At 70.3% G+C, this 230,686-nt stretch carries 191 protein-coding genes (2 of these 191 cut by a window edge); 87 read left to right on the top strand and 104 right to left on the bottom strand.

The genetic code is table 11. The features are described from left to right. The 3 genes in view from K8640_RS06395 to K8640_RS06385 are tightly spaced (at most 7 nt apart) and all read left to right on the top strand, a layout consistent with a single transcriptional unit that may run on beyond the window. Window positions 1–266, top strand: the end of a protein-coding gene (locus K8640_RS06395) for a peptidylprolyl isomerase (RefSeq protein WP_223746249.1). The gene continues 472 nt to the left of window position 1, outside the view; only the last 266 of its 738 coding nucleotides appear in the window; its start codon lies beyond the left edge, outside the window; its stop codon occupies window positions 264–266. Further along, window positions 266–1,012 (top strand): alpha/beta hydrolase, encoded by a 747-nt coding sequence (locus tag K8640_RS06390; RefSeq protein ID WP_223746248.1) that lies wholly within the window; start codon window positions 266–268, stop codon window positions 1,010–1,012. Before K8640_RS06395 ends, K8640_RS06390 begins: the two co-directional genes overlap by 1 nt. 7 nt (window positions 1,013–1,019) lie before the next feature. Beyond that, window positions 1,020–1,433, top strand: a complete 414-nt coding sequence (locus K8640_RS06385; protein WP_223746247.1) for a secondary thiamine-phosphate synthase enzyme YjbQ — start codon at window positions 1,020–1,022, stop codon at window positions 1,431–1,433. 12 nt (window positions 1,434–1,445) lie between these two features. Here the strand turns inward: K8640_RS06385 and K8640_RS06380 are convergent, their stop codons facing one another. The 5 genes from K8640_RS06380 to K8640_RS06360 form a co-directional block, all read right to left on the bottom strand. After that, on the bottom strand, window positions 1,446–3,128 hold the full coding sequence (locus K8640_RS06380; RefSeq protein ID WP_223746246.1) for a L,D-transpeptidase family protein: 1,683 nt from the start codon (window positions 3,126–3,128) through the stop codon (window positions 1,446–1,448). A 675-nt stretch (window positions 3,129–3,803) separates the two neighbouring features. After that, window positions 3,804–5,060 (bottom strand): C39 family peptidase, encoded by a 1,257-nt coding sequence (locus K8640_RS06375; protein WP_223746245.1) that lies wholly within the window; start codon window positions 5,058–5,060, stop codon window positions 3,804–3,806. A gap of 375 nt (window positions 5,061–5,435) precedes the next feature. Beyond that, window positions 5,436–6,779, bottom strand: coding sequence for a sigma-54 dependent transcriptional regulator (locus K8640_RS06370; protein ID WP_046711316.1), 1,344 nt, complete (start codon window positions 6,777–6,779; stop codon window positions 5,436–5,438). Then, on the bottom strand, window positions 6,776–8,209 hold the full coding sequence (locus tag K8640_RS06365; RefSeq protein ID WP_223746476.1) for an ATP-binding protein: 1,434 nt from the start codon (window positions 8,207–8,209) through the stop codon (window positions 6,776–6,778). The genes K8640_RS06370 and K8640_RS06365 overlap by 4 nt, the downstream gene beginning before the upstream one ends. Window positions 8,210–8,257: 48 nt before the next feature. Then, window positions 8,258–8,713, bottom strand: a complete 456-nt coding sequence (locus K8640_RS06360) for a hypothetical protein (protein WP_141331959.1) — start codon at window positions 8,711–8,713, stop codon at window positions 8,258–8,260. A gap of 302 nt (window positions 8,714–9,015) precedes the next feature. On the opposite strand from K8640_RS06360, the gene K8640_RS06355 reads away from it, so the two are divergent. The 6 genes from K8640_RS06355 (at window position 9,016) to K8640_RS06330 (ending at window position 18,668) form a co-directional block, all read left to right on the top strand. Further along, window positions 9,016–9,264 (top strand): hypothetical protein, encoded by a 249-nt coding sequence (locus K8640_RS06355; RefSeq protein ID WP_141331960.1) that lies wholly within the window; start codon window positions 9,016–9,018, stop codon window positions 9,262–9,264. Between the two features lie 305 nt (window positions 9,265–9,569). Continuing rightward, window positions 9,570–10,160 (top strand): GAF domain-containing protein, encoded by a 591-nt coding sequence (locus K8640_RS06350; protein WP_223746244.1) that lies wholly within the window; start codon window positions 9,570–9,572, stop codon window positions 10,158–10,160. A gap of 114 nt (window positions 10,161–10,274) precedes the next feature. Further along, window positions 10,275–12,128, top strand: a complete 1,854-nt coding sequence (locus tag K8640_RS06345; protein WP_223746243.1) for a serine/threonine-protein kinase — start codon at window positions 10,275–10,277, stop codon at window positions 12,126–12,128. A gap of 76 nt (window positions 12,129–12,204) precedes the next feature. After that, on the top strand, window positions 12,205–15,981 hold the full coding sequence (locus K8640_RS06340) for a tetratricopeptide repeat protein (RefSeq protein ID WP_223746242.1): 3,777 nt from the start codon (window positions 12,205–12,207) through the stop codon (window positions 15,979–15,981). Between the two features lie 146 nt (window positions 15,982–16,127). After that, entirely contained in the window at window positions 16,128–17,189 is a 1,062-nt protein-coding gene (locus K8640_RS06335) for a hypothetical protein (RefSeq protein ID WP_223746241.1), read from the top strand. A 138-nt stretch (window positions 17,190–17,327) separates the two neighbouring features. Further along, window positions 17,328–18,668, top strand: a complete 1,341-nt coding sequence (locus K8640_RS06330; protein ID WP_223746240.1) for a sorbosone dehydrogenase family protein — start codon at window positions 17,328–17,330, stop codon at window positions 18,666–18,668. 563 nt (window positions 18,669–19,231) lie between these two features. Here the strand turns inward: K8640_RS06330 and K8640_RS06325 are convergent. Continuing rightward, entirely contained in the window at window positions 19,232–20,605 is a 1,374-nt protein-coding gene (locus K8640_RS06325; RefSeq protein ID WP_223746239.1) for a S9 family peptidase, read from the bottom strand. A gap of 81 nt (window positions 20,606–20,686) precedes the next feature. Continuing rightward, a complete protein-coding gene (locus K8640_RS06320) occupies window positions 20,687–21,805 on the bottom strand; it encodes an isoaspartyl peptidase/L-asparaginase family protein (RefSeq protein ID WP_223746238.1) in 1,119 nt (372 codons plus the stop codon). Between the two features lie 240 nt (window positions 21,806–22,045). On the opposite strand from K8640_RS06320, the gene K8640_RS06315 reads away from it, so the two are divergent. Beyond that, a complete protein-coding gene (locus tag K8640_RS06315) occupies window positions 22,046–22,753 on the top strand; it encodes a type 1 glutamine amidotransferase domain-containing protein (protein ID WP_141327712.1) in 708 nt (235 codons plus the stop codon). A gap of 62 nt (window positions 22,754–22,815) precedes the next feature. Here the strand turns inward: K8640_RS06315 and K8640_RS06310 are convergent, their stop codons facing one another. The 8 genes from K8640_RS06310 to K8640_RS06275 all read right to left on the bottom strand — a co-directional run bounded on the left by K8640_RS06310 (window position 22,816) and on the right by K8640_RS06275 (window position 29,658). Beyond that, complete coding sequence (locus K8640_RS06310) at window positions 22,816–23,205, bottom strand: hypothetical protein (protein WP_223746237.1); 390 nt, start codon at window positions 23,203–23,205, stop codon at window positions 22,816–22,818. A gap of 160 nt (window positions 23,206–23,365) precedes the next feature. After that, window positions 23,366–23,908: a putative Fe-S cluster assembly protein SufT gene (gene sufT / locus K8640_RS06305; protein ID WP_223746236.1), complete on the bottom strand. Its 543-nt coding sequence runs from the start codon at window positions 23,906–23,908 to the stop codon at window positions 23,366–23,368. Between the two features lie 18 nt (window positions 23,909–23,926). Beyond that, window positions 23,927–24,388, bottom strand: coding sequence for a Fe-S cluster assembly sulfur transfer protein SufU (gene sufU / locus K8640_RS06300; RefSeq protein ID WP_141327708.1), 462 nt, complete (start codon window positions 24,386–24,388; stop codon window positions 23,927–23,929). Continuing rightward, window positions 24,385–25,608: a cysteine desulfurase gene (locus K8640_RS06295; RefSeq protein ID WP_223746235.1), complete on the bottom strand. Its 1,224-nt coding sequence runs from the start codon at window positions 25,606–25,608 to the stop codon at window positions 24,385–24,387. The genes sufU and K8640_RS06295 overlap by 4 nt, the downstream gene beginning before the upstream one ends. Further along, the gene (sufD, locus tag K8640_RS06290; protein WP_223746234.1) at window positions 25,605–26,924 is read right to left on the bottom strand and encodes a Fe-S cluster assembly protein SufD; all 1,320 of its coding nucleotides are present in this window, start codon (window positions 26,922–26,924) and stop codon (window positions 25,605–25,607) included. Before sufD ends, K8640_RS06295 begins: the two co-directional genes overlap by 4 nt. Next, the gene (sufC, locus tag K8640_RS06285) at window positions 26,921–27,709 is read right to left on the bottom strand and encodes a Fe-S cluster assembly ATPase SufC (RefSeq protein ID WP_141327703.1); all 789 of its coding nucleotides are present in this window, start codon (window positions 27,707–27,709) and stop codon (window positions 26,921–26,923) included. Before sufC ends, sufD begins: the two co-directional genes overlap by 4 nt. 3 nt (window positions 27,710–27,712) lie before the next feature. Next, a complete protein-coding gene (sufB, locus tag K8640_RS06280; RefSeq protein ID WP_223746233.1) occupies window positions 27,713–29,149 on the bottom strand; it encodes a Fe-S cluster assembly protein SufB in 1,437 nt (478 codons plus the stop codon). Further along, complete coding sequence (locus tag K8640_RS06275) at window positions 29,146–29,658, bottom strand: SUF system Fe-S cluster assembly regulator (RefSeq protein ID WP_223746232.1); 513 nt, start codon at window positions 29,656–29,658, stop codon at window positions 29,146–29,148. Before K8640_RS06275 ends, sufB begins: the two co-directional genes overlap by 4 nt. A gap of 184 nt (window positions 29,659–29,842) precedes the next feature. On the opposite strand from K8640_RS06275, the gene K8640_RS06270 reads away from it, so the two are divergent. Next, entirely contained in the window at window positions 29,843–31,084 is a 1,242-nt protein-coding gene (locus tag K8640_RS06270; RefSeq protein WP_223746231.1) for an ABC transporter substrate-binding protein, read from the top strand. Between the two features lie 24 nt (window positions 31,085–31,108). On the opposite strand, the gene K8640_RS06265 is transcribed toward K8640_RS06270, so the two are convergent. The 17 genes from K8640_RS06265 to K8640_RS06185 form a co-directional block, all read right to left on the bottom strand. Further along, entirely contained in the window at window positions 31,109–31,285 is a 177-nt protein-coding gene (locus K8640_RS06265; RefSeq protein ID WP_194869318.1) for a hypothetical protein, read from the bottom strand. After that, the gene (locus K8640_RS06260; protein ID WP_223746230.1) at window positions 31,285–32,283 is read right to left on the bottom strand and encodes a hypothetical protein; all 999 of its coding nucleotides are present in this window, start codon (window positions 32,281–32,283) and stop codon (window positions 31,285–31,287) included. Before K8640_RS06260 ends, K8640_RS06265 begins: the two co-directional genes overlap by 1 nt. Window positions 32,284–32,348: 65 nt before the next feature. After that, the gene (locus K8640_RS06255; protein WP_223746229.1) at window positions 32,349–33,896 is read right to left on the bottom strand and encodes a TadE/TadG family type IV pilus assembly protein; all 1,548 of its coding nucleotides are present in this window, start codon (window positions 33,894–33,896) and stop codon (window positions 32,349–32,351) included. Next, window positions 33,872–34,675 carry a TadE/TadG family type IV pilus assembly protein gene (locus K8640_RS06250; RefSeq protein WP_223746228.1) on the bottom strand — a complete coding sequence of 268 codons (804 nt, stop codon included), beginning with the start codon at window positions 34,673–34,675 and terminating at the stop codon, window positions 33,872–33,874. The genes K8640_RS06255 and K8640_RS06250 overlap by 25 nt, the downstream gene beginning before the upstream one ends. A 213-nt stretch (window positions 34,676–34,888) precedes the next feature. Then, window positions 34,889–35,065, bottom strand: coding sequence for a hypothetical protein (locus K8640_RS06245; RefSeq protein ID WP_223746227.1), 177 nt, complete (start codon window positions 35,063–35,065; stop codon window positions 34,889–34,891). Continuing rightward, entirely contained in the window at window positions 35,065–36,123 is a 1,059-nt protein-coding gene (locus tag K8640_RS06240) for a hypothetical protein (protein WP_223746226.1), read from the bottom strand. The genes K8640_RS06245 and K8640_RS06240 overlap by 1 nt, the downstream gene beginning before the upstream one ends. Next, complete coding sequence (locus tag K8640_RS06235; protein ID WP_223746225.1) at window positions 36,120–37,676, bottom strand: hypothetical protein; 1,557 nt, start codon at window positions 37,674–37,676, stop codon at window positions 36,120–36,122. Before K8640_RS06235 ends, K8640_RS06240 begins: the two co-directional genes overlap by 4 nt. Continuing rightward, entirely contained in the window at window positions 37,652–38,455 is an 804-nt protein-coding gene (locus tag K8640_RS06230) for a TadE/TadG family type IV pilus assembly protein (protein WP_223746224.1), read from the bottom strand. The genes K8640_RS06235 and K8640_RS06230 overlap by 25 nt, the downstream gene beginning before the upstream one ends. A 404-nt stretch (window positions 38,456–38,859) precedes the next feature. Continuing rightward, complete coding sequence (locus tag K8640_RS06225) at window positions 38,860–39,042, bottom strand: hypothetical protein (RefSeq protein ID WP_141327720.1); 183 nt, start codon at window positions 39,040–39,042, stop codon at window positions 38,860–38,862. A gap of 11 nt (window positions 39,043–39,053) precedes the next feature. Continuing rightward, on the bottom strand, window positions 39,054–39,905 hold the full coding sequence (locus tag K8640_RS06220; protein ID WP_223746222.1) for a hypothetical protein: 852 nt from the start codon (window positions 39,903–39,905) through the stop codon (window positions 39,054–39,056). Further along, window positions 39,905–41,035 (bottom strand): hypothetical protein, encoded by a 1,131-nt coding sequence (locus tag K8640_RS06215; RefSeq protein ID WP_223746221.1) that lies wholly within the window; start codon window positions 41,033–41,035, stop codon window positions 39,905–39,907. The genes K8640_RS06220 and K8640_RS06215 overlap by 1 nt, the downstream gene beginning before the upstream one ends. Next, window positions 41,032–42,600: a hypothetical protein gene (locus K8640_RS06210; RefSeq protein WP_141327687.1), complete on the bottom strand. Its 1,569-nt coding sequence runs from the start codon at window positions 42,598–42,600 to the stop codon at window positions 41,032–41,034. Before K8640_RS06210 ends, K8640_RS06215 begins: the two co-directional genes overlap by 4 nt. Beyond that, a complete protein-coding gene (locus K8640_RS06205; protein WP_223746220.1) occupies window positions 42,576–43,364 on the bottom strand; it encodes a TadE/TadG family type IV pilus assembly protein in 789 nt (262 codons plus the stop codon). Before K8640_RS06205 ends, K8640_RS06210 begins: the two co-directional genes overlap by 25 nt. A 282-nt stretch (window positions 43,365–43,646) precedes the next feature. Beyond that, window positions 43,647–45,185, bottom strand: a complete 1,539-nt coding sequence (locus K8640_RS06200; RefSeq protein WP_223746219.1) for a DUF4388 domain-containing protein — start codon at window positions 45,183–45,185, stop codon at window positions 43,647–43,649. Window positions 45,186–45,352: 167 nt separating this feature from the next. After that, window positions 45,353–46,198 carry a tetratricopeptide repeat protein gene (locus K8640_RS06195; protein WP_223746218.1) on the bottom strand — a complete coding sequence of 282 codons (846 nt, stop codon included), beginning with the start codon at window positions 46,196–46,198 and terminating at the stop codon, window positions 45,353–45,355. Window positions 46,199–46,233: 35 nt separating this feature from the next. Further along, window positions 46,234–47,439, bottom strand: a complete 1,206-nt coding sequence (gene hemW / locus K8640_RS06190; RefSeq protein WP_223746217.1) for a radical SAM family heme chaperone HemW — start codon at window positions 47,437–47,439, stop codon at window positions 46,234–46,236. Window positions 47,440–47,452: 13 nt separating this feature from the next. Then, window positions 47,453–49,939, bottom strand: coding sequence for a plectin 1 isoform 8 (locus K8640_RS06185; RefSeq protein ID WP_370640316.1), 2,487 nt, complete (start codon window positions 49,937–49,939; stop codon window positions 47,453–47,455). Window positions 49,940–50,134: 195 nt separating this feature from the next. Between K8640_RS06185 and K8640_RS06180 the strand changes: the two genes are divergently transcribed. Next, complete coding sequence (locus K8640_RS06180; protein WP_223746215.1) at window positions 50,135–52,735, top strand: pitrilysin family protein; 2,601 nt, start codon at window positions 50,135–50,137, stop codon at window positions 52,733–52,735. Between the two features lie 51 nt (window positions 52,736–52,786). Here the strand turns inward: K8640_RS06180 and K8640_RS06175 are convergent, their stop codons facing one another. After that, complete coding sequence (locus K8640_RS06175; RefSeq protein WP_223746214.1) at window positions 52,787–53,518, bottom strand: class I SAM-dependent methyltransferase; 732 nt, start codon at window positions 53,516–53,518, stop codon at window positions 52,787–52,789. A 102-nt stretch (window positions 53,519–53,620) separates the two neighbouring features. On the opposite strand from K8640_RS06175, the gene K8640_RS06170 reads away from it, so the two are divergent. Then, complete coding sequence (locus tag K8640_RS06170; RefSeq protein WP_223746213.1) at window positions 53,621–54,076, top strand: hypothetical protein; 456 nt, start codon at window positions 53,621–53,623, stop codon at window positions 54,074–54,076. A gap of 6 nt (window positions 54,077–54,082) precedes the next feature. Here K8640_RS06170 and K8640_RS06165 read toward each other — a convergent pair whose 3' ends face one another. Continuing rightward, window positions 54,083–55,051 carry a hypothetical protein gene (locus K8640_RS06165; RefSeq protein WP_223746212.1) on the bottom strand — a complete coding sequence of 323 codons (969 nt, stop codon included), beginning with the start codon at window positions 55,049–55,051 and terminating at the stop codon, window positions 54,083–54,085. Beyond that, entirely contained in the window at window positions 55,048–55,410 is a 363-nt protein-coding gene (locus tag K8640_RS06160; protein WP_223746211.1) for a hypothetical protein, read from the bottom strand. The genes K8640_RS06165 and K8640_RS06160 overlap by 4 nt, the downstream gene beginning before the upstream one ends. A gap of 40 nt (window positions 55,411–55,450) precedes the next feature. Here K8640_RS06160 and K8640_RS06155 point away from each other — a divergent pair, with 40 nt between their 5' ends. Next, the gene (locus K8640_RS06155; RefSeq protein WP_223746210.1) at window positions 55,451–56,317 is read left to right on the top strand and encodes a 50S ribosomal protein L11 methyltransferase; all 867 of its coding nucleotides are present in this window, start codon (window positions 55,451–55,453) and stop codon (window positions 56,315–56,317) included. 213 nt (window positions 56,318–56,530) lie between these two features. Here the strand turns inward: K8640_RS06155 and K8640_RS06150 are convergent, their stop codons facing one another. After that, window positions 56,531–57,664, bottom strand: a complete 1,134-nt coding sequence (locus K8640_RS06150; protein ID WP_223746209.1) for a metal-dependent hydrolase — start codon at window positions 57,662–57,664, stop codon at window positions 56,531–56,533. 122 nt (window positions 57,665–57,786) lie between these two features. Between K8640_RS06150 and K8640_RS06145 the strand changes: the two genes are divergently transcribed. The 4 genes from K8640_RS06145 (at window position 57,787) to K8640_RS06130 (ending at window position 60,551) form a co-directional block, all read left to right on the top strand. Beyond that, window positions 57,787–58,293 (top strand): DUF1993 family protein, encoded by a 507-nt coding sequence (locus K8640_RS06145; RefSeq protein WP_223746208.1) that lies wholly within the window; start codon window positions 57,787–57,789, stop codon window positions 58,291–58,293. Between the two features lie 117 nt (window positions 58,294–58,410). Next, window positions 58,411–59,400: an AraC family transcriptional regulator gene (locus K8640_RS06140; RefSeq protein ID WP_223746207.1), complete on the top strand. Its 990-nt coding sequence runs from the start codon at window positions 58,411–58,413 to the stop codon at window positions 59,398–59,400. Window positions 59,401–59,528: 128 nt separating this feature from the next. Then, window positions 59,529–60,017, top strand: coding sequence for a DUF962 domain-containing protein (locus K8640_RS06135; protein WP_223746206.1), 489 nt, complete (start codon window positions 59,529–59,531; stop codon window positions 60,015–60,017). Window positions 60,018–60,035: 18 nt separating this feature from the next. Then, a complete protein-coding gene (locus K8640_RS06130; protein WP_223746205.1) occupies window positions 60,036–60,551 on the top strand; it encodes an Mpo1-like protein in 516 nt (171 codons plus the stop codon). A 27-nt stretch (window positions 60,552–60,578) separates the two neighbouring features. On the opposite strand, the gene K8640_RS06125 is transcribed toward K8640_RS06130, so the two are convergent. Then, window positions 60,579–62,051, bottom strand: coding sequence for an adenylate/guanylate cyclase domain-containing protein (locus tag K8640_RS06125; RefSeq protein WP_223746204.1), 1,473 nt, complete (start codon window positions 62,049–62,051; stop codon window positions 60,579–60,581). 107 nt (window positions 62,052–62,158) lie between these two features. Between K8640_RS06125 and K8640_RS06120 the strand changes: the two genes are divergently transcribed. From K8640_RS06120 to K8640_RS06095, 6 genes are all read left to right on the top strand, one after another. Continuing rightward, window positions 62,159–62,893, top strand: a complete 735-nt coding sequence (locus tag K8640_RS06120) for a 16S rRNA (uracil(1498)-N(3))-methyltransferase (protein WP_223746203.1) — start codon at window positions 62,159–62,161, stop codon at window positions 62,891–62,893. 110 nt (window positions 62,894–63,003) lie between these two features. Next, window positions 63,004–63,270 carry a GlsB/YeaQ/YmgE family stress response membrane protein gene (locus tag K8640_RS06115; RefSeq protein ID WP_223746202.1) on the top strand — a complete coding sequence of 89 codons (267 nt, stop codon included), beginning with the start codon at window positions 63,004–63,006 and terminating at the stop codon, window positions 63,268–63,270. Between the two features lie 135 nt (window positions 63,271–63,405). Beyond that, window positions 63,406–64,701 (top strand): RDD family protein, encoded by a 1,296-nt coding sequence (locus tag K8640_RS06110; protein WP_223746201.1) that lies wholly within the window; start codon window positions 63,406–63,408, stop codon window positions 64,699–64,701. Between the two features lie 51 nt (window positions 64,702–64,752). Beyond that, entirely contained in the window at window positions 64,753–67,998 is a 3,246-nt protein-coding gene (locus K8640_RS06105; protein ID WP_223746200.1) for a HEAT repeat domain-containing protein, read from the top strand. A gap of 93 nt (window positions 67,999–68,091) precedes the next feature. Then, window positions 68,092–69,633 carry an ATP-binding protein gene (locus K8640_RS06100; RefSeq protein WP_223746199.1) on the top strand — a complete coding sequence of 514 codons (1,542 nt, stop codon included), beginning with the start codon at window positions 68,092–68,094 and terminating at the stop codon, window positions 69,631–69,633. Then, window positions 69,630–71,021 (top strand): sigma-54 dependent transcriptional regulator, encoded by a 1,392-nt coding sequence (locus tag K8640_RS06095; RefSeq protein WP_223746198.1) that lies wholly within the window; start codon window positions 69,630–69,632, stop codon window positions 71,019–71,021. Before K8640_RS06100 ends, K8640_RS06095 begins: the two co-directional genes overlap by 4 nt. Here K8640_RS06095 and K8640_RS06090 read toward each other — a convergent pair whose 3' ends face one another. The 4 genes from K8640_RS06090 to K8640_RS06075 all read right to left on the bottom strand — a co-directional run bounded on the left by K8640_RS06090 (window position 71,022) and on the right by K8640_RS06075 (window position 77,634). After that, window positions 71,022–72,398 (bottom strand): wax ester/triacylglycerol synthase family O-acyltransferase, encoded by a 1,377-nt coding sequence (locus tag K8640_RS06090; protein WP_223746475.1) that lies wholly within the window; start codon window positions 72,396–72,398, stop codon window positions 71,022–71,024. A gap of 96 nt (window positions 72,399–72,494) precedes the next feature. Then, the gene (locus K8640_RS06085) at window positions 72,495–73,283 is read right to left on the bottom strand and encodes a hypothetical protein (RefSeq protein WP_223746197.1); all 789 of its coding nucleotides are present in this window, start codon (window positions 73,281–73,283) and stop codon (window positions 72,495–72,497) included. Window positions 73,284–73,371: 88 nt separating this feature from the next. After that, a complete protein-coding gene (locus tag K8640_RS06080) occupies window positions 73,372–74,370 on the bottom strand; it encodes a class I SAM-dependent methyltransferase (protein WP_223746196.1) in 999 nt (332 codons plus the stop codon). Between the two features lie 180 nt (window positions 74,371–74,550). Continuing rightward, window positions 74,551–77,634: an aminotransferase class I/II-fold pyridoxal phosphate-dependent enzyme gene (locus tag K8640_RS06075; protein ID WP_223746195.1), complete on the bottom strand. Its 3,084-nt coding sequence runs from the start codon at window positions 77,632–77,634 to the stop codon at window positions 74,551–74,553. A gap of 209 nt (window positions 77,635–77,843) precedes the next feature. Here K8640_RS06075 and K8640_RS06070 point away from each other — a divergent pair, with 209 nt between their 5' ends. The 7 genes from K8640_RS06070 to K8640_RS06040 all read left to right on the top strand — a co-directional run bounded on the left by K8640_RS06070 (window position 77,844) and on the right by K8640_RS06040 (window position 85,111). Next, window positions 77,844–78,260, top strand: a complete 417-nt coding sequence (locus tag K8640_RS06070; protein WP_223746194.1) for a hypothetical protein — start codon at window positions 77,844–77,846, stop codon at window positions 78,258–78,260. A 306-nt stretch (window positions 78,261–78,566) separates the two neighbouring features. Further along, complete coding sequence (locus K8640_RS06065; RefSeq protein ID WP_223746193.1) at window positions 78,567–79,955, top strand: hypothetical protein; 1,389 nt, start codon at window positions 78,567–78,569, stop codon at window positions 79,953–79,955. Window positions 79,956–80,157: 202 nt separating this feature from the next. After that, on the top strand, window positions 80,158–81,429 hold the full coding sequence (locus K8640_RS06060; RefSeq protein ID WP_223746192.1) for an arginine deiminase: 1,272 nt from the start codon (window positions 80,158–80,160) through the stop codon (window positions 81,427–81,429). 54 nt (window positions 81,430–81,483) lie between these two features. After that, entirely contained in the window at window positions 81,484–82,155 is a 672-nt protein-coding gene (locus K8640_RS06055) for a MarC family protein (protein ID WP_223746191.1), read from the top strand. A 117-nt stretch (window positions 82,156–82,272) separates the two neighbouring features. Then, the gene (locus K8640_RS06050) at window positions 82,273–83,517 is read left to right on the top strand and encodes an OprO/OprP family phosphate-selective porin (RefSeq protein ID WP_223746190.1); all 1,245 of its coding nucleotides are present in this window, start codon (window positions 82,273–82,275) and stop codon (window positions 83,515–83,517) included. Between the two features lie 88 nt (window positions 83,518–83,605). Further along, entirely contained in the window at window positions 83,606–84,295 is a 690-nt protein-coding gene (locus tag K8640_RS06045; protein ID WP_223746189.1) for a trimeric intracellular cation channel family protein, read from the top strand. A gap of 81 nt (window positions 84,296–84,376) precedes the next feature. Further along, on the top strand, window positions 84,377–85,111 hold the full coding sequence (locus K8640_RS06040; protein ID WP_223746188.1) for a laminin G domain-containing protein: 735 nt from the start codon (window positions 84,377–84,379) through the stop codon (window positions 85,109–85,111). Between the two features lie 82 nt (window positions 85,112–85,193). Here K8640_RS06040 and K8640_RS06035 read toward each other — a convergent pair whose 3' ends face one another. Continuing rightward, entirely contained in the window at window positions 85,194–86,351 is a 1,158-nt protein-coding gene (locus K8640_RS06035; protein ID WP_223746187.1) for a site-2 protease family protein, read from the bottom strand. Window positions 86,352–86,594: 243 nt separating this feature from the next. On the opposite strand from K8640_RS06035, the gene K8640_RS06030 reads away from it, so the two are divergent. The 5 genes from K8640_RS06030 (at window position 86,595) to K8640_RS06010 (ending at window position 91,901) form a co-directional block, all read left to right on the top strand. Further along, window positions 86,595–87,308 carry a Coq4 family protein gene (locus K8640_RS06030; RefSeq protein ID WP_223746186.1) on the top strand — a complete coding sequence of 238 codons (714 nt, stop codon included), beginning with the start codon at window positions 86,595–86,597 and terminating at the stop codon, window positions 87,306–87,308. A 50-nt stretch (window positions 87,309–87,358) separates the two neighbouring features. Beyond that, complete coding sequence (locus K8640_RS06025) at window positions 87,359–88,921, top strand: acyl-CoA carboxylase subunit beta (protein WP_046711264.1); 1,563 nt, start codon at window positions 87,359–87,361, stop codon at window positions 88,919–88,921. Window positions 88,922–89,043: 122 nt separating this feature from the next. Then, window positions 89,044–89,655, top strand: coding sequence for a hypothetical protein (locus K8640_RS06020; protein WP_046711263.1), 612 nt, complete (start codon window positions 89,044–89,046; stop codon window positions 89,653–89,655). A 188-nt stretch (window positions 89,656–89,843) separates the two neighbouring features. Further along, a complete protein-coding gene (gene accC / locus K8640_RS06015) occupies window positions 89,844–91,364 on the top strand; it encodes an acetyl-CoA carboxylase biotin carboxylase subunit (protein WP_223746185.1) in 1,521 nt (506 codons plus the stop codon). Between the two features lie 27 nt (window positions 91,365–91,391). After that, window positions 91,392–91,901: a biotin/lipoyl-containing protein gene (locus K8640_RS06010; protein WP_141331022.1), complete on the top strand. Its 510-nt coding sequence runs from the start codon at window positions 91,392–91,394 to the stop codon at window positions 91,899–91,901. 51 nt (window positions 91,902–91,952) lie between these two features. On the opposite strand, the gene K8640_RS06005 is transcribed toward K8640_RS06010, so the two are convergent. Continuing rightward, window positions 91,953–92,777 carry a hypothetical protein gene (locus K8640_RS06005; protein WP_223746184.1) on the bottom strand — a complete coding sequence of 275 codons (825 nt, stop codon included), beginning with the start codon at window positions 92,775–92,777 and terminating at the stop codon, window positions 91,953–91,955. 70 nt (window positions 92,778–92,847) lie between these two features. Further along, complete coding sequence (locus tag K8640_RS43060; protein ID WP_223746183.1) at window positions 92,848–95,082, bottom strand: zinc-dependent metalloprotease; 2,235 nt, start codon at window positions 95,080–95,082, stop codon at window positions 92,848–92,850. 232 nt (window positions 95,083–95,314) lie between these two features. Between K8640_RS43060 and K8640_RS05995 the strand changes: the two genes are divergently transcribed. The 4 genes from K8640_RS05995 (at window position 95,315) to K8640_RS05980 (ending at window position 97,563) form a co-directional block, all read left to right on the top strand. Then, window positions 95,315–95,599 carry a hypothetical protein gene (locus tag K8640_RS05995; RefSeq protein WP_223746182.1) on the top strand — a complete coding sequence of 95 codons (285 nt, stop codon included), beginning with the start codon at window positions 95,315–95,317 and terminating at the stop codon, window positions 95,597–95,599. A gap of 88 nt (window positions 95,600–95,687) precedes the next feature. Then, on the top strand, window positions 95,688–96,494 hold the full coding sequence (locus K8640_RS05990; RefSeq protein ID WP_223746181.1) for a hypothetical protein: 807 nt from the start codon (window positions 95,688–95,690) through the stop codon (window positions 96,492–96,494). A 63-nt stretch (window positions 96,495–96,557) separates the two neighbouring features. After that, window positions 96,558–97,190 carry a hypothetical protein gene (locus K8640_RS05985; protein WP_223746180.1) on the top strand — a complete coding sequence of 211 codons (633 nt, stop codon included), beginning with the start codon at window positions 96,558–96,560 and terminating at the stop codon, window positions 97,188–97,190. 103 nt (window positions 97,191–97,293) lie between these two features. Next, the gene (locus K8640_RS05980) at window positions 97,294–97,563 is read left to right on the top strand and encodes a hypothetical protein (RefSeq protein WP_223746179.1); all 270 of its coding nucleotides are present in this window, start codon (window positions 97,294–97,296) and stop codon (window positions 97,561–97,563) included. Between the two features lie 3 nt (window positions 97,564–97,566). On the opposite strand, the gene K8640_RS05975 is transcribed toward K8640_RS05980, so the two are convergent. After that, on the bottom strand, window positions 97,567–98,058 hold the full coding sequence (locus tag K8640_RS05975) for a hypothetical protein (RefSeq protein ID WP_223746178.1): 492 nt from the start codon (window positions 98,056–98,058) through the stop codon (window positions 97,567–97,569). A 196-nt stretch (window positions 98,059–98,254) separates the two neighbouring features. On the opposite strand from K8640_RS05975, the gene K8640_RS05970 reads away from it, so the two are divergent. Further along, entirely contained in the window at window positions 98,255–98,770 is a 516-nt protein-coding gene (locus K8640_RS05970) for a YfbM family protein (RefSeq protein ID WP_141331012.1), read from the top strand. A gap of 7 nt (window positions 98,771–98,777) precedes the next feature. Here K8640_RS05970 and K8640_RS05965 read toward each other — a convergent pair whose 3' ends face one another. Beyond that, window positions 98,778–99,494 (bottom strand): TSUP family transporter, encoded by a 717-nt coding sequence (locus tag K8640_RS05965; protein WP_255652742.1) that lies wholly within the window; start codon window positions 99,492–99,494, stop codon window positions 98,778–98,780. Between the two features lie 191 nt (window positions 99,495–99,685). On the opposite strand from K8640_RS05965, the gene K8640_RS05960 reads away from it, so the two are divergent. The 3 genes from K8640_RS05960 (at window position 99,686) to yhbY (ending at window position 103,653) form a co-directional block, all read left to right on the top strand. Further along, on the top strand, window positions 99,686–100,498 hold the full coding sequence (locus K8640_RS05960) for a hypothetical protein (protein ID WP_223746177.1): 813 nt from the start codon (window positions 99,686–99,688) through the stop codon (window positions 100,496–100,498). Window positions 100,499–101,570: 1,072 nt separating this feature from the next. Next, window positions 101,571–103,301: a DnaJ domain-containing protein gene (locus tag K8640_RS05955; RefSeq protein WP_223746176.1), complete on the top strand. Its 1,731-nt coding sequence runs from the start codon at window positions 101,571–101,573 to the stop codon at window positions 103,299–103,301. A gap of 61 nt (window positions 103,302–103,362) precedes the next feature. Further along, complete coding sequence (gene yhbY / locus K8640_RS05950; protein ID WP_141328741.1) at window positions 103,363–103,653, top strand: ribosome assembly RNA-binding protein YhbY; 291 nt, start codon at window positions 103,363–103,365, stop codon at window positions 103,651–103,653. A 30-nt stretch (window positions 103,654–103,683) separates the two neighbouring features. Here yhbY and K8640_RS05945 read toward each other — a convergent pair whose 3' ends face one another. From K8640_RS05945 to K8640_RS05935, 3 genes are all read right to left on the bottom strand, one after another. Next, window positions 103,684–104,472: a crotonase/enoyl-CoA hydratase family protein gene (locus K8640_RS05945; protein ID WP_223746175.1), complete on the bottom strand. Its 789-nt coding sequence runs from the start codon at window positions 104,470–104,472 to the stop codon at window positions 103,684–103,686. A 90-nt stretch (window positions 104,473–104,562) separates the two neighbouring features. Continuing rightward, window positions 104,563–105,240: a hypothetical protein gene (locus tag K8640_RS05940; RefSeq protein ID WP_223746174.1), complete on the bottom strand. Its 678-nt coding sequence runs from the start codon at window positions 105,238–105,240 to the stop codon at window positions 104,563–104,565. Window positions 105,241–105,364: 124 nt separating this feature from the next. Next, window positions 105,365–106,675 carry a neutral/alkaline non-lysosomal ceramidase N-terminal domain-containing protein gene (locus tag K8640_RS05935; RefSeq protein ID WP_223746173.1) on the bottom strand — a complete coding sequence of 437 codons (1,311 nt, stop codon included), beginning with the start codon at window positions 106,673–106,675 and terminating at the stop codon, window positions 105,365–105,367. A gap of 144 nt (window positions 106,676–106,819) precedes the next feature. Between K8640_RS05935 and purF the strand changes: the two genes are divergently transcribed. Then, window positions 106,820–108,208: an amidophosphoribosyltransferase gene (purF, locus tag K8640_RS05930; protein WP_223746172.1), complete on the top strand. Its 1,389-nt coding sequence runs from the start codon at window positions 106,820–106,822 to the stop codon at window positions 108,206–108,208. Between the two features lie 66 nt (window positions 108,209–108,274). On the opposite strand, the gene K8640_RS05925 is transcribed toward purF, so the two are convergent. Together K8640_RS05925 and wecB are read right to left on the bottom strand one after the other, a co-directional pair. After that, window positions 108,275–109,354: an RluA family pseudouridine synthase gene (locus K8640_RS05925; protein ID WP_223746171.1), complete on the bottom strand. Its 1,080-nt coding sequence runs from the start codon at window positions 109,352–109,354 to the stop codon at window positions 108,275–108,277. A gap of 413 nt (window positions 109,355–109,767) precedes the next feature. Beyond that, window positions 109,768–110,898, bottom strand: coding sequence for a non-hydrolyzing UDP-N-acetylglucosamine 2-epimerase (gene wecB, locus K8640_RS05920; protein ID WP_141328718.1), 1,131 nt, complete (start codon window positions 110,896–110,898; stop codon window positions 109,768–109,770). Window positions 110,899–111,003: 105 nt separating this feature from the next. Here wecB and kdsB point away from each other — a divergent pair, with 105 nt between their 5' ends. Next, window positions 111,004–111,747, top strand: a complete 744-nt coding sequence (gene kdsB, locus K8640_RS05915) for a 3-deoxy-manno-octulosonate cytidylyltransferase (RefSeq protein WP_141328716.1) — start codon at window positions 111,004–111,006, stop codon at window positions 111,745–111,747. On the opposite strand, the gene K8640_RS05910 is transcribed toward kdsB, so the two are convergent. Beyond that, window positions 111,748–112,596 (bottom strand): aldo/keto reductase, encoded by an 849-nt coding sequence (locus K8640_RS05910; RefSeq protein ID WP_223746170.1) that lies wholly within the window; start codon window positions 112,594–112,596, stop codon window positions 111,748–111,750. It abuts the gene before it with no gap. 94 nt (window positions 112,597–112,690) lie between these two features. Here K8640_RS05910 and K8640_RS05905 point away from each other — a divergent pair, with 94 nt between their 5' ends. From K8640_RS05905 to K8640_RS05880, 6 genes are all read left to right on the top strand, one after another. Beyond that, the gene (locus tag K8640_RS05905; RefSeq protein WP_223746169.1) at window positions 112,691–114,457 is read left to right on the top strand and encodes an ABC transporter transmembrane domain-containing protein; all 1,767 of its coding nucleotides are present in this window, start codon (window positions 112,691–112,693) and stop codon (window positions 114,455–114,457) included. Window positions 114,458–114,773: 316 nt separating this feature from the next. Beyond that, on the top strand, window positions 114,774–115,007 hold the full coding sequence (locus tag K8640_RS05900; protein ID WP_141328710.1) for a hypothetical protein: 234 nt from the start codon (window positions 114,774–114,776) through the stop codon (window positions 115,005–115,007). Window positions 115,008–115,091: 84 nt separating this feature from the next. Continuing rightward, the gene (locus K8640_RS05895) at window positions 115,092–116,726 is read left to right on the top strand and encodes a CTP synthase (protein ID WP_223746168.1); all 1,635 of its coding nucleotides are present in this window, start codon (window positions 115,092–115,094) and stop codon (window positions 116,724–116,726) included. Next, window positions 116,723–117,562 carry a 3-deoxy-8-phosphooctulonate synthase gene (gene kdsA / locus K8640_RS05890; protein WP_223746167.1) on the top strand — a complete coding sequence of 280 codons (840 nt, stop codon included), beginning with the start codon at window positions 116,723–116,725 and terminating at the stop codon, window positions 117,560–117,562. The genes K8640_RS05895 and kdsA overlap by 4 nt, the downstream gene beginning before the upstream one ends. A gap of 29 nt (window positions 117,563–117,591) precedes the next feature. Then, the gene (locus tag K8640_RS05885; protein ID WP_046717472.1) at window positions 117,592–118,173 is read left to right on the top strand and encodes an HAD family hydrolase; all 582 of its coding nucleotides are present in this window, start codon (window positions 117,592–117,594) and stop codon (window positions 118,171–118,173) included. Window positions 118,174–118,208: 35 nt separating this feature from the next. After that, on the top strand, window positions 118,209–118,829 hold the full coding sequence (locus K8640_RS05880) for a response regulator (RefSeq protein WP_046711239.1): 621 nt from the start codon (window positions 118,209–118,211) through the stop codon (window positions 118,827–118,829). Window positions 118,830–118,963: 134 nt separating this feature from the next. Here the strand turns inward: K8640_RS05880 and K8640_RS05875 are convergent, their stop codons facing one another. Both K8640_RS05875 and K8640_RS05870 read right to left on the bottom strand, forming a co-directional pair. After that, entirely contained in the window at window positions 118,964–119,413 is a 450-nt protein-coding gene (locus K8640_RS05875; protein ID WP_223746166.1) for an Hsp20/alpha crystallin family protein, read from the bottom strand. Window positions 119,414–119,670: 257 nt separating this feature from the next. Continuing rightward, window positions 119,671–119,865 carry a CPXCG motif-containing cysteine-rich protein gene (locus tag K8640_RS05870; RefSeq protein ID WP_141328702.1) on the bottom strand — a complete coding sequence of 65 codons (195 nt, stop codon included), beginning with the start codon at window positions 119,863–119,865 and terminating at the stop codon, window positions 119,671–119,673. 81 nt (window positions 119,866–119,946) lie between these two features. On the opposite strand from K8640_RS05870, the gene K8640_RS05865 reads away from it, so the two are divergent. Beyond that, complete coding sequence (locus K8640_RS05865; RefSeq protein ID WP_223746165.1) at window positions 119,947–120,810, top strand: general secretion pathway protein GspE; 864 nt, start codon at window positions 119,947–119,949, stop codon at window positions 120,808–120,810. Between the two features lie 3 nt (window positions 120,811–120,813). On the opposite strand, the gene serB is transcribed toward K8640_RS05865, so the two are convergent. From serB to K8640_RS05850, 3 genes are all read right to left on the bottom strand, one after another. Next, window positions 120,814–122,004 carry a phosphoserine phosphatase SerB gene (gene serB / locus K8640_RS05860; RefSeq protein ID WP_223746164.1) on the bottom strand — a complete coding sequence of 397 codons (1,191 nt, stop codon included), beginning with the start codon at window positions 122,002–122,004 and terminating at the stop codon, window positions 120,814–120,816. Window positions 122,005–122,171: 167 nt separating this feature from the next. After that, complete coding sequence (locus tag K8640_RS05855; RefSeq protein ID WP_223746163.1) at window positions 122,172–123,755, bottom strand: serine/threonine-protein kinase; 1,584 nt, start codon at window positions 123,753–123,755, stop codon at window positions 122,172–122,174. Window positions 123,756–123,822: 67 nt separating this feature from the next. Next, window positions 123,823–124,572, bottom strand: a complete 750-nt coding sequence (locus K8640_RS05850) for a TIGR02266 family protein (protein ID WP_046711233.1) — start codon at window positions 124,570–124,572, stop codon at window positions 123,823–123,825. 105 nt (window positions 124,573–124,677) lie between these two features. Between K8640_RS05850 and nuoE the strand changes: the two genes are divergently transcribed. From nuoE to K8640_RS05815, 7 genes are all read left to right on the top strand, one after another. Continuing rightward, a complete protein-coding gene (gene nuoE, locus K8640_RS05845; RefSeq protein WP_141324621.1) occupies window positions 124,678–125,166 on the top strand; it encodes an NAD(P)H-dependent oxidoreductase subunit E in 489 nt (162 codons plus the stop codon). A gap of 35 nt (window positions 125,167–125,201) precedes the next feature. Then, the gene (nuoF, locus tag K8640_RS05840) at window positions 125,202–126,542 is read left to right on the top strand and encodes an NADH-quinone oxidoreductase subunit NuoF (RefSeq protein WP_223746162.1); all 1,341 of its coding nucleotides are present in this window, start codon (window positions 125,202–125,204) and stop codon (window positions 126,540–126,542) included. Then, window positions 126,539–127,048 (top strand): NADH-quinone oxidoreductase subunit J, encoded by a 510-nt coding sequence (locus K8640_RS05835; RefSeq protein WP_223746161.1) that lies wholly within the window; start codon window positions 126,539–126,541, stop codon window positions 127,046–127,048. The genes nuoF and K8640_RS05835 overlap by 4 nt, the downstream gene beginning before the upstream one ends. A 75-nt stretch (window positions 127,049–127,123) precedes the next feature. Further along, a complete protein-coding gene (gene nuoK, locus K8640_RS05830) occupies window positions 127,124–127,426 on the top strand; it encodes an NADH-quinone oxidoreductase subunit NuoK (RefSeq protein WP_046711231.1) in 303 nt (100 codons plus the stop codon). Window positions 127,427–127,448: 22 nt separating this feature from the next. Then, window positions 127,449–129,683, top strand: coding sequence for an NADH-quinone oxidoreductase subunit L (gene nuoL / locus K8640_RS05825; protein WP_223746160.1), 2,235 nt, complete (start codon window positions 127,449–127,451; stop codon window positions 129,681–129,683). After that, a complete protein-coding gene (locus K8640_RS05820) occupies window positions 129,680–131,410 on the top strand; it encodes a NuoM family protein (protein ID WP_223746159.1) in 1,731 nt (576 codons plus the stop codon). The genes nuoL and K8640_RS05820 overlap by 4 nt, the downstream gene beginning before the upstream one ends. 24 nt (window positions 131,411–131,434) lie before the next feature. Next, window positions 131,435–132,994, top strand: a complete 1,560-nt coding sequence (locus tag K8640_RS05815; protein WP_223746474.1) for an NADH-quinone oxidoreductase subunit N — start codon at window positions 131,435–131,437, stop codon at window positions 132,992–132,994. A gap of 82 nt (window positions 132,995–133,076) precedes the next feature. On the opposite strand, the gene K8640_RS05810 is transcribed toward K8640_RS05815, so the two are convergent. The 7 genes from K8640_RS05810 to K8640_RS05780 form a co-directional block, all read right to left on the bottom strand. Continuing rightward, window positions 133,077–133,901, bottom strand: a complete 825-nt coding sequence (locus tag K8640_RS05810; protein ID WP_223746158.1) for a GNAT family N-acetyltransferase — start codon at window positions 133,899–133,901, stop codon at window positions 133,077–133,079. A 420-nt stretch (window positions 133,902–134,321) separates the two neighbouring features. Next, window positions 134,322–135,767: a sigma-54 dependent transcriptional regulator gene (locus K8640_RS05805; protein ID WP_223746157.1), complete on the bottom strand. Its 1,446-nt coding sequence runs from the start codon at window positions 135,765–135,767 to the stop codon at window positions 134,322–134,324. Then, entirely contained in the window at window positions 135,764–138,280 is a 2,517-nt protein-coding gene (locus K8640_RS05800) for an ATP-binding protein (RefSeq protein ID WP_223746156.1), read from the bottom strand. The genes K8640_RS05805 and K8640_RS05800 overlap by 4 nt, the downstream gene beginning before the upstream one ends. After that, window positions 138,277–140,193: a selenocysteine-specific translation elongation factor gene (gene selB / locus K8640_RS05795; RefSeq protein ID WP_223746155.1), complete on the bottom strand. Its 1,917-nt coding sequence runs from the start codon at window positions 140,191–140,193 to the stop codon at window positions 138,277–138,279. The genes K8640_RS05800 and selB overlap by 4 nt, the downstream gene beginning before the upstream one ends. A 19-nt stretch (window positions 140,194–140,212) precedes the next feature. After that, window positions 140,213–141,034 (bottom strand): phosphoribosyltransferase, encoded by an 822-nt coding sequence (locus K8640_RS05790; RefSeq protein ID WP_223746154.1) that lies wholly within the window; start codon window positions 141,032–141,034, stop codon window positions 140,213–140,215. 48 nt (window positions 141,035–141,082) lie between these two features. Then, entirely contained in the window at window positions 141,083–142,114 is a 1,032-nt protein-coding gene (locus K8640_RS05785; RefSeq protein ID WP_223746153.1) for a Glu/Leu/Phe/Val dehydrogenase dimerization domain-containing protein, read from the bottom strand. Between the two features lie 34 nt (window positions 142,115–142,148). Beyond that, complete coding sequence (locus tag K8640_RS05780) at window positions 142,149–143,039, bottom strand: Hsp33 family molecular chaperone HslO (RefSeq protein ID WP_223746152.1); 891 nt, start codon at window positions 143,037–143,039, stop codon at window positions 142,149–142,151. A 265-nt stretch (window positions 143,040–143,304) separates the two neighbouring features. Between K8640_RS05780 and K8640_RS05775 the strand changes: the two genes are divergently transcribed. Then, window positions 143,305–143,982 (top strand): succinate dehydrogenase, encoded by a 678-nt coding sequence (locus tag K8640_RS05775; protein WP_223746151.1) that lies wholly within the window; start codon window positions 143,305–143,307, stop codon window positions 143,980–143,982. A gap of 151 nt (window positions 143,983–144,133) precedes the next feature. Here K8640_RS05775 and K8640_RS05770 read toward each other — a convergent pair whose 3' ends face one another. Both K8640_RS05770 and dacB read right to left on the bottom strand, forming a co-directional pair. Beyond that, window positions 144,134–144,631: a single-stranded DNA-binding protein gene (locus K8640_RS05770; RefSeq protein ID WP_223746150.1), complete on the bottom strand. Its 498-nt coding sequence runs from the start codon at window positions 144,629–144,631 to the stop codon at window positions 144,134–144,136. 546 nt (window positions 144,632–145,177) lie between these two features. After that, entirely contained in the window at window positions 145,178–147,448 is a 2,271-nt protein-coding gene (gene dacB, locus K8640_RS05765) for a D-alanyl-D-alanine carboxypeptidase/D-alanyl-D-alanine-endopeptidase (protein WP_223746149.1), read from the bottom strand. Window positions 147,449–147,663: 215 nt separating this feature from the next. Between dacB and dtd the strand changes: the two genes are divergently transcribed. Continuing rightward, entirely contained in the window at window positions 147,664–148,134 is a 471-nt protein-coding gene (gene dtd, locus K8640_RS05760) for a D-aminoacyl-tRNA deacylase (RefSeq protein WP_223746148.1), read from the top strand. On the opposite strand, the gene K8640_RS05755 is transcribed toward dtd, so the two are convergent. Beyond that, window positions 148,131–148,976, bottom strand: a complete 846-nt coding sequence (locus K8640_RS05755; protein WP_141324636.1) for a hypothetical protein — start codon at window positions 148,974–148,976, stop codon at window positions 148,131–148,133. The two genes, dtd and K8640_RS05755, sit on opposite strands and share 4 nt — an antisense overlap. 21 nt (window positions 148,977–148,997) lie before the next feature. Further along, entirely contained in the window at window positions 148,998–149,459 is a 462-nt protein-coding gene (locus tag K8640_RS05750; RefSeq protein ID WP_046711218.1) for a PTS sugar transporter subunit IIA, read from the bottom strand. A 234-nt stretch (window positions 149,460–149,693) separates the two neighbouring features. Between K8640_RS05750 and K8640_RS05745 the strand changes: the two genes are divergently transcribed. Continuing rightward, window positions 149,694–150,311 carry a hypothetical protein gene (locus K8640_RS05745; protein ID WP_223746147.1) on the top strand — a complete coding sequence of 206 codons (618 nt, stop codon included), beginning with the start codon at window positions 149,694–149,696 and terminating at the stop codon, window positions 150,309–150,311. Window positions 150,312–150,616: 305 nt separating this feature from the next. Here K8640_RS05745 and hpf read toward each other — a convergent pair whose 3' ends face one another. The 9 genes from hpf to K8640_RS05700 all read right to left on the bottom strand — a co-directional run bounded on the left by hpf (window position 150,617) and on the right by K8640_RS05700 (window position 158,754). Then, window positions 150,617–151,291: a ribosome hibernation-promoting factor, HPF/YfiA family gene (gene hpf, locus K8640_RS05740; RefSeq protein WP_223746146.1), complete on the bottom strand. Its 675-nt coding sequence runs from the start codon at window positions 151,289–151,291 to the stop codon at window positions 150,617–150,619. Window positions 151,292–151,527: 236 nt separating this feature from the next. After that, window positions 151,528–152,412: an SDR family oxidoreductase gene (locus K8640_RS05735; protein ID WP_223746145.1), complete on the bottom strand. Its 885-nt coding sequence runs from the start codon at window positions 152,410–152,412 to the stop codon at window positions 151,528–151,530. A 118-nt stretch (window positions 152,413–152,530) separates the two neighbouring features. After that, a complete protein-coding gene (locus tag K8640_RS05730; protein WP_223746144.1) occupies window positions 152,531–153,310 on the bottom strand; it encodes a hypothetical protein in 780 nt (259 codons plus the stop codon). Window positions 153,311–153,406: 96 nt separating this feature from the next. Then, a complete protein-coding gene (locus K8640_RS05725) occupies window positions 153,407–154,057 on the bottom strand; it encodes a GNAT family N-acetyltransferase (RefSeq protein ID WP_223746143.1) in 651 nt (216 codons plus the stop codon). Between the two features lie 57 nt (window positions 154,058–154,114). Beyond that, entirely contained in the window at window positions 154,115–155,632 is a 1,518-nt protein-coding gene (gene rpoN / locus K8640_RS05720) for an RNA polymerase factor sigma-54 (protein WP_223746142.1), read from the bottom strand. Window positions 155,633–155,881: 249 nt separating this feature from the next. Beyond that, the gene (gene lptB, locus K8640_RS05715) at window positions 155,882–156,625 is read right to left on the bottom strand and encodes an LPS export ABC transporter ATP-binding protein (protein ID WP_046711212.1); all 744 of its coding nucleotides are present in this window, start codon (window positions 156,623–156,625) and stop codon (window positions 155,882–155,884) included. Beyond that, on the bottom strand, window positions 156,622–157,212 hold the full coding sequence (locus tag K8640_RS05710) for an LptA/OstA family protein (RefSeq protein ID WP_223746141.1): 591 nt from the start codon (window positions 157,210–157,212) through the stop codon (window positions 156,622–156,624). The genes lptB and K8640_RS05710 overlap by 4 nt, the downstream gene beginning before the upstream one ends. Further along, window positions 157,205–157,765 (bottom strand): hypothetical protein, encoded by a 561-nt coding sequence (locus K8640_RS05705; protein ID WP_223746140.1) that lies wholly within the window; start codon window positions 157,763–157,765, stop codon window positions 157,205–157,207. Before K8640_RS05705 ends, K8640_RS05710 begins: the two co-directional genes overlap by 8 nt. Before the next feature lie 14 nt (window positions 157,766–157,779). Continuing rightward, the gene (locus tag K8640_RS05700; protein WP_223746139.1) at window positions 157,780–158,754 is read right to left on the bottom strand and encodes a lysophospholipid acyltransferase family protein; all 975 of its coding nucleotides are present in this window, start codon (window positions 158,752–158,754) and stop codon (window positions 157,780–157,782) included. A gap of 5 nt (window positions 158,755–158,759) precedes the next feature. On the opposite strand from K8640_RS05700, the gene astB reads away from it, so the two are divergent. Then, complete coding sequence (gene astB, locus K8640_RS05695; protein WP_223746138.1) at window positions 158,760–160,082, top strand: N-succinylarginine dihydrolase; 1,323 nt, start codon at window positions 158,760–158,762, stop codon at window positions 160,080–160,082. Between the two features lie 128 nt (window positions 160,083–160,210). Further along, a complete protein-coding gene (locus K8640_RS05690; protein ID WP_141324648.1) occupies window positions 160,211–160,750 on the top strand; it encodes an aminoacyl-tRNA deacylase in 540 nt (179 codons plus the stop codon). Window positions 160,751–160,756: 6 nt separating this feature from the next. Here K8640_RS05690 and K8640_RS05685 read toward each other — a convergent pair whose 3' ends face one another. Beyond that, the gene (locus K8640_RS05685) at window positions 160,757–163,357 is read right to left on the bottom strand and encodes an O-antigen ligase family protein (RefSeq protein WP_223746137.1); all 2,601 of its coding nucleotides are present in this window, start codon (window positions 163,355–163,357) and stop codon (window positions 160,757–160,759) included. 185 nt (window positions 163,358–163,542) lie between these two features. On the opposite strand from K8640_RS05685, the gene K8640_RS05680 reads away from it, so the two are divergent. Continuing rightward, a complete protein-coding gene (locus K8640_RS05680) occupies window positions 163,543–163,833 on the top strand; it encodes a hypothetical protein (RefSeq protein WP_141324650.1) in 291 nt (96 codons plus the stop codon). 13 nt (window positions 163,834–163,846) lie between these two features. Here the strand turns inward: K8640_RS05680 and K8640_RS05675 are convergent, their stop codons facing one another. From K8640_RS05675 to K8640_RS05655, 5 genes are all read right to left on the bottom strand, one after another. Beyond that, window positions 163,847–165,037, bottom strand: a complete 1,191-nt coding sequence (locus tag K8640_RS05675; protein ID WP_223746136.1) for an acyltransferase — start codon at window positions 165,035–165,037, stop codon at window positions 163,847–163,849. After that, window positions 165,034–166,335 (bottom strand): UDP-glucose/GDP-mannose dehydrogenase family protein, encoded by a 1,302-nt coding sequence (locus tag K8640_RS05670; protein WP_223746135.1) that lies wholly within the window; start codon window positions 166,333–166,335, stop codon window positions 165,034–165,036. Before K8640_RS05670 ends, K8640_RS05675 begins: the two co-directional genes overlap by 4 nt. Before the next feature lie 101 nt (window positions 166,336–166,436). After that, a complete protein-coding gene (locus K8640_RS05665; protein ID WP_223746134.1) occupies window positions 166,437–167,408 on the bottom strand; it encodes a nucleotidyltransferase family protein in 972 nt (323 codons plus the stop codon). 118 nt (window positions 167,409–167,526) lie between these two features. After that, on the bottom strand, window positions 167,527–168,564 hold the full coding sequence (locus K8640_RS05660; protein ID WP_223746133.1) for a nucleotidyltransferase family protein: 1,038 nt from the start codon (window positions 168,562–168,564) through the stop codon (window positions 167,527–167,529). Continuing rightward, the gene (locus K8640_RS05655) at window positions 168,561–170,045 is read right to left on the bottom strand and encodes an MraY family glycosyltransferase (protein WP_223746132.1); all 1,485 of its coding nucleotides are present in this window, start codon (window positions 170,043–170,045) and stop codon (window positions 168,561–168,563) included. Before K8640_RS05655 ends, K8640_RS05660 begins: the two co-directional genes overlap by 4 nt. 317 nt (window positions 170,046–170,362) lie before the next feature. Here K8640_RS05655 and K8640_RS05650 point away from each other — a divergent pair, with 317 nt between their 5' ends. From K8640_RS05650 to K8640_RS05640, 3 genes are read left to right on the top strand one after another with little or no spacing between them, the layout of a single operon-like run. Beyond that, entirely contained in the window at window positions 170,363–171,460 is a 1,098-nt protein-coding gene (locus K8640_RS05650) for an acyltransferase (RefSeq protein ID WP_223746131.1), read from the top strand. Next, entirely contained in the window at window positions 171,457–172,419 is a 963-nt protein-coding gene (locus K8640_RS05645; RefSeq protein WP_223746130.1) for a glycosyltransferase, read from the top strand. Before K8640_RS05650 ends, K8640_RS05645 begins: the two co-directional genes overlap by 4 nt. Before the next feature lie 13 nt (window positions 172,420–172,432). Continuing rightward, complete coding sequence (locus tag K8640_RS05640) at window positions 172,433–173,545, top strand: acyltransferase (protein WP_223746129.1); 1,113 nt, start codon at window positions 172,433–172,435, stop codon at window positions 173,543–173,545. A 252-nt stretch (window positions 173,546–173,797) separates the two neighbouring features. On the opposite strand, the gene K8640_RS05635 is transcribed toward K8640_RS05640, so the two are convergent. Continuing rightward, complete coding sequence (locus K8640_RS05635) at window positions 173,798–179,740, bottom strand: RHS repeat-associated core domain-containing protein (protein ID WP_223746128.1); 5,943 nt, start codon at window positions 179,738–179,740, stop codon at window positions 173,798–173,800. Between the two features lie 826 nt (window positions 179,741–180,566). Here K8640_RS05635 and K8640_RS05630 point away from each other — a divergent pair. Beyond that, window positions 180,567–181,529, top strand: coding sequence for a glycosyltransferase (locus tag K8640_RS05630; RefSeq protein ID WP_223746127.1), 963 nt, complete (start codon window positions 180,567–180,569; stop codon window positions 181,527–181,529). A 28-nt stretch (window positions 181,530–181,557) separates the two neighbouring features. Here the strand turns inward: K8640_RS05630 and K8640_RS05625 are convergent, their stop codons facing one another. From K8640_RS05625 to K8640_RS05610, 4 genes are all read right to left on the bottom strand, one after another. Beyond that, window positions 181,558–182,586 carry an ROK family protein gene (locus K8640_RS05625; protein WP_223746126.1) on the bottom strand — a complete coding sequence of 343 codons (1,029 nt, stop codon included), beginning with the start codon at window positions 182,584–182,586 and terminating at the stop codon, window positions 181,558–181,560. 132 nt (window positions 182,587–182,718) lie between these two features. Further along, entirely contained in the window at window positions 182,719–183,636 is a 918-nt protein-coding gene (locus tag K8640_RS05620) for a glycosyltransferase family A protein (RefSeq protein ID WP_223746125.1), read from the bottom strand. A gap of 4 nt (window positions 183,637–183,640) precedes the next feature. After that, window positions 183,641–184,591: a glycosyltransferase family 2 protein gene (locus K8640_RS05615; protein ID WP_223746124.1), complete on the bottom strand. Its 951-nt coding sequence runs from the start codon at window positions 184,589–184,591 to the stop codon at window positions 183,641–183,643. 17 nt (window positions 184,592–184,608) lie between these two features. Continuing rightward, a complete protein-coding gene (locus K8640_RS05610; protein ID WP_223746123.1) occupies window positions 184,609–186,126 on the bottom strand; it encodes an oligosaccharide flippase family protein in 1,518 nt (505 codons plus the stop codon). 235 nt (window positions 186,127–186,361) lie between these two features. Between K8640_RS05610 and K8640_RS05605 the strand changes: the two genes are divergently transcribed. Genes K8640_RS05605 through K8640_RS05595 form a run of 3 tightly spaced genes read left to right on the top strand, consistent with a single transcriptional unit; the run spans window position 186,362 to window position 189,312 of the window. Continuing rightward, window positions 186,362–187,030 (top strand): bifunctional 2-polyprenyl-6-hydroxyphenol methylase/3-demethylubiquinol 3-O-methyltransferase UbiG, encoded by a 669-nt coding sequence (locus K8640_RS05605; protein WP_223746122.1) that lies wholly within the window; start codon window positions 186,362–186,364, stop codon window positions 187,028–187,030. 3 nt (window positions 187,031–187,033) lie between these two features. Next, window positions 187,034–188,176, top strand: coding sequence for a glycosyltransferase (locus K8640_RS05600; protein ID WP_223746121.1), 1,143 nt, complete (start codon window positions 187,034–187,036; stop codon window positions 188,174–188,176). Window positions 188,177–188,202: 26 nt separating this feature from the next. Continuing rightward, complete coding sequence (locus tag K8640_RS05595) at window positions 188,203–189,312, top strand: glycosyltransferase family 1 protein (protein ID WP_223746473.1); 1,110 nt, start codon at window positions 188,203–188,205, stop codon at window positions 189,310–189,312. 14 nt (window positions 189,313–189,326) lie between these two features. On the opposite strand, the gene K8640_RS05590 is transcribed toward K8640_RS05595, so the two are convergent. Beyond that, window positions 189,327–190,877, bottom strand: coding sequence for a serine/threonine-protein kinase (locus K8640_RS05590; RefSeq protein ID WP_223746120.1), 1,551 nt, complete (start codon window positions 190,875–190,877; stop codon window positions 189,327–189,329). A 287-nt stretch (window positions 190,878–191,164) separates the two neighbouring features. On the opposite strand from K8640_RS05590, the gene K8640_RS05585 reads away from it, so the two are divergent. Together K8640_RS05585 and K8640_RS05580 are read left to right on the top strand one after the other, a co-directional pair. Continuing rightward, window positions 191,165–192,409: a glycosyltransferase family 4 protein gene (locus K8640_RS05585; RefSeq protein ID WP_223746119.1), complete on the top strand. Its 1,245-nt coding sequence runs from the start codon at window positions 191,165–191,167 to the stop codon at window positions 192,407–192,409. A gap of 46 nt (window positions 192,410–192,455) precedes the next feature. Further along, on the top strand, window positions 192,456–193,604 hold the full coding sequence (locus tag K8640_RS05580; RefSeq protein ID WP_223746118.1) for a glycosyltransferase family 4 protein: 1,149 nt from the start codon (window positions 192,456–192,458) through the stop codon (window positions 193,602–193,604). A 5-nt stretch (window positions 193,605–193,609) separates the two neighbouring features. Here the strand turns inward: K8640_RS05580 and K8640_RS05575 are convergent, their stop codons facing one another. Genes K8640_RS05575 through K8640_RS05555 form a run of 5 tightly spaced genes read right to left on the bottom strand, consistent with a single transcriptional unit; the run spans window position 193,610 to window position 200,781 of the window. Next, entirely contained in the window at window positions 193,610–194,752 is a 1,143-nt protein-coding gene (locus K8640_RS05575; protein WP_223746117.1) for a glycosyltransferase family 4 protein, read from the bottom strand. Beyond that, window positions 194,721–196,202: an O-antigen ligase gene (locus tag K8640_RS05570; protein ID WP_223746116.1), complete on the bottom strand. Its 1,482-nt coding sequence runs from the start codon at window positions 196,200–196,202 to the stop codon at window positions 194,721–194,723. Before K8640_RS05570 ends, K8640_RS05575 begins: the two co-directional genes overlap by 32 nt. Then, window positions 196,199–197,323, bottom strand: coding sequence for a glycosyltransferase (locus K8640_RS05565; RefSeq protein ID WP_223746115.1), 1,125 nt, complete (start codon window positions 197,321–197,323; stop codon window positions 196,199–196,201). Before K8640_RS05565 ends, K8640_RS05570 begins: the two co-directional genes overlap by 4 nt. A gap of 9 nt (window positions 197,324–197,332) precedes the next feature. Beyond that, window positions 197,333–198,592 carry a glycosyltransferase gene (locus tag K8640_RS05560; RefSeq protein WP_223746114.1) on the bottom strand — a complete coding sequence of 420 codons (1,260 nt, stop codon included), beginning with the start codon at window positions 198,590–198,592 and terminating at the stop codon, window positions 197,333–197,335. Next, window positions 198,589–200,781, bottom strand: coding sequence for a polysaccharide biosynthesis tyrosine autokinase (locus tag K8640_RS05555; RefSeq protein ID WP_141323384.1), 2,193 nt, complete (start codon window positions 200,779–200,781; stop codon window positions 198,589–198,591). Before K8640_RS05555 ends, K8640_RS05560 begins: the two co-directional genes overlap by 4 nt. 217 nt (window positions 200,782–200,998) lie before the next feature. On the opposite strand from K8640_RS05555, the gene K8640_RS05550 reads away from it, so the two are divergent. The 9 genes from K8640_RS05550 to K8640_RS05510 all read left to right on the top strand — a co-directional run bounded on the left by K8640_RS05550 (window position 200,999) and on the right by K8640_RS05510 (window position 212,660). After that, window positions 200,999–202,348, top strand: a complete 1,350-nt coding sequence (locus K8640_RS05550) for a bifunctional glycosyltransferase/class I SAM-dependent methyltransferase (RefSeq protein ID WP_223746113.1) — start codon at window positions 200,999–201,001, stop codon at window positions 202,346–202,348. A 121-nt stretch (window positions 202,349–202,469) separates the two neighbouring features. Further along, complete coding sequence (locus K8640_RS05545; protein WP_223746472.1) at window positions 202,470–204,116, top strand: hypothetical protein; 1,647 nt, start codon at window positions 202,470–202,472, stop codon at window positions 204,114–204,116. Window positions 204,117–204,354: 238 nt separating this feature from the next. Next, window positions 204,355–205,089: a hypothetical protein gene (locus K8640_RS05540; protein ID WP_223746112.1), complete on the top strand. Its 735-nt coding sequence runs from the start codon at window positions 204,355–204,357 to the stop codon at window positions 205,087–205,089. Between the two features lie 42 nt (window positions 205,090–205,131). Beyond that, window positions 205,132–209,544, top strand: a complete 4,413-nt coding sequence (locus tag K8640_RS05535) for a pilus assembly protein PilY (protein WP_223746111.1) — start codon at window positions 205,132–205,134, stop codon at window positions 209,542–209,544. Further along, on the top strand, window positions 209,541–210,056 hold the full coding sequence (locus K8640_RS05530) for a hypothetical protein (protein WP_223746110.1): 516 nt from the start codon (window positions 209,541–209,543) through the stop codon (window positions 210,054–210,056). Before K8640_RS05535 ends, K8640_RS05530 begins: the two co-directional genes overlap by 4 nt. Continuing rightward, complete coding sequence (locus tag K8640_RS05525) at window positions 210,053–211,264, top strand: PilW family protein (RefSeq protein ID WP_223746109.1); 1,212 nt, start codon at window positions 210,053–210,055, stop codon at window positions 211,262–211,264. Before K8640_RS05530 ends, K8640_RS05525 begins: the two co-directional genes overlap by 4 nt. Before the next feature lie 7 nt (window positions 211,265–211,271). Further along, window positions 211,272–211,907 carry a prepilin-type N-terminal cleavage/methylation domain-containing protein gene (locus tag K8640_RS05520; RefSeq protein ID WP_223746108.1) on the top strand — a complete coding sequence of 212 codons (636 nt, stop codon included), beginning with the start codon at window positions 211,272–211,274 and terminating at the stop codon, window positions 211,905–211,907. 48 nt (window positions 211,908–211,955) lie between these two features. After that, window positions 211,956–212,279, top strand: a complete 324-nt coding sequence (locus tag K8640_RS05515) for a c-type cytochrome (RefSeq protein ID WP_046711179.1) — start codon at window positions 211,956–211,958, stop codon at window positions 212,277–212,279. A gap of 69 nt (window positions 212,280–212,348) precedes the next feature. Next, entirely contained in the window at window positions 212,349–212,660 is a 312-nt protein-coding gene (locus K8640_RS05510; RefSeq protein ID WP_223746107.1) for a hypothetical protein, read from the top strand. Window positions 212,661–212,691: 31 nt separating this feature from the next. Here the strand turns inward: K8640_RS05510 and K8640_RS05505 are convergent, their stop codons facing one another. Continuing rightward, complete coding sequence (locus K8640_RS05505) at window positions 212,692–214,164, bottom strand: PAS domain-containing sensor histidine kinase (RefSeq protein ID WP_223746106.1); 1,473 nt, start codon at window positions 214,162–214,164, stop codon at window positions 212,692–212,694. Window positions 214,165–214,399: 235 nt separating this feature from the next. On the opposite strand from K8640_RS05505, the gene mfd reads away from it, so the two are divergent. Next, window positions 214,400–217,993 (top strand): transcription-repair coupling factor, encoded by a 3,594-nt coding sequence (mfd, locus tag K8640_RS05500; protein ID WP_223746105.1) that lies wholly within the window; start codon window positions 214,400–214,402, stop codon window positions 217,991–217,993. A gap of 58 nt (window positions 217,994–218,051) precedes the next feature. Here the strand turns inward: mfd and K8640_RS05495 are convergent, their stop codons facing one another. From K8640_RS05495 to K8640_RS05460, 8 genes are all read right to left on the bottom strand, one after another. Then, a complete protein-coding gene (locus K8640_RS05495) occupies window positions 218,052–218,960 on the bottom strand; it encodes a DUF2167 domain-containing protein (protein WP_223746104.1) in 909 nt (302 codons plus the stop codon). A 181-nt stretch (window positions 218,961–219,141) separates the two neighbouring features. Then, window positions 219,142–219,729, bottom strand: a complete 588-nt coding sequence (locus tag K8640_RS05490; RefSeq protein WP_223746103.1) for a flavodoxin family protein — start codon at window positions 219,727–219,729, stop codon at window positions 219,142–219,144. Between the two features lie 72 nt (window positions 219,730–219,801). Next, on the bottom strand, window positions 219,802–220,935 hold the full coding sequence (gene argE / locus K8640_RS05485; protein WP_223746102.1) for an acetylornithine deacetylase: 1,134 nt from the start codon (window positions 220,933–220,935) through the stop codon (window positions 219,802–219,804). A gap of 57 nt (window positions 220,936–220,992) precedes the next feature. Next, a complete protein-coding gene (hutF, locus tag K8640_RS05480; protein WP_223746101.1) occupies window positions 220,993–222,375 on the bottom strand; it encodes a formimidoylglutamate deiminase in 1,383 nt (460 codons plus the stop codon). A gap of 66 nt (window positions 222,376–222,441) precedes the next feature. Then, window positions 222,442–223,950: a hypothetical protein gene (locus K8640_RS05475; RefSeq protein ID WP_223746100.1), complete on the bottom strand. Its 1,509-nt coding sequence runs from the start codon at window positions 223,948–223,950 to the stop codon at window positions 222,442–222,444. Between the two features lie 66 nt (window positions 223,951–224,016). Next, a complete protein-coding gene (locus tag K8640_RS05470) occupies window positions 224,017–225,486 on the bottom strand; it encodes a hypothetical protein (protein ID WP_223746471.1) in 1,470 nt (489 codons plus the stop codon). Between the two features lie 98 nt (window positions 225,487–225,584). Further along, the gene (locus tag K8640_RS05465; RefSeq protein ID WP_141323361.1) at window positions 225,585–226,070 is read right to left on the bottom strand and encodes a ferritin-like domain-containing protein; all 486 of its coding nucleotides are present in this window, start codon (window positions 226,068–226,070) and stop codon (window positions 225,585–225,587) included. Window positions 226,071–226,192: 122 nt separating this feature from the next. Next, window positions 226,193–226,510 (bottom strand): PQ-loop domain-containing transporter, encoded by a 318-nt coding sequence (locus K8640_RS05460; protein ID WP_141323359.1) that lies wholly within the window; start codon window positions 226,508–226,510, stop codon window positions 226,193–226,195. 202 nt (window positions 226,511–226,712) lie between these two features. Here K8640_RS05460 and ligD point away from each other — a divergent pair, with 202 nt between their 5' ends. Both ligD and K8640_RS05450 read left to right on the top strand, forming a co-directional pair. Further along, the gene (gene ligD / locus K8640_RS05455) at window positions 226,713–229,376 is read left to right on the top strand and encodes a DNA ligase D (protein ID WP_223746099.1); all 2,664 of its coding nucleotides are present in this window, start codon (window positions 226,713–226,715) and stop codon (window positions 229,374–229,376) included. 78 nt (window positions 229,377–229,454) lie between these two features. Then, window positions 229,455–230,399, top strand: a complete 945-nt coding sequence (locus K8640_RS05450; RefSeq protein WP_223746098.1) for a DMT family transporter — start codon at window positions 229,455–229,457, stop codon at window positions 230,397–230,399. Window positions 230,400–230,409: 10 nt separating this feature from the next. On the opposite strand, the gene K8640_RS05445 is transcribed toward K8640_RS05450, so the two are convergent. Then, window positions 230,410–230,686: the 3' portion of a hypothetical protein gene (locus tag K8640_RS05445; RefSeq protein ID WP_046711169.1), read on the bottom strand. Its footprint extends 137 nt past the window's final position; the window shows 277 of its 414 coding nt (coding positions 138–414); its start codon lies off the right edge, out of view; it ends in the stop codon at window positions 230,410–230,412.

Below are 230,686 nucleotides of genomic sequence, written 5' to 3'. Positions count from 1 at the left end.
AGAGCGGCCGCACGTTCAACAAGACGGGCCTGCTCGCCATGGCCAACGCGGGCCCGGGCACCAACGGCAGTCAGTTCTTCATCACCACGGCGGTGACGGACTTCCTCAACAACCGCCACACCATCTTCGGCGAGGTGACGAAGGGCTACGACGTGGTGGAGAAGATTTCCAAGGTGAAGACGGGCCCCGGTGACCGGCCGGTGGAGCCGGTGGTCATCCAGAAGATCACCCTGGCGGACGCGCCGGCCACGGCCGGGGCGAAGTGATGAGCCCGCCCAAGCTGCGCCGCGTGGCGACACGCCTGGGCGAGCTGGACTGCCAGGTGGTGGACGGGCTGTCCGAGGGCGCCACGCCGGAGCTGGTGGTGGTGCTCTGCCACGGCTTCGGCGCGCCGGCCACGGACCTGGTGATGCTGGCGCCGGAGCTTGTCGGGCTGGAGGCCTCGCTGGCCGGGCGCGTGCGCTTCGTGTTCCCTGGGGCGCCGCTGTCGCTGGCGCAGTGGGGCATGGCGTCCGGACGTGCCTGGTTCCATCTGCCCGAGTCCATCATGCGCGGGCAGCAGCGGGACTGGGACACGTATGGGAAGAGCGTCCCGGAGGGCCTGCCCGCCGCGCGCCGCGCCGTCACGTCCGTGGTGGACGCGATGTCGACGGCGACGAAGCTGCCCTACAACCGCATCGTCCTGGGCGGCTTCAGCCAGGGTGGCATGGTGACGACGGACGTGGCGCTGCGGCTGGAGGAGTGCCCCGCGGGGTTGTGCATCCTGTCGGGCACGCTGCTGGCGGAGGCGGAGTGGACGCAGAAGGCCAAGGCCCGTCAGGGGCTGCCGGTGTTCCAGGCCCACGGTCGCCATGACGACGTGCTGCCCTTCGCGGCGGCCGAGCGCCTGCGCGACACGTTGGTGAAGGCGGGCCTGTCCGTGGACTTCTTCCCCTTCGACGGGCCGCACACGATTGACGAGGGCGAGCTGACGCGCCTGGCCGCGTTCCTGAAGGCCCGACTGGGAGGCTGACGAGGGCATGTACCACGCGAAGCAGCTCACGGTGTCCACGCGGGGACGGGGCTTCACGGACATCACCGCGGACGTGCGCACAGTGGTGGAGCACAGCGGCCTGGAGCAGGGGCTGTGCACCGTGTTCCTCCATCACACCAGCGCGTCCCTGGTGTTGAGCGAGAACGCGGACCCGGATGTGCGCCGGGATTTGGAGGCCTTCTTCGCGCGGCTGGTGAAGGACGGGGACCCGCTGTTCGTCCACGACGCGGAGGGGCCCGATGACATGCCGGCGCACGTGCGCACGGTGCTCACGCAGAACTCGCTGAGCATCCCCGTGAAGAACGGCGCGCCGGACCTGGGGACGTGGCAGGGCGTCTACGTCTGGGAGCACCGCACGTCGCCCCACCGCCGACGCGTCACCGTGTCGGTGGTGGGCTGAAGCGACTGTGATTCAGCGCAGGCCGCGCGTGCTGGCGACGACGCGCGCCTTGCGCTCCTTCTGGGGCTTCGGGGGCAGGCTCGCCTGTCCCCGGATGCGCACCCACGAGCCGGGAGACTCCGGCGTGGCGTGCACCATGGACCAGCCGGTGGGGACCTCGGGCGCGGCCCAGGTGTAGAGGAGCCGGGCGTCGCGCGGCGAGAGGTTGACGCAGCCGTGGCTCGTGGGCTCGCCGAAGCGGTCGTGCCAGTAGGCGGTGTGCAGGGCGTAGTCGCGCTCGAAGAACATGGTCCACGGCACGGTGGCCACGCGGTAGGTGTCATTGCCCGCGGTGCCGGAGCCGGTCATGTCGGCCTCGGCGAACTTTATCCAGACGCGGTAGAGGCCCTCGGGCGTGTCCGTGCCGGGCTTCCCGGAGGAGACGAGCGTGGCGTACACGGGGCGCTCGCCCTCGTAGGCCACGAGCACCTGCGCCTCCAGGTCCACGTCCAGCCAGCGCTCGCCGGGCTCGACGCCGGGGGGCGCGTGGGTGAACCAGGCCACGTGCAAATCGTCCCGTGACACCCAGTGGTCCTCGGAGATGAGCACCCAGCGGCCATCGGGGGACAGCTCGCGCACGGCGACGAGCGTCCTCGGAGGGAGCACCGTCTCGGGCGCGGCCTTCTCGTCGGGGGCGACGCGGACGACGACGGGCGCGGTGGGCTTGAGGCGTGACTGGGCCCAGGCGAAGGGCGAGGAGAGCTCGGACATCTGCTCCGCGTCCACGCCGACGAAGGCCGAGGGCCGGTACTCGCGCAGCACCCGGGCTTCCAGGTACTGGCCATCCGTGGTGCGCCAGAAGGTGCGGCGTCCCACGCGCACCTGTCCGCGCAGCTGCACCGTCACCGAGCCCTTGAGGAGCACGCCCTTCCTGCGCGCGCGGGCCAGGGCGAGGCTGGGGTAGGCGCGCACGCGCTTGCCGACGACGCGTGCGTAGGTGCCGGGGGTGAGCTCGCCCTCGCGGAGGCGGGGGAGGTCGCGCACGCGGGGCTCGCGGAAGTTCTGCTCCAGGTAGCGCTCGCAGACCCAGCCGCGCGGCTGGATTTCGACCCAGGCCTCGCACTCGGAGCTGCGCATGGCCGTCTCGCTCTTCCACAGGACGCGCATGTCCTGGGCCACGGTGCCCAGGGGTGGGGAGCTCTGACGCGGCTCGGAGCGCACGGCGATGGAGCGGAGGACGCGCAGCGAGCCGGCGTCGGGCTGGTAGGGAATGGCGACGGGCTCGGAGCCCGCGTCGGGGCTGGTGGAGGCGGTGGGTTCGGAGTCCTCGCCGTCGAGCCCGAGGGAGGGGTCGTCGAGCACGAGGCTGGTGTCCTCGAGGGGCTCACCGTCGGGACCGAGCACGAGCTCTTCGCTCGGGTTCTTCCGGTCGGGGATGACGACGAGCTGCTCGGCGGGTGGCGGCGCGTCCGTGTCTTCTTCGAGGGGGAGTTCCTGACGCTCGGGCTTCGGGGTGGCGCTGAGCTCGGGGTCGATGGAGAGCGAGGGCTCGTGGCCGGCGGAGGGGGCGTCGGAGTGCGGGGGCTGCGTGGCGACGACGGGACGCGAGGGACCGCCATCCGTGTCGAGCACCGGCGCCGTGCGGTTCCAGGCCGCGAGCAGCTCGCCTGGTGTCGCGGCGGTGACGGGTGTGCCTCCGTCGACCGGGGGAACCACCGAGGAGGGTTGCGCGGAAGGGACTGTCGTATCGGCCCGAGCCGTGTCGCCGAGTGCGGAGGGATTCGCCGCCCCCAGCCCGGATGGGGCACCGTTCACACTGACTGGCGAAGACGCTGTTTCGCTCGGTGTGGCCGTACTGTTCGCGAGGCCCTGGGCAGAGGAAGGATTCGCGAGAGGCGCAGCTCCAGGCTGCGTCGGTCCGCCGCCTTCGAGTCCGCTCGAGGGTCCCATCTCGGTGGCCGTCGGCGCTGCTCCGCCGCTGTTCGCGCCACCTGGAACAGCTCCGAGCCCGTTCGCGGCGGAAGGCGTCCCCGCTTCATCACGCGCGGCGTTCGCTGCTATCGGGCCAGGAGGTGTGACGGTGCCCGCCGGACCGGGCTCCTCCGTCTTGGACGAAGGCGTGCAGGCGATTCCAGGAAGGAGAAGGGCGAGCTGAAGCCAACGTCGCATGTGGACGACACGGTACGAGGGCTCGCCCGCTTGCTCAACGTCGTCCGAGGTGGGGCCCCCTGCGCACGACTCCGCTCGGGTGCGTAATCCGTGCCGCCACGACGGTGGATGTCACATGTAACGGAATGGAGCCTCCCGCGCCCCCACCCGCACGAGTGGAAACCCGTATGCACCGTGAGACCCGAGACATTGTCTCACGGTGAAACAGCCCCCACGCCCAGGTCAGCGCAGCACCCCAATCAGCTCGACAGGAAGCGCGGTTCCCGAGGGCCACAGTACATACGTCGCGCCCCGCGAGTGCTGCCACGCGCGCCACAGCTCCTCGCGCTTGTACGTCACCGACACCGTCTCGTCCGTCTTGAAGGCGGGGTCGTTGCACACGACGTCCCCCTCGGGCGTGAAGCCCTTGAGCACGATGAGGTGGCCATCGGAGCTGCGCACGGGTGAGCCGGTGAGCTCTCCCTCTTCGTAGGCGATGCTGATGCTGACCGGGATGCCCGCGGCGATGAGCCGCTCCACCTGCGCGAAGCCATCCAGCCGCAGCACCGCGCCATGCAGCGCGCCGTCCCCCATCGCCGAGGCATAGGCCGTGTTGAAGACCCAGTTCCCCGTGCCCTTGTAGACCCAGTCATACGTCCGGTCCGCCGACGAAGGCACCGTGGTCACCAGCTCCGGCCGTCCCAGCCTGCGCCCCCAATACGCGAGCAGCATCGTGGTGGACGTCGGCGAGCACCACACCGGCCCACCGTCCGGGTACAGCATCTGCGAGTGGCCGGGCACCTCCAGCACCGTCCCCCAGACGCTCCGGTCCCCACCGCCATCCCACGCGCCCCCCTGCTTGTCGCTCACCGCCGCCGACAACGCGCGCACACGCGGCGTGGCCTCCGGGTTGGACGAGAACAGCCACACCGTCATCCGCAGCGCGTCCGCGCGACGCTTGAGGTTGAGCGTGTCCGTGAACACCTGACCGTCCGCGTCGCCCTGTCCCTCCACGCTGTGCCGGGCCACGGGCTCCTTGTCGAAGGCCCACACCCCAAGGTGGTAGTCCTTCGTCCAGACGCCCTCGATGCGCGCGGCCAGCGTCACCTTCACCCACGTGCCCGGCGGCGTCAGCGCATCGAAGGACGGGATGACGCTGTTGAAGCCCCCTGGCACGAGCTGCACCTCGGAGACGGCGCTCCCCAGCCGATAGGTCGCCTCGTGGTAGCGCGTGCTCCCATCCTCCAACCGGCCCGCGGGCACGGGCACGTTGGCGGTCCGCGCCGAGGCCTCCAGCACGAGCGCACCGTCCGCCGTCACCGCCGTGCCCTCGCGGGTGAAGCGCTCGAAGTCGCGCTCGCTCGCGCTGCGCCGCCACAGTCGCGCCGGAGCCCCCGGTTCCTCCACGGGCAGCTCCTCGCGCCCCTTCTGCTGCGAGACACAGGCGGTCTGCGTGGAGGTGATGAGGAGGGCCAACGTCGACAGGGAGCGCGCGTTCACGGTCCGGAGTCTGCGAGGGCTCCACGGCTCCAGACAAGGCGCATCGCAGCGACACGCTCCATCACCGGACAGCTCGCATGCACCCGGAGCGGCCCTTGGCAGGCGCAGCGGAACACCCGATGACGAACGAGCGCTCGGAGCGCCTCACACCCCGGCGCGCGCTCGGGCGCCGCGCCTTCGCGACGGCATGAGAGCGCCCCGCGCCCCCCACCCCGGCACTACCGCATGACGGCGCCGACCTACGCGCCACCGCATACGGCCCCGCGCACCGCACCTCAACGCTCTCGCGAGCGCCTCGACAGGCGCGATGCACACGGTCCTTCACGCACAACGGTCTCGACGAGAAAGCGGCCGAGCCGCGCCAACCCGAAGCGCCTATGCCTCCGGCGTCTCCGTGCCCGCGCCATCCAGCAGCTTGTAGAGCGTCTTGCGGTCCACATCGAGCAGGCGCGCCGCCTCGCTCTTGTTGCCCCCCACCGACTGGAGCACGTGCGCCGCGTACCGCCGCGACAGCTCCGCGAGGCTCGGCATGTCCCCCGCGAGTCCCGTCAGCCGCTTGGGCGCATCTCCAATCGGCTCCGGGAAGTCCTGCGGCCCCAGCACGCCCGTCACGTTGAGCGCCAGCGCCCGCGCCACCACGTTCTCCAGCTGCCGCACGTTGCCCGGCCAGTCATACGCCGTCAGCCGCCCCATCGCCTCCGACGTCACCACCGGGCTCACCCCACCCCGCGCATGCCGTGACGCGAAGTGCTGCACCAGCGCCGGGATGTCCTCTCGCCGCTCGCGAAGGGGCGGCAGGTGCAGGTGCACCACGTCCAGCCGGTACAGCAGGTCCTCGCGGAACACGCCCTCCGCCACCCGCTCCTTCAAGTCCTTGTTCGTCGCCGCCACCACGCGCGCGTCCACCTTCACCGGCACGCTCTCGCCCACCCGGCGGATCTCGCCCTCCTGCAGCACGCGCAGGAGCTGCGACTGCACCTTCATCCCCACGTCGCCAATCTCATCCAGGAAGAGCGTCCCGCCGTTCGCCTCCTCGAAGACACCCCGACGCGCGCCCGAGGCGCCCGTGAAGCTGCCCTTCGCATGGCCGAACAGCTCGCTCTCCATCAGCGACTCGGTGATGGCGCCGCAGTCCACCGGGATGAACGGCCCCGTCGAGCGCGGAGAGCGCTTGTGCAGCGCCCGCGCCACCATCTCCTTGCCCGTCCCCGTCTCGCCCGTAATCAGTACCGGCACGTTGCTCGCGGCCGCGCGGGCCACCTGCTTGTAGACCTCCAGCAGCGCGGGGCTGCGTCCCACCAGCGCCGTGCGGTCCACCTGCTGGCGCAAGGAGCGGTTCTCCTCCACCAAGCGCTTCTGCTCGAGCGCCCGGCGCGCGATGCGCAAAATCGCATCCACGTCGAAGGGCTTGGCCAGGTAGTCGAACGCGCCCAGCTGGATGCTGTCCAGCGCGCCCTCGATGTTGCCGAACGCCGTCACCACGATGACCGGCGTGTCCGGCAGGTGCGCCTTCACCTCCTGCAGCACCTTCAGCCCATCCCCCGGCTCGGGCATGGCCATGTCCGTGAGCACCAGGTCGAACGCGCCCTCCGCCAGCTTCTCCTGCGCGGCCTTGGGGTGCGCCGCCTGCGCCACCGAGCCGAGCGGCCCCAGCAACCGCTGGAGCAAATCCCTCGCCTGAGGGTCATCGTCCACGACGAGGATGCGCGCTGAGCTCACGAAGCCACCTTGCGGATTGCGGAAGCCGTGGACGACTCCGCGGACTGGACGGCGCTTCCCACCGTCTGCCGCGCGACCTTCGGGAAGCGCACCACCACGCGCGTCCCCTTCCCCTCCTCCGAGCGCACCGCCAGCGTCCCCCCGTGCGCCTCCACCACCCGCTTCGTGGTGACCAACCCCAACCCATGCCCCGGCAGCGAGCGCGCCTCCGGCGCGCGGAAGAACGGCTGGAACAACGACGTCAACACCGCGGGCCCCATCCCGATGCCGTTGTCCGACACCTCGAGCACCGCGTCCGCCCCGTCCGTCGCCACGCGCACCGTCACCTTCGCGTCGGGCCGCCCCGCCGAGTACTTCACCGCGTTCGTCAGCAGGTTGCGCGCGGTGACCTGCAACAGCTGCCCCGGGCAGTCCACCGCCACGCCCGCCTCCAGCGCCCGGTCCAACGCCACGTTCTGCAGCGCCGCCACCTGCGACACCTCCAGCAGCACCGTCGTCACCGCCGTGTCCAGCTCGCCCACCGTACGCTCGCCCCGCGTGCCCGCGCGGCAGAAGCGCAAGAGCGCCTCAATCAGCTCCCCCATGCGCACCGCGCTGGACTCGCACTGCGCCAGCATCTCCAGCGCGCCCGCGTCCTTCACCGCGCCCGTGCGACGGATGAGCGTCAGGTAGCCCTTGAGCGGCGCCAGCGGGCTGATGAGGTCGTGCGCCACGCGGCGCGTGAAGGCATCCAGCTCCTGGTTGTGCCGCCCCAGCTCCTCCAGCTGCCCCTGAATCGTCGCGTCCTGACGCTGGAGCAGCCGCGTGATGTGCCACCCCACCAGCACCGACAGCAGCATGGCCAGGAGCGTGGTGCCCGCGCCCAGCGCCGTGTTGCGCACGCGCAGGTCGGCCAGCCGCCCCACCAGCCGGCGCGCCTCGTTCGCGTTCTCCTCCGACAGCGACTCGCCCAAGGCGTCCAGCTGCGCGGCCACCGGCCGGATGCGCTCGGCCAGGTGACGACGCGCCCGGTCCGCCTCGCGCCGCTGCGAGAACACCGCCGCCGCGCGCACCTGGTCCGCCAGCCCCTGGCACGCGGCGTTGAAGCGCTCCCACATCGCCTTGTCGCCCGAGGGCAGGTTGCGCGTGTACGCCTCCGAGGCGAAGCGGATGTCGGTGAGGATCTCTTCCATCACCGCGTCGGCCGCGCCGCGCTCCCGGTCGTCCGTGGCGCGGATGTGCGCCTCAATCGCGGACTCCAGCGACAGCGCGTCCACGCGGATGCGCCCGATGAGGCCGGCGCGCTCCAGCGCCTGCTTCACCAGCGCGTCCACCTGCGCGCCCGTGCGCACCTCCGTCCACAACATGAAGGCGGTGACGGCCGACAGCAGGGCCACCACGAAGAAGAAGCCGGCGCGATAGCCGCGGATGGACTTGCGGGTGCTCACCAGGGTCGTCCTGTACCACGGAGCACGGGCCGAGGACCCGCGTCCTGACCTTCAGGGCGCCGCCGTCCCGTCGCCTGCCGCCGGAGCATCCGGCTGCCGCGCCGACGGCAACCGCCGCCGCGCCCGCTCCAGCGCCGACTCATAGAAGACGTCCGACAGCTGCTCGTGCATCTCCCGCAGCTCGTTGAGCTCCCGCTCCCGCGCGAGCAGCTGCGTGTTGTGCTCCTCCAGCGCGTGCCGGTCCGCCTCCGTGCGCGCCAGCTCCTCCATCAGCGCCGCGCGGCCCTGCTCCGCCTCCGCGCGCTCCTGCTTGAGCCGCTCGATGGCCGACTCCAGCGCCGCCAGCTTCACCGCCACCGACTCCATGCGTTCGCGCTCCGCCTCGTACTGGCGCTGCCAGTGCAGCGTCTCCAGCACCTGCGCCTCCAGGCGCTCAGGCGGGATTCGCGCGCACCCTGTCGCCAGCCATGCCACCGCCGTCGCCATCGCGAACCACAGGGACCGCATACACCGTCTCTCCCGCGCCGCGGTCGCGAGAGATTCGCGACGAGGTGCGACGGGCTCGTGTCCTGTTGCAGCAAAGGACGCGTGCGCAGCTTGCTCAAGTGGCCCGGTGTCGTCAAAGCGACAAGCGCCCGTCTGGGGAGCAAGCCCCCAATGTTGGAGCCTCAACTGAGGATTTCCTCCCCAGCACGCGCACGAAAGCCCACGCGCTTCCCTCGGAAGGCCGCGCTGGCACGCCCGCTGCTCAAGCGCCTGTCCGCTGATACGGCGCAATCCTGCGTCGTCCTGCCTCAACGGAGCATTCCATGAAGACCGTGTTCGCCGCCGCCCTGCTCGCCGCCGCCACCGCGTTTGCCAACACCCCCGCTCCGGCCGCCGCGGAGGCCAAGCCCGCCGCCGCCGAGGCGCAGCCCGCTCCCGCCGCCGAGATGAAGGCCGAGGAGGCCAAGCCCGAGACGGCCGAGGCCAAGCCCGCCGCCGAGACCAAGCCCGCCAAGGGCAAGAAGGCCAAGAAGGCCGCCCCCAAGGCCGAGACGGCCGCCGAGACCAAGTAGTCTCGATTTCCTCACTTCGAGGAATCCCCGCGAGGGCGCCCTTTCCAAGGGGGGCGCCCTCGTGGCATTTCGGGGTCTGTCATCACCCGGACACTTCACGGCCAGGTCGCCTCCCTCGGAAAATCACCTGTGTCATCTACACCCCGCCTGGGTCATTGTCTCCGTGGTGAACTCTTGATTTTCAGCAAAGCTGGGATTTGACAGAAACACAGTAATCGCGCTTAATACGACTTCAGAGGATGACAGTCGGTTCCGGATTCCTGCGGAACCCCATTGCAAATCCGTCTTTTCCTGGAGTCACCCCCATGGTGGAAGCCTTCTCGAAGGTGTCGGAAGCCTCGAAGCTGTTGCTGGAGAAGGGCCTCTGCCCCGCCACCGCGGTGGAGTCGCTGGGGCTGGTGGGGCACGCGATGGGCGTGGACCGGGCCTACATCTTCGAGAACCGGGTGTCGCAGACGTACGGCCGGTTCGTGACGGACCTGCGCTACGCCTGGGCGGAGCCGCCCACCGCGTCGCCCCTGGCCAACCCCGTGCTGCGCGCGTTCTCGTTCCGGGACTTCGCGCCGGGCTGGGTGGACATGCTGGAGGCGGGGATGGTGGTCGCGTGCCCCACCCGTGACGCGCCGCCGATGATGCGCGATCTGCTCGAGCGGCAGGGGACGCACTCCATCCTGCTGTGCCCCATCAACCCCTCGCGTCAGCAGTGGTGGGGCGTGGCGGTGTTCGAGGACTGCCGGCAGCCCCGGGCCTGGAAGCCCGAGGACGTGTCGCTGCTCAAGTCGCTGTCGCGGGCGGTGGCGGCGTCGGTGCGCCACGGGCAGATGCGCTCCTCGCTGGACCAGGTGCGCAACAGCCTGAGGGCGGCGGTGGGCCGCACGCCGGCGTCCGGGCACTAGCCCCTCGCCTCCCCGGTCGCCAGGCGACGGAGGGCGCGGGCGACCCTCCCCCCTTGAGCCCTGGCCCCGTGCGTCGAGGGTTTCTGCTACCCTGGCGGCCCCCTGTCTACCGCCATGTCCTCCATCGACCCGACGGCGATCAGCCGGCCTCGCTCCCCCGACCTCATCAGCGGCTACCGCCTCGAAAAGCTCGTGGGCACCGGAGGCATGGGCGAGGTCCACAAGGCCACCCAGCTGTCGCTCGGGCGCACGGTGGCGGTGAAGCTGCTCAACCAGGAGCTGGCGAAGGACCCGTCCTTCATCGCGCGCTTCCAGAAGGAGGCCGCGGCGCTCGCCGCGCTGAGCCACCCCCACGTCGTCTCCATCGTCGACAAGGGGAAGACGGACGCCACCTACTACCTGGTGATGGAGTTCGTGGACGGCCCGTCGTTGCGCGAGCTGATCCGCCAGTCCCAGTTCGACATGATGGGCGCGCTCAGGCGCATGCTCGAAATCTGCCGGGCCATCGAGTACGCGCACGGCCGCGGCGTCATCCACCGCGACCTGAAGCCGGAGAACATCCTGCTGGACCAGCAGGCCGGCGGCATCGCCAAGGTGTCGGACTTCGGGCTCGCCTCGTTCCTGGATGACGCCAGCCCCTCGTCGCGCTACGCGCTGACGTCCACGCACGTGTCCATGGGCACGCTGTCGTACATGGCGCCCGAGCAGCGCGTGGACGCGAAGAACGCGGACGCGCGCGCGGACATCTTCTCGCTGGGCGTCATCCTCTACGAGTGGCTGACCGGCGAGGTGCCGCTGGGCACGTTCGACCCGCCCTCGCAGCGCAAGCCCGGGCTGGACGCGCGCCTGGACGGCATCGTCACCAAGTGCCTCAAGCCGGACCCGGAGGACCGCTACCCGTCGGTGGCGGCGCTCATCGCGGACCTGGAGCTGCTCGTCCCCGGCAGCCTGCCGTCGATGCTGCCGGTGAAGCAGACGCGGGTGCAGCGCTTCAAGGCGGGCGTGCGCAAGGTGGTGCGCACCACCATGCAGGCCGCCGCGGTGGTGATGGTGCTGGCGGCCAGCCTGGTCCTGGGCACGGCCTTCTATCTGAGCGGTGAGCGCCGCGCGGCGTCCGCGCCGGGCGCCACCCTCATGGCCTACCTGGGCGAGCCGCGCATCCAGCCGGTGCCCGGGCGCGAGGAGTCCAACCCCGAGCGGCGCAGGCTCACCCTGGGCGAGGGCCTGGCGGAGCAGAGCCTGGTGGTGGCCGGACGCCCCGTCACGCTCGAGGACAAGACGCTCGTCTTCCCCTGGCAGGACGACGAGCAGAGCGTGGGCCGGGTGCGCGTGGACGTCACGCGCCGGGACGGCGACAGCCTCAGCCTCACGGCGCAGTTGCTCACGGAGGCGCCGCCGCTCACCTTCGAGCGCCGCCTACGCGACATGTTCAGCCTCTACCAGCCGTCCCCGCCGCCCACCGCGTCCATGCTGCTTCTGGGCAGCACGGGCCGCTACGTGGCGCTGGTGCACAACGGCGTGGGCGAGCCCTTGCGGCTGGAGTGGGCGCTCGGCGAGCGCCGGGGCGCGATGCTCGGCATCGAGTCCCCCAAGGCGGGCCCGGTGAACGTGGAGCTGGCGGTGGACGCGGAGGGGCGGCTGGAGGCGTTCCTGGGCACGGGCAAGGACCGCCGGGCGCTCTTCGAGCCGCTGGTGCTGGGAGCGGGCTGGGTGGAGCAGTTCGGCGACGCGCCCTTCCCCGGCTTCGGCTGCATCGAGGGCACCTGCCGCGTGTCCGGCATCACCTACGTGCTCAAGCAGTCGCCGCCCGGAGGGACGACGGCGCCGGTGCCGCCGACGCCCACCCCGTCCCCGCCGAAGGTGGCCGCGGCGGTGCCGGCCAAGGCGGTGGTGCCCAAGAAGGCGCCTCCTCCGCCCCCCAAGAAGCAGCCCGTCAAGCCCGCGCCCAAGAACGGCAAGCGCCGCTAGACGGGCACGAAGGCGACAGAGTTCCGCAGGGGAATATGGCCAGTGACGGGGGATTGCATTATCCCTCGGCACTCCTATGCGCACCTTCCGCCGCGGCCTGACCGCGTTCGCACTCGTCGCCGGCCTCACGGGCTGCTCCCACTCCCCCACCCCCAGCGTCGCGCCGCGCGTGCTGGAGAGCGCCGCGGAGAAGGCGCGCTCCGGCACGGACGAGGCGCGCACGCTCGCCTTCGCCGGCTTCCACGCGTACCTGATGGAAGGCGACGCGGCGGCGGCGCAGCAGCGCTTCGACGCGGCCGTGGCGAAGGACCCGGCGGACCCCTACGCCCTCATCGGCCAGCACCTGCTCGCGCGCCGCGCGGGGCGGCCGGACCGGGCGCTCGTGGCCGCGCTGGAGGTGGTGACGCGCGCGCCCACGCACCCGCTGGCGCTCATCGGCGCGCGCTACGCGCTGGACACCGTGGGCACCGCGCCGCCCCTGGATGAGGCCATCCTCGCGGCGGCGCAGAAGGCGCTCGCGGCGGGCGCGTCGGGCGAGACGGCGTACCTGCTGCGCGGCACGCGGCTGTCGGTCGCGGTGACGCGCGGGGACCTCAAGGCGCGCGACGCGGTGCTCAAGGAGCTGGGCGGCGTGTCCGAGGCGACGCTCGTGGGGCCCTTCTCCGCCTTCCATGTCCTGTCGTGGGACGAGGCGTGGCCCACCGGCCAGGGCGGCTCGCTCACAGGCCCGTTCACCGGCGCCTTCGGGGCGCTCCCCACGCGCAAGCTGCTGGCGCCGGACGGCCGGCTGGATTTGGGCGGCGAGCCGGGCGAGGGCGACGTGTACCTCATGGCCTTCGACGCGGAGGTGCCGCAAGGGGCGACCTACGTGGCGCGCTCGGTGAGCGCCGCGTCGCACCAGGTGGTGGTGGACGGCACGCTGGTGCTGGAGCGCGCCGCGTGGACGCAGGCCACCTCCACCGTCACCAGCCGCGCCGTGAAGCTGTCGGCGGGCAAGCACCGCATCATCGTCCGTCAGCTCAAGGGCGGCACCTCCGGCGTGCTGTCGTTCTCGCTGCTGCGAGAGGACGGCCAGCCCGCCAACGTGCGCTTCACCGCGGCCACCGGACCGGCGCCCGCGACGTGGGGCAGCGCCCCCTCGCTGGCCGACGCGAAGGGCGTTTACCCCACCGCGAAGTCCATCAAGGACGCGCTCTCGGGCGAGGCGGGGGAGCTGCTCTCCACGTTCCTCGCGGCGCGTGACGGCCTGGCGCGCGACGCGGACGGCGCCCGGCGGCTGATGGCGGACGTGGACGCGACGACGCCCGCGCTGCTGGCCCTGCGCGCGGAGGTGGCCGCGGCGGACCGGACGGTGCCCTCCAAGGTGGCGCGCGGCCGGGCCACGCGGGATTTGGAAGCGCTCTTGTCCAAGGACCCGACCCACGTGGCCGCGCTGCTCTTGCGCGCGGACCTGTTCATGGACGACGGGCAGGCGGCGAGCGCGCTGGAGACCCTGAAGACGGCGAGCGAGGCGGTGCAGCCTCCGGGCTTCCCGCTGTTCCTGATGCGCGCGCGCGCGGCGCTCACGCTGGACGTGGACGCGCTGGCGGAGGAGTCGCTGGCCGCGGCGCTGCAGCTCCAGCCGCAGCTGTGTGAGGCGCTGGGGCTCCAGTACAACCTGGCGCGGCGGCGCGACGCGGTGGAGCGCTCCAACACGCTGGTGGAGGCGCAGAAGGACTGCCCCGGCGTCGCGGCGCGGCGGGCGGACCACGCGCGCACGCGCGGGGACCTGGAGGCCGCCGCGCGCGAGTACGCGCAGCTGCTCGCCCGGGACCCGACGAGCGTGAGCGCGGGCACGTCGCTGGCGACCCTCTACGTGGGCCTGCGTCGCCATGACGACGCCATCGCCGTGCTGGAGAAGCTGGCGGTGACGTGGCCGCGCAACACGGAGCTGCTCAAGCGCATGGCGGACGTGCGCGAGTACTCGGGCAAGGGCGCGGAGGCGCTCGCGCTGCGCGAGAAGGCGCTGGCGCTGGAGGGGGACGATTTGTCGCTGCGCCGCGCGGTGGAGCGCGCGAAGACGGGCAAGGAGCTGCTGCAGGAGTTCGCCATCGACGGGCAGGAGGCGCTGCGCGCCTACGACGCGGAGCCCGTGACCGGCGGCGCGGCGGTGTTCGTCCTGGATGCCGCGGCGGTGCGCGTGTACCCGGACGGCAGCATCGTCAACCGCATCCACACCATCCAGAAGGCGCTGGAGCAGTCGGGCGTGCAGGAGATCGCGGAGGTCAACGTGCCCCGCGGCGCGCAGGTGCTGGCGCTGCGCACGCTCAAGGCGGACGGGCGCGTGCTCGAGCCGGAGAACATCGAGGGCAAGGACACGGTGAGCCTGCCCGGCGTGCAGGTGGGGGACAGCGTGCAGGTGGAGTACCTGCTGGCGGAGAGCCCGCGCGGCCCCGCGCAGCCGGGCTTCACCGCGTCCGCGTTCTACTTCCAGATCGCCAACCAGCCCAACGCGTGGACCACGTACACGGTGGCCGCGCCCAAGGGCACGGGCATGAAGGTGGACGCGCACGCGATGAAGGCGCCCCAGCCCACGGTGAGGGGCGACGAGGAGGTCTTCCACTACGAGGCGCGCCGCGTGCCGCCGTTCATCCCCGAGCCGGACGCGCCCCCCTCCGGCAACGAGTACCTGCCCTTCGTCATGGTGGGCGCGGGCGCCACGGGCAACGACAGCCTGGCGCGCATCTACGGCGACGCGTTCCAGGAGCGCTGGGCGCGCACCGCGGAGGTCGTCCGCTTCACGCGCGAGGCCACCCAGGGCAAGGAGGGCCTGGAGGCGGTGAAGGCGCTGCACGCGGCGGTGATGCAGCGCTTCTCCGGGCGGGACAACGGGCTGGGCCAGTCCGCGGCGTCCACGGTGGCGCAGGACCGGGGCAGCCGGCTGACGGTGCTCAAGGCGGGCCTGGAGGAGCTGGGCATCCCCTCGCGCGTGGCGGCGGTGCGCACCTTCAACGTGGACCCGGCCGAGTACCTGTTCCCCAACGACAGCCTGCTGCCCTACGCGGCGTTGCGCGTGGAGGTGCCGGGGAGCGCGCCGGTGTGGGTGGACACGTCGGTGCGCTACGGGCCCTTCGGTGAGCTGCCGGAGTTCGCCATGGGCGAGCTGACGGCGTACCTCTTGCCGGAGCCGGGCAGGAAGCTGGAGGTGGTGAAGACGCCCGCGACGAAGCAGTCCACGGGCAAGCAGGTGCGCCTGACGCTCTCGCTCGATGCCGACGGGAAGATGACCGGCAAGGGCGAGGAGACGTACACGGGCTTCGAGGCGGCGCAGTTGGCGGAGGCCTTCAACCAGCTGTCGGCGGAGAGCCGCAACCAGGCGCTCCAGGGCGCGGTGGCGCGCTACTTCGGCGGCGCGGCGCTCTCCAGCGTCACGCTGGACCACCGGGACCAGGTGGGCGCGCCCTTCGTGCTGCGCTACGAGTTCACCGTGCCGCGCTTCGGACGGCTGGAGGGTGGCAACCGCATGGCGCTGGGCCCCCTCACCTTCCCCGCGCAGCTGGGCCGCCGCTACGTGCAGCTGAGCAGCCGCCGCACGCCGCTCTACATCGACAACACCGAGGCCAGCAGCACGCAGGTGACGCTGTCCTTGCCCCCGGGCTGGAAGCTGCCCGACCCGCAGCCCCCCATCGACGTGAAGAACCCCTTCGGACACTTCACCCGCACCGAGAAGCAGGAGGGCGCCACGCTCACCATCACCGAGTCGCTGCGGCTGCCTCGCGCGCGCGTCGCGCCCCGCCAGTACGAGCAGTTCGCCGGCTTCACCGGAGACGTGGACCTCATCCAGACGCGGGAGATGTTCCTGGTGAAGCAGTAGCCCGCCCGCCTGTCCGCCCGCTCTGCCGGCGAGACGGGTCGACCCGTGAGGGGCTCCCGGGTTGAATACGGAGCCCCTCCCCGCGTCCGAAGGGCGTGAGGTGCCCCTTGCACGGGGCGCTGGATTCTCAACCTGGAGAAGACGTCATGAGTCCTCGAAGCTGGCTCTGGATGGTGGCCCTGCTGTCGGCCCCGGTGGTTCAGGCGCAGACGACGCCAGTGCCCGCCGCGGACCCCTCGTACGACGGCCGCGAGTACGGCGAAGGCGAGTTCGACGAAGACTCCGACGAGGAGATTGCCCCCATGGCGCCCCAGCCTCCTCCGGCGCTGCCCACGGAGCAGCCCTCGCGCAGGCCCTATGCCGGCGCCGTGTGGGCCTCCGGGCACTGGTACTGGGACGGCGACGAGTGGCGCTTCAACCCGGGCACGTGGCTGGCCCCCATGGAGGGCTACCAGTTCGTGAACGGCTACTGGGAGGAGGACCGGGGGGCCTGGTACTGGGTCTCCGGCGGCTGGGCGCGGCGGGGCACCACCGAGGTGGAGATTCCCATCGCCGTGTCCTCCGAGGCCCTCACCGTGCAGCAGGCGCCTCCCGCGCCGCGCCAGGAAATCCGTCCGGCCGCGCCCTCCGCCGACCTCACCTGGGAGCCCGGCTACTGGTACTGGTCCGGCAACAACTGGGACTGGGTGGATGGCACGTGGGCCGCTCCGCCGCGCGCGGGCCTGGTCTTCGTGTCGCCCCGCTGGGTGCAGCGCGGCCTGACCTGGCACTTCGTCAGCGGAGGCTGGGCGCCGCGCGGCTCGCTGCACGTCACCGTGCCCGTCTTCCGCCACGCCCGCGTGTCCGTGCGCTGGGGCCACCCCAACTACTTCGCGCACACGTGGTACCGCGCGCCGGCCGTCCGCTACTACTACCACCGCCCGTGGCGCGCCTCCGGCCACTACTACCGGCATGACCGCGTCTGGCGCTCGCCGACCTACTACCACCGCGCCTCGCCGGGCCCCGGCTACCACCGCCGCGACGACTCGTGGCGCGGCCGCGATGACCGCTGGAAGAGCCACCACCGCGGGCCGGAGCGCCACGAGCGCTGGCGCGCCCCCAGCCACCGCTCCTCGCCCCGCGGCCATGAGGCCACGCCCGTCCGCGGCGGCGACCGCCACCGCGGCGGACGCGGCGGCGGCTGGGGAGACGGCGACCGCCGACGCTAGAGCCCTGGCTCGGGGCCCGCCTCCCCCCGGGGGCCCCCCCAGCGTTCACCCCTCGACAGGGGCGTCGTTCAGACTCGCGAAAATCAAGACTAAACAGCAAAACCCAGGTGCCTCATCCCCCTCCTTCAGGAGTGCACCATGACACCTGGGTCCTGTCGTTTCGCGGTGTTGCTGTCCTTGTTCCTCGTGGCCCCGGCCTGCGCGCCGGAGCCCGCGGCGGAAGAGACTCCGGCCCCGGAGGGCCTGGAGACCTCCCGCGCGGCCATCACCCTGCCCCCGTCGTACACGGACGCGCAGGTGACGGCCATCGCCCGGCCCACGGCGCTGGCCTTCACGCCGGATGGGCGGCTGCTCATCACCACGCAGACGGGGCAGCTGCGGGTGTTCAGCGGGGGCGTGCTGCTGCCGACGCCGGCGTTGGACCTCTCCGCGGTGCTGTGCACCAACTCGGAGCGCGGCCTCTTGGGCGTGGCGGTGGACCCGGACTTCGCGACCACCGGGCACATCTTCCTCTATTACACGTTCAACAAGTTCAACACGTGCACGACGAACATCGCCAACGTGGCGGTGAACCGCGTGTCGCGCTTCACGCTGCCGAGCACGAACGTGGTGAGCCCGTCGAGCCAGGTGGTGCTGCTCGACAACATCCCGTCCCCGGGCGGCAATCACAACGGCGGTGATTTGCACTTCGGCCCGGATGGGCTGCTCTACGTCAGCGTGGGAGACGGCGGCTGTCAGCTCGGGGACCCGAGCCGCTGCGGGGGAGCGAACACCACGGCGCGCAGGCTGGACGTGCTGCTCGGGAAGATGCTGCGCATCAACAAGGACGGCACCGCGCCCACGGACAACCCCTGGTACGCGGTGTCGGGCAGCCGGCGCTGCGGCAATCCCGCGGGGGTGCCGACGGGCACGGGGCCGTGCCAGGAGAACTACGCCACGGGCCTGCGCAACCCGTTCCGCTTCGCCTTCCAGCCGGGCACCAGCACGTTCTTCATCAACGACGTGGGCCAGAGCCTGTGGGAGGAGATTGACGAGGGCATCAAGGGCGCGGACTACGGCTGGAACACGCGCGAGGGGCACTGCGCGAACAACTCCACCACCAACTGCGGCGCGCCTCCGGCGGGGATGACGAACCCCCTCTTCGACTACAAGCGCGGCACCAACCCCACGGGCTCGCCGTTCCAGAACTGCAACTCCATCACGGGAGGGGCCTTCGCGCCGCCTGGAGCGTGGGCGAACGCGGACGACAACGCGTACTTCTTCAGTGATTACATCTGCGGGAAGGTGTTCAAGCTGGTGCGCGGCGCGGGCGGCGCGGTGACGGTGGACGCGTTCGCCACGGGCCTGGGCTCCGGCTCCGCGGTGACGCTGCGCTTCGGCCCGTCGGGCACGCGCCAGGCGCTCTACTACACGACGTACGCCGGAGGCGGAGAGGTGCGCCGCATCGAGTTCACCGGCACGCGCACCGTGACGCCGTAGCGGGAGCTCGACAGGCGGGGCCCCGGACGTGACGCGCTGACGCCCGTCCGGGGTGTCCGCTGTCCTCGCCCGCTCCAGCGGATCAGCGGATGTCAGTAGTAACAGAGGAAGTCGGGCCCGCAGGAGCCCGGACGCCCATTGCAGACACAGTGCCTGTCCTCCGAACACTCCTGCATCTCGCACACCGGGTCACCACCACCGCCACCACCTCCGCCTCCCACATCGAACTCACAGACATTGCTCGCATTGCAGAAGACGCTCCGGGCAATGGGGCACAGGGACCAGCAGTCGCTCTCCGAGAGGCAGTCCCCCTCGGAACAGAACAAGGCCCGCGGGGAGGAAGACGCTTCACAGACCACCGCGTCGTCCGACTCCGCGCGAGCCGCGCCGAGCCAGAGCAGCATCACCGCGAACAGCATCCGGACAGGGGAACGCCACGACGAGGACACGCACCTCATGCAAAAGGCTCCTTTCGGCGCAAGCGGACCCGCCCACCCGTGGGTCCACCCCTGGAGCCTACAGCAGTATCCCCGTTGCAATCCGGCGACGAAGCCCCCGAGGCGTCAGGGAGGCAGCCCCGTGGAGAGCACCTCGCGAATCTCCCCCGCCGCATACTGCGTTCCCCAGAGCGCGTTCACCAGCACGGCGACCCCCTCCGAGCCCGAGTAGACGCTGCCCGAGGTCATCTCGACCAGGGTGACGCGAGGGTCCGCAAGCTCAAGCAGGCGCGGGGCCACCTGGGACACGCCCCGCCCGTTCAGTTGGAGCACGCGCTGCGCCTGGAGCCACCCCACCAACGCGTCCTGCACGAAGGGGACGTAGAGCGACTGCTCCTCGGGCCCCAGGTTCGTCAGCAGATACCCCAGGGACACCGTGGTGAGGGCATGGGCGTACTGGACCACCAGTTGCCCGTGGTCCAACGCGCGCGTGTTCCAGTCCGGGACCTCCAGGTGCTGGATGTACAGCGGAGACATCGTCGGGCCCACGAGCGGCGCGAGCGTCTGCGTCTGCTCCACGGGGACGAGCGTGTCCCAGTCCTCGTGCAGGACGAGGAAGGGCGTCGTCAGCCTCGGCGCGAGGTGCTCGCGCGTCCACGCGCTGTAGTCCGCGCCCGGCGCCCCCGGAGCCCCTCCCGTGGCGGCGACGATGCGGCGCCGATAGGGCTCGAAGAACGTGGCGTACTGGGAGCGCACCCACGGGTCCGACACGCGCGAGGGAATCACCGTCTCCAGGTATTCGAACTGCCGCGCGAAGTCGGACAGCGGGAAGAACGCCACGCCCGCCCTGGGACGCACCGCCCCCGGCGCATCCGCCGCCGCGTAGAGCGCCTCGAAGCCGCCCCAGGAACCTCCCTGGATGCCGATGCGTGAGCGGTCCACCTCGGGCGCCTGCTCGAGGAAGCGCAGCCCCGCGTGCATGTCATCCCGGTCGTTCTGGATGCTGCCACCCGCGTAGAAGCGGCCGAAGACGTTGAGCACGCCGAAGCCGTTGTACAGGTAGAAGAACGACTCGCCCGCGATGAGCTCCGGCGTGCTGATGGTGTAGGCGATGTTGGACGAGCCCGCGTGGTGGCCCGGCTCGCTGTCATCCGGATGGAAGCCGTTGCCTCGCGCAGCCCACTTCGCGTCCACCGCCTCGCCCGTCCACGTGATTCCGTCATAGGGACGGGTCAGCATCATCACGGGCCAGGCGCCCGGACTCCTCGGCGGGAACCACTGCGCGTAGGACGCCGCCTTGCCTTCCTCCTGGAGCCGCAGCAGTTGGTACGCCCACTGCTGCCCACCAGCCGCCGCCTGCCCCGAGCCCAGGACGGTCACCGTCAGGGGCTTGGAGTCGTTCTCCTGCTCCTCGGGAGGAAGCGGCGCCTCGGGCTTCGGGTCGGACGAGGAGCAGCCCAACAGGGCCAGGACGAGAATCACCCATCGTGTCGTGCGCATGAGCCCCAAGACACCGCAGTCCGGATTTTCTGGAAGCGGCGAGCGCGGATTCTTCGTCACCGCCCCGACAGTGCGCCCGCGCTACCTCGACGCCTCAGGCTCCTTGAAGATGGCCACGTGGGGCTGACCGTCCTCGCCCACGTAGCCGCGATACATGCCCGAGGAGTTGAACGGCATCGCCACATTCCCATCGCGGTCCATCGCGATGACGCCGCCCTCGCCTCCCGCCTTCACCAGCACGTCGTTGACAACGAGGTTGGCGGCCTCGGGCAGGGGCAGCTCCTGGTACTCGACGCGCGCGCAGATGTCGCGCGCCACGGTGTAGCGGATGAAGAACTCTCCGTGCCCCGTGGCGGAGACCGCGCAGCGCGGGTCCGCGTAGGTGCCCGCGCCGATGATGGGCGAATCCCCCACGCGGCCGTAGCGCTTGTTCGTCATGCCTCCGGTGGACGTGCCCGCCGCGAGGTTGCCGGCCTGGTCCAGCGCCACCGCGCCCACGGTGCCGAACTTGTGGTCCCCCGTCACCGGGTCATACCCGGGTCGCAGCGTCGAGGGCGTCGTGCCCGGAGCCGGCGTCGCGCGCTCCTTCTCCAGCGCGCGCTGGAGGCCCTGCCAGCGCTCCTCCGTGTAGAAGTACTTCGGGTCCACCAGCTCCACGCCCTGCGCCTTGGCGAAGGCCTCCGCGCCCTCTCCCATCATCATCACGTGCGGCGACTGCTCCATCACCCGGCGCGCCAGGTCGATGGGGTTCTTCACGTGACGCAGCCCCGCGACAGCCCCGGCCGAGCGCGTCCTGCCGTCCATGATGGCCGCGTCCAGTTCGTTGACGCCGTCGTGGTTGAAGACCGCGCCCTTGCCCGCGTTGAAGTGCGGAGAGTCCTCCAGGACACGGATGGCCGCGCTCACCGCGTCCAGGCTCGTGCCCCCCTGGGCCAGCACGCCATGTCCCGCCGCGAGGGCCTGCTGGAGCGCCGCGCGGACCTCGGCCTCGCGCTCGGGCGAGAGGTTCTCGCGCGAGATGACGCCCGCGCCGCCGTGGATGACCAGCCCCCATCGGGGCTTGCGAGCAGCCGAGCCCTCCTGGGTGAGTCGGGCGTCATCGACCCGCGCGCCCTGGGTGCTCGTGCAGCCCACGGGCAGGAGGAACAGCGCGGTCCCCGCGACGAGGCTTCGGGGAAGAGACGGCAGGGAAGCGAACATTCCGTGACCTCCAGCGGGACCCGCGAGACGACGCGTATGAGGTGACGACACGCGTGTTCGCAGGCGATGTGCCCGCGTCGGTAGCACGGCGCTCCGAAGGGCACAACGACGGCCCCCTGCCTGCCCTCCAGGCGATGAGCAGGCCACAGACGAAGGGCCTTCCCGTCCGCTCCGTCCCCCGTGCCGGATGGCGCTGGCGTGCACAGTCTCGGGGTCGTCCACGGAACCGGGGAGCGCGTGATGAAGAAGCTGAAGGGCTTGCGGGTGGCGGTGCTGGCGACGAGCGGCTTCGAGCAGGTGGAGCTGACGCGTCCGGTCAAGAAGCTGCAGCGCCAGGGCGCGGAGGTGACCATCGTGTCGCTCTTGCCCGGCCATATCCGGGGCATGAACCACATGCTGCCGGGCAAGAAGGTCCGCGTGGACGCCACGCTGCGCGACGTGAAGGCCGCGGACTTCGACGCGGTGCTGCTGCCCGGCGGGCTCATCAACCCGGACACGCTGCGCCAGAGCGCGCTGGCCAAGGACTTCGTCCACGACGCGGACTCGCTCAACCTGCCCATGGCCATCATCTGTCATGCGCCGTGGCTGCTCATCTCGGCGGGCCTCACCGAGGGCCGCACGCTCACGTCGTGGCCCGGCATCCAGGACGACGTGAAGAACTCCGGCGCCCTGTGGCGCGACGACGAGCTGGTGCGCGACGACAACTGGGTCTCCAGCCGGGGGCCGCAGGACCTGCCCGCCTTCGAGCGCGCCATGGTGGAGCTCTTCGCGGAGAAGATGCCCGAGGTGCGCGAGCGCCTGCGTCAGGCCCAGGACGAGCACCCCGTGGCCGCGCGCTACCACCCGACGACGGAGGAGTCCGGACGGCGCTGGCCCCGGCTGCTCGCGGGCAGCCTGGCCACCGCGGCCATCAGCTTCGGCGTGCGCCGGCTGGCGGCTTCACGCTGAAGCGCGCGAGGGCCGTGGTGCGTTCCACGGCCCTCCTCGGGCCCGACGAGGTCGAGCGCCGCTCAGAGGCAGCGGGGATTTCCACCCACCTGCCGGCAGGTGCACTCCCCCACTTCCCCGTCATCGCAGCAGGAGAAGGTGGACAGGTCGAGGCAGATCTTGGTCCGCGCGAAGGAGCAGGTCGGCATCCCAGGCCGGCAGCCCGTGGGCGGGCACGCGTACGTCGTGCCATCACAGACCACGCTCACGTAGTTCGTCGAAGTGCAGGTGACGGGCGTCGTCGGACACGTGACGGTGGTGCCATCCGAGCAGGAGGCGTAACAGCCCACCAGCGCCTCCGAAGCGGAGGTCAGGGCATCGCCCTCGTCGACCGTCGTCTCGGCGGGCACTCCGCCACACCCCACCACAAGACTGACGGCGCAAGCCCACAGCCACAGCTTCAGAGACTTCATGGCAGACCTCCTGGTGTCGAGAAGGTGTGCGAGCGAAGGACGACCGAGCCGGCGGCATCCTCCGCAATCCGGACATCAAGAGCAACTCGGGGGCAGAAGTATCGCTCCGCGGTCTCGACACGCGCGGGCACGAGGCCCGCGGTGGGCTCGAATCAGGGAGTCACATCCACCCGAGCTGCAACCGGGCCACGTCCGTCATCCGGCTCTGGTCCCAGGGCGGGTCCCACACCAGCTCCACGTGGGCCTCCTTCACGCCGGGCACGCCGCTGACCTTGGTGCGCACGTCATCCACCAGCACCGGCCCCATGCCGCAGCCGGGCGCCGTCAGCGTCATCTGGATGTCCACGCGCTGCCCACCCTCGGGCATCGGCTCCGCCTTGCACGCGTACACCAGGCCCAGCTCCACGATGTTCACCGGAATCTCCGGGTCATACACCGTGCGCAGCTGCTCCCAGACCTGCTCCTCGTGGAACTCGCTGGGGTCGCCCGCGGCCTTCTCCTTGGGCGCGTACTCCTCGCCCAGCGCCGCGCCGTCCTTCTCGTCGATGCGGAAGAGCTGCCCGTAGGGGTCCTGCACCGTGATGTTGCCGCCGAGCGTCTGCATCACCCGCAGCTCCGCGCCCTCCGGCAGCACCACCCTGTCACCGCTGGGGATGATGGTCGCGGGGACCTCCCGCTCCAGCATCGCCGTCACGCCTCGCATGGTCCGCTCCCTCCTTCCCTACTCCGTGGAGACCGCTTCACTGTGTCCCGCCAGCGCCGCGCGCATCGTGTGCCACGCCAGGCTCGCGCACTTCACCCGCGCGGGGAACTCGCTCACGCCAGACAGCACCGCGAGCTTGCCCAGCGCGTCCAGGTCCACCGACTCCGGCCCTTCCGTCACCAGCTTGTGCACCAGCGCGAAGAGCGCCTCCGCCTCCTCGCGCGACTTGTCCTTCACCGCCCCCGTCATCAGCGACGCGGACGCGCGTGAAATCGCGCAGCCCTGCCCCTGGAAGCCGATGTCGCGGATGACGTCTCCCTCCATCTTCATCGTCACGGAGAGCTGGTCTCCGCACAGCGGGTTGTGCCCCGCCGCCTCGTGGTTGGCGCCCTCCACCACGCGGTAGTTGCGCGGCCGCTTGGAGTGCTCCAGCACCACCTCTTGATAGAGGTCCTTCAGGTCATCCGAGCCCGAGCTCATCCGAACACCTCCCTCACCTTGTGCAGCCCGCGCACGAGCGCGTCCACGTCCTCGCGCGTGTTGTAGAGCGCCAGCGACGCCCGCGCCGTCGCCGGCAGCTTGAAGTGCTGCATCACTGGCTGCGCGCAGTGGTGGCCCGTGCGGATGCAGATGCCCTCGCGGTCCAGGATGGTGCCCACGTCGTGCGGGTGGATGTCCTCCAGCGTGAAGGACAACACGCCCGCCTTCTCGCGCGCGGTGCCGATGAGCCGCAGCCCCGGCACCGACTCCAGCGCGGCCGTCGCGTAGGCCATCATCTCCCGGTCGTGCTCGGCGATGGCGGACAGCCCCACGCCCTGCAGATACCGGATGGCGGCGGCCAGCCCCACCGCGCCCTCCAGGTTCGGCGTCCCCGCCTCGAAGCGGTGCGGCACGCGGTTGTACGTCACCTTCTCCATCGTCACGGAGAGGATCATGTCCCCGCCGCCCTGGTACGGAGGCATCGGCTCCAGTCGCTCCAGCCGCCCGTACAGCACGCCGATGCCCGTGGGGCCGAACGTCTTGTGCCCGCTGAAGGCGTAGAAGTCACAGCCCAGGTCCTGCACGTCGACGGGGAAGTGCGTCACCGACTGCGCCCCGTCCACCAGCACGGGGATGCCCTTCGCGTGCGCCCGGCGCGTCAGCTCCTTCACCGGGTTCACCGTGCCCAGCGCGTTGGACACGTGGGTCACCGCGAGGATGCGCGTCTTCTCCGTGAGCAGCGCGTCCACCGCGTCCATCACCAGCTCGCCCCGGTCATCCACCGGAATCACCTTGAGCGTGGCGCCAGTCTGCTCGCACAGCATCCGCCAGGGGACGATGTTGGCGTGGTGCTCCATCTGCGTGATGAGCACCTCGTCCCCGGCGCCGATGTGCTTGCGGCCGTAGGTCTGCGCGACGAGGTTGATGGCCTCGGTGGTGCCACGCACGAAGATGATTTCGCGCGCGTCCCGGGCGTTGAGGAACCCGCGCACCGTCTCGCGCGCGCCCTCGTACGCCTCCGTGGCGCGCTCGGAGAGGATGTGGACGCCCCGGTGCACGTTGGCGTTGTCGTGCTGGTAGAAGCGGACGATGGCGTCGATGACCGCCTGCGGCTTCTGCGCCGTGGCCGCGCTGTCCAGGTAGACGAGGGGACGGCCCCGCACCTCCTGCCGCAGCAGGGGGAAGTCCGCGCGCACCTGCTGCACGTCGAACGTGCTCATGCCGTCACCTCCGTCCGGGCCGCGCCCGGCAACCGCTGGGCCAGCAGTGACTCCACGCTCGCGCGCACCGGCCCCTCCGGCACCGCCTCCACCAGCTCACGGGCGAAGGCATACGTGAGCAGCCGCTCCGCCTCCGCCTGGGGGATGCCTCGCGAGCGCAGGTAGAACAGCGCCTGCGCGTCCAGCCGCCCCACCGCCGCGCCGTGCGCGCACTTCACGTCGTCCGCGAGAATCTCCAACTGCGGCCGCGTGTCCGCCTGCGCGTGCTCGGACAACAGGAGGTTGCGGTTCTGCTGCCGCGCGTCCGTGCGCTGCGCGTCCTGCCGCACCTTCACCAGACCGTGGAACGTGCCGCGCGCCCGGTCATCCAGCACGCCCTTGTACAGCTCGCGGCTGGTGCAGTCCGCCACCGCGTGGTCCAGCGCGGTGCGCACGTCCTGGTGCTGCGTCCCGCGCCCCACGTACAGGCCATTGAGGGTCGCGTCGCCACCCTTGCCCGCGAAGGAGACGTGCACCTCGTTGCGCGCCAGCACGCCGCCGAAGGCGAACGTGTGCGAGACGAAGCGGCTGTCGCGCCCCTGCTTCACGTGCAACCCGCCCACGTGCAGCGCCGCGTCCCCCTCCGACTGGAGGCGGTAGTGCTTCAGGCTGGCGTTGTCCCCCAGCGTCACCTCGGTCACCGCGTTGGTGAACGTGGCCACGGGGTCTCCGCTCGCGCTGGCGTACGTCTCCACCAGCGTGCCCTCGCTGCCCTCCTCCGCGAGCACCAGCACGCGCGGGCTCGCCAGCACGGCGGCGTCGCCGCGCGTCAGGAAGACCAGCTGCACGGGCACCTCGCTCAGCGCGCCCTTCGACAGGTGCACCAGCGCCCCATCCTCCAGCAGCGCCGCGTTGAGCGCCGTGAAGGCCTGCTCCGACGCTCGCGCCCTTTGCCCCAGGTGGGCCTCGAGCAGCGCCGCGTCCTCCGTCAGCGCCACGCCGAGCGGCTTCACCGTCAGCCCGCGCGGCAGCCCCGTCACGCTCGACAGCTCCGGAGCGAAGCGTCCGTCGACGAAGACCAGCCGGGGTCCACCGACGAGCGCGAGCCTGTCCACCACCGGCGCCAGCACCGCGCTGTCACGCAGCGCCGCCACGGGCGTGAAGCCTCCCTCCGCGATGGGCGAGACGTTGGTGTACTTCCACGCCTCGTCCTTCGTCGTCGGCAGGCCCAGCCGCTCGAAGTGCGCGAGCCCCTCCTGACGCAGGGCACGCAGGAAGGCGGGCGCGCTCGCGGACTCCTTCTGGAAGCGCGAGGCGACGTCCAGGTAGCGCGTCATCGCCGGACCTCCCCGCCCTTCGGCGCCCCCTTGCCACCCTCCAGGCCCAGCCAGCCGTAGCCCTTCTCCTCCAGCTCCAGCGCCAGCTCGCGCCCGCCCGAGCGGACGATGCGGCCCGCCGCCATGACGTGCACCTTGTCCGGGACGATGTAGTCGAGCAGCCGCTGGTAGTGGGTGATGAGCACCATGCCGCGGTCCTTGGAGCGCAGGCCGTTCACGCCCCCCGCCACCGTGCGCAGCGCGTCGATGTCCAGGCCCGAGTCCGTCTCGTCGAGCACGGCGAGGCGCGGCTCCAGCACCGCCATCTGGAAGATTTCGTTGCGCTTCTTCTCGCCGCCGGAGAAGCCCTCGTTCACCGAGCGGTTCATGAAGGCCTGGTCCAACTGCACCAGCTTCGACTTCTCCTTGGCGAGCTGGAGGAAGTCCATCGCATCCAGCTCCTCCAGCCCCTTCACCCGGCGCTGCGCGTTGAGCGCCGTGCGCAGGAAGTGCAGGTTGCCCACGCCCGGAATCTCCACCGGGTACTGGAAGGCCAGGAACACACCCTCCGCCGCGCGAGCCTCGGGCGACAGCTCCAACAGCGACTTGCCGTCGAGCAGCACCTCGCCCTGTGTCACCTCGTAGGCGTCACGCCCCGCGAGCACGCTCGCCAGGGTGCTCTTCCCCGAGCCGTTGGGCCCCATGATGGCGTGCACCTCACCGGCGCCCACCTCCAGGTCGATGCCCTTGAGGATGTCCTTGTCGCCCACGCGGGCGTGCAGATTCCGAACCGACAGCAGCGCCATGACCTACCCCACGCTCCCTTCCAGACTCACTCCGAGCAGCTTCTGCGCTTCCACCGCGAACTCCATGGGGAGCTCCTTGAAGACCTGCCGGCAGAAGCCATTCACAATCATCGACACCGCGTCCTCCTGGGAGATGCCGCGCTGCCTGCAATAGAAGAGCTGGTCCTCGCCAATCTTCGACGTGGAGGCCTCGTGCTCCACCTGCGCCGACGCGTTCTTCACCTCGATGTACGGCACCGTGTGGGCGCCGCACTTGTCACCCAGGAGCAGCGAGTCGCACTGCGTATAGTTGCGCGCGTCCTGGGCGCTCTTGAGCACCTTCACCAGCCCCCGGTACGTGTTCTGCCCCCGGCCCGCGCTGATGCCCTTGGACACGATGGTGGAGCGGGTGTTCTTCCCGATGTGCACCATCTTCGTGCCCGTGTCCGCCTGCTGCAGGTTGTTGGTGAGCGCCACCGAGTAGAACTCGCCCACCGAGTCATCCCCCTTGAGGATGACGCTCGGGTACTTCCACGTAATCGCCGAGCCCGTCTCCACCTGCGTCCACGAAATCTTCGCCTTCTCGTGCGCGATGCCACGCTTGGTGACGAAGTTGTAGATGCCGCCCTTGCCCTCGACGTCGCCCGGGTACCAGTTCTGCACCGTGGAGTACTTGATGGTGGCCCCCTTGAGCGCCACCAGCTCCACCACCGCCGCGTGCAGCTGGTTGGTGTCGCGCTGGGGCGCCGTGCAGCCCTCCAGGTAGCTCACGTAGGAGCCCTCGTCCGCGACGATGAGCGTGCGCTCGAACTGGCCCGTCTCCGCCGCGTTGATGCGGAAGTACGTGGACAGCTCCATGGGGCACCTCACCCCCTTGGGCACGTAGACGAACGAGCCGTCGCTGAACACCGCCGAGTTGAGCGCCGCGAAGAAGTTGTCCGAGTGCGGCACCACCGTGCCCAGGTACTTCTTGAGCAGCTCCGGGTGCTCGCGCACCGCCTCCGAGAACGAGCAGAAGATGACGCCCGCCTTGGCGAGCTTGTCCTTGAACGTCGTCGCCACGGACACCGAGTCGAACACCGCGTCCACCGCGACGTTCTGCAGGCGCTTCTGCTCCTCGAGCGGGATGCCGAGCTTCTCGTAGGTGCGCAGAATCTCCGGGTCCACCTCGTCCAGGCTGTCCTTCTTCGGCTTGAAGCGCGGCGCCGAGTAGTAGCTGATGGCCTGGTAGTCGATGGGGCGGTACGTCACCGCCTGCCACGTGGGCTCGCGCAGCGTGAGCCAGTGGCGGAAGGACTTCAGGCGCCACTCGAGCAGGAAGGCCGGCTCGCCCTTCTTCTCGGACAGCGCGCGGATGACGTCCTCGCTCAGGCCGGGCGGGAAGGTGTCCGCCTCCACGGCGGAGACGAAGCCCGCCGCGTACGGGCGGCGCGTCAGCTCCTGGAGGGTGTCGGTGGTCATGAGCGTGCTCCTGTCACGGATGAAGTCGTCGGGGGGGCGTTGGGGCTCGTGGGCCGAGAGGGCACGCCCAGGCCCACCAGCCGCTCGGGCATGCGCGGCGCCGGGGCGATGAGGTCCGCCAGCGTCAGGCGCGCCAGCGACTCCTGGATGGCCTGATTGATGAGGCGCCAGTGGCCGCGCACCTGGCACACCGCCTCCAGCTCACAGGGCGCGCCGCCGGTGGGGTGCACGCCACACTCGGTGAGCGACACCGGGCCCTCCAGCGAGGCCACCAGCTCCGCCAGCGACAAGGACGCCGGCGGCCGCGCCAGGCCATAGCCTCCGTTGGCGCCGCGGTGGGACACCACGAGGCCCGCTTGAAGCAGGCCCTTGAGCACCTTGCTGGCCGAGGGCAATGGCACACGGGTGCGTGCCGCCAGCTCGCGAGTGGTGCGGGTGCCACCCTCCGCGCGAGCCAGCTCGGTCATCAGCACGATGCCGTAGTCGGTCATCTTGCTCATCCGAAGCATGCGGGACGCTCTCTCCTCTCTGGGTCCATTCCCACGCGGGCCCTCCAGCCCGCCGGGGCGTCATATGTAATCTGGACCGTTTCAGTCCACATTGCATTTTGACGGAAGGCGGGCGGCCCTGCGGTTGGAGGGCTTCTGGGACAGGGCTAGGGTGAGGCCCTTGTCACCTGGAGGGAATCCGCCGATGCGTCATCTGCTGCTCCTGGCCACCCTGGCACTGAGTCTGGCGGGCTGTGAGAAGAAGTCCGCGCCCACCCCCACCGACGCCCCGCCGAGCGGCCAGGCCACGGCTCCCCAAGGCTCCCAGGAGGGCACTCCAGCGCAGGCGCCCACCCAGCCGGGCGCTCAGGCGCAGGCGGGCGGGGACTCGGGCCCCATCGTGGTGGGTGAGGTGGGCAGCCTCACGGGCAGTGAGGCCACGTTCGGCGTGTCGGCGCGCAACGGCATCGAGCTGGCGCTGGACGAGGCCAACGCGGCCGGCGGCGTGAAGGGCCGCAAGGTGGTGGTGCGCGTGTACGACAGCCAGGGGCGCCCGGAGGAAGGGGCGCAGGCGGCGACGCGGCTCATCACGCAGGACAAGGTGGTGGCGATTCTTGGCGAGGCGGCCTCGTCGGTGTCCATGGCGATGGCGGAGAAGGCGCAGGCGGGCAAGGTGCCCATGATTACGCCCACGTCGACGAGCGCCGAGGTGACGAAGAAGGGTGACTACATCTTCCGCGTCTGCTTCATCGACGAGTTCCAGGGCCTGGTGATGGCGAAGTTCGCGCGCGAGAACCTGAAGCTGTCGCGGGTGGCGGTGCTCACGGACAACAAGAGCGCGTTCTCCATGGGGCTCGCCAACGTCTTCACCGCGAAGTTCCAGGAGTTCGGCGGACAGGTGGTGGGGACGGAGAGCTACTCGAAGGGCGACACGGACTTCCGCGCGCAGTTGACGGCCATCAAGCAGTTGAAGCCGGAGGCGGTGTTCGTGCCGGGCTACTACACGGACGTGGGCATCATCGCGCGGCAGGCGCGGGAGGTGGGGCTGAAGGTGCCGCTCCTGGGCGGCGACGGGTGGGACTCCGACAAGCTGTTCGAGCTGGGCGGGTCCGCGCTGGAGGGCAGCTACTTCTCCAACCACTACTCGCCGGGCAACCCGGACCCGGTGCTCCAGTCGTTCCTGGCGCGCTACAAGGCCCGCTACGGCAGCGTGCCGGACAGCGTGGCGGCGCTGGCGTACGACGCGGGCCGGGTGCTGGTGGAGGCGATGAAGCGCGCCCCGGACCTGAGCGGCCCGTCCTTGCGCGACGCCATCGCGGTGACGAAGGACTTCCCGGGCGTCGCGGGGCGAATCACGCTGGACGCCAACCGCGACGCGGTGAAGGAGGCCGTCGTACTGAAGGTCGCCGGCGGCAAGGCGGAGTTCGTCACCACCGTGACGCCGTAGCGGTGTGTGCCCGGTCCCCCTCCCTCACGGGATGGGGGACTGGATGACGTAGTAGATGGAGTTGAAGTAGCGGTGCAGCGCGTTGAGGAGCTGGACCAGGAAGGGCCAGCCCACCGTGGTGATGCCGAGCAAGGCGGCGGAGACGACGGCGTACTCCACCATGGATTGGCCTCGGCGATTGCGTCGCGTGAGCGAGGCCATCAGCACTTCCCCGGCTGCTGGCAGCCCATGTAGTACTCGCCGCGCGCTTGCGCCGTGGCCTGGTTGTTGTTGGCTTCCCAGTCGCGCCACTCGTTGTTGAAGTAGGTGCCGGCACCATCGCCCTGGTCGATGCGCTGGGTGGGCGCGTTGCTTCCAGTCTGGGCCTTGATGGAAATGCTCACGTTGCGCGGGTCATCTCCGGCATCGTTGTCCAGTTGCAGGGAGGTATCGAGCAACTTCCGTTGGATGGCCTGCCGGACCAACTGCTCCGCGGCGGGAGACATCTGAGTGAAGCCCGAGTTCTCCTGGCTCGAATAGATGTGAGCCACGCGCACGTAGACGTTGGTCGGCTCGGTGTCCTTCACGCCAGGCTCCGTGTTCTGCGGCGTCGTCAGCGCCCACGTGTCGGTGACCAGGGCGATGCGCTCCCAAGGGAGGTAGTAGGTATCCTTGCTTCGATCGCCCTTGGCCTCCGCGTTGTCGTGGACGTCGCCATCCTTGTGCTCCTTCGCGAGGTCGACCTGGGAGAACTCCTGGAGGAAGGTGGTCGGGAGCAGGTAGTTCTGGACGCCGCTGCGCGACGAGCATCGGATGAGCCCACCTCGATTGAACTGGCGCATGTACGAGGCATGCAGCGTCACCCCGTAGCTTCCGACAGCGTTCTGGTCGACCGTGCACTCCACCTGCTGCGCCTCGGGATGCATCCAGCAGGCATGTGCTACCAATTCCTGATGGTGATGCATGGTCCGCAGCCGACACTCGGGAGGGTCGGTCTGATAGCTGTCGATTCCCGACTCATGGTCGCAATACATCTGCCGCGCGAGTCCCTGTGTCTGGCCGAAACCCGCGAAGGCCTCTCCCCCCGTCGGCTCCGCCGCGTAATCCGACACGGCGTAGTCCCAGATGGTGGACAGCGCGGTCTCCTGGGCGTCCAACGTGTGGCGCAGGAGGTCATCCAGGAAGATGGCGTACATGAAGACGGGGATGATGACGAGCATGCACAGCGCCGTCTCCACCGCGGCTGAGCCCCGAGCGCACCTCGTCCCTCGTCGCGTCCGAGTCCTCACAGCGACACCCCCGGTGCATCCGCGATGGTCGACGCATCGGAGTTGCCCGAATCCTCGAGAACCCGCTTCGCCTCGGGCGCCGTGAAGGGGTGCAACTTGGCGCGCCAGTAGGGGGAGAAGAGGTTGGGCGCCTCCGTCCAGCCTCCCTGCTTGAAGCGGTGGTAGTACACGAGCGACTTGGACATGGCGGTGCCATCGGCCGCCGACAACGTCAGGCTCCCCCTGCCCTGCCCGCCGTGCTGGAACCTGACGGAGCGCGAGCTGTTGAGCTCCCAGGGCGCCGTCTGAGGGTCCCCTACGTTCAGCCTCATCGAGTAGTAGCTGTAGACCCGGGGCTGCCCCCAGTCGCGCGCCGAGCTCGGGTTCGCGCGGTACTTCATGAAGCAGTTGCCCGAGCCGGCGCACGACGTGAGCGCCTTCGCGTTCGTCCCCTCGAAGCGGTGTTGCCCCACATGCTGCCGACCGCCGTTCTCGTGACCTCCACCATTGGCGTCACTCCAGACGACGGTGTCGTAGTCCGAGGACACCACGTTGTGCTTCCACTGGTGTTGGACAGAGCCCTTCTCGGCGCCGGCGATGGTGGTGCCCTGGTTTCCACTCCTTGAGCCCTCGCTGAAGACCCTGGACTTGTTCTGCACCGCCTTGGCGGAGCCGTCATGCTGGAGCACCGTGTAATTGCCCTCGCCCGGGATGTCCTTGAGCTTCTTGAGGAAGTCCGGGTGAAGATGCTTGGGTGGCTTGCCATTGCGGTTGGCAGGCCAGCCCGAGCGGCTCGCATTCCCGATCTCCGTGACCACGCGGGCACGCGCCTCGGGCGACGTGTTGGCGACACTTCCCTGGCACTCCATGCCATCCACGGCGCAGTTGAACTCGTTGGCGTTCAGGCTCCCGACCGCCGATGCCAGCTCACTGACATTGGGGGCGGTATCCCCCTTGAGTCTGGACAAGCCATGGCTCGAGCCATCCTTGACGGCCTGGAGGGTCTTCTCATGCACTTCCCGCTGGGACGTATGGATGTTGTCGACCATGAGGTCCATGCCTTGCATCGCCGTACGGAAGCTCGGTTCGAGGCCGCGGACGTTGCTGTCGACCATCAGCGCATCCTTTTCGAACCGATTGGCGATCTTCTCGGCATCAGCGGCATGCTTGCAGTGGTCACACGAGAAGCGGCAGGCGACGCACAAGGCCATCTCGATACGGAAGATCTTGTCGAAGTTGTCCTTGCCCGCCCGCAGCATCTCGCCCGTGACACTCGCGGCGGCCATATAGCCGTGCAGGCTGTTCATCGCCACGTAGGAGCCGGCGATGGCCCGGTTGCTGACCGCGTAGTAGTTGAGCGCCCGGGCCTCCAGCACCGCCATGGAGAACGACATGGAGTCACTATGTTGCTGCAGGCTCATCTTCTGCCGCAGCGCATGACTCAAGTTGAAGCTGAGCGTCACCATCAACGCCAGCACCAGGAAGGACAAGGAGCCCAGCACGATGGCCTGCCCGCGCTGGCGGCGCAGCCCTGGCCGGCTCAGTAGGAGAACGGGAAGAGGCATGCGTTCCTCGAGGGGATGTCCGACGTATTGAGATACAGATTCGATTGCATCCGCATGGTGTACGTGGCACGGATGGGAGCGATGTAGACCCCCTTCGATGCCGCACCTTCGTAGGGCCCCTCTCCCGTGGAGACGCTCCCGAACCTGCGCTGAGCCACCTTGGACCGTTCATCGTCCTTCACCTGCCCCAACCGCAGCGACATGTGCAGGTCCCGCCCCCGTGCCGCGTAGTAGATGACCCGGTCCGCGAACGGAATGATGAGCCTGTAGTTGAACGTCACCTGCACGCGAAGCTTGGTGCGTTGGCTCTGTCGCCAATTGTCGGAGGTGGCATTGTCGGGGTCGTCGAAGTCCAGCTCGCCACTCCCACCGCCCAGGTCCTCGCGGGTGGGCCCGCAGATGGTGACCTCGGCGTACTTCAGGCCAACCTTGTCCATCCGGTTGCCCGCCATCTCGTTCCACTTGTCCGTGAACTCCTGGCCACTGCCCACCGGACGCACATACTCGATGCCGTCGGGTCCCTCAGCGCGCTTGGCCAGCATCGGCAGGAGCACGGCGACCGCGGCCTTCTCCATCTCCGCGACGCTGGCATTGTGGATGGAGCCAGCCCGCACCGCCTTGTAGGCCGCGTACTTCGTGAGCAGCCGCGCCTGGTGCATCAGCCCGAGCTGCAGGATGCCCAGGATGAGGAACACGAAGAGCGGCAGGACAACCGCGGTCTCCACCGCGGACTGCCCGGACTGCGCCCTCGCGGGATGTGAGCGGAAGGGGCATCGCATCCATCAATCACTACCACGCACACGGAAACAGCCACAAAGCCAGGGGCTCAAATCTCCCATTCCTGGCCTGCAATGTCCTGCGCCGCACACCCATGACAACCACACATTGGGACGAACCCACTCCAGCAGCCCGCCTGCCCGCCCGCAGCTCGAAGACTGTCTTTCGGGAAACCCGTAAGGATTCACCGTCCACCCTCCAGACAGGCAGCGCCCCTACGGAATGGGCGACTGGATGACGTAGTAGATGGAGTTGAAGTAGCGGTGCAGCGCGTTGAGCAGTTGCACGAGGAACGGCCAGCCCATCACGGTGAAGCCCATCAGCGCCGCGGTGACGACGGCGTACTCCACCATGGCCTGGCCGCGAGGCTTGCGTCGGTTCAGCACGGCCATCAGCACTTCCCCGGCTGCTTGCAGCCCATGTAGTAGTTGCCCCGCTGCCGCGCGGTGGCCTGGTTGTTGTTCACCTCCCAGTCGCGCCACTCGTTGTTGAAGTAGGTGGCGGGGGTCAGTCCCTGGATGACGATTTGCGACGGGGCGCCGCCGTTCTGCGGCTGGATGGAGAGGCTGACGTCACGCGGGTCGTCGCCGGGGGTGTGGTTGAGCGCCAGGCTGGAGGCGAGCAGGTTGCGGTCGATGGCCTGTTTGACGAGCTCCTCGGAGGCGGACGCCATCTGCGGGTAGCCCGAGTTCTCCTGGTTCGAGTAGAGCTGCTGCACGCGCGCGTAGAGGTCACCCTCCTCCTTCTGTCCCTCCCCGGGCGAGAAGCTCTGGCCCTTGGTGAGGGCCCACGTGTCCGTCACCAGCGCGATGTACTCCCACGGGAGCAGGTAGGTGTCCTTCTCGCTCCCTCCCTGGGAGTTGCTGTGGACCTGCCCCTTGTTCTGCTTCTGCTCCTTCGCGAGGTCCACCTGCGAGAACTCCTGGAGGAACGTCGTGGGGAGCAGGTAGTTCTGGACGCTGCTGCGCGCCGAGCAGCGGATGAGCCCTCCCTTGTTGAACTGCCGCATGTAGGCGGCGTGCAACGTGACGCCGTAGCTCCCGACAGCGTTCTGGTCCACCGAGCAGTACACCTGCTTGGCCTCCGGATACAGCCAGCACGCATGGGCCACCACATCCTGGTGGTGGCGCACGTCGTTGTCGCACTCGGGCCCCTTGCCGGGGCCGTAGCTGTCCAGCCCCGATTCGTGGTCACAGAACATCTGCCGGGCCAGGCCCTGCGTCTGACCGAAGTTCGCGAAGGCCTCACCGCCCTCCGGCCTGGCCGCGTAGTCCGACACCGCGTAATCCCAGACGGTGGACACCACGGTCTCCTGGGCGTCCAGGACGTGCTTCAACAGGTCGTCCAGGAAGATGGCGTACATGAACACGGGGATGATGACGAGCATGCACAGCGCCGTCTCCACCGCGGCCGAGCCTCGCGCGAGGCGGCTCCCAGTCCTGGCGCTCACAGCGACACCTCCGGCGCCTCGACGATGGCGACCGCGTCCGAGTTGCCCGCCTCCTCCAGCACCTTCTTCGCCTCATCGGGCTTGAACGGATGCAGCTTCACGCGCCAGTAGGGCGCGAAGAGGTTGGGGGGCTCCGACCAGCCGCCCTGCTTGAAGCGGTGGTAGTAGACCAGGGACTTCGACAGGCTCATGCCATCGGCCGCGGACAGCGTCAGGCTGCCGGTGCCCTGCTCGCCATGCGTGAACTTCACGCTGCGGGAGTTGTTGAGCTCCCAGGGGGCCTCGCGCGGGTTCCCCACGTTCAGCTTCATCGTGTAATAGCTGTAGACGCGCGGCTGGCCCCAGTCGCGTTCCGAGTCGGGGTTGGCGCGGTACTTCATGAAGCAGTTGCCCGAGCCGGCGCACGACGTGAGCGCCTTCGCGTTCGTCCCCTCGAAGCGATGCTGCCCCGAGTGCGCCATCAGCACCGTGTGGCCTCCGCCCCTGTCGTCGCTCCAGATGTTGGCCAGGTAGGGCGCGGTCGCCGGGATGGCGTCCTCCCACGACAACTGGGCAAGGGCCCCCGTCTCGTTGGCCGCCACGGTGGTCCCCTGGTTGCCCCCCATCTGTCCCGGCAGGTAGACGCCCAGCATGTTCTGCACCGTCTTCGACGAGCCGAAGTGACCGACGAACTGGTGCGTCCCCTTGTTGTTGGGGATGGTCTTGAACTCCTCGAGGAACTTCTCGTGCAGGTGGTTGGGCGGCAGGCCCTTGCGGTTGGCGGGCCAGGCCGAGCGACTCGCGTTGCCAATCTCCGTCACCACGCGCGCGCGCGCCTCGGGCGAGGTGTTCGCCACGCTGCCCTGGCACTCCATCCCGTCCACGGCGCAGTTGAACTCGTTGGCGTTGAGCGCCCCCACCCCCGACGCCAGGTCGCTGACCTCCGGCACCGTCTGCGTCTTCAGCAGGGAGAGGCCATGGCTCGAGCCGTCCTTCACCGCCTGCAGCGTCTTCTCATGCACCTCCCGCTGCGAGGTGTGGATGTTGTCCACCATGAGGTCCAGGCCCTCCATGGCGTTCTTGAACTTGCCCTCCAGGCCCCGGACGTCCCGGTCGTACATCAAGGACTGCTTGGCGAACTTCGCGGCGATCTGCCCCGCCTCGACGGCGTGCTGGCAGCAGGGGCACTTCCCCTGACAGGCGGCGCACTTGGCGGCCTCGGAGGCGGCGATGGCCGTGAAGTTCACCCCGCCCGCGCGCAGCATCTCGCCGGTGACGCTCGCGGCCGCCATGTACGCGTGCAGGCTGTTCATCGCCACGTAGGAGCCGGCGATGGCCCGGTTGCTGACCGCGTAGTAGTTGAGCGCGCGCGCCTCCAGCACGCCCATGGAGAACGCCATCGCGTCGCCGTGCTGCTGCAGGGACATCTTGCGGCGCAGCGCGTGGCTCAGGTTGAAGCTCAGCGTCACCATCAACGCGAGGACGAGGAACGACAGCGAGCCCAGGACGATGGCCTGCCCGCGAGGAGAGCGGCGACGCGGCCGGCGACTCAGTATGCGAACGGGAAGAGGCATGCGTTCCTCGAGGGCAGGTCGTCGGTGTTGGTGTAGAGGTTCGACTGCATCCGCATGGTGTAGGTGGCGCGGATGGGGGCGATGTAGATGCGCTTGGACGCGGCGGCGTCGTAGGGGCCCTCGCCGGTGGAGGCGCTCCCGAACTTCCGGACGGCCACCTTGCTCTTCTCCGTGCCCTTCACCTCGCCCATGCGAATCACCATGGGCATGTCGCGGGCGCGCGCGGCGTTGAAGATGACCCAGTCCGCGAACGGGACGACCAGCCGGAAGTTGAACGTGACCTGGATGCGCAGCTTGGTGCGGTGGCTCTGCTTCCAGTCAGCGGAGGTGGCGTTGTCCGGGTCGTCGAAGTCCACCTCGCCGCCGCTCCCGCCCGCGTCCGCCTTCGTCGGCCCGCAGATGGTGACCTCGGCGTACTTCAGCTCCGTGTCCGCCATCTTGTTGTCCTTGAGCTCCTTCCACTTGTCCGCGAACTGCTGCCCGCTGCCCACCGGCCGCACGTACTCGATGCCCCCCTGGCCGGACGCGCGCTGGGCGAGCATGGGCAGCAGCACGGCGACGGCCGCCTTCTCCATCTCCCGCACGTTCGCGTTGTGGATGGAGCCAGCCCGCACCGCCTTGTAGGCCGCGTACTTCGTGAGCAGCCGCGCCTGGTGCATCAGCCCGAGCTGCAGGATGCCCAGGATGAGGAACACGAAGAGCGGCAGGACAATCGCGGTCTCCACCGCGGACTGCCCGGACTGCGCCCTCGCGGGATGTAAGCGGAAGGAGCATCGCATCCATCAATCACTACCACGCACGCAGAAAGAACCACAAAAGCCGAGGATTCGATTCTTCCGCCCCTGACTGGGAATGTCCTGCGCCTCACACCAATGACAGTCATGAATGGACAAAGCCATCCCGGCCTCCCCGCCTGCCTGCCCGCAGCCCCATCAAACAAATACAGGCATCCGCCTCGGGGGAATCCACGACACAACGACGCCTCCGCGACACTTCATCGCCCTGGAGGGCAGTGAGGTGGCTGTCTTTCGGAAAACACGTAAGGGCTTCCCGTCCGCCCTCCAGGCAGGCAGCGCCCACGCGAGCGAACGCGAATCAACCTGACGGGAATGAAACAGCCCGGTCGAATCCAGCGCGCGAGGAGCGCGCGACTCGTCCCGGGCCACGGGTACCGCCAGCGCCTCTACGGAATCGGCGACTGGATGACGTAATAGATGGAGTTGAAGTACCGGTGCAGCGCGTTGAGCAGCTGCACGAGGAACGGCCAGCCCATCACGGTGAAGCCCATCAGCGCCGCGGTGACGACGGCGTACTCCACCATCGACTGGCCCCGGGCACGCCCCTGCTTCCTCAGCGACTTCTCCACCACGGCCTCCTTCATGGCACAGCCCCGCGCTGCAGCAGCGACAACTGGAGCTCCACGCCCGGCTCGGGCAGCTTCAGGCGCAGCGTGGCGCGACCCATCGTCGTCCCCCGCGTCACCTCGAACCCGATGCCCCCGGCGTCCATCGGCTCCACCGCGCCCACCTCCCAGCCCTTCTCCTTCAACAGCGCCCGGTACGTCTCCCCCACCACCTGGGGGGAGTCTCCCGGAAGCCTGCCCGACACCACGTGGTGCGCCGCGCCCTCCATGTCGAAGGACAGCGTCACCGGCTCGCTCAGCTCCGGCGGCAGCGGCATCCATGACGGCACCTTCGAGGCCCGCTTGAGCAGCGGCGCCACCTGCCCCGCCGACACGAAGCCCAGGGTCTCCCCGCCCTGCGCCAGCACGGACACCAGCCGCATCTCCTCCGTGGCCGGGCTCCAGTACCCCACCCAGCCGCCGTTCACCCCGTGCCGCTCGCCGAGCACCGGCAGCCCGTTGTCGAGCAGCACCTTGCGGTAGTGCTCCAGCACCTGCTCGGGCGTGTCCTGTGTGGTGAACCAGGCCACCGCGATGGGCACGTCCGGCCCCAGGTAGTCCACCGCGAGCAGCTCCGCGCGGCTCGCGCGCGGGTACGCCGGGAAGTGCACCAGCGCCCGCTTCAGCGCCGCCTCCTCCGCGGGCGAGCGGCCCGGCGCCTTCGCCGGAGGCGCGTCATCCAACGAGGGCGGAGGAGACCACTCCTCGGACACGTCCCGCCGCCCGTAGACGGCTCCCTCCCAGGCGAAGCCGATCAACGCGCCCACCACGGCCACGGAGAACAGCAGCGCGGGCACGCGAATGACCAGGCTCGACGACTTGGGCATCAGCAGCGCTCCGCCTGGGCGCAGCCCAGGTAGTTGTTCCCTCGCGCGTTGTGCGTCTTCTCGTTGTTGTTGCGGTCCCAGTCCCGCCACTCGCTGTTGAAGTACGTGGCGCTGCCGCCATTCTGGTTCATCGTCTGTGTCGGGCCGCCGCTGGACGGGAACGGGACGATGGAGAGGCTCGCCTCGCGCGGGTCATCCCCCGGCGGCATGTCATCCAGGCGGATGTCGCTGCTGAGCACCTCCTGCGTGGCCTCGTTGACGAACGCCTCCGCGGCCGAGGACATCTGCTCGTAGGCCGGGTTGTCCCCGCTCTTGTAGATCTGCGACACGCGCGCGTAGAGGTTCTCCTGGTCGCTGTCCTCGGTGCCCGGCTCGTAGCGGGCCTCCTTGGTCAGCGCCCAGGTGTCCGTCACGATGGCGATGCGCTCCCAGGGCAGCAGGTAGACATCGCCCGCGAGGCCCCGCGGGTCGTCCTGCAAATCACCGCCCTGCGCGTTGCTGTGGATGCCGTCGCTCTTCTTCTTCGTCTGGCGCGCCAGGTTCACCTGGCTGAAGTCCTGGAGGAAGGTGCGCGGCAACAGGTAGTTCTGCACGCCCAGGCGCGCCGAGCAGCGGATGACGCCGCCCTTGCCGAAGTCATCCATGTACGCCTGGTGCAGCGTCACGTTGTACGCGCCCGCGGGCCCACCACCGCCGCCGCCGTTCGGGTCCGCCTGGTTCAGCGTGCACTGCACCTGCTGCGCGCCCGGGTTGAGCCAGCACGCGTGCGCGGTGACTTCGGCGTGGTGGCCCTCGTCGTTCTCGCACTCGGGGCCCTTGCCGGGGCCGAAGCTGTCCAGGCCCGACTCGTGGTCGCAGTACTGGAGGCGCGCGTAGTACTGGGCGCCGTTGAAGCCATAGAAGGGCTCTTCCGCGCCGCCCTCGGGCGGAGGGTTCTTGGGCTTGGTCGGATAGTCCTGGACGGCGTAGTCCCAGATGGTCGACAGCGCCGTCTCTTGCGAGTCCAGCGTGTGCCTCAGCAGGTCATCGACGAAGAGCGCGTACATGAACACGGGGATGATGACGAGCATGCACAGCGCCGTCTCCACCGCGGCCGCGCCGCGCCTCGCGCGTTGTCCATAAGTCTTCACAGGGCCACCCCGTCCACCTGGGACATCTGCGCCGCGTCCGAGTTGCCCGCCGCGTCCAGCACCTGCTGCGCATCCCCCTTGGTGAAGGGGTGCAGCTTGGCGCGCCAGTAGGGCGCGAAGAGGTTGGGCGCCTCCTTCCAGCCCTCCTCGCCGAAGCGGTGGTAGTAGACCAGGGACTTGGACATGGCCATGCCCTCGGTGGCCGCCACGGTGAGGCTGCCCTGGCCCTGCTGTCCGTGGGTGAGGCGCACCTGCGCGGACGAATTGAGCTCCCACGGCGCCTGGCGCGTGTTGCCCACGCGGAAGGGCATGGACACGTAGCTGTAGACGCGCGGCTGGCCCCAGTCCCGGTCCGGGTCCGGGTTGGCGCGGAACTTCATGAAGCAGTTGCCGGAGCCCGCGCAGCCGGTGAGCGCGCGCGTGTTGACGCCCTCGAAGCGGTGCTGGCCGGAGTGCGCGCCGTTGTTCACGTGGCCACCGCCGCCGTCGTCGCTCCAGACCTCCGACTTGAAGTTGCTGGTGCCCACGCCGTGCTCCCAGCGGTGGAAGATGTTGCCCTCGTCCGACGCGGCCACCATGGTGCCGTCGTTGCCGCCGGACTGGCCGCCCTGGGTGAGCTGCCCCTTGCTCTTCACCGTCTTGGCGGTGCCCTTGGTGCCCGAGATGAGCTTCGTCGCCTCGTTGTCCGGAATCTCGTCCAGCTCATCGAAGAACTGCGAGTTGAGGTACTTGGGCAGGTTGGCGGACGCGCCTGCGCCGGGGCTGTCGCGGTTGGCGGGCCAGCCCGAGCGCGTGGCGTTGGCGATCTCCGTCATCACCCGCGCGCGGGCCTCGGGCGAGGTGTTGCTCTCGCTGCCCTGGCACTCCATGCCGTCCACGGCGCAGTTGAACTCGTTGGCGTTGATGGAGCCCACCGCGGAGACCAAATCCGTGGCGAGCGGCGCGGTGTAGTCGCGCAGCTGCCCCAGGCCGTGGCTCCTGCCGTCCTTCACCGCCTGGAGCGTCTTGTCGTGGACCTCGCGCTGGGCGGTGTGGATGTTGTCCACCATCAGGTCCAGGGCCTCCATGGCTTGACGGAAGTTGGACTCGAAGGCCTCCACCTTGTCGTCGTAGTCCTTGCCCGCGTCGCGGAAGTCGCCGGAAATCTTGAACGCCTCCGCCATGTGCTCGCAGTGGTCGCACATGAACTCGCAGGCGACGCACAGGCCGAACTCAATCATGGCGATCTGCATGAAGTTGTTCGACGACGCGCGCATCATCTGGCCGGTGAGGCTGGCGGCGGACATGTACGCGTGCAGGCTGTTCATCGCCACGTAGGAGCTGGCGATGGCCCGGTTGCTGACGGCGTAGTAGTTGAGCGCGCGCGCCTCCAGCACGGCCATGGAGAACGACAGCGTGTCGCTGTGCTGCTGCAGGGACATCTTGCGGCGCAGCGCGTGGCTCAGGTTGAAGCTCAGCGTCACCATCAGCGCCAGGACGAGGAACGACAACGAGCCCAGGACGATGGCCTGCCCGCGCTGGCGGCGGCGGGCGGGCCGGCTCAGTAGGAGAACGGGAAGAGGCATGCGTTGCTCGCGGGCAGGGCGTTGGCGCCCAGGTACAGGTTGGACTGCATCCGCATGGTGTACGTGGTGCGGATGGGCATGATGTAGATGCCCTGGGAGGCGGCGCTCTCGTAGGGGCCCTCGCCCGTGGCGGCGCCGCCGAAGCGACGGGTGGACGTCTTGGATTGCTCCTCCGCCTTCATCTTCCCCATGCGCATCAGCATGGGCACCTCGCGGCCGCGCGCGGCCTTGTAGATGACCCAGTCCGCGAACGGCACCACCAGTCGGTAGTTGAGCGTCAGCTGGATGCGCAGCTTGGTGCGGTGGTTCTCCCGCCAGCCGTCCGGGTGGATGTTGTCCGGGTCGTCGAAGTCGAACTCACCGCCGCCGGACACCTCCTCCTGCGTGGGGCCGCAGATGGTGACCTCGGCGTACTTGAGGTTCGCCCCGGGCATCTGGTTGTTCTTCAGCTCCTCGAACTTGGTCTCGAACTCCTGGGCGCTGCCGACGGGCTTGACGACCTCGATGCCCGCCTCGCCCGAGGTCCGGGTGCTGAGGATGGGCAGGAGCACCGCGAGCGCGGCGGCCTCCATGGTCTCCACCTTGGCGTTGTGCAGCGAGCCGGCGCGCACGGCCTTGTACGCGGCGTACTTCGCGAGCAGCCGCGCCTGGTGCATCAGCCCCAGCTGCAACGTGCCCAGGATGAGGAACACGAACAGCGGCAGGACGATGGCGGACTCCACCGCGGCCTGGCCTGATTGGGCCCTTGTGGGGACGGAACGCATCCAGCCTCGCTTCAGGAGCGGCACCCCACCGGGGGCTGCCGCCGGACGACAACAGGGTTGCACGGACCTTTAGATCTCGCGAATGAAGGGCCCGTTGTTGCGAGCCCCGTCCCCCCCTCTGGGAGCATCCCTCTCCTTGGGAGAAAATGCCGTGCGCGAAAGAGCTGTTCGGCCAGATGACCGATGGGTCCCCGGAAAACTCTCAGCGCCTGGAAAAGCGGGTGACGTGAAGAGACATCCATGCACCGCTCGGACGGCTGCTTTCGGGGGGGATTGACCGGGCTAGCGGCGGCGGGCCATCTCCTGGATGAGTTCCACGTAGCGGCGGTTCTTGGGGTTGAGCTTGAAGGCCTTGCGCAGGGCCTCGTCGGCCAGGGCCCACTGGCCCTCGCCCTGGGCCACCTCGCCCAGCAAGGCCCAGCCATCCTCCAGGCCGGGCTCCTGGCGGACCACCTCCTGGAGCTCCTGGAGGGCCAGCCGGCCGTGGGACTCGGGCTTCATCAGATACCGGGCCCAGGCGCGCCAGGCGTGGTGCAGGGGCTTGGGCTCGATGTCGCAGGCGTACTCGAAGTACTCGAACGCGCCGGCGTACTGCTTGTCGTTGAGGCGGCGGCGGGCCTCGTCGAACTGCGTCCTGGCGTCGAGCAAATCCGTGCGGATGCGGAACTGCTCGGCGGTGGAGGGGCGCCCGGTGGCGGTGCGCTCCTTCTCGCGGTGGGCGGCGCGGCGCTTCCGCCACAGGAGGTTCTGCTCCGCGTCGGACAGGGTGCCATAGGCGCGGGCGTAGGCGGCGAGCAGGGACTCGGCCTTCTCCTTGAGCTCGGGCGTCTGGAAGCGCAGGGGTGAGAAGCGCTCGGCCCAGGCGAGGAAGGCCCGGCGCAGCGGCAGGGGCTGCACGTCCTCGGGCACCTCCAGCAGCGCGAAGGGGTCCTTGGCGCGGTGCGCGAGGAAGGCCGACACCAGCGCGTCGCGCGTGGGCACGTCCTCGTCGCTGAAGGGCAGGCCCCGGGCGGCGACGGGCTCGGGCGCCACGGGCTCGGGAGGCGGGGCGGCCACGGGCACCGCGCGCGAGGACAGCTCCACGGCCCGGGCGTCCACGTCCTCTACGAAGCCCGCGACGCCCAGCAGGCACAGCGCGTACAGGCGGCGCAGGACGGTCTCCATGTCGAAGCCCGTGCGCTCCATCAGCTCGTTGAAGGTGGGGCGCTGGCGCAGCTGCTGGAGCAGCCGGGCGTCCTTGGACGACAGCTTGGGGCCCGACTCCACGGCGGGCATCTGCCCGAAGCGGCGCTCGTCGGTGAAGGTGAAGTGGGTGGCCACCGCGTCGAAGGGCATCACGCCCTCCACGCCCGTGAGGATGAGCTGCGCGGTGTTCATCCGCACGCTCGCGTCGGGCGTCTCCACGTCCGCGATGAGGCGGTACTTCGCATCCACCCACCGGAAGCAGTCGAGCAGCTTGTGCGCCAGGTTCGCCTGCAGCTGCTTGTACAAGTCGAACGGGCTGATGAGCCCCTTCTGCACCAGCAGCCCGCCCATCTGCATGCCCGAGGAGACGCTCTCCGCCAGCGACTTCTGGTAGTCGGCCTCGGACAGCTTGCCCTTCTCCACCAGGTACTTCCCCAACGTCTCGTGGAGCAGGTTGGACTGGCACGCCACGGGCGAGCCTTCCTCGAAGAGGATGCGCTTCTCGCGCTGGCGCACCTTCAGCTCCAGCGTGCACGTGCGCTCCTCGGCCATCAGCGCCTGGAGCAGCAGCGGGAAGGGCGTGTCCGCGAGCAATCCCTCGCGCTGCCGGAGCACCTGCGACGGGGAGGGAAACATGGAGCGGGGGCCTCGGCTGTGGACGCGGGGAGGGACGACGTCTTGAAGCCTACGCCCGTCCCGCCACTCCAGACATCCCCCGGCCCCAGGGCCCTTCACCAGGAGGTCCGAACAGCGAGCGGACCGGCCTCCACTCGCGGTCCGGGGGTCTGGGGCTACCCGGCGCGCTACTCGATTGGGGGCCCGGCCTCTTCCCAGCCGGCGGCCGAGGGGGCCTCGCCCGGGGGGTAGCCCTCGCCGTAGCCGCCGCCATAGCGGTGGGTGCGCTGGGTGAACAGGCCCATCTGGCGGGCCATCGTCGCGCCCGTGCCCAGCACCAGCGCGAGCAGCACCGCGTAGGTCAGCGGACGGCTGGGTCGGGACAGCCACGCCCACCGGCGCTCGCGGCGACGCTGGAAGCCCGGGGCGACGACGTACTCGTTCCACGCCGCGTCCCGAGCGCGCTTCGCGTCCGCGCTGCGCCCGTCCTTCGCCAGGGCCCGGGCGAGCAGGTAGCGGCCCTCCACCGAGCCCAGCCGCGTCGCGCAGAAGCGCTCCAGCGCCTCGATGGCGCCCTTCACCTCGCCGCGCTTCAATCGGAAGCGGCCGCGCTCCAGGTCGATGGCGCCCTGGCGGTAGCCGGCGTCCAGCTTCGCCGCCTCGTCCAGGAGCAGCTCGCCGCGCTGCGCGTCGCCCGCGCCCAGGTATGCGACGCCGAGCAGGAACAGGGTGTCCACGTCCTCGTCGCCCGCCTCCAGGTTGGGCTTGAGGATGTCCACGGCCTCCTCATAGCGCTTCTGCTCCACGCGGATGTCCGCCAGCTCGTGGCGCGCGCGGCGCTCGTGGGGGTTGGTGAGGATGGTCCCCGCCAGGTACCCGGCGCGCTGGAAGCGCTTCATCATGCGCACGGGGCTGGGCAACAGCCGCCACGTGAAGCGGTCCGCCACGAAGATGAAGACGATGACCAGGCCCAGCGACAACAGCGGGCTGCCCGTCAGCAGCGTCAGGAACATCCACAACAGCCACTTGCTCATACGCTCCTCGAAATCCCTCGCGCGCGCCGGCTCGACTACAAGAGCCGCGCGCAGACGGCGCTGTGCACGTCCGCGCCCTTCTCCGTCAAGGCCAGTCGCCCGTTCGTGAGCGTCGCGAAGCCGTGCTCCACCAGCCGCGCCACCTCCGCCCGTCGGGGCTCCACCGGCTGGCCATATCGCTCACACACCGCCTCCCAGTCCACGCCCGACACCAGCCGCAGCCCCATCGCCAGCCGCTCCGCGAACAGCTCCTCGGCGCCCAGCGCCTCGCGGCTGTCCTCGGGCAGGCGCCCCGCCTCCACCTGGGCCAGGTACCTCTCCGGGCTGCGCAGGTTGGCGTAGCGCGAGGGCTCGGGGGACAGCAGCATCCCCGTGGCGCCCACGCCCAGCGCCAGGTACTCGCCGCCCGTCCAGTACAGCGCGTTGTGCCGGGAGCTGAAGCCCGCTCTGGCGTGGTTGGAGACCTCGTAGCGGGTGAGGCCCGCGGCGCCGTACACCTGGCGCACCGTGGCGGCCATCGTCACCACGTCGTCGTCCGAGGGCAGCTCCAGCTCGCCGCGCTTGAGCTGCTTGGACAAGGGCGTGTCCACCGCCAGCACCTCGCGCTCCACCGTCAGCGCGTACGTGGACAGGTGCTCGGGCTGGAGCGCCACCGCGCGGCGCGCGTCCTGCTCCACCTGGGCCACCGTCTGGCCGTGCACGCCGTAGATGAAGTCCATGGACACCACCGGGAAGCGCGCGCGCCGTGCCAGCTCCACCGCCCGCTCCACCTGCTCCGCGTCGTGCGCGCGGCCCAGCGCCTTGAGCGTCCGGGGCTCGAAGGACTGGACGCCCAGCGACAGCCGATTCACGCCCGCGGCCCGGTAGCCCTCGAAGCGCTCCGCGTCCGCGCGCTCCGGGTTGCCCTCCAGCGAGACCTCCGCGCCGGGCGACACCTTCAGCCTCGCGGCGATTCCGTCCAGCACGCGGGAGACGTAACGCGGATGCCACAGTGACGGAGTTCCACCGCCCAGGAAGATGGACTCCAGGGGCTTGTCGCGCAGCCCGGGCGAGACGGCGAGGCGCGCGTCGAGCTCCGCCAGCACCGCGTTCGCGTAGCGCTCCTCGGGCACCTGGCGCGCCACGGCCACGGCGAAGTCGCAGTACGGGCACTTCGCGAGGCAGTAGGGGAAGTGCAGGTACAGCCCGAAGCGGGCCGCCGGCATCCCCGTGAGCAGGTCCACTGGCGCGTCGAACGGCATGAGGAGCAAACCTCTACTTCCGGCCCTTCAATTGCGCTTCCAGTTTGGCGATCTTCGCCTTGTAGCCAGCCGCCGCCTCGAGGGCCGTCTCGGCCGCCACCAGCTTGCGCTTGAGGTTGGCCGCGTCCGCCTTGAGCCCCTCCCGCTCGGCCTCCCAGTCGGCGGGCGCACTCGACGCCACGGGCTGTGATGCCTGGGCCAGCTTCTCTTCCAGCGCCTCGCGGGCCTGCTGCTCGGCGCGCAGCTTCGCCTCCGCCGCAGACAGCGCCGCCTTCGCCTCCTCCAGCTTCTTCTCGGACGCGGCGCGCGTCGCGGCCGACTCCTGCGCCTTGCCCGCCTGCGAGGACTCCGCGCGAGCAAGCCTTGCCTCGGCCTCCTGGAGCTTCGAGGTCAGCTCCGCGCGCGTCGCTTCCACGGCCTCGAGCTTCGAGGCCAGCTCCAGCCGCGCCACCTCGACGTCCTTGAGCCGGGTCTCCGCCGCCTGGGCCGCCGCCTCCTCCTTCTGCTTGCCGGCCTGCGCGGTCTGCGCCGCCTGGCTCGCGCGGGCCGCGTCGGTCTTCGCCGTCTCCAGCGCGCCCTCCAGCATCTTCAGCCGCTGCTGGAGCCGCTCCGCCTTGTCCGCCTCGGCGCGCGCGGCCTCCAGTTCCTCGCGCAGCTCCGCCAGCTGGGCCTCGGCGCCGCCCTGCCCTTCCGCCAGCGCATCCGCGCGGGCTTCCACTTCCGCCGCGTGCACCTGCGCGTCGGAGCGCTCCGCCTCCGCGGCCTCGCGGCGCACGCGCTCCAGGGACACCTCCTCCTTCGCCTGCGCGAGCGCGCCCTGCACCCGGACGAGCTCCGCCTCGCGCTGCGCGGAGGCCGTCTCCAGCATCGTCACCCGCGCGGCCAGTCCCACGCGCTCGGCGTCCGTGGTGGCGGTCTTCATCTCCGCGGCGGCGAGCTGCTTCTTGAGATCGTCGCGCTCGGCGTGCGCGGCCTCCAGCGCCGCGGACACCTCGCCCACCTTCGCCTCGGCCTGCTGCGCCGCCTCGCCCAGCGCCGCCGCGTCCGCCTCCATGCGGTCACGGAGCGAGACCTGCTCGACCTCCAGCGCCTCCAGCGCCTCCTTCAGCGCCGCGGCCTCGCCCTCCGCCACCTGCGCCCGCTCGCCGGCCTGCGCGAGCCCCTCTTCCAGGGCCTGGGCGCGCTCGTTCGCGCGCGCGGCCTCGGTCTCCAGCCGCGCCGCGAGTCGGGCCACCTCGGCGGCGCGTTGCTCCAGCGCCTGCCGCAGCACGGGCAGCTCGGAGGCCTCCGTGGTGCGCGCGGTGAGCGCCGCGCGCAGGCCCACGATTTCGGCGTCCTTCAGGGCCAGCGCCTTCTCCAGCTCGGAGGTCTGCGCCTGCAGCGTGCGCAGCCCCTCCTCCACCACCGCGAGCTGGCGGCGCGCCTGGTCGCGCTCCTCCTCCAGCGTGCGCGAGCGGGTCTGCGCCTCCTCCAGCGAGCTCTTGGACCAGTCGCTCTCGCTCTCCACCGCGGAGAGCGCGCCCTGCGCCTCGGCGAGCGCGGCCTCCAGCTGGCCCACGCGCAGGCCCAGCGAGTCGCGCTCGGCCGTGGCCGTCTCCAGCTCGCCGCCCAGCCGCTCCACGTCGGAGAGCACCTGCTGGTACTGCTCCTGGACGGCCTCCAGCGCGCCCTGCGCCTCGGACTTCTCCGCCGCCAGCTCCGCGACGCGGTCCTGCGCCAGCGACAGCGCCTCCTTGGCGCCCACCAGCTCCTCGGCCACCGCGCCCCGCGACTCGCGCTCGTCGTGGAGCTCCGCCGTCAGCCGGGGGACCTCCGACTCCACCTCCGCGAGCGCCCGCGACAAGTCCTTGCGGTCCGCCTCCACCGCGGACAGCTCCGCCTCCACCGCGGCGAGCTTCGCCTCGGCGTCCGCCGCGCGCTTCTCCGCGCTGGCCAGCGCCTCCGAGGTCTGCGCCAGCTTCGCCGGGGAGTCCTTCACCGCCCCCAGCTGCGCCTTGGCCTCCGCGGCCTCCTTGCGCGCCTGGGTGAGCGACTGCTTGAGCCCCGTCACCTCCCCGTCGCGCTCGGCGTACAGGGTGCGCGCCCGGGCCAGGGTCTCCGTCTTCTGCCGGACGACGGCCCGGAAGTACTCGAGCTTCTCCTCCGGAGAAGCCCCCATGGGCATCCGGGGCTCGGCGGCCTCCTTGAAGGGATCATCCCCGGGCACCCGCACCGCCCGCGAAACCGGGGCCGGGGTGGTGGCGACGGGGGCGGGGGTGGCCGCGGGGGCCTTGGCCGCGCCCGTGCCCGCCGACGACAAAGCCGGGGACGCCGCCGGACGGCGAGGGGGCAGAGGGGGCGGGGCAGCGGGCGGTGGCGCCGAAGGCGGGGGCTTGGGCTGGGGCCTGGGGAGGGCAGTGGCGGTGGGGGCGGGGGGGGCCGCTTGGACGCCAGTGTCCTCCAGGTCCAGGCTGTCGCGCAGGTCCGCGAGCGGATCCACCTCTTCCGGAGGTGACGGCATGGGCCCACGCAGGTTACCGCCCGGCGGCGCGGCCTACCAGGGACGCGTGACGGGAAGGGTCGGTTCGGGCGACCGGACGCGGGGAGGCCCCACGGACCCCTCGACGCCGGGGCGCCTGGGCGTTAGCCAGTGAGGGATAAATCTCACCTCGCCTTGCCCTCCTGGGGGGCGAGTGCCAGCTTCGGACCCTTCCATATGGCCATCCGCTACGCGCTGCCCAACGGGCTCACTGTCGTCTTCGAGGAACAGCACGCCGCCAAGGTCGCGGCCTTCCAGGTCTGGGTGAAGGTCGGCAGCGCCGACGAGCGCCCGGACCAGGCGGGCCTGGCCCACCTGCACGAGCACATGCTCTTCAAGGGCACGGAGCGGCGCGGCCCCGGCGAAATCGCGCGGGACGTGGAGGCCCACGGCGGGGAGATCAACGCCTGGACGTCCTACGACCAGACGGTCTACCACATCGTCATCGCCAGCCAGTTCGCCCGGACGGGCCTGGACATCCTCGGGGACGCGGTGCGCCGCTCCGCCTTCGACGCCGAGGAGCTCTCGCGCGAAATCGAGGTCGTCTGCGAGGAGATCAAACGCAGCCAGGACACCCCGTCCCGGCGCGCGTCGCGCGACTTGTTCTCCACGGCCTTCCAGCGCCACCCGTACCGGCTGCCGGTGCTGGGGACCGCGGAGAGCGTGCGCAGCTTCAGCCGCGAGAAGGTGCTGGAGTTCTACCACCGGTACTACACGCCGAAGAACATGGTGCTGTCCGTCTCGGGGGACCTGAGCGAGGCGGAGCTGCGCGGGTGGGTGGACGAGATCTTCGGCGGGGACTGGGGCCGGCCGTTCGAGGGTGAGGTGAAGCGCCCCGAGGAGCCCGCGCTCACGGGCCGCCGCGTGCTGCTGCGTCCGGACGAGGTGAAGGAGGCGTGGCTGCACCTGACGTTCCCGATTCCGGAGGCCGCGCACCCGGACACGCCCGCGCTGGACGTGCTGGCGATGATGGTGGGCCAGGGGGAGGCGTCCCGGCTGTCGCGCGAGGTGAAGCGCCGCCACAACCTGGTCAACGACATCCACGCCTTCGCGTACACGCCGCAGGACCCGGGGCTGTTCTCGGTGTCGATGACGCTGCAGCCCGGCCACTGCGAGCGCGCGCTGGAGGAGGCGGCGAAGACGCTGGCCACCATGCGCGTGACGCCGGTGACGGCGGACGAGCTGTCCACGGCGAAGGCGCTGCTGGAGGCGGAGGCCGTCTACCAGCGCGAGACGGTGCAGGGCGTGGCGCGGAAGATGGGCTACTTCCAGTCCGGCATGGGCAGCCTGGAGGCGGAGGCGCGCTACTACGAGGCCGTGCGCTCGCTGACGCCCGAGCACATCCAGAAGGCGGCGGAGAAGTACCTGCGGCTGGACAAGGCCATCGTCACGGCGCTGTTGCCGCACGGGACGGAGTTCACGGAGGCGCAGGTGAACGCGGTGCTGGACCGCGTGGAGAAGGGCCCCGTGGCCGCGCCGCCCGAGCGCAGGGCGAGCAAGGTGTCGGCGGGCGAGCCCTCGCTCAAGCTGGGCGCGAAGGCGAAGGGTCCCAGCGACATCATCCAGGAGACGCTGCCTTCGGGGGCGAAGGTGGTGGTGCGCGTGGAGCCGGCGGTGCCGCTGTTCGCGGTGCGCGCGGCGTTCATGGGCGGGTTGCGCTACGAGACGCCGGCGGACAACGGACTGACGACGCTCTTGGCGCGCAGCCTCACGCGGGGCACGCCGACGCGGGACGCGGAGGAGATTTCGCAGCTCGCGGACATCTACGCAGGCAGCATGGGGGGCTTGAGCGGACGCAACTCGGTGAACCTGCGCGGGGAGTTCCTCTCGCGGCACTTCGAGGCGGCGTTCCGGCTGTTCTCCGACAGCGTGTTGCACCCCTCGTTCCCGGAGGTGGAGGTGGCGCGGGAGCGCTCGCTGATGCTCCAGGACATCCTCACGCGGGAGGACAAGCCGTCGGGCCTGGCGTTCGACCTGTTCAACCGGACGCTGTTCCGGACGCACCCGTACCGGATGCCGACGCTGGGTGAGAAGGAGTCGGTGGAGGCGCTGGGGCCCGAGGCGCTCCGAGCGTACCACGAGAAGCACATGGACCCGTCGCAGCTGGTGCTGACGGTGGTGGGCGACGTGAAGGTGGACGAGGTGCTCGCGCTGGCGAACGAGTACTTCGGCAAGTCGCGGGGCAAGGCCGCGCCGGCGCCGCGCATCCTGGAGGAGGGGCCGCTGGAGGGTGCGCGCGAGGAGAAGCGCGTGCTGGCCAAGGCGCAGTCGCACCTGGTGATGGGCTTCCGGGGCATGCGCATCAACGACCCGGAGCGGCACGCGCTGGAGGCGCTGTCGGGGGTGTTGTCCGGCCAGGGCGGGCGGCTGTTCGTGGAGCTGCGCGACAAGCGGTCGATGGCGTACAGCGTGAGCAGCTTCGGCGTGGAGGGCATCGAGCCGGGCTACTTCGCGGCGTACATGGGGACGAGTCCGGAGAAGGTGGACGCGGCGCTGGAGGGCATCCGCGCGGAGCTTCGGCGCGTGCGTGACGAGCGGATTCCCGAGGCGGAGCTGGAGCGGGCGAAGCAGAACCTCATCGGCACCCATGAAATCGCGCTCCAGCGCAACGGCGCGCGGGCGGGGATGATGGCCATGGACACCCTGTACGGGCTGAACCTGGACAACTTCCTGCACTACGCGGAGCACATCGCCGCGGTGACGTCGGAGCAGGTCCGGGACGTGGCGCGCAAGGTCATCGACTTCGACAAGAGCGTGCTCGCCGTCGTCGGGCCGTGATGTCGGGTGGGCGAGCGCCGGGGTCGTGGCGCTCGCCTTCTCACGACGGGGCTACTTCTGGCCGCTCAGGGCGGTGAGGAGTGGGTTCTCACGGTAGACGCGCCAGAAGGCCTCGCCGTGCTTCTGGAGGGCCTCTTCGGGAATCTCGAAGGGGTGCCAGGTGATGTCGCGGAAGCCCGCCTCGGCGAGGGTGGCTTCGTAGACCTGGGTGGACCAGCGGAAGTACTCGAAGGGCGCGGGCGGCTCGGTGAGGAAGAGGGCCTTGCAGAAGTGGCGCCCGTCCTCGAGCTGCTCGCTGAGGACCTCGACGCCGTAGGGCGCCCAGCTCGAGCGGGCCACGTCGAAGGTCGGGTCGATGGTCATCGCGATGAAGCGCCCACCGGGCTTGAGGTTGGCGTAGGCGCCGCGGCACATGTCGAGCAGCTCCTGACGGGCGCCCGCGTAGTTCAGCAGGTAGACGGCCGTGACCAGGTCGAAGTCGCCGAGTCGTGGGAGGGCTCGGGCGTCGAGCACGTGGTAGCGCAGTCCTCGGGGGTGGGCCTTCTCCTTGTCGCGCGCGAGCTGGACCATCTCCTGGGAGATGTCCACGCCCTCCACGCCGTCGGCGCCGAGCTCGTTCAGGAGCCGTGAGTAGTGGCCCGTGCCACAGGCGAGGTCCAACACGCGCTTCCCGCGCAGGTCGCCGACCAATCGCAGGAAGGTGTGTCGCTCTGGGATGGGCAGAGCGGCGGTGTTCTTGAACTGCTCGTACTTGCTCCCGATGCTGTCGTATTGCTCGGACATGCGTGTGCCCCCGATGGAAGCGGGCGATGCGAGCAGGGACACGGACAGGAGTCAAAGAATGGCAGGCGAAGGGCAAGTCGAGCGGATGGAGGACGCGGAGCCATGACGAGCCTGAGTCCACAGGGAAAGGTCGAGCGTCTATTGCGTATCTTCGAGCGCACTGGAGGCGAGGGGCAGTGGACTCGCGCCTTCGAGCGATTCCCAGACGCGTTGCGCACACGCATGCTGGAGCAGGTCCCTATCGCCCTGGACGAACTCCCGGTCCTGGCGCACTTCGAGGACGAGGCGCGATGGACACTGATTACGACGGACAAGGTCGTCATCAGGAGGGGAGAACACACGCGCGCCTTGCGCTGGACGGAAATCGCCGACGCGACGGTCGATACAGGCTACGCGAGCGCGATGCTTGGTTCACACTCACGAGGGAAGCTGGCGCTGAGTCAGCTGAGCCTCGTGTGTGTCAGCGGCGAGCGCGTGGCAGTCGAACTCGAGGCGGGACCGCCATTCATCGGCCTCTGGAATGTGCTCAAGACCGTCGGGAATCTTCGAGCGGGCTGAGTCGATTCAGAGTTCGGTGCCAGGGAGCACGGGTGACGGCGGCGGTGGCTCCGCCTCCGGCACTTCACGGATGCCCATCGACAGCGCCGAGTCGAGGGCGTCGAGCAGTGGCCCCGTGGGCGCTCCAGGCAACGTGTTGCACGCCCGGACGAGTTCGCGCTTCCTGCGCAGCTTCTCCGGCTGTCGCTTCGCCTCGACCGCGAGCGCCTCCAAGTCCACCGGCGCCGACAGCAACACAGCACACGTGCGGAACAACTCCATCCGCGCACGGTCGTCCTCCTCCACCAACACCGGCGCCCCGTCCAGCTTCAGCCCCTTGAAGCTCGACGTCCGCACCTGCTCCACATCGAGCACCAGCACACCGTTCTCCGTGGGACGTGGCGCGGGCGGCTCGCCCTTGCCTCCGGTCAGCTCCACCACCCCGTCCGCCGGCTCGGGATGACAGGGCACCTCACGCAGCGCCACCATCTCATCCGCCTTGCGCGTCTCCTGCGTCTCCCCTCCCCTGTGGAGCTGGATGAGCCCCGCTACCAGCGCCGGCACGCCCACCGACAACAACACCACGCCCCACGTCGTCGCCACCTTGCGACTCGAAGGCCCGTAGTGCCCGTCGCGGTCGATGCCATCCCGGTCCGGCGTGTTCGAGAACAACGTCCTCCCTGCGACCAGGAAGCCACCGATGCCCGTGAGCACCCCACCCGAGCTCACCGCCCCCGCTGCCCCCGGTGACGAGTGCGTACTGATGAGGTTCTCCGTGTACTCGACGTGCTGCTCCGTCCGGCAGACGTCCGCCGTGGAGAACCGCAGCGAGAGCCGGGGCCAGTCCACCGCCGCGCTCGCGAAGGGCATCCGCTCCCCGAGCTGCGACTCCTGGACATACGTGCGCAGCACAGGCCCCCGCTCGGTGCGCCGCTCCACGTCCAGCGGCGTGCACCCCACCGCCAACATCAACACCGACGCCACCCACCGCTTCATGGCTGCTCCCCCCGGAAGTACGCCGCCACGTCCGGGCACTCCACCAGGAAGCGCGTCGTGTCCTCGCAGCTCGGCGCCCGCTCCGTCGTCGTCCCCACCCGGATGAGCGGCTCCCGGCAGTCCAGCACCCGCTCCCGCGCGGGCGTCACGAAGGCGAAGTCCTCCGAGCCACACCCCGTCCGCTCCAGCAGGGTCGTCTCACAGGAGGTGTCCAGGTCGAGCTGCTCGGCGACTCCGGGGCAGGCCGACGTCTGGCAGAGGCGGGTCACCACATCCCGACAGACCGCCGCGTCGGGCGCTTCCGGGCCGGAGCAGGCACACAGCCAGGCCAGGGGCCACAAGATGAACTGGTATCTCACGGCGCTCCCACGCTACGCACGGCGCGGTAAAAGGGCCCGCATGTCCCAGACCTATCTGTCACTCACCGTGGAGTTGCCCGAGGAAGCGTCCGAGGCCGTACAGGACCTCCTCCACGAGTCCGGTGCGCTCGGCCTCGAGGTACGAGACCGCGAAACCCCCACCATGCCCGGCGTGAAGCCCCCCAACGCGGGCGATTCCATCGTCATCGGCTACTTCGAGGACCGCCCCACCGCCGAGTCCGCGCGCGACAGCGTCGCCGAGTCCTTCCCAGACGCCCGCCTCGGCCTGGACGAGCAGCCCCAGCAGGACTGGAGCAACGAGTGGAAGTCCCTCATCAAGTCCGTCCACGTCGGCCGCCTCTGGGTGGGCCCGCCCTGGGACGTGGCCAACGCCCCCGCGGACGCGGTTCGCCTGGTCATCGAGCCCAAGATGGCCTTCGGCACCGGTGACCACCCCACGACGTCCCTGTGCCTCGCCGCCGTGGACGCGTACATGACCGACCACCCGGGCGCGAGCGTCCTCGATGTCGGCACCGGCACCGGCGTGCTCGCCATCGCCGCGAAGAAGCTGGGCGCGGGCCGCGTCGTCGCCACCGACAACGACCCCACCTCCGTGGAGCTCGCCCAGGAGAACCTCACCGACAACGGCACCCCGGACATCGACGTGTCCGGCAAGGAGCTGACCGCCGTCGAGGGTACCTTCGACCTCGTACTGGCCAACATCCTCGCCAACACGCTCATCGAGCTGGCGCCGCTCATCGCGCCCAAGGCCAAGGACCGGCTGGTCCTCGCGGGTGTGCTCTCCCACCAGCGCGCCGACGTCGAGGCCGCCTACCGCAACCTCGGCTTCACCGTGCTCCCCGGCGCCACCCAGGGCGAGTGGGTGCGCATCGACTTGAAGCGCTGAAGGTCTCCCTCCGAGGGCTCGAACGAGGCCAACCCCTCACGAGCCTTCGGATGCCTGGAGCGCTCCTCGATTCCGAACCCAGGAGTGGCCCTTCGCGACGCCACTCCACCTCGCGCGCGAAGGCCCCCCTCGTGCCCTACTGCACGACGAGGGGACGCGGTGCTGAGCCAGGACACGTGTCCTGCGCCTTCACCGCCTGCTTCGGGCCTCGCGTCAATGCGCCCCGTTGCTCGGCGGAGCGCGAACCAGCTTCAGCTCCTTGTCCAGCTCGACCACCGCGGAGCCGAGCCCACCGCTCTGCATCCGCGAGTAGCGCACGTCATCGATGGTGACGCGCCACCCCTGCTCCGTCTCGCGCACCTGATATGTGGGCAGCCGCAGCCAGTTCGACAGTCCGCGCAAGTGCGGCGCCGCGAGCGCGGCCTGGATGACCGGGCCCGGATTCGGCTCGCGCGGCAGCGTCGGGCCGTTGATGCGCAGGTGCTCCTCTCCGCCCTTCAGGAAGTCCGCCGTCACGAAGTGATAGCGGTCCTTCCCCACCGCGATGAGGTCTCGCACGAAGGGGTTCGCCGGCACCGGCCCCGCGATGACTCGCTCCACCGACTGCCCCTGCCCCTCCAGCCACGCCTTCGCGCGAGGCGCCGCCACCTGTGAGCCCAACAGGATGGCCCCCAGGTACAGCACCAGCCCCACGCCACACACCGTGGCCACGCGCTGCGTGGACACCACCTGCGTCCCCTTCAATCGCAGCCACACAATCGCCGCCACGCCCACCACCCACAGCACCTTCGCGGGCCACGGCACGAAGTCGGGCACCGTCACGAGCGCCGTGCTCGCGATGCCCAATACCATCCACCCTGCCGCGGACTTGCGCGTGCGCGCATCCGCCATGATGACCGCCGCCCCCGCGAGCAACCACACCCACGGGTCGACGATGAACAGCGTGTCCCCGTAGAACCACGCCCCGTCGAACGGCATCAACAACCGCACGCCATACGTGTTGAGCCAGTCCAACGCGGGATGACTCAACACCGACAGCGTCGACAACAACAACAGCGGCCCCGCGCGCGCAGGCTCCAGTTCCGGATGGCGACGCCTGCGCACGAAGCGGTCCCACGCCAGCATCAACCCCGTGAGCACGAACGGCCAGATGGCCAGCATCAACACGCCGTGCGTCCACCCGCGTCGCCAGTACAGCGAGGCATCCGAGCCCGCGAACGTCACCACCGCGTCCACATCCGGGAGGTTGGCGCCGATGACGAGCGTCGCGGTGGCCAAGGGCGTGTAGCGCTTGAGCCCCGCCTCCGCCATCCAGGCCCCGACGAGTGAGTGCGCGAGGTTGTCCATTCCCCCCGAGGCTACTTCACCCCACGCGGACCTCGACACCTCGCGTCAGCCGAATTCCTCCAGCACGGCGGACACCGGCGGATTAACACTCGCCCCGCGCACCCCTTCTTGTGGAGCACTCCATGTCCCTGTCGATGTACGAGGCCACCATCCCCGTCTTCATCCGCTCCCTCGAGGTGCTCTCCACCCTCGTCACGCAGGGCGAGAAGTACGCCCAGGAGAACGGCCTCGACCCGAAGCAGGTGCTCGAGGCGCGCCTCGCGTCGGACATGTTCAACCTGGTGCAGCAGGTCCAGCGCGCCAGCGACACCTCGAAGGCCACCGCCGAGCGGCTCAGCGGAGAACCCGCCCCGCGCATGCCCGACACCGAGAGCACCTTCGACGAGCTGCGCCAGCGCATCGCCAAGACCATCACGTATCTCAAGTCCGTCCCCGCCAAGAGCTTCGCGGGCAGCGAGAACCGCACCGTCACGCTCACCACCGGCACCCTCAAGCGCGACTTCAAGGGCGACGAGTACCTGACCACCTTCGGCCTGCCCAACTTCTACTTCCACATCACCACCGCCTACGGAATCCTCCGCCACCTGGGCGTGCCCATCGGCAAGAAGGACTTCCTCGGCCCCCTGTGAGCCCAGGCTGAACGCCTCTTGGGCCCGACGCGCCGGACAGGCTAGCGTCCCCGGCGCGTGGAGCCTCCTGCCTCCCAGTCCCTCCCGAGACCTCCCACGGAGGTCCGCTCGCAGCTCGTGGGTCCGCTGCTCGCGTACCTGCGCGCCACGGGCTTGGACCCCACGCCCCTGGTGGAGCGCTTCGGCCTGCCGCTCGACGCGGGCTCGCTCCCCGAGGTCAGCCTCCCGCTGACCACCCTGCACGCCTTCCTCGACGCCGCCGAGCTGCTCTCCCAGGACGCCTTCCTCGGCCTGCACGTCGCCCAGCGCGTGCCTCGCGGCAACTACGGCCTCGTCGAGTACATCGCCCGGGCCTCGCCCACGCTGCGCGACACCTTCCGCGCGCTCGCTCGCTACATGGCCCTGCTGGAGCCCGCCTGGAGCGCGTCCTTCACCGACGACGCGGACGGCGGCGGCACCTTCGCCTACGGCATCGAGGGCGCCCCGCTCGCCTACGGACGCCACGCCAGTGAGTACGGGCTCGCGCTCTTCACCCACGTCGGCCGGCAGCTCACCGAGCGCCCGTGGTCGCCTCGCGCCATCGCCTTCGCGCACCCCGCCCCTCCGGACATCGCGCCGCTGGTGGACCACTTCGGCGTCGCGCCCACGTTCAACCGCGGCCGCAACGCGCTCACGCTGGACGCGGCCACGTTGGACCTGCGCGTGCTCGGCGCGGACCCCGCCCTGCTCTCCGTGCTGGAGCGCGCCGCGAGCGCCGCCGTGCCCTCGCCCGTACCGGACGCGCCCGGCTTCGTCCAGGCCGTGCGCGACACCATCCGCGCGTCCCTGCGCGAGGGCGCGCCCCAGGCCGCCGACGTGGCCAAGGGACTCCACCTGAGCCTGCGCACCCTCCAGCGCCGCCTCACCGAGCACGGCACGTCCTTCCAGGACGAGGTCGACACGGTGCGACGTGAGCTGGCCTACCAGTACCTGCGCGACGTGAACCTGGGCGTCAGCCAGGTCGCCTTCCTCCTGGGCTACTCCGAGCTGAGCACCTTCGACCGCGCCTTCAAGCGGTGGACGGGGATGACGCCGCGCGTCTGGCGCGAGGGCGCCGAGCGGGGCTGAGCCACCGGACGTGCGGGCCCGCCGCCCCGTGGCGTCCCGTGCCAGGAGATTGGCGTGAGCCGCCAGGGACACGCGCCGGGGACTCCCCTAACTTGGAAGGTCCCCTGCTCCGCCGTCCGGAGGAAGCCATGCTCAAGGCCCCCATCGCCGCGCTCTTCGACGAGTACTACGCGTCGCACCAGCACCCCACCAACCGGCTGACCCACAAGGTCGCCATTCCGGTCATCGTCCTGCACATCATCGCGATGCTGGACTGGGTGAGGCTGGCGACGGTGCCCGCGCTGCCGGGCGGCGTGCTGACGCTGGGCATGGTGGCCTGGGCGCTCGCCGCGGTCTGGTACCTGCGCGCGGACGTGAAGCTGGGGCTCGTCGTGGTGGCCTTCATGGCCGCCTGCTTCCCCCTGGGCCGGCTGATGCCCACCTGGAGCGTGCTGGCCATCGCAGCGTTCGGCTGGCTCATCCAACTGGCGGGCCACGCCGTGTGGGAGAAGAAGTCCCCGTCCTTCCTCACCAACCTGGTGCACGCGCTGGTGGGCCCGCTGTTCTTCGTCGCCGTGCTCTTCGGCGACTACGTCATCAAGCCCCAGCCCCAGGGCGCCACGCCGGCGCGCGCCTGACGTATCCTCCGGACTCCCATGAGCTTCGCCGACAAGCTGCGCTTCTGGATGCCCCTGCACGAGAACGGCCTCAGCCGCGCCGTGCACTTCTTGGGCGCTTACATGTTCATCTTCGCCCTGCTCGTCCCGCTGGGCCTCGTGCGCTTCTCGGTGGGAGGCTTCTCGCTGTCCGCCGCCCACGTGCTGGTGGCCCTGGTGGCGCTGTACGCCATCAGCCTGGAGTGGACGGCGGGCCTGCTGATGAGCCTGCCGCTCTTCCCCACGCTGAGCGCCGCGCTGGCCGTGGGCCACCTGCCCGGCCCCACCGTGGCCATCGTCGCCGTGTCCGTGATGGTGGTGCGCTTCGCGCTCGTGGTGGGCGCGCACGTCGTCCTCGAGAAGAAGACCCACGGCCTGTCCCTGGGCGGGCCGCAGCTGTTCTTCATCGAGCCGGTGTACCTCATCACCCTGCTGCTGTTCGGCATGGGCCTCAAGCGCGACCTGCACGCGCGTGTCATGTCCGGTGGGTCCCGCCCCGCGCCGCTGACGGTGTGAGCCCGCGCGCCTGGGGGCCTTCCTCCCTCAGGTGCCGCTGGCGATGCGCACGGGAGCGGGCGACTCGACGTCCGCGTCGAGCGCGTGGCCCTGGAGCGCGTGGACCACCACCGCTTCCCGGCGCCCCCTCACGTGGGCCTCGCCCAGGCGCAGACCGACGAAGTCGCCGCCGCCGCGCGTCCACGTGCTCTCGCTCACCAGGATGTCCACGCCGTGGACCTTGGTGAGCCCCTCCACCCGCGAGGCCAGGTTCACCGCGTCGCCGATGACGGTGTACTCGTGCTGCTCGGCGCCCCCGAGCATGCCCGCGGCCACCACGCCCGTGTGAAGCCCGATGCCGATGCGCAACGGCGGCAGTCCCCGGCGCAGGCGCAGCACGTTGAGCTCGGCCAGCTTCTCGCGCATGGCCAGGGCCGCGCGCATCGCCTGCTCCGCGTGGTCGTCGCTCGAGTCCGGTACGCCCCAGCACGCGAGCATCCCGTCCCCGAGGAACTTGTTCACGATGCCCCCGTGCGCCATCACGATGTGCGTCATCCGCCCGAAGTACTCGTCGAGCAGCTCCAGCACCTCGCGCGGCTGCAGCGTCTCGCTCAGCATGGTGAAGTCGCGGATGTCGCTGAAGAGGATGGTCACCTCGCGCTGCACCGGCCGCAGCGACGTGTCCCCCGACGCCATCACCCGCTCCACCACCGGCTTGGGCAGGAAGCGCGACAGGCCGTCGCGGCGCCGCAGCCGCAGGAACATGCTGCCCACCTCCGCGTTCGTCATCGCGATGAGCAGCCCCAGCGTCACGTAGCAGAAGACGACGAAGCTGGTGCTGGACCACGTGCCGTGCCCGGACACGCCCGCGACGAAGGCATACCCCATGGACGACAGCGCCGTGGACAACAGCACGTGCAGCCACGAGAAGCGCGCCACGGAGAACACCAGCACCATGCCCATGCTCGCGCCCAGCATGCCCGCGTCGAACTGGCCCGTGCGCGCCCAGGCATGCCACCCCATGAAGGCGAAGAAGCTGGTGTCCGCCACCGTGGTGGGCACGGGCAACCACCGTGCGTGCCTCAAGTGCGGCCGCTGGCGCAGCAGCACCACCAACGCGAGCACGGAGAACAACCCGTACAGGACGATGGCCAGCACGCGCTGGAGGTCATGCGGCGGCAGGGACTCGCCGGTGACGTGCGCGATGCCACCCTGGCTCACCGACAAGAGCGCCATCAGCGCCAGCCGCACCCACGCCACGCGCCGCTCGCCTCGCAGCGAGCTCTCCGCCAGCACCAGTTCCTCGTTGGCGCGGCTCAGCGCGAAGCGGGCCACGGCGGAGTCCTGTCCCGGCGAGAAGCCCTCGTCGTCCCGGCCCATGATGGCGAGCTCCCCTTCCTTCCCTTCCCGGGGCGGAGCCAGGACCTCCGCCTGGCCCGTCATCGTCACGTCCGCGCGTCCACCACGCCCCGTGCGCGAAAAGGTCCAGGGGAACCTGCCACGGGGCACCGACATGCTCATGGTGCCTCAAGTCGCGAAGGCCAGCGAGCCCTGGCGTCGGGCCGGCGCTTGCTGTTGAAGTCCCCGCCCCGACACGCCCCCACCCCGTCGCCGCTGGAGAAGCCCACGTGGTCCGCCTCTTCGTCCCCATCGCCGAGCCCGCCCCCGACACGCTCGTGCTCACCGGCGAGCGCCGCCACTACGTCGTCCACGTCCTGCGCCTGGGCGAGAACGACACGCTGGAGGTCTTCGACGGCAAGGGCCGCGCGTTCGAGGCGAAGGTCACCGGCGTGGACGCGCAGGAGGTGCGCGTGAGCCTGGGGGCGTCGCGACAGGCGCCGCCCCGCCGCGCGGTGAGCGTGGTGCAGGGCCTGCCCAAGGGCGACAAGCTGGAGTGGGTGCTGCAGAAGGGGACGGAGCTGGGCGCGGCCGCCTTCCTCCCCGTGGACACGCTGCGCAGCGTGGTGAAGCTCGAGCCCAAGCGCGCGCAGGAGCGCACCCAGCGGTGGACGAAAATCGTGGAGGAGGCCGCGCGCCAGTGTCGTCGTGACGACGTTCCCGGCGTCGAGGTGCCGCGCTCATTGGGTGACGCCGTCGGCGCGCTCGCGCGGGGCACGGTGGTGCTGGTGTTGGACGAGGAGGAGTCCGCGGTGCCGCTGGGCGAGGCGTTCCGGGCCGCGGGCGCCGGCACGCCCATCGCCCTCGTGGTGGGGCCCGAGGGCGGGCTCGCCCGTGAGGAGGTGCAGGCGCTGAAGGCCCAGGGCGCCCGCCCCGTCACGTTGGGTGCGCGCATCCTCCGTACGGAGACGGCCGCGCTCGCCGCCCTGGCGGTGATGATGCACCTCGACGGAGAGCTTGGTTAGCGAGGGGCCAGTCGAGCGCCCGTTCCACACGGGTTCCCACCTTCTCTGGGCCATTCCTACGTTTGGACCATCTGGGACCTTCCGGGTCCCCACAGACAGGAGAAGGGTTCATGGGGATCATCGCATTCATCATCATCGGCCTCATCGCGGGCCTCATCGCTCGCGCCATCCTCCCCGGCAAGCAGAGCATGGGCCTGTTGGCGACGACGCTGCTGGGCATGGTCGGCTCGCTGCTGGGCGGATTGATCGGATCCCTCTTCACGCGGGACGGACGGCTCTTCGACTTGCGACCCTCGGGTCTCATCATGTCGGTGCTGGGAGCCATCGTCGTGCTGCTCATCGTCGGAGCGGTGGGACGGCGCCGTGTCCACGCCTAGCGTGAGGCGCTCCACACCGGCTGTCCCCCAGGGGACAGGTGGACGCCTGTCGTTGACGAGCCCCTGACGGTTCCTCGACCGAGGGACCTCGGGGGCTCGCCACTTTTCTTGCTCCTTCGGTGCGGACGTCTTTTCATGGCGACGCGTCTCATCCCGGAGGAGAGTCCGTTGTCCAAGTGCATGAAGTGCGGAGCCCTGTTGCCGCCCGTCGGAGAGTGCCCCGCCTGCGCCAAGGCCGCCGCCCAGACCACCCTGCCGGGTCTGCCGAGCTTCCTCGACCGGGACCTGCAGATCGACCGCCGCTCCGGCGTGCGTGACGACGGCCCCGCCTTCGCCGAGCGCAGCCCCGCTCCCCCGGCCCCGCCGTCCGTGGCGCCGCTCGCGGGCCCGCTTCCACCGCCCGCCGCGCCCCGCGCCGCCGCGCCCCAGAATCCGCCCGGGGTCGCCCGCCCCACCCCGCCGGGCATGACGCCCTCGCACCGGCCCGCGCCTCGCGCCGCGACGCCTCCGCCGGCCGCCCAGCCATCCTGGGCCCAGGGGGGTGGTTTCCCCATGGACGTGCCGCCCGTGCCCTCCACGGCCCAGACGCCCATGTCCGCCATGACGCCCGCCTACGGCACCCCGCCGGTGCCGCCGCGTGTGCAGCCCCTGGTGGCGCCCGCCCCTGGCCTCCCCCGCGTGGAGACTCCGGCGCCCGCCGCGAGCCTGGCGGACACGGAGCCCGGCTCGCCCATGCCGTCGGGCCTGCCCTGGTCCGCTCCGGAGCCCGTGGCCCCGGTGTCCTCGGGCCTGCCCGTGATGGCGGCCCTGGAGACGCCGGCGCCTTCCGCGTCCAGCCTTCCGGCGGTGGAGTCCGCGCCCGCTCCGGTGTCCACGGGTCTGCCCGTGATGGCCAGCGCCGCGCCTCGGGCGGAGAAGCCGAAGTCCGTGCGCACCGCCGCGGTGCAGCCGGGGGTCGCCGAGGTCCACGCGCGCCCCGCGTCGCTGTGGCGCCGGCTGCTGTCCTTCAGCATCGACGCGGCGGCCATCGGTGGCGTGGCGGCGCTGTACATCACCCTGGCCTCGTCGGTGACGGGGATGAAGGCGCCCGAGGCGGGCCTGTCCGGCCTGGACGGGTTCGTCGCGTGGCTGCGGGCGCTGCACACGGTGCTGCTGCCCGGGTTTTTCCTGGTGCTGGTGTTGGCGCTCGTGTACTGCGCGGTGGCGGCCTTCCTCTGGAACGGACGCACGTTGGGCCGACTGCTGCTGGGCCTCAGGCTGGTGGACACCCACGGCCTGGCGCCGGCGCCGGGAAGGGCCATCGTCCGCGCGATGCTCGCCAGCCTCTCCTTCGTCCTGTTCCTGGGCGGATTCTGGATGGCGCTCTTTGATCGCCGTGGACAGACGCTCCATGACAAGCTGACGTCCACCTTCGTCGTTCAACCGAGCTGAACCACCGCTTCATTGTGCCTTGCGGCCGCGGCCGTAAGATGCCGCGCCTACATGCCCGCCCGCCTTGCCCAGCTCCTCGTCTCCCGCACGCTCCTTTCCCAGGAGAAGGCGGGAGAGTTGTTGCGACTCCAGCAGGCCCAGGGCGGACATCTGGACACGCTGCTCTTGGAGCAGGGGCTCGCGAACGAGGCGGATGTCCTCTCGCTGCTCGGTGACGTCGCGGGGTTCCGGCCCGTGAACCTGGTCGACTTCGAGCCGAACCTCGAGGTCGCGTCTTTCATCCCGCCGAAGATCGCGGAGCGGCTGTGCGTGGTGCCGCTGTCGCTGGATGGGCAGACGCTGCACGTCGCGTGCGCGTATCCGGTGCCGAAGAAGGAGCTGGACGAGGTCGGGTTCCTGCTCGGCAAGCCGCTCGAGTTGTGGGTGGCCACCGAGGTGCGGATTCGCGAGTGGATCTCCACCATCTACCGCCAGCCGCTGGCGCCGCGCTTCACGCAGCTGGTGTCCGCGTTGGACCCGGACAAGCAGCTCCCCGTCACTCCGCCGCCTCCTCCGCCGTCGGACGAGTCGCTCACGGTGGACATGGTGGAGCGGCTGGCCCGCTCCGTCGCCGGTGAGCCGGTGGCCGCGGAGATTCGCGCCGCGCCCCGCGAGGCGCCCGCGCCCCAGCGTCCGCCTCCGCCGCCGCCTCCCGACCCGGTGCCGCCACCCGCCTTCGTGCGAGCCCCGCTGCGGCTGAACATGCCCGCGGCCGAGCGTCCCGCGACGCCGCCGTCCAGGCCCGATACGTCTCGCCCGGCCCAGCCGCCGGTGCTCACGGCGACGCCCCCTCGGCCTCCCGTGGAAGCGACGCCCACGACGGTTCAACGGGGCGGTGTGCCGTCCGCGAGCGGTGCTCCGACTGGGGCGCGCGCCGGAGGGACTTCGCCGACGGGCGCGCAGTCTCCTGCCCGGTCCACGACGGGTACCTCCGGGGGACAGCCTCCGCCGTTTTCCCCGACGAGCGGAGCCTCGGCCGGAGTGCCCGGAACGCAGTCCTCCGCGAGCGGCGCTTCACCGACAGGCTTCGCGGGACAGCCTCCCGCGGCGAGTGGTGCTTCGCCCGGCACGCAGCCCGCGGCGGGCGGCGGCTCAACGACAGGGTTCGCGGGACAGCCACCGGCGCAGCTCGCGGCGAGCGGCGCCTCCTCGACGGCTTCAGCGGGCCGCCCCGCGACAGGTCCCGGCGCGCAGCCTCCGGTGACGACGGTGAGCGGCGTTCCGTCGGCCACGTCCACGGGCCGACTCGTGACAGGCCCCGCCGCGCAGCCTCCGGCGACGACGCAGGGTGGTGCTTCTTCTGGCGCACGTCCCTCCACGGCGCCTGCCACGCAGCCTTCCTCCCAGCCCGTGACGGGGGCGCGTGCCTCCACGGCTCCGGCCAGCGGAGCGCCTTCTTCCGCGACGACGCCTGGCGCCGCGCCCCCGTTGTGGCCGCCCGCGCAGTCCGGTGGCGCGCCGCAGCTGTGGCCACCGGGTCCCGCCGCGCCCACGTCGGGGGCGGACTCCGTGCCGCTCTCCACGATGCGCTTCGGCTCGCCGCTGTTGGCCGGAGGTCCTCGGCCCGAGGTGCCGCCCGCGCAGCCTCCGCGCTCGAGCGAGCCCGCGTTCATCGTCTTCCCCAATCCGAACAAGCCGGCCGCGCAGCCCAAGGCCAGGCCGCCCGAGCCCGAGGTCCGGCCGCCGCCCACCGCGTCCGCCAATCAGGAGGTCCCTGACTGGACGCTGGCGGCGGCACGCGCCGCGCTGCGCGAGTCCACCAAGGACCGCGACAAGTTGATGGACGTGGCGCTGCGCTTCGGCCGGCGGACGTTTGATTACGTGGCCGCCTTCGCGGTGTTGCGAGGCGCGGCGATTGGATGGGAAGCGCGCGGCGAGGGCATGGCGAGCGAAGGGCTCACCCAGGTGTCCGTGCCGCTCGACGCGAGCAGCGTCTTCCGCACGGTGGCGGTGACGCGGGGAAGCTACGCAGGGCCGCTGCCTCCGGACGCGCTCACCCGGCACTACCTGGAGCTGTTCGGTCGGCAGACGCCGCGCACGGTGTTCCTGTACCCGGTGGAGGTGAAGGGCCGGCTGGTGGCCATCCTCTACGGAGACTGCGGACAGAAGCCGATGAGCCAGCGCCGGCTGTCGGACTACATCCTGTTCTGCCAGGACCTGGCCTCGGCCTTCCAGGAGCTCATCCTCTTCCGCAAGCAGCGCGTGTCCGAGCCTCGCTCCGTCGAGGAGGACATCACCATCGACGTGGACGTGCCGGTGGCCGCCACGCCCGCTCCCGCGCCCGCGGTGGTGGCGGGGCTGGGGTGGAGCCCGTTCTTCGGTCGAGGCGCCGCGGGCACGGTGGGACGCGCCGCCGCGCTGCCGCCTCGCGCGCAGTCGCAGGAGGAGCGCCCGCCGCCGGACTTCGCGCCGCTGCTGCGTCGGCTCACGGGCCCGGACGCCGCGCAGCGCTCGAACGCGATGGTGGAGCTGGCGCGCTCGCCCGAGGCGAGTGCCCGCGTGCTCGCCCAGCACTTCCCCGGCCCCACCGCGTGGAGCCGGCTGCCGGTGGTGGAGCTGCCCGAGGCGGACGAGCTCGGCCCGATTCCCGCCGCGCTGTCGCGACTGGGGCGCCCGGCCGCGCAGGCGCTGGCGCCGCTCCTGGATTCGCATGACGCGGACACGCGCTACTTCGCGCTGCTCACGGCGGGAAACCTGCCCTACGTGGAGCTGGTGGACGGCGTGCTGCGCGGCCTGTTCGACCTGGAGCCGGACATCTCCAGCGCCGCGCGGGTGGCGGCGGCCGCGCTGAAGCAGCTGCCGAGGTTGGACTCGGCGATGCGTGAGCTGCGCCAGGAGCTCAACAGCCGGGACACGATGCGTCGCGCGCTGGCGGCCCGGGCGTTGGGAACGCTGCATGACCGCGAGGCCGTCGAGGGCCTCATCCAGCTCACGCGCAGCGAGGACGAGATGTGCGCGCAGGCCGCGGCGGAAGCACTGCGCGAGGTGACGCGCATGCCGCTGGGCCTCAGCCCGAAGCAGTGGGCGGCGTGGTGGGCGGAGAACCGCAGCCGTCGTCGCGCGGACTGGCTCATCGCGGCGCTGCGACACCGCGAGCTCGACGTGCGGCTCGCCGCCATCGAGGAGCTGAGCCGCGCGCTCAACGACACGCTCGGCTACTACGCGGACGCGCCGGAGAACGAGCGCGAAGTGGCCGCGCGTCGGTGGGAGAGCGCCGCCGTGGACCCGGCCAATGCGCGCCGGCTGGGCATGCTCTGAGCGTCGGTGAGTCGAGGCGAACACCGCCTCGACTCCGGACGCCGCGCCATCCCGCTATGCTGCGCCGGTGACGCCAGCACGGGACAGGACCCCATGACCGGTGGGATGTGGATCAGCCTCATCGCGTGCGCCGGGCAGCTCGCGCTCGCGGGGCTGGCATTGGCCCGGGTGGGGCGCAGCCCGCTCGCGCTGCCGCTCTCCCTGCTCTCCATCGCGCTGTCCGCGTGGAACTTCACCGGCTACGCGTATGCCGGCGCGGGAGAGACGGGCTGGCGACTGGTGGGCTTCGCCGCCGCGCTGATGACGGTGCCGTGCACCCTGCACTTCACCCTCGCCTTCGTGGGCCGCCGCCGCCGCTCGGCCTGGGCCATGTACGGCACCTATGCCGTCTTCGGAGCCCTCGCCCTGCTGATGCACGTGGCGCTGGGCGTGCCCTCGCTCGCCGCGACAATCCTCACCCTGCGCTTCGGCATCTTCGTCACCGTCCTCGTGGTCCCCCCGGTCATCGGGACCTTCACGCTGCTGGCGCTGCACCTGCGCGACGCGCGTCGCCCGGACGAGCGCGCCCGCGCGAGCTTGATGGCCCTGGGGCTCACCTTCCTCGTCGCCCTGCTCCTCACCGAGCTCGCGGTGGAGCTCGGCCTCAGACAGGTGCCACGCCTGGGCAACCTGGGCACGCTCCTGTGCATGCCCTTGATGGCCACCGCCTCGCTGCGCTTCGGACTCTTCGGACGCGACGAGAGCGAGGGCGCCCCGCGCATGGCGCTGCACGCGGTGGTGCTCGCGGGCGTGGGCGTCCTCGCCTACCTCACCGTCTTCCGCCTCTTCGCCGCGCAGGTGGGCGCGCTCGTCCTGTGCACCACCGCCATCACCTTCTCGCTCGTCGCCGCCACGCGCCGGGGCGTCACCGCCTTCGTCACCCGGGGCGAGCGCATGGAGCGCCTGGCCACCCTGGGCCGCTTCTCCGCGCAGATGGCGCACGACCTGAAGAACCCCATCGCCGCGCTCAAGGGCGCCGCCCAGTACCTCAAGGAAGAACACGCCCGAGGCCAGTCGTGGGACACGCACGGCGAGTTCCTCGACCTGATGCTCGAACAGGTGGAGCGCCTGGGGCGCGTCGTGGACACCTACCAGCGCCTCGCTCGCGTGGAGCCCCTCCCCCGCCCCGTGGACCTGGGCCGGCTCGTGGAGGGCGTCCTCTCCCTCCAGTCCTTCGCGAGCACGAGCCCCATCACCATCGTCCGCGAGCTCACCCCGGACCTGCCCGCCTGCGCCGCGGACGAGGACCTGCTCACCAACGCCGTGGAGAACCTGGTGCGCAACGCCACGGAGGCCATGCCGAAGGGCGGCACACTCACCGTGCGCACGCTGAGGGACGACGAGGACGTGGCGGTGGAGGTGGAGGACACGGGTGAGGGCATGGACGTGCGCACCCGCGAGCGCGCCTTCGACGACTTCTTCACCACCAAGGCCTCGGGCAGCGGGATGGGGCTGGCCTTCGTCCGACGCGTGGTGGAGGCGCACGGAGGCACCGTGGGTCTGACAAGCCGGGAGGGGCGCGGTACGGTGGTGCGTCTGCGCCTGCCGGTGGATGCCCGGCGCGTGGACGGTGGGGCCGAAGGAGAAGCCGCGTGAGTGAGTCGTTGAAGGGAACCGTGCTGCTGGTCGATGACGACCCGGCGGTGGCGAAGGTGCTGGGTGCGCTCCTGGGTCAGGCGGGCCTGGCCACGCACACGGCGCGCAACGGGACGGAAGCGCTCTCGCTGCTCGAGCGCTGGCCGGTGGACGTGGTGGTGAGCGACGTGCGCATGCCCGGCATGGACGGCATGCAGCTGTTGGCCGAGATGGGCCGGCTCTGGCCGGACGTCCCCGTCATCCTCATCACCGCGCACGGCACCGTGCCGCTGGCGGTGGAGGCGATGAAGGCGGGCGCCGCGGACTTCGTGCTCAAGCCCTTCGACCGCGAGGAGATCCTCTTCACCATCCGCAAGGCGCTCCTGCGCGCGCAAGGTGAAGCGACGAACGAACCGCTCCGCACCCCGAGCGCCTTCGTCGGGAGCAGCCAGCGGATGCTGGAGGCCCAGGCCCTGCTCGCGAAGGCGGCCACGGGAATGGCCACGGTGCTGCTGCGCGGCGAGTCCGGCACGGGCAAGGAGCTGGCCGCCAAGGCCGTGCACGACGGCAGCCCCCGGCACGCAGGGCCCTTCGTGAAGCTGCACTGCGCCGCGCTGCCGGACACGCTGCTGGAGAGCGAGCTGTTCGGCTACGAGAAGGGCGCCTTCACCGGCGCGGCCACCCGCAAGCCCGGTCGCGTGGAGCTGGCGCACGGCGGCACGCTGTTCCTGGACGAGATTGGCGACATCTCCCTCGCCGTGCAGGTGAAGCTCCTGCGAGTGATTCAGGAGCGGGAGCTGGAGCGGCTGGGCGGAACGCAGACGGTGAAGGTGGACGTCCGCTTCGTCGCCGCCACGCACCAGCCGCTCGAGGAGCTGGTGAAGGCGGGGAGATTCCGCGAGGACCTCTTCTACCGCCTCAACGTGGTGCCCCTGTGGCTGCCGTCACTGCGCGAGCGCCCCGAGGACATCGAGCCGCTCGCGCGCCACTTCCTGGACATCCACGCGCGCACCAACGGCAAGCCGCCCTTCACGCTCACCGCGGACGGGCTCGCGGTGCTGCGCGCCCAGCCCTGGCCGGGCAACGTGCGCCAGCTCCAGAACTTCCTGGAGCGCCTGGTGGTCCTCTCGGACGGACAGACGCTCACGGGCGACGACGTCTCGCGCGAGCTGGCCCGGCAGCCGGGGCTCACCACGCCCGTGCTCACACCGCCCCAGGGCGTCACCGCGCTCGCGAGCCCCGCCGCCGACAGCGGCCGCACGCTCGAGTCCCAACGCAAGGGCACCGAGAAGCAGGCCCTGGTGGACGCACTCGCGCGCGCGGGCGACAACCGCACGCTGGCGGCCCGGCTGCTCGGCATCAGCCGCCGGACGCTCTACAACAAGCTGGAGGAGCACGCCCTGCTGTAGCTACGCGACCTGCGTCACCCCGTCGCTCAGCGCCTCCAGCTCCGCGTGGAAGTGGTCGATGAGCGCGTGCGGGTCCGGCACGCGCAGCTCATCCGCGGCCACGCCCACCGTCACCTGCCCCGCGTAGCTGAACAGGCTCACCCCCAGCCCCAGGTGTCCCGCCTGGGGCACCCAGAACGTGAGCGCGCGCAGCTTCACGCCCGCGAGCGACACCGGCCGCCGGGGCCCCGGCACGTTGGTGGCCACCAGCGAGGCCTTCGTGGCGAAGACATCCACCACCACCCGCTCCAGCGGCGCGGGCGTGTAGCCCAGCAGCTCCAGCGCGCCGAAGGTCACCACCGCCTCGGGGGACTTCTTCACCAGGTCCATCCGCCGCGACAGCTCGTGGAGCCGCCGTCGAGGCTCGGCCAGGTGCACCGGCAGCCGCAGCAGCACCACGCCGAACCGGTTGCCCAACGCCCGAGGCACCGGCTCATCCAGCGGCCGCAGGTTCACCGGCACCACGGCGTGCAGGTCCTCGGGAGGGACGTTGCGCGCCTCCAGGTAGCGCCGCAGCGCGCCCGTCAGCGCCGCGAGCAGCACGTCGTTCACCGTGCCGCCCAGGGCCTTGCCCACGGCCTTCACCCGCTCCAGGGGGATGGGCGAGGACCACGCCGCGCGCTTGCGAGTCCCCAGGGGCCCCCTGAGCGGCGTGCGCGGGTCCGGCGTCACCACCATCAGCTTGCCGAGCGCCGCGGCCCCCAGCGCCCCCTGCCGCACCAGGTCTCCGGCGAGGATGGGCTCCGCGGCAATCTCCGCGCCCTTGCGCAGCACCGTCCGAGCCGTGCCCGCCACCGCCCGCGCCCCGCGCATCCACTTCGCGAGCCCTCCCTCACGAGGCGCTGTCCGCGAGGACTCCGGCGCCTCCTCCCGCGCACCGTCCCCATCCGTGAGCGTCAGCAGCACCCGCGCCAGCGCGATGCCATCCGACAGACAGTGATGCAGCCGCGCGAGCAGCACATCGCCCCCGTCTCCACCCTCCAGCACGTGGAACTGCCACAGCGGACGCGAGCGCTCCAGCGGCGTGCTCATCCACTCGCTCACCAGGGACTCCAGCGCGGCGCGGTCTCCGGGGGCCGGCACCCGGAGTCGCCGCAGGTGCGCGTCCAGCGAGAAGTCCTGGGCCTCCTCCCACTGCGGCTGCCCCAACCGTCCCATCACCACCTTCTGGCGGAAGCGCGGGTAGCACTCCACCAGGCGCGTGCGCACCAGCTCGCGCAGCCGCTCGAAGTCCAGCCGGCCCTCGAAGCCGAGCACGGCTGTGATCATCATCAGGTTGGCGGGCTCCTCCATGTGGAACCACAGCGCGTCCACACTCGCCATCCGCTCCTGGTTCATCCCGGCCACGCGTGCCTCCGTGCGTCCCACCCGACGGGACACACCATGATGGCGCAGGACGGCCTCCCGTGGCGCGCTGTCTTGACGAGGGGGCCGCTACTCCTCCTCGCGCTCGAACTGGAAGGTCTGCTTCGTCGCGTCGTCGACCGTCAACGTGAGCGTCTCCTCCTCGAAGTCCCACCGGAACGAGCCGCCCTTGAACTTCACCTTGGAGCGGGCCAGGGGGATGACGCGCTTGTCACCACACACCGGGCCCACCGCCTGGCCATCCTTCGCGAGCAGCTTCACGTGGTGGTCATCCAGCACCTCCATCGTCCCCCAGGCGCGCACGACGAGCTGGTTGCCCTGCCCCAACGTCGCGTCCTTCAACGCGGTGCGCAGCACGAAGCACCCCTCGGGCGTGATTTGCAGCGTGCGCGCATAGTCCGCGCGCGGCTGGGGTTCGATGCGCGTGAAGCCTCCGTCCTGCTGCAACGGCAGGCTCGCGGCCGCCAGCCTCCAGGCGCCCACCAGCTTCTGGGGCACGGGCCTGGCCGAGGCCGCCTGCCCGTCACACGGAGACTTCTGCTCCTTCTCCGGACTGGGCGGCGCGGGCTCGAAGGCCTTCTGACACGTGTTGCCGCACGCCTTCGCCGAACACTGCGTGTCGTCCTCGGCGCAGCCCGCCTTCAGGGTGCAGGCCTTGAGCCGGTCCAGCGACTGCTCGCAGCCCTCGCGCAGACAGCGGTCCACGCACTCGGGCTCGATGCACTCGGCCACGCACACCCAGTTGGCGCTGCCGCAGACGCCCGCCACCGTGCGTGGACGCTCGCCCCCTTCCTGCCCCAGCGCCGTGAAGGCGCTCAGCAGGCCCCCCACCACCACCCACCCACGAATGGAACCCATGCCGGGGTGAAACCTAGGCACGGTCCTACGGAGGCGAAGCCCTCCAGTCCCCCCGGGTGTCCACCCGCGAGCACTGCCGCCCGCTCCCTCAGCGGAAGTGCCAGCGCCAGGTGCCCACATCCCCCGGGTCGGCCAGCTCCAGCTCGAAGGACAACAGCTCGTTGCGAGCGAAGTCGCGCGGGTCCACGCGCAAGAACGTCATGCCCGCCGGATTCTGTCCTCGCAGCGGCGACACCGTGAAGGACAGCTCCGCGTCGAAGGCCACCTTGTAGAACAGGCAGAAGCCATCCACGCGCCCCGCCTCCATCACCGGCCGCTCGTAGCGCACGCGCTGGGGCAGGCCGTCCGCCGCCATCGTCTCCAAATCAAAGGCGAACGCGGGCTCCGGCTCGCACAGCAGGTGGTCCACCTCGTACGAGCGCACCACGCGCGTGAAGTAGGACGGGTTCATCGCCTCGCGCAGCGTCTGCAGGCAGCTGTAGTCCACGCCCGGGATTCGCTGGCTCCAGATGAAGGGCAGGCACGCCTCGTCGCGCAGCTGCACCGGCTCCACGAAGACCTCGAAGCGGTTGGGGAGGATGCGCCCGCCGGGCCTGAGCAGCCGCGAGCGCAGGTCCAGCATCCTCGGCACCAGCCCCGCGTCGAAGAGCGCCTCCCCGAGCAGCTCGTGCAACAGCACGTCCACCTTCTCCGGCGGCTGGAAGCCCCACGGCTGCGCGCGCACGAAGTCGATGTGCTCGAGCCCGTTGCGCCGCGCCACCCACTGCGTGGTGTCCAGCAGCCGCGAGGGGTCCACCGCATACAGCCGCCGCGGATGACGCGTCGCCGCCGCGAAGGTGCGCAAGCCCGCCCCCGCGCACACGTCCATCACCACCTGCCCCGGCTTCACGTACCGCGCACACGCCTTCTGCCACGCCAGCACCCGCGCCGGGTCCGACAGCGCCGAGTCCTGCGGCGCCGGGCTCGACAACGCCAGACTGTCCGGCACCACGTTGCGCAACGGCAGCTGCGACACCAACGGCAGGTGGCTCAGCCGAGAACGCAGGTCCATCAACGCCTGCCGAGGCAGGTCGAGCAGATTGGGCATGACACCCCCCACGACAGGAGACGGAAGAACCCCGGGGCGGGCCGTCGGCCTACCGGGGATTACCAATCATGCTGGAATTACCTGGAGCACCCCATCCGCCGTGGGGACAGGGTCTGTGTCCCCACATGAACGGCCCCGGCGTCGAGTCGAGGACAGTCCCGCCTCGCTGGCGGCGGGGTGTCAGGAGGAGGACGGGAGCTTCGCGCCGAAGGCCTTCAATCGCTCGCAGGCCTTCTCCAGCTTGTCACGGGGGATGGAGAAGACGGCGCGCACCCGCTCCGGGTCCGAGCACCAGGGGCCGCCATTGAGCACCACGTGCGTGTGCTCGTAGACGACGCGCGGCAGGTTCTCGGGCGTGAGCCGCTCGCCGTCCACCGTGCGCCCCAACCAGGACGTCACGCGGGGCGCGAGGAACAGCCCGCCCGCGTCACCCACCTCCGCGCGCGCCTCGCTCGGCAGCACCGCCGCGAGCAGGTCGCGCTTCTCCGCCAGCTCGCGGCGCATCTTCGTGAGGAAGGCGCGCAGGGAGCGGTGTCGCGCCGGGTAGAGCAGCTGGCCGTCCGGGCTGCGCGCGTAGGCCGCGTACAGGTAGGCCGCCGCGCGTGCGGTGACCAGGTGCAGCACGCCCGGGCCCGCCTCGCGCATCGCCGAGGCCAGCGCGCGGTCCCTCGTGGCGAGCCAGCCGACGCGCAGCCCGCCCGCGGCGAACTCCTTGGACAGGCCGCCGAGCACCACCGTGCGCGCGCCCACGCCCGGCACCGCGCCCTCCAGCGTCACCGGGCTGTGCACCGTCTCCGCCGTGGGGCTGGTGAGGTTCACCAGCCCGAAGATTTCGTCGGACACCAGCAGGCAGCGCTGCTCCACCACGTAGTTGGCGAGCGCCACCAGCTCCTCGCGCGCCACGTAGACGCCCGTGGGGTTGGAGGGCTGCGAGATGACGACGGCGTCCGGGACGAAGCCGCCCTGTCCCCGTCGCGAGAGCAGCTCCGACAGCGTGCCCTGGTCCACCTGGCAGCCGGCGGAGAGGAACGTCGGCGGCAGCACGCCGTAGCAGGGCGTCGTCAGGAAGACGCGGGGCGCGCGGCCCAGGCGCTTCTTGAGGGCGACGCCCAGGTGGTGGATGAGCGGCCAGACCCCCGGCGCGAGCACCAGTTCCTCGGGCGTGTAGCGCACGGCGCGCGTCTCCAGCAGGAAGGCGGCCACGGCCTCCGAGAGGCCCGTCTGCGCGCCGGACTCGCGAGGCGCGGCCGCGGCGGCGATGAGCCCCTCCACGAGCGGCTCGGGCAGCGGCCCCTCGTTCTCGCCGTAGTCCAGGCGCACCAGCTCCGCGTCGTCCTCGCGGAACACCTTGGGCGCGAAGGCGGGGAAGGCCGAGAGCGTCTGGATGCGCGAGGAGCGCGGCAGCGGCACCACCGGGTGCCGGCGGGGCCCGGGCGGCTCCGGCTCCGCGAAGGAGATGCGGAAGGACAAGAGGTCCGCGAAGGTGCGCTCGTAGAACCACTGCGCCAGCGTGCTGATGCGCGAGTACGTCACCTCCGCGGCCACCTCCAGGTCCGCGCGCAGCGGCTCCGGCACGGGCAGCAGCAGCGTCAGCTCCAGGTCCGGCCACACCGCGTTCTTCACCAGGCCGTAGAGCACGACCAGGTTGGGGGCGTACGGCTCGCGCGCCAGGAACTCGAAGAGGGTGAGCGGCTCCACCTGGCCGGTGATGTTGAAGAAGGCGCTCTCGTCGAGCACCACCCAGATGCCCCGCCGCGACGCCTCCGCGATGATGTCGCGCAGCACGGACAGGTTGGTGCGCTCGCCCTTCTCCACCGTGAGCAGCACCATCTTCACGTCGAAGGCGGACAGCAGCCGGCGAATCTCCTCCAGCGTCGTGTGCGTCACCGTGGCGCGCACGCCCGCCTTCTCCAGCGCCCGCGCGTAGAGCGGGTGGAGGTTGCGCGACACCAGCACCTCGTCGCCCGCGTCACACGTGGCGAGCAGGAGCGAGTACACCGCCTGCTCGCGCTCGGGGGCGACGAACAGCTCCTCCGCCGACAGCCTCAGGCCGAAGTAGCGCTCCAGGTAGCGCACCAGCTGGCGCCGGAACGACGCGTCCCCCGCCTCGTGCGCGTACGGCAGCAGCGGCCCCTTCGCGAGCCGCTCCGAGAGCGCCGCGACGAAGCCGAGCTGTTCGGGCGAGGCGGCGCCCAGATCCAGCTCCTCCTGGAGCGCGGGGATGCCCAGTCCTCGAAGCGACTGGCGCAGGGCCAGCGTCTCGCGCGGACGCGACAGGTGCGCCTCCCACACGGCCACCTCGTGCCATACGGCATGGCCCGACTGCAGCCAGCCCAGCGCGGTGGCGGCGCGCAGGGGCTCGGGGCTGTGCGCCTCCATGAAGAACTCGAACTCGCGCCCGGTGCGCTGCTCCAGCGCGACCAGCGGACGGATGTCCGTGTCCGCCGCCTGCCGCACCCGCCGCGCCACGCGCACCCGCGTGGAGAAGCCGCGCCGGGTGAACATTCGCTCGATGATGGGACGGCCCGGACGGCCCGCCAGGTTGAGCAGCAGCCTGCCCGTCAGCGCCAGCCGCTCGGGCGCCTCGTCGAGCAGCCGCGCGATGAGCCCCAGGCCGAAGTGGTCCTCGTACACGTTCTGCAACGTGCAGTAGTTCGACAAGTCATACAGCGCCTGCTCGTCGGCCTGGGACAGCTCCCCAGGCAGCTCCTCCGTGCGCAGCACCTGGGGGATGCAACCCACCACGAAGTCCCACGCGGGCTGCGCCGGGACGCCGCGCAACAGGTCGCTCTCCGCGAAGGACAGCCGCGACACCAGCGTCTCGTCGCCGTTGAGCCACGCGTTGCAGCGCGCGACGACGGGCGAGTGCGGGTTGAGGTCCGCGCCGTGCACGTGCGCCAGCCGCGTGAACTTCGCCAGCGCGATGCAGATCCAGCCCGAGCCCGCGCCCACCTCCACCAGCCGCTTGCCGGCGTACTCGTCCAACGGGACGCTGAGCAGCCCCTCCAGGAAGGTGTAGGCCCAGGACTCGGGCGCGAAGATGGAGGGCAGGAGGAACAGCTCCAGCCGCTCCTGCGAGGCGCCCACCGCCACGGTGACGGTCACCAGCCGCAGCGGGGCCGACTCGGGCTGGTCGCGCGACAGGTCCGCCAGCTCGCGCAGCTCCACCCGCGCCTGGGCGCGCCGCTCCGGGTGGGCCAGGTCCTCCGACAACGCGCGCAACAGGTGGAAGGCCTCTCGGGGTGAGGACGGATAGGTCGGCATGGCGCGCGCGACTGTCCCGGGCCCACCGCCCTGTGTCAACGCACTCCTGGCGCATGCACGCAACCCTTTGGCGCCGTGGCTCCAATCAAGATTTGGCCGCTCGCGCGTAATGAAGGGGTGGTCGCGTGGGTAGGACGGGAAGGCAGCGGCTGGAACGAATGAAGTCGGTCACGCTCGTGGACAGACCCCGTGGTGGAGAGGGGGCACTGATGGAACTCAGTTTCGCGTCGCCGACGAAGGTCGGCATGCAGGCCTTGATGAGCATTCAGCCCTCGCGGAGCCGAGTCCTCAGGGACCCCGCGCGTGTGCGGTGGGAGTCCCAGCCGTGGCGTCGTCAGCTGCGCAATCCGGAGGAGTTCGAGACGCCGGTGTCCCGCTCGGCGCTGGTGAAGGCGCTGCTGGATGAGCAGCTGGAGGTGGACGCGGAGGTGGCGCGGTTCGCCGGGGCGTCGGAGGACGCCGACTGCATCAGCATCGCGCAGGTGGTGCGCTTCGCGGAGCTGTTGACGCGGCGCATGACGCTCGCGGACGCGGATGACCAGGTGCTCCAGCTGGCGCACCTGCGGCGCAACACCGAGGACCTGGCGGACCGGATGATCGAGTGGGCCAACCAGGGCCGACTCTGAGCCGCTCGAAGTCGTGACGCATCCCGTCTGACTCGACATGCCGGACCGTGCGGGCGGATGCCTGGGGCTCGAGGCCCCGGGCCCGCGTGCCCGCGGCGGTCTGGATGAGGGGGAGTGACGGCGCGGGATGCAGAGGGGGGACCGGTGGGCAGTCGGGCGGGCTGGCTCCGCCTCGCTGTTCCACCGGGGTTTTACCGGCGCCATCGTCAACCACTGGCCGTTCGGGTGAGGCCCCAGCGGGTTCCAAGGGCACGGGTGGTGCGAGTGTCTTGACAGGGGTGGAGGTGCGCTGCTCTCACGGAGGGCATGCTCTCCTCGCTCGTCCTCGCCGCCACGCTGGCGGCTGCTCCCGCGCCCCGTTCCGCAGCCCAGGCCCAGACGGTGGTCCACGTGCCCAAGCTGGATGCGCTGGCGGGGCTCACGGCCTTCCTGGAGCGCGCGGGCACGCACGCGGCGCTGCTCCGACCCGCGGCGTGGCGCGCGGAGCTGCACCCGTTCCTGACCATCGACCCGACCAGGCCGGAGACGTTGACGGCGGTGGGGTTGGACCCGGCGGGGCCGGCGACGGTGTCGCTGCGCACGGATGGCCGCGTGTCGTGCATGCGGGTGTCGGACGCGAAGGTGTTCCAGGCCAAGGCGGCCGAGGCGATGACGCAGGCCGGGGGCGAGGCGGCGAAGTCGGCGACGTCGAAGGGCGTGACGACGGTGAGCACGACGCGCTCGGCGGGTGGGGCCATGGGCTATGCGCTCAAGGGCTCGGACGTCTGCGCGTACGGGGCGACGGATGAGGGCGGGGCGGCGCTCCTGAAGGAGTCGGTGAAGCTGGTGGGCAAGGCGCCCGCGGCGGATGCGCGGCTGGGGAAGGTGGCGGGGGTGGCGTTCCTGGCCACGGGTGGGGCGGTGTTGGGGTTGGACGGCAACGCGACGGGGCTGAAGGTGGACGGCACGACGACGAAGCTGCCGTTGCCGCCGTTCCAGGCGAAGGCGGCGAGCCCGTATGCGGCGATGAAGCCGGAGGGGCTGTTGTTCTCGCGCGTCGCGGTGGCGCCGGCGGGGGTTTCGCAGGCGGTGGGCTCGCTCAGGGCGAACATCCAGGCGCTGTGCGCGACGTGTCCGAAGGAGCAGGTGCAGGCGACGACGGACGCGGTGGCGAAGCAGCTGACGGGCAACATGTTGGTGAGCATGAGCAACGTGCAGGTGCGCGGCTCGCTCAGGGCTCCGGAGGCGCGCTTCTTCGCGGTGAAGCAGGCGCTGGCGGCGGAGGTGAAGGACGCGGCGGCGATGAAGAATGCGCTGGAGCCGCTGGGGAAGTTGCCGGGGGCGAAGGCGCTGGAGGATGGCTGGGCGCTGACGGTGAAGGGCGGCACGGTGCAGGTGCGGCAGAAGGGCAAGCACCTGGTGGTGGGCAACGACGACGCGGTGACGCAGGCGACGATGGCGGCGCTGCCGGAGACGACGGCGAAGCTGGAGCGGGCGGCGGACTTCTCACTGGACCCCAAGCTGCTCGCGCGCGGACTGTCCCAGGTGTCGCTGGCGGACGTGCTCTCGGACGAGAACCTCGCGGCGATGTTCGCGGTGAGCTCCGAGCTGGGGCCGCTGCTCGCGCGCAGCGAGCGAATCACGGGCTGGCTCGACAGCGCGCCCGGCGGCGCGCACCGGTTCTCCTTCGACTGGACCTTGCCGGAGTCGAAGTAGCCGCGCCGTGGACGCGCTCCCCGCTCGCCTCGGGGTGGCGCCAGGTCCGGCCAGGAGGGGCGTCGACCCCTCGCGCAGCCAGCCTCCCGTGATTGCCCGCCAGCGTTCAGGTGGTGACGTTTCGGCCACGGCTGGGAGCAACACGTGAGCCCGCTCGTCCCCGGACGAGCGAGCCCCGGCCCTTCCCAGGGGGAGCTGCGCGATGAACGCATTCGGCGTACATTCAGAGGTCGGCAGGCTGCGCAAGGTGATGGTCCACCGCCCGGACTTGAGCCTGAAGCGATTGACCCCGTCCAACCGCGACGAGCTGCTGTTCGACGACGTGCTCTGGGTCGAGCAGGCGCAGCGGGAGCATGACCAGTTCGTCGCGGAGATGCGCAAGCGCGGCGTGGAGGTCTTCCACGTCCACGACCTGCTGACCAAGGCACTCAAGACGCCGGGCGCCCGCCAGTGGGCCATCAGCCACACGGTGAGCCCCTACACCGTGGGCCCCGCCGCGGTCGAGTCCGTGCAGCGCGCCCTGGAGAACATGAGCGCCGAGGCGCTGGCCACCCACCTGATTGGCGGCGTCACGCGCGCCGAGCTGATGCAGTACGCGGACCGGGACCTCTTCGTGCACTCCCTGGTGGCCTCCACCACGCCCGACTCGGCCTTCATCCTGCCGCCGCTGCCCAACCACCTGTTCACCCGCGACAGCTCCTGCTGGCTCTATGGCGGTGTGTCGCTGAACCCGATGTTCTGGCCGTCCCGCCAGTTGGAGACCGTCAACATCGGCGTCATCTACCGCTTCCACCCGATGTTCCGCGAGGCGAAGTTCGACTTCTGGTACCCGGACGCCGGCCACGGCGAGGAGCACGACGAGTTCGACATCCAGTCGTTCGGGCGCTCCGCCATCGAGGGTGGTGACGTGATGCCCATCGGCAACCGCACCGTGCTGATTGGCGTCAGCGAGCGCACCACCGCGCAGATGGTGGAGGTCTTGTCGCGCCGGCTCTTCGAGAAGGGCGCGGTGGACCGCGTCATCGCCGTGGAGCTGGAGAAGAAGCGCTCCTACATGCACCTGGACGTGGTGTTCACCTTCATGGACCGGGACGCCGTCACCATCTACCCCAAGGTCATCGACACCACGAAGGCCTTCAGCATCCGACCGGGCCACAAGCCGTGGGTGCTCGACGTGACGGAGGAGAAGAGCTTCCTGGGCGCCGTCTCCGACGCGCTGGGCGTGAAGCAGAAGGACCTGCGCGTGGTGACCACGGGCGGCGACGCGGCCCAACAGGAGCGCGAGCAGTGGGACAGCGGCAACAACGTGGTGGCCCTGTCTCCGGGCGTCGTCGTGGCGTACTCGAAGAACGTCTACAGCAACCAGAAGTACCGCGAGGCGGGCATCGACGTCGTGGAGATAGACGGCTTCGAGGTGGGCAAGGGCCGGGGCGGCGGCCACTGCATGACGTGTCCCCTGCTCAGGGACCCGTGAGGAGTCCTCGTCGGCCTCATTCCCACGTCGGGCCCGGCCCGAAGAGGACGCCAGATGCCTTCATTCGAGAACCCGCTGCTCATGTTCCTGTCGCTGTTCGCGCTGTACAGCCCCCTGGCGGCGGTGTCGTCCTACTTCCCCATCGTCAGCCAGTTCAAACCCGCCGAGCAGGTGCGGCTCGCCCTGGGGCTGTTCACCTACGTGGCCATCTTCGCCATGGTGGCGCTCTGGGTGGGCGAGCCGTTGCTCGAACTGCTCGGCCTGAGCACCGCGGCGCTGACCGTGACGGGCGGCATCGCGCTGCTCTACGTCGGTGTCCCATTGATGAGGGGCGTCGAGGACAAGCCGCTCGACAAGCCCACCGACGCGGACGAGAGCAAGGCCGAGAAGGCCGCGCAGAGCGGCTCCTGGCGCTCGGTCCTCTTCATGCCGGTGACCTTCCCGCTCACCGTGGGAGGCACCACGTTCGCGATTCTCGTCTCGTTCCGCGCCCAGGCGGAGCGCCTCCTGGACGTCGTCGCCCTCTCCATCGCAGCGCTGGCCTATGCCGCGGTCACCGGGTTGACGGTCTTCATCTCCGGACACATCGAGCGGAGGGTGACGCCCAAGACGCGCACGCTGCTGGAGCGAATCGCGGGCATCCTGCTCACCGCCATCGCGGTGTCCCTCCTGGCGAGCGGCGCGCCCCAGATGGTCGTCGAGACGCTCAACACCATGAAGAAGTAGCCGGACGCCCCCCGCGTCATCTGGCCGACAATCGCTCCCCGCCCCACCCGGCCCCATGTCCGGGTGGGGTCCGCGGGCCCCCTAGGATGACGGCTCCTCGTCGTCCTCGGGGTCCTCATGGCGAGCCGGTCTCTCGTCCTCCGTGGCGGGCTGTCGACCCTGCTGGCGCTGCTGTCCACCGCGACCTGGGCCCAGCCCGCGTCGGACGAGGACCCACGGGCCCCGGAGGACGCCGTCCCCGCGGAGGAGCCGCAGCCCCCCTTCATCCCTGCGGGACACGTGCCGGGCGAGGGCTTCCGGCTCAAGTCCGAGGACGGCGCCTACCTGTTGCGCGTGGCGCTGCAGGCGGCGCTGAAGGCGGACCTGAACTGGACGCAGGAGGGGACGCTCTTGCAGAGCAGCTTCGGTGTCCTGCGTCCCAGCCTCCGGGGCAACGTGGTCAGGCCGTGGATGCGCTACTGGCTCTCCCTGGAGCTGTCGCGAGACTCACCCTACGTGCTCGACGCCTTCGTCGAGGTGCAGCCCTGGGAGGCCCTGGGCCTGCGCTACGGGCAGCAGGGCACGCCCGTGTCGCGGCACGAGGACTTCGGCCCCCAGCAGCTCTTCTTTCCCGAGCACGCCGCCGTGGCGAACTTCTTCTGGTCCGGGCGGGACCAGGGGCTGACGCTCTTCGGCGGCACCCCCCGGCGACGCGTCGACTACTACCTGGGCGTCTACGGGGGCTCGCCGCTGCTGGAGCCGGTGAACCTGCCCGATGACTATCTCGTCGAGGCGCGCGCCACCGTGAGCCCGCTGGGCCCGGTGAACGCCAGCGAGCTGCCCTTCACGCCGGAAGGTGGGCCCCTGCCTCCGCGCATCTCCTTCACCGTCCAGGGCTACTTCGGCCGCGTCCAGACCGACGCGGAGAACTTCAACCCGTCCAACAGCATCCTCAACCCCGCGGTGCCCACCACGGTGGCGACCCGCGTCGGCACGCTGTCGTTCGACCTCTGGTGGCAGCTCGGACGCATCATCGTGTTCGGAGAGTTCTACTGGCGCGCCCTGAAGCCGGTGGGCGTGGCCGACACCTTCTCCACCTATGGGGCGTGGGGGCAGGTCCTCGTGAACGTCTACCGGAACCGGCTGGGGGCCGGCGTCCGGATGAACTGGCTGGACCCCCATGCGGACATCACCGGAGACCGGACGCTCGAGCTCGAGGCCCAGGTGGCGTGGTTCATCCAGGCCCCCGAGCTGATGCTGAAGCTGCGCTACGGCTGGCTGGACCAGGGCACCCCCGACGCCCCTCTGCCCACGGGCGTACAACTCCCCTTCTCCCCGGGGACCTCGGGGGTGACCACGCTGCAACTGAACCTCTTCTTGTGAGCCGGCCGACGCGGGGATGTCGTCCGCCGCACGCTCCTGGCAGCTCCGGTTCGTCCGGGCCCGGGCGCTCGTGCCATGAAGCCAGGACGTGTACGACCTGGACGACATCCGTCCCTATCTCGAGCTGACCTCGGTGGCGGCCGGGGCCGTCTCAGGCGCCCTGCATGCGCAGCGCAGGACCTTCGACTTCGTGGGGGTGGTGGTCATCGGCATCGCCACGGGCCTTGGGGGCGGAATCATCCGCGACGTCATGCTCGGCCAGGGGCCCGCGCTCGCGCTGCGGACCTCCGCGCTGCTCATCACCGCCGCGGTGGCGGCCCTGCTCGGGGCCCTGTTCGGCACCCTGGTGAGCCTGCTGGGGCGCCCCCTGTGGGTGGTGGACACCCTCTCGCTCGGGCTCTTCACGGCGGTCGGCCTGCAACGGGCCCAGGCCGCGGGGCTCGACGTGGTGCCCTCGCTGTTCCTGGGGGTCGTCACCGGCGTGGGCGGGGGCGTGGTGCGCGACGTGTTGTGCCGCGAGACACCCGTCCTGCTGCTGTCGGGACAGCCCTACTCGGTGGCCGCGCTGTTCGCCGGGAGCGTGTACCTGACGGCCCTGCGCGGCTTCGGCCTACCGCAACTCACCGCGGAGGCGCTCGCCACCGCCGCCGCCTTCAGCCTGCGTCTGGTGGCGGCCTGGCGCGGCTGGATGGTGCCGCCCCTGCCGGACCTGCCGCGCGCGCTCCAACGCCTTCGTCGCCCGCGTCCCGGCGGCCCCATGGACCCGCCCACGCCGTAGCGTCCCACGAGGGCACGCGCCACGCCGGGCCCGTCTATCCTCTCCTCGCTGTCCCCACACCCGAGACACCCAGGAGAGCCCATGATTGGCACGACACATCCCCGATGGACGGCGAAGCGCGCGGCGCTCGCGACGCTGGTGCTGGCCCCCATGGCGGCTGGCGCCGTGAGCCAGAAGCTGCGCTACCGCTTCGACACCGTCACCACGCCCGTCACCACCGTCACGGACGACAGCGGCAAGGGCCACACCGGCACGGTGCAGACGAACAACGGCGCCACGGTGACGGCGGTGACGGGCTTCGAGGGTCTCGGCGTGAGGTTCCCCGCCGTCTGTGATGGCACAGGCTGCCCGCTGGCGAACATCACCACCCCCGACGCGACCGACCTGAACCCCGGCACGGCGCTCTTCACCTTCGGCGCCCGCGTCCGCCTCACGCTCGCCGACCTCTCCACCGCCCACGGCTCCAACCTCGTGCAGAAGGGGCTGGCGAGCACCGCCCAGTGGAAGCTCCAGCTCGATGACGCCGTGCAGGGCCGACCCAGCTGCGTGGTCCGCACCACGGGCGGAGTGAATCCCATCATCGTCAAATCGTCGGTGGGCGTCGCCGATGGCGCCTGGCACAAGGTCGCCTGCCAGCGCACCAGCACCACGCTGACCATCCTCGTGGACAACGTCGCGCGCGGCAGCGCGCTGCTCCCGGCCACCTACGACATCAGCCCCACGGGCCAGGCCGTCAACGTGGGCGCCAAGAGCGTTGGCAACAACAACGACCAGTACCACGGCGAAATCGACGACGTTTACTTCAACCTCGACTGAGCCTCGCCCCCCGGCTCCGGTGGGCAACCTCTCACCGGAGTCGCGCCGTCTCGTCCCGTGCGAGCCAGTCCCTCGAGACCGCTCAAGCGGGCCGCTCCTCGCGCCACCCCCGCGCATCCCGCTCCGCCCGCTCCTCCCGGTTCTGGAAGAGCGTCAACCCGCGCTCCACGTCGCCCAACTCCAGCGTCCCCGCCAGCCGCCCGTCCGCGTCCACCACCAACAGCAGCGGAGACTCCTCCTCCGCCATGCGACGCAGCGCCTGCCACCCGTCCTCCTCCAGCCGCGCCACCGGCGTCGCGCGCATCACCTCGCGCACCTGCCGCCGCGTCCGCTCCCCCGCCGGCACCGCGCGCACCGCCTCCACCGCCACGCGCCCCAGCGGCCTGCCGTCCTCCGTCACCGGCAACGCCGTGCGCCGCTCCACCCGGAACTCCCACAGCGCCTCCTCCAGTGACGCCCCCACGTCCACGCCCATCCAGCGCGGCGTCATCAACTCCGCCACCCGCACCTTCTCCAACGTGGCCTTCATCCGCACCTGCTTCGCCTCCCCATCCGCGCCCATGAAGATGAAGAACGCGATGACCATCAGGAACGGGTTGAACGTCGCCAGCCCCCACACCCCGAACAGCAGCGCGAACCCCCGCCCCACCACCGACGCCACCTGCGTCGCGCGCACCATCCCCATCCGCCCCGCGAGCAACGCCCGCAGAATCCTCCCGCCATCCATCGGGAACGCGGGCAGCAGGTTGAACACCCCCAGGAACAGGTTCAGGCTCGCCAGGTAGAAACACGCGAACTGCAGATTGAACGAGCCCGTGCCCGCCACACCCCACGTGGCCAACGCGAGCAGCCCCGCCAGCGCCAGGCTCGTCAGCGGCCCCACCAGCGCCATCAGCGCCTCGTCCCGGGCCCTCGGCGGAGCCTCCGACAACTCCGACACCCCGCCCACCATCATCAGCGTTATCGAGCGCACCTGCCCGCCCCGCGCCAACGCGTACAACGTATGCGCCAGCTCGTGCACGAACACCGACACGAACAGCCCCACCGCCACGGCCAGCCCCCATGCCCACGGCGCGCCCCACAGCTGCCCCGCCGGAACCGCCGCCACCTCCGCGGCCCGCCGGAACGCGCCGCCAAAGACATACGCGAGCAACGGCAACACGAGCAGCAGCGAGAAGTGCACGCGGACGGGAATGCCGCGCAACGAGCCCATCTTCAACACACCTCGCGTCTCGCGCATCTCGCCTCCTCCTTTTCCGGCGCGCCCTCGCCTGCCCCCACCAACCTCCGTCAGCCGCGCGACGCGCGCACGGTGCCAGGGGCGACGCGTTCGCCCGCCCGGCCCCTGAGTGTCCGCTCCCCATCCCGGCAGGTGTCCACCCACGAGCACACCGACGACGACACGGCGCCACGCGCGTGACTCGCCAGCTAGCGTGCCCGCGCTCGACTGCCCGCCGTGCCCCTTCCCCTTGAGAGGCCCCGCATGAACCTGAACAGCCCCCTCACGCTCGCCCGCGAAGTCTGGCGAGCGGCCCGCGTGCTCAGGGACCCCCACCGCCTGCAGGACATCATCGACCTGGCCCGCGTGCTCGTGCCCCCCACCGCCATGCGCCGCATCGTGGAGCGACTGAGCCAATCCCCCACCTGCGCCCGCGCCCTCGCCGAGCGCCCCCGCGTGGGCCGCCTCCCGCTCGCCACGCTGCGAGCCCTCCCCGAGGGCACCCTGGGCCGCGCGTTCATCGACCACCTGGAGCGCAACGGCCTGGACCCCGACGCCCTGCCCCAACGCGAGGCCCACACCCCCGAGGACTACGTGCGCGCGCACCTGCTCGAGTCCCATGACATCTGGCACGTGCTCACCGGCTTCGACACCGACGTGGCCGGAGAGCTGGGCGTCCAGGCCTTCAGCCTGGCGCAGGTGGGCACCCCCTTCGCGCTCGGCATCCTCACAGGCGGGCTCGCCAACACCCTGCTCTACGCCTTCTCCGAGCGCGACGCCCGCGTCCAGGCGCTCGCCCGGGGCTGGGTGCTGGGGCGCCGCGCCCACCCCGTGTTCGGCGCCCCCTGGAGCGAGCTGTGGGCGCGCCCCCTGGAGGAGGTCCGCCAGCGCTACGGCCTGGACTTGTTGGCAGTGGACGCGCTGCTCCCCGTCCTGATGGGCCCGGTAAAGGACGACCCCGCCCGACGCGCCGCCTGAGCGAAGGCGGGCAGCGCGCGAGCGCCCCAATCGTGCTAGAGCGCGGGCCCATGGACGAGACCACCGAGAAGGACCCCCTCCGCGCACGCCTCCAGCAGATGGAGAAGCAGGCCGAGCTGGGCGGCGGTGCGGACCGCATCGCCAAACAGCACGAGGCCGGCAAGCTCACCGCTCGCGAGCGCATCGACCTGCTCCTCGACCCCGGCTCCTTCTGCGAGCTGGACAAGTTCGTCACCCATCGCTCCACCGACTTCGGCATGGGCGACAAGAAGATTCCGGGCGACGGCGTCGTCACCGGCTACGGCACCGTCGAGGGCCGCCAGGTGTTCGTCTTCGCCCAGGACTTCACCGTCTTCGGCGGCTCGCTGTCCGGCGCCTATGCCCAGAAGATCTGCAAGATCATGGACATGGCCACCCGCGTGGGCGCGCCTGTCATCGGCCTGAACGACTCGGGCGGCGCGCGCATCCAGGAGGGCGTGGAGAGCCTCGCGGGCTACGCGGACATCTTCCTGCGCAACACGCTGGCCTCCGGCGTGGTCCCCCAGATTTCGCTCATCATGGGCCCGTGCGCGGGCGGCGCGGTGTACTCGCCCGCCATCACCGACTTCATCATGATGGTGAAGGACACCTCGTACATGTTCATCACCGGCCCGGACGTCATCAAGACGGTGACGCACGAGGAGGTGTCGAAGGAGTCCCTGGGCGGCGCGCTGACGCACAACCAGAAGTCCGGCGTGGCGCACTTCGCCGCGGAGAACGAGCAGGCCGCCATCGTCATGACGCGCGAGCTGTTGTCGTTCCTGCCCTCCAACAACCAGGAGGACCCGCCCGTCCAGCCGTGTGATGACGACCCGTTCCGGGCCGAGGAGTCGCTCAAGACGATTGTCCCGAGCAACCCCAACAAGCCCTACGACATCAAGGACATCATCAAGGCCGTCGTCGACAACAAGCACTTCTTCGAGGTGCAGGAGCACTACGCGCGCAACATCGTCGTGGGCTTCGCGCGCATGAACGGCAAGAGCGTGGGCATCGTCGCCAACCAGCCCGCGGTGCTCGCCGGCGTGCTGGACATCGACGCCAGCGTGAAGGCCGCGCGCTTCGTGCGCTTCTGCGACTGCTTCAACATCCCCCTGCTCACCCTGGTGGACGTGCCCGGCTTCCTGCCCGGCACCGACCAGGAGTGGGGCGGCATCATCACCCACGGCGCCAAGCTGCTGTACGCCTTCGCCGAGGCCACCGTCCCCAAAATCACCCTCATCACCCGCAAGGCCTACGGCGGCGCGTACGACGTGATGGCGTCCAAGCACATCCGCGCGGACATCAACTACGCCTACCCCACCGCCGAAATCGCCGTGATGGGCCCCGAGGGCGCGGTCAACATCATCTTCCGCAACGAGCTGAACAAGGCGCAGGACGCCGCGGCCGAGCGCACGAAGCTGGTGAACGACTACCGCGAGAAGTTCGCCAACCCGTTCAAGGCGGCGGAGCTGGGCTACATCGACGAGGTCATCCGCCCCGAGGAGACCCGGGCCAAGGTCATCCGGGCGCTGGAGATGTTGAAGGACAAGCGTCAGGAGAACCCGCCGCGCAAGCACGGGAACATCCCGCTGTAGGCTCCCTTCCGGGCCCCTGGACGCCTGCTCTCCCTCGGCTGGAGAGCAGGCAGGCTCGGGCCGCGCGGGAAATTCTCGTGCGGCCCGAGGGCTTTCACCGGGCCAGGAAAGGAACCCCCATTTTGCCCCACCGCCGACTCCTTCTGTTTCTCGCCGACGTCGAAGGCAACCTCACCGCACTGCGTCAGACGCTCAAGCGTGTCTGCGAGGCGGTGGACCTCCCCACGCCGGAGGTGAAGTGGGTGGAAACGCCCCCGGACGGGCTGGCCGATGCGGGCTGGCACGCCGCGGAGGTGGCCCTGCCCCCGGCCCCTGGCCGCAAGGCGCGCAAGTCCGAGCAGCCCTTCCTGGAGGAGCAGCTCGACGCCATGGCGCAGGCCATCTCCCAGGACTTCCGGGAGCGCACGCTGGGCATCTTCGTGGACCGGGAGCACAGCTACGCGCGCACGTGCGTCAGCGGCCCGGGCCGTCCCTCCAAGGCCGTGGAGGGCGAGGTGCTGGATGTGATGCGCCAGGCCGCTCGCTGGCTGGACGTGGAGACGGGCTTGCTGGCGCGGATGCTCGGGGGTGGCAACACCGCGCGCAACCTGCTGGCCGCGGCCGTGGATTTCGGTGGGGACGCCGCCGCGGTGCCGTCCAAGCCTCCGGAGCCGGATGAGGATGACCGGTTCGTCGAGGCGAAGCTCGCGCAGGCGCGGGCGTACATGGAGCAGTACCGCAGCGCGCGGAAGTAGGGCGCGCGCATGTGACGCCCGGAGGGGTCTTCCGGGCGGGAAGAGGTTCGAGACGTACCGGGTGGACTCGAGCGTGGAGGTGGAAGCCTCCACTCCCTCCGAGAGCCCGACAGGACGCGCTCGGTGCCAACAACGGGGCCCGCATCCAACCCACGCAAAACGAGGCGGCCCGTGGTAGACGGGCGCCCATGCCCAAGATCCGCAAAGTGCTCGTCGCCAATCGCGGCGAGATCGCCATCCGGGTGATGCGCACCTGCAAGGAGCTCGGCATCGCCACCGTGGCGGTGTACTCGGAGGCGGACCGCGCCGCCCTGCATGTCCGCACCGCGGACCAGGCCATCTTCGTCGGCCCTCCGCCCTCCCGGGAGAGCTACCTGGTCCAGCAGCGCATCCTCGACGCCGCCAAGGCCGCCGGCGCGGACGCCATCCACCCCGGCTATGGCTTCCTCTCCGAGAACGCCTCCTTCGTGCGCGCCTGCGAGGCCGCCGGCATCACCTTCATCGGTCCGCCGGCCTCCGCCATGGACGCCATGGGCGAGAAGACCCGCGCCCGCGCGAACATGATCAAGGCCGGCGTGCCCGTGGTCCCCGGCACCACCGAGCCCATCGCCACGGAGGCCGAGGCGCGCGAGTACGCGCAGAAGATCGGCTTCCCCATCATGCTCAAGGCCGCGGGCGGCGGCGGCGGCAAGGGCATGCGCCGCGTGGAGGGGCTCGGTGACTTCGAGTCCGCGTGGCGCTCCGCCAAGAGCGAGGCGCTCAACGCCTTCGGCAACGACGCCGTCTACATCGAGAAGTATCTCGAGAAGCCACACCACGTCGAAATCCAGGTGTTCGCCGACACGCACGGCAACGTCATCCACCTGAACGAGCGCGAGTGCTCGGCGCAGCGCCGTCACCAGAAGGTGGTGGAGGAGACGCCCAGCCCCATCCTCACGCCGGAGCTGCGCTCGAAGATGGGCGAGGTCGCGGTGAAGGCGGCCAAGGCCGTCAACTACGTGGGCGCGGGCACGGTGGAGTTCCTGGTCGACGTGCACCGCAACTTCTACTTCCTGGAGATGAACACGCGCCTCCAGGTGGAGCACCCGGTGACGGAGTGGGTGACGGGGCTGGACCTGGTCGCGCTGCAGATCAAGGTCGCCGAGGGGGAGAAGCTGCCCCTGCTCCAGGCGCCCGCGCCGCAGGGCCACTCCATCGAGGTCCGCGTGTACGCGGAGGACCCCGCGCGCAACTTCATGCCCAGCCCGGGCAAGATTACGTACCTGCGCGTGCCGGGCGGACCCAACGTGCGCGACGACTCGGGCGTGTTCCCCGGGTACACGGTGCCCAACGTCTACGACCCGATGATCTCCAAGCTGTCCGTGTGGGCCCCCACGCGGCGCGAGGCCATCGCCCGGGCGCAGCGCGCGCTGTCCGAGTACGTGGTGAAGGGCATCACCACCAACATCCGCTACCTGCGGGCCATCCTCGCGCACCCGGAGTTCGTCGAGGGCGACTACGACACGGGCTTCCTCGGCCGCGAGCACACCACGCTGCAGGGCGTGGAGGACCCGAAGCTCAGCGAGATGGCGCTGCTGGCGAGCGTCGTCTACGCGCACCAGCGCGATGCCAAGCGCGCCAAGACGCTCCCCGGCGCCAAGGCCGCGAGCAGCTCCGACACGGGCCAGGTCAGCGCGTGGCGCCAGGCGCTGCGCTCGCGTCGCCGCTAACCCCACCCTGAGGCTCACGAGACTTCCATGCGCTATTTCACGAAGCAGCAGGGACAGAAGGAAGCGGTGCCGGTGGACCTGGAGGCGCTGGGTGGCGAGCGCTACAAGCTCACCGTCAACGGCGTCACGTACCAGGTGGACGCGCTCGCGCTCGAGCACGGCACCATGAGCATGTTGGTGGACGGCCAGTCCTACAGCGTCGAGTTCGAGGAGAACGGCGACGAGGTGGGCGTGCTGCTCCGCGGCCAGGTGAGCCGCTTCGACGTCGCGGACGAGCGTCGGCTGCGGCTGCGCGCGGGCACGGCGGGCTTCTCCGTGGAGGGCAAGCAGCTGGTCACCGCGCCCATGCCGGGCAAGGTGGTGAAGGTGCTGGTGAAGGTGGGCGACGAGGTGAAGGAGGGCCAGGGCCTGGTGGTGGTGGAGGCCATGAAGATGGAGAACGAGCTCAAGAGCCCCAAGGCGGGCAAGGTGACCGAGCTGTTCGCCAAGGAAGGCACCACCGTGGAGAACAACGCGAAGCTCGTCGTCGTCGAGTAGCCAGGGCGTGGCGGCGCGTGCCCGGTCTCGCGCGCGCCGCAACCCCGTCGTTCAGGGCCGGGGCGATAGTCCGAAGCGCCTCGCCTCGTAGGGGTCGTCCGATTCGGCGGCCAACGCCTCCACCCGCGTGAGCGCCCTCGTCAGGGGCGCGGGCAGCGGCGCCTCCACGAGCGGAGGCAGTCGCAGCGGGCCGGAGTGGGACTCGAGCAGCTCCGGCGAGTCCGCGTCCAGCCAGTAGCGCACCAGGAAGTGCCGCCGCTGGAGCGTGCCTCGCGACAAGCGCTGTCCCTTCGCGTCCACGGCGATGGCGGCGATGGGCCGACGCAGCTTGTTTCCCTGAAGCGCGGAGCCCGTGGGCAGCTCTCCGTCCAGCAACCAGCGGACAGCGACGAGCGCGGTGGCGGCGGGGCCCTGGCGCGTCCAGGAGCGCAGCTCCACCTGGGGCAGCGGCGGCCACTCGGGCCCTCGGGCCTGGACCGTGAGGTCCACGACGCACACGCCCTGGAACGTCAGCTTCAGCGCGCGGGTGCCCTTGGGCACCGCGGTGATGAGCGCCAGTCGTCGAGGCTTCGCCGCGGCGCCGAGCGACTCGAAGTAGCGGTCCACCGGCGCGCCCTGGTCATCCAGCAACACCCACTGGAAGTCGGACGCGGGGGGCCTCCCCGCTCCATCCTGGAGATGGATTCGGACGGGCTCCGCGTCCCGGTGCGAGAAGTCGATGGCCACCAACTCCGTGGACGGAGGGGGCTGCACCGTCGCCCCGCCCCGGAACACCCAGGCCCGGTGGACCCGGACCTTCCCCTCGCACGCATCCCCTTTCGCGACAGGGGACGCGGCCAGGAGTGAAGCGGTGAGCCCCACGAGCAACGAGAACATGCCCCGAGCGTAGGCACAGCCCCCCCTGGACTGCACCTGCATCCCGGGTGCGCCAACTCGCGCGAGGGATTCAGCGGTAGTACGGGGACAGCGCGGCGGTGATGCGGGCAATCAGGTCCGTCGTCTGCAACCTCTCATCGGCGCTCAGCGTGGGCAGCGCGGCGGTGAGCGAGTCCCGCGCGGACATCAGGATGGAGTACGCGGCCAGCGACTGCTGGACCTTCAGGATGTCCACCATGGCGCGGCGCGCGGCGTACCCGCGCACCCCATCCGAGTTGAGCAGGATGCCCTGCACGTCCGCCAGCACCAGCGACGTCAGCGCGGGAGCGTCGGGCGGGTTGGCGCTGAAGGGGCCTCGCTGCGCCGCCGGGTCCAGGTACAGCCGCGCCAGGAGCCTGCGCGCCAGGTCATCCGCGCGCGACGCGTAGTGGGCGGGAGCCCCAGGAGGGATGACCAGCGGCGGGCGCACCTGCTGCATCGCCAGCTGATACGCCTGCGCCTGCACCGCCGGGCTGCCCGCGCGCACGAACTGGAGCACGGGGTTGGCCGTCGCGTTGAACCGGCCTGCCAGCGACGCATACAGGAGGGGGTGCGAGACATTCAGCAGGGTGTTCATCGCCACGTTCATCGCGGGCACGTAGAACTTCGTCAGCGGCTCGTCGGTGCGGTCATACCGGTTGCAGTACGGGTCGACGCGCGCGTCCACGTCGGTGCAGTACGGCTCGGTGGGCAGGTCCGGGGACAGGCCATAGAGGTAGCGCACTGCCTGCACGTCGTAGGCGCCCGGCGCGTCGCCGTACACGGCATCCCGAGGGTCCAGGTACTCCATCACCGAGCTGGAGCGCGCCCCCGTCGCGCCGCCGTCGTACACCTGTGAGCCCGCGAAGTTGTGCCGAAGCCCCAGCGTGTGCCCCACCTCGTGCAGCACCAGGTACGTGAGGTACGCCTCCACCTTCTGCTTCTTGGTCATCGGCGAGCCGGGCTCGACGAGGAGCTCCGCCCCCTGCTCGCCCTGCTCGAGCAGCGCCTCGGAGTGGAAGTCACACCGCGCCTCGCCCCCCATGCCGGCCCAGGACATCCGCAGCGACGAGGCGGGGCGCTCGGTGGCCACCAGCGCGCCCACGTCCCCTGAGAAGGTCTGGTGCGCCACCTCCAGCCAGTTGCTGCCCAGGTAGATGCTGGCGCCACGAATCTCGCCGGTGTTCGGGTTGGTCCGCCAATCGGCGAAAGCGAACGACGCCGCGCGGTCCGGGTCGACGATGAGGTGGTTCTCGTCATCGCGGCCGAAGTCGCTCGAGCTGTCCCCCATCACCGCCTCGAGCGCCGGGAAGCCGAAGGCCGTGTTCCATCCCTCGATGCCCCGCTTCACCGCGCCCACCAGGTCATACGCCTGGAAGCGCGGGTCCGCCTGCACCGTGAGCAGGCTGGGTGTGATGCGCCAGCGGATGGGCGTCATGCCCGGCTGGATGGCCCACTTCGCGGCCACGCGCTCGGTGGCGCCTCCCGTGTTCGGAATCAGCTTCGGCTCGCTCAGGAAGTAGTGCTCCCGCGCGGGCGCGGGCGTGGGCACGTACCCCGGGCTCTCCTGGTAGCGGCGCAGCGCGATGCTCAGCGTGCCCGACGTGCGGAAGGGGTTCTCCTCCAGGTACAGCGGCGCCATGTCATCCGGCAGGTTCGAGTAGCCGGTGAAGACCTGCTCGAAGGTGACGCCGTCCGCGATGGGCCGCAGCTTCTGCGCCAGGCTCAGCTCCACCTGGAACTGCGCGCGCATCATCACCGCGTTCAGGTCCCCCATCACCCCGAAGCGGTTGAGCCCCGCCGCCGGGTCGATGAGCACGTACTGCTCCGAGCCCCGCCGCCGGTGGAACGGCGGGTGGTCCTCCACGATGGGATACGCCTCCACCAACACCTGCGGGTCGAAGATGTCGCTCAGGACCTTGCGGTCATCCACATCCAGGACGAACAGCTTGCCGTTCTGCTCCTTGAAGCTCACCACGCGCGTGCCCAGCGAGTTGGCCGCGAAGTAGGCGGCGCCTCCCGGGTGGTATTGCTGGATGTACGCGGACAAGAACCACTTCGTCGCCAGTTGGTCCCGACGGATGGCCAGGTAGAAGCCGCGCCCCGAGTCCTCCACCACGCCTCGCAGCTTCTGCTCCACCTGCTGTCGCTCGGCGGCCCCCACCTCCCGCGGCACCGCCACGAAGGCCCCCTCCAGCACCTCGTCCGGCAGCGCCACGTCCGGAGTGTCGGGCGGAGCCTCGCCACAGCCCGTGCCCCACAGCAGGGCCAGCGAAAGCACTCCCACCCACGAGCACCGAGGGAACCGCCTGCGTCCGCGCATCGCGTGTCTCCGAGTCCGGGACGCGCGAGGAGGCGCGCCCACCCACGGGTCAACGACGCGCCCGCACCATCTTCCCGGGAGGGGACACGATTTCTCCGCCCCGCCGGGAGCCGTCCGCGACTTTAAATGCGACCCGCGCAACCCAGATGCTTTTGCTACTCAGTTCGACCCGAGCGGTCGCTCACCTGGAGGCACCATGCGGAGCTGGAACATGAAGGGGCTGTGGTTGGCTGGCGTGCTGTTGGCGGGCTGTGGTGGCACCGAGGCCCTGGACGGGCAGCCCGAGGCGGCCGCCCCCGAGCTGGCCCAGACGGAGGCCGCCCTGGAGTACAACGAGGACCTGCACTGCATCGTCATGACGCCCTCGGTGCGCTGCAACAACGGCCTGCAGATGTACGCGTACTGGAGCGACGAGCTCGGCCACTACTTCATCCCCCGCAACGTCTGTGGCAGCCGCGGGCCCATCGTGTGCCCGCTCTAGTCACTCCCTCACACTCCTAGTGTGAAACGGCGCCCCGGCCCGCCTCGTGGTTTGTTCGCACGCAAACCAGATGGCAGACTGGGGCGTCATGAAGGTCACTGGTCGCCGAGTCCTGCTCGCGGCCCTGGGCGCGTCGCTGTCGGCGTGCGCGTCCCGGCCCGCCCCTCCGGTCCTGCACTACAGCTTGGGCATCTCCCGAGCGGACTACCGAGACTACGGGGGTGCCAAGGCCAGCCCCTGTGACGCGGAGCAGCGCTGGTTGTCGGACGAGCTGACGGCCGTCAACGGCGTGCTGGCGCGCTTCGTCAACGGCACCGACAAGCTCGACACGCCCGCCTCGCTGGACCATGCGAAGCAGGTGGAGCTCCTGAAGGAGGCCCAGCAGACGCTGCCGCCGGTGCTGGCGGTCCACGAGAACAACCTCCGGGGCCTCGCGCAGTGCGGGTTCAAGGACAAGGGCGCCTTCCCGGAGATTTCGCGCCGGGGTGGGGAGCTGGTGAAGGAGGCGCGCGAGCGGCTGTCCAGCGCGGACTCGGTGCTCGCCGCCGTGTCGCTGCGCCAGGCCCAGGACAAGTGGAAGGAGGAGTCGCCCCAGCGCGAGGCCACCGCGCGCGGCACGTGGTGCACCGCCGACCCGAAGATTGGCGAGGCCACGGTGTTCTACGCGCGCGCCGCAATGGACGGCACCTTCCGGTGGCACTTCTGCGACGGCTCCCTCGTGGAGCAGCGCGCAGGCGCGGAGCCGACCTACGTGGAGCCCGAGGGGCTCAACAAGCGCGACCGCCGCCGCATCCAGCCGCCGCGCTACCTGGAGGCGGCCGCCAACTTCCCGGCCGAGGAAATCGACCGGCCGCCGGAGACCGGCACCCCGAAGAGCGCCTCTCCGACGCCCTGACGTTCTACAGTCCGGGAACCACCGGGCGGCCTCGTGCCGCCCCCTGCCCCGGAAAGCCGCCCCATGCGACACGCCGCCGCCGTCGCCCTCGTGATGCTCTGCTCGCTGCCCGCGCTCGCGGCGCGGCGCGAGGGCACCTGTGAGGTCCGGGTGATGGGAGGCCTGCAGCTGGCCTTCTCCGGCAAGGGCGGCACGCAGTCCGCCACCTCGGACCACTGGATGTCTCCCGAGGAGATGCGCGCGGTCTACGAGAAGATCCACAGCCGGATGAAGCAGGACCCCAAGAAGGTCCAGGCCGCCGCCGCGAAGCTCGCGGCGAAGGGGACGATGAGCGGCCCCCTGTCCATCCACTGCATCAGCGCGGGCGGCATCCAGTCGGCGAGCCTGAGCATCCTCTCCGGGCAGAACACCAAGGAGAGCGTTCCCTTCAAGCCCGGCGCGTACCCGCTCGTCACGCTGGACGAGAAGCCCGGCGAGTTGCCCGTGGCGCTGCGCCTCAAGGGCGTCAACTACATGCTCACCGTGCCCGGCGTCCTGGTGCTGACCCGGTTCGACGGCCGCGGCGTCGCGGGCACGTTCAAGTTCACCGCCCGCACGCACAGCTCCGCCAACAAGAAGGACGCCACCGAGCGCACCATCCGGGTGGAGGGCAGCTTCGACTTGCCCTGTCCCGTGAAGAGCCGCGTCTGCAGCTAGCCGTGCGGGGCGCGCGGCGGCACGCCGAACTGGGAACGAGTCTGCATCTGCCATTCGGCTACAGTGGTGTCCGCGGTCATCCCCCACGCCACGGAGCACCTCCATGCAGCTGCGCCCCTTCCTCGCGTCCCTCGCCGTCTGCCTGTCCCTCCTCGGCTGTGGTGGCGGCGCGCCCGCGAGCGAGCCGGTGAGCCCGGAGGCGCCCCAGACCGAGACCTCGACGAGCGCCCAGGTCTCCTGCTGGGACGAGTGCTACCAGGCCAACGCCTGGTGTCCGTCCCAGTGCGGGGTCTCGAGCGAGGTGTGCGCCCAGGCCATCTCCGTCTGCTACGACTCGTGCGAGCGCGGCGTGGGTCCCTGGCTGCCCTGCTGAGCGTCACCTGCCAGCGGCCGTGGAGCGCTCCGTCATGGACAGCTCCACGGTGTGGCTGCTGTCCGGTGAGAGCTCCAGGTTCATCTGGCACGTCTCGATGTGGCGCGGCCCCTTCGCGCAGACGGTGAACACGCCCGCGCGCACCTTGGGGAAGCGGGCCATGCCCTGCGCATCCGTCTTCAACTGCTCCGGATGCAGCCGACGCGGCTGGCCCTCGCTCACGATGGCCACCGTGATTCCCGGCACCGGCTTGAGCCCCCAGGGGTCGAGCGTCCGCACATAGACGCGCCCCAGTTGAGAAGGCGCCAGCGTGCGGGGGTCCTCGGGGTCCTCGATGGGCATCGAGCCCGCATCCGGCGAACCCGCGTCGGAAACCCGAGCGGTGGCGACCTTGGGTCGGGGCTCTTGCGCCAGTTGCCGCCGCAGGAGCGCCGCGAGCGACAGCGACACCCCGACGCCCGCGATGGCGATGACCCAACGAACCCCTCGGTGCATACCCGAGCTCCCTGGCTTCCAACCGCGAGGACGACGGCCCGACGTCGGAAGCCTAGCATTCCGAGGACTCGCGGCCCGCGTCGGTGGACCTGGGGGCGGAGGGGCCCGCATCGAAATTCCGCACGCTCGCCCGGGACTGGTAGGGTCCGGCGCCGCTCCACTTCCCCCGGCTTTCGCGTCACACGAGGTCCCCCGCATGGAGATGCTCTGCACCTTGCGCAGCGTCACGGAGGCGCAGCGCGGCGCCCTGCTTCAGGCCCCCGAGCGCCTGGAGGACTTCCTCGACGACGACGAGGACTTCGGAGACCCGAAGGGCGGAGCGTTCCTGGAGCTGGACATCGGCGAGGCGTGGCATGCCCTCCAGTACCTGCTCACCGGCACCGCGTGGGAGGGCAGCGCGCCGTTGGACTTCCTCGTCCGCGGCGGTGACGACGTGGGCGACATCCCCTCCGACGAGGGCACCGCGCGCGTCTTCGCGCCCGCGCAGGTGAAGGCGCTCGCCACCGCGCTGAAGGACGTCTCCGAGAACACGCTGCGCCGCCGCTTCGACCCGGCGAAGATGCAGGCCCAGGACATCTACCCCGGCACCTGGGATGAGCCGCCCGAGGACAGCGACCCGCTCGAGGAGGTGCTCTCCTACTTCGAGGAGCTCCAGAAGTTCGTCGCCCAGGTGTCCCGCCGCGACGGCGCGCTGCTGGTGCACATCGGCTGAAGGACCGTCAGCCCATCACCACGTCGCGTCCCAGCTTCAGCACCAGCGCCAGCACCACGGCGAGCACCACCTTGCGCACCAGGGTGTCGCCGCCCTTCACCGCCAGGTGCGCGCCCAGCCACGCGCCGGTGAACTGCGCCGCGGCCATGGGCAGCGCCACCTTCCACAGCACCACGCCCTTGAGCGAGAACAGGATGACGGACGCCAGGTTGGAGGCGAAGTTCACCACCTTCGCGTCCGCGGACGCTCGCGCCAGGCCGTGGCCCAGCAGCGTGTTGAAGCCGACGATGAGGAAGGTGCCCGTGCCCGGGCCGAAGAACCCGTCATAGGTGCCGACGGCCAGCGCGATGAGCGCGCCGATGGCCTGGGCGCGCGAGCGGGGCGAGGGCTCCGCGTGCGCGGGGGCCTTGGGCGGCGCGCGGCGGAAGGCGAGGAACACCGCCACGGCGATGAGCAGCACCAGCACCAGCGGCTTGAGCACCTCCGGCTTCACCAGCAGCACCAGCGCCGCGCCCGCGAAGGCGCCGCCCAGGCCGAAGGGGAACGTCACGCGCGCCAGCTTCCAGTCCACCAGCCCCGCGCGCGAGAAGCGCACCAGCGCCGCGAACGAGCCGAACACGGACTGCCCCTTGTTGGTCCCCAGCGCCACGTGCGGGGGCAGCCCCGCCGTCAGCAGCGCCGGCAGCGTGATGAGCCCGCCGCCGCCCGCGATGGCATCCACCATGCCCGCCACCAGCGCCGCGACACACAGCAGCAGCAGGTGCTGCGCACTGACGTCCACCAGTAGGTCCACCCTGTGTCTCCCTCGCCTCGAGCGGCGCCTGGGTACCACGGGCGCCGTCGCGGCTGCTCGCTTCTTGCGTCCCCCGCCACCTTGGGCGTCAATGCCCCGGTCGTTTCACCTCCGAGGTCTTCATGCTCGCCTCCCTCTTCACCGTGCTGGCGCTCACGCTGGCCTCGGCTCCACCCTCGCAGGACCCCAACGCGCCCACCTGCCGGATGATGAACAGCCAGGTGGCGTGTGGATATGGGTGCAAGTCCGACTCGAACCGCGCCCGCTGTGCGCAGACGCCCCAGGGGCGCTGTCAGCTCATCGACGGGCAGGCGGTGTGCTTCGACCCGCCGGCGTACGTGGTGAAGGCGTATGGCGCGGCGCTGCCGGAGCCCGAGTGCAAGGCCATCGACGGGGCGGTGGCGTGTGGCTACCACTGCGTGACGCAGCCGGGCCGGGTGAAGTGCGCGAAGTCGCCGGCCGGGGTGTGCAAGGCGCGCGGAGGCGAGGTGGAGTGCTTCGACCCGCCGGCGGTGGTCTTCGCGGTGTACGGCAAGGAGACGCCCCGCGCGGACTGCCGCAGCAACGGGGTGGAGCTGACGTGTGGCTACAACTGTCTCAACGCGTCAGAGGGCGTGCGGTGCACCCGGACGCCGGCGGGGGTGTGCAAGATTTCGAGCGGGCGCATCACCTGCTTCGACCCGCCTGCGGCGGCTTTGTGCACCTGGAAGCGCGCGATTCCCGCGCCGGAGTGCCGCAACACGGAGTCCGGCCCGGCGTGTGGATATGCGTGCACGACGGCGTTCTCGAAGTCGGCGTGTGCGTCCACGCCCTCGGGCATCTGCAAGGTGTTCGACAGCGAGGTGCACTGCTTCGACCCGCCCGTCGAGCAGCAGGCGGACCCGGCCTGCCTGTCGGTCCTGGGGATGGCGGTGCTGGACGGGGCCACGCCCTGACACAGGGTATGAGCCCTCCGCCCCGCCGTCTGCTTTGAGCCTTCCTGGGAGAGCGGTAGGGTTGCCGTCTTCTCGCAGCAGGAATGGAGCAGAACCGCGCATGGCGGAGGGTGACGTCCGTCAATATTGGGTCCGCAACGACAGGGGCACCCTGTGGGGGCCCCTCACCCTGCCGACCATCGAGCTGCTCATCGACAGCGGCGCCATCAAGGGCAAGCTCCAGGTCTCCGAGGACGGGCTGAACTTCGCCTTCCCCTGGCGCTTCCCCGAGGCCCGCGAGGTGTTCCCGCGCGAGCTGTGGGGTGACGGCGCGCCGGCGAACCTCGGCCCCGGGCCCCAGGCCCCGGTAGCGCGCCCCGGTGTCCCCATGGCAGGGCCGGGCGGTGTGCCCATGGCGGGGCCGGGTGCGGCGCCCATGGCCGGTCCGGGCGTGCCGATGGCGGGACCGGGAGTACCGATGGCGGGCCCAGGTGCCGCGCCGATGGCAGGGCCAGGTGCCGCGCCGATGGCGGGGCCAGGTGCCGCGCCGATGGCGGGGCCAGGTGCCGCGCCGATCGCACGCCCAGGAGTTCCCATGGCGGGCCCGGGTGCGCCCATGGTGGGGCCCGGTGCAACCGGGCGTCCAGGTGTCCCCATGGCGGGCCCAGGTGTCCCCATGGCGGGTCCAGGCGCACCGCCGAACGCGCGCCCTGGTGTCCCCATGGCGGGCCCGGGTGCGCCCATGGTGGGGCCCGGTGCAACCGGGCGTCCAGGTGTCCCCATGGCAGGCCCAGGTGCACCCATGGCAGGCCCAAGTGCACCCATGGCGGGCACAGGGGTCCCCATGGCGGGTCCAGGGGTTCGACCGGGGGATCCTCGGGCGCAAGGGAACCCGATGCAGGCCGCACGGCCTCAAGTTCCAGGTGCGGCCCCCGGAGCACCCGGAGCCGTCGCACGCCCCGTCGCGCCGCCCAACGCGGCCACCGGACAGCCCCAGGTCGCCACGCCGCAGGCGGGAGCCGTCCCTCCAGCAGCCCCCTTCCCCTCCACGGGAGCCGCGCCCGCCGTCTCCACGGAGTCCTCTCCCTATGCGATGCCCTCGCAGGGGCAGCTCGAGCAGACCTCGCCGCTGAACCTCTTCGGCCGCATCGCCTCCGCGGAGCAGACGGGCCTGCTCAAGCTGGCGCTCGCGGACCGGGTCATCCTGATTCATTTCCGCAAGGGCAACCCGGAGTTCGTCGACTCCAACCACCCCGAGGACTCGCTGGGCACGTCGCTGATGGGCGCGCGGCTGCTCACGCCCGAGCAGCTCCAGCAAGCCGAGTCCGCCAAGGAGCGCTTCGGCGGAGACCTGCTCGCCGCGCTCTTCGGACTCGGTCTGCTCCAGCCCGCCAGCGCGTTCTCGATTCTGGCGCAGCGAGCCTCCAGCATCCTGTTCAAGGGCCTGCGCGCCGAGTCCGGCATGTTCGCCTTCGAGCTGCGGGAGCTGGCGGGCAACAAGGCCATGCCGCTGGGCAACCGGTGGGCGGTGCTCAGCGACACGGTGCGCCGCATGCCCTCCGCGGACATCAAGCGTCGGCTCATGCCGGTGCTCAACCTGCCCATCATGAAGTCGGGTGGGATGGTGGCCGCCAGCGAGCTGCGGCTGACGCCGCACGAGGTTCGCGCGCTCACGGTCATCGATGGAGTGCGCTCGGTGTCGCAGCTCCTCGCGGACTTCCCACAGGACGCCGACCACCTGCTGCGCCTGGCCTTCCTGCTGCGCGAGCTGGACGCGGTGTCCTTCGCGGCCGCGCGCCCGGCCCCCGCGACGGTGGCGGGCCCCACGGCCGCCGCGCAGCCCGGTCCTGCGCCCACCGCGGGTCCCACGGCCGCGCCCCGCCCGGCCCCGCCACCGGGGGCACAGGCTCCGACCGCCGCGCCTGGGAATCCCCCGGGAGCGGGCTCACCGCAGGCCGCGCGCCCGGGCAATCCGCCGGGTGCCGCCGCGCCGGCAGCGGCCCGTCCGGGCAATCCTCCTGGAGCCGCCGCGGCCCCCCGTCCTCCGCCCGTCGTCGGCGCGGCGCCAGCCCGTCCGGCGAGCCCCGCGCCCGCCGCGGCAGCACGTCCGGCGCCGCCCACGGTCTCCGGCCCTCCGCCGGGCGCCGACGAGATTCCAGCGCTCAAGCAGCTGGCGATGGCGTTGAAGCAGCAGAACCACTTCCAGCGGCTGGGGTTGGCGGAGCAGGCGGACGGCAGCGCGGTCAAGGTCGCCTACTTCCGTCTGGCCAAGCTGTACCACCCGGACACGCTCCCACAGGGGGCGCCGCCGGAGCTCGAGAAGCTCAAGGCCGAGGTGTTCGCCTACATCGGCGATGCGTACCGGACGCTGTCCGACGACAAGAGCCGGGCGGCCTATCTCGAGGAGCTGAAGAGTGGTGGCGCCGGGGCGGAGGTGGACATCAACGCCATCCTGATGGCGGAGGAGCTCTTCCAGAAGTCGTGCATCCTGGTGAAGGCGCGCAAGTTCCCGGAGGCCGTGAAGATGTTGAACGAGGCCATCCAGCTCAACGCCGAGGAGGCGGAGTTCTACGCCTGGCGGGGCTATGCGCGGTTCTTCACGGCGACGGACAAGAAGGCGGCGCAGCCGGAGGCGTTCCGGGAAATCCAGAACGCCATCAAGCGCAACGAGCGGTGTGCGCCGGCGCACTACTTCCTCGGGGTGATTGCGAAGCTGACGGGAGACACCGCGGGGGCGCTGAAGCACTTCAAGCGGACCGTGGAGCTTCAGCCAGACCACATCGACGCTCAGCGGGAGATTCGCATGGCGGCCCAGAAGAAGTAGGGTGCGCCCCCCATCCGGAGGGGCCAGGGGCCCCGCGGGTGGAGTCGAAGGAGACAGCAACGTGTCGCTCACCGGGAAGCAACGCCGCCATCTGCGCGCGCTCGGACACCACCTGGAGCCGGTGGTCATCGTCGGTCAATCCGGCGTCACCGAGGGCGTCATCGCCGCCGTCGAGCAGGCGCTGCACGACCACGAGCTCATCAAGGTGAAGATCAACGAGGGCCCCGAGTCGCGCCAGGAAGCCGCCGCGCGCCTCGCCGAGGGCACCAGCGCCGAGCTGGCCCAGCTGTTGGGCCGCACGGCGCTGCTCTTCAAGAAGCGCAAGGAGAAGTCCAAGTTCGAGAAGTTCTGACGGACCGTCCCCGGGCCCCGCATGTCCGCTTCACTTGCCGCTGAAGCGGGCCTCGCGGCGCTCGAGGAAGGACTGGACGCCCTCGGCGGCGTCCTCCGTCTTCACCAGCTCCAGCAGCCGGGGCAGCAGCGCGGCCCTGGCTGCGTCGGGCCCTTCGTGCACCGCCTGTCGCGCGGACGCGAGCGTCGCCTGCACGCCCAGCGGGGCCTGCTTCGCCACCGTCTCCGCCAAGGCGAGCGCCCGCTCCAGGTGCCGGCCGCGCTCCACCACTTCCTGCACCAGGCCGATGCGGTAGGCCTCGCGCGCGTCGAACTCATCGCCGGTGAGCAGCCACCGCATGGCGTTGCCCCAGCCCGCGCGCTGGGGGAAGCGCACCGTGGCGCCGCCGAACGGGAAGATGCCGCGCTTGATTTCAATCTGTCCGAAGCGCGCGTCCTCCGAGGCCACGGTGATGTCCGCGGCGAGGACGAGCTCGATGGACAGCGTGAGACACAGACCCTGCACAGCGAGCACCAGGGGCCTGGTGCGCGGCGGCCCCTGGATGCCCCACGGGTCGATGAACCCCTCCGCGTAGAGCGGCTCGCCGCTGGAGAGCGCGGGCGCGACGCTCGCGAGGTCCAGCCCCGCCGAGAAGTGGTCGCCCACCGCGAAGATGACCATGCACCGCACGTCCGGATGCCGGTCCGCCTCCGTCACCGCGGACGAGAGACCGCGCAGCATGCCCACGTCGAACGCGTTGCGCTTCTCCGGCCGGTGGATGCCGATGAGGGCGAGGTGTCCGCGCACTTCCAGGGTGATGCGAGGGTCCGACGGGCTCATCTGCGCTCCACGGTGAAGGTGGACGCGCATTGTCCGCCACGCGGCGCCGCGCGCACCATCACGCGCGTCACGCCGTCCACCGCACGACGTTCAGAACCGCCCCGCCAATCCACCCACGAGGCTCCCCTCCTTCGTCCGCGTGAACGTCGGAACCCACACCGCCTGCTGTGCCAACTCCTGCTCCTGCGCGCGCAGGGAAGCAGAGTGCGACATGCGATAGCCGAAGAACGAGCCCAGGATGGGCGTCACCAGCAGGTTGAGCACGCCGATGACCACCACGTCATCGCTGCTGCTTGTGAGCATCAACGATGACGGAAGCGCGCCGAGCGTCGCCCCCAGCAGCGTGTAGCCGAAGCTTCCCTGCCCACGGAGCCATCGCCCCATGAGGTAGACACCACTGGCCGCGCCAAGCGCGGACCCCACGCCGAGGGACAGCGAGAGCGCCGCGTTGTTCGAGCAGGGATAGCCATTGCAGCCCGTCAGCGCGTTGCCCGCGGCGAGTCCCACCATCGCACCCGACGCCAGCCCCACGCCGCCCAACAGCATGCCCAGGGGAATGTGCGCGCGTCGTCGATAGGGACGCTGCCCCAGTGGGGCGGAGCCGGCCTGCGCCGAGGAGGGAGCCACCGCCGCCTCGGGAACGGACACCAGCGGAGGCGTCTGCGTCGAGGGGCCTTCTGGCCCCGCGGACTCGGGCAGATGCTGCCCCCACGCCGGCGGCCCCACGAGGACCACGGAGAGCACGCCCACCACGCATCGCAGTTGCATCGGAAATCCCCCCTCTCCCGCGGGACTTCAGGCCACCGCGTCGCGGCCTGTCAATCCGGGGCCCGACACACCCAGCACGCCAGGACGAGTGCAATCCAGCGCATGCACGCGGGTGACACCACCGTCAGCGCGTGAAGCCCGCAGTGCTCGCGGCCAGCTCCGCCGCCACGCCCAGACGCTCCAGCAACGCGGGCCCGAAGTACTGCCTGCGCGACTCTCCGCCCTTCGCGTTCACCAGGTCCGGAGTCTCCACGTAGCCCACGTACCCTCCCGCGAGCCCCAGCACGCCCGAGGCCCCCGTGCGCCGCACCAACTCCGCGCCCGCATCCACCGTGGGCTCGCCCGGCACCGTCACCAGCTCCAGCGGCCCCAACACCAACGCGGACACCTCGGCCACACGCTCGGCCGAGCCACACAACAAGTTATCCCCAGCCGCCCGGGTGAAGGCCGGCACCAGCCGCGACGCATCTGGCCGGGGCATCACCGCCTCCGCGCGCGCCAGCGACAGCCGCACCGACGGCCCCGCCGAAGCCAGGGGCGCCTTGCCCGCCAGCTCCGACAAGGCCCGCGCGAAGCCCGACACCCGCTCCAGCCCCTGCCCCTCCGAGTACGCCACCGACGCGTTGCCCACCGCGCCCTGCAACAACAGCGTCACGCCGCTGCCCTCGGACTCGCGCAGCGTGCTCAAGCGGCCCGGATAGTCCGGGTCCACGTACGCGCGCTGCCGAGGCACCATCGCTGGATGCGCCGCGAAGAAGAGCAGCTCCGCCACGGGCGCTGCCTCACCGCGCAGCACCGCGCGCGTCAGCGTCCCATCCGGCGCGGTGCCACCCGAGCGCGTGTAGACATACGAGGACTCCTTCGCCTCCCCCAGCTCCAGCGTCACGTCCGTGAGCGAGGAGGCGGCCTGCCCGAGCGCGGCGCTCGCCGCGGCCACCACCGTCGCTTCCGAGTCCTCCCGATAGCGCCCCGTGCCGACGAGCTGCGACACCAGCCGCGAGTCATAGCCCCCGAGCGACGAGTGCGTGTGCGTGGCCAGCACCAACACATCCTGCAGCCCCAGCGTCTTCGCGTGCTCGCGCACCCGCGCCGTCACCGCATCCGTGACGAGCAGCAGCTCCAGCGACACCAACCCCACGCGTGAGCCCCCCGCCTCCAACACCACCGCGCGCGCATGGAGCGGCGGGTCGGACTGCGTCGCGTCGGGACGCGGCGGCGAGTACCCCGCCACCACCACCGGGAACGGCGGCGCCAGGGCCACCTTCGCCGCGCCCGCGCGCAGCGGCCCCTCGCCCTTCACCTGCGACAGCAGCACCGGCGCGCGCTCCGCCCACGTGCCGCACCAGTTCCAGGAACCCAATGCATAAGCGGCACCCACGGTGAGCAAGACCAGGGGAAACAGGGAACGCCAGGAGGCTCGTCGTGGAAACACCATGCGGTGCGCAGACTAACGGCATGCGGCACTCGCCGCGAGGCTCGTCTGCCCACATCGGCCGACTCCGGTGACGGGTGGAATACCCACCAGAGGGGCGTGCGTTCCTGTTCCGCTCACCGCCCGAAAGGAGTAAGGCAGCGCGCCATGTGCGGCATCTTCGGAATCACGGGACACGCCGAGGCCTCCAACCTGACGTACCTGGGGCTGCACGCCCTGCAGCATCGCGGGCAGGAGTCCGCGGGTATCGTCGCCTCTGATGGTCATGGCCTGCGGGCCCACCGTCAGATGGGGCTGGTGGCCGACATCTTCGATGCGCCAGTGCTCGCCGGCCTGCCCGGTCAGTCGGCCATCGGCCACGTGCGCTATTCGACGGCGGGCGGCAGCCAGCTCAAGAACGCGCAGCCGCTCTTCGTGCAGTACGCGGGCGGTCAGTGCGCCATCGCGCACAACGGCAACCTGGTCAACGCGGCGGCGCTGAAGGAGAAGCTGGAGGCCGACGGAGCCATCTTCCAGTCGGACGCCGACACGGAGGTCATCCTCCATCTGCTCGCGCGCTCGCGACAGGGGAGCTTCGAGCAGAAGCTGGTGGAGGCCCTGCGCAAGGTGGAGGGCGCCTACAGCCTGCTGGTGCTCACCGAGAACAAGCTGGTCGCGGTGAGGGACCCCTTGGGCATCCGGCCGTTGGTGCTCGGGCGGATGAAGGAAGGCGCGTACGTGCTCGCCAGCGAGACGACGGCGCTGGACCTCATCGAGGCGGACGTGGTGCGCGAGCTGGAGCCCGGTGAGCTGCTCGTCATCGAGAACGGCGTCATGCGCACGAGCAAGCCGTTCGCGGAGCCGGCGCGGCTGGGCCGGTGCATCTTCGAGCAGGTGTACTTCGCGCGGCCGGACTCGGTGCTGTTCGGCAACAGCGTGTACGAGGTGCGCAAGCGCATGGGCATGCAGCTGGCGCGCGAGCAGCCGGCGCCCGACGCGGACCTGGTCATCGCGGTGCCGGACTCGGGCGTGGCGGCGGCCATCGGCTTCTCGCAGCAGAGCGGGATTCCGTATGACGTGGGGCTCATCCGCAGCCACTACGTGGGCCGGACGTTCATCGAGCCGCAGCAGTCCATCCGTCACTTCGGCGTGAAGCTGAAGCTGTCGGCGGTGCGCAACGTCATCAAGGGCAAGCGCGTGGTGGTGGTGGACGACTCCATCGTGCGTGGCACGACGAGCCGCAAGATCGTGAAGATGATCAAGGCGGCCGGCGCGCTGGAGGTGCACCTGCGCATCTCCTCGCCGCCGACGAAGTGGCCCTGCTTCTACGGCATCGACACGCCCAGCCGGCAGGAGCTCATCGCCGCGAGCCACAGCACGGACGAGATTGCCCGCTACGTCACGGCGGACTCGCTGGGCTACATCTCCATCGAGGGCCTGGGCGAGGCTGTGGGAGACCCCAGCCGGGGCAGCTTCTGCACGGCGTGTTTCTCCGGTCAGTACCTGCTCGGGGAGATGGCCGGCTCCGCGCAGGAAGCCAACAAGCTCACCGCCTGACGCCGCGCATGCGCGCGTGAGGCCCCAGGCCCCCTGCCCTTCATCGGGTCGGGGGCCTTCGTCGTTTCAACGGCTGGGTGCCGTGGAGGGCGGAGGCGGCAGGGGCGCGCCCGCGATGAAGTCCGCGAGGTCCGAGGGGAGCGGCGCCGAGAACGAGACCTCCGCGCCGGTGCCGGGGTGCGGGAACACGATGCGCTCGGCGTGCAGGGCGTGTCGGGGCAGTCGCAGTCGAGACCAGGCCTCGGGCTCCAGGCTGTGCTTGCTGAAGCGGTCGAAGTAGCCGGGGTCCGGGCCGTACATCTTGTCGCCGACCAGCGGGAAGCCCGCCTCACGCAGGTGGATGCGAATCTGGTGCTGACGTCCCGTCTCCGGGAAGCAGCGCAGGAGCGCGAAGGGCTCACCATCGCGCGTGAATCGCTGGAGCACCTGGAAGCGGGTCCGGCTCGGCTTGCCCTCGACGGCGTCGATGCGCACGGCGATGCGGATGAGCTCGGTGCCCTCGGCGATGGGGGCATCCACGGTGAAGGTGTCCTCGGGAGGATGTCCCTCACAGAGGGCGAGGTACTCCTTGTGCACGTCGCGCGAGACGAAGAGCCGGCCGAGCACACGACAGGCTTCGGTGGTGCGACCGCAGACGACCAGGCCGCTGGTTTCGCGGTCCAGACGGTGCGCGGGCTCGGCGAAGCGCTCCCCGAAGCGCTCGCGCAGGATGGAGACGAGGGTGCCCTTGTGGTAGCGCGCCGTCGGATGGATGGGGAGACCCGCGGGCTTGTCGAGCACCAGCAGCCACTCATCCTGGAAGACGACGGGCAGCGTGGTGGGCGTCTCCGGCTCCTCGCTGCCGGGGCGGCGCAGGCGGAAGGCCAGTCCGGGGTACACGGGTGTGGAGGGCTTCAGCCGCCGTCCCTCGCAGCGGACGCCACGCAGGATGATGCCGGCCAGACGCTCGCGCGGCATGCGGCGCAGCTTCTGGCCCAGGTAGTCCTCCAGGCGCCAGCCCGCATAGTTGGGCTCGACGACGAAGGAGATGTCGACGAAGCCCTCGGGAGCGGCGTCCGACGCGGGCGCACGACTCGAGCCCCCCTGCTCGGAGGGCTCCTGCTCAGGGGAGGAGTCCTCCGCCGATGAATCCTTCTCGCCGTGCATCACCTCCGCGCTCTAACACGGCGCGGGACGGCGCACAGTCCGAACCCTTCAGGGTCGGGAGGCCTCACGACGAGGCACCACCCGAGCCAGCGCGGAAACAGAAGGACCTGCGCATCGAAGCGGCTTCACGCCGACGTCGACGAGCCCCTGCGGAAACACGCCACCTGGAGGAGTCCTCACTCCCGCGCCGCGTACGCGGTCACAGCCTCACGCGGATGCAGACACGCGCCACACGGTGAAGCCCAAACAAGTCCCCGTCGCTTACGCCCTCACAACGTCACACCGAGGCGGGCACACGCCACGTGGTGAAGCCCACACGGGCCCCCATCACATGCGCACTCACATCCTGGCGCCGAGGCGGCACGCGCCACACGGTGAAGCCCACACGAGCCCCACCGTGCGCCGTCACACGCTCACGCCGAAGCCGCGCGCCGGGCGTCGTCGCTCACGCCCAGGAAGCGCGCGAACAGGTCCGCGATGCGCTCGCCGGAGCGCCCATCCCAGTACTCGGGGATGCGGCCCTTCTTGCCCTGACCATCGAGCACGCGGTCCGCCGACTCGCGGATGCGGTCCGGGTCCGTGCCCACCACCTCGTTGGTACCCTGCTCCACGGTGATGGGGCGCTCGGTGTTCTCGCGCAGCGTGAGGCACGGCACGCCCAGCGCCGTGGTCTCCTCCTGCAGACCGCCCGAGTCGGTGAGGATCAACTTCGCCTGTGACGTCAGCGCGAGGAACTCCAGGTAGCCCATCGGGTCCACCGGGCGCAGGTTCGGGCTGCGCTCGAACCACGAACCCAGGCCCTGCTCCGAAATCATCTTCCGCGTGCGCGGGTGCACCGGGAAGATGACCGGCACGCGCGAAGCCACGTGCGCGATGGCGGACAGCAGCCCCCCGAGCAGCTTCGGGTCATCCACGTTGGACGGCCGGTGGAGCGTGCACACCGCGTAGCCGCGAGGCTCCACGCCCAGGGTCTTCAGCACGGGCAGCTGGTCCGCCCGCTCCTTCGAGGCGAGCAGCGAGTCGATCATCACGTTGCCCACGAAGTGGATGCGCTCCGGGTCCGCGCCCTCCTTCAGGAGGTTCGCGTCGGCGTCGCGAGAAGGCGTGAGCAGCAGGTCGGACAGCCGGTCCGTGACGACGCGGTTGATCTCCTCCGGCTGGTGCCGCGAGTAGCTGCGCAGGCCCGCCTCGACGTGCGCGAGCGCAATCCCCAGCTTCGACGACACGAGCGCGGCGGCGACGGTGCTGTTGACGTCACCGACGACGGAGACCAGGTCCGGCTTGTGCTCGAGGAACACCCGCTCGAGCTCCACCATCGTCTTGGCCGTCTGCTGCGCGTGGCTCCCGGAGCCGATGCCCAGGTGCACCTCGGGCGCTGGCAGCCCCAGGTCCGAGAAGAAGACGTCGCTCATCTTGACGTCGTAGTGCTGTCCCGTGTGGACCAGGACTTGCTGGAGCTGATTCCGCGCGGCGATGGCGCGGTGGATGGGCGCGACCTTCATGAAGTTCGGGCGCGCGCCGACGATGTGGATGACCTTCTTCATGTCGCCAGCCAAGCTAGGCACGCCGGGTCGGATGCCTAGTGGCTGCGGGGCGCCCACCCATCCGGGGGCCAGCGTCCGTTCTGAATCTGATAGACGGAGTGTGCCATGCCCTCCTCGCGCACCATCGCCGTCATCCCCGCCCGTCACGCCAGCACCCGCTATCCGGGCAAGCCGCTCGCCCTCATCGCCGGCCGTCCCATGGTGGAGCATGTCTGGCGCCGCTGTCAGGAAGCAGGCGTCTTCCACGAGGTCTGGGTCGCCACCGACGACGAGCGCATCCGCGCCACCGTCGAGTCCTTCGGCGGCCGCGCGGTGATGACCAGCCCCGCCTGCGCCACCGGCACGGACCGCGTGGCCGAGGTCGCCCGCGCCCGTCCGGACGTGGACGTCTGGGTGAACGTCCAGGGCGACGAGCCCCTGGTCGACCCGGCCGCGCTCGAGGCCCTCGCCGGCCTCTTCGACGACACCGCCGTGCGCATGGGCACCCTCGTGCGCCCCCTGGAGGCCGACGAGGCGGAGAGCCCGCACGTGGTGAAGGCGGTGCTCGCGCTCAACGGCGACGCGCTCTACTTCAGCCGCAGCCTGGTCCCCCACGCCCGCGAGACGGGCACCCCCGTCCCCCGCTGGGGCCACATCGGCCTGTACGGCTACCGACGCGACGTGCTGCTGCGCCTCGCCGAGCTGGCCCCCACGCCGCTCGAGGAGACGGAGAAGCTGGAGCAGCTGCGCGCGCTGGAGCACGGCATCTCCATCCGCTGCGCCCGCGTCTCCTGGCGCACGGTGGCCGTGGACATCCCCGCCGACGTCGCGAAGGTCGAGGCCGTCATGCGCGAGAAGGGCCTGCTGTAGTCAGAGCATCGGCAGCTCGTCGCTGTAGGCCCCCAGCGGGAACGCGGCGTCCAGGCGCGCCAGCTCCTCCCGCGACAGCCTCAGCGACGCGGCCGCGGCGTTGTCGCGCAGGTGCGCCACGCGGCTCGCCTTCGGGATGGCGAACAGCGAGGGCCGCCGCACCAGGAACTGGAGCGCCACCTGCCGGGGCGTGACGCCATGCGCGCGGGCCACCGCCTCCAGCACGCGTCCGCCCGGACTGTCGGGACGCGGGAAGCGCCCGTTGCCGAACGGGCTGTAGCCCACCACCGCGATGCCACGCGCCTCGCACCAGGGCAGCACCGCGTGTTCGATGGCGCGCTCCTCCAAGTGGTACAGCACCTGGTTGCACGCGACGCGCTCCGGCTTCGCGAGCTCGACGAGCTCCTCCAGCTCCGCCACGCCGAAGTTGCTCACGCCCCACGAGCGAATCTTCCCGTCCGCCACCAGCTTCTCGAAGGCGCGCACCGTCTCCTCCAGCGGATGCGAGCCGGGCCAGTGCAGCAGGTAGCAATCCAACACGTCGGTGCGCAGCCGCTTCAGGCTCCGCTCACACGCGGCCAGGGTGCCCGCGTACGTCGCGTTGGACGGCATCACCTTCGACACCAGGAAGACCTCCTGACGCCGGCCGGCGATGGCCTCGGAGACGATGGACTCCTCCACGCGGCCATGGCCGTACAGCTCCGCGGTGTCCACATGCGTGAGCCCCAGGTCCAACCCCGCGCGCAGCGAGCGGATGGCCTCGTCGCGGTCATCCTCCTCCATCTGCCATGTCCCCTGCCCGAGGACGGGAACCTGCCTGCCGGTACCGCCGAAGACGCGCTGCTCCATGGCCTACCTCCGTGTCCGGAAGGATGAGCACCTCCCACCCGCTCCGACAGCCGGGAGCCGTGCGAAGCGGGAAACTCCGCGCTAGTCTCCGCCGGTGTCCGCCCGCCCGTCACCCGCCAAGCCCCGGCTCCCCTCGCGCGTGACGCTGGGTCGCCTGCTCACCCTCGCCCGGCCCGAGGTCCCCACGCTCGTCGTGGGCACCCTCTTCCTGCTCCTCAGCAGCGCCGCCACGCTCGTCTTCCCCCGCGCCATCGGTGATTTGGTGGACGAGGCGCTCGGCGCGCGCAGCCGCGACAAGCTGGACACCATCGCGCTGGTGATGTTCGCCGTCTTCGTCGTGCAGTCGGTGGCCATGGCGCTGCGCGCCTACCTCTTCAGCACCGCCGGCGAGCGCGTGGTGACGCGGCTGCGCAAGCGCCTGTTCCAGAGCCTGCTGTCCCAGGAGGTGGCCTTCTTCGACGAGCGCCGCACCGGAGAGCTCACCAGCCGGCTCGCCTCGGACACGAGCGTCCTGCAGAACACCGTCACCACCAACGTCTCCATGACGCTGCGCTACACCTTCCAGGCCCTGGGCGGCGTGGCGTTGCTGTTCTTCACCTCGCCCCGGCTGACGCTGGTGATGCTCGCGCTCATCCCGGCGGTGGCCATCGGCGCGGTGGTGTACGGCCGGCGCGTGCGGGTGCTGTCGCGCCAGGTGCAGGACGCGCTCGCCGCCTCCAGCGAGGTCGCCGAGGAGGACCTGTCCGGCATCCGCACCGTGCGCTCGTTCGCCGCGGAGGGCCACGAGGTGGAGCGCTACAGCGCCGCGGTGGACCGCGCGCTGGCGCTGGCCAAGGACCGCGCGCGCCAGTCCGCGCTCTTCATGGGCATCGCCTCGCTGGCCATGTACGGCTCCACCGCGGCCATGCTCTGGTACGGCGGCCGCATGGTGGTGGACGGCGAGCTCACCGTCGGCGCGCTCACCTCGTTCCTCATCTACACCTCGCTCGTGGCGCTCTCGCTGAGCGCGGTGGCGGAGGTGTGGGCGGACTTCATGCGCGCCAGCGGCGCCGCCGAGCGCGTCTTCGAGCTGGTGGACCGCGTGCCCGCCATCCCCGCCGGAGGCCACCAGCTCCCGTCGGTGAAGGGCCACGTGGAGTTCCGCGGCGTGCGCTTCTCCTACCCCACGCGCGCGGACGTACCCGTGCTCCAGGGGCTGGACCTGGAGCTCAAGCCCGGCGAGGTCGTCGCGGTGGTGGGCCCCTCGGGCGGAGGCAAGTCCACGCTCGCCTCGCTCATGTCGCGCTTCTACGACCCGCAGGGCGGCGCGGTGGTGCTGGACGGACATCCGCTCACCACGCTCGAGCCCGAGTGGCTGCGCCGCAACGTCGGCATGGTGGCCCAGGAGCCCCAGCTGTTCTCCTGCTCCATCGCGGACAACATCCGCTACGCCAGGCCCGACGCCACCGACGCCCAGGTCGAACACGCCGCGCGCGCCGCCAACGCCCACGACTTCATCCAGCGCTTCCCGGAGGGCTACAACACCCAGGTGGGCGAGCGCGGCGTGCAGCTGTCCGGCGGCCAGAAGCAGCGGGTCGCCATCGCCCGCGCGGTGCTCAAGGACCCCCGCCTGCTCATCCTCGACGAGGCGACCAGCGCGCTCGACGCGGAGAGCGAGCACCTGGTGAAGGACGCGCTGGAGCGCCTGATGAAGGGCCGCACCACGCTCGTCATCGCCCACCGCCTGTCCACCGTTGCCAACGTGGACCGCGTGCTCGTGCTGGAGTCGGGCCGCATCGTCCAGAGCGGCACCCACGCCAGCCTCATGGGCCAGGACGGCCTCTACCGCCGCCTGGTCGAGCGCCAGTTCGTCGCGGCCTGAACGGCCGCCTACCCTCCGCGTCCTTCGCTCATCGCACCGGAAAGTGGCGCGAAATCAGGGGGGCGATTAGTTGTTCCGGCCTCAAGAAAGGAGGTGATGCCTTGACCGACAGCAAGAGTCAGGCGTCCACCTCCGCTTCGGTGGCCTGAAACGGCTTTCCGTCGCGGTGGAAGACGCTAAAGGTTTCAGGGGCCCGTCTCCGCTCATGCGGGGGCGGGTCTTTTACTTTCCGGTCGGGAATGGAAGTCCCGACAACCTGTTCCGACGCGCCGGGGGGAGTGGCCGACCCTTGACGTACCCATCCGGGAGATTCGCCGTGTCCATCACCCCGTGCCCCAGCCCTCTGCCCACCGCCCTGCGTGACGAGGAGTCCGTCCAGGCGCAGCGCAACCTGTACTGCCCCAACTACGACGCCTGCCTGCACATGGTGGTCAAGCGTGGCTGGGAGGGCTGGAGTTGCCGCAACTGCGACTTGCGTGACTTCCGAGTCGGACAACCCGACGTCCGGGAGTTCGCCGTGTCCCGCCCGGGTGCTTGGGACGGCAACTGAGGCGGCGTCAGCAGGCGGACCGGTCGACCCCCCGTCCGGCGCAGAATAATTGACGCATCCCTGCCCTACTTGGCAGAACGGGATATGCGCTCCAAGAAGACCAAGTTCATTTTCGTGACGGGCGGAGTGGTCAGCTCCCTCGGCAAGGGCCTCGCCTCGGCCTCCATCGGCGCCCTGCTGGAGAACCGTGGCCTCGCCGTCACGTTGCTCAAGCTGGACCCGTACATCAACGTGGACCCGGGCACGATGAGCCCGTTCCAGCACGGCGAGGTCTTCGTCACCGAGGACGGTGGCGAGACGGACATGGACCTGGGCCACTACGAGCGCTTCACCAACGCGCGGATGAGCCGGCTCAACAACTTCACGTCGGGCCGCATCTACCACGCGGTCATCATGAAGGAGCGCCGCGGCGAGTACCTGGGCAAGACGGTGCAGGTGATTCCGCACATCACGGATGAAATCAAGGCGAGCATCCGTCAGGCGGCCCAGGACGCGGACGTGGTCATCGTGGAGGTGGGCGGCACGGTGGGCGACATCGAGTCCCTGCCCTTCCTCGAGGCCATCCGCCAGATGCGCTACGACGTGGGCAGCCAGAACGCCGTCTACGTGCACCTGACGCTGTTGCCGTACATCGGCGCGGCCGGCGAGGTGAAGACCAAGCCCACGCAGCACTCGGTGATGAAGCTGCGGGAAATCGGCATCCAGCCCGACTTCCTGGTGTGCCGCACGGACCGCGAGGTGTCGCGCGAGCTGAAGGACAAGATTGCGATGTTCTGCAACGTGGACACCGGCAACGTGTTCACGTCCCCGGACGTGCGCAGCATCTACGAGCTGCCGCTGGAGCTGCACCGGCAGGGCCTGGATGACCGGCTCGCGGAGGTGCTCAACATCTGGAGCCGCGCGCCGCACCTGGAGCGCTGGGAGAACATCATCCGCAAGGTGTACGAGCCCGCGCGAGGCCAGGTGCAGGTGGCCATCGTCGGCAAGTACGTGAACCTGACGGAGAGCTACAAGAGCCTCAACGAGGCCTTGCTCCACGGCGGCATCGCCAACGACGTGAAGGTCAACCTGCACTTCGTGGACAGCCAGGACGTGGAGGCGCAGGGGCCCGAGAAGCTGCTCGCCGGCGTGGACGCCATCCTGGTCCCCGGCGGCTTCGGCGTGCGGGGCACCGAGGGGAAGATCGCCGCCGTGCGCTACGCGCGGGAGAAGAAGATTCCGTTCTTCGGCATCTGCCTGGGCCTGCAGATGGCGGTGGTGGAGTTCAGCCGGAGCGTGCTGGGGCTCACCAACGCGAACAGCCTGGAGTTCAACGAGCACACGCCGCACCCGGTGGTGACGCTCATGGAGAGCCAGGTGTCGGTGCAGGACAAGGGAGGCACCATGCGCCTGGGCAGCTACGCCTGCGCGCTCAAGCCCTCCACCCGCGCCCACCAGCTCTACGGCCAGGACCTCATCCAGGAGCGCCACCGGCACCGCTACGAGGTGAACAACGCCTACCGCGGCCGGTTGCAGGAGGCGGGCCTGGTCATCTCCGGTCATAATCCGGAGCTGAACCTGGTGGAGATGATTGAACTGTCGGACCACCCCTACTTCGTCGGCTGCCAGTTCCACCCCGAGTTCAAGAGCAAGCCCTTCGCCCCCCACCCTCTCTTCTCCGGCTTCATCAAGGCCGCGCTCGACCAGCGCGACGCCTCCGCCGGCCAGGTGCGCGCATGAGCGCCAGCAGCCTTCCGATTACCCTCTGTGGCCACAAGGTTGGCCCGGGACAGAAACTCTTCGTCATCGCCGGCCCGGACAGCATCGAGTCCGAGGAGATGGCGCTGAAACATGCTCACTTGCTCAAGGGCATCACCAGCCGGCTGGGCGTGCCCTATGCCTTCAAGTGCTCGTATGACAAGGCCAACCGGACAAGCGGGAAGTCCTTCCGAGGTCCTGGCCTCCGGGAAGGGCTGCGCATTCTAGCGCGTATCAGGGATGAAGTGGGCGTCCCGGTCCTCACGGACGTCCATGAAACCAGCCACGTAGGTCCTGCCTCGGAAGTTGTGGATATCATCCAGATACCGGCGTTCCTGTGCCGGCAGACGGACCTGGTCGAGGCGGTGGCTCGCTCGGGAAAGGGCGTGAACTTGAAGAAGGGACAGTTCGTGGCCCCCAAGGACATCGTCCACTCGGCGCGCAAGGCGTTCGAGACGGGCAACCCCAACGTGCTCGTCACCGAGCGGGGCTCGACCTTCGGCTACAACAACCTGGTGGTGGACATGCGGGGCCTGGCGCAGATGCGCGAGGCGGGCTTGGCCGTGTGCTTCGACGCCACGCACTCCGTGCAGCAGCCCAGCTCCGGGGACGGCGTCACGGGAGGCGACCGCAAATTCGTCTCACTGCTCGCCCGCGCTGCCGCGGCCGCCGGGATTGATGCATTGTTCACGGAAGTCCATGAGGACCCTGACCGTGCCCTGTGTGACGGTCCGTGCTCCCTCAATCCACAGATGTTCGAGGACGTGGTACGAAATGTGCTGGATATCCGCCGGGTGTTGGGACACGAGCCCGGCTGATGAACACGACGAGGGGAGCCGAGCAGACGATGCAGACGGACGCACCTTCCAAGCCTGGAAAGGAAGAGCTGACGTCCCGCGCGGCGCGCGTGCGGCTCTTGGTCTTCGACGTGGACGGGGTGCTCACCGACGGCGGCCTGTATTACGGCGACGGCGGGGAGCTGATGAAGCGCTTCGACGTGAAGGATGGCCACGCCCTGGTCATGGCCCGGCTGTCGGGCCTGCCCGCCGCCATCCTCACCGCTCGCACCTCAGGAATCGTGGAGGCACGCGGGCGGGAGCTCGGGCTGGCGGCTGTGTTTCAAGGCCGCCGGGACAAGGGTGCCGCACTGGACGAGCTCCTCCAGCAGCTGGGCGTCCCCCATGAGGCCTGTGCCTACATGGGGGATGACCACAATGACCTGGCCCCGCTGTCGAGGGTGGGCTTGTCCGCGTGTCCCGCGGATGCAGTTCCCGAGGTGCGTCAGGAGGTCCACTTCGTGGCTCAGAGCCCGGGAGGCCGTGGGGCCGCCCGGGAGCTCGTGGAGCTCTGCCTCAAGGCCAGTGCCCGTTGGGACGGGGCCGTGGGTCTGATGAGGGGGACTGATGGACGCAGTGCGCAGAGAGGTTGAAGGAAACCCCGTATTCAAGGTAGGTGGTTGATTCCATGGGCAGCGGAATGATGCAGCAAGAGGGGAGTACGGCGATGACGGACCAGCTCTACACGACGCACGACATCAGTCGTTTGCTTCAGGTGGATCCGTCCACGGTGAGCAAGTGGATTGACCGGGGCATCCTGATGGCCTTCAGGACGCCGGGCGGTCACCGCCGGGTGCGCTCGGCGGACCTGCGCACCTTCCTCATCGCGCACCAGATGCCGGTTCCGGAGGAGCTGGGCAGCGGCACGGTGCGGCTGTTGGTGGTGGATGACGAGCGGGCGGTGCTGGACGCCGTCAAGCGCGCGTTCAAGCCGTTCTCCGCGCAGGTGGAGCTCCAGACGACGACGAGCGGCGTGGAGGCCCTGCTGCTGGTGTCCGAGCAGAAGCCGCACGGGATGATCATCGACCTGAACATGCCGGACATCGACGGCCTCGAGGTCTGCCGTCGCATCCGCGCGCGCAAGCAGATGGAGGGTGTGCGGCTCATCACGATGACGTCCATGCACACCGCCGACGTCGTGGAGCAGTCCAAGCAGGCGGGCGCGCTCGCGTGCCTGGCCAAGCCGCTCGATGTGCAGCAGGTGCTGGAGCTGTTCCGCGTGCCCATCTCGCTCGGCGCCAAGCGCTGAGGTCGGGAGGGCTTCCGCCGCCCCCTCGCGGAAGCCCTCGACAGGGGTGAAGAAGGAGGAAGCCGCGCCGTTCTTCCCCGGACAGCGGCCTCCCAGCAGGGGTGTGCGCGCGATTCGACGCCTCGCGCGAAGCATCAGCCCTGGACCTTGACCTCGATGACCCGAGGCTTGGACTCCTCGCGTCGAGGCAAGGTGAGCGTCAGCACGCCCTGCTCGTAGCGCGCCTCCACCTTGGTGGCGTCCACCGTCTCCGGCAGGGAGAACGAGCGCGTGAAGCTGCCCTGGGCGCGCTCCTGGCGGCGCACGGACACGCCCTCGGCGATGGGTTGCGCCTTTCGCTCGGCCTTCACGGTGAGCACGTCGCGCTCCACCGTCACCTGGATGTCCTTGGCGTCCACGCCCGGCATGTCGAGGTGCAGGGTGACGCCCGCCTCGGACTCGAGGATGTCGGCCGCGGGCACGCGCTCGCGGGCCGTGGACTGACGGAAGAAGCCCGGCTGGGCGAACTCACGGAAGAGCGCGTCGAAGTCGCGCATCAGGGGGTTCACCACCACGGCGGAGTTGAACGGGTTGCGATTCTGCATGGTCTTCTCCTGTGCGTGACACTCCTCTGGCGGAGTGCACGGTGTGTGAATCACAGACGTTGTCGTTGTCGGCGGTTCCGCCTCGGGGGCCCCATCGGGGCTCCACTCCAGCGCCGCCTCACAAGACTCAAGAGAACCATGCTCCGGGACGTGTCAAGCAACGCCCCCGGGCCCTCGCGGCCCCCTCCCGCCATGCCCGCACGCCTGCTCTGCGGACATCCGGACGAGGGCCTTCCGGGACGGGTGGACCCGGGCCGTCAGTCGTCGTCGCGGGCCAGGGCCACGGCGTAGGCCTCCTCGTCGCGCGACACGTGCACGGTCCACGGGCGGCAGCAGACGGGACAGTCCTCGATGTAGCGCTCCGCGCTGGCGCCGATGGGGTCCACGTCGACCTCCACCTCCTCGCCACAGTAGGGGCACTGCTGGATGGCGGCTTCCGCGAAGGGCTGCATGATGGTGCCTCCTCGCCCTCGTAGCGGGCGAAAGCGTCGCGGACTGAGCGTCCGCGCCGTCAGACGGTAGACTCCCGAGCCATGGCTTCTCCTTCCCGCAATCGCATCGGCGAAATCCTCGTCAAGGCCCGCGTCATCGACGAGCTCCAGCTCCGCAGCGCCATGGCCACCCTGGACCAGTGGGGCGGGCGGCTGTCGCGCGTCGTCGCCGACCTGGGGCTGGCCACCGAGGACACGATTACGGAGGCCATCTGCCAGGGCCTGGGGATGCAGCGCGTGCAGTTGGGCAACATCAGCCGGGACGCAGGCGCGCTCTCGCGCGTGGACATGACGCTCGCCGAGCAGAAGGCCGTCTTCCCCGTCACGCTCAAGGACAACGGCAAGACGCTGGTGCTCGCCATGGCGGACCCCACGGACCTGGCCACGCTGGACCAGGTGGCGGCCCGCAGCCGCGCCCGGGTGGTCCCCATGGTGGCGGGCGAGCGTGAAATCGAGCACGCCATCCTGCGGCACTACCGGGGCCAGGAGCCGGTGGTCAGCACGCGCTTCTCTCCCTCGCGCAACCAGTCCTCGGACACGCAGGCCACCGTCGACGAGCAGGAGGACGAGTTCAAGGTCGTCGACATGAGCGGCAAGACGGTAGTGAAGCGCATCGCCGACATCGTCCCGCCCGAGTCACCCGCGGCGGCGCCAGCCCCCCGCGCTCCGGAGCGGCCCGCACCGCCCGCGGCGGCCCAGGGGTCGAGCGCGGCGGACATCCTCGACGAAATCCTGGCCGGTGGCCCGTCCACCTCGCCCGAGTGGACGGACGAGGACCTGCAGCGGCTGCAGACGCTCCAGCAGAACCAGGAGAAGAGCTCCAAGATTCTGCGCGCCCTGCTGGAGCTGCTCCTGGAGAAGGGCAAGCTGCAGCAGCGCGAGCTCGCCGCCAGGATGCGCCTGTAGCGCTCAGCCCGCTTCCTGGAGCTCCCGCCCGGTGAGCCCCAGGAGGTAGAGGATGGTGTCCAGCCCGCCGGCGGAGATGGACGTGTCGGCGGCCTCGCGCAGCCGGGGCTTGGCGCGGAACGCGATGCCCAGCCCCGCGCGCTCCAGCATCAGCAAGTCATTGGCGCCGTCGCCCACCGCGATGACCTGCTCGAGCAGGATGCCCTCCTGGGCCGCGAGCTGCTCGAGCAGCTCCGCCTTGCGGCGCGCGTTGACGATGGCCCCCACGGTGCGGCCCGTGAGCCTGCCGCCCTCCTCCTCCAGCACGTTGGAGTAGGCATGGTCGATGCCGAGCCGCCCCTTGAGCGCCTCCGCCGCCACGGAGAAGCCGCCGCTGATGACCGCGGTGCGGTAGCCCAGGCGCTTGAGCACGCGCACCAGCGTCTCGGCGCCCTCCGTGAGGGGCAGGTTGGCCGCGAGCCGGTGCAGCACGTCCACGTCCAGCCCCTTCAGCAGCGCCACGCGCTGGCGCAGCGACTCGTCGTAGTCCATCTCCCCCTGCATGGCGCGCTCGGTGATGCGCGAGACCTGCTCGCCCACGCCGTGCGCGCGCGCCAGCTCGTCGATGACCTCGATGCGGATGAGCGTGGAGTCCATGTCCATCACCACCATCCGCTTGCCGCGCCGGAACAGGCTCTCCTTCTGCAGCGCCACGTCGAAGGTGTTGTCGCGCATGGACAGCGCCAGCAGCGAGCGCTTGAGCACCTGGGGCTCCAGCGCGGGCGGCAGGGTGACGTGCAGCTCCATGGAGCCCAGGTGCGGCTCGGACAGCCGGACGATGCGCTCCACGTTGGCGCCCGCCTGGGCTAGGTGCGAGGTGAGCGAGTGCAGCTGCCCCGCCCCCAGCGCGCGCCCCACCGCGGTGACGACGTAGCGCGCGGGCATGGGAGCCCCGGGGTCCGGCGTCTCCACCGCCTGGAAGTCCAGCGCCACGCCCAGCTCCCGCGCGGCGAAGAGCAGCGCCCGGGGAATGCCCACCGACTCGGGCAGCCGCACCAGGAGGCACAGCGTCAGCCGGCCCTGCACCACCACCTGCTCCACGTCGAGCAGCTCGGCGCCCGCGTCCGCGAGCAGGCCGGTGAGGCGGGCGGTGATGCCGGGGTGGTCCTTGCCCGTCACGGTGACGAGCACACAGCCTGGAGCAGTGGAGGTCATGGCGCGCGGCACAATGCCATGACCCCGCCTGGACGGGGCGGACGCCGCGAGGCCCCCACGTCGTGCCTGCCTGCTACCGCGGTGGCGGAGGGCCAGGGCACGGCCTCTCCACGCCACCGTCCACACGGGGGACGAGCCTCACGAGGAGGCCCGCGCCCTGGAGCGCGTCACTGCTGGGGCGACTCGGAGGACAGGATGAGGTCGCCGCGGACGAGGAACTCCTTGTCCGGGAAGGCCTTGTAGAAGTCCTCGAGCATGGCGTCGACGTCCGGGTAGCGCTGCTCGCGCTTGTCCTGGGTGGCCTTGTCGAAGAGCTGGTCCAGGCCGCTGGGCGCCTCGGGGTTCACCTCCGAGGGGAGCGGCGAGCGGCGGCCCGGAATCTGCCCGGTGAGCATCTCGTAGAGCAGGATGCCCAGCCCGTACACGTCCGCGGAGGGGCCCGGGTCCTTGGCGCCGCGGTTCATCAGCTCCGGGGCCATGTACGCCATGCCGCCGGTGCCCACGAAGACCTGGGGCATGCCCTTGGTGGCGTCCACCTCCACCACGCGGCCCAGGCCGAAGTCGGACAGCTTGGCGTTGCCGTAGGCGTCGAAGAGGACGTTCTCCGGCTTGAGGTTGTGGTGCGTCAGCCCCGTGGCGTGGGCCGCGCGCAGGCCGTAGGCCATCTGGAGGAACGTGCGCAGCGCGAAGGGCACCGGCACCCCGCTGCCACCGCCCGCGTCCAGCCGCTCCTTCAGGCTGCCGTTCATCAGCTCCAGGACGAAGTAGGGGCGGCTGGCCTCCACGTTCTGGTCCACCACCTGGACGATGCCGGGGTGGCGCACCTGGGCCTGGGCGCACAGCTCCTTCTTCAGCCGCTTGAGCACCTCACCGCGCTGCAGGAAGGAGAAGTACCCGAAGATGTCCTTGAGCTCCTTCAGGCAGATGTCCAGCCCCAGCGCCGTGAAGCGGCCCTTGAAGACGGTGCCCAGCGGGCCCGTGCCGATGGGGTCGAACTTCTGGTAGCGCAAGTCCAGCTCCGTGCCCTTCGGGGCGACGGGCGCGGCGGCGACGGGAGAAGTGGCGGCGGGAGGGGGCATGGAAGGGGCGGCGGACGACGACGGGGGAGCGAGGGGCAGCGGCGCGGTGGGAGCCAGACCGATGGACGTCTCCCGGCGAGGCTCGGGCGTCGCGGGGGTGATGAGCGCCACGGGCACAGGCGGCGTGAAGGGCGCCGGGACGGGCACGGGTACCTGCGACGTGTTGGGCGGCGGCGTCAGGTCCAGCGCGGGCATGGCCGAGCGCGCGGCGCGCATCGGCGGCATGGGCGGCGGCGACGGGGGCGGCGCAATCTGCGTGGCCGCGGTGGGCACCACCTCCGCCTCGTCCAGGAGCAGCTCCGGCGGGGGCGGCGGCAACACCAGCGACTCCTCGGTGCCCTGGGCCACGGGGGGCTCGTCCTCGGCCGAGGCAATCTGGTCGGCGAAGAACTCGCCCACCTCCACGGAGAACTTGTCCGACAGCTCCCCGCCCGCCACGCGCTCGCCCTGCTCGGTGAGCTTGAGCTGGGCCTCGCGGTCCATGGCGATGTAGTGGAACTTGCGCAGGAAGAAGAAGTAGTTGTCGAAATCGAGCGAGACGGACGGCTCCAGCGCGGCCTTCACATCGGCCAGCTTGTTGGAGCGTCCGAGTTGGCCGTTCTCCCTCAGGTTTCGGAGGATGAACAGCGCCTCGCCACTGACGGCGTCGCGGTTGATGGCGGCCTTCGGCATGGGTGGGCGACTCTACGACGTCCACCCGCCACCGCTCAACGTGGGACTGGCGGAACCCGGGGGGTTCTCAGCGGATGCGAAGCAGCTGCTTCACCGTCTCCAGGACCTCGACGAACTTCACCGGCTTGCGCAGGTAGATGTCCACGCCCAGCTGCAGCGCGCGGTCCTGGGCCTCCTTGCCGCCGGCGGAGATGGCGATGACGGGGATGGCCCGCAGGGCCTCCTCCTCGCGGATGCGCTCCACGAGCGCGAAGCCGTCCATCACCGGCATGTAGAGGTCCGTCATCACCAGGCTGAAGCGGCCCTCGCGCAGCATGCCCAGCGCGTGGTGCCCGTCCGGCGCGAAGTGGACCTCCAGGGGCACCTTCCCGTGCAGCTCACCGGACGCCAGCTTCTTCAGCACGTAGCTGTACATCTCGATGATGTGCGGGTTGTCCTCGACGATGAGCACACGGTACCCCTCGTGCTCGGCGTGGGGCGCGTGGCTGTTGGGTCCTGCCGCACTCAAGATGTCACCCAGTCTGCGCCTGTCCTCCGCGCGCTCGACGCGGACCCCGACTCCTCCGGGCTGATCGACGCCCGCGGGCCTCATCCAGGCCACGATGCCGGTGACTTCTACCGGATCCAGCAGTCCCGGGAAAGAAAGTGCGAGCCGCACCTCGTCCCCCAGGGTGAAGACCTGGTCGGTCTGCACGAAGAGCCCCGAATGGGACAGGTTCTCCGTGACGTCACGCGCCTGGCGTCCGTCGGCGTACTCCACCTTCAGCACGGCCGGGACCCGGGGGTGCTGACGCTTGTTCTCTGGGCCCGGGGTCATAACAAGGGGTTGAAATCGCTCGGCAATTTGCTGATGGCGGCCCAGTGTACCGTCGAGGGTTTATGTTGACAACGCGGCCTTTGGAGCAATACGTAGCCCCCCGCCATGGCGGAGCCCCTGTTCACTCCTGAAGAGCAGAAGAAGTTCGACGCGGGTATCGCGGAGATCATCTCCCACTACCCCTCTGATCGCAAAAGCGCGGGCATGCTCCCGGCGCTGCGCCTGCTCCAGGAGATCAAGGGCTGGCTGCCGCCCGAGGGCCTGCGCCTGGTCGCCAAGCACCTGGAGGTCACGCCGGAGCGCGCCTACGAGGTCGCCAGCTTCTACGTGATGTACCACCTGAAGAAGCCGGGCAAGTACGTCATCGACGTCTGCACGAACCTGTCCTGCTCGCTCTGGGGCGCGGAGAAGATGCTCGCCTACCTGGAGGAGAAGCTCGGCCTCAAGGCAGGTGAAGCCAACGAGAAGTTCACCTTGCGCGAGACCGAGTGCCTGGCCTCCTGCGGCACGGCGCCGTGCCTTCAGATCAACGAGGATCACCACGAGAGCCTCACCCGCGCGAAGCTGGACGCCATCCTGGCCAAGCTGAGCTGAAGCGCCACCCTTTCACCCAGGCAGGACGTCATCACATGGCCTCTACGGCAAAGGGCATCGACCCGATCATCTCCGCGGCCTGGGGCAAGCCCCAGTCCTGGACGTTGGACAGCTACAAGAAGCGCGGTGGCTACGAGGGTCTGAAGAAGGCGCTGGAGATGCAGCCGGCCGCCATCATCGACGAGGTGAAGAAGTCCAACCTCCGCGGTCGCGGCGGCGCCGGCTTCCCCACGGGCCTGAAGTGGAGCTTCGTCCCCAAGGACAGCCCCAAGCCCAAGTACCTCGCGGTCAACGGCGACGAGTCCGAGCCGGGCACCTTCAAGGACCGCTACATCCTCGAGGACGACCCGCACATGATGCTGGAGGGCATCGCCATCGCGTCGTACGCGCTGGGCGTGCACACCTGCTACGTGTACCTGCGCGGCGAGTTCAAGTTCCCCGCGGAGCGCTGCCAGGCCGCCATCGACGAGGCGTACAAGGCGGGCATCTTCGGCAAGAAGCTGATGGGCAAGGACTACGAGCTCAACTGCTACCTGGTCCGCGGCGCCGGCGCGTACATCTGCGGCGAGGAGACGGCCCTGCTGGAGAGCCTGGAGGGCAAGAAGGGCTGGCCGCGCTTGAAGCCCCCCTTCCCCGCCGTCGTCGGCCTGTTCGGCAGCCCCACGGTGGTGAACAACGTGGAGACGCTCGCCAGCGTGCCCCACGTCTTCACGGGCGGCTCGGACTGGTACGCGAAGCTGGGCACGGACAAGTCGGGCGGCACGCGCCTAGTGTGCCTGTCCGGCACGGTGAACCGGCCGGGCGTCTACGAGGTGTCGATGTTCACGACCCTCGCGGAGCTCATCTACGACGACAAGTACGGCCGGGGCATGCCGGCGGGTCGCAAGGTGAAGGCCGTGATTCCGGGCGGGTCCTCGGCGCCGGTGCTGGGCGCGGACGAGCTGGACGTGGCCATGGAGTTCGAGGCCCTCAAGGTCAAGCAGACCATGGCGGGCTCCGGCGGCGTCATCGTCATGGACGACTCCACCTGCATGGTGCGCAGCCTGTGGCGCGTGGCGCGCTTCTACGCCGAGGAGTCCTGCGGCCAGTGCACGCCGTGCCGCGAGGGCACGCCGTGGCAGACGCGCCTTCTGCGCAAGATTGAAGAGGGGCGCGGCGAGCCGGGCGACGTGGAGATGCTCTCCAACGTGGCATCCTCCATCGCCCCCTACCCGCCCATCGGCCTGGGCAACACCATCTGCGCGCTGGGTGACGCGGCGGCGCTGCCCACGCACTCGTTCCTGATGCGGTTCAAGGACGAGTTCGAGGCCCACATCCGCGAGAAGCGCTGCCCGTTCGGCGACAAGCCCTGGGGTTCGTTCGGAGACTGGTCTTGAACATCGAGCTCATCCTCTTCGGGGCGTTCGCGCTCCTGACGCTGCTGTCGGCCGGGATGGTCATCTTCGCGCGGAGTCCCATCAACTCCGCCATGGCCCTGGTCTCCACCTTCTTCTTCCTGGCCGGGCTGTACGTCCTGCTCTGGGCGCACACGGTGGCGGTGCTCCAGGTGCTCGTCTACGCGGGCGCCATCATGGTGCTCTTCCTGTTCGTCATCATGCTGCTGAACCTGAGCGAGTCGCCCTCGCGTGGAAAGCCCACGCTGGCGAGGCTCGTGGGCGGGGTGGCGACGGTGGGCCTCCTGGCGGTGCTGGGCATCGCGCTCAGCAAGCTGCCCTCGGGGCCGCCCCCGTCCATGGGCGTGGAGGCGCAGGCGACCTTCGGCACCATGGCGACGCTGGGTCAGGTCATCTTCACCCAGTGGCTGCTTCCCTTCGAGGCGGTGAGCCTGCTGCTCCTGGTGGCCATCGTGGGCGCGGTCGTCGTGGCCAAGTCGCGAATCTGATCGCAGCCGACTCCCTCAAACTTTCTGTGCTAGATGGCGGCGCAGGTCGTCCGCCCGCGAGGCCCCGAACCGGCCATGGTCCCCATCTCCTACTACCTCCTGCTTGCCGCCGCCCTGTTCTGCATGGGCATGTTCGGCGTGCTGGTGCGCCGCAACGCACTGGTCGTCTTCATGTGCGTGGAGCTGATGCTCAACGCGGCGAACCTGACGTTCCTGGCCTTCGCCCGCATGCACGGCGACAGCATCGGGCACGTCTCCGCCTTCTTCGTCATCGCGGTGGCCGCGGCGGAAGCGGCCATCGGACTGGCCATCGTCATCGCCGTCTTCCGGAGCCGAGGCAGCATCCTGGTGGAAGACATCCGGACCATGAAGCACTGACGGACACGCCAGGAGCCCACTCATGAGCACCTTCTCGGAATTCCTCCAGGTCGCGCCGGTCGCGCCAGAAGTGATGGCGCCCTCGCTCTGGCTCATCATCGCGCTGCCCCTGTTGGGCGCGTTCATCTGCGGCGTGTTCGGCAAGATGCTGGGCCGCGCCAACGTGCACCTGGTCGCGTGCTCCGCGGTCGCGGGCGCCTTCGTGCTGAGCGTGCTGGCCTTCTGGGCCACCAGCTCCATGGACCTGGAGAGCCGCCGGCTCCTGTCCTTCATCGTGAACCCGTTCGGCAACGAGCGGGACTACGTGCGCTACGCGATTGCGCACGACTACGGCACCTGGTTCTCGGTGGGCGACTTCCGGGTGAACTTCGGGCTGATGGTGGACCACCTGTCCGGCATCCTCCTGCTGGTCATCACCGGCGTGGGCTTCCTCATCCACCTGTACTCCACCAGCTACATGGAGCACGACGAGGCCTACTGGCGGTTCTTCGCGTACCTGAACCTCTTCGTCGCGGCGATGCTGACGCTGGTGCTGGCCGACAACCTGGTCCTGCTCTTCGTGGGCTGGGAGGGCGTGGGCATGGCCAGCTACCTGCTCATCGGCTTCTGGTACACGGACCCCGCCAAGGCGTGGGCCGGCCGCAAGGCGTTCGTCACCAACCGCATCGGTGACTTCGCGTTCCTCATCGCCACGTTCCTGATGGTGCTGATGGTCGGCGCCTTCAACCGGCAGGCCGACGAGCGCGACTACACGGCGGCGGGCAGCACCAGCCAGCGCTACGCCTCCGCGCTCGAGGACAAGGGCCCCGTCACCTTCCTGGGCCTGCAGAAGTTCGCCGAGGCGATGCCCGAGGGCGGCGCCGGCAAGGTGGACCTGTCCACGACCATCGCCGCGGGCCCCCTGGAGGGCTACACGTTCGGCGGCGTGATGACGGTGGCGCTCCTGCTGTTCCTCCTGGGCGCCGCGGGCAAGAGCGCGCAGCTGCCGCTCTACGTCTGGCTGCCGGACGCCATGGCCGGCCCGACGCCGGTCTCCGCCCTCATCCACGCCGCGACGATGGTGACCGCGGGCGTGTACCTGTTCAGCCGCATGTCCGCGCTGCTGGTGCTCAGCCCCACGGCCATGGCCACGGTGGCCATCATCGGCGCGCTGACGTCGCTCCTGGCCGCGCTCATCGCCTTCGCGCAGGACGACATCAAGAAGGTGCTCGCCTACTCCACGGTGTCCCAGCTGGGCATCATGTTCATGGGCGTGGGCATGGGCATCTTCTGGGCGGCCGTGCTGCACCTGGTGACGCACGCGTTCTTCAAGGCGTGTCTGTTCCTCGGCGCCGGCAGCGTGATGCACGGCAACGGGGACGAGACGGACATCAAGAAGCTGGGCGGCCTGCGCCACGAGATGAAGTGGACGTGGGGCACCTTCTTCGTCGCCACGCTGGCGATCACCGGCATCATCCCGCTGTCCGGCTTCTTCTCGAAGGACGCCATCTTCCACGGCGTGCACCACAACCACCTGGCGGGCCTGCACTGGGTGTCCAGCGCGGTCTACTACCTGGGCCTGCTCATCGCCGCGTGCACCGCGTTCTACATGACGCGCGTGTACCTGCTGACCTTCGAAGGGCCCCGCTCCAAGGAGGCCAAGGTGGCGCACGCGCACGAGAGCGCGTGGCAGATGACGCTGCCCCTGGTGGTGCTGGCGGTGCTCAGCGTGGTGGCCTCCGTGTACGCGTGGCCGCTGCTCAAGGCGCCCGGTGACGGCCGTCCGCAGCCGGTGTTCGAGAACTTCCTGAGCCCGGTGTTCGCCGCGATGAACCGCGTGGTCGCCACGGGCAAGACGGTGGAGCTCGACACGAGCGTCCCCACGCTGGGTGACTACGGCTTCGCGTGGCTGGTGGCCGTCTCCGGCGGCGCGCTGGCGGCGTTCCTGTACCTGCGCTTCTTCCCGTCCCGCGCGGGTCAGCCCGCGCCGGCCTATGCTCGGGCGGTGCGCCGCGCGGCGCAGAACAAGTTCTACGTGGACGAGCTGTATGAGCTGGCCATCATCCGGCCCATCAAGTTCATGAGCTTCATCCTCTTCCGCGTGGTGGACGCGCTCCTCATCGACACCGTGGCGGTGCGCGGCACGGCGTGGGTGACGGCGCGCGTGGGCAGCGCGCTGCGCTACGTCCAGTCGGGCGACGCCCAGGCCTATGCCGCAGTGATGGCCCTCGCCCTGCTCGGCGGCGTGGCCTACGCCCTCATCCAGGTGCTGCAATGAGCTTCTTCGACACCCACCTGCTCAACCTCGTCGTCTTCCTGCCGCTCGTCTTCGCGGCGCTGGTGCTGATGCTGCCCGCCGGCGAGGCGGGGCAGATTCGCACCGTCACGTTCATCGGCATGGTGGTGGACCTGGTCTTCGGCGTGTGGGCGTACTCACGCTTCGAGGTCGGCGGTCCCGAGTTCCAGCTCGAGTACCGGGTGCCCTGGTTCCAGGAGTTCGGGCTGAGCTACCACCTGGGCGTGGATGGCCTGGCGGTGAGCCTCATCCTCCTGACGGTGTTCCTGGGCCCCCTGGTGGTGCTGGCCTCCACCACGTACATCAGCCACCGCATCAAGGAGTTCCACCTGGCGCTGCTGGTGCTCCAGACGACGATGCTGGGCGCGCTGGTGTCGCTGGACGTGCTGCTGTTCTACATCTTCTTCGAGGCCATGCTCATCCCCATGTACCTGCTGGTGGGTGTGTGGGGCGCCGAGGACCGCCAGATGGCGGCGGTGAAGTTCTTCCTCTACACGCTGGTGGGCTCGCTGCTGATGCTGGTGGCGCTCATCGCGGTGTACTTCATCAGCTCGCCGGCGGGCGCGCGCTCGTTCGACTACGCGAGCATCTACAACGGCCTCCTGGACGCGAACCGGCAGCTGTCCGCGTGCTCGGCGGGACCCGCGGGCGCGTGTGATTCGCTGACGGGCATGGCCGCGACGCTGCACACCTACGGCCCCTGGCTGTTCGCGGCGTTCGCGCTGGCGTTCGCCATCAAGGTGCCGATGTGGCCGGTGCACACGTGGCTGCCGGACGCGCACGTGCAGGCGCCGGTGGCCGGCTCCATGATTCTGGCCGGCGTGATGCTGAAGATGGGCACCTTCGGCTTCTGGCGCTACGCGATTCCGCTCTTCCCGGTGGCCGCGCAGCAGGCCCGGCCGTTCCTGGCGACGCTGGCCGTCATCGGCATCGTCTACGGGGCGCTGATGTGCCTGGCGCAGCGGGACATCAAGAAGCTCATCGCGTACTCGTCCGTCAGCCACCTGGGCTACTGCATGCTGGGCATCTTCGCGCTGACGGCGGAGGGCGCCACGGGCAGCGCGTACCAGATGCTCAACCACGGCGTGTCCACGGGCGCGCTGTTCCTCCTGTTCGGCTTCCTCTACGAGCGGCGCCACAGCCGCCTGATGGCGGACTTCGGCGGCATCGCCAAGGTGATGCCGGTGTTCACCACGGCCTTCATCATCATCACCTTCTCCTCGGTGGCGGTGCCCGGCACCAACGGCTTCATCGGTGAGTTCCTGGTGCTGCTCGGCACGTTCAAGAGCGACCTGGGCGCGGCGGCCGGCAACCCGCACCTGACGGCGGTGTTCGGCGCGTTCGCGACCACGGGCGTCATCCTGGGCGCGGCGTACATGCTGTGGATGGTGCAGAAGGTGTTCTTCGGCGGCCTGACGCACCGGGAGAACCAGCACCTGCGCGACATGAACGTGCGCGAGAGCCTGACGGTGCTGCCCTTCATCATCCTCGTCGGGGTGATGGGCCTGATGCCCCAGCCCTTCCTGGACCGCATCGAGCCGTCCACGGAGCGCTTCCTGTCCCGCGCCCGCGTGGGCACGCCCGGAGCGGGTGTGCAGGCCGACCAGGTGCGCGTGGAGGTGATGTCCCTGCCGGCCAACCCCACCGTGGCAGCCCCGAGCGCCCCTGCCCCGCTCGCCGCCCGGGCCGTCCCCTCGTCCCGGCCGTAAGCCGACTGAGCCCTCGCCATGACCTTGCCCCTGCCCAATCTGACCCTGGCAGACTTCCTCCCGCTGATTCCCGCCATCATCCTGGTGGTGGGAGCCTGCATCCTGCTGCTGTCGGAGGTGTTCCTCAGCAGCACCGCGTCGCGGTCCTACCAGGCCGTGCTCTCCGTGGTGGCGGCGGTGGCGGCCGGCGCCGTGGCCGTGTCCAACATGTTCGAGCCGGCGCACGAGGCGTTCCTCGGCTTCGGCGTGCTGGACCCCTTCTCCAGCTTCCTCACCTTCGTGGTGTGCGTGGGCCTGGGGCTGGCGTCGCTCAGCTCGGTGAGCTTCCTGCGCAAGCGCGGCGCGGAGCGCGGTGAGTTCTACGCGCTGATGCTGTTCGCCGCGGCGGGCATGAGCCTGCTGGCCCTGTCCAACGAGCTCATCACCCTGTTCGTCAACCTGGAGGTCCTCTCCATCGCCACGTACGCGCTGACGTCGTACCTGCGGCGCGGGACGCGGCCCTCCGAGGCGGGCTTCAAGTACTTCATCCTGGGCGCGTTCTCGTCCGCGGTGCTGCTGTACGGCGCGGCGCTGCTGTACGGCGCCACCGGCACCACCACGCTGACGGCCATGGCCGGGCCGCTGTCGACGGCGCTCGCCCAGCAGCCGGCGCTGGTCTACGCGGGCCTCATCCTCCTGGGCTCCGGCTTCGCCTTCAAGGTGGCCGCGGTGCCGTTCCACATGTGGACGCCGGACGTCTACGAGGGCGCCCCCACCCCCGTCACCGCGCTGATGAGCGCGGGCGTGAAGGCGGCCGCCTTCGCGGCGCTGGTGCGCGTGTTCCTGACGGTGGGCAAGGGCATCGACCCGCAGATGCCGCTGGTGCTGTTCTCCACCCTGGCCTTCCTCACCATGGTGGTGGGCAACCTGCTGGCGATTCCGCAGCGCAACGTGAAGCGCATGCTGGCGTACTCGTCCATCGCCCACGCCGGCTACCTCCTGGTGGGCGTGGCGGCGCTGTTCGTCACGGCGCCGGGCGAGCAGTTCCGCCTCCTGGGCCCGTCGGAGCTGACGGGTGGCTCGCCGCTGGAGCTGGCGCGCTCGCAGGCGCTGCGCGGCATCCTCTTCTACCTGCTGGCCTACACCTTCAGCGCGGTGGGCGCCTTCACCCTGGTGTCCGTGCTCGAGCGTCGCGAGGACGAGGAGAAGGGCACCGCCTGGGATTTGGAGCGCTTCAGTGGCCTGGCGCAGCGGCGTCCGGGTTGGGCCGTGGCCATGGCCGCGTTCATGCTGTCGCTGGGCGGGATTCCTCCCACCATCGGCTTCATGAGCAAGCTGCTCGTGTTCCAGAGCGCGGTGGACGCGGGCCTCATCGGCCTGGCCATCATCGGCGTGCTCTCCAGCGCGGCGGGCGTCTATTACTACCTGCGCGTGGTGGTCTACATGTTCATGCGCCCGGTGCCCGAGGGCGCCCAGGTGCTGGAGCGCAGCTGGTCCACCGAGCTGGCCCTGGTGCTCTCCACCGCGGCCGTGGTGGTGCTGGGCATCCTCCCCGGCCCCGTCACCGCGTGGCTGGTGCAGGCCAGCAGCCTGTTCGGTCAGTAGCCTTCGCGGGCCGCGAGCCCGTCGACCCCGCCCGCCCCGGCCTCGTGCCCGGGCGGGCGTCGTCTTTCAGGGGCACGTGAGGTCAGCCCGGGAGCTCGCCGCGCAGCTCGTACGTCTCCAGGCGCGTGCGGGCGCCCGCCTTCCGCAGGGCCGCCACCAGGGGCTCGTTGTCCGTCATCACCACGCCCATCGACTGACGCGCGGGCCCCACGCGGGCGAAGGCGTCCTCCAGGAGCGCGCGGGCATGCGCGAGGGACACCGCGAAGAAGGGATAGAGCACCGCGCCGCCGGAGCGCAGGTCCATCAGCCCCAGCAGCTCCGTGCCCCGCGTCAGCTTCCAGAGCTGGTGCGAGGCCAGTGACGAGAAGCGCGCGAGCTTGCCCGGAATCATCCCGAAGGCCTCCGTCAGCGGCGCCCAATCCGACGACTCCACGGGCGACACGCGCGGGCCCCGGGGCGCCTCCGGCAACGCGGCCACGTGGGCCCGCGTCACCTCCAGGTCCGTGGCCTGCCGCGCGCGCCGCATCCCCAGCGAGCCATACAGCTCCAGGGCCGGCATGTTGTCGCGCACCACCGTGAGGGACCAGTGCTGGCAGCCCTGCGCGCGGAAGCGCTCGGCCGTCCTCAGCATCATCCACCGCCCCAGCCCCTGACGACGCGCCTCGGGCGCCACCACGAGCTGGCCCACGTACCCCATGACGCCCAGCGCCTCGGTGGACGTGTACCCCACCACCCCACCCGGCCCCTCCACCAGGAAGGTGCGAGCTGCCAGCTCCTGCTCCCACATGGACGCTGGCGGCGGAGGGTCCTCCAGCCCCAGCTCCGCGAACAGCCTGACGTACGTCGGGTAATCGTCGGCGCGTCCGGGCCGCTGCACCCACGGACACGGCCCCACATCCACCGTCATCGGCCTGCCTCCGGTTAGAAGGAGCGATACCGACGCGAGCCTGACTCAACGTCCGACGGCACAAAAGAAGGCGGCCCGACACTCCAGGGGAGGGTCGGGCCGCGGGTCTTCTGAAGGTGACTCACCGGAAGTGCTGAAGGGGTGGGGGGGAACCGCCTTCAGCCTCGCTTCGATGTGTCCCGCGTGAACCTATAGCAGTCGCCGTGCCAGACCCCGATTTGAGACAAACTCCAGTTTTCTCAGGCACTTAGAGGTCTGCCCAACATTGGCCCACCCCGGCGATTGCATTTCAGCCCTGCAATCGGCTTTCAGAACTGAAAATCTCCAATGAGTCCGGGCGGTTGTGTTTTTCACCGATGAACCCCGTTCATTTCGGATCTGAATCCACGGGTGCGCAAAAGTTACACGTCCAACTCCACCCTACTCCCGACCCACCTCGTTGGGCGGCCGGAGGTTGAGGCGCTTCATCTTGCGCCACAGGGTGGTGGAGGAGACGCCCAGCTCGTCGGCGACGCGGGCCAGGTCCACGCCGTGGCGCTCCAGGGACTGGGCGATGGCGCGGCGCTCGGCGTCCTCGACCACCTGGGCCAGGGTGGGCCCCGCGCTGGTCCCAGGGGGCAGGCTGCCCGGGCCGTCCAGGGTGCCCAGGGAGTGGGTGCCGGCGACGGGCGTCAGGCGGGCCTGGCGCAGGGGGAAGTCCTCGGGCAGCAGCTCGTCGCTCTCCGAGAGCGCGGCGGCCTGTTCGACCAGGTTCTCCAGCTCGCGCACGTTGCCGGGGAAGTCGTAGCTCATCAGGTGCGTCACCGCGGCGGCGGACAGGCGCCGGGGGTTGGGGCTGCGGGCGTTGGCGCGCCCCAGGAAGTGCTCGGCGAGCGCGGGCACGTCATCCAGCCGCTCGCGCAGGGGCGGCACGCGCAGCGTCACCACGTTGAGGCGGTAGTAGAGGTCCTGGCGGAAGCGCTTCTCGCGCACCTCCTGCTCGATGTCGCGGTTGGTGGCCGCCACGGTGCGCACGTCCACGCGCAGCGCGGTGGACTCGCCCACGCGGCGCACCTCGCCCTCCTGCAGCGCGCGCAGGAGCTTCGACTGGAAGGTGGGGCTGGTCTCCGTCACCTCGTCGATGAAGAGGGTGCCGCCGTCGGCCTCCTCGAACAGGCCCCGGCGGGCCTTCACCGCGCCGGTGAAGGCGCCCTTCGCGTGGCCGAACAGCTCGCTCTCCAGCAACGTCTCGCTGATGGCCGCGCAGTTGACGGGCACGAAGGAGCGCCCCTTGCGGCGGCTGTGCGCGTGGAGCGCGCGCGCCACCAGCTCCTTGCCCGTGCCGCTCTCGCCCTGGATGAGCACCGTGGCGTCGCTCTGCGCCACGCGCATCAGCCGCGACGTGAGGTCCCTCATGGCGGCGCTGCGCCCCACCAGCGCGGACAGGCCGTGGCGCTCGTTGAAGTCCGTGGCCAGGTTGTCCACGTCGCGCAAGAGGCGCGCGCGCTCCAGGGCGCGCTCCACGCGGTAGCGCAGCTCGCTCTCCTTGAACGGCTTGGTGACGTAGTCGTACGCGCCCAGCCGCATGGCCTCCACCGCGCTCTCGATGGAGCCGAAGGCCGTCATCATGATGACCTGCAGCCGAGGGGCCACCTCCAGCGCGCGCCGGAGCAGCGTGAGCCCGTCCATGGGCTCCATCTTCAGGTCCGTCAGGAGCAGGTCCATGCTGCCACCGGACAGGTGCGCCAGGGCCTCCTCGCCGGTGCCCGCCTCGAAGACGGTGTAGTGCTCGGCGCGCAGGAGCAGCGCGGTGGTCGCGCGCATGTTGCGCTGGTCGTCCACGACGAGGATGCGTCCGCGGGACGGCGGGAGGTTCGCGTCGGTCATGGGAAGGACGGGGGCTGCGAGAGGGGAAGCCGGAAGGTGAAGGTGGTACCGCGACCGGGGGTGCTGTCCACGGCGATTTCGCCGCGGTGCTCCTCGAGGATTCGTTTCACGACAGCCAGCCCCAGGCCGGTGCCCTGGGCCTTGGTGGTGAAGAAGGGCTCGAAGACGCGGTGGAGCAGCTCGGCGGGAATCCCCGGCCCCTGGTCCGCCACGTCGATGCGCAGCTGCTCGCGGCCCGCGTGGGCCTCGCGGCGCGCGCGCACCTGCACCAGCCCCCCTTGCGGCATGGACTGGATGGCGTTGACGGCCACGTTGACCAGCGCCTGGCGGATGAGCCGGCGGTCCATGGGCACGGGCGGCAGCCCCTGCTCCACCTCCGCGTCGATTCGCACCGGCCGGTCCGGCGCCCCCCCCTGCGCGCGCGCCGCCTCCAGCGAGTCCTGGAGCACGCGGCTCAGGTCCTCGTGCTGGAGCACGGGGTCGCGGGGCCGGGTGTAGTCGAGCAAATCACCGACCATGCGGTTGAGGCGGTCGCTCTCCTCGCCCAGGATGTCCAGCAGCATGGCCGCGTCGCCGGAGGGCTCCAGCAGCCGGCGCAGCGAGGCCACCGCGTTGAAGATGACGCCCAGGGGGTTTCGCACCTCGTGGGCGACGATGGCGGACAGCTCGCCCAGCGCGGCCAGCCGCTCGCGCTTCACCATCTCCGCGCGCGTGGCGGCCAGCTCCGCATAGCTGGCCCACAGCGACTCGTACAGGCGCGCGTTGGCAATGGAGAGCGACAGCTGGCCACACGTGGCCTCCGCCAGCTCCACCAGCTCCGGGCTGAACGTCCGCGCGCGGCGCGTGTCGTCCACCAGCACCACGCCGATGAGCTCCTCGCGCGAGGTGAGCGGCAGCGCCAGCAGCGCCTTCTCCCCGAAGCGCTGCACGAGCTGCGGATTGAAGCCGCCGCCGGACGCCTCCACGTCCTCGATGACCACCGGCTTGCGCTCGCGCGCGGCGCGCGCCGCCACGCTGTCACTGGAGAGCGACAACACCACCGTGCGGAAGAAGTCGCGGTGCGCCGCGGAGGCCGCCGCGCCCCGGAGCACCTTCGCGCTCTCGTCGTACAGCATGATGTAGCAGTTGGAGACATCCAGCAGGTGGACGAGGAAGTCCGACGCCACGTCGAGGATGCTCGAGGTCTCCAGCACGCCCGATGTCGTCCGGGCCAGGTCCAGGAGCAGCCGCGTCTCGGTGAGCTGGCGCGCGGACTCCGAGCGCAGCCGGCGCTGCTCGAGCAGCGTCATCAGCAGCTCCGACAGCGTCCCCAACAGCCGCACGTCCCGCGCGTCGAAGGGCCGGTCCGGCGCGCGCAGCACCTGGAGCACGCCGCACACCTCACCGCCCCGCGCCAGCCGCACCGCCGCGCCGCTGCCCAACGTGCCCTGCGAGGCCTCACGCAGCGCTCGCGCCTGCGCCTCGCTGGTGAGGTCGCCATCCAGCGCGTCCGGCACCGAGCCGCCCATCACCCCACCCAGCCGCGCCACGTCGCCGCCCGGGCCCACCACCTCCGTCAGGCCCACGTGGGCCGACAGCACCAGCGGCCCCTCCGTGCCCCGGGTCAGGTGCAGCGCCGCGGCCTCGGACAGCAGCAACTCCGACACGCGCGAGAGAAAGTCCTCGGGCGTGGGCGGAATCGGCCGCGCCACGAAGCGCGCCATCTCCGCGACGGCCCCCACCTCCCACCGGCTGCGCGTGCTGTCCGACTGCACGCGCGCGTCCGTCAGCGCCGCGCCCACCACCTTCGCGAAGAGCGTCAGCACCGAGCCATGCCGGGGCGCCACCCACGGGCCCTCCACGCGCAGGACCTCCACCTGGGGGCCTCCGACGGGCAGGTACACGTGCGTGGGCGAGGCCCGCTCGGCGCCGCCGAACACGGGGCGCCCGTCCGACAGCGCCTCCAGCCCCAGGGCGACGTCCGGCGGCGGAGCACCGCCATCCAGCGCGTTGAGCCGCAGGCCATCCCAGCGCAGCAGCCGCACCCGGAAGCCCGCGGCCTCCAGGCCCTTGAGGGCCACCCGGCGCACCGCGTCCTCGGAGTGCGCGGACACCAGGCTCGCGGAGGTCTCCACCAGCCGCTCCGCCATGGACAGCTCGGGGGGCTTGTCCGTCAGCGGCAGCAGGTTGAGCAGCAGCACGTGCCGCCCGTCCTCCAGCACGATGCGGGACGCGTAGAGGGCGACCTCGCGCGTGACGCCGTCGGCCGAGGGCACCTGGTAGACCTGCGTCCTCGCCTCCATGGCCCCGCCGGACTCCACCAGGCGGTAGCGCTCGATGAGCCGGCTGCGCTCCTCGGGCTGGACGAAGTCCATCACGGAGCGCCCCTCCACCCGCTCGCGGGGCAGTCCCAAGAGCGCGAGGTAGGCGTCATTGGCCGCGGACACACGCCCGTCCACCACCGCGAGCACGGGGTTGCCGAAGGGCTCGATGAGGGCGCGCAGCGACGCCTCGCTGTAGTGGCTGGTGCTCATCCGCGACGCAGAACCCGCTTCTCGCCCACCCGGAGCGTCACCTTCTCCCGGTCGAAGTACTCGGACAGAGGGATGACGAACTTGCGGCTCTGTCCCACCAATTCCTTGAAGGACTGGGTGGTAATGTCCTTCTTCTCGCGCAGGTGGGCAACCAGCCGTTCCTTCAAGGCCTCCAGACAGCCCGCGTCGAAGCACAGCTCCTCGCTGACGCGCACCACCTTGCCCTCGGCCACCAGGAGCTTCAGCAGCTCGCGCAGGCGGGGCGCCGGGAGCTGGAGCTTCTGGGACAGCTCGCCCTCGGTGGGCGGCGCCAGGCCCGCGGCGGACAGCTCCGCGGCGAGCCGCGCTCGCGCCGCCTCGTCCCCCAACGACAGCGCGCGTCCACGCCCCTTCAGGCGGACCAGGTCCCGCTCGACCTCCAGCTTCCCGGCGTCCCCCAGCCCCTGCAACACCCGCTGGAAGGCCCTCGCATCCAACTCACCGGACAGCCGCTGGCGGAGCTCCTCGCGGGACAGCCCCTCACGCAAGGGCTCACGCTCATGGAAGGCCGCCAGCACCGCGAGCGCCCGACCTTGCAACCCCTCGAGCACTTCTCCGGACAGGTACAGCCGGCTCTCCCGGTCCAACAGCACCACCGCGCCCCGGGCGCCCAGGAGCTCCAGCGCGCGCGTGAGCACCTTGGGCCCCAAGGCCGAGCGGCCGAACAGCGCCTGCTGCGTGAGCCCCGCATAGCCCGCCTGCCGGAGCAGCCACGCCACCTGCCCCGCCGGGTCCGCCTCGCGCAGCGGCGCCACGATGGACGCGCCGCCCTTGCGGCGCCTCGGCGGGGAAATCGACAGCACGCGCCCGCCCGCCACCGTCGCGCCCCGCCCCGGCAGCGCGCGTGAGCCCCGGAGGATGAAGCGCTGCCCCACGAGCGCGGCCACGGGTGCGTCCAGGCGCAGCTGCGCGAGCGTCGTCTCACCGGGCTCCAGGCGCTCCACGTCCAGCAGCGCCACCGTGGCCTCCACCTGCGCGGTGCCCAGGTGCAAGAGCAGCTTGCGACGGCGCGGCAGCGGAGACGGCGCGGAGGGCAGCAGCGTCAGCTCCACGTCGAGCATGCGCGTCTCGGGCAGCTCTCCGGCGCGCGTCAGCACCTGCCCGCGGTGGAGCGCCTCCGGCTCCACGCCCGGCAGGTTCACCGCGGCGCGCTGGCCCGCCTCCACCCGAGTCACCGCCCGGCCATGCTGCTGCACCCCGCGCACGCGCAGCGGCCCGGGCGTGCCCGGCAGGAGCGACACCGCGTCGTCCACCGCCACCGTGCCCGACAGCAGCGTGCCCGTCACCACCGTGCCGAAGCCCTTGAGCGTGAACACGCGGTCCACCGGCAGGAAGGTCGGCCCCTCCGAGGGACGCTTCCCCAGCGAGCCCACGGCCCGGGTGAGCGCCGCGCGCAGCGCCGCGAGCCCTTCGCCCGTGCGCACGGAGCACGGCACCACGGGCGCGCCCTCCAGGAACGAGCCCGCGGTGAGCGCGGCGAGGTCGGCCTCCACCAGCGCGCGCCACTCGGGCCCGGGCTCCGCCAGCAGGTCCGACTTGGTGAGCGCGACGACGCCAGCGCGAACACCCAGCAGCCGGCAGATGTCCAGGTGCTCGCGCGTCTGGGGCATCACGCCCTCGTCCGACGCGACCACCAGCACCGCCAGGTCCACGCCGCCCGCGCCCGCGGCCATCGCCTTCACGAAGCGCTCATGGCCGGGCACGTCGACCACGCCCGCCACCGTGCCGTCATCCAGCGTCAGGTGCGCGAAGCCCAGCTCCAGGGTGATGCCCCGGCGCTTCTCCTCCTGGAGCCGGTCCGTGTCGATGCCGGTGAGGGCCTTCACCAACGACGTCTTGCCGTGGTCGATGTGGCCCGCCGTGCCGACAATCATCGCATCACCGCGGGACGGCTCAGGCGCCCGCCTTGTCCGGGTCCTCGTCGAAGCGCGCGTCACCGGTGCCGGGCGCGTAGTCCCACGGGAAGACGACGAGCGCCCCCGTGGAGATGCCCGCGAACTGGGGCGCGTACGCGTCCGGCTTCACCACCAGGCACGCCGTGGACACCTTCTTCGCCCCCGCCTCGCGCGCCAGGGCCATGGCCAGCTCCAGCGTGTCTCCGCTGGACGCCACGTCGTCGACGATGAGCACGCGCTTGCCCTTCAGCTCGCGCGGCATCTCGTTCGCGGGCTTCGGTCCACCCCGCGGGTGCGCCTTGTCACCGCGGTCCCTGCTGCGGCGGCTGATGCGCACCGGGAAGAACGCGCACCCGAGCGCCGACGCCAGCGCGCCGCCCACGAACACGCCGCCGTGCGCCACGCCCACCACGGCCTCGGGCTGGAAGGACTCGCGGATGTCGTGGGCCATCTGCTGCACGGCGCGGTCCAGCTGCGCCCAGGACAGCTCGCGCAGCACGCCCGCGGTGCGCTTGCGCGACTGGTCCTTGCCCGTGGGCTGACGGGGGGCCTCGGCTTGCGGGGCCAGGACCATGTCCGTCGGGATGGAGACCAGCTTCTGCGCCTGCGCGCGCGCGGCCGCGGACGGCGACGCGGCGCGAGACTTCGCGGGGGCCTTCTTCGACGACGAAGGCTTCGGGGAGGATTTCGCGGTGGGCTTGCGCTTGCCCTGGGCCTTGGGCCCGGGTGCTGCCCGCTTGGTGGCCACGGCGGTGAGCTCCGGCTGAAGTGCGGCCCCGTCATACCCCGAGGCGCGCGCCCTGGCCACATCCCCGCTCACGTCCCCACCACCTCATGGACACACGAGGCGGTGGGGCCCTCACGGCCCTCAGGCCTGGAGCTTCTCCTCCACCATCCGGTCCGCGACCTGCTCGGGGCGCAGGCCCGACTCCTTCGCGCGCCGCAGCACCGTGTCGATGGTGTCGAAGATGTTCGCCGCCCGGGCGTACGCCTTCTCCCGGTCATACCCCGCCCACTCCTGGGCGACGTTGATGAGGCCGCCCGCGTTGGCCGCGTAGTCGGGCACGTACAGGATGCCCCGGCTGGCCAGCTGCTCGCCGTGGCGCATGGTGAGCAGCTGATTGTTGGCTGCTCCACACACCGCCTTCACCTTGAGCAGGGGCAGCGTGGTGTCGTTGATGGCGCCGCCCAGCGCGCACGGGGCGTACACGTCCGCCTCCATGCGGTGCAGGGTGTCCGCGTCCACCGCCGTGGCGCCGTACTGCTTCACCGCGTGCTCCACGCTGGCCGCGTTGATGTCGCTGACGAAAATCTGGGCGCCGCGCTCGTGCAGCTCCTTCACCAGGTACATGCCCACGTGGCCCACGCCCAGCACGGTGACGCGCAGGCCCTTGAGGTCCGCGCTGCCGAAGACGTGCTTGGCCGTGGCCTCCATGGCGCGCGCCACGCCGTACGCCGTGACGGGCGACGGGTCTCCGCTGCGCTCCTTCAGGCCGACGACGTTCTTCGTGTGCTTGCGCACGTGCTCCATATCGTCGGTGCTGGTGCCGCTGTCCTCGGTGGTGATGTAGCGGCCGCCGAGCGACTCCACCGCGCGACCGAAGGACTCGAACAGCTTCGGCCGGTCGAAGTTGCCGCGGGGCAGCATGATGACCGCCTTGCCACCTCCGTGCGGCAGGCCCGCGAGCGCCGCCTTGTACGTCATCCCGCGCGCCAGCCGGAGCGCGTCCGCGACGGCCTCCTCCTCGCTGGTGTACGTGGACAAGGCACGCGTGCCACCCAGCCCAGGGCCGAGTCGCGTGTTGTGCATTCCGACGATGGCGCGAAGTCCCGTGCGGGAATCGCTGAGCAGGTGGACGGCCTCGTAGCCGCCTTCGAGCAGTTGCGTGAAGTAACTCATGGCGCGCGGCCTCTACCGAGGCCACGCACCCAAGTCAAACCGAGCCGCTCTCCAACATGCGCCGAATTTCATCTCCTGGAATGACATAGCGCGTCGTGCAGAATTGACACGTTGCTTCAGCCTGCCCTTCCTTCTCCAGCAGGTCCTGGAGCTCCTCGCGCCCCATGGCGAGCAGCGCGCGCTTCACGCGGTCCTCGCTGCACGAGCAGCCGAAGCGCAACGGATAGCGGGCCATCACCTCGAAGTCCGCCTCCGGCAGCAGCGCCCGCAGCACCGCGGACGCACCCGCGGGGGCATGGGCCCGAAGGGCGCCTTCGGCGTCACGACGCAGCCGCTCACCGAGCGCCTGGAAGACCTCCAGGTCGGCGTTGGGCAAGGGTTGGACGAGCAGGCCCGCGACGATGCCCAGGGACTCCGGCTTGCCGCCCACCTCGGCGGGCAGCTGCGCGAGCACCACATGCGAGGGGAGCTGGTCGGACTGGTGGAAGTAGCGCTCCAGGTCGCCCGCCAGGTCGAAGCGCTCCAGCTCCACCGAGGAGCGGTAGTGCTCACCGCCGCCCAAATCGCGCAGGACGGAGAGGAAGCCCTTGTTCCCCAGCACGGGACGCCAGTGGTACTGGTCGTCACTGCCCGTGTACTCCACGAGCGTGTTCTTCACGTAGCCCCGCACCAGGCCGGACGTGTCGCCGTCCACGAAGAGGCCCCTCAAGGGGCCGTCGCACTCGAGCTGGAGGTTGACGCGGGAGTCGCCCTTCTGGAGGGCGCCCAGCAGGGCGGCGGCGGTGAGGGACTGGGACAGGAGCGCCGCGGCGGCCGGGGCGGTGTGGTGGGTGGCCCGGGCCTGGCGGGACAGCTGCGTGGTGAGGGCCAGCACCACGCGGACATCGGACTTCTTCAGCAATCCACTGACGAGCTCATCGGACATGACAGGGCGAGTAGCGTGCCCGAGCCCGGCGTGCCCGCCAACGTCAGAAGGCGGACGCCCCGTCGCATGCCGGCCCGGCAGCAGGCCCGGCCGGGGTGACGCATAAGTCCAGGCTTATGCCTCCATGCGCGAAGGCTGGGATGCGCATGTGCGGAAGAAATCCAGCGTCGTGGCCGGAACGGCTATAAACCGCCGACCGACAGTCAGTCACCTGACCTTGAGCTGGGGCGCGGCCACCTGCCCGCGCGCCATCGCTGGAGAAACGATGAGCACCCAGGCCGCCACCGCCGACGCCGTTGCAACGAAGACTCCGCTCCTCAAGTCCCGCCTGGGCTCGTTCCTCGCGGTGGTGCCCCTGAGCTTCTGGGTCGTCAACCACCTGTGGGACAACCTGTCCGCCTTCAATGGCGGTGACGCGTGGCAGAAGTCCGTCACCACGTACTCCAACCCGTATGCCCAGGCGCTCACGTTCATCATCGTGATGCTGCCGCTGCTGTTCCACACGGGCTGGGGCCTGGTGCGGCTCTTCAGCTTCCGGCCCAACAACAACCGCTACAACAACTACGGCAACTTCAAGTACATCCTCCAGCGCGTCAGCGCCCTGGGCGTGCTCGCGTTCCTGGGCGCCCACATCTGGCTGGCCTTCCTGCGCCCGCGCCTGATGCTGGGTCACCCGGAGATGTTCGAGGACATCGCCCGGGAGATGCACTTCCACGGCCCCACGCTCGTCGTCTACCTGCTGGGCACGCTCGGCACGGCGTACCACCTGGCCAACGGCCTCCAGGGCTTCGCGATGGGCTGGGGCCTGCTGGGCTCCGAGCGCGCCATGCGCCGCTTCGAGCCGGTCTCCATCCTCATCTTCCTGCTGCTGACGGCGATGAGCTGGAGCGCCATCTACGCGCTGTACCAGGCGGGCGGGGCCCTCGGGCCCGCGGGCCACTAGGCCTTCCTGTGTCACCGGGCACTCCGAGAGGAGTGCCCTCCTCACGGTCCACACGTCTCGAAAAGCACACCGGCCGCCCCCGAGTCCTTCCGGGGAGCGGCCGGTTTGCTTCTGGGGTGTCCGACCGGAGCGGCCGGAGTCCCGACACGGCTCAGAACGGGATGTCGTCCTCGTTGTTGCCGCCGCCGCCACCGCCCATGCCGTCATCCATCGGAGGCGGCTGGCCGTAGTCGTTGTTGTCGCCGCCGCGCGGCTGCGAGCCGAAGTTCCGGCGCCCGCCACCACCGCCGCCGCTGCCCATGTTGTCCCCGGCGTCACGGCCGCCCAGGAACGTCACCGCGTTGGCCACGACCTCGGTCGTGTAGTTCTTGCGGTTCTCCTTGTCGGTCCACTCACGCGTCTGCAGGCGGCCCTCGACGTAGCACTGCCGTCCCTTCTTCAGGTACTCGCCGCAGAGCTCCGCGAGCTTTCCCCAGACGACGATGCGGTGCCACTCGGTCCGCTCCTGCTTCTGGCCGTTCTTGTCGGTCCAGCTCTCGCTGGTCGCGATGCGGAAGTTCGCGACCGCCTGACCTCCCGGGGTGAACCGCACTTCGGGGTCCGCGCCCAGGTTGCCGATGAGGATGACCTTGTTCACGCCTCCTGCCATGACTGCTCCCTCTTCTTTTTCGTCGAGTTCCCCCCCACCACGGGGGGGAAATAGGCCCACCGGGCATCAGCCCTGGCAGGTTGCCTTCCACGTATAGCAGTGCGCCCTGACATTTCCAGAAGGCGGACCGCGGCACGGGGCCCGCCCGGGCGACAGCGCACCAGGCGGGCAGACAGGACCTGACGGGTGCGGGACGGGCCCACCCGGGCGCGAACCCGAAGCCCCAGTGCACCCAGGACCGCACACGAGGCGAACCAGGGCGTGGGTACGCCCCGAGCGTCGCGCGGCGAAGCCCGCCTTGAATCACGCCCAGGGGACACCCGCACGGCGATGCCCCTCGGTTAAACGAGGCTCGGGATGAGCTGAGGCGGGCTCGCCGCCCGCTTCGATGCGGTGCACGCGCGACAGCACGCAAAGCCCCCGCATCCAGGTGCGTCGCGGCAGGGAATCGCCGCCCGGATGCAGCTCAAAGATGCGAGCCCCGGCCCCGGAAGGCCACCCGCCCGGCGCCTTCCGGTACGACGGCCCGCGGTGGCGCGACGCTCGCTACCCGCCCGGGTGCGTCTCGGCGGTGCGGGCCTCGGGGGCGCTGCCCTGGGGCTTCGAGGACGCCGGAGGCGGATTGCCCGCCGGAGCCACCACCTGCACCGGCGCGCCTTCCACCGGGCGGGCCTTGGCCTCCGCCACCTTCTGCGACAGCGTCGAGTCCAGGCCCTTGGCGAACGTCGCCACCTGCGGATCCGCCGCGCCCACCAGCTTGCGCAGCGATTTCCAGAACGGATGGTCCGACTGGCCCGTCTGCACCAGCGCCCGGGCCAGCAGCGTCGTGGACGCCTCGCGGTCCGAGGTCGACGCCGCGCGCAGCGCCACCACCAGCTCCTCCGGCGCCGTGCGAGCCACCTCCCCCAGGGCCACCGACATCTCGCCCTGCGCGGTGGCATCCGCGCCCGTGGCGCCCGCGAGCTCCAGCACCCGCGCCAGCGCCTCCGTGTTCCCACCGGCCGCCAGCTCCACCATGCTCGTGACGCCCGGCACCTCCACCGCCAGCACCCGCGCCACCTCCCTCAGCCGGCCATACACGTCGCTGCCCGCCGAGTAGCTGTCCAGCAACGTGCGCGCGCCCAGGTAGTCGTGCGGGTTGGACTGGTACAGGCCCTCCGCCAGCACCGCGCGCACCGCCGGGTCCCTCTCGCTGCGCCACGCCGTGCGCAGGAAGCCCAGGTTGCGCGGATCCCTCTGACGGCCCAGCTCCAGGTACGTCTTCACGCGCGAGGCCACGTCCCCAATCGCGCCCGCCGCCTTGCCACCGTCCGCCAGCGACGCCACCGCGCTCGAGGGCCCCAGGCTGGAGCCCGTGGCCGCCACCGCCGCGCCCAGCGCGTCCAGCCCCGCGACGATGGGCCCGGCCCGGCCCGCGAAGTCGTTCACCATCATCGAGAACGAGAAGCGCTCGCCGCCCGCGCTCGTCACGTAGCCGCTCAGCGCGGACACCCCCTCCAGCGTGCCCGTCTTCGCGCGCAGCCGGCCCACCGCGTCGCTGCCCTCGAAGCGGTACTTGAGCGTGCCGTCCTTGCCCGCGATGGGCACCGAGGACAGGTACTCCGGCGCGAACGGGAAGCGCTCATACATGTAGCGCAGGAGCTTGTTGAGCTGCGTGGCCGAGAAGCGGTTCGCGTCGTTCAACCCGCTGCCGTTCTTCATCACGTACGTGCCGCGCTGGATGCCCACGTCGCGCTCGAGGAACTGCTCCACCACCTCCACGCCCTTGGTGAAGGTGCCCGGCTGGCCCCGCCCCTCGGCGCCCATCGTCTTGAGCAGCTGCTCGGCGACGAAGTTGCTGGAGAGCTTGTTGAGCCGCTTGAGCAGCACGTCGAACGTGTCCGACTGCGCCACGTACACCGCCCGGGCACGCGACGGCGTCGCCCCCGCGCGCACCTTCCCCTTCGCCTTGACGCCCCGCGTGTTCAGGAGCTGCTTGAGCGTCTGGCCGAAGTACATGGGCGGGTTGTCGATCTTCTTCCAGACACTCACCGCGCCGCCGCGCTCGGGCGGCACCTGCCCGCGCACGACAATCTTCTGCTGCGGCCCCACCGGGTCCGACGTCACCGACACCCGCCGCGCCCGGCGCGCTCCCGTGGAGAGCTGGTTGTCGACGATGAAGTAGTCGCTGGGCGGCTCCATCTCCACCACGCCCTTGGCGCCCGCGCTCGCGCCGGGCCGCAGGTAGATGGCCGCCGCGTTCCAGTTGAGGCTCAGCGCGCCCGTGGGCGCCATGTACGCCCGGTCCGAGTCCTCCTGGTCATACCCGGGCGGCGTGCGCTCGGCGTCGAACCACGAGTCGTCCACGACGATTTCGCCCACCTCGCGCACGCCCACGTGCCACAGCTCCGACACCATGCCCCACAGCCGCTCGGTGGTGACGGACGGGTCGCCCTTGCCGCGCACGTAGAGCGTCTTCACCTTGCCGTCCGCGCCCAGCTCCGGGTCCACGAGGAACTCCGTCTCGTAGCGGAACTCCGGCCCGAGCGTCGCCAGCGCCGCCGCGGACGTGACGAGCTTCACGTTGGACGCGGGGTTGAGCAGCTCGTCCGCGTTGTGGGTGAACACCACCGCGCCGTCATCCAGGCTCTGCATGTGCACGCCCACCCGGCTCACCTTGAGCGGGGCACGCTGGAGCACCTCGAGCAGCGCCGCGCGCAACGCCTCGCGGTCCGCGCGCTTCTCGGCGGAGGGCGGCGCCGCCAGGGCACCGGGGGGAAGCAGCAGGGAAACGATGGCCGTCGCGGCCAAGAGGTGTCTGGCTCGAAGAACCTGCACGCACGCTCCGGGGAAGTCGGCGGCCATTATGGTGAATCGCGTGAAACCACGGCAAGGGAGAGGGGGTGCGGGAGTCCACGGCTGGGCGCTCGCTCTACCGCCAAGAACAATTTGGCCGCCCTGGCATGTGGACTTCTTTTCATAATCCAAGGGCGCAAGATGCCACGCGCCCCTGACAGTCGTCGGTGGACAATCGGCCCTGGGAGGAAAGTTCGATGCGTGCGGTGGTGCAGCGGGTGCTGGAAGCGTCGGTGACGGTGGACGGGCAGAAGGTGAGCGACATCGGCCCGGGGCTGCTGGTGCTCCTGGGCGTGGGCAAGGGCGACACCGAGGCGGACGTGGCCTGGATGGTGGAGAAGCTCGCCACGCTGCGCATCTTCGAGGACGCGGGCGGCAAGATGAACCTGTCGCTGGAGGACACCTCGCGGCAGCTCATCGTCGTCAGCCAGTTCACGCTCTACGGCGACGCGCGCAAGGGCCGGCGCCCCAGCTTCATCGACGCCATGGAGCCTGGCGTGGCCAAGGCCCTGTACGAGAAGGCCTGTGAGGGCCTGCGTCAGCGCGGCCTGTCCGTGGGCACCGGCATCTTCGCCGCGGACATGAAGGTGGCGCTCGTCAACGACGGGCCCGTCACGCTCCTGTTGGAGAGCCCCGGGAGCACCGCCGCCGCCACGCCCAAGGCCTAGATGCGGACGGAGGTGCCCTTGGTGACGAGCGCCGCGAGGCCCTGCTTCGCCAGCGCCGCCTGACGGATGTGGCCGGTGAGCGCGCCCAGCTCGCGAATCCAGTTCGCCGCGCGCGGCCCCAGCCCGGAGAAGGCCACCGTCAGCGGCGGCGGTTGTGCCTGCTTGCCCAGCCAGTAGGCGAGCACCTCGTCACGCTCCGGCAACGACGGCAGCTTCATGCGCTCCTGCTCGCGCGTGAGCAGCCGCTCCAGCTTGCGCGGCAGGTTCACCTGCCAGTGCGCCACCGCGCGCGCCGGGCGCCAGGCCCAGTCCGCGAAGGCGAAGCGCTCGTTGGGGAAGTACTCGCCCCGGCCCTGGGTGACGAAGACGCGGTCCGGGGGGAACTCCGGGAAGGGGTCCCACTGCCCCGCCAGCAGCGAGGCCAGCCCCACGTCCGCCAGCGGACGCAGGCGGAAGCCGTCGCGCACCTCGCGGGACGTGCGGTTGTCCCAGTAGGGGTAGTGGGCCTCCTCCAGCATCAGCGCCAGGTGCAGCGCCTCGTCCCAGGCGTCCGCGTACCCCGCGTGGCGAGGGTCCACCTCCCAGCCCATGGGCCCCGTCCTCCACGGCTGGAAGGCGAGCCGGTCCACCAGGTCCGCCCAGGGGTCCGCGTCCACCGAGCCCAGGCCGCCGGGCACTGACGTCGCCAGCATGCGCTCGCACAGCATGCGCGACTGGCCGTCCCCCAGCTGCTCCATCAGCGACTCCAGGGCCCCGCTGGCGTCGCCCATGGCGCGCGTGAGGAACGGGAGCACCTGCTCATGGAAGAACGCGTCGTTGATGGGCCGCAGCACCACGTCCATGGTGTCCCCCCGGCCCGGCGCTCAGGGCCGGGCGTCTTCCTGGATGATGAGCGCGTGGATTTCCGCGGTCGTGGGCGCCTCGAGGATGGCGGCCCGGAAGCGGGGGTTCTTGAAGAGCCGGGAGATGCGGGCCAGGGCCTTCAGGTGCACGCCGGCGCTGTTCTCCGGGGCCACCAGGGCGAAGAACAGGTGGGTGGGCTTGCCGTCGATGGCCTCGAAGTCCACGCCCGCGCGGGACACGCCGAAGGCCGCCTGCAGCTGCGTCATGCCCGGCAGCTTGCCGTGGGGGATGGCCACCCCCTCGCCGATGCCGGTGCTGCCCAGCTTCTCGCGCTCGCGCAGCACCTCCACCAGCCGCTCCTCCAGGAGCGGGGGGTGGGCCCGGGCCAACGTGGCGCTCAGCTCGCGCAACACCTCCTGCTTCGTCCGCGACTGCATGTCCGCGATGACGGCTTGGGGGCTGAGGAACTCGGCGATTCTCACTGACGCTCCCGCGCTGGCGCTCCTGAGATGGCGGCAATTACTCCTCACCCTCGATTCGCGCAAGGGTCGCCTGTCGTCCCGGCGCCACCCCCGCTCACTGCGCGTCAGGGACCGGGACCACGGGCCGCCCCCATGTCTCCCCGCCCCGCCGTCCCCCAGGGGACGATATGCCCTCCCCCAGCGTCCGTTTCCTTCAGTGAACCACGACAGCAAACGAAAAGGGGAGCGACCGCCATGAAGCGAACGCTGTGCTCGAGCCTTGTCCTCTCGCTGCTGGCCACCGGCTGCGCCACGACCGGTGTCCAGGGCTCCGCGCTGGGAGACGCCGCCGAGGAGTCCCTGCTCCTGCGGGGAGACGCCATCACCGGCCCCACCTCCACGCTGAGCATCTCCGACAACAGCATGCACGGGCGCTACCGCCGCCACCCCGTGGCGCTCCAGTGGGACTACCAGTTGCTCACGGGCTCGGTGGCCCAGCAGGGCACGCGGCTGGAACTGGCCGAGGGGGACGACACCCGCGTCTGGGGCACCTTCGGCGGCCAGCCGGTGGACCTCACCGAGGACGGCACGTGGCTGCATGGCCGGGTGGGCAGCTGCGTCTACCTCCTGAAACGGGAGGCGGAGGCGCTCTCGGGCATGCGCGAGTGCGGGGGAGCGCGCGAGACGGACATCGTCGTGGCCTTCCCCTCCGCCATCCACTCGCGCCCGCTGGGTGAGCGGGCCGCGCTGATGACGCTGGCGCTCGTCAACGTCCGGGCCCCCGCCGTCACCACGCCCGTGGCCGTCTCCACCGGCGTGTTCACCGACCTGCGCAACGCGCAGGGGATGTCCAGTTGCAAGAAGGGCTACTGACGGCCCCTCCCAGCCAGGGCCGAGGCGCGCTCCATCTCCCGGGGGAGAGATGGGGCGCGTCGTTTTTACCGGAAGCCCCCCGCGATATGCGCGGTGGGCCCAGGCGTTCTTGGGGATGGATGCGCCAGCCGCCCTACCCGGGCGGTTGGGGGGACACCGACAAGGCCGTGGCCGACCGCGAGCCTCGTGGGAAGCAGCATCCGTGAAGGACCGACGACGCTCCCGTCATCGACTGGATGGGAGCGTCCGCGCTCCGCCTCCTCGAGGGGGGTGGCGGAGCGCGACGCTTCCTTCAGGCCCTCGCCTCAGGTGCCGGCGGCCGCGGCCAGCGCGGGCGGCTCGTGGGGCTCGATGAGGCCGTACTGGCCATCCTTGCGCCGGTAGACGATGCCCAGCGCGTCCGACTCCACGTTGTGGAACACGTAGAAGTCGTTGTTCATCAGGTTCATCTGCATCACCGCCTCGTCCACCGACAGCGGCTTGACGGTGAGCTGGGTGGAGCTCACCACGCGCGTCGTGGCGGCCACGGGGGTCGCGGGCGGGGCGGCGGCGAGCTTCGGCGCGGGCGTGTCCACCGTGGACTGCTCGGCGATGTCCGCCAGCTCCTCCGCGTCCGGCACCTCGAAGACGGCGTGACGCACCTTCAGGTGGTTCACCAGGTCCTGACGGTGGTGGACGCGCTCCTTTCCGTGATGCGTCTTGAGCTTGTCGCGGTAGCGGCGCAGCTGTCGTTCGATCTTGTCCATCGCCAGGTCGATGGACGCGTACATGTCACTGCTCTTGTCGCGCCCGCGGAGCACCCAGGCGCCTGAGTGGACGGTGATGTCCGCGTGGTGGATGTGGTTGGCTTCCAACCACAGGACGACGTGTGCCTCTCCTGCTCTATCCAACAGCTTGTTCACCCGCTCGACCTTCTCGCGTGCGTACTCCTTGAGGGAATCCGACGCCCCGAACTGACGGAAGGTGATGTTGAACTGCATGCGTGGCTGCCTCCTAGGGTGAGGGGAGCTGCGTGACAGATCAGAAACGTTCTGCCCCCGGGAAAGCAACCCGTCCCCCCAGGTTGACTCTTCCCAAGCGCACCTGCCGTCCGGGGCCTGACAACACGCCGTGACTGGTGCTCGGACCTGCGGGGCACCAGACTCTTCAACCCCTCGGAATCAGGCGGTGCGCCGCCGCACGGACAACGGCGCACCGGGTAGCTCGGGACACGGGCTCAGGCGAGCAGCCTTCCTCCGGTGACACCCAACACCTCCGCGTTCACGAAGCGCGATTCATCCGAGGCGAGGAACACGTAGGACGGCGCCAGCTCCGCCGGCTGCGCGGGGCGGCCCATGGGCGAGTCCTCGCCGAACGTCGACACCTGCTTGCCATCGAAGGACTGCGGAATCAGCGGCGTCCACACGGGGCCGGGCGCCACGGCGTTGACGCGGATGCCGCGCTCGATGAGCTGCTGCGCCAGGCCCTTGGTGAAGGTGACGATGGCGCCCTTCGTGGTGGCGTAGTCGAGCAGCGGCGGCGTGGGTTGATACGCCTGGATGGAGGCGGTGTTGATGATGGTGCCGCCGGCCTTCATGTGCGGCAGCGCGTAGCGCACCAGGTGGAACATCGCGAGGATGTTGACGCGGAACGTGCGCTCCACGCGCTCGGCGTCCAGCTCCTCGAACCTCTCCACCGCCTTGCCCTGGAAGGCCGCGTTGTTGACGAGCACGTCGATGCGACCGAAGCGCTTCACCGTCGCCTCCACGAGCTCGCGGCACTTCGCCTCCACCGCCAGGTCCCCGGGCAACAGCAGCGCCGAGCGCCCCGCGTCCTCCACCACGCGTTGCACCTGTCGGGCGTCGTCCCCCTCGCTCAAGTAGGAGACGGCCACGTCGGCGCCCTCGCGCGCGAAGGCCAGGCACACGGCCCTGCCAATGCCGCTGTCGCCACCGGTGACGAGCGCCACGCGGTCCTTCAGCCGCCCCAGTCCCTTGTAGGACTGCTCGCCGTAGTCCGGCTCCGGCGACATCCGCCCCTCCTTGCCCGGAGGGGCTTGAGTCTGCTCGGGGAAGGGAGGCTTGGGGCCCGCCTCACGCGGGTCGGGGTTCTTCTGGGCCATGGCTGCGGTCCGTTCAGGGGAAAGAGGGTCCCTGCACGGTGGCGTCCGAGGCCGGCCACGACAACCGGGCGAAGCGGGCTCACGTGCCCGCCCGCCCCGGAGGGATGCGAGCGGAGGGCTACTGCACCGAGACGACCTGCTCCTCGGAGTGGAAATAGGTGCCCGAGCAGCTCGTCACGCCCGTGCACTCCAGCACCTCGCCCTGGACCTGGCCCCTGACGGTGAGCAGGTGCGTGGCGGCGCCCAGGTTGGGCGGCACGGTGAAGGTGATGCGGCCCCCGTCGCGCGTGGTGGTGAGCGTCGCGGTGACGGCGCTGCCCTCCGCCAGCAGCGTGGCGCCGGCGGACTCGAGCTTCTCGGTCGACGGCATCCACTGGTACGAATAGGACTGGCCCCGGAGCAGCCGCTGCACGTCGGACACGCCGTCGAAGGAGCGCTTGGCCTGGGCCTCCTTCATGACGACGGTGATGGTGGTGCCGGAGCCGTCCTGGAAGACGACGCGCGCATCGGTGGGCGGCAGCGCGGCCCACTCATCCGGGGCGTAGTCGAAGAAGGCGCGCGTGGGCAGGCACAGGTCGCGGCCCGCGGTGCCATCCACCCCGCCCCGCTCCACCTGCATCGGCTCGCCGTTGAACGTCGCCGTGACGCCCTCGTTCAACCGCGTGCAGACGTCCCCTCCCGCCTGGGAGAAGGTGACGGTGACGCGATGTGAGCCCGCGGCCTGCTCGCCCTCGAACAGGTCCACGTCCACGTGCGTGTACAGGAGCGTGCGGCCGGACAGCCCCGCCAGGTCCACGTCCTGCTCCTTCAGCGAGGAGCCACAACCGGCCGCGAGGAGCCCGAGCGCGGCCAGGACACCCGACACCACGCCACCACGGAAACGAGAGGAAGAGTGCATACGGGCCGCACCTATACCGCCCGCGCCCGCCCGACGGGAGCACCAACGGCATGACGCCGTTGCCTTTCCCACCCCGGACCGAGGCCCGCCTGCTCGCTAGCCCTCCTTCTGGAGCATCCCCGAGAGCCGGGCCTTCACATCCGGCCACTCGGTGTCGATGACGGAGTAGTAGGCGCTGTCGCGCACCACCCCACCCCGCACCAGGACGTGGTGGCGGAGGATTCCCTCGAACTTCGCGCCCAGCCGCTCAATCGCGGCGCGCGAGCGCGTGTTGCGCTGGTCCGTCTTGAGCTGCACGCGCATGACGCCCAGCGACTCGAAGGCGAGTTGGAGCAGCAGGAACTTGCACTCGGTGTTGACGCGCGTGCGCCACACCCTGCGCCCCAGCCACGTCCAGCCGATCTCCAGCGTGCGGCTGTCGCGCTGGATGTCCAGGTAGCTGGTGGAGCCCACCGGCGTGCCCGTCGCCTTCTCGAGGATGACGAAGGGGCGCTCGGTGCCCTTCTCCGCGCCGCGCAGGCGGTCCGCGATGAAGCGCTCCACGTCCGCGAGCGTGCGCGGCACCACGGTGAAGTACGTGAAGAGCTCGTCCTCGCACAGCGCGGCGAGGGCCGGGGCGTGCTCGAGCGACAAGGGCTCCAGGCGCACCGCGCGGCCTTCGAGGACGACGGGGGGAACGACCAGCGGCAGGGGCTCCCTCCAGGGGAGCCCCTCGTCCGACGGAAGCAGCGGGACAGGGGCGCTCATGAGGTGCCCACTGTCCGTCGGCGCGTCCCCACGCGCCAAGAGCCACTTGTCGCGGGCTCAGTAGTACCGCTTGCGCTTGCTGCTCGGGAGGATGCCCAGCACCTCGCGGTACTTGGCCACCGTGCGGCGGGCAATCTCGGTGCCCTGCGAGCGCAAGAGCTCGACGATCTTCTGGTCCGAGTACGGGTTGCGCGCGTCCTCCTGCGCGACGAGCTGCTTGATGTGGTGCTTCACCGCCTCGCTGGCGGTGTCCTCGCCGGACACGCGGGCGATGGACGAGTTGAAGAAGTACTTCAGCTCGAAGATGCCCTGCGGCGTGTGCACGTACTTGCTCGTCGTCACGCGGCTCACCGTGGACTCGTGCATGCCGATGTCCTCGGCCACGTCGCGCAGGATGAGGGGCTTCAGGTGCGCGATGCCCTTGTCCAGGAAGTCGCGCTGGAACTTCACGATGCTCTCGGTGACCTTGTAGATGGTCCGCTGCCGCTGGTGGATGGAGCGGATGAGCCACACCGCGCTGCGCAGCTTGTCCTGGATGAAGTCCTTCGTCTGGCCGGGGCCCACCGCGCCCGTCTTCAGCGCGTTCCGGTAGGTGCCGGAGATGCGCAGCTTCGACAGGCCGTCGTCGTTGAGCACCACCGTGTACTCGTCCCCCATCTTGTAGACGAAGACGTCGGGGGTGATGTACTGCGCGTCGTCCCCGCTGAAGTTGCGGCCCGGCTTCGGGTCCAGCTTGGGGAGCAGCTTCACCGCCTCCACCACCTCTTCCAAGGTGACCTTCAGGTCCTTGGCGATGGCGGGCAGGTTCTTGCTCTCCAGGTACTTCATGTGCCGCTTGATGATGAGGCCCAACAGCGGCGCCTGCGGCTCCTTCATCCCCTGCAGCTGGATGAGCAGGCACTCCTGCAAGTCGCGAGCGCCGCAGCCGCGCGGCTCCAGCATCTGGATGCGACGCAGGGTGCGCTCGGCGATGTGCATCGGCACGTCCGCCTCGTTGGCCAGGCGGATGAGCGGGTCTCCCTCGATGTCCGGCAGCTTGAGGTAGCCGTCGTCATCCAGGTTGCCCAGGATGAGCATCGCGATGCGGCGCTCGGCGTCGTTCAGGCGCAGCGTGCCCAGCTGCTCCTGGATGTGGTCGACCAGGTCCTCCTTCTTGACCAGGTTCGCCTCGAACGACGGCAGGTCGTCCGTGGCCACGTTGCCCTTGTTGGACGCCGTGGTGGGCTCGTTGAACTGGTAGCTGTTGAGGTACTGCTCCCAGTCGATCTCCGGGGGCCCGTCCCCGTCCGCCTTGAACTCCGGGGCGTTGTCCCCGGAGGCCGACGGCAGCTCCACGTCGCGCGGAATCTCGACGTTGTCCGCCTCCAGCGACGCCTCTCCGGGCTCCTTGTCCCCCACGTCGCCCGGTGCCTGCTCGTCCGGCTGCTCCAGGAGTGGATTCTGATCCATCTCCTCGCGGACCTGCTCCAGCAGCTCCATCCGGGAGAGCTGAAGCAGCTTGATGGCCTGCTGCAGCTGCGGCGTCATCACCAGCTGCTGCGCAAGCTTCAGGCTTTGTTTGAGTTCCATCGCCATGAGACAGGGTCTCCCCGAGTGATTCAGCCCCTACACGACACGGGACCAATCAAAGACCGTGCCAACGTAACAAGGCCCCCTGACGGCGTCTAGTGCCCGAATCGTGGTCCCTCGCTTGCATATTCAAAATTCCACAAGGAAACCAAGAGCTTGCACGCACTGAGCGTGACTGGGCCTTGTTGACCTGTCGACGCAAAAGCGAGGCCAACCGGAGTCTATGCACTCGGTTGGCCGCTTGCCAGTCGTCCCTCAAAGCGGCTGCTGGAGGCGGAACCGCTCCCCCAGGTAGACGGCGCGCGCGCGGGGCGAGGCGGCGATCTCCGCGGGGGTGCCCTCCTCGAGGATCTGCCCTTGTGTGATGATGTAGGCCCTATCACAGATGCCCAGGGTGTCCTGGACGTTGTGGTCGGTGATGAGGACGCCCAGGCCCCGCTCGCGCAGCAGGAAGATCTGCCGCTGGAGGTCGCCCACGTTGATGGGGTCCACGCCGGCGAAGGGCTCGTCGAAGAGGATGAAGCGCGGCTGGGGCAAGAGGCTCCGGGCAATCTCGGCGCGGCGGCGCTCACCGCCGGAGAGGGTGCCGCCCAGGGACTCCGCGACGTGGGAGAGGCCGAACTCCTCCAGGATGGCGCTGGCGCGGGCCTCGCGGGCCTTCTTGTCCAGGCCCTTCTGCAGCTCCAGCACGGACAGGAAGTTGTCGCGCACGGTGAGCTTGCGGAACACGGAGGCTTCCTGGGGCAGGTAGCCCACGCCCCGGCGCGCGCGGCGGTGCATGGGCAGGTGCGTGAGGTCCTCGTCGCCCACACGCACGCGGCCCGCGTCGGGCGTCACCAGGCCCACCACCATGTTGAAGCTGGTCGTCTTGCCGGCGCCGTTGGGGCCCAGCAGGCCCACCACCTCGCCCGGGGACACGGTGAAGGACACGCCGTTGACCACCTGGCGCCCGCGATAGGCCTTCTTGAGCCCCTCCGCGTACAGCTTCGCGTCGCTCATCGCGGCGCCGCCTCCGGGGCCACGGGGGCCGTGCGAGCGGGCGCGGGCGCGGCCTTGCGCTTGGGGGACGAGGGGGCCGACGGCGGCGACTCGAAGATGATGACGGCGTTCTCCACCTCGAGCTTCTCGCTGCCCAGCGTGAGGCGGACCTTCGTCCCTCGCATGTACGTGGTCCCCTGGCGCGCCTCCGGGGTGCCGGTGACGACGAGCACGCCCGAGGCGACGTCGTACTCGGCGCGCTCGCCGCGGGCCATGCGGTCGCCGTCCACCGCGTGCACGCCGCCGGTGCACACCACGCGCGTCACCACGCGGGGCGGCGCGAAGTAGGCGGTCATCCGGTCGCACTTCAAATCCAGGGTGCGGTGCTTCACCTTCACGTTGCCGGTGAGCGTGGCCTGCGACTTGCCGCCCTCGATGAGGTCGGCGTTGATCTGCACCGGCTCCTTCAGGTCCACCGGCCCCAGGGGCCCCTGGCCCGGGCTGCCCGCGGCGGCGGCGGCAGGCGTGCCCCCATCCGTGGGCGTGGCGGCGGCGACGGCGGGCACCGGCTGCGCCACGAAGAAGGCCATCACGAGGAACTCAATCACGCCCTGATTCTCCCAGCACGGTCTCCACCGAGCCTTCGAAGGTGAACGTCTCATCCGGGAAGGACAGCTCGAAGCGGTCCGCCCGCAACCGGTACGCCGGCCCTCGTACCTTCACGCCCTCGTTGCCCCGCGCGCCCTTCTCCACGGCGTCGTAGGTCAACCGCGGCGTCTCCACCACCATGCCCTCGCCCGTGCGCACCACCACGCCGCCGGACGCCACCAGCTGCTTGGACGCGAGGCTGCCCTCCATATTCGGGGCGCTGATGTCCAGGCCCTTCTCGGTGCCCACCGACATGCCCTGCTCGGGGGTGCCCGGGGGGATGCGCAAGGTCGCGTTCGTGGCCTGCACGTCGCCGCCGGAGCGCTGGTACGTCAGCGACTCGGCGTTGCCCGACAGCGTCAGGCGCTCGCCCTCGTAGGACACCAGGCGCGCGCCGCGGAGCACCACCTGCGGCGGAGGCTGCTGGGACGCCCCCTCCGCCGGGCGACGCGGGGAGCACGCCGCGACGAGCAGGCAGAGGGCGAGGAGGCGGACGGGCTCGGAGCGCGACACGAGGGTGCCTTCTATCACCGGGCGGTGGCCGGCGCCGCCCCGGCGAGCAGGGCCTGGGGGGAGGCCTCGACGGGGGGCCGCGTCTTCCAGCGCTGATGCATCCACACCCACTGCTCGGGGGTGCGCCGGATGGCCGCCTCGATTCGCGCCGACAGGGCGGCGGTGAGCGCCAGCGCCGCGGCCTCGCGGTCCTCGACCTCGGGCAGGGGCACGTCCTCCATGACCAGCCGGTAGCCGCCGCCCTCCACGCGGTGACAGAAGCCCGTCACCACCGCCGCGCCCGTGCGCACGGCCAGGTCCGCCGCCGCGCGGGGCGTGGCCGCCAGCTGCCCGAAGAAGGGCACGAAGAGCGACTGCACCTTGGTGTCCTGGTCGATGAGCAGCCCCAGGATTTCACCGGCCCGGAGCGCGCGCAGCATGGCCCGCGCCGCGCCGTCCTGGCCCCGCCAGATGCTGCGCACCCCACCCCGCTCCCGGAAGCGCTCCACCAGCTTCGTCAGGCGCGGGTCCGTGGTCTCCTTCGCGATGCTCTGGCTGGGGTAGCCCGCCCGCGCCACCCGCCGGGCCAACAGCTCCCAGTTGCCCACGTGCCCGGAGATGAAGACCACGCCCTTGCCCTTCGCCAGGGCCGCGTCCAGCACCGCCCGGTCCGCCTCCGGCCATGCCACCAGCGACTCCAGCCCCCGGTCCAGCGCGCCCGTGCAGGCCACCTCCAGCGCCGCGGCGCCCAGGTGACGGAAGGACGCGCGGGCCAGCGCCTGCCGCTGTGCGTCGGACTTCTCCGGAAACGCGGTGCCGAGGGACTTCAGGGCCTTGCGGCGCTCACCGCCCGCAATCGTGTAGGCCCACCCGCCCAGGCGGGAGCCCAGGGCCCGGGCCCACCCCAGGGGGAGGGGTTGAAGGCACAACAGGACCGTCCGGATGAGCAGGTACCGGAGGAAACGTTTCAGGCGCTTTGCTAAGGGTGGACGCTCCACACGTCGCTCCATATCCCATGCGCGAATACAACTTCGACGGGCTCGTCGGTCCTACCCACAACTACGCGGGTCTGTCGCCCGGCAACCTGGCGTCACAGAGTCACGTCGGAGAGTCGAGCCATCCCCGGGAGGCCGCGCTCCAGGGCCTGGAGAAGATGCGCTTCGTCTCCGGCCTGGGGGTCGGCCAGGCGGTGCTGCCGCCCCAGCCGCGCCCCTCGCTGCGCGCCCTGAGGACCCTGGGCTTCACCGGCACCGACGAGGAGGTCATCACCCGCGCCGCGCGCGAGGCCGAGCACCTGCTGCGGCTGACCTCCAGCGCATCCTCCATGTGGACCGCCAACGCGGCCACCGTGGCGCCCAGCTCCGACACGGCGGACGGCCGGGTGCACCTGACGCCCGCCAACCTGTCGCAGATGTTCCACCGCGCGCTGGAGGCGGACACCACGCACGCGGTGCTTCGCGCCATCTTCGCCGACGAGAAGCACTTCGCGGTGCACGCGCCCCTGCCGCCCGGCAGCCACTTCGCGGACGAGGGCGCGGCCAACCACACACGCCTGGCCACCCCGGGGCACGCGGGGGTGCACCTGCTCGCCTGGGGCCGCAGCGCGTGGCAGGACGTGACGGGCCCCAAGCGCTTCCCCGCGCGCCAGACGCTGGAGGCGAGCCAGGCGCTCGCGCGGCTGCACCAGCTGGACGCGCGCTCGGTGCTCTTCCCGCAGCAGCACCCCGAGGGCATCGACGCGGGGGCCTTCCACACGGACGTGCTCGCGGTGGGCAACGAGCGCTTCCTCATGCTGCATGAGCTGGCCTTCGTGGACCACCCGGGGCTGCTCCAGGTGCTGCGCGAGAAGCTGGGCCCGGACTTCCGCGCGGTGGTGGCCAGCAGCGCGGAGCTGCCGCCCAAGGACGCGGTGAAGGCGTACCCCTTCAACTCGCAGGTGCTGACGCTGCCGGACGGGACGATGGCCATCGTCGCGCCCACCGAGAGCCGCGAGACGCCCGCGGCCCGAGGTTTCCTGGAGCGCGTGGTGGCCGAGGACACGCCGGTGAAGGCGGTGCACTACCTGGACGTGCGCCAGTCCATGAACAACGGCGGCGGGCCCGCCTGCCTGCGCCAGCGCGTGTGGCTGACGGACACCGAGCGCCGCGCCATCCACGCGGACGTCTTCTACACGCCCGCCCTGCACGAATCGCTCGCCGCCTGGGTGCGCCGCCACTACCGCGACGTGCTGCGTCCCAAGGACCTGCAGGACCCGCTGCTCGCGCGCGAGACGATGACGGCGCTGGACGAGCTGACGCGCATCCTCAAGCTCGGCAGCGTCTACGACTTCCAGCAGTGACGCCCGCCCGCCTGCTCCAGTGACAGGACGCCGAGCCCTCGCACCGGGGGCTCCGTCCCGAGGGGCGAGGAGTGCCGTGGCCCCAACCGTCGCGGTGACACACCTTTCGTTCAAGGAGGTGGCGTCCCGTGATTCCGGCTTCCATCCAATACTATCTGCGTCGCAACCGAGTCCTCTACGAGCGCTACTGGCACCCCCGGGCGGTCACCGCCCAGGAGCTGGCCGAGGCGCTCCATGTCTCCGGCTGGCGCGTGGCCAAGTCCGTCATCGTGATGGCGGACCGTCAGCCCTGGATCTTCGTCGTCCCCGCCGCGGGCACCGTCGACCTGGAGCGCGTGCGGGAGCTGCTCGGCGTGCGCACCGCCCGGCTCGCCACCGAGCGGGAGTTCTCCGACCACTTCCCGGACTGCGAGGTTGGCGCGGAGCCGCCCTTCGGCGAGCTGTACGGCCTGCCCGTGGCGGTGGATGAGACGTTGAGCCTCACCGAGCACCTGCTCTTCCGCGCGGGCTCGCACGAGGAGGCCCTGGAGATGCGCTTCCAGGACTTCGCCACGCTGGAGTGGCCGCTCGTCGCCTCGTTCATCCACGAGCGGCTTCAACCCTCGGCCTCGGCCGTCACCGTCATCCCTCCCATCCTGATGGAGCAGGACGCGCCGATTCCGGCGTGAGGAGGGTCAGGGTTCCACGAGCGGCTCGCGGGAGTCTCCCAGCAGGTGCTCCAGCTCCTGCGCGCGCGGGTCGCTCAAGAGCTCCTTGCGACGCGAGTCCACGCGAGCACGCTCGGCGGACTCCAGCCGCGTCATCCAGGCCCGTGCGGCCTCGCGCGCATCGGGCGGCAACAGCGCCAGCCCCTCGCTCACCGAGCGGGCCGCCGCGTCGTAGCGCTTGAGTGACTCCTGCAGCCGCGCCACCGCGAAGTGGGCCTCCGCGCTCGGCAGGAGCCGGGCCACCGTCTGCCGCCGGTCCACCGCGCGCGACAGGAGCCCCTCGCGCTCGAGCCCGTCCGCCTCCATCGACAAGAGGCGCGCCCGCTGACGGTAGTCCGTGACGAGGCCGCCCACCTCCTGGAGCGTCTGGCGCGCCCGCCGCGTCAGGCCCGCGTCCATCTGCCAGGAGGCCAGGATGAGGGCCAGCTCCAGGTCCTCGGGGTGACGTGAGCGCAGGGCCTCGATGTCCCTCAACGCGGCGTCGCTCTCTCCTCGCCCCCGGAGCACCTCGGCGCGCAGGAGCGCGGTGTCACGCTCACCCGGCGCTCGACGCTCGACCTGCACGCAGGCCGCCTCCGCCTCGGGCAGCTCCTTGCGCGTCAGCCGCAGCCGCGCCTCCCGGGCCCACAGGGCCGTGACACCCGGGCGGCCCTCGAAGTGCTCTCGCGCCCAGGCACCATAGGCCAGCGCGAGGTCCGAACGATTCAGATGCCAGGACACCGCGTCCAGCAGCGCCCCGGCGATGTCGGGCGAGTCCGGCGTCATCGCCACCAGGTCCTCCACCGTGCGAGCCCGTCGGACCGCGTCGCCCACGAGCGCGCCCTTCTCGCCCGCCTCGTACGCCAACCGGTACTCCAGGAAGGCCTGCGAGCGGTGCCCCATCGCCAGCAGCGCATGCGCCGCGACCCGGTGTGACACCGCGTCCAGCGGCGCCAGGTACAGCGCGCGATTCACGAAGGCCAGCGTCTGGCTCGCGCCCTCGCCTCCTCGCGCCGCGTGCGCGGAGGCCACCAGTCGATACAGCAGGTAGTCGGCCGGATGCCGGTCGATGAGCGCGAGCCCCCGCGCATGCACCGTCTCCACCGGCGCCCGCGCGCGGACCTGCTCCGCCAGCTCGGTCTCCGCGTCCGAGAGTCGCGAGGCACCGGGCAGCAAGGCCACCAACGCCACCGCCATCAGCGCACCACTGGCGCCCAGCGAGACGAGGGGCGAAGGCAGCGCCCACGCATCCGCGGTGTCGCGCTCGCGAGGGCGCGCCACCGTGCCGAGCACCACCAGCGCCGCCACCGCGCAGGCCGGCAGCTCCAGGCTGAAGTCGAAGAGGTTGTGCAGGGCCAGCGCCGCCACGCCCGCGAGCGCGGACACCTCCAGCGCGTCCAGCCCCTCGCGTCGCGCCAGCCGCGCGAAGCCCCAGACGGCCAGGACCAGCAGCAGCAACCCGGGCAGGCCCAGCTCCGCCGCCAGCTGGAGCACGGCGTTCTCCGGGTGCGTGAGCGTGTTCGGGTTGAGCTCGGACTGGTAGCGCGGGAAGGCCGCCTCGAACGCGCCGCGCCCCATGCCCAGCGCCGGGAAGGACGCGGCTGCCCTCGCCATCATCGGCCACAGGGACACCTTGGACTGGCCCAGCTTCTCCAGGCTGTCCGCCGAGCGGGCCTCGGCCCAGAGCGGCTCCGCCACCGCGTACGCGCCCACGGCCAGCACCGCCACGAGCCCCAGCACCGGGACGAAGCTCCGCGCGGACGTGACGCCGCGCCGGTCCTCCTGGCGCCTTCGCGCGAGCCACAGCGCGAGCAGTCCCTGACCGAGGACGAGGAACACGATGCCGCCGCGCGACAGCGTCAGCACCACGCCCAATCCGCACGCGCCCGCCGCCAGCGCATACGGCAGCGCCTTCGTGGGTGGACGCGTCGTGAGCGCCAGCCCCACGCCCACCGAGGCCCCCAGTCCGAGGAAGCCCGCCAGGTGGTTGGAGTTGCCGAAGAACGTCACCAGCGTCGGATGCGCGTGCACCCAGGAGCGCAGGCCGAACAGCGACGTCACGCCCATGAGCGCGTGGCCCAGCCCCACCAGCGTCACCGCCGCGCCCGTGAAGGTCACCACCGCGAGCAGCCTGCGACGGCTGTCCTTCGAGCGCGACACCTGGACCGTGGCGAGGAAGACGAGCAGGTACGCCAGGTGCTTCGACAGCTCACGCCACGTGGCCGGCGGGTCCAGCGACACGGGCCGAGCGCCACCGAGGCCCAGGGGCTCCAGCGCGAACTCCCGCAGCGCCGCGGCCTCGGGGCTCAACAGCCCCAGCACGCCGGACGGCAGGGGGACGAGCTGCGCCGCGCACAGCGCCGCGCCCGCGGCCAGGGGCGCGGCCACGAGCGGGAAGCGCAGCGACTGCCCGTGTCGCCGCGCGCCGATGCACGCCAGCAGGGCCGCCGCGCCGGAGAGGAGGCCCAGCGGGACGAGCACCCACTTCGCCGCGCCGCCGAGCGCCAGCGGACACACGACGACGAGCATGGCCAGGGCCACTTCGGCGAGCCGGGTATACCGGGAGCTGCTGCGTTGCGAGGGGGCCATGCGAGAGGGCCTGCGAGTATGGCATGGGCTCCGGAACCCTCTGCTTTCCGGCCCGCACCTCCTGCTCGGCGGCTGACAGGGCCGGCAGGCGCGGAGCCCCTCCCTCCCTGTCCGGCGTTGAAAACCCCTCCGGCCCCCGAGTGGGCTTGCATCCCGAAGACCTTCTGGCATCTTCGCCCGCACCCATGCGCCGCTTCCTGCTCGCCACCGCCCTCCTCTGCGCCACCCTGTCCGGCCTCGCCGGCTGCAAGGGGCCCTGCCGCGAGCTGTCCGAGAAGCTGTGCGACTGCTCCATCAACTCGGTGGAGAAGGAACTCTGCCTCCAGAACGCCTCGCGCGAGGAGAGCCGGGTGGAGCCCACGCCCGAGCAGGAGGCCGTCTGCGAGACGAAGCTCGCCGGCTGCGACTGCAAGAAGATTGAAACCGCCGAGGGCAAGCGCGAGTGCGGCATCGCCCGCGAGGGCGGCATCGACTGAGAACGCGGGCCCCTCATGCCCCCGGCGCCACCGGCCGCGCGCGCGTGGATGCACCCTCCGCGTCCACCCACGGCTGCAGCGCCTTGCGCACCCGCGAGCGCATCGGCGTCTCCACGTACCGGTGCACCAGCACGGACGCGGGCAGCGCCAACAGCAGCACCGAGCCCAACCAGCCCCACGGCGTGTTGAGGTCCACCCACGGCGACAGCACGCGCTCCAGCTTCATCGCCGCCTCGCCCGCGGGGTACTGGAGCAGGTACAGCGCGTAGCTCGCCGAGCCCAGGTGCACCGCCCACGGGCGTGACAGCACCCGGCCCAGCAGGCCCCCACCCCGCGCCAGCCCGTACACGAGCAGCCCCGAGGCGGGCGCCAACAGCGCGTTGTGCATCAGCACGTACGGAATCCGCTCGCCCGCCGCGCCCGCCGCCACCAGCAGCGCCGCGCCCAGCGCCGCCAGCACCGCGCCCGAGCCCTTCGCCGCACCCGCCTGCCGCTCGCGCACGAAGCACCAGCCCAGGAGCACGCCGAAGAGGAACTCCGGCAGGCGCGAGAGCGGCGCGAACTTGAGCACCGCCAGCCACGCGCCCCACGAGTGCGCATCCACCGTGTCCAGCCCATCGGGCCGCAGCGCGAGGTAGAGCACCGGCGGCACGAGCCCCAGCACCCACGTCGCGCCCAGCGCCACGGGCAACAAGGACGGCTTCAGGCGCGACAGCCCGCGCGCGAGCTTCGGGAACAGCGCGTAGAAGAACGCCTCCACCGCCACGGACCAGCCCGGCGGGTTCCAGTACAGCGCGAGCAGCGGCACCCACGCCTGCACCAGGGCCAGCGTCGCCACCGCCGCCACCGCGAGCTTCACCAAGGCCACGTGCCACGCGTTGCTCGCGAACGAGGCGAGCATGGTGGGCGGCGCGGACAGCAGAAAGGTGAGCAGATACACGGGATAGACGCGGGCCACGCGGGCCGCGAGGAAGGCGCGCGTGCCCGTCTCCATGCGCCCGTCCGCGTCCAGGTAGTTCCAGGCGAGCACGAAGCCGGACAGGACGAAGAACACGCCCACGGCCGAGAAGCCCGCGCCCACCAGGTTCTGCAGCCACTCCGGCGCCGGCGCCAGGGCCGGACGCGCGAAGTGGAACAGCACGACATGCAGGGCCGCGAAGAAGCGCAGCCCCGTCAACGCATCGAGTGAACCGCCCCGGCTCACCGCCGGCCGATGCCGTAGTACGTGAAGCCCAGCTCGCGCATGCGCACGGGGTCGAACACGTTGCGGCCGTCGAAGATGACCGGCGCCTTCATCAGCGACTTCATGCGCTCGAAGTCCGGGTGACGGAACTCGTTCCACTCCGTGACGACGAAGAGCGCGTCCACGCCCTCCAGCGCCTCGTAGGGCACGCTGGCGTAGCGGATGCGGTCACCGAAGACGCGCCTGGCCGTGTGCGTGGCCACCGGGTCGTGCGCCACCACCGTGGCGCCCTTGCCGATGAGGCCCTCGATGACCTCGATGGACGGCGCCTCGCGCATGTCGTCCGTCTTCGGCTTGAAGGCCAGGCCCCACACGCCGAACTTCTTGCCCTCCAGCGAGCCGCCGAAGTGCTTGGCCGCCTTGTTCACCAGGAGCTTCTTCTGCCGCTCGTTGGTGCGCTCCACGGCGCGCAGCAGGTCCAGCTCCAGGCCGAACTCGCGCGCGGTGGCGCCCAGCGCCTTCACGTCCTTGGGGAAGCACGAGCCGCCGTAGCCCACGCCCGGGAAGAGGAACGGGTAGCCGATGCGCTTGTCCGAGCCCAGGCCCTTGCGCACGAAGTCCACGTCCGCGCCCACCTTCTCGCAGAGCGCGGAGATGTCGTTCATGAACGAGATGCGCGTGGCGAGCATCGCGTTGGCGGCGTACTTGGTCAGCTCCGCCGAGCGCGTGTCCATGAAGAGCACCGGGTTCTCGGTGCGCACGAAGGGCGCGTACAGCTCGCCCATCACCTTGCGGCCGCGCTCGGAGTCCACGCCGATGACCACGCGGTCCGGCTTGAGGAAGTCGTCCAGCGCGGCGCCCTCCTTGAGGAACTCCGGGTTGGAGACGACGTCGAACTCCACGCTTGTCACCTTGCGGATGGCCTCGCGCACCTTGTCCGCGGTGCCCACCGGCACGGTGCTCTTGTCCACCACCACCGTGTACTGCTTCATCGCCTTGCCGATCTGCTCGGCGGCGGCCAGCACGTACTGGAGGTCGGCGTCGCCCGTCTCACCCTCGGGCGTGCCCACCGCGATGAACACCACGTGCGCGTTGGAGACGGCCTCGGCCAGGTCGCGCGTGAAGAACAGGCGCTTCTCGCGCACGTTCTTCTTGATGAGCTCCTCGAGCCCGGGCTCGTAGATGGGCACCTCGCCCGCCTGGAGCATCCGAATCTTCCGCTCGTCGATGTCCACGCACGTGACGTCGTTGCCCGAGTCCGCGAAGCAGGTGCCCGCGACCAGGCCGACGTAGCCCGTTCCGATGATGGCAATACGCATTGAAGGAGTCCCAGTGGGGAGGTGTCTTGACCAGAACTCATACGCCGGGACGCGCTCGGAAAGGAAGCCCGTCCCCGGGGCAGTTCAGCAACCGGGCGGGCTCACTGCCCGGTGAGCAGGCGACGCACTCTTTCCAAGCCCCTGAGAGCCGAGGTCCGGCCGGGGGTGCTGACTGGACCCACCACCGTGCGGTCCAACAGCTCGCGCGTCGCCCGGCGCAGGGGCGGCAGTGCGGCGGTGGCGTCGGCCGCGGCCTCCGGGAAGAGGCGGGCGATGATGGACAGCGACGTGTACAGGGCGCGCTCCAGGCGCCAGTCGGCGGCCCGGGCGAGCAGCGCGGGCACATCCAAGGGACGCGAGTAGACACCGCCCATCCACTTGGCGCCCGTGACGAGCTCGCGGAGGTCGATGAAGGACAGCCAGGGTACGTCGTACCCCTGACGCGCGTGCTCCAGGCAGACCAGGAGGACCGAATCCTCCAGGTCGGCCCGGTACATGGAGGGGCCGTAGACCTTCATCGGCTTGGCGCGCTCGATGATGCCGGCGGTCTGCTCGCGGCGCTGGGGACCCAGGATGTCGGAGTAGAGGTGGATGGCGGTGCGGCCGTCGGTGACGACCTTGGTGGCGCCGCTGTGGGAGGCGTCGGCCTCCGGCTTGAACTCGTGGTTGGAGAGGAAGCCGGCGAAGCCATCCACGTCCATGCGGCGCAGGAGCAGCTGCAGCTCGAGCACGGGGCGGAAGCCGATGTGCGGATAGAGCGCCTCGGCGAAGGCGGCCGAGCCCATGAGGACCAGCTTGCGTCCCTCCAGCTCGTCGACGACCTGCTTGAAGTTGACGAGCTTCATCACGTTGTCGTTGACGGAGCCCTGGTAGACGGAGAGCAGCCTGTCGCGGGCCCACTCGGGCGCGGCGCTGGCGCCCAGGCGGTACTCCAGGTTGTAGGCCGCCAGCGGCGCCAGGCCCTGGGCGATGGCCCAGTCCACGTACTCCTCCCAGGGCGCGCCCTTGAGGGCACCTCGCGGTGGGTCGAACGAGGCGAGGACGCGGAAGGTGTCGAGCAGGCTGAGCGGCATGGTGGCCCCCTTTAACGGGCCCACCGCATGCCCTGCAATCACTGCCTGCGCCCCTCGGGACGACGCCGTGGTGGACAGCGGACATCCGGCCCGTCCCCCAGGGCGAGCCCCCACCCGCTCACCTGTCCGGCGGGCCGCGCAGCAGGGTGTCCAGGCGCCGCAGCGCATAGCGGACCATCGCCCCGGGCTCGGGCGACAGGAGCAGCTTCGCCGCCATCCAGCGCGGACGGCTGTGCACCAGCTCGGTCGCCACCAGGCGAGACTCGGAGAAGAACCTCCGCCCCAGGCGCCTGCGCCACCCCGAAGGCGCGAGCGCGGCGAGGACGTCCTCCGGCACCGGCGCGCCCAATAGCCGCCGTGCGACCTCCCAGCCGTGGAAGACGAGCTGGGGCAGCCCCGAGTCCCGAGCCCCCTCGATGACGCGGTCCCAGTCCAGGCCCCGCGCCGCCAGGAGCTTCAGGTCGAACAGCCACGCCAGCCGCTGCAGCAGGTGGTGGCTGGCGTGGAGGGCCAGGTAGACGGCCTCGTCCTCGGGGCCAAGCCACCGCACCCGGTGGCCGTCCACCGTCCCTTCCACCGCGCGCGCCAGCAGCGCATCGCCCTCGAGCGCCCTGCCCCAGCCCGCCAGCGCGCGGAAGTGCAGCTCCACGAGCCCCGCCTTCCCCTCCAGCTCCAGGTGGTGCGAGTCCACGTGCGCGTGGCGCCCATCGCGCGACGGGCGCACCGTCAGCCCCAGGCTGGTGAGCTGGTGCACCGCCGTCGCCACCTCGGTGCGGGACACGAGCAGGTCCACGTCGCGCGTGGCGCGCTGGAGCGGATCCGGGTACAGCCTGAGCGCCAGGCCGTAGCCCTTGAGAGACACCGGCGTGATTCCCTCGCGGGACAGCGCATCCAGGCTCTTGAGCAACAGCGCCTTGACCTGGAGCGAGCGGGCCGCGCCGGCGAGTGACTCCCGGCGCAGCAGCGCGCTCGACTCCGAGGGGAGCTGCCACCCCGCCTGTCCCACCGCGTGGGCCACGAACCCGGCGAGCCCGTGGCGGACGGCGCTTCGCACGAAGGTGTCCGCGTCGGCGCCCTGGGGAGCGCGAATCTCCGGGGGCTCCGGCCAGGCGCGCAGCAGCCCGACGAGGGGGCTCGGGCCTGGGCGGGTCGTCATCGGCGCAGCGCGATGACGCGCCCGGGTTCAGCGTCCGCGACGGACAGGAACTTCACGGCGCGCTCGGCGATGGCATCCGCCACCAGCTCCAGCGCCAGCTCCTCGTCCCGGTCGATGGCGTCGCGGCCATCGCGCCAGATGAGCAACAGCGAGCCGAGCACCTGGTCCTCGTCCTTCACCTCCAGCCTCCGCTCGAAGGGCAGCGACAGCCCCGCAGCGCGCTCGGTCTCGAAGACGATGCCCTCCACGAGCTCGTCGTGGGCCTGCTGGAAGCGCAGCTCCTGGCGCGACACGCCCAGCACGTCCGCCAGCGGGCGCACGGAGCTCCAGACCTCCTGCGGCGAGCGAGCCTCACGCACCGAGCCGATGACCTGCTTCACCACCGAGCGCAGCCGGAGGTTTCGCTGACGGCGCTGCTGCATGTCCCCGGCCCGGCCCAGGTCCAGGTAGCCCAGCTTGCGCATCATCACCGCGATGACCACGCCCATGCCGCACAGGAGCAGGGCGCTCTGCGCGCTGTTGGCGAAGTTCAGGCCCAGCGCGGTGAGCATGAACAGGCCGCACAGGGCATACAGCACCAGCACGGTGGAGCGGTGGCTGAGCACCATGCGGCTCATCACCCGGTGATGGATGTGCTCCTTGTCCGCGCTGAACAGGGGCCGGCCCAACAGCGAGCGGCGAATCACCGCGAGCAGCGTGTCCATGATGGGCAGGCCCAGGGCCATGATGGGCACGAGCATGGCCACCGCGGTGCCGCTCTTGGTGCTCGTCTTGATGGAGACCGCCGCGAGCACGAAGCCCAGGAACATGCTGCCCGTGTCCCCCATGAAGATGGAGGCCGGGTTGAAGTTGAAGACGAGGAACCCGAGGATGGCCCCCGCGAGCGCCGCCATCAGCAGGCACAGCAGCACGTCGCCTCGCGACAGTGCGAGGATGAAGTTGGTGCTCACGCCGAAGAACGCCACGCCGCCCGCGAGCCCATCCAGCCCGTCGATGAGGTTGAGCGCGTTGACCACGCCCACCATCCACAGCACGGTAAAGGGCAGGCTCAGCGCGCCCAGCGTCAATTCGGGGCCGAAGGGATTGGCGATGACCTCGATGCGGAAGCCCAGCGCATACAGGCCGAGCGCCACCGCGAACTGCACGCTGAACTTCAGCCGCGCGTTCGCGCCCCGCAGGTCGTCGTAGAGCCCCAGCGCGGCGATGACGCCACCGCCGACGAACAGGCCCATCACGAGGTCGGTGTGGGAGCGGAAGTTGTGCCCCACGCCCGAGTCCACCAGGAACAGCGCGCACAGGGGCGCGAAGAAGCCCGCGACGATTCCGATTCCCCCGAGCCGGGGAATGGGCCGCACGTGGACCTTGCGACTGGAATTGGCCTGGTCGAGCCAGCCCCACGCCAGGGCCTGGTTGCGCACGACGTACGTGAGCCCCAGGGCGACCATCAGCGAAACGAGGAAGGCAACGAAGAAGGTGATCATCGAGATGGGCCGCCTTCGTCATGCTGACGGTGAGCGTCACGGCGCGTCAATGAATGTCGTTGTGCGACACCCCGATGTCGCACGAGTCGTCCCTCGCCGAGCAACCATGCGGGCTGCGGCGTGTCATTGTTGACCTCGAACGGAACCGATTCCTCGTCGGCGGAGAATGCGAGAGGCCGGCCCTGCTGGCAGGCCCTTCGTCGTCCGCTGTTGACGCCTTCGCTTCGGGGGACACAATGCGCCCACCTCTTGCGCATGCCTCCCAGGACATCCATCCGCCTACAAGCCCACGGGCCACTGCCGCTGGGAGCAACCCGTTGAGTGGCGAGCTCGCGTCTCCGCGGCGCATGGATGGGCTGGATGTGCTGCGGGCCTTCGCCATCCTCGGCGTCCTGGTGTTCCATGCGCCCGCGGCGGTGCATGACGCCGTGCCGTACGCGGTGCGCTTCGCGTTCGCGCACGGGTGGATGGGCGTGGACCTGTTCTTCGTGCTCTCGGGCTACCTCGTGGGTCGGCAGGTCTTCGCCACGGAGGAGGGGCCCACGCTGGGTGCGCAGCTGCGCACCTTCTGGCTGAAGCGCTGGATGCGCACCCTGCCGCTGTACTTCGTGGTGCTCGCGCTCTACGCGCTCAAGCCGTGGCTGGTGGGCACGCCGTTCGTGGGAGGCGGCTGGCACTACGCCCTATTCCTCCAGAACTTCGGCCACCCGCGCGACTTCGTGCAGAGCTGGTCCTTGTGCGTGGAGGAGCACTTCTACTTGGTGCTGCCGCTGCTCGCGTTCGCGCTGGGTGGGCGACGCTGGCCCGCCTGGGCGTGGCTGGGCTCGGTGGCATTGAGCGTCGCGGCGCGCTGGCTCTTCTCGCGCGGCCTGCCGGCGGACGTCACGATGTCGAGCCTGGACACGCTCGCGCCCTGGTCCACCGAGCTGCACCTGGATGGGCTGGGCATCGGCGTGTTCCTGGCGAAGACCGCGCCCACGTGGAGGAGCTGGTCGCCGCGAGGGCGGATGCTGTGTGGCCTCATGGGCGTGGGCGTGCTGGCGCTGACGGTGGGGCACCACGGCGCCATCGTGACGACGACGAACCACGTCTGGCTGCTCGCTGGACTGGCGGTGGGCTTCGGCGGGGTGCTCGTGGGCCTCGAGTCGCTCCAGCTCCCCCGGGCCCCGCGTTGGGCCGTGTACCAAATCGCGCTGCTGTCCTATGGCGCGTATCTCTGGCATGGGCTCGTGCTGCGAGGGGTGGAGCGGCTGGACCTCCGCCTGGGCGCGTGGGGGCTGGACCTCCTGGCGTACCTCGCTCTGACGCTGGGCGTTTCGTGGGTGACCTACGTCGCGGTGGAGAAGCCGTGCCTCAAGCTGAGGGACTGGATGCTCGCGCGAGGGGCAACGCCTCATGGAGTTCCGGCGCCATGAGTCAACCGGGCGTCACGCTGGTCATCCCCACGTACAACGGCGCTCGCCGGGTGGAAGCTCCCCTACGAGCACTGCTCGAGCAGACCGCGGCGAGCGACTGCTTCGACGTGGTCGTGGTGGACAACAACTCGACGGACGACACGGCGCGCGTGGTGGAGCAGAGCGCGTCCGTCGCGGGGCTGCGCCGTCGCGGCGTGGAGGTCCGCGTCGTGAACGAGGCGCGGCAGGGGCTGCTCTTCGCGCGACTGTGCGGAATCCTGAGCGCGCGACGGGACATCACCTGCTTCCTGGATGATGACAACGTCCCGGAGCCGAACTTCATCGTCGATGGACTGGCACACTTCGCGGATGCCAGTGTCGGCGCGGTGGTCTCGCGGCTGTATCCTCGCTACGAGACACCGCCTCCGCCCAGCATCTCCCGGAGGGAGCACCTGCTCGCCATCAATCACCGGATGGGGGATGCGGTCATCGACTTCGGCGCGGGGGCCACGATTGCCCCCACGATTGGGGCCGGACTGTGGCTGCGTCGCGCGGCCTTCCTGGAGGCTGTCCCCTGGCAGACACCGGAGCGGCTCATGCCGGACAGGCTGGGCAACCGACTCCTGAGCGGAGGAGACATCGAGCTGGGGTTCCTGCTCGGCAAGGCGGGACACCGGCGCATCTATTCGCCTGCGTTGAAGGTGTGGCACCTCATCCCGCCCTCCCGATTCGAGACGCGGTACTTCCTGCGGCTCATCGTCGGCGTGGTGCGCAGCGAGAAGACCCTGGAGGCGCGCTATCTGGGGCGACGCATGGGCGCGGTGTCCCGGATGAAGAACTGGGCACGACTGGTGGGAGCAGGACTTGCGAGCCCCGCGCTGGCGCTTAGAGGAGACCCCGTGCGAGAGGTGTTGTTCGTGCTTGCGAGCCGCTGGGCACAAGCGCTGGGCCCCTATTCCCACCTGCATCAGTCACGCTGAGCGAGCCCTCACCATGGCGGCCCCACCGCGTCCCACATTGAGTGAGTGTCTGGAGGGCCGGGGGAACAACCTGGACTTCCTTCGCTTCGCGGCGGCCACGGGGGTCATCGTCAGCCATGCGTTCCCGTTGGGCGAGGGCCCCGCGAATTCCTCCGAGCCCCTGATGGACTTCACGCGAGGGCAGCTCTCGCTCGGGCTGGTCTGCGTGGCGGTGTTCCTGGTCATCAGCGGACTGCTCATCACTCGGAGCTGGGAGCGCAGGCCCGACGTCCGAGGCTTCCTCCTGGCGCGCACGCTGCGAATCTTCCCCGGGCTCGCGGTGTCGCTGCTGCTGACCGCCTTCGTGCTCGGCGCCGTGTTCACCACGCGCCCTCTGACGGAGTACTTCTCGTCGCGGGATACATACACCTTCGTCCTGCGCAACCTCACCCTGGTCGAGCCACAATGGACGTTGCCCGGGGTGTTCGAGGCGAACGTGTACCCGGGAGCCGTCAACGGCTCGCTGTGGACGCTGAAGTACGAGGTGGGCTTCTACCTGCTCGTGCTGGGCCTGGGCGTCACGGCCTTGTTGCGCAAGGAGCTGGCGCTGGTGGGTTGGTGTGCCACGGCGGGGTTGTCGTTGCTGCACATCGGTCGGCTGGGCTTCTGGCCGAACCTGGGGCTCGCCTTCGGGGGCGGACTGGTGCTCTACCTCTGGCGCGAGCGCGTGAGGATGAGTCCGTGGATTGCCGCGGGATGTGGGCTGGTGCTCGTGGCCACGTCACTCTTGGGCAAGGGGCTGCCCATCGCCATGGGCTCCTGTGGCGCGTACGTCGTGGTCTACCTCGCGTTCCTCCCAAGCCGACTCGCGAGCTTCGGGCGCTACGGGGACTTCTCCTACGGGCTCTACATCTACGCATTTCCCATACAGCAAGCCGTCGCGGAGCTGATGGGCGGCGACAGCCCGTGGTGGAGGAACGCAGGTCTGGCGTTCCTCCCCACGCTCCTGCTCGCCGTCCTCTCCTGGCGGCTCACCGAAAAGCCCGCCATGTCCCATCGGAGCCGAGAGCTGCCTTCGCGTGTCTCCGACACAGCCCTCACGGCCAACCATACGTCCGCTTACCGTAGAGCATCACCGCGGCAATGAATCCAATGGCCAGAAACCCAAACGCGAAGAACCACGCGATCCCCAGAAGCTGGAAACGACGGGCCTGCACTCCCCCAATTATCACCATGAACTGCCCATACTCGCGCCAGCCCTTGGGCCATCGCCCCATGATGGCCGCCCCCACCAACAAACGCATCCCTACAAGCCCAATTACTCCAAGCACAATCCCGCCTGTGACCGAGATAATCGAAAACACATCCTTAATGTGCACAGGAACACCCTCTCACATGGCTACTTGGCGAGGTTCGTCTTCCAGAGGGTCCAGGTATACGACACCTCAGCACTGACGCCAGCAGAAAGCCCGACACCGGGCCAGCCTCCGATGGTCATCTGTGGGCCTATCGTGTTGTTGACAGGCGAGCCCGGCATCAACGTGGGAGGGGGCGTCCCTGGAGGTGCAGACCCGACGACAGTCTCAGGCTGGGCAAGAGAGCCACCAAGACCAAGATTCAGGATCAGCACATCCACATTCGCGTTGACGCCAAACCCCTCAAGGTCCGAAACGGTGTCCGCTCCTGAATTCAGGGAGAGGAATGGGGACGCACTGAGGCCAGCACCATACCCCAGGCGGGCACCGACAGCTCCCTGCAGCGCGAGATTGAAGTCATCATCAATGGTCAACTCCAGTGTCAAATCCCCTCCGCCCAGGATCCAGCCTCCACCTGTCACCCCAACGCTGAAAGCCCACAGTCCCTCGGGGTCTGCATAGAAGAGCGCATTGTTGTTGGCATACGAATAGACGTACAAACCACGTCCTTCACTCGCGCGCGCCAACAGCCACGTCGAATCCTGCGCCTTCGGTTCAGGGCCGAGATACCGCCCGCTCCTCGGCTCGTAGAACCGGTTCCAGTTCTCGAAGAAGCCCGTCTCCTCGTCATGGTACTGCCCGGAGAAGCGCAGGGGCGTCCACACCGGCGTCGCCCCCACCTGGAAGCGTCGGTACTCCACGCTCCCCAGCGCAGCATCCTGAATCGCCCCCGAGGTCGACGCGGACTGGAAGCGCACCTGCGCACCTCCCGTGGAGCTCGGGACAACCCAGCGGGAGACGGCCTCCGCGGCCCGCACGTTCGTCATCAGCGTCGACGAGCCATCAACCCCGTTCAGCAGGCTCCCAGAGGTATCCGCGAGATAGACGCCGCTCCCCCCCTGCACGTCCAAGACAGGGAACCGGGCCCGCATGTGCGTCACCAGGGCGCTGGAGTTGGGGACCTGCGCCGTTGCCATCAACACATCCTGCCCGGTCGACAAGACCGGCGAGTCTGCCACCAGCGTCGTGCGATTGACCTGCCCATAGGGGTCGTAGTCCGCGACGCCCGTCACACGCCGATAGGAGTCGAGCGCCAGGACGGGCTTCCCCAGCGCATCCGTCACCAGGAAGTAGAGCCCACACGGAGCGGGCTGCCCGTAGCGGGGGCATTCTCCCGCAAAATCCTGCGTACGCCGTTTGTCTTGATCGAACCGGACCTTGAAGAACGCAATCGGCTTGCCGCCGAGCCAGATGTACTCGTCATGCACGGGCACCGCGGTGCTGGGGTTGAACGTCGTGTTCCCCCAGTCCTCGAGCAGCCTCGTCCCATCATGGAAGTACTCGTCCTCGAGAACCCCCGCCGAGGTGCTCACACAATAACGCTTCAGGCGCCTGCGCCCGACCGCATCGTAGAAGTACTCGTAGACACGGTCCTCGCTGTCGGACACCTGGCGGTAGACCGCGCCAATCGCCGCATGCGGTCCGTCCGTGGTCGCATCCAGTGACACGGCATGGAAGGGTGACGCGACGGCATCCGTCCGATTCTTGTAGGTCGCGATCCGGCTCACGCGGCCATCCGGGTCATAGGTGTACCGCTGAGTCACGCCCAACCGGGGCGGACAGATGGAACCTCCGCAATCCACTCCCTCCAGATAGCGCGAGGTCAGCTGATCCACGCGAGAGCCCCCAGCCGCATACTCTCCCTTGAACCGCCAGCCCTCCTGTACATCCAGCAGACGGTTCCCTCGCGCGTCATACTGGTACGCCCGGCTCCCGAAGGAACCACCAGCCGTTGACGACGAGTTCGCGACCTGATGCGCATGCTTCAGTTGCAGCCGCGCGTCGTAACCAGGTGCGCCGCTGGAGGCCTCCGCGTAGCGAATCGAGTTGGGCGGCACATTCCCGGTCTCGAGGACACACGTGTCCTCGCGCAGCAGCTGGTCCGCCTTCCAAGTGTAACCACGCTTGAAGATATCGCCTTGCGCGCCACCGGCCTCCAGCCGGGATACCGTGAGCCCAGAGAGCCGCCCTGTCGTATCCCCGCCGGCCGAGAATGCAGTGCCGTTGCAAGTGGACAAGGGCTGGTTCGCCCCATTGAGGTGGTACTCGACTCGCGCCTTCTGAGCCCCCGCAGGTGCCTTGGGCGCGACGAGGACATAGGAACGGAGCCCGCCGAACGGCTCCCACCGGACCTCCTCCACGACCCGAAGGAGCTGGTCCCACGCCACGCCGTTGAAGAGCACCGCGTCGACGGACTCGATCTGGTGGGGGCGCCCCGATTGGAGAGAATGGTAATTGTAGGCCAGGACGCGCCCCCCGGGATACGCCTCCGAGAGCAGACGCCCTGTGTTGTCGTAATAGCGCCCCGCATTCGGAGCATCTCGGTTGCCGGACTCATAGCAGAGGTCCGTGCGAGCGGGGATTCCAGCGCGCGGCCTGTTCCGAGCGACATGCACAACGTTGCCGTGCGAGTCATAGCGATACCAGCTATCCCCCAAGGAGTCCGTGAGCACCTGGGCGCGCCCCATCGCCTTCGAAGGTCGGGTGGGGGCATAGCCAGGGCACCCCCACGGGGGTGTCACGGTCTGGTCGTAGTAGTACTCGAAGAGCGTCTTCCGGGACTGGACTCCTCCCGAGGACTCGACGGCCTCCGACTTCAGAATCCGCTTCATCTGGTCATACTGATTCTCGACCCACTGGGGCTGCGTGGCAGCTCCCATGGACGGCGTCTGCTTGCGGGTGGGGTTCCCCGCTGCGTCGTACTGATAATGGAAGCGCCCACGCCCCTGCGGCCCCCCCGTGGTCTCCGCCGGTCCCGAACCCCAGGGCGCGTCGATCCGCACGACATTGCCGAAGTCGTCATGCCGGAATCCGAGCAGGGGCTGGTTGCACTGGCTGCAATCCCCCGCGGCACCGCTGCCCTTCGGGCAGCCCTGACGAACCCCCTGCAGATTACCAGCCTTGTCATAGGACAGGCACATCTGGACGGCATCCCCCGTCGAGCTGGTGCCATCCACCGGCTCCAACAGTCCAACAAGACGGTTCAGTCGATCATAGGCAAAGGCCTTGCAGTGCGGACTCGCCGGCTGGCGCGGAACCCCTTCGCCCAGACTGTTGGGGTCGAAGCCGCCGCACCAGGGCTCGGGGTCGACAGCCGCGGGCTGGTACGGCTGCCCCAATCCCACCCGGTTGCCCTGAGCATCGAAGAGGCTCGTCTGCGTATACCGGAGGTCCGACGCGAGGGCCGGACCGGCCGCGCCCCAGGCCTCGAAGGTCTGCCGCTCCAGCGGGTCCCGGTCATAGAAGCGGGTGCGACGAACCTGGTTCGTCTCATCGCGGAAGGTCTCGCTGCGCAGCTTTCCCAGATGGTAGGTGTAGTCGACGCGCTCGGCATGCGTCGCCCCCGACGACAAGCTGGACGTGGCCTTCCACTGCAGCAGGGTCGTGAGCTGGCCGCCCGTGCACCCCTGCCCGGGCAGCGTGTTCTTCCGATAGCACAACACCTCGTAGCGCCCGTCCGCATACCGCAGGTAGTCCCCATGCGTGGCGTTGTCGTCATAGCCGTACTCCGTCGCGGCCTCGAGCTGAGGGTCGCCCGCCGCGGCCGTCTTCCGGACCAGCTTCATCCCTTCGAACTCGAAGCGCGTCACGATGCCATTCGCATCCGTCATTTGAAGCAGGCGGCCACGTGCGTCGTAGTCGTCATAGTGGGTGACGATGGGAGTGGACCCACAGCCCGCCGGGTAGACCTTCTTCGCCTTCATGTGCCCGGCGCGGTCGTCCGCGGCGGAGGCGTCCCAGTACTCGTAGGTGGTGATGGGAACAGCCGCCCCGGCCACACAGGCGGTCGCCGAGCCCGAGGCCACCTCACACGGCCCCATCACCGTCCGGATGCGCCCTTGCGCATCCGACAGCGGCTGCGACGAGCACACGTCCTGGGTCAGATAGTAGGTCCCCACCGAGCGCGCGACGCGACTCCACGAGTTCGACGCAGGGGCGAAGGTCATCGTGTAGCCGCTGCGCACGACGCCCAAAAGTCGATTCGTGACGGGGTCGTACTGCCGCTGGACCACCACATTCAGGCTCGGGTCTTCATCACGGAACGCGGAGGCCGACGTGTCGGAGGCCACCAACTGCTCGAACGCCTGCCGCGCGGCGGGGCGGCCCGCGCCACCATAAAGATAGGTGTACTCCTTCTCCTGCAAGGCCGAGCCACCGTCGAGGTCCGTGGCCCCCAGGGAGACCTTGCGAAGCTCGGCCGGTGGAAGGAAGGCCTTCCCCATCAGGCTCGGCGCCAGTGCCTGATGGTAGACGGTGCGTGAACCATTCGGGTGGAGGGCGCTGCCCGCGGCCTCGACCGTCCGCGTGACGGTCACAGGAAGCTCCTTGACGCGCCAGGAAGCCTGCGCGGGCGGCGACTCCAGCCCCAGACAGGGGACATCACATTGCACGGTGGTCAGCTGGCTGGACATGACCACCCCCTGGTCGCCCAACGGGTCCTGTCCCGCCAGGCTCATCCGGAAACGAGACATCACCTGGTTCACGAAGTAGCCGCTGCCATCCCCCACGCTTCGGCCGTGGGTGGTGAAGTACTGGTCCTGGCTGAGGCAGGACCCCGTCGCGGAGAAGACGCCCGGCTGACAGCCGTTGGCCTCCGCCGTGATGAGATAACGGTTCTTCGTGACGGAGTTGCCCTGTCCATCCGAGTCGTCCAGCACGTCCCCCCGCGCGCCCAGCACCTGGTGTACGACCTGCACCCCGTCCTTGCGAATGCTCCAGACGCCTGCGTCACTGGCCCAATAGCCGTACTCCAGCTTGGAGGCCGTCACAGGCCCCCCGCTCTGGTCCGGCCATTCCGTGGACACCAACAGGCCCGCCACCGGCTGGGGCCCTCCCTGCAGGGAGCGTTGCTCATACTGATAGGTCACCGCGGAAGGTTCGATGGAACCATCGCGCCCCACCAAGTCCACCGCGCGCAGGACACATTCGTGCGTCTTGCCGATGAGGCTCGGGACCCGGGACAGGAGCCGCTGGTAACGGAACACCATCCGGGCGCCATTCGCGGCGCTCACGGAGCTGAGCAACTCGACGTCGGCGCCCCCGGTCTGGGCGATGTCCTGCGATGACCCCTGCCTGCAATCGGAGGGAAGCGCATAGGACAGTCGCGCGATGCGTCGGTGGCAGGAAGCCGCGACATCCGAGCCCGCGTCCTCGAAATACTCGAGGGGACAAGCAGCCTCGTCATACTGGAGCGGTTCGATGAATTGCAGCCGCCAGATGTTCGACGCCGGGTTGTTCGGATCGGGGTTCAGGTAGACATAGCGCCCGTCCCGAGAATGGACGATCAGGGCCCCATCCAAAGACTGGAGGCGGAGGTCCTGCACGGAGCCATTGGCACCGAAGCAGCCATCCACCTCGCAGAAGTCGAAGGTCACCTTCGTTCCAGCGGGCCCACCGTGGACGTCCCAGTAGAAGCCACCACACGTTTCGTCCACCGGGCACGGGAAGCCCAGGTCCTCGCGCAGCTCGATGTAACTATGGAAGTTGTGCGTCCAGCGCAGCCGCGTCTTCTGGGGACTGGTCGTGGTCGGACCCGCAATCCTCCCGAAGGGAGAGATCACACCACTGCTTTCCCAAGCCCCCTGCGGCGGCCCCGCCATGCGCATCAAGGAAAGGGGACCCAAGGCTCCCTTGATGGACAGGTCCACATGCGAGTAGCTGGGCTTGAGCGCGCCGAGCGTGACAGGACTCTCCTCGGACGCGCCATACTCCCCAGGTCCCGCGAGCGGCGGCTGGGGATTGACGGTGAGCTCATCGATCTTGGTCGACAGCTCCTCATCGGTCATCGCGCCGCCGTCATCCACGGCCCACGCGCCGACCGCCGAGAGCAGACCTCCCACCACGACCGCCATGACTGCGCGGTGCATCCGAAATCCACGCCCGCTCTTTGTCTCTTGCGTCATCCTAGACCTCACTCGAACAAACACCTGGGCACACCCCGCCCACAGGCCCCCGGGCCTCGCCACGACTCAAACAGACTTGTCTTTGAATTCCGGCTTTCAGCCCTTACCAGGAGAAGGTCTACAGACGGCTTCCGTCGACCCCGGCACGACACTCACACAACGCCAGCCCGACGGGCAGACTGCGTCCTGCTGACACCACTCGCTGCAGATATGCCCCAAACCCTTCAGGCCGCGGACCTGGATACACAATCCACTCAGACATTCCGCACCACCGTGCTGGGTACAGTCCTCTCCCGCGGCCTTGGTCGCAGCCTGCTTCGTGGAGGCTGGACGCCACTCCCTCACGACCGGGCTCGACTCTCCTTCGGGCTTCGGAGTAGAGGACACATCTTCCGAGAAGGAGTCACACCCTCCGAGCCCCCAGAGCAGAAGCGCCACGATACCCGTCCGGAGGACCCCTCTTGGAAGGGTCCTTCCACCACGCCCCAAGCCCAGCATCGGAGTCTCCCCATTCTTCGACACTCGGCACCCAGGCGTGCCAAGGACAAACCAGAGTCAGTGTCCGCCACAATACCTTGAATGACTAGGAATGACGATAGGGAATCGGTGGATTCGCGTCTCAGAAAGCCATGAGCAAACCATGCGTGAAAAATGACGTGACCAGGAGGCCCCCTACGAACCGTGCCTCCCAATCCGGCGCGCTCCGGGTGCCTCGGGTCGACTTCGCGGGGGCGGGTACGAGCAGCGGCTCCCTGCGCTGGGCGCGGCCTCATTCGGCCGAGGCGCGTCGATGAGCTCGTCTGGCGTCACGGTCATCATCCCCACGTACAACGGAGCCCGGCGCGTGGAGGCGCCACTGCAGGCCCTGGTCGCACAGGAGGCTCCGAGCGGGTGCTTCGAGGTGGTAGTGGTGGACAACAACTCGGCGGACGGGACGGCGGGCGTGGTGGAGCAGAGCGCGTCCGTCGCGGAGCTGCGGCGCCGAGGCGTGGACGTGCGCGTCGTCCCCGAAGCTCACCAGGGGTTGCTCTTCGCGCGCCTGTGCGGAATCCACAGCGCGCGGCGGGAGGTCATCTGCTTCCTGGATGACGACAACATCCCCGAGCCGAACTTCATCGCCGACGGGCTGGCACACTTCGAGGACGCGGGCGTCGGAATGGTGGTGTCGCGCATCTACCCCCGGTACGAGACGCCGCCTCCGCCGAGCATCTCGCGGCGCGAGCACCTGCTGGCCATCAACCACCAGATGGGGGATGCACTCATCGACTTCGGTGCGGAGGCGACGCTCGTGCCGACGATTGGCGCGGGGCTGTGGATGCGCCGCTCGGCTGTTCTCGAGGCGGTCCCCTGGCGGACGCCCGAGCGGCTCATGCCGGGCCGGCTGGGGAAGCGGATGGTGAGTGGGGAGGACATCGAGCTTGGGTATCTGCTCGGCAAGGCGGGGCACCGGCGCATCTACGGGCCCACACTGAAGGTGTGGCACGTCATCCCGAGCACCCGATTCGAGACGCGCTACTTCATCCGGCTCATCATGGGCGTCGTGCGCAGCGAGAGGACTCTCCAGGCGCGCTACCTGGGGCGCCACAGGGGCGCACTCTCCCGGCTGAAGGAGTGTGTGAGCCTGGTCGGGGCGGGTCTCGCGAGCCCGGCGCTGGCGCTCCGAGGAGACCCGGTGCGCGAGGTGTTGTTCGTGCTCGCGAGCCGCTGGGCGCAGGTACAGGGGCCGTATGCGCAGTTGCACGAGTCGCGTTGACTGACGCGCCTGGCGCTCCGGCTACGGTCTATGCCACGTCAGGCTCGACCAGCAGCGCCGCGCCAATCGCGCCTGAGAGCTCACCCAGTTCCGCAACCAGCACCGGCGGCTGTCGCTCCGTCATGAAGACATGGGGGCTCATGGCCTCGTGAATCAGCCCGGCGTATCTGGCGCCCAGGCGTGAGCCCAATCCTCCGCCCAGGATGACGGCCTCCACGTCCAGCAGGTTGATGGCCGACGCGATTCCGACACCCAGCATGTGCACCGCGCGCTCGATGAGCTTCGTGGCCAGCGCGTCCTCCTCCTCCAACGCCTTCTTCCAGATGCTGCTCGTCAACCGAGTGCGCTGCTTCTTGCGCATCAGCTCGAACAACTGCGTCTTCTCGCCCTTCTCCTCCGCTTTACGCGCGTCACGCTCCAGGTTTCCGCGTCCGGCGTACGCCTCCATGCAACCCCGCCGGCCACATCCACACCGCGCCCCTCCGGGCTTCACCACCATGTGGCCAATCTCTCCGGCCGCCCCTCGGCCTCGCCAGGGAACACCGTCCAACACCAATCCTCCCCCCACCCCGGTGCCCCACCACACCCCCAGCACCGAGCGATAGGGACGCCCCGCCCCCAGCCGATACTCCGCCGCCACCGCCACCTGGACGTCGTTGCCCAACACCACCTCACCTCGGGTCAGCTCGGACAGACTCCCCGCCAGCGGAAACGGAGCCGTCCATCCACGCCCCACGTTGCTCACCCGCGCCAGCGTCCCCGCGTTCGCATCCACCGCCCCAGGCGCCCCCACGCCGACGCCTCCCAATCGCGTCAGCCGCAGCCCCGCCGTCTGCACCGCCTCCTCCAGCGCGCCGTACATCTCGCGCACCACGTCCTCCGGCTCGCCCTGCGTGGGCGTCGGATGCCTCGCGTGACCTATCGGCTTGCCGTGCCCGTCGATGACCACGGCTTCGATCTTCGTCCCGCCCAGGTCGATGCCTCCCCACACCTTCCCGCGTCGCGGAGTTCGCGACCTGCGAGACGCCACCGTCCTCTTCGAGCGGACCCGATCCATGTCCAGCCTCCGAGCAAGGGCCACACAAACGTCCCTCGGAAGATGCGCAGACCTCGCTCCGTCCGGCAGCCCGTAGGGCCGCCTGCTGTGGAGACACTCCGGACGGACAAGGCCCTGGCCGCTCGGCCGGACTCAGCGACTTCGGACGACGTGAGCCAGTCGCCTCGCCGCCACCTTGGGCAGGAACCCCAACAGATAGCGCCACCGGGGAACCTCCCGATGGAACGGCAGCCCCCGCCAGTACAAGTCCAGCGCGAGGTCCATCCGCTGGTGGTCCACCATCACGTGTGACACGTGCCGCGTGGCGTACAGCAACATCTCCAGCCGCTCGCGCCTGCGCTCAGGGCCTCCGGGATAGCGCCCCAGTCGCTCCTGCATCAACTGGTACGCCATGCCCTGATGGGCCGACTCCAACATCGTCGACTCGGAGCCGTGGTGCTGGCGATAGCCCACCATCACCGGCGAGCGCACCCACGCGAAGCCCCGCTCCGTCCCCAACCGGAACAGCAGGTCGTAGTCCTCCGCGACGATGCGCAGTGGCGTGAAGCCCTCCACCTTTCGCAGCGCCTCCGTCCGCACCGCCAGCACACAGGCCGTGCGCGGCGTCCGGTCCAGGGCGCTCGCCAGATAGTCCGCGAACGGTGACGCGCGCACGGGCTCACGGACCACCCGCGCCAGCTCCGACTCGTCACGGAACGTCACCGACGTGCCCATCACCACCGTCGGGCTCCCGTGCTCCTCGAGCACCTGCCGATACGACGACAGTGTCCACGGGAACCACAGGTCGTCGCTGTCCAGGAACACCACGTACGCGCCCCGGGCCGCCTCGATGCCCCGATTGCGCGCGACTCCCGGTCCCGCGTTCACCTGCTGGAGCACCCTCACGCGCTCGCCCAGCCGCGACAGGACCTCCAGCGTGTCGTCCGTGGAGCCGTCGTCCACGACGAGCACCTCGTAGTCCCGCTCCTCCTGCGCGAACACCGATGCCAGCGTCCGCTCCAACAGCCGCGCCCGGTTGTACGTGGGGATGACGACGGAGAAGAAGGGCATGTCCTCAGACCCGCGTCCGCAGCCCCATCTCGGAGATGCGCAGGAACGTGGCGAGTTGCCGCCGATACTCCGTCAACTCCATGCGCCCTCGCAGCAACGTCTGCGTCAGCACCAGCGAGTTGTACGGCAACGTCCCCACCAGGATGGCGCGCAGCATCCACTCGCGCATCCGACCGTGGTGCTTGCGGAAGTACGCCACCCGCGTGCGCCACAGCTCCACGCGCACCTTGTCCGGCCCCGTGGCCGAGGGACGGAACGAGCGGCTCGTCAGGTGCGTAATCACCGCCTCCGGACAGAAGGCCACCTCCCAGCCCGCCTTCCACGCCCGGACACACCAGTCCGTGTCCTCCGTGTTCCCCAGGGGTGACATCGCCTCGTCGAGCAGCCCCACCTCCGCCAGCGTCTCCTCGCGCACCACGATGCACGCGCCGAGCACCCAGTTCACCCGAGCATCCTCGTGCCCGTACTGCGCCGGGTCGATGTCCTTGCGCTTCAGGAAGTGCAACGGACGCGGCAGGAACACCAGGTCGAACAGCTGCCCCGACAACGACATCGGACGGAAGGTGCAGTTCTGGATGGTGCCATCCGCGTTCAACAGCCGCGCGCCCGCCATCCCCACCCGCGGGTTCTCGTCCATGAACCGCACCAGCGAATCGAACGCCCCCTCGTGCACGATGGTGTCGTCATTGAAGATGCAGAAGTAGCGGCCCGACGCCTGCCGCAGCACCTGGTTGTGGTTGGCGGAGAACCCCTTGCGCGCGGTGTTGAAGAGCCAGCGCACCTGCGGAAAGTCGCGCCGCATCGCCTCCACGCCCCGGCCGTCCGTGGCGTTGTCCACCACCCACACCTCGAAGGTGCACTCGCGCGTCGTCGCGTACAGCGTCCGCAGGCAGTCGTGCAGCAGCTCCGGGTTGCTGTGATTGACGATGGAGATGATCAGGTCGGGCTTCGACATCGAATGCCTCACGTCCTTCATGACGCCGGGCTCGCCGGCGCGGACCGGGCCGCGCGTCGCGCCCGGACGAACTCGATGATGTCTCGCACCTCGCCCACCATGGAACGCAGCCCCGGGAGCCACTCACGCGCGAGGACGAGCAACAGGAACGACACCCCGCCCACGCCCCACCGCGCCCAATCTCCCTCAGGGCCCCATTTCAGCGCCACCAGCGCGGACACCGCCAGCAGGAGCCCCACCGAGACCAGCGGCTCCACCACCTGCCACATCAACCCTCGCAGCCCCGGGTTCAGGTGCGACACTCGCCACGCCGTCACCCCGACCTCGAGCATCGACACCACCAGGCCCACCGGGCCGATTCCCTCCAGCCCCCAGCGATGGATGGCCCAGGTGCCGAGACTCCACTTCGCCACGCCGATGCCCACCACCACCGCGAAGCGCTCCCAGGGCCGACCACCCGCGTTCTGCGCCGTGGCCAACAGCCCCGTGAGCGTGATGAGCAGACACTCCAGCGTGAACCACTGCACCAGCGGCACCGCGGCAATCCAGCGCTGCCCGAAGAACAGCGGCACCAACACCGGCATCCCCAGCACCGCTACCGGCAACGTCAGGAGCAGCGCCGCGGACAGTCGTCGCAACGAGGTCTTCAGGTACTCCGCGAACCCGCTCGGGTCATCCTGCATCCGGCAGTACGCGGGGAAGGCCACACGGTTGAGGACCACGCTCAGCATCATCGGCGTGGAGGCGAGCGCCCAGGCCCAGTTCACCAACCCCACCACGTCCTTGCCCAGCACCTGCCCCACCACCAAGGGCACCCAGCCCGCGACCAGCGCCGCCACCAGCGGAGGCAGTTGGAACGCCAGCCCGTATCCCAGCAGCCGCTTCAACACGTCCCGCTGGAAAGTCCCGCTCGGACGCCACGGGGACGCCCACGCGATGCAGACGAGCCCCACGGCGCCTCGGATGAGCGAGCCCACCACCAACGCCCAGGCCCCCATCCCCGCCGCCGCCAGGGCCAGGGTGCCGGCCACCTGCGCCACGTTCTCCACCAGCTCCGCTCGCGCGATGGTCGGGAACGCGAGCTTCCGCTCCAACGCCATCAACGGAATCACGCGCAGCGACGACAGGAACAATCCCAGCGCCATGGCCCAGACCATCGGCACGGCTTCCGCGCCCAGCGCGTAGCCCTCGGTGAGCACCGGCGCCATCGCACACACCGCGGCCACGATGACGGCGGTGAGGGCCTGGTGGCTCCAGAAGATGGTGAAGGTCTCGTCCTGGGTGGGCTCATGCGACTGACGCACCAGCGCGGCGCTCAGGCCCAGGTCGCCCAGGAACACCCCTAGCGAGCTGGCGTAGGCGACGATGCCGAACAAGCCGTAGTCCGAGGGGAACAACAGCCGGGAGAGCGCCAGCGCACTGATGACCCGCAGCCCTTGCGAGGCCACGGTGCGCAGCACGAGGACGACCATGCCCTTCAGGGCACGGGCCTTGACCTCGCCGGTGTTCACCTGGGGTGCCGCGGTCGCATTCATCGCAATGGGGGGCTGTCTGCTTCCGAGCCGCGGTGAGAAGGCCGGCCTGCGTGGACGGCACCCGCCCGCGCTCGAGGCTCGAATGAGGGTTCGATGGTAGCGAGGCCCCTCTCCCCTCACAAGCGACACGCGCGTGTGCCGCGTGGGTCACCAGAGGACCAGGGCCCGCTCGGCCGCCAGGGTGCCGCACTCGTGGTTGCCACCCAGGAAGGCGCGAGGCTACGGTCCGCCCGCCATGTCACCGAGCCCATCCCTCTTCCAGTTCCTCAAGCGCGAGGTCCTCGTCGCCGAGCACGAGGTGTTCCACCGCACGCTGCGAGAGACGCTCGTGGGCACCTGCGACAGCGTGCTCGACATCGGCTGCGGCTCGGGCTCTCCCTTGAAGCACATCTCCCACGAGTTCTCGCGCACCGTGGGCGTCGATGGCTACACCGCGAGCATCGAGCGCAGCCGCGCCGCGGGCATCCATCAGGAATACCACCAGTTGGACCTGCTCCAGGTGGGGCAGCACTTCGCGCCCAAGAGCTTCGACGCGGTCATCGCGCTCGACGTCATCGAGCACTTCGACAAGCCCGAGGGCTATCGGCTGCTGGAGATGATGGAGTCGCTCGCACGCAAGCGCGTCGTCATCTTCACGCCCAACGGATTCCTGCCGCAGGACGAGTGGGACAACAACGTGCACCAGGTGCACCGCTCGGGTTGGGAGGTCTATGACTTCGAGCTGCGCGGCTACCGTGTCACCGGAATGAGCGGCCTGAAGCCGCTGCGCGGAGACTTCGCGCTGCCGCGCATCCGGCCCGCGCGCCTGGGCAGCCGCCTGTCCATCCTCACCGAGCCGCTGGCGACGCGTGTTCCGCAGCTCGCCTTCCAGCTCTTCGCCGTCCGCGACATGGAGGCCTCCTGAACCGTGGAGGCCCCCACGTGGCACCTGCTCACGGGTGAGTATCCGCCCCAGCCCGGCGGCGTCAGTGATTACACGGCCCTCGTCGCCCGGGGGCTCACGCTCCGAGGTCAGAGGGTCCACGTCTGGGCTCCCGGCGATGCGGGCACGCTCGACGAGCAGGGCGTCACCGTCCACCGCATTCCCGGGATCTTCACGCCGCCGGGATTGGTCCGCCTGACGCGTGAGCTGGACCGGTGTCCGGGGCCTCGGCGATTGTTGCTCCAGTACGTGCCGCATGCCTTCGGGATGAAGGCGATGAACGTGCCGTTCTGCGCCTGGTTCTCCTCGCGGGTGCGGGACGAGCGCTGGGTGTTCTTCCACGAGATCGTCTACCCGTGGAGTCTCGGTTCGCCGGTGCGCCATCAGGTGCTCGCGGGCGTCACCCGTGTGATGGCGCGGCTGGTGGCCCGGGACGCTCGGCGCATGTTCGTCTCCATTCCCACCTGGGCGGACCATCTCCCCTCCGCGATTCGCGGACGCGCGGAATGGAGGCCGGTTCCCAGCACGCTGCCCACGGAGGTGCCCGAGGACCTCGTGCGCAGGATGCGCGAGGAGTTGGGCGCGGGCCTCTGGCTGGGCCACTTCGGTACCTATGGGGCCGCGATTCGAGGGCCGCTCGAGACGGTGCTCGTGTCGCTGCTGCGCGCGGATGAGCGGCGGCGTTTCCTGCTGTTGGGTCGAGGCAGTCGGCACGTCGCGCGGGAGCTGGGCGAGCAGCATCCGGAGCTCGCCGCGCGAATCGTCGCACGAGAGGACCTCGCGCCCCTGCTGCTCGCTGCGCACCTGTCCGCGATGGACGTGTTGATTCAGCCCTACCCGGATGGGGTCAGCACCCGACGCACGTCCACCATGGCGGGACTGGCGCTGGGCCGCGCGCTCGTCACGCAGACGGGACTCCTGACGGAGCCGCTCTGGCGTGAGTCGGGCGCCGTCGCGCTCGCGGGGGATACGAGTCCCGGTGCGATGATTGAAGTCGCCGAACGGCTCCTCGCTCGGCCGGAGGAACACGTGGCGCTCGGTGAGCGCGCGGCTCGGCTGTATCGGGAGCGCTTCGCGCTGGAGCACACCGTGGAGACGCTCCTCTCGGATATCGGGAGTCGTTCGTGACGACGTCACTCGAGCTCGCGGTGCTGATGGACCCTCGTGAGGAGGGCTGGCACAGCATGGACCTGGTGGGCGAGGCACTCCTGGAGGAGCTCGCTGCACACCCTTCCGAAGTCTCCGCGCATGCGCTTCGTCCACCCATCCCCTCCGTGGCGCGACGGATGCCGGGAGTGGGCGCGCGGAACGCCGCGTTCAATGTGGACCGGCTGCTGACCCGCTTCGGGCTCTATCCGGCGCGGGCGCTGCTCTCACGGCCCTGGTTCGACGCCTTCCATGTCGTGGACCACAGCTATGCACAGCTTGTCCACGCGCTCCCGGCTTCACGCACGGGCGTCTACTGTCACGACCTGGATGCGTTTCGCTCCGTCGTGGAGCCACACCGTGAGCAGCGGCCCGCATGGTTCCGACTCCTGGCACGGGCGCAGCTCCGTGGTCTCGAGCGCGCCGCCATCGTCTTCCACAACTCCCAGGCCGTTCGTGATGAGCTTCTCGCCCACGGACTCGTCGACCCAGCGCACCTGGTCTGGGCGCCACTCGGAACCTCGCCGGAGTACAGGCCCGAGCCCGTCGCTGGCGACCAGAGCGAACAGGTGCTCGCGTCCCTCGGTGGACGGCCGTATCTGTTGCACGTCGGGAGCGCGATTCCACGCAAGCGACTGGACGTCCTCTTCGAAGTGTTCGCCGCGCTGCGCGCACGGCACCCGGACCTGCGGCTCGTCCAGCAAGGTGGCGCGCTGAATGCGGCGCAGCGAGAGCAGGTCGCCCGACTGGGAATGGGTGATGCGCTGGTGCAGGCGCCCTTCCAGGCTCGCGCCACGCTCGCGGGCATGTACCGACGTGCGAAGGCCGTGCTCATCACGAGCGAGGCCGAGGGCTTCGGCCTTCCCCTCATCGAGGCCCTCGCCTGCGGCGTCCCCGTGGTGGCGAGTGACCTGCCCGTGCTGCGCGAAGTGGGCGCGGACACGTGTCTCTACTGCCCTGTCGGCGACCTCGCTGCGTGGACGATGACCGTTGACGCGCTTCTCTCGGGGAAGCTGTCCCCGCCTCCACTAGACGCCCGCCTCGCTCGCGCGGCGCGCTTCACGTGGAAGGCTCACGGTCGAACCATCCTGGACGCGTATCAGCACCTCTTGCGCTGAAACCGACACACGGCTCACAGCGTGACGTGGTGCTCGATGAACGCGCCCGCGTGAATCTCCAGCGAGCCGCTGTACGTCGTCGCGGCATCCCGGCCCCGCACCTCCAGCCGATGGATGCCCTCGGGCAGCTCGAGCACGTAGCGCTCCCCGTGACTCTTCCCGTTCACGAGCACCTCCCTCAGCGGAGGCCCGCTCACCCTGAGCACCACGGTGCCCGTCCCTGGCACCTCGCTCACCAGCGCCGGAGTCGACTGGCGACGCATGGAGGCCGCTCGCGCCTGTGACAGGAACGCCCAGCCTCCGACCACCAGCACCAGCGCCAGCGCTCCGCCCATCCACCACTTGCGCGAACGCCGAGGACGCACCGTGCGGTGGTCCAACGCCGTCTGCTCCAGCAACATCGTGGGCGCTTCCACATTCGTCCGCTGGTCCGAATCCGCAGCCGGGGCGCGGCGCTCAGGCATCCTCGCCCGCCGCACCTTCGCCTTGGGAGGCGCCTGCAACGGCGCCATGGAGAGCCGCGTGGCCCCTTCCGAGAAGCTCGCGAGGATGCCCTTCAGTTCCCGACGCACCGCCTCCGCCGACGTGGGCCGCGCCGAGGGAGCCTTCTCCAAGAGCCGCGCCACCAGCGCCGCCAGCGAGGCATTCACCTCCCGATAACGCGACACGGGCGGAGGCGGCGTGCGGACATGCTGCAGCACGATGCCCATCGCCGACTCCCCCTCGAAGGGCAGCCGCTTCGTGAGCATCTCGAAGGCCATCACCCCCACCGCGTACAGGTCCGTCTGCGGACTCACCTGCTGACCACAGGCCTGCTCCGGCGCGATGTACTCCGGCGTCCCCACCAACGCGTTGGCGTGCGTCTGCGGCGTGCTCCCGTACGGCGCCTCGCTGCGCTTCGCGATGCCGAAGTCGAGCACCTTCACCGACTCCGAGCCATCCCCCTCACGCACCAGGAACACGTTGCCGGGCTTGAGGTCGCGGTGGATGACGCCCACGCCGTGCGCCGCGCCCAGCGCGCTCAACAGCGCATCGAGAATGCGGATGACCTCCACCTCCAGCATCGGCGCGCGCTGCAGGAGCACCTCATCCAACGGCGCACCGTCCAGGTACTCCATCACCAGGTACTGGCCCACGTCGGGGATGGAGCCGAAGCCGAAGATGTCGATGATGCCGCGATGACGGACGGCCGCCGCCGAGCGCGCCTCCGTGGCCAAATCCCTCGCGCGCCCCCCCTCGACGTAGTCCGGGCGGATCACCTTCACGGCCACCCGGCGACCGATGACGGCGTGCTCGCCCTCGTAGACGATGCCCATGCCGCCGTGGCCGATGCGGCGCTTGATGAGGTAGTCGCCCACCTTCGTGCCCACGAGCACGTCGCGCGTGACGGAGTCCTCCCACGTCATGTCGCCCGCGGGAGCCTTCGCCACCAGCGGCCGCACGACCTCCGTGCGCGTCTGCCGGCCTCGCTTGAACGTGGCCTCATCCGTGTCGTCACGCGACTCGGAGCGGTACGCCCCCGCGCCAGCGGCGACACCCGCACGAAAAACCTCGCGCGGGCACACCGTCACTCCCGGCCTGTGGTTCGCACCACAGCGAGGACATTTACGCGCAGGACTCATCGTCGCTCGCATCATGGCCCGGCAAGCAGGCCGGAAGCCATCTCACCCGCGGGTCTCCCAACGGCTCGGAAAACACTTTTCTGGATTCACTTCTCTGGCTTGATTTCATTTCCAAGACATCGCGGCATCCCCATGAGTCCTTGACGGACTGTGACCCAGGGGTGCGGTCCCGCACGACTTCATGAACCCTCATTGACGCCCTCGAAGGGCTCTGCTTCGGTCCATCACGCGTGCGCGTCCTCTTCCTCAATCCTGTAGGTATTGTCGGCGGCGCGGAGCGCGCGTTGCTCGATTTGATGTCCTGCCTGCGCGAGCTGGACGCGGGGCTGTCGCTCCACCTGTTCTCGGGGACAGAGGGGCCGCTGCTGGAGCAGGCCCGTCGGCTGGGCGTGGACGCGCGCTGCCTGCCACTGCCCGAGCGCCTGTCGAGCCTGGGGGACAGCGCGCTGCGCGGACAGAACCTGGGAGATACGCTGCGCTTCGCGAGCAAGCTGCTCCCGGTGCCCGCCCTGCTCGCGAGCCACGGACACGTGCTGCGACGCGAGGTCTCTCGCCTGCGCCCGGACCTCATCCACTCCAACGGCATCAAGTCCCACCTGCTGAGTGCCGTCACCGCGGGCCTTCCGCTCCGGCGCGTCTGGCACGTCCACGACTTCCTCGGTGAGCGTCCCCTGGTGCGACGTGCGATGGGCGCCCTCGCACCGCTGGCCTCGGCGGCCATCGCCAACTCGCGAGCCGTGGGAGACGACACCCGTGAGGTGCTCCCCAAGGTGCCCGTGCAGGTCGTCTACAACGGCGTGGACGTGAGCCGCTTCGCGCCGGACACGGGAGACACCGCCGACCTGGACGCGCTCGCGGGCCTGCCTCCCGCCCCGGTGGGGACGTCGCGCGTGGGACTCGTCGCCACCTATGCACGCTGGAAGGGCCAGGACCTCTTCCTGGAGGCCGCCGAGGCGCTGACGCGCGTGGAGCCGTCGCTGCCCGTGCGCTTCTATGTCGTCGGCTCGCCGCTGTACCAGACGGCGGGCTCGCAGTTCTCTGAGGACGAGCTGCGTCGCCTCATCGCGCGGCGCAACCTCACCGGACGCGTTGAGCTGGTGCCCTTCCAGCCCGACTCCGCGCCCGTCTACCGCGCGCTGGACGTCTTCGTACACGCCAGCACGCGGCGCGAGCCCTTCGGCCTCACCATCGCGGAGGCCCTGGCCTGCGCGCGTCCCTCCATCGTCTCGCGCGCGAGCGGCGCCGCCGAGGCCCTCACCGATGGCGTGGACGCGCTCACGCTGACACCAAACGATGCCCCTGCCCTGGCGGAGGCGCTGCGTCGGCTGCTGACCGATGCGTCCCTGCGTGCCCGGTTGGGCGCCGCGGCCCGGAGCACCGCCGTGGAGCGCTTCTCCCGCCAGCGCTACGCCCGCGAGATTCTCGCCGTGTACCGCTCGCTGCTGGGCGGACAGCCCGCCTCTCGCGCGGGTTGACCACCCTGGGGGGCTCTGGTTTCGTCCGCCGCTCACTGGAGCTTCCGTGCAGCGGCCTCGCAGACTCGTCACCGTCTCGCACTCATACGTCGTCACCCTCAACCGGCGCCTCGCCAACGAGATGGCCCGCGTCGGAGGCGGCGCTTGGGACGTCACCGCCGTCGCGCCTCGCTTCTTCCACGGTGACCTGCGCCCCATCCACCTCCAGCCGGACTCCGACGAGCCCGCGAAGGTGGAGGGAGTGCGAGCCTTCCTCAGCCGCTCACCCCACGCATTCGTCTACGGCCCCGAGCTGCGCGAGCACCTGCGGCGCGGCGTGGACCTGGTCCATGCCTGGGAGGAGCCCTTCGTCCTCGCGGGGCTCGAGGTGGCCCTGCTCACCCCGCGCCGCGTGCCCCTCGTCTTCAGCACCTTCCAGAACCTCTCCAAGCGCTACCCGCCGCCCTTCGCACAGACGGAGCGCTTCGTCGTCGGGCGCAGCACCGGGTGGGTCGCGGGCGGCCAGACGGTGAAAGACAACCTGCTCGGCCGACCGGGCTATGCCGCGCGCCGCTCCTGCATCATCCCCATGGGCGTGGACACGGAGCTGTTCCGACCGGACCGCGCCTCGGGCGAGGCCGTGCGACGCGAACTCGGGTGGAGCGCGGACGGTCCTCCCGTCATCGGCTACCTGGGGCGCTTCGTCCCCGAGAAGGGCGTGTCGCTGCTGATGCGCGTGCTGGAGCAGCTCCGCACACCGTGGCGCGCGCTGTTCGCTGGAGGAGGCCCCCTGGAGGCGGAGCTGCGCGCCTGGGCCGCGCGTCACGAGGACCGCGTGCGCGTCCTCACCGGCGTGCCCCACGAGGGCGTGCCGCGCGTGCTCAACGCCATGGACGTGCTCTGCGGCCCGAGCCAGACGATGCCTCGGTGGAAGGAGCAGTTCGGCCGCATGCTCGCGGAGGCCTTCGCGTGCGGCGTGCCCGTGCTCGCGAGCACCTCCGGCGAAATCCCCCACACCGTGGGCGACGCGGGACGGCTGCTGCCGGAGGCGGATGACTCCGCGTGGGCCCGCGCGCTCTCGGACGTGCTGGAGAGCCCCGAGCTCCGACGCGAGCTGTCCTCACGCGGCCGCGAGTGGGCCGTGCGGCGCTTCTCCTGGCCCGTCGTCGCTCGCGCGCACCTGGACTTCTTCGAGGCGCTGCTCGAGCGGCGCTGAGGCGTTCAGCCCTCGCGCTCCATCACCTGGACGATGCCGGCGGCCATGTCATCCCACGTCCACGCGCGCAGCCGCTCCGAGAAGGCCGCCACGTGGGGCGCCCACGCCGCCTCGTGCTCGCGCCATGACTCCAGCGCGCGCACCAGCCCGTCCACGTCATCAGGGTCATCCAGGAGCAGGCCGTCGAGCTCCGCCGGATAGCGCTCGGCCACGCCCGCCGAGCGGCTCACCAGCGCGGGCAGTCCCGAGCACAGCGCCTCGTGGACGCCCAGCCCGTAGGCCTCGTACCGCGTCGGGGACACCAGCAGGTCCGCCGCGGACAGCAGCGCGGGCACATCCCGTCGGAAGCCGAGGAACTCGATGCGCCGCTCCAGCCCTCGCGTGCGCGCCTCCTGCTCCCAGGCCTCGCGCTGCGCGCCCACGCCCACCACCTTCAGGTCCACGCCCCAGTCACCGTGCGCGTGCAGCCGCACCCACGCGTGGAACAGGGAGTCGAAGCCCTTGCGACGGTCTCCCAGCGCGCCCACGAAGAGCGCCACGCGCCGCGCCTCCGGCCAGCCCAGCTCCGCGCGCGCCGCGCGTCGGGCCTCGGGCGACACCGGATGGAAGCGCTCCGAGTCGTTGCCGTAATAGACGACGTGCACCCGCGCCTCGGGAACCCCCGTGGCCGCCACCAGGTCCGCGCGTGTCCGCTTCGAGTTGGCCAGGATGACGTTCGAGCGCCACAGCGCCTTGCGCTCCTCGCTCACGAAGCGCGCGTGCCCCACCCGGCCCTTCACCTGACGCAGCACGCCGCCGACGTGCTCCGAGACATAGGCCCCATGCACGTAGTGCACCCAGTTGGCGCCAGGCACGACGCAGTTGCCGCCGTTGGCCAGCACCCGACCGCCCTCGGCGCGCGTGCGCAGCGCCCACGCCTTGCCCATCGCGGCCAGCAGCGGCTCGCCGAGCAGATAGGAGTTCGCGGGCTTGGGCACCTTCACGAAGCGCACGTTGGGGAAGCCGAGCAGCTCGTCCGCCACGCGGTGGGCCACCAGCCGCACGGGACCGCCCTGCTTCGCCAGCCAGTGCGCGAGCGCCAGGTTGGCGCGGTCCATTCCACCCGTGGCGACGAAATCACCGGCGATGAGCGTGTAGGGTCTTCGCATGCGTCCAGGCGCCGAAGAGCGCCGCGTTGAGCAACCAGAACTCCATGCCCACCTGGCTCATGAAGAACGGATAGCTGAAGGTCAGGGCCAGCGCGCCCAGGTTGTAGGCGAAGATGACGCTTCCCCACAGCCAGAACTCGTCGCCGGAGTCCTGGCGCCGCCGGGCCATCTGGAGCACCCACGCCATCGTCGCCAGGAGCGCCAGGGGGTAGAGCACCACCACCACGATGCCGCCGTCGTAGACCCACGCCGTCCACTGGATTTCGGCCCACAGGGGCGGCTGCGCCGGGTCGGAGTTGTCCCCGAAGTACGCGTTGGCCATGCCGTAGCGCCCCAGGCCCGCGCCCAGCGGATACTCCGGGAGGAAGTACTCGAAGGTGCCCTCGAGGAAGCGGCCCCGGTTGCTGTGATAGACCTCCTCCGGCTTCGCCTCGAACAGGCTGTCCCAGCGCTTCTGCACCGCGTCGCCACCCACGGCCACGGCCCAGCCGAAGGCGAACACGCTCGCCATTCCCACCACCGCCATCAGCTTCGCCAGCCGCGCCACGCGGCCGGTGAGCACGAGCATGCCCGCCATCGCCGCCAGACAGACGCCCAGCGTCAGCGCAATCGCGCGCACTTGGCACAGGTAGAGACAGAGCAGCCCCACCAGGATGCCCACGACGCTCAGCGCGCGCGACAGGCCCTTGCGCGAGGACAGGAGGAAGCCGCTGCCAAGCAGCACCGCGTAGAAGCCTCCCGTCGCCGCGCCGCCCGGCATGTCCGTCAGGCCCATGGGGCGGAAGACGCGCGCGCCGCTGGCGGTCTCGAACTCCAGGCTGCGCAGGTAGGAATCGCCCTGCGCCTGCACCGCGGCCGACATCGCCGGCTGGAAGCGGCCCGGGAAGTAGACCTGGAGCACACCCACCGAGGCGCTGGCCGTGTTGAAGAGGAACAACAGCGTGAGGGTGAGCCGGAAGACGCGCGAGTCGATGGACAGCCGCGTCACCCAGAACAGCGGCGCGATGATGGACAACTGGATGCCCAGTTGCACCACGCCGGCCATCGGGCTGACGGTGCCCGGGTGGAAGAAGTTGAGCGTGGTGATGGCCAGCGAGCCCACCACGAAGGGCACCGCCGGATGTCTCGCCCCGCGTCCGGGGACGAGCACCAGCAGTGCCAGGCTCAACCCGAACGCCAGGATGCGCACCAGCACCCGCAGCGGCGCGATGGCCTCCACCAGCAGCGCGAGCTGACACGCGACGAGCACGCCGATGAACAGCGGCACCAGCCGGCTCGAGGACAAGAAGCCCGTGCGAGGCGCCGCGGGCGGGGCCTCCTTCGTTGGCGCCTGTGCTTGCCGTGGCGTCGCCACCTCCAGGGGCGCGCCCGGCGCGCGGCGCACGTACCTGCGCCCGAGCACACCAGGCCCCTGGAGCTGAGGCCGGGAGGACGGACGTGGCGCGCTCACGCCCCGACTCCCGACACGGCCACGCGCAGGTCCTCGTCCAGGCCGCGCAAGAAGACCTCCGGCGCACAGAGCGCCGCCGCGCGAGCGGGCCCACCCGCGCCCAGCTTGCGCCGCGCCTCCGCGTCCACCACCAGTCGCAGGAGCGCGGAGGACAGCGCGCCGGCCTCGGGCGCGACGAGCCGACCACACGTCTCGTCCACGATTTCCAGCGGCCCGCCCTGCGCCGTCGTCACCACGGGCAGCCCCGCCTGGAGCGCCTCCACGAAGGCCAGGCCGAAGGGCTCCGGCGACGTGTTGGGCTGGCAGTGCACGTCCGCCGCGCGCATCAACCGGGGCACGTCCGCACGCTGCCCCAGGAAGCGCACCCGTCCCTCCAAGCCGAGCGCTCGCGTCTGCGCGACCAATCCCTCCAGGTAGCGCGACTCCTCCTCGCGCTGAGCGCCCCCCGCCACCCACAGTCGCCAGCCCCGCGCCTCGCGCATGCGGCCCAGTGCCTCGAGCAGCAGCCGGTGTCCCTTCCACGCCTCCATCCGGCAGGCCTGGAGGATGACCACGTCATCGTCACTGGCGCCGAGTTCGGCTCGCAGCGCCGCGCGCTCCGAGGGCTCCGGAACCCGCGCTGGTGCCTGCACCAGGGGATGGCGCACCCGATGCGGAGCCCGGGGATACACGCTGCCAAGTGAACGGGCGGAGTACGCGCTGTTGGCGAGCACCAGGTCCGGCGAGGTGACACCGGCCCAGCGCTCCACCCAGTGCGCACCCGTCAAGGCATCGTGCTGGTAGAAGACCAGCGGCACACCGGCCGCGCGCGCCACGGGACCGAACACCGCCTGCGGCCACGCCGCGTGGCAGACGACCACCGCGTACCCGCCGGTCTTCAGCAACGCGCCCAGCGCCCGCCGGGCGCGCCACACCGTCCAGGGCCGCGCCACCCGCACGCTCCCCAACAGGTGGACCGCGGCGCCCGCCTCGCGCAGCTCCGTCGACAGCCGCCCCTCGAAGCACAGCGCGTACTCATGCGCCGTGCCCTCCGCGTGGCGCGAGGACGCCCGCGCCAGCGCGACGAGGAAGGACTCGATGCCTCCGTAGAGGTTGCCGCTGTAGACGTGCAGCGCGCGCATGCGGGCGTCTCAGGCCCTCCCCGTACCCGTGAGCGCGGGGACCTCGCTCGGGGCCTCCGTCATCTCCGGCACGGGACGACCGAGCGCCTCCGCGTAGAGCTTCAGGCTGCGCGTCGCCATCACGTCGTGCCGCAGCTCCGCCTCCGCGCGCTCCCTGGCCCCACGGCCCAGCCGCTCCGCCAGCCCCGGCTCCTCCACGAGCCGCCTCGCCGCACGCGCCAGCGCGTCCGCGTCCCCCACCGGCACCGTCAGGCCCGTCTCCTCGTGGCGGCTCACCCACGCGACGCCCGAGTGCGGAATCGCCGTGTTCAACACCGGCAGGCCGCTGGCCATCGCCTCCGCCTGCGACAGGCCATAGGCCTCGCTGCGCGCGTTGCTCGGGAACCAGAGCGCGGTGGCGGCGCGATAGGCCCCCATGAGCGAGGCCGGCGGCAGATAGCCCGCCCACGTCACGCGGGACTCCACGCCGAGCGCCTTCGCGCGAGCACGGCCCTCCGCCTCCAGCGGCCCCACGCCCACCACCACCAGCCGCCCCGGCGCCTTCGCCAGGGCCTCCAGCGCGGTGAACAACCCCTTGTAGTAGACGAGCCGCCCCACCATCAGCCACAGCGGCGTCCCCGCGAAGTCCTGACGCCAGCGTGCCTCGGCGGCGAGCACCTCCGCGGACGGCCGCAGGTACGGCTCCACGTCGATGCCGAGCGGCAACGCCCGCACCTTGCTCCGGAACAGCTTCAGCAGCGTGGAGCCCTCGATGTACGCCTCGCTGTCCGAGAAGATTCGCAGCGCGCGCGTGTAGAGCAGGAGCTCCAGCGGCCGGAACAGCGCGCCCGCGACCTTCTGCCGGATGACGTCGCTGTGGTGCGTGACGAACACGGCCGGCAGCCGGGGCATCATGTCCAGCGCCAGCAGCATCGTCGGGTTCGGCGTGTGCAGGTGCACCACGTCCACACCCTGGGCGAGCATCCGCCGCAGCGTCCCGGGCAGCTCCGGCAGCACGTCCATGCGCGCCACCGACGCGCGCCGCCCCAGCCTCACCACCCGCACCAGCCCGTCCCACTCCTCGAGCGTGGGGCTCTTCCCGTGGAACTCGTGGCTGGTGTTCCCCGAGTCGCGCGAGTGGTTGGCGCACAGCACCTCCACTTGGGCACCCTGCGCCGCCTGCGCGCGCGCGAGCGTCTGGACGTGGCTCTCGATGCCGCCGGACGCCGGCGGATAGAACTTGCCCAGGTGCAGCACCCGGAGGCCCGCTCCCGTCAGCGTGCCGCTCACGACTGCGCCACCCGGTCCTTGGGGTCCTCGGCGTACTGGCCGTAGCCCTGGTAGGCGATGTACGTGCCGCCATAGCCCGGGGCCTTGAGGTCCACGTCGTTGAGGACGGCGCCGTACATGCGCGCCTGCACGTCCGCCAGCGAGCGCAGCGCGCGCTGCGCCGAGTCCCGGTTCGTCTTGCCCGCCTTGAGCACCAGCACCACGCCGTCACACTGCGTGGCCAGCACCGCCGCGTCCGCCACCGCGTTGAGCGGCGGGCTGTCCAACAGGACGCGGTCGAACTTCCCCGCCACCAGCTTGAGCAGGTCCGCGAACGCGCGCGTGTGCAGCAGCTCCGCGGGGTTCGGCGGCAGGGGGCCACACGGGAGCACGAAGAGCCCGGGGACCTCGGTGCTCTTCACCGCGGCCTCCAGCGTCCCCTCACCCACCACCAGCGAGGAGATGCCCAGCTCGTTGGGCACGCCGAAGGCCCGGTGCAGCCGGGGCCTGCGCATGTCCGTGTCCAGCAGCAACACCCGGTTGCCGCTCTGGGCCATGGCCACACCCAGGCTGATGGTCGTGGTGGACTTGCCTTCCTGCGGCCCGCTGGACGTGACGACCAGCGTCTTGAAGGGCGTGTCCGGCGACATGAAGAGCAGGTTGGTGCGGATGGCCCGACAGCACTCGGCCACCGACGACTTGGGCTCGCGGTGCACGAAGAGGTCGCGGTCCTTGGGCGGACGGTTGCCCTCGATGCGCGGCATGACGCCCAGGAAGGCCAGCCCCAGCCGCCCCTCCACGTCCTCCTGCGAGGCCACCGTGTTCGCCAGGAGGTCCAAGAGCAGCGCCACGCCCAGCCCCGTCAAGAGGCCGAGCACCACGCCCACCATCAGGTTGCGCTTCACGTGGGGCTTGACCGGCACGAACTGTGGACGCGCCGGGTCCAGCACGCGCACGTTGCTGGTGCGAAGCAGGCCCGACAGCTCGATGTCCTTGAGCCGCTTGAGCACCAGCTCGTACAGGCGCTGGTTGTTGTCCGACTCGCGCTTGAGCCGGTCGTACTCGATGGACTTCTTGTTCACCTGGAAGGCCTCGGCCTTGGCCTCGTCGAGCAGCTTCACCAGGTTCTTGCGCTGCGCCTCCGCCTCCGACAGCTCCGTCTCCGCCAGGCGCACCACGTTGCGCAGGCTCTTGAGGAAGTCGGCTTGAATCACCGCGAGCTTGCCCTGGCACTCCAGGAGCTTGGGGTGCTCGGGCAGGTAGCGCTCGGCCAACTCCGCGCACGCGACGCGCGCGTCGGTGTAGCTCTTGCGCAAATCCTGGATGGGCCCGTCCTTCGCGCCCGGCAGCGCCTCCGCCCACGTCTCGTCGTCGGGGGACGCCTTGCGCAGCTTCTGGATGGCCTCCACGCGCGCCTGCAGCGCGGCGATGCGCGTGCTCACCTGGGTGAGGTTCAGGTTGTAGCTGTTGATGCGGTCGCTGACGATGCTCATCCGCGACTCGAGCGACGTGGACAGCATGTCCGCGTCCTTCTTGAAGTCGTAGACGGCCAGCTCGCTCGCCTTGGACGTGTTCTCCAGGTCCTCCAGCCGGCTCTCCAGCCAGCTGCGCGCGTCGTCCGTCATGCGCAGCTTGAGCGCCAGGTTCTCCGCCATGTACGCGTTGGCGACCTCGTTGGCGAGCAGCGCCGCGCGCGCCGCGTCCAGGTCATCCACCGCGATGTTCATCACCCGCGAGTCCTTGGCGGGCAGCACCCGGATGCGCGACTGGAGCAGCCCCACCGCGTCCGCGCCCTGCATCGCCTGCACGCGGGCCTTCTCATCCGAGATGTGCGCGACGCCCAGGTAGCTGGCGTCCGTGGACAGGCCCAGCTTGTCCACCACGCGGCTGGCCACCGCGCGCGAGGTGATGATCTCGCTCTGGGTGGCGTAGTACTCCTTGTTGAACCAGTAGTTGCTGCGCTCCTCGCCCATCACCTCCTTGACCTCGCCGTCGAGGAAGCGCGGCGCCGTCACGTCGATGATGAGGGAGGTGCTGGCGGAGAAGACCTTGGGCTGGCGCAGCGTGTAGACGGCCGACAGCGCCGCCACCACCACCGCCACGCCGAGCACGACCCACTTGCGCCGCCACAGCGCCCGCGCGCGGAGCATCAACCCCGCGGACGTCGGGCCACCGGTGCCACCGGCCGGGTCGAACACCGTTCCATCCACGTCTCGTCTCTCCTGGAGCCCTGGGGCGCCGCGCGGTGCGGCGGCGCCCGGCACCCGCCGGCCCCGACCTTCACCCACACCCATGGAAATCACCGTCGAGCGTGCCGTGTCCGCCCGGGGTTGTCCATCGTTCCGCCGCCGCCTGGAAGCCCCCCATCCCACCCTTCTTCGAGGCGGGGCCGCGCGCATCCGGGGCGCCTGTGCTAGTGAGCCCGACGTGAGCTTCCAGCATTCGGTCATCATCCCCTTCGACCCCTCCACCGCGGATGCCGCCGCCCACTTCGCCCGCGAGCTGTCGGGTCGCGCCGAGGTCGTCCTCGCCGGCGCCGGACGGCCCGACGTGGCGTCGAGCCCCGGCCTGCGGGTGCTGGACGTGCAGGGAGGCAAGGGCGCGGCCATCCGGGCGGCGCTCGCGCATGTGACGAGCCCCGTGACGGTGCTCCAGGACCCGGACGCCGCCTACGCCGCGGACGCCTACGAGGCCCTGATGGGCCCCCTGCGCGACGACACCGCGGACGCCGTGTTCGGCCACCGCGCCACGACGGGGCTGTCGCCCGAGCTGTGGGTCGAGCGCGCGATGGGACAGGTCACCCGCTTCGTCACGGACGTGGCGGTGACGGACCCGCTCAGCGGCGTGCGCGCGTTCCGCACGGAGGCGCTGCGCTCCGTCACGCTCACCAGCGACGACGACGCGGTGGACGCGGAGCTGGTGGTGAAGCTGGCCGCGCAGCTGTACCGGCTCACCGAGGTCTCCCTGCCTCCGCTGCAGGCGGTGCCGCGCCGTCCGCGCGCCGCGCGCCTGTCCCAGCTGCGCACCCTGATGCGCTACGCCACCGTGCGCGACGACGCGGACAACCAGCACGAGGGCTACACCACGCTGGAGCGCATGGACGGGGCCACGCACTACAACCAGTGGCTGGGCCGCCGCTTCCGTGAGCACCTGGGCCGCCGCGTGCTGGAGATCGGCGCGGGCATCGGCACGATTACCCGCGAGCTGGAGTCCGGCGCGGAGCTGCTCATCGCGCTGGAGGTGGACCGCTTCTACGTGGACCGGCTCAAGAACCTCTTCCGCGGCCGTCCGCACGTGCGCCCGTATCTGTCGGACGTGGCGCTGGCGGATTGGGAGTCACTGAAGAAGGAGCAGCTGGACACCATCGTGCTGTCCAACGTGCTCGAGCACATCCCGGATGACGGCTCGGCGGTGCGCCGCTTCCGGCAGATCCTGGCGCCCGGGGGCCGCGTGCTCATCCTGGTGCCGGCGCTGGAGCAGCTCTTCGGCAGCATCGACGAGGCGGTGGGGCACTACCGTCGCTACACGCCCGCCACGCTGCGCGCGGTGCTGGAGGAGAACGGGTTCGAGGTGGAGAAGCTGGAGTGGATGAACCTGGTGGGCATGCCCGGCTGGTTCGTCAACAGCCGCCTGTTCCGCCGCCGCTCGGTGCCCAAGCTCCAGCTCAAGCTCTACGACACGCTGGCCCCGCTGTTCGCCCGCGCCGAGGCCCACGTGAAGCTGCCGGTGGGCATGAGCCTCTTCGCCGTGGCCCGCGTCACCGGTGGCGAGGCGTGAGCGGGCCGTGCCGCCCGCGCCCGGAGGACCCGGCGCCGTGAGCCCGGCCGACCCCGGCACCGCGGGAGCGCAGCGCGACGAGACGGTCTCTGGCGCGACGGCGACGAGCCCCGGCGCCGAGGTGTCAGCGACCGCGACGCCCCCCGCCCCCATCGCGGCCTCGCGGGGTGCTCCGCGCTGGGTCTGGGCCAGCCTCGCGGCGCTGTACCTCCTGCTGTTCCCCTACCACCCGAAGCTGCGCTCGCCCAACGAGCTGTGCCGGCTGTGGCAGACCATCTCGCTGGTGGACCACGGCACGCTCGTCATCAACGAGGTGCTGCGCGAGCGCGGCTACGTGGGTGACCTGTCCGTGAAGGACGGGAAGTACTACCCCAGCAAGGCCCCGCTGCTGTCGTTCGCCGCCACGCCCCTCTACGCGGCGCTGCGCGCGGTGGCCCGCCCGGGCCCGGTGCCGGAAGTGCCACTGGTCTTCTTCTCGCGCCTGTTCCTCACGGTGCTGCCCACGCTGTGGATGCTGTGGCTGGTGCGACGGTATCTGCGCGAGCACCTGTCACCGCTCGTCTCGGACGCGCTCACGGTGACGTATGGCCTGGGCTCGCTGGCGTTCAGCTATTCGTTGCTGTTCATGAGCCACCAGACGGTGGCGGTGCTCCTCTTCGCGGGCTTCTATGCGCTGTGGCGCTGCGCTCGCGGCGACTGGCGGGAGCGGGGCTACGTGCTCGCGGGCGTGTGCGCGGGCGCCACCGTGGCGGCGGAGTACACCGGCGCGCTCGGCATGCTGGGGCTGGTGCTGTACGGCGTGCTCACCTTCCTGCTCCAGGAGGCCCCCGCGCACGAGCGCTGGAAGGGCCTGGGGCGCGCCGCGGGGCTCGCCACGCTGGGGGCGCTGCCCTTCGTGGTGGCGCTGATGCTGTATCACCAGGCCGCCTTCGGCCACCCGCTGACGAGCGGCTACAAGCACCTCAACGACGCGGGCTATCAGCCGTGGCACCTGGGCGGCTTCCTGGGCATCCGCACGCCGGACCCGCGCGCCTTCACCCTGTCGCTCGTCTCGCCGCTGCGGGGGTTGTTCACCCTGGCGCCCTTCCTGCTCCTGGCCATCCCTGGCGTGTCGCGGCTGACGTTCCGGCGCGGCGCGAGCGCCGAGGCCCGCGCCACCGCGTGGATGACGGCGGCGCTCGTCGCCGGCTACCTCTACTTCACGTCGTCGTTCTCCTACGACTCCTGGGGATGGACGACGGGCCCTCGTCACCTGACCGGGCTGGTGCCCTTCCTGCTGCTGCCCGCGGGGCTCTGGCTTGCGCGACTGCGCGCCGCGCCCCGTCCGGTGGCCCTGGGGCTCGCCGCCATGCTGTGCGGGGCGGCCATCCTCACCACGGGGCTGGCCACCTTCGTCAATTACATCCCAGACGATGTCTCCAACGTGCTGGGAGGGCTGACGCTCCCGCTGTTGTCCGACGGCTACTTCCCGCCCTCGGTGCTCTCCTTCCTGGGGCTCCCCCAGCCCGCGGCCGGCGGGGTGTTGCTCGCCGTGCTCATCGCCGTGACGTGCTGGGTCTTCCTGTCCCTGGCCACGCCTCCGGGGCGGCGCGCGCCGGGCGTGGGGGCCTGCGGCGCCGGGGTGGCCACGCTGCTCGTGCTGGCCACCCTGCACCACGCCTCCACCGAGCACGACACCGCGGACCAGAACGCCACGCGCTTCCTGGAGTCAGTGTGGCTCGCACCTCCCCAAAGTCGCGTGTCCTTCTGGCCCCTCCCGGGTCGCTGAGACTTCATACATTTTCGGATTCATCGCGAATTCGATGAATCACAAACACATTCCAAGACACGCCTGACACCTCGCAAGTTTTGCGAGGCTCGCAAAAGCTTGTCAGTGTCGGACTTCACCCAGGGTGCGACCCAAGACCCTGGAAGCATTGAAGTCCGGAAGCCCGCAGCGGCGGGTCCGGGGATTGCTCATCACTCCGGCTGCTCTCGTTCCTCCGTTCATCGGCAAGGAGCCGCTGGTGTCGCGTCCCTCATGCACCCGTCGTCCGTCTGGAATCCGCCCACCTGCCCCGCGGGGCATGGCGCTGTTGATGGCCATCGGCATCATCGCGTTCATCGCCGCGGCCGTCGTCGTGTCCCTGCGCAAGGTGGCCGCGGAGAGCGCGCTGCAGGCGCAGGAGCGCAGGAAGCGCGAGGCCCACTTCGCCGCGGAGGCGGGGCTGGCGGAGGCGCGCGAGCTCTCGCGGATGCTGCTGGGAGGACAGCGCTCCTTCACGGAGGTCATGAAGAGCCTGGGCAATCAGTACAACGGACAGGGGCTCGCAGGTTACGTCCAGGGTGAGGCCGGCCTGCCCAGCGGGACGCCCAATGGGAGCGTGTTCCCCTGGTACGAGGCCATCCCCTGGACGCCCTACACCCTCGCGGCGGCGTCCTCCGGGACGGCCGTCGACTCGGACATCACCACGGCCTTCCTGGAGATGAACGGCGCGGACGGCCGACGCATCCTGGACTTCCCCACCCAGGAGCGGGTGCTCTACCGGGTCTTCCTCGTCGACGACAACGACGGGGACGACCGACGCGACCAGGACGACAACAGCCGCGTCTGGCTGGTCTCCGTGGGTGAGGTCCGGGGCCGCGAGAACACCCAGCCCCAGCGCGTCATCATCCGGGCGCTCATCACCAGTGGAGCCGCCGCCGGCGGCGCCTGCAGTCCCGAAGACACCAACGGCGCCGCCAACAACGGCGAGTGCTGACCTCCTGTCTGCCTTTTCCCGCACCCCACCCCAGGACTTCCCATGTCGTCCCCACGACTCCCCTTCATCGCCGCGCTGGCGCTCCTCGCCGCGTTCCCGGCGCTCGCCCAGGACGGCGGCACCACCGTCTCCTACAACCCCTGCATCGACGAGACCGGCAAGGACAAACAGCCGGAGTTCACCCTGGATGCCGGCTCCACGCCCTCCGCCATCATCCTGACGCCCGACAAGAAGCTGCGGCTCAACACCAACCGCAGCATCCTGGACCCCGAGCGCATCATCCTGCCGTTCGACCAGGAGCTCGAGGCGCTCCTCGTGCACGACAAGGCCGGCAACGGCGCGTCCAACACGCTGGGCTGGTTCTATTACGACGACCTCGTCACGGCGCGGTACATCGACCCGAAGAATTCGGAAGACCCCAACGACGACGTCCTGCTCGACAGGAACAACAACGGGGTGCCGGACTTCCACGAGGACCTCTACAACCTCAACCCCGACAAATACATCGGCGAGGGGCCGCGGTGCGGCGCCCAGGCGAAGACGTTCCTGCACACGCGCGCCGACGGCACCACGGTGCGGCTGCGTGAGCCGGACCTGCTGACCGGCCCCTGCAGTGCGGCCAGCACCTACAGGGCCAACCAGGGCCCCCGCCGCTGGCCCGACGACAGCGACAACGGCTACGGCGCACGCCCCATGGACACCAGCGTGGTGGGCGCACGCGTCCTGGACCACCGCGCGGGCGTGCTGAACAGCGACGACTACATGCACAGCAACCCCACCAACCTCGACAGCTACTTCAGCGACCGGGGGGCCTTCCCGCATATCCCCAACCTGCTCGAGCCGCCTTCCGTGGAGAACGGCGGCCAGGGCATCGGGCACCTCGTCTTCCTGTCCACCGACGACGACGGCAACCACTGCCCCATCAACGGGCTCAACGGCAACTCCGACACTTCCGAGTGCTTCCAGCCCCGCTGGGCCTGGCGCGAGGTCAACGGGGTGAGGACCCAGGTGGGGCCCGTCTGGGACAGCAATCTGGGCGACGACCAGGACGGCCTGCCCGACTACAAGGCGAGCGCCTTCGATGACCGGGGCGTGCTCATCCCCGGGCGAAATCCCCTGGAGGCCCCCAACGAGGACGACCGCCGCAAGAAGATGGGGCGCATCCAGGGCGGCAGGGAGATCGTCTTCTTCCTCGTCACGTACGTGGAGCAGATCTACGGCGACGCGACGGACACCTGCTTCATCACCAAGACGGTGACCCGGAATGGGGTCCAGCGGCTGCAGTGTGACCTGTGGGGGCACGGCGACATCAACATCGTGTTCACCAAGACGCTGCTCAACCTCGACCTGCATCAATCCACGGGCAACGTCGTCACCCAGAAGGAGCTCCGGGGAGGCTGGCTCAACAGTGTCGCCTATGACCGCCTGGAGACGCCCACCTACGGCCAGGTCCGGTTCAACGCGCCCCAGACGCAGACGGTGAACTCCTACTTCCAGCGGGCCGCGCACACGCTGGTGGGCGCGCCCGTGGACAACCCGCGCGTCTGGATTCTCGGCTGGGAGGACCAGAACTCGGGCGGTGACCGCACGTACAACGACACCGTCGTCCTCATCAACAAACAGAACAACGGCATCTTCAAGTCGGACGTCGTCTCCAGCATCCCGCTCGACGTGGCCCAGGACTACACCATCACCTCGGTCGAGATGACCATCGAGGACCAGCCCTACTACCGGCTCAACAACCAGCCCAGCGACTGCCTGCCGCCCGCGCCCAACCCGCTGCCCGAGGGCTACGTGCAGCCCAAGCCTCAAATCACCTACCAGGTGTCGCTGGACTGCAAGGTGTGCGTGGACCGGTGCGAGACGACCAACCCGGACTTCCAGCTCAACCCCGCCGCCCACTGGCTGACGATGCCCTTCCCGGACGCCACCTCCAATCCGGGGACGCGGGTGAACATCACGCGGACGGTGAGCGACTTCCTGGAGCAGGGCTACACCGGCTCGCAGCTGTGCTGGCGCGCCATCTTCGAGAGCCCCGGCGAGTCCTGCCAGCCCACCATCGCCAACGTGAACATCTCCTACAAGGCGCAGAAGGCGGGCCAGTACGGCCGCGCCGCCAGCCTGGGCGTGGCCAACACCGTCATCCTCGGCGTGTCGGAGACACCGGGTCGCACCTGGTACACGCCCGAGCCCTGGTACGAGCAGTCCTCCGGCAACCCGCTCTACCCCTCCAAGCGCGTCTACGACCAGCGCCTGGACGTGGCCGAGCGGGGCCACGTCTACCTGCGACGGCTCTACGAGCCCGACCGGCCCAACCGCGCCAACACGGAAGCGGACGACTGGAACCAGTGGGACGGTGGCCAGCGGCTCAACCTCCTGATGCGGACGTCCTCGCCCGGTGACCGCCAGCTCTTCACCAGCTCCCCCACCGCGACCACCGCCGCGCGCACCACGGTGGCGGCCCTGGCCGGCCAGGACGACAACACCAGCCCCCTGTTCCCCACCACCCCCAACACCAACGACGAGGCCCGGAACTTCTGCGCCACCACGCTGAACCGCCGCTACGACCTGAACCAGGATGGCCTGTGCGACAAGCAGGACCGCAACGTCCTGCGCAACTGGCTGTACGGGTGGGAGGACAACAGCTACTCCACCGTGCCCGGGGGCCAGCCCGTCACCCGGCGCACCTGGCCCATGGGCGGCATCAACCTGTCCACGGCGGCCATCGTCGGCCCCGCCAGCGAGCCCACCTGGGTGAAGCGCGCGACGCTCGGTGAGCAGGAGGCGTTCCGCAGCAACACCTTCATGGGCGCCAACGTGATGAAGACCCGCGGCGCGGCGGCCTTCATCGGCAGCACCACGGGCTTCATGCACGCCCTGTCGCTCGGCGAGCTGCGCTCGGGGGACGACTCCTGCACGGCGTTCCGGGACTTCCGCGGGTACTTCGCCCACGCCTCCGGCTGCTCCGCCAGCCGCGAGTACGGCACGGGCAGCGAGCTGTACTCGTACGTGCCCGGCAAGCTCCTGCGGTTCTTCGCGGACAACTACGTGCGCAACCCCGACAAGACGAAGCGCGCCACCGTGGACGCGTCTCCGGCGGTGACGGTGGTGGACCTGCGCTCAGGCACCGAGTACCTGCCGGACACGGGCCACAAGCCCGCCGAGGGGACCCCGTGGCGCTTGAGCACCCAGCCCGGTGAGCGCACGGGCGCGAAGACCGTCCTCGTCAGCCCCACCGGCCCCCAGCAGAGCGTCTTCTTCGCGCTGGACGTCACCCGCCCCACGGAGACGGCGGCCGGCTACCCCGGCGTCCTCTGGGAATTGGACGTGCAAAGAGACCGCTTCAACACCTCGGGAGACCCGTGCACGGGCACCAGCAGCACCTGCAAGCTGCTGGAGGATCACTTCCCCCAGCGCCCCGACACCAGCGGCTCGCGGCACAACCCGCTGCTGGTGCGCATGGACTTCGGCGCGCGCGGCGGCAAGAAGTGGGTGGCGGCGTTCGCGTCCGACTACTCGCCCCGCAACGCGGGCGGCCGCGCCGCGCTGTACCTCATCGACGTGAAGACGGGGCTGCCCATCCAGGTGGCCCAGGCGGGGCAGACCGCGCTCAAGCGGAAGCTGGCGGGCGTGGTGGTGCTGGGTGACGAGGGCGAGGGCGTCGGCGGCGCCCCCGTGGCCATGGACGTGGACGATGACAGCAACTACGACGTCATCTACGTCCCCACGACGCGGGCCCGCGTGTTCCGCATCAACCTGCGCGACATCGACGTGAGCCGCCCGCTGGGCTCGGCCATCCCCGCGTGTGTCATCGCCGACGCGCGCGCCGACAAGGACCCCGCCACCAACCGGGTGGTCGACGACGCCGCGAGGCAGGGCCTGTATTCGCAGATCGCCGTGAGACAGGAGCGCACGGGCTCGAGCACCTCCGTGCGCATCTACCTGGGCACGGGCAACAACCCGGACCTCGACGGCGAGGACGTGGACCGCGACCCGCGTCCCCGCTACCACGTGATGGCCTTCGTCGACCCCAAGCCGCTGACGGCCGGGTGCACGCAGAGGAGCGTCGCCTGGGTGCAGAAGCTCGGGCCCCGGCAGGTGGTGTGGGGCGGCATCTCGGTGGACGAGGACGGCGTCGTGCACACGTCCACCGCCGTGGGCACCTCCGCCAGCCAGTGCAGCCTCGACGCCGACGAGAGCGGCCTGCGCTACGCCTTCAACGGCGCCACCGGAGACCCGCAACCGGGCAGCGGCACCAGCCTGGAGGGACACAGCCTCACCCAGCCGCTCATCTTCGACAAGAAGGTCATCATCCAGAAGAACGGCGGCTTCGACATCGTGAACAACGGCTCGGGCGTCTTCAACAACGAGACGGGCACCGGCCAGGGCAGCACCGCGCGCACGCTCATCTGGGACGTGAAGACCACGGGCAACATCCAGGGGGTGGTCCCGTGAAGCCGCTTCGTCACTCGCGTCGCGGCGCCACGCTGCTGGAGGCCATGGCCACCATGGTGGTGGTGGTGTTCGGCATCCTCGGCATCGCGCTCGCGGTGCTCGCCTCCGCGAAGCAGAACCGCCGCAACCTCATCCAGGCCCAGGCGGGCCTCATCGCGGAGCAGGAGATGGAGCGCATCACCGCGATGCGGTGCGCCACCCCCGCGCCCGGCCGCCCCTGCGAGAACATCGAGGCGCTGGACCGAGACCGGCACGAGGTGTGGTGGAGCGCCAATGGCACGCCGCGCTACCTGGCCCCCGTCGCGGGGGAGCCCGTCCGGATGAAGTACGACGTCGCGGTGGACGTGGACCCGCCCATGGAAGGCGAGGAGGCGGGGACACCGTCGCTGGCCCGGGACGTCCTGCCCGGCCTGAGGCTGGCCAACGTCGTCAACGTGCGCGTCACCGTGAGCTGGACGGACCCGGACAAGGTCCTGCGCGCGGTGGCCCTGCAGACCCGGATGACGCCATGACCCGCACGCCCGACACCCGAGGCTTCAGCCTCATCGAGCTGATGATGGCCACCACCATCGCGCTGGTGGTCATCGCCGGCGCCATCTCCGCGGGCACCTGGCTCCAGCGGCGCAGCTTCCTGGAGGAGCGCACCATGGAGACGCAGAACGCCGCGCGCGCGGCGCGGGACTTGTTCACCCCCGTGCTCCAGCGCGCGGGAGAGGGCTTCGGCAGCGCACCGCTCTACCTGGGGGGCGCCCCCGGGGAGCTGCGCTACGCCATCCATGTCACCAGCCAGGCGGGGGCCTCCGCGGGCTACGTGCCGCCCGGCGGCGCCTACACGGACCTCCGCTCGGACGTGCTGGAGATCTTCGAGGCGGACAGCGCGCGCGCGCTGCGGATGCGCGCCTGCCCCACCACCTACGACGCGCGCTTCACGGGCACCTCGCCGCTGTGTCTGAGAACGCTCGCGCCACCGGGCACCGACGCGGGCCTGCCCACGGGCAGCGTGCTCGTCGCCGCGGACCCGTCCGTCCGGGGCGCGTGCGTGGGCGTGGCCCAGGCCGCGCGCAACGTCCCCGTCGCGGGCGAGACCGACTCCAGGAACATCGCCTGGACCGTGGGTGCGCCGGGGGCCTCGGCGTTCAACGCCACCAGCTTCTGCACGAACCCGACGGCCTCCGCGCTATGGGAGGTCCAGGGACAGGACGAGGACCCGCTGCTCATGCCGGTGACCTCGCGCATCTACCGCGTCAACTGGCGCCAGGGGCGGCCCGCCCTGGAGCTGGACCCGGACGGCTCGCTGGGCCCCGAGGAGTTCCGGGTGCTGTCGGAGGAGATTGAACAGCTCCGTGTCCGCCTGGGGGTCGCCACGCTGGAGAACCCGAGCGACCCGCTGCGCTACTTCCCGGACCCGGACACCGAGCGTCCGCCCATCGACCAGTGCACCAACACCCGGTGCTGGGGCCTCATCCCCGGCGACGCGGGCACCATGGGCGCGCTGGACTACGGACCGGGCAGCGCGCGGGACGAGCTGATGCGACGCGTGCGCGTGGTGGAGCTGCTCATCACCGCGCGCTCCGCGCGGCCGGACCGGGAGGCCGCGCGCGGGTCGCCCGACGCGGGGACGCTCCCCGACGACGACGAGGGCAACCCCGACGACGGCTACAAGCGACGCCACTTCCTCATCCGCGTGACGCCGCGCAACTTCGGCTACGCCGGGGGCTGACACCACCATGCAAGTCACACGACGACACGGCATGACGTTGATCGAGCTGATGGTCGCGCTCGGTATCCTCGGCTTGCTCACGGCCCTGGCCACCACGGGCTACCAGGCGCTCACGCGCAACCAGCGCGCCGGCGCCGCCTCGCGCTCCATCCTCCTGGCCGCGCAGGAGGCCCGGCAGCAGGCCCGGAGCACGCGGCAGGCGGTGCGGCTCATGCGCACCACCACGGTGGAGAACGGCGTCAGCCAGCCCGCCCTGCGCTGGGAGAAGCCCGACTGCGCGCCCGGGGACACCTGGGGCTCCCAATGCCCCCGGACCGAGTGCCTCACCGCCGCGTGCGGCACGTCCGGCTGCACCTGCGCGCAGGTGGGGGACGCGTTCGCGGTGTCCCCCGAGCTGGACGTCTCCAGCCTGCACGGCCTGTGCTGGCTCGGAGAGACCGCGCGCCCTGTCGCCCCCCGGGGCTCCACCATGTGCGACCCGGAGGGGACGGCTCCGGTGACGGGCTCGCTGCGCATCCTCCGCAAGCGCGGGCCTCAGGACCCGGCCGTGCCGGACCGCGTGCTCCAGGTGGACGCACTCACCGGGAACCCGACCTTGATGGACTGCGAGCTTCAGCCCACCGCCGCCGGGTGCACTCCCTGAAGCCAGCGTTCCATGTCACAGTCAGGGCCTCCCAAGGAGGCAGTGACGATGATGAAGCGGTTCGCCCTGATGATGAGCCTGTGTCTGGCCCCCGCCGCCCACGCGGCCGACGACGTCGTCGAGGTGTGGAAGGCCAAGTGCAAGTCCTGTCACGGCGACACCGGCAAGGCGGACACGAAGATGGGCAAGAAGGAGTCCATCACCGACATGAGCCAGCCTGCCTGGCAGGCGGCCCAGTCCGACGCGGACATCCGCGTGGCCATCGCCGACGGCTCGCCGCGCAACACGAAGATGAAGGCCTTCAAGGACAAGCTCACCGCCGCGCAGATCGACGCGCTGGTGGGATACATCCGCACCATGAAGGCCAAATAGGGACGGGCCTCGGGGCTGAATAACCGTTTCGGGCTCGCGTCTTGCCGAGAAGAGAAACGGAGCCCCCTCATGAAGACCCTTTCGACCCTCTTCGTTTTCTGCCTGGCCCTCGCGGGCGTCTTCACCTCCGTGCAGGCCCACGCGCTGAGCACCCCGCGCATCGAGCCGGGACTCTCCCGGCCCGAGCCTCTGTCCCTGCGCCCCGATGACGGCAAGGACAAGGGCGACGGGAAGGACAAGGACAAGGACAAGGGCGAAGAGGACGAGGAGGACTACCGCTACCGCGGCCTCCGCGGGGCGGCGGCGCTGGAGCTGGTGGACCCGGGCGCGCTCAACGACATGCTGCGCCTGCGCGCCGCGGCGCGCTACGCCCGGTACTGACCGACACCACCGCGCGTCTGGGCCTCGTCCCTCAGGCCCAGCGCGTCTGGGCCTCGTCCTGGGACTGAGCCACCCGGGGCAGCGTCACCGCGAAGCACGTGCCCGCCTCCTGCGAGGACGCGACGTCCACCCACCCACCGTGGGCGGTGACGATTTGCGACACGATGTAGAGCCCCAGCCCCAGCCCGTGGCGATGCGGCCTGGGCATGCCCGGCTCGGGCGTGCCGCGGTGGAAGGGCGCGAACAGGCGCGGGCGCAGCGACTCCGGAATCGGCGGCCCCACGTTGTGCACCTCCACCCGCTGGAAGAGTGGCTCGCTCGCCGCCAGCCGCACGCGCACGGACGTGCCCGCGGGGCTGTGCTGCAGGGCGTTGCCCACCAGGTTGGAGAGCACCTGCCCCAGCCGCTCCTCGTCCCAGACGCCGCGCGAGTCCCCCACCACCTCCAGGTCCACGCGCTGGTCCGGATGGGCCGGCTCCAGCTCGGAGATGATGCGCCGGCACACCGACTCCATGCACACCTCGCGCGGACGCAAGGGGATGCCACCCGCCATGCGCGCGCGGGTGAAGTCGAGCAGCTGTTTCACCAGCCGCGCCATGCGCTCGGCGCTCCCGTCGATGCGCGTCGCCACCCGTCGCACCTCCGGCGTCAGCGTCGGCTGGGCGAGCAGCGCCGCCGCGGACAGCCGCACCGCCGCCAGCGGGTTGCCCAGATCGTGTCCCAGCACGCCGATGAAGCGCTCCTGGAAGCGCGCCTCCTCGTCCCGCTCCAGTTCCTGGCGGCGCCGCGCGGTGACGTCCCGGCTGATGCCGAACAGGCCGTAGACGGTGCCGTCGCCCCGGCGCAGCACGCCCTTGGTCGTCTGCCAGATGCGGTCGCTGCCCGGGCCGCCCTCGGAGTCCTCGTACGTGGCGGTGACGCCCGACTCCATCACCGCGCGGTCGTGCGCCAGCGTGGGCCCGGCGATGTCCTGGCCCAGGAGCTCCAGGTCCGTGCGCCCCAGGATGTCCTGCGGCGCCCGGTTGAAGGCGCGCGCCGTGGCCGGGTTGATGAGCACGTAGCGCGCGTCCACGTCCTTCACGTAGATGGCGTCGGTGGCGCTCTCGATGACCGCGTGCAGCAGGTCATGGTCTCTTCGCAGCGTCTCCTCGGCGGCCATCCGCTCCGTCAAATCCTCCAGGAAGACGACGACGCCGTCCTCCCACGGGGACACGCGGGCGAGCAGCCACACCGGCCCCACGGAGGACTGACGCGAGACGCGGATGATTTCGGGCTCGCGCCGCACGGCCACCCGGACACAGGCGGCGAAGAGGCCACATTCGCCCACCCACGCGGCCTCCTCGAGCAGGCGCTGGCGCACCAGGGAGCGCTCCTCGCGCCCCAACCAGCGCTCCGCGTGCACGTTCGCGGAGACGCATTCGAAGTCCAGGATGCCCTGCTCAGCGGAACGGACGCTGCGCAGCACCACCACGGCTTCGGAGGGGGGCGCGCCCGCCCCGCTCATCACCCTGTTCCAACGGCCGGATTGCATGGCTGGCGTGTGGCACCCCCCAGCGATGCCTTGAGGAAGAGTAGGCCCTGCCCCAGGCATGCGGCCAACCCAGCCCCGGTACGGCTGATTCGTGGCGGACACAGCACTCCGGGCCGCGTCGGCTCCGACACACGACAGGCGACGCGCTCTGTCGTTGACCTGTCAGGGGCGCGCCCCTAATTACCCCGGGGCCCTCAGGGGTCCACTCATGGACAGTCCTTACACACAGAGGTTGGATGGCGAGGCGGCGCGGGACGGTGGCGTGCCTCTCGTGGCGGCGGACACCTTCTCCCGGCTGCTCGGGGAGCTGCGCGCAGGCCAGCGCACACGCACCCAGGGCCTGAAGGGCGCGGCCCGGGGCCACGTGCTCGCCCGGCTGCATCGCGAGGCGAGGGCGCCGCTGGTGTGCGTGGCGGCGGACGAGGAGGCGGCCGACAGCCTGGCCTCCGACCTGGCCTTCTTCCTGGGCGGAACGGGCACGCTGCGAGAGCCGGGGGTGCTGCGGCTGCCCGCGGACGAGGTGCTCCCCTACGACGAGCTGTCCCCGGACGCGGCCGTGGTCACCGAGCGCATCGGCGCGCTGTACCACCTGGCGCGGGGCACGCGCTTCCCGGTGCTGGTGCTGTCCCTGCGCGCGCTGTACCGCCGCATGCTGCGCCCGGACGTCATGGCCCGGCTCACGGACCGGGTGACGGTGGGCCAGGAGTACGACCGCGACGCGCTGGCGCGGAAGCTCTCGCGCATGGGCTACCAGAACAGCCCCATGGTGGAGGACGTGGGGACGTTCTCCGTGCGCGGAGGGCTGCTCGACGTCTTCAGCCCGCTCTACGACAAGCCGGTGCGCCTGGAGTTCTTCGGTGACACCATCGACTCCATCCGCGCCTTCGACCCGGAGTCGCAGCGCACGGTGGACGCGCTGAAGGAAGTGGACCTGGTGCCCGCGCGGGAGCTCCTGCTCACCGAGGACACCCGCCCCCGCGCGGAGGCCGCCGCGCGCGCCGTCGCCGACCGCATCAACCTGCCCACCATCCAGCTGCGCGAGCGGCTGGACGCGCTGCGCGAGGGCCTGCCCGGCTTCGGGCTGGAGGGGCTGCTCCCCGGGCTGTTCGAGGGTGGGCTGGCCACGGTGTTCGACTTCCTGCGCGCGTGGAGCCCCGAGGGGCCCGTCTTCTACCTGGACGATCCGCTGGAGCTGTCGCGCGCGGCGGACGCGCTGTGGGAGGAGCTGGAGCGCACCTTCGCCCAGGCCGAGGAGCGCAAGGACCTGGTGTGCCCGCCAGCCGAGCACTTCCTGTCGCGCGACGCGGTGGAGCAGCAGCTGTCCGCCTATCGCGTCGTCGAGGGCGGTGGGCTGTCGCTGACGCAGTCGGAGAAGCCGCCGGTGTTGTTCCAGTTCGGCGGCACGCAGGACCTGCGGGAGGCCATCCTCGCGCACCATGGCGAGGAGGGCGCGCTGCAACCGCTGGTCGAGCGGCTGCAGCGCTGGCGCGACTCGCGCGTGGCGTGCGCGGTGGCGTGCGGCACGCTGAGCCAGGCGGACCGGCTCAAGCGGCTCTTGCTCGACCGCAACGTCATGGTGAAGGTGCACACCGAGCCCATGAAGGACGCGTCGGCGCTGTACGAGCCGTCCGTCTGGGCGCACCTCTTCACGGGCGAGGTGAGCCAGGGCTTCGTGGACGGCGGGGGCGGGCTGGCGCTCCTGTCGGACGAGGAGATCTTCGGCGTCCGCGCGCGTCGGCGCGTCAAGCGCGGCAAGAAGCTGGACGCGTTCGCCGCGGGCTTCAAGGACCTGAAGGAAGGCGACCTCATCGTCCACACCGACTTCGGCATCGGCCGCTACTCGGGCCTGACGAAGATGCAGGTGAACGGCGTGCCCGGGGACTTCCTCGTCCTGGAGTACGCGGGCCGGGACAAAATCTACCTGCCGGTGGGCCGCATGCGGCTCATCCAGAAGTTCACCGGCGGCAATCCTGAGACGGTCCAGCTCGACAAGCTGGGCACGACGAGCTGGGAGAAGACGAAGAAGCGCGTCAAGGAGCAGCTGCTCAAGATGGCGGCCGAGCTCCTGCAAATCGCCGCCTCGCGCCGCGCGCACCCGGGACACGCCTTCAGCGCGCCGGACCGCTACTTCGCCCAGTTCGAGGCGGACTTCGAGTTCGAGGAGACGCCGGACCAGGCCAAGGCGATTGAGGACGTGCTCTCCGACATGCAGAAGCCGGAGCCCATGGACCGGCTGGTCTGCGGCGACGTGGGCTACGGCAAGACGGAGGTCGCCATGCGCGCGGCCTTCAAGGCGACGCTGGACCGCAAGCAGGTGGCGGTGCTGGTGCCCACCACCGTGCTGGCGCAGCAGCACTTCCTCTCCTTCAAGAAGCGCTTCAAGGACTACCCCGTCACGGTGGAGGTCATCTCCGGCCTGAAGAAGCCGCCGGAGGTGCGCGAAATCCTCAAGCGCGCCAAGGAGGGCAAGGTCGACATCCTCATCGGCACGCACAAGCTGTTGGGCGGCGAGGTGGCCTTCAAGGATTTGGGGCTGATGATCGTCGACGAGGAGCAGCGCTTCGGCGTGAAGCAGAAGGAGTCGCTGAAGAAGTGGCGCTCCCAGATCGACGTGCTGACGCTGACGGCGACGCCCATCCCCCGCACGCTGCACATGAGCATGTCGGGCGTGCGCGACATGAGCATCATCGCCACGCCGCCGCAGGACCGGCGCGCCATCCGCACCTTCGTGATGAAGTACGACCCGCAGGTGGTGAAGGAGGCGATTGAGCGCGAGATTGCCCGCGGCGGTCAGGTGTTCTTCGTGCACAACCGCGTCGAGTCGCTGCCCTCCATGGAGCAGCAGCTGCGCGAGCTGGTGCCGCAGCTGTCCATCGGCGTGGCGCACGGCCAGATGGGCGAGGGGCAGCTCGAGAAGGTCATGCTGGAGTTCACCGAGCGCAAGCACCAGGTGCTGCTGTGCACGGCCATCATCGAGAGCGGCATCGACATCTCCAGCGCCAACACGATGATTGTCAATCGGGCGGACCAGTTCGGCCTGGCGCAGCTCTACCAGCTGCGAGGTCGCGTGGGCCGCTCCAAGGAGCGCGCGTACGCGTACCTGCTGGTGCCCACGCGCCGGGCGGTGACGCGCGACGCGCAGCGCCGGCTGGAGGTGCTCCAGAACTTCACCGAGCTGGGCGCGGGCTTCTCCATCGCCAGTCACGACCTGGAGATTCGCGGCGCGGGCAACCTGCTGGGCGAGAAGCAGTCCGGCGCCATCGCCGAGATTGGCTTCGACATGTACGCGCAGCTCCTGGAGGAGGCCGTCGCGGAGCTGCAGGGCCAGCCGCCCAAGGTGCAGATTGAGCCGGACGTCACGCTGCCCATGCCCGCGCTCATCCCGGACGACTACGTGGCGGACGTGCACCAGCGGCTCGTCTTCTACAAGCGCTTCAGCCAGGCCAGCCACCCGGACGAGGTGACGGACCTGCGCGCGGAGCTGGTGGACCGCTACGGCGAGGCCCCGGACGAGGTGGACCACCTGTCCGAGCTGACGCTGCTGAAGATCGACATGCGCGACCTCCGGCTGCGCGGCCTGGAGGTGGGGCCGCAGCGGCTGGTGGTGACGCTGGGCGCGGACGCGTTGCTCGACGGACCGAAGGTCGCGGGGCTGGTGCAGCGCTCGAAGGGCTACTACCGCCTCACGCCGGACATGAAGCTCATCGCCCGCGTGGCGCAGGGCACCCAGGGACACGACCTCATCGCCGAGGCGCGCAAGGTGCTCCGCGACTTGGACCACTGCTCGCTGCCGAGGAACTGAACGCGAAGAGGCTCGGGACACGAAGTCCCGAGCCTCCTGGATTCACACGCGGAGCTGACTACGGCGTGCCGTCGCTGTTGCCGCCGCGCTTGAACAGCTTGCCCAGCGCGACGAACAGCATCACCACACCGGCGATGACGACCTTCTTGCCGGCCAGCAGCACCGCGAGCAGGCCCTTGAAGAGCCCCGCCTTGGCGGCGACCTTGCCCGCCACCAGACCCGCGACACCATACGCGGCGACGCGGCCGGTGCTGGGGTCGAAGTCCTCGTAGCGGTGGCCCTGCTGGAACTCGGTGAAGGCCAGCACCTGCTTCATGTCCTTCTCCACCTGGGGCAGCGCCACCATGCTGGAGACGGCGTTGAGGACCAGCACGCCCTCCTTGCCCAGCACGCGGACGGCGTAGTTCAGCGTGTGCTCCTTGGAGCCACCGAAGGCCAGCTCCTGCGCCCAGTACAGCTTGCGCGTGCTGGCGTCGTAGTGCGGGGTAGCGGCCCAGCCGACCAGGTCCACGGCCTCGAAGCCCGCGCGGGTGCGCTCCTTGTTCTCCTCGCGCGTGCCCTCCTGCATCTCCTCGAGCAGCTCCGCGTAGTCGATGCTGGCCGCGTCCTTGTCCTCCACGTGGCCGTCATCGTCGTACTGGATGACGACGCCCCAGCCCTCCGGCGAGTCCACGCTCACGTCCGAGGGGACCAGCATGCCCAGCGTCTTCGTGCCCGGAGGATTGCCCCACACCTCCACGAGCACCTTCTCCGCGTCCTCGGGCGACAGGTAGCCGAAGTTGGAGGGGACGTTCATCTTCGCCAGGCCGTTGCCCAGCACCACCACGCCGGTGCGCGGGTGCAGCTCGGGCAATGCCGGGGCCGCCACCTCCGCCGCCTCGGCGGCCTCCTGCTGCTCGGGGGCCCGGGCCCACGCGCTCACTCCCACCAGCAACAACACCGCGAACAACCCACGTCGACACTGCATTGAGCTCCCCCTCCAGGGATTCCAGACACAATCGGCCGGAGGGACGTGAAGCGTCAGCGAGGCTGACGATGCCGCGCGCGGCTCGACGCACATGCGCGGCGGGCCCCCCGGGCCAAAAGGCGCGGCAACCTAGCGGCGCGTCGGAGCACGCGTCAAATCAGCGCCGGTGCGGGGGACAGACTCAGGCAGCTTCGGTTTTCGCGACAACCACGGGACGCACGAGAAAGTCGCGCGCGGCCGTGACGGCGCGTGTGTCCTGGAGCACCTGACCGGGCGTGTTGCCGTGGCCGATGAGCGCGCCGCGCCAGTGCATCTCCATGTAGTCCGCGCTGAGCTGGAGGCTCTTGAGCAGGGGCTGGGCGACGGCGTCGTCCTCCTCGGACGAGTGGGAGGTCACCAGCGAGAGCACCTTGCCGCGCATGCGCTCGCGGAAGCGCAGCTCGGTGATTCTCAGCCAGTGGGACCAATGCTCCAGGTAGGACACCGCGTTGGCGGGCAGGCCATACCAGTAGACCGGCGCCACGAAGACGAGCTCGTCGGCGGACACCGTGCGCTGGGCGAGGTCCCACAGCTCGGGGCTCAGGGGCTGCGTGTAGCCTCCGGGGGAGTGACGCAGGTCCTTGAAGATTTCGCCCCGGTAACGCTCCAGGTTCACCCACTCCGCCACCGTGCCGTCCGGCAGGGACTCCGCGGCCTTGCGGGCGAGCTGCTCCGCGTTGCCGTTCTCACGGGCACTGGAGAGCAGGAAGAGGAGTCGACGGGAGTGCATGACGGGGGTCCGGGAGAAGGAGCGACCGGGCCTTCATAACGAAGGCGGTCGCTCCTCGCACGGGCCCCAGGCTCACTTGCCGCAGAAGTGCGCGACGGCGCGGGCCAGCACGGCCTCGCAGCGAATCAGGTCCTCGATGGGGACATGCTCGCCCGTCTGGTGGGCCACGCGGATGTCGCCGGGGCCAAACACCACGGCCTCCGCGCCCAGCTCCGTCATCTGCGGCGCCTCCGTGCCGAAGGGCACCGTGGTGGACGCGTTGCCGCTGGCCTCGGCCAGGAAGCGCACCACCTCCGCGTCCGCGCGCGTGTTCACACCCCGGTCCGTGCGCAGCACGCGGATGCGCGCCTCGTACGCGGGCTCGTCACGCACCAGCTCCTGGCGGATGGACTCCAGCAGCTCGGACACGCGCTCGGTGGGCTGCCCCGGAATCGGCCGCCACTCCACCGTGAAGCGGCACGAGCCCGGCAGGATGTTCTTCGCCTTGCCACCCTGGATGACACCCACGTTCACCGTGGTGAAGGGCGGCTGGAAGCCCTCGTCGAGCTCCTCGCGCAACACCGTGGTGGCCAGTTGCTCCAGTCGGTTGAGGAAGCGGCCCGCGCGGAAGATGGCCGACGCGCCCGTGTCCGGATACGCGCTGTGCCCTTCCTTGCCGAGCACCTCCACCTCCGCCAGGCAGTAGCCCTTGTTCGCGCGCACCGGCGTGAGCTTCGTGGGCTCTCCGACGATGGCGTGTCGCGCACGGCCCAGCCCCGCGGCCACCAGCTTCTTCGCGCCAATGAGGCCAATCTCCTCGTCCGCGGTGAGCACCACCATCAGCGGCGCGGAGAGCTTCTCGGCCCGCTCGGCGGCGTGCAGCGCGCACGCGATGAAGCCCTTCGTGTCACAGGCGCCGCGCGCGTAGAGCTTGCCGTCCTTCTCCGTCAGCTTCAGCGCGTCCGTCCACGCCGCGTCATACGGCACGCAGTCGGAGTGCCCCACCAGCGCGAGCGCCGCCCGGCCCGTACCGCCCTTCACCGCGACCAGGTTCACCTTCTCCACGCCCGCGTCGTCCGTGTAGCGCTGACGCTCCGCGCTGAACCCGGCCTTCTCCAGCCGCGCCTGCGCGTAGTCGATGAGCGGGGCGTTGGGGCGCGCGGACGTGGTGTCCATCGCCACCAACTCCGCCAGGGTGGCCCGCAGCGCGGGCAGCGTGTCGCTCATGAAGACTTCCTCCGTCGTGGCGTCATGCCATCGCCCGGCATCAGGCGCCAGCCCCCGTCAGCGATACAGCGAATGCGCGAGCGTCTGGAAGGCGCGTCCACTCTCCTCCGCCAGCGGATGCACGCCGTCCCGGACCACCAGCCGCCCGGCCACCGCCACCTCGCGCACCGCCGCCTTCTCCGCGCCCAGGACGATGGAGACGAGCAGTGACTCCGGCCCCGCGCCCACGAGCGACGGATGGCCCAGGTCCACCGTGAAGAAGTCGGCCAGCGCCCCCGGCGTCAGCGCCCCCGTGGACAGCCCCAGACAGCGCGCACCATCCAAGGTGGCCATGTCCAGCAGCCGCGCGCCCAGGCCGGAGACCTGTCCACCTCCCGGGTCCAGGACCGAGCGTCGCAGCCGGGAGAGTCGCAGGTGCCCCTCGAGCTGACGGGCCTCGTCCAGCAGGTCCACGTGCGCCTGGCTGTCCGAGCCCAGGCTGATGTGCGCTCCCGCCTTCACCAGCGCGTCCGCGGGGACGATGCCGTCCCCCAGGTTGCGCTCCGTGGAGGGACACGCGCACACCGTCGCGCGAGCGGCGCCCAGCATGGACACCTCTTCGTCCGTCAGGTGCACGCCGTGCACGGCGGTGAAGCCCGCCCCCAACAGCCCCAGGTCCGACAGCAGCTCCACGGGCCGGCGGCCGTACTCCGCGAGGCTCGCTTCAATCTCCTTGGGCTGCTCGGCGACGTGCATGTGCACGGGGAAGCCTCGCGCCTTGGCGACGGCGGCCAGCCAGCCCTTCGGCACCGCGCGCACGCTGTGGGGCGCGAGCCCCACGCTCACCGCCGCGTCGCCCTTCACCTCGCTCGCGAGCGACTCCGCCGACGCGAGGAACGTGTCCACGTCCGGGTCGATGAAGCGCCGCTGCCGGGGATTGGGCGCCACCTGGAAGCCCGCGCGCGCATAGCCCACGCGGAGCAGACAGATGCGCAGGCCCGCGTCCCGCGCGGCGCGGATGACGGCCTTGGCCAGCACGTTCCGGTCCGCGTACGGAGTGCCGTCCTGTTGGTGGTGGATGTAGTGGAACTCACCCACGGTGGTGATGCCGGCGAGCGCCATCTCCACGAAGACCTGACGGGAGGCCACGTAGACGTCGTCGGGCCCCAGGGACTCGGCGGCGCGATACATGGCCTCGCGCCAGCTCCAGAAGTCATCCGCCTCGTGCCCGGCGACCACGTACTCGGTGCGCCCGCGGATGAGCCGCTGGAACGCGTGGGAGTGGCCATTGACGAGCCCCGGCAACAACGCGCGGCCTCGCAGCCGCACGACGCTCGCCCCGGCGGGCACGGCGGTCGAATCGAGGATACGGCCATCGGCGCCCACGGCCAGGGCGCCCCCTTCGATGAGCCGGCCTCCCACGTACAGGAAGTCCGGCTGGTAGACAGTGATGTCGCTCACCCCGCCGAGCGTACGTCAGCGGACCGGGCCACGCAGCAGCCGTGACGCGGTCCGCCCGCGTCGCTGTCAGCGCCCGAACTCCGCCAGCTTCCAGCCTTCGTCGGGAGCCGGATGATTCGAGTTGTCATCCGCGCCCGGACGCCCCAGCCCCCGGTGCACGGCGGGCGCGGAGGCGTTCACCGAGCCCACGTAGAACACGCCGTGGTAGCCCTCCGAGTTCACCGAGTCCCACGTATGCACGAAGTAGCGCTCGCCGTTGTTCTTGCCCTTCGTCTCACGCACGCCGCAGTCCAGCCGGTCCCGCTTGCCCTGGCTGTCCACCGAGCAGATCCACGCCGTGCCGCTGTCGTACGCCATGTCCAGCGCCACCACGTCGTCCAGCTTCTCCTTCAGGAGATAGCCCATGGGCCGGTGGTCCTTGTTCCACGGCAGGCCCTTCTTCGTGCGCGAGTGGATGTTGCCCGACAGCACCACGTAGAAGCGCTTGGGCGCCGACTCCACCTGGTGGATGAGCGTGGCCGCCATCGCATCCTCACGCTGCTGCCCGTTCGCCTTCGGGTGGTCGAACACGACGACGTCCACGTCCAGTCCCTGCGAGCGCAGCTGACGCAGTTGCTCCAGCATGTTCGCCATCGCCTCACTGCCGCGCCCGTCCGGATACGGGCTGCGCCAGAACGGCGCCTCCATCAGCTTGAGCCAGTCACCCTCCTCGCCCTGGCTGTCGAGGAACGCATCCACGCGCCCCTGGTTCTCCAGCGGCAGCTCCAATCCCACCGTCACCGGCGTTCCAGCCACCGTCACCTGGCAGGACGTCTGGGCCACGAAGCGCGGCACCTCCTGCGTGCCGTGCAGCTCACCCAGCATCATCACCGTGCCGGGCCTGGCCTGCTTGCCCAGGCCGATGATGGGCAGGCCGCACTCGATGGCCACCTGCGACGGCGCTTCCTTCGCCTTGGGCGCCTTGGCCACCTGCACCGGCTTGGGCGCGTTCTCTTCCTTCGCCAGCTTCGGCGCCACCTCGCGGAACACCCGCCACTCCATCAGGAGGTCACGCTGCGCCTGCCCCGACTCGGCGAAGAAGGCGTTCTCACCACGCGGCTCCGCGATGACCTCCTCCCAGTCCTCGGTGCTGGTCAGCACCGAGCTCTCTCCGTCCGTGGCCCCCATGTCACCGTCCCCGCCCTTGAGCCCCACGCCACGCCCGACGCCCCAGTCGAGCTGCACCGCCGGGTTCTGCAGCGCCTTGTTCCGGCTCTTGGTGATGCGGAAGATTTGAAGCTTGCTCGTCGTGGGCGTCTCGCGCCGGCCGACGACCATGTAGCGGTGGAAGAAGCCCGCGACCTTCGAGCCTCCGAATTCCTGCCGCCACTCCGTCTCCAGCACCCGGCTGCCCTTGTCCTCGCGGAAGGGCAGCTCGTTGCGGGTGAAGAACTCCCGGACCTCCGGCCACATCTCGTCCAGTGGACGGTCGTAGATGGCCTCCCGGTCCGGAATCTCCAGGTCACTGCGGTGGGCCGCGCACCCCAGCCCCACCCACGTCGACAACAACAACACCGCGTAAAGAACCGAGCGCATCCACCCTCCCGACATCACGTTCCAGAGCGGGAAACGCGAGCGGGAGGGCGGACATATCGCCCGGCACTACCTCGACGACGCGACCTTCCCCGCCTCGGGCGTGAAGGGGTTCTTGCTGCCCTCCTTGCCAGGGCCGCTGTCACCCACGCGGATGGCCGGCGCGGAGGCATTCACCGCGCCCACGTAGAACACGCCGTGGTAACCCTCCGCGTTCGCCGAGTCCCACGTGTGCACGAAGTAGCGCTCGCCGTTGTTCTTGCCCTTCGCGTCGCGCACGCCGCAGTCCAGGCGGTCTCGCACGCCCTTGCTGTCCACCGAGCAGATCCACGCCGTGCCGCTGTCGTACGCCATGTCCAGCGCCACCACGTCGTCCAGCTTCTCCTTCAGGAGATAGCCCATGGGCCGGTGGTCCTTGTTCCACGGCAGGCCCTTCTTCGTGCGCGAGTGGATGTTGCCCGACAGCACCACGTGGAAGCGCTTGGGTCCCGCCTCCACCTGGAGCGCCACCGTGGCCGCCATCGCGTCCTCACGCTGCTGCCCGTTCGCCTTCGGGTGGTCGAACACGAAGACATCCACGTCCAGGCCCTGCGAGCGCAGCTGGCGCAGGTGCTCGAGCATGTTCGCCACGGCCGCGCTGCCGCGCCCATCCGGGTACGGGCTGCGCCAGAACGGCGCCTCCATCAGCTTGAGCCAGTCGTCCTCGCCGCCCGGGCTATCCAGGAACGTGTCCACGCGGCCCTGGTTCTCCAGCGGCAGCTCCAGTCCCACCGTCACCGGCAGCCCCGCGACCACCGCCTGACACGCCATCTGCGCCACGAAGCGCGGCACCTCCTGCGTGCCGTGCATCTCGCCCAGCAGCATCACCGTGCCGGGCTTCGCCTTCTTGCCCAGGCCGATGATGGGCAGGCCGCACTCCACCGCCATCTGCGACGGCGCCTCCTTCGCGTTGGGGGCCTTGGCCACCTGCACCTGCTTGGGCGCGTTCTCTTCCTTCGACAGGAGCGGCGCCACCTCGCGGAACACCCGCCACTCCATCACCATGTCGCGCTGGCCCTGCGCGGACTCGGCGAAGAAGGCGTTCTCCCCACGAGGCTCCGCCAGCCGGTCCTCGAAGTCCTCCGAGCTCAGGCCGGGCGTCTCCGAGTCGGCCCCGCCGTTCAGGTTGCGGCTGACCCCCCAGTCGATCTGCACGGCCGGGTTCTGCAGCGTCTTGTTCCGGCTCTTGGTGATGCGGAAGATTTGAAGCTTGCTCGTCGTGGGCGTCTCCCGCCGGCCCACCACCAGGTAGCGGTGGAAGAAGCCGGAGATCTTCGAGCCTCCGAACTCCTGCCGCCACTCCGTCTCCAGCACCCGGCTGCCCTTGTCCTCGCGGAAGGGCAGCTGGTTGCGGGTGAAGAATCCCTGGACCTCCGGCCACATCTCCTCGAGCGGCCGGTCGTAGATGGCCTCCCGGTCCGGGTAGTCCAGATCACTGCGATGGGCCGCGCAGCCCATGACGAACAAACCTGCCAGCACCGCGACGACGGCGGACCGCACCATGCTGCCTCCCGGAAGTCCTTGTCCGGGAGCCTAGAACGGCGGCACACGTCTGGCATATCGCCCGGGGGAAGTCCGCCCCAGGTGCGGGCCCCGGGTCAGGCCTGGACCTCGGAGCCCTCGTGCAGCGGGGCGCGCTCCTTCTCCCAGGGGCGGGTCCGGACGGCCTCGCGGATCCACAGGATGTGACGGCGCTCGTCCTCGCGGTGTCGCTCGATGAGCAGGCGCACATCGGGACTCCAGTCGAAGCGCAGGGCCACGTCGTAGGAGCGGTTCGAGTACTCCTCGTTGCCGAGCATCGCCACCAGCGCGGCCTCGGTGCCCATCAGGCTGGACATGGCCGTCAGGCCCTTCATCGCCGCGCCCTTCAAGTCGGGCCTCAGGTCCAGCGGTGCGCCTCCGAAGTGGTGGATGAAGCCGTTGAGCTCCCGGACATGGCGCACGTGGTCGGCACGGAACTCGGCGAGCCGCTCACGCACCAGCGGCTCCGGGATGCGCGCGAGCGCCGCGTCATAGGCGCCCACCGCGTCCGCGTCGAGCTGCGCAAGGCTGCGCAGGCGTGCCACCTCGGACTTCTCGGCCATGTCGACATCCTCCAAGCCTAGGGACCGCAGGCAATGTGAGAAGCCTCTTCCCACGAGCCAACCCGTCCCCCAGTGCCTCGGCCCGGCCGCTCCGACACCGGGCAGGCGGCCTGGAGGTGGGTTCAGGAGCGGGGATGCGCGGGGCGCAGCGGCAGCGAGCCCTCGCCGCGGGCGCCCCGACGCTCGGCGCGGCGGTGCTTGAGCACGATGAGCTCGCCGACCAGGGCGCTCAGCAGAATCAGCGCGTTGGTCACCACGAAGACCCAGTTGCCCACCAGCACGCTGTAGGTGGTGAAGCCCACGGAGGCGGTGATCTGCCCCAGGAAGAGCCACTGCGAGACGCCCTCACTGGAGCCGGTCTTCCACTGCTTGTGGATCTGCGTCCCCAACGTCAGCAACAAGATGAAGGAACTGAACCACCCCACCGCCTCGATGCCCATGCAGCGCCTCCCGCGTACAGATGCGCATGTGCGGGCACGGCGACAGCTGCGCATTCCTCGGAGGCTCATGGAGACCCCGCTGTCCAGGCGACGTGGCCGGGGCTTGTCGGGTCGCCCGCTCGGATGCAGGTGACGCGGGCGCTCGACGCGGGACGGCGCGGTCGACATTGCGATGGGCTTCCTGGATGCCGACCGTTGAGTCGTGAACCGCGCACGCACACGACTCCAGACCTACCGCCGCAAGCGGGACTTCCGCCACACCCCGGAGCCCGCTCCGGAGGCGCCGGCCTCCTCGGACGGCGCGCCTGTCTTCGTGGTGCACAAGCACGATGCCACCAGCCTCCACTACGACTTGCGTCTGCAGGTCGATGGCGCGCTGGCGAGCTGGGCCGTGCCCAAGGGGCCCAGCTACGACCCGGGTGACAAGCGGCTCGCGGTGGAGACCGAGGACCATCCCCTCGCGTACGCCGACTTCGAGGGACACATCCCCGACGATGCCTACGGCGGTGGGGACTCCCTGCTCTGGGACCGGGGCACGTTCGACACGGTCCCTCCGGGACAGGCCCACGCGCAGCGCGAGCACGGGCGGCTCCACGTCGAGCTGCAGGGCGAGAAGCTGCGGGGGCGCTGGCACCTCATCCGCACCCGGCTCCGGGGGAGCGCGAAGAAGCCGCAGTGGCTGCTCTTCAAGACGAAGGACGAGACGGCGGACCCCTCGCTCGACATCACCACGGAGCGGCCCGAGTCGGTGAAGAGCGGACAGGTCCAGACGCGGGGCCCGGTGAAGCGGGGCGCGAGGAAGCGGCCCGCGTCGCGCGCGCGGGAGGTCACGACCACGTCCACGAAGCAGCGCAAGCCTCGTGCGCTGGCGACACCTCGCACGCCGGCGAAGCTGCTGGAGCGATTGGGCGCGCCCATGCTGGCGCGCCTGTCGGTGCCGGAGGAGGTCACCGACGCGACGCACGTCTACGAGGTGAAGTACGACGGCTTCCGCGCGCTGGCGGCGCTCGTGGGCGGCAAGCTCGCGCTGCGGAGCCGGCGGGGCAATGACCTGTCGAAGCGCTTCCCCGCGCTCGCCGAGGCCCTGCGCGGGCTGCGCGTGAAGGACGTGGTGCTGGACGGCGAAATCGTCGCGCTGGATGCGAAGGGCCGCTCGCGCTTCCAACTGCTCCAGCAGGGCTTGGAGGGCGTGGAGCAGCGCTTCGTGGTGTTCGACATCCCGTGGCTCGACGGTGAGGACCTGCGCGGCCTGCCGTTGGAGGAGCGACGGGCGCGGCTGGAGCGGGTGATGAAGCACGCGCGGCTCCCGCTTCAGCTCTCGGAGCGCATCGAGCTTCCGATGAAGCGCGCGCTGGACCAGGCGCGCAGAAAGGGCTGGGAGGGGCTCATCGCGAAGCGGCGAGGCTCCACGTACGTGGACACGCGCTCGGGCGACTGGCTCAAGCTCAAGGTGGTGGCGGGACAGGAGGTGGTCATCCTCGGGTACCTGCCCATCCAGAACGAGCGCTCCAGGACGGAGCTCGGCGCGCTGCTCGTCGGGGTGCATCGCGAGGACGGCTTCCACGACGTGGGCAAGGTCGGCACGGGCTTCACGTCGAAGGACCGGCGCGAGCTGCGGCGGCTGCTCGACGAGGACGTGGTGCGCAAGCCCGGGGCCGTGGACGCGAAGCCGCGCAAGGGCGCGGTGTGGGTGAAGCCCCGGCACGTGGCGCAGGTGAACTTCAGCGAGTGGACCGAGGACGGCCGGCTGCGCCAACCCGTGTACCAGGGGCTGCGCATCGACAAGGCTCCGACGGAGGTGGTCCGTGAGCGTCCCGCGCCTGCCACGCGAGGGGCACGGAAGACCTCGGATGAGACCTCCACGGCGGCTGGCACAAGACAGCGCCGCGCCGCCGCGCCCGTGCGTGGCGCTTCGCGGCGCACGGCCTCCGCTGGCGGCTCACGACAACGTCACTCGACGGGCTCGCTCAGCGCACCGCGCGCCCAGGCCGCGCGCACCTCCCCGCCCTCGTCGCGCGACGGGCACGCCACGCTGACGCACGGGGACCGCGTGCTCTTCCCGGAGGCCGGCCTGACGAAGGCGGATGTCTTCGAGTACTACCGAGAGGTCGCGCCCTTGATGGTCCCCGTCCTCGAGGACCGCCCCATCTCCGTGCAGCAGTGGCCCGCGGGAATCCAGGCGCCGGGCTTCTTCCGACACGAGCTGTCGGGCATCCCCGCGTGGGTGCCCACCCAGCGCGTGCGCCACCTGGACAAGACGCTGCGCCACGTGAACGTGAACGGCGAGGAGCCCCTGCTGTGGCTCGCCAACCAATCCGCGCTCACGCTCCACATGTGGCTGAGCCGCGCGCCCAGGCTCTCGCAGCCCGACTTCCTGGCCATGGACCTGGACCCGGGCAAGGGCGGCTGGTCCGACGTGGTGACGGTGGCGCTCGCGCTGCGCGGACTGCTCGAGGAGCAGGGCCTCGACAGCTACCCCAAGACCTCCGGCAAGCGCGGCCTGCACGTCATGATTCCCCTGGCCCCCGGACACACGTACGCGAAGGTCCAGGCGCACGCGGACGCGCTGGCCCATGCACTGGAAGCGCGGCTGGGTGAGCTGGCCACCACGGTGCGCGGCATCCGCGCGCGCAAGGGCCGGCTCTACCTGGACGCGGGACAGAACGCGCGCGGCAAGACGGTCGTCGCGCCCTACTCCCTCCGGGCCAAGGAGGGCGCGCCCTTCTCCGCGCCCCTGAAGTGGAGCGAGGTCACCCGACGCCTCGACCCCGCGCGCTTCAACCTCCGCACGCTCGAGAAGCGCCTGGACAAGGTGGGAGACCTGTTCGCTCCCGCGTTGAAGCATCCGCAGCGGCTGCCGGACTGACACGCCCGGCCGCTCGCCGCTCCCCTTCGCGACACACCGTGCATGACGTCGAGGCCGGTGTTATGGGGCGACGCCACCATGGACTCCGCTGTCGCCTCCGGCCCCGTGAAGCCCGCGAGCCGTCTGAAGGTCGCCCTCGCCTACTGCACCTGCTTCCTGCTCTGGGGCTCCACCTGGTCCGTGGTGAAGGTGGGCCTGGAGGACCTGCCCCCCTTGCGCTTCCTCGGCACGCGCATGCTGGTGGCGGGGCTCGTCCTGCTGCCCTTCGCCCGCGCCGCGGGACAGGTGGATCTGCGCACCGGCGGACGCATCGCCGCGCTGGGCCTGCTCCAGCTCGCGGCGCCCTTCACCCTGCTCTTCTTCGCGCAGCAGTGGATTCCGTCCAGCTGGGCCGCGCTGCTGTTCTCCACCTTCCCCGTGTGGCTGCTGTTCGTCGGCCGCCTCCTCCTGCCGGACCAACCCCTCACCCCCGGCAAGCTCCTGGCCGCGGGCCTGGGCGTGGCGGGCGTGGTGCTGCTCCAGTCCTCCGACATCCAGGGGATGGCGCTGTCCGGCAAGATGCTGCTGGGCGTGGGGATGACGCTCTTCTCCGTGGTCCTCATCGCCGTGGCCAACGTGCTCGTCCGTCGCCACATGGCGCACGTGCCTCCGCGCGTGCTCGTCTTCGGACAGGCGCTCAGCAGCGCCGCGCCCCTGCTCGCGCTCTCGTTCCTGCTGGAGTCGAACGCCGCCGTGACGTGGACGCCGCGCGCCGTGGGAGCGGTGCTCTACCTGGCCATCTTCGGCACCGCGTTCACCTACCTGTGCCTCTACTGGCTCCTGCCGCGCATCTCCCTCACCGCGCTGGGTATCATGGCGCTGCTCGACACGCTGGTGGCGGTGGTGCTGGGCGTCGCGTTCCTCGGCGAGCCGCTCACGCTGTCGCTCGTCGTGGGCGGCTCGCTCATCCTCGGGAGCGCGGCCCTGGCCAACGCGCTGCCCCAGCAGTCCCCGCCCCGGCCCGACGAACAGGCCCGGGGCTGAGGGCACTCGCTCACCGCGACGCGTTCAACGCGCGGTGCTCCTGAATCCACGCGCGCGCCTCGTCGAGCGTGTCCACGTAGCGCACGTCCAGCGGACGTCCACCGGTGAGCATGGAGCCCACCATCAGGCTCTTGGTGGTGGCCTTCTGCTCCAGCGCCGCGCCCACGTAGACGATGCCCAGGAACCAGTCCGCCTTCGCGTGCTCCACCAGGTAGCGGCGCGACTCCGGGCTCAGCTGCGAGTCGGCGATGTCCGCCGCCAGGTAGAAGCGCCCCTCGGCGGACAGC

It is taken from the genome of Myxococcus sp. XM-1-1-1 (assembly GCF_020037095.1).
Classification (GTDB): Bacteria; Myxococcota; Myxococcia; order Myxococcales; family Myxococcaceae; genus Myxococcus; species Myxococcus fulvus.
Note: the sequence above shows the minus strand (reverse complement) of the source record. Positions and strands in the feature narration are given on the sequence as shown.

Coding starts and splice junctions, on each gene's coding strand:
- K8640_RS05775 (WP_223746151.1), top strand. CDS start 143,305: ATGAGCACCCAGGCCGCCACCGCCGACGCCGTTGCAACGAAGACTCCG.
- K8640_RS05620 (WP_223746125.1), bottom strand. CDS start 183,636: ATGCCCTTCTTCTCCGTCGTCATCCCCACGTACAACCGGGCGCGGCTG.
- K8640_RS05730 (WP_223746144.1), bottom strand. CDS start 153,310: ATGCACTCTTCCTCTCGTTTCCGTGGTGGCGTGGTGTCGGGTGTCCTG.
- K8640_RS06065 (WP_223746193.1), top strand. CDS start 78,567: ATGCTCTCCTCGCTCGTCCTCGCCGCCACGCTGGCGGCTGCTCCCGCG.
- hemW (WP_223746217.1), bottom strand. CDS start 47,439: ATGCCGTTCGACGCGCCAGTGGACCTGCTCACGGGGATGCCGGCGGCC.
- K8640_RS05805 (WP_223746157.1), bottom strand. CDS start 135,767: ATGACCGACGCGAACCTCCCGCCGTCCCGCGGACGCATCCTCGTCGTG.
- K8640_RS06320 (WP_223746238.1), bottom strand. CDS start 21,805: ATGTTCGCTTCCCTGCCGTCTCTTCCCCGAAGCCTCGTCGCGGGGACC.
- K8640_RS06050 (WP_223746190.1), top strand. CDS start 82,273: ATGGCGAGCCGGTCTCTCGTCCTCCGTGGCGGGCTGTCGACCCTGCTG.
- K8640_RS06090 (WP_223746475.1), bottom strand. CDS start 72,398: ATGAACCAGGAGCGGATGGCGAGTGTGGACGCGCTGTGGTTCCACATG.
- K8640_RS05895 (WP_223746168.1), top strand. CDS start 115,092: ATGCGCTCCAAGAAGACCAAGTTCATTTTCGTGACGGGCGGAGTGGTC.
- K8640_RS06035 (WP_223746187.1), bottom strand. CDS start 86,351: ATGCGCGAGACGCGAGGTGTGTTGAAGATGGGCTCGTTGCGCGGCATT.
- K8640_RS05515 (WP_046711179.1), top strand. CDS start 211,956: ATGATGAAGCGGTTCGCCCTGATGATGAGCCTGTGTCTGGCCCCCGCC.
- K8640_RS05745 (WP_223746147.1), top strand. CDS start 149,694: ATGAAGCGAACGCTGTGCTCGAGCCTTGTCCTCTCGCTGCTGGCCACC.
- K8640_RS06340 (WP_223746242.1), top strand. CDS start 12,205: ATGCGCACCTTCCGCCGCGGCCTGACCGCGTTCGCACTCGTCGCCGGC.
- K8640_RS05980 (WP_223746179.1), top strand. CDS start 97,294: ATGCAGCTGCGCCCCTTCCTCGCGTCCCTCGCCGTCTGCCTGTCCCTC.
- kdsA (WP_223746167.1), top strand. CDS start 116,723: ATGAGCGCCAGCAGCCTTCCGATTACCCTCTGTGGCCACAAGGTTGGC.
- sufT (WP_223746236.1), bottom strand. CDS start 23,908: ATGCGAGGCGTGACGGCGATGCTGGAGCGGGAGGTCCCCGCGACCATC.
- K8640_RS06025 (WP_046711264.1), top strand. CDS start 87,359: ATGGACGAGACCACCGAGAAGGACCCCCTCCGCGCACGCCTCCAGCAG.
- K8640_RS06180 (WP_223746215.1), top strand. CDS start 50,135: ATGGCCATCCGCTACGCGCTGCCCAACGGGCTCACTGTCGTCTTCGAG.
- K8640_RS05925 (WP_223746171.1), bottom strand. CDS start 109,354: ATGCACGGCGAGAAGGATTCATCGGCGGAGGACTCCTCCCCTGAGCAG.
- purF (WP_223746172.1), top strand. CDS start 106,820: ATGTGCGGCATCTTCGGAATCACGGGACACGCCGAGGCCTCCAACCTG.
- K8640_RS05635 (WP_223746128.1), bottom strand. CDS start 179,740: ATGCACCGCGCAGTCATGGCGGTCGTGGTGGGAGGTCTGCTCTCGGCG.
- K8640_RS05640 (WP_223746129.1), top strand. CDS start 172,433: ATGGCGGCCCCACCGCGTCCCACATTGAGTGAGTGTCTGGAGGGCCGG.
- K8640_RS05800 (WP_223746156.1), bottom strand. CDS start 138,280: ATGAGCACCAGCCACTACAGCGAGGCGTCGCTGCGCGCCCTCATCGAG.
- nuoL (WP_223746160.1), top strand. CDS start 127,449: ATGAGCACCTTCTCGGAATTCCTCCAGGTCGCGCCGGTCGCGCCAGAA.
- K8640_RS05475 (WP_223746100.1), bottom strand. CDS start 223,950: ATGCGCTCGGTTCTTTACGCGGTGTTGTTGTTGTCGACGTGGGTGGGG.
- K8640_RS05490 (WP_223746103.1), bottom strand. CDS start 219,729: ATGCACTCCCGTCGACTCCTCTTCCTGCTCTCCAGTGCCCGTGAGAAC.
- K8640_RS05975 (WP_223746178.1), bottom strand. CDS start 98,058: ATGCACCGAGGGGTTCGTTGGGTCATCGCCATCGCGGGCGTCGGGGTG.
- K8640_RS05940 (WP_223746174.1), bottom strand. CDS start 105,240: ATGCAACTGCGATGCGTGGTGGGCGTGCTCTCCGTGGTCCTCGTGGGG.
- K8640_RS05785 (WP_223746153.1), bottom strand. CDS start 142,114: ATGAGTTACTTCACGCAACTGCTCGAAGGCGGCTACGAGGCCGTCCAC.
- K8640_RS06200 (WP_223746219.1), bottom strand. CDS start 45,185: ATGTTTCCCTCCCCGTCGCAGGTGCTCCGGCAGCGCGAGGGATTGCTC.
- K8640_RS06310 (WP_223746237.1), bottom strand. CDS start 23,205: ATGAAGTCTCTGAAGCTGTGGCTGTGGGCTTGCGCCGTCAGTCTTGTG.
- K8640_RS06315 (WP_141327712.1), top strand. CDS start 22,046: ATGAAGAAGCTGAAGGGCTTGCGGGTGGCGGTGCTGGCGACGAGCGGC.
- K8640_RS06235 (WP_223746225.1), bottom strand. CDS start 37,676: ATGCCTCTTCCCGTTCGCATACTGAGTCGCCGGCCGCGTCGCCGCTCT.
- K8640_RS05465 (WP_141323361.1), bottom strand. CDS start 226,070: ATGGCCGAGAAGTCCGAGGTGGCACGCCTGCGCAGCCTTGCGCAGCTC.
- K8640_RS06175 (WP_223746214.1), bottom strand. CDS start 53,518: ATGTCCGAGCAATACGACAGCATCGGGAGCAAGTACGAGCAGTTCAAG.
- K8640_RS05525 (WP_223746109.1), top strand. CDS start 210,053: ATGACCCGCACGCCCGACACCCGAGGCTTCAGCCTCATCGAGCTGATG.
- K8640_RS05960 (WP_223746177.1), top strand. CDS start 99,686: ATGCTCGCCTCCCTCTTCACCGTGCTGGCGCTCACGCTGGCCTCGGCT.
- K8640_RS06195 (WP_223746218.1), bottom strand. CDS start 46,198: ATGAGCAAGTGGCTGTTGTGGATGTTCCTGACGCTGCTGACGGGCAGC.
- K8640_RS05735 (WP_223746145.1), bottom strand. CDS start 152,412: ATGGCCCAGAAGAACCCCGACCCGCGTGAGGCGGGCCCCAAGCCTCCC.
- K8640_RS05870 (WP_141328702.1), bottom strand. CDS start 119,865: ATGCAGCCCTTCGCGGAAGCCGCCATCCAGCAGTGCCCCTACTGTGGC.
- mfd (WP_223746105.1), top strand. CDS start 214,400: ATGGACAGTCCTTACACACAGAGGTTGGATGGCGAGGCGGCGCGGGAC.
- selB (WP_223746155.1), bottom strand. CDS start 140,193: ATGATTGTCGGCACGGCGGGCCACATCGACCACGGCAAGACGTCGTTG.
- K8640_RS05780 (WP_223746152.1), bottom strand. CDS start 143,039: ATGTCCGATGAGCTCGTCAGTGGATTGCTGAAGAAGTCCGATGTCCGC.
- K8640_RS05885 (WP_046717472.1), top strand. CDS start 117,592: ATGCAGACGGACGCACCTTCCAAGCCTGGAAAGGAAGAGCTGACGTCC.
- K8640_RS05820 (WP_223746159.1), top strand. CDS start 129,680: ATGAGCTTCTTCGACACCCACCTGCTCAACCTCGTCGTCTTCCTGCCG.
- sufD (WP_223746234.1), bottom strand. CDS start 26,924: ATGACGCGCTACCTGGACGTCGCCTCGCGCTTCCAGAAGGAGTCCGCG.
- K8640_RS06295 (WP_223746235.1), bottom strand. CDS start 25,608: ATGAGCACGTTCGACGTGCAGCAGGTGCGCGCGGACTTCCCCCTGCTG.
- K8640_RS06265 (WP_194869318.1), bottom strand. CDS start 31,285: ATGGCCTCGCTCACGCGACGCAATCGCCGAGGCCAATCCATGGTGGAG.
- K8640_RS06230 (WP_223746224.1), bottom strand. CDS start 38,455: ATGCGATGCTCCTTCCGCTTACATCCCGCGAGGGCGCAGTCCGGGCAG.
- K8640_RS05625 (WP_223746126.1), bottom strand. CDS start 182,586: ATGGATCGGGTCCGCTCGAAGAGGACGGTGGCGTCTCGCAGGTCGCGA.
- K8640_RS05595 (WP_223746473.1), top strand. CDS start 188,203: ATGGACCCTCGTGAGGAGGGCTGGCACAGCATGGACCTGGTGGGCGAG.
- astB (WP_223746138.1), top strand. CDS start 158,760: ATGCGCGAATACAACTTCGACGGGCTCGTCGGTCCTACCCACAACTAC.
- K8640_RS05880 (WP_046711239.1), top strand. CDS start 118,209: ATGGGCAGCGGAATGATGCAGCAAGAGGGGAGTACGGCGATGACGGAC.
- K8640_RS06275 (WP_223746232.1), bottom strand. CDS start 29,658: ATGCTTCGGATGAGCAAGATGACCGACTACGGCATCGTGCTGATGACC.
- K8640_RS06355 (WP_141331960.1), top strand. CDS start 9,016: ATGAAGACCGTGTTCGCCGCCGCCCTGCTCGCCGCCGCCACCGCGTTT.
- K8640_RS05755 (WP_141324636.1), bottom strand. CDS start 148,976: ATGGACGTGGTGCTGCGGCCCATCAACGACGCGTTCTTCCATGAGCAG.
- K8640_RS06165 (WP_223746212.1), bottom strand. CDS start 55,051: ATGAAGCGGTGGGTGGCGTCGGTGTTGATGTTGGCGGTGGGGTGCACG.
- K8640_RS06205 (WP_223746220.1), bottom strand. CDS start 43,364: ATGCGTTCCGTCCCCACAAGGGCCCAATCAGGCCAGGCCGCGGTGGAG.
- K8640_RS06170 (WP_223746213.1), top strand. CDS start 53,621: ATGACGAGCCTGAGTCCACAGGGAAAGGTCGAGCGTCTATTGCGTATC.
- nuoE (WP_141324621.1), top strand. CDS start 124,678: ATGGCGGAGCCCCTGTTCACTCCTGAAGAGCAGAAGAAGTTCGACGCG.
- K8640_RS05910 (WP_223746170.1), bottom strand. CDS start 112,596: ATGGAGCAGCGCGTCTTCGGCGGTACCGGCAGGCAGGTTCCCGTCCTC.
- K8640_RS05520 (WP_223746108.1), top strand. CDS start 211,272: ATGCAAGTCACACGACGACACGGCATGACGTTGATCGAGCTGATGGTC.
- K8640_RS06260 (WP_223746230.1), bottom strand. CDS start 32,283: ATGCTCGTCATCATCCCCGTCTTCATGTACGCCATCTTCCTGGATGAC.
- K8640_RS05680 (WP_141324650.1), top strand. CDS start 163,543: ATGCGCCGCTTCCTGCTCGCCACCGCCCTCCTCTGCGCCACCCTGTCC.
- serB (WP_223746164.1), bottom strand. CDS start 122,004: ATGACCTCCACTGCTCCAGGCTGTGTGCTCGTCACCGTGACGGGCAAG.
- K8640_RS06060 (WP_223746192.1), top strand. CDS start 80,158: ATGAACGCATTCGGCGTACATTCAGAGGTCGGCAGGCTGCGCAAGGTG.
- K8640_RS05855 (WP_223746163.1), bottom strand. CDS start 123,755: ATGCCGAAGGCCGCCATCAACCGCGACGCCGTCAGTGGCGAGGCGCTG.
- K8640_RS05770 (WP_223746150.1), bottom strand. CDS start 144,631: ATGGCAGGAGGCGTGAACAAGGTCATCCTCATCGGCAACCTGGGCGCG.
- K8640_RS06070 (WP_223746194.1), top strand. CDS start 77,844: ATGGAACTCAGTTTCGCGTCGCCGACGAAGGTCGGCATGCAGGCCTTG.
- K8640_RS06075 (WP_223746195.1), bottom strand. CDS start 77,634: ATGCCGACCTATCCGTCCTCACCCCGAGAGGCCTTCCACCTGTTGCGC.
- K8640_RS05670 (WP_223746135.1), bottom strand. CDS start 166,335: ATGCGTATTGCCATCATCGGAACGGGCTACGTCGGCCTGGTCGCGGGC.
- K8640_RS06270 (WP_223746231.1), top strand. CDS start 29,843: ATGCGTCATCTGCTGCTCCTGGCCACCCTGGCACTGAGTCTGGCGGGC.
- K8640_RS06385 (WP_223746247.1), top strand. CDS start 1,020: ATGTACCACGCGAAGCAGCTCACGGTGTCCACGCGGGGACGGGGCTTC.
- sufB (WP_223746233.1), bottom strand. CDS start 29,149: ATGACCACCGACACCCTCCAGGAGCTGACGCGCCGCCCGTACGCGGCG.
- K8640_RS05685 (WP_223746137.1), bottom strand. CDS start 163,357: ATGGCCCCCTCGCAACGCAGCAGCTCCCGGTATACCCGGCTCGCCGAA.
- nuoK (WP_046711231.1), top strand. CDS start 127,124: ATGGTCCCCATCTCCTACTACCTCCTGCTTGCCGCCGCCCTGTTCTGC.
- sufU (WP_141327708.1), bottom strand. CDS start 24,388: ATGAGCTCGGGCTCGGATGACCTGAAGGACCTCTATCAAGAGGTGGTG.
- K8640_RS06390 (WP_223746248.1), top strand. CDS start 266: ATGAGCCCGCCCAAGCTGCGCCGCGTGGCGACACGCCTGGGCGAGCTG.
- K8640_RS05665 (WP_223746134.1), bottom strand. CDS start 167,408: ATGCCGCTCAGCCTGCTCGACACCTTCCGCGTCCTCGCCTCGTTCGAC.
- K8640_RS06245 (WP_223746227.1), bottom strand. CDS start 35,065: ATGGCCGTGCTGAACCGACGCAAGCCTCGCGGCCAGGCCATGGTGGAG.
- K8640_RS06210 (WP_141327687.1), bottom strand. CDS start 42,600: ATGCCTCTTCCCGTTCTCCTACTGAGCCGGCCCGCCCGCCGCCGCCAG.
- K8640_RS06350 (WP_223746244.1), top strand. CDS start 9,570: ATGGTGGAAGCCTTCTCGAAGGTGTCGGAAGCCTCGAAGCTGTTGCTG.
- K8640_RS06255 (WP_223746229.1), bottom strand. CDS start 33,896: ATGCCTCTTCCCGTTCTCCTACTGAGCCGGCCAGGGCTGCGCCGCCAG.
- K8640_RS05565 (WP_223746115.1), bottom strand. CDS start 197,323: ATGCGCGCGCTGCACGTCTACAGCGGCAACCTCTACGGAGGCATCGAG.
- K8640_RS06220 (WP_223746222.1), bottom strand. CDS start 39,905: ATGCCCAAGTCGTCGAGCCTGGTCATTCGCGTGCCCGCGCTGCTGTTC.
- K8640_RS06155 (WP_223746210.1), top strand. CDS start 55,451: ATGTCCCAGACCTATCTGTCACTCACCGTGGAGTTGCCCGAGGAAGCG.
- K8640_RS06130 (WP_223746205.1), top strand. CDS start 60,036: ATGAGCTTCGCCGACAAGCTGCGCTTCTGGATGCCCCTGCACGAGAAC.
- K8640_RS06145 (WP_223746208.1), top strand. CDS start 57,787: ATGTCCCTGTCGATGTACGAGGCCACCATCCCCGTCTTCATCCGCTCC.
- K8640_RS05495 (WP_223746104.1), bottom strand. CDS start 218,960: ATGCAGTGTCGACGTGGGTTGTTCGCGGTGTTGTTGCTGGTGGGAGTG.
- K8640_RS05955 (WP_223746176.1), top strand. CDS start 101,571: ATGCCCTCGCAGGGGCAGCTCGAGCAGACCTCGCCGCTGAACCTCTTC.
- K8640_RS06100 (WP_223746199.1), top strand. CDS start 68,092: ATGACCGGTGGGATGTGGATCAGCCTCATCGCGTGCGCCGGGCAGCTC.
- K8640_RS05985 (WP_223746180.1), top strand. CDS start 96,558: ATGCGACACGCCGCCGCCGTCGCCCTCGTGATGCTCTGCTCGCTGCCC.
- K8640_RS05575 (WP_223746117.1), bottom strand. CDS start 194,752: ATGCGAAGACCCTACACGCTCATCGCCGGTGATTTCGTCGCCACGGGT.
- K8640_RS05945 (WP_223746175.1), bottom strand. CDS start 104,472: ATGAGCCCGTCGGACCCTCGCATCACCCTGGAAGTGCGCGGACACCTC.
- K8640_RS05810 (WP_223746158.1), bottom strand. CDS start 133,901: ATGACGGTGGATGTGGGGCCGTGTCCGTGGGTGCAGCGGCCCGGACGC.
- K8640_RS06010 (WP_141331022.1), top strand. CDS start 91,392: ATGCGCTATTTCACGAAGCAGCAGGGACAGAAGGAAGCGGTGCCGGTG.
- dtd (WP_223746148.1), top strand. CDS start 147,664: ATGCGTGCGGTGGTGCAGCGGGTGCTGGAAGCGTCGGTGACGGTGGAC.
- K8640_RS05630 (WP_223746127.1), top strand. CDS start 180,567: ATGAGCTCGTCTGGCGTCACGGTCATCATCCCCACGTACAACGGAGCC.
- K8640_RS06040 (WP_223746188.1), top strand. CDS start 84,377: ATGATTGGCACGACACATCCCCGATGGACGGCGAAGCGCGCGGCGCTC.
- K8640_RS05460 (WP_141323359.1), bottom strand. CDS start 226,510: ATGGGCATCGAGGCGGTGGGGTGGTTCAGTTCCTTCATCTTGTTGCTG.
- kdsB (WP_141328716.1), top strand. CDS start 111,004: ATGCCCTCCTCGCGCACCATCGCCGTCATCCCCGCCCGTCACGCCAGC.
- nuoF (WP_223746162.1), top strand. CDS start 125,202: ATGGCCTCTACGGCAAAGGGCATCGACCCGATCATCTCCGCGGCCTGG.
- hpf (WP_223746146.1), bottom strand. CDS start 151,291: ATGCAGTTCAACATCACCTTCCGTCAGTTCGGGGCGTCGGATTCCCTC.
- K8640_RS06250 (WP_223746228.1), bottom strand. CDS start 34,675: ATGCGATGCCCCTTCCGCTCACATCCCGCGAGGGCGCAGTCCGGGCAG.
- K8640_RS06085 (WP_223746197.1), bottom strand. CDS start 73,283: ATGGGTTCCATTCGTGGGTGGGTGGTGGTGGGGGGCCTGCTGAGCGCC.
- lptB (WP_046711212.1), bottom strand. CDS start 156,625: ATGAGCGACGCGAAGCTGTACGCGGAGGGGCTCAAGAAGGCCTATCGC.
- K8640_RS05510 (WP_223746107.1), top strand. CDS start 212,349: ATGAAGACCCTTTCGACCCTCTTCGTTTTCTGCCTGGCCCTCGCGGGC.
- K8640_RS05605 (WP_223746122.1), top strand. CDS start 186,362: ATGTCACCGAGCCCATCCCTCTTCCAGTTCCTCAAGCGCGAGGTCCTC.
- K8640_RS06345 (WP_223746243.1), top strand. CDS start 10,275: ATGTCCTCCATCGACCCGACGGCGATCAGCCGGCCTCGCTCCCCCGAC.
- K8640_RS06030 (WP_223746186.1), top strand. CDS start 86,595: ATGAACCTGAACAGCCCCCTCACGCTCGCCCGCGAAGTCTGGCGAGCG.
- K8640_RS05450 (WP_223746098.1), top strand. CDS start 229,455: ATGGACTCCGCTGTCGCCTCCGGCCCCGTGAAGCCCGCGAGCCGTCTG.
- K8640_RS06110 (WP_223746201.1), top strand. CDS start 63,406: ATGGCGACGCGTCTCATCCCGGAGGAGAGTCCGTTGTCCAAGTGCATG.
- K8640_RS05990 (WP_223746181.1), top strand. CDS start 95,688: ATGAAGGTCACTGGTCGCCGAGTCCTGCTCGCGGCCCTGGGCGCGTCG.
- K8640_RS05865 (WP_223746165.1), top strand. CDS start 119,947: ATGGCTTCTCCTTCCCGCAATCGCATCGGCGAAATCCTCGTCAAGGCC.
- K8640_RS05970 (WP_141331012.1), top strand. CDS start 98,255: ATGGAGATGCTCTGCACCTTGCGCAGCGTCACGGAGGCGCAGCGCGGC.
- K8640_RS06360 (WP_141331959.1), bottom strand. CDS start 8,713: ATGCGGTCCCTGTGGTTCGCGATGGCGACGGCGGTGGCATGGCTGGCG.
- K8640_RS06005 (WP_223746184.1), bottom strand. CDS start 92,777: ATGTTCTCGTTGCTCGTGGGGCTCACCGCTTCACTCCTGGCCGCGTCC.
- K8640_RS05700 (WP_223746139.1), bottom strand. CDS start 158,754: ATGGAGCGACGTGTGGAGCGTCCACCCTTAGCAAAGCGCCTGAAACGT.
- argE (WP_223746102.1), bottom strand. CDS start 220,935: ATGAGCGACACGCTGCCCGCGCTGCGGGCCACCCTGGCGGAGTTGGTG.
- K8640_RS06335 (WP_223746241.1), top strand. CDS start 16,128: ATGAGTCCTCGAAGCTGGCTCTGGATGGTGGCCCTGCTGTCGGCCCCG.
- K8640_RS06080 (WP_223746196.1), bottom strand. CDS start 74,370: ATGCCCAATCTGCTCGACCTGCCTCGGCAGGCGTTGATGGACCTGCGT.
- K8640_RS05660 (WP_223746133.1), bottom strand. CDS start 168,564: ATGACGACCCGCCCAGGCCCGAGCCCCCTCGTCGGGCTGCTGCGCGCC.
- K8640_RS06325 (WP_223746239.1), bottom strand. CDS start 20,605: ATGCGCACGACACGATGGGTGATTCTCGTCCTGGCCCTGTTGGGCTGC.
- K8640_RS05850 (WP_046711233.1), bottom strand. CDS start 124,572: ATGACCCCGGGCCCAGAGAACAAGCGTCAGCACCCCCGGGTCCCGGCC.
- K8640_RS06150 (WP_223746209.1), bottom strand. CDS start 57,664: ATGGACAACCTCGCGCACTCACTCGTCGGGGCCTGGATGGCGGAGGCG.
- wecB (WP_141328718.1), bottom strand. CDS start 110,898: ATGAAGAAGGTCATCCACATCGTCGGCGCGCGCCCGAACTTCATGAAG.
- K8640_RS05725 (WP_223746143.1), bottom strand. CDS start 154,057: ATGAGCGCCCCTGTCCCGCTGCTTCCGTCGGACGAGGGGCTCCCCTGG.
- K8640_RS06115 (WP_223746202.1), top strand. CDS start 63,004: ATGGGGATCATCGCATTCATCATCATCGGCCTCATCGCGGGCCTCATC.
- K8640_RS05965 (WP_255652742.1), bottom strand. CDS start 99,494: ATGGTGGATGCCATCGCGGGCGGCGGCGGGCTCATCACGCTGCCGGCG.
- K8640_RS06055 (WP_223746191.1), top strand. CDS start 81,484: ATGCCTTCATTCGAGAACCCGCTGCTCATGTTCCTGTCGCTGTTCGCG.
- K8640_RS05875 (WP_223746166.1), bottom strand. CDS start 119,413: ATGCAGAATCGCAACCCGTTCAACTCCGCCGTGGTGGTGAACCCCCTG.
- K8640_RS05935 (WP_223746173.1), bottom strand. CDS start 106,675: ATGGTGTTTCCACGACGAGCCTCCTGGCGTTCCCTGTTTCCCCTGGTC.
- K8640_RS06105 (WP_223746200.1), top strand. CDS start 64,753: ATGCCCGCCCGCCTTGCCCAGCTCCTCGTCTCCCGCACGCTCCTTTCC.
- K8640_RS05645 (WP_223746130.1), top strand. CDS start 171,457: ATGAGTCAACCGGGCGTCACGCTGGTCATCCCCACGTACAACGGCGCT.
- rpoN (WP_223746142.1), bottom strand. CDS start 155,632: ATGGCGATGGAACTCAAACAAAGCCTGAAGCTTGCGCAGCAGCTGGTG.
- K8640_RS05655 (WP_223746132.1), bottom strand. CDS start 170,045: ATGATCACCTTCTTCGTTGCCTTCCTCGTTTCGCTGATGGTCGCCCTG.
- K8640_RS05505 (WP_223746106.1), bottom strand. CDS start 214,164: ATGAGCGGGGCGGGCGCGCCCCCCTCCGAAGCCGTGGTGGTGCTGCGC.
- K8640_RS05535 (WP_223746111.1), top strand. CDS start 205,132: ATGTCGTCCCCACGACTCCCCTTCATCGCCGCGCTGGCGCTCCTCGCC.
- accC (WP_223746185.1), top strand. CDS start 89,844: ATGCCCAAGATCCGCAAAGTGCTCGTCGCCAATCGCGGCGAGATCGCC.
- sufC (WP_141327703.1), bottom strand. CDS start 27,709: ATGGCGCTGCTGTCGGTTCGGAATCTGCACGCCCGCGTGGGCGACAAG.
- K8640_RS06135 (WP_223746206.1), top strand. CDS start 59,529: ATGCTCAAGGCCCCCATCGCCGCGCTCTTCGACGAGTACTACGCGTCG.
- K8640_RS06330 (WP_223746240.1), top strand. CDS start 17,328: ATGACACCTGGGTCCTGTCGTTTCGCGGTGTTGCTGTCCTTGTTCCTC.
- K8640_RS06185 (WP_370640316.1), bottom strand. CDS start 49,939: ATGCCGTCACCTCCGGAAGAGGTGGATCCGCTCGCGGACCTGCGCGAC.
- K8640_RS06125 (WP_223746204.1), bottom strand. CDS start 62,051: ATGAGCATGTCGGTGCCCCGTGGCAGGTTCCCCTGGACCTTTTCGCGC.
- K8640_RS05610 (WP_223746123.1), bottom strand. CDS start 186,126: ATGAATGCGACCGCGGCACCCCAGGTGAACACCGGCGAGGTCAAGGCC.
- K8640_RS05995 (WP_223746182.1), top strand. CDS start 95,315: ATGCGGAGCTGGAACATGAAGGGGCTGTGGTTGGCTGGCGTGCTGTTG.
- K8640_RS05615 (WP_223746124.1), bottom strand. CDS start 184,591: ATGTCGAAGCCCGACCTGATCATCTCCATCGTCAATCACAGCAACCCG.